At 50.1% G+C, this 171,758-nt stretch carries 151 protein-coding genes, 2 tRNA genes, 2 pseudogenes and 3 riboswitches (1 of these 158 only partly in view); of the genes and pseudogenes, 50 read left to right on the forward strand and 105 right to left on the reverse strand.

What is annotated here, in order from left to right:
- Nucleotides 1-593 carry the 5' portion of a trigger factor gene (tig, locus tag IEX98_RS16595; protein ID WP_188890336.1) on the reverse strand. It extends 697 nt beyond the left edge of the window, so 593 of the gene's 1,290 nt are visible here — the first part of the coding sequence; it begins with the start codon at nucleotides 591-593; its stop codon lies off the left edge, out of view.
- A gap of 87 nt (nucleotides 594-680) precedes the next feature.
- Nucleotides 681-1,538 (reverse strand): hypothetical protein, encoded by an 858-nt coding sequence (locus IEX98_RS16600; protein WP_229692233.1) that lies wholly within the window; start codon nucleotides 1,536-1,538, stop codon nucleotides 681-683.
- A 359-nt stretch (nucleotides 1,539-1,897) separates the two neighbouring features.
- On the opposite strand from IEX98_RS16600, the gene IEX98_RS16605 reads away from it, so the two are divergent.
- The 3 genes from IEX98_RS16605 (at nucleotide 1,898) to IEX98_RS16615 (ending at nucleotide 3,752) form a co-directional block, all read left to right on the forward strand.
- Nucleotides 1,898-1,971 (forward strand) — tRNA-Gly (locus IEX98_RS16605).
- Between the two features lie 61 nt (nucleotides 1,972-2,032).
- Nucleotides 2,033-2,109, forward strand: a tRNA-Arg gene (locus IEX98_RS16610).
- A 254-nt stretch (nucleotides 2,110-2,363) separates the two neighbouring features.
- A complete protein-coding gene (locus IEX98_RS16615; RefSeq protein WP_188890338.1) occupies nucleotides 2,364-3,752 on the forward strand; it encodes a DUF4041 domain-containing protein in 1,389 nt (462 codons plus the stop codon).
- 79 nt (nucleotides 3,753-3,831) lie between these two features.
- On the opposite strand, the gene IEX98_RS16620 is transcribed toward IEX98_RS16615, so the two are convergent.
- The gene (locus IEX98_RS16620; RefSeq protein WP_188890339.1) at nucleotides 3,832-4,164 is read right to left on the reverse strand and encodes a hypothetical protein; all 333 of its coding nucleotides are present in this window, start codon (nucleotides 4,162-4,164) and stop codon (nucleotides 3,832-3,834) included.
- A gap of 157 nt (nucleotides 4,165-4,321) precedes the next feature.
- Between IEX98_RS16620 and asnB the strand changes: the two genes are divergently transcribed.
- On the forward strand, nucleotides 4,322-6,166 hold the full coding sequence (gene asnB / locus IEX98_RS16625; RefSeq protein ID WP_188890340.1) for an asparagine synthase (glutamine-hydrolyzing): 1,845 nt from the start codon (nucleotides 4,322-4,324) through the stop codon (nucleotides 6,164-6,166).
- 76 nt (nucleotides 6,167-6,242) lie between these two features.
- Here asnB and IEX98_RS16630 read toward each other — a convergent pair whose 3' ends face one another.
- The 3 genes from IEX98_RS16630 to IEX98_RS16640 form a co-directional block, all read right to left on the reverse strand.
- Complete coding sequence (locus tag IEX98_RS16630; RefSeq protein WP_188890341.1) at nucleotides 6,243-6,881, reverse strand: XTP/dITP diphosphatase; 639 nt, start codon at nucleotides 6,879-6,881, stop codon at nucleotides 6,243-6,245.
- Nucleotide 6,882: 1 nt separating this feature from the next.
- Nucleotides 6,883-7,626 carry a ribonuclease PH gene (rph, locus tag IEX98_RS16635; protein ID WP_188890342.1) on the reverse strand — a complete coding sequence of 248 codons (744 nt, stop codon included), beginning with the start codon at nucleotides 7,624-7,626 and terminating at the stop codon, nucleotides 6,883-6,885.
- Nucleotides 7,627-7,849: 223 nt separating this feature from the next.
- Nucleotides 7,850-8,902, reverse strand: a complete 1,053-nt coding sequence (locus IEX98_RS16640) for a GerMN domain-containing protein (RefSeq protein WP_188890343.1) — start codon at nucleotides 8,900-8,902, stop codon at nucleotides 7,850-7,852.
- Between the two features lie 129 nt (nucleotides 8,903-9,031).
- Here IEX98_RS16640 and IEX98_RS16645 point away from each other — a divergent pair, with 129 nt between their 5' ends.
- The 3 genes from IEX98_RS16645 (at nucleotide 9,032) to IEX98_RS16655 (ending at nucleotide 10,289) form a co-directional block, all read left to right on the forward strand.
- Nucleotides 9,032-9,571 (forward strand): phosphatidylglycerophosphatase A family protein, encoded by a 540-nt coding sequence (locus tag IEX98_RS16645; protein ID WP_188890344.1) that lies wholly within the window; start codon nucleotides 9,032-9,034, stop codon nucleotides 9,569-9,571.
- Between the two features lie 95 nt (nucleotides 9,572-9,666).
- Nucleotides 9,667-10,056 carry an SAP domain-containing protein gene (locus tag IEX98_RS16650; RefSeq protein WP_188890345.1) on the forward strand — a complete coding sequence of 130 codons (390 nt, stop codon included), beginning with the start codon at nucleotides 9,667-9,669 and terminating at the stop codon, nucleotides 10,054-10,056.
- Nucleotides 10,053-10,289 carry a hypothetical protein gene (locus IEX98_RS16655; RefSeq protein WP_188890346.1) on the forward strand — a complete coding sequence of 79 codons (237 nt, stop codon included), beginning with the start codon at nucleotides 10,053-10,055 and terminating at the stop codon, nucleotides 10,287-10,289. The genes IEX98_RS16650 and IEX98_RS16655 overlap by 4 nt, the downstream gene beginning before the upstream one ends.
- Nucleotides 10,290-10,690: 401 nt before the next feature.
- Here the strand turns inward: IEX98_RS16655 and IEX98_RS16660 are convergent, their stop codons facing one another.
- The 4 genes from IEX98_RS16660 to fni all read right to left on the reverse strand — a co-directional run bounded on the left by IEX98_RS16660 (nucleotide 10,691) and on the right by fni (nucleotide 15,795).
- Nucleotides 10,691-11,149, reverse strand: coding sequence for a hypothetical protein (locus tag IEX98_RS16660; RefSeq protein WP_188890347.1), 459 nt, complete (start codon nucleotides 11,147-11,149; stop codon nucleotides 10,691-10,693).
- A 122-nt stretch (nucleotides 11,150-11,271) separates the two neighbouring features.
- The gene (locus IEX98_RS16665) at nucleotides 11,272-13,389 is read right to left on the reverse strand and encodes a choice-of-anchor A family protein (protein ID WP_188890348.1); all 2,118 of its coding nucleotides are present in this window, start codon (nucleotides 13,387-13,389) and stop codon (nucleotides 11,272-11,274) included.
- 62 nt (nucleotides 13,390-13,451) lie between these two features.
- A riboswitch (cyclic di-GMP riboswitch) is annotated at nucleotides 13,452-13,542 on the reverse strand.
- A gap of 103 nt (nucleotides 13,543-13,645) precedes the next feature.
- Nucleotides 13,646-14,647: an MBL fold metallo-hydrolase gene (locus IEX98_RS16670; protein ID WP_188890349.1), complete on the reverse strand. Its 1,002-nt coding sequence runs from the start codon at nucleotides 14,645-14,647 to the stop codon at nucleotides 13,646-13,648.
- Between the two features lie 68 nt (nucleotides 14,648-14,715).
- A complete protein-coding gene (fni, locus tag IEX98_RS16675) occupies nucleotides 14,716-15,795 on the reverse strand; it encodes a type 2 isopentenyl-diphosphate Delta-isomerase (protein ID WP_188890350.1) in 1,080 nt (359 codons plus the stop codon).
- A gap of 240 nt (nucleotides 15,796-16,035) precedes the next feature.
- On the opposite strand from fni, the gene nagB reads away from it, so the two are divergent.
- The 3 genes from nagB (at nucleotide 16,036) to IEX98_RS16690 (ending at nucleotide 19,511) form a co-directional block, all read left to right on the forward strand.
- Nucleotides 16,036-16,761 (forward strand): glucosamine-6-phosphate deaminase, encoded by a 726-nt coding sequence (gene nagB, locus IEX98_RS16680; protein ID WP_188890351.1) that lies wholly within the window; start codon nucleotides 16,036-16,038, stop codon nucleotides 16,759-16,761.
- 2 nt (nucleotides 16,762-16,763) lie between these two features.
- Nucleotides 16,764-17,945: an N-acetylglucosamine-6-phosphate deacetylase gene (gene nagA / locus IEX98_RS16685; RefSeq protein ID WP_188890352.1), complete on the forward strand. Its 1,182-nt coding sequence runs from the start codon at nucleotides 16,764-16,766 to the stop codon at nucleotides 17,943-17,945.
- Between the two features lie 135 nt (nucleotides 17,946-18,080).
- Entirely contained in the window at nucleotides 18,081-19,511 is a 1,431-nt protein-coding gene (locus IEX98_RS16690; RefSeq protein WP_188890353.1) for a glycosyltransferase family 39 protein, read from the forward strand.
- Between the two features lie 405 nt (nucleotides 19,512-19,916).
- Here IEX98_RS16690 and IEX98_RS16695 read toward each other — a convergent pair whose 3' ends face one another.
- The 7 genes from IEX98_RS16695 to citZ form a co-directional block, all read right to left on the reverse strand.
- Nucleotides 19,917-20,711, reverse strand: a complete 795-nt coding sequence (locus tag IEX98_RS16695) for a DeoR/GlpR family DNA-binding transcription regulator (protein WP_188890354.1) — start codon at nucleotides 20,709-20,711, stop codon at nucleotides 19,917-19,919.
- 2 nt (nucleotides 20,712-20,713) lie between these two features.
- A complete protein-coding gene (locus IEX98_RS16700) occupies nucleotides 20,714-21,670 on the reverse strand; it encodes a sugar kinase (protein ID WP_188890355.1) in 957 nt (318 codons plus the stop codon).
- A 40-nt stretch (nucleotides 21,671-21,710) separates the two neighbouring features.
- Nucleotides 21,711-22,136 (reverse strand): hypothetical protein, encoded by a 426-nt coding sequence (locus IEX98_RS16705; protein WP_188890356.1) that lies wholly within the window; start codon nucleotides 22,134-22,136, stop codon nucleotides 21,711-21,713.
- 81 nt (nucleotides 22,137-22,217) lie between these two features.
- Complete coding sequence (gene recQ, locus IEX98_RS16710; RefSeq protein ID WP_188890357.1) at nucleotides 22,218-24,386, reverse strand: DNA helicase RecQ; 2,169 nt, start codon at nucleotides 24,384-24,386, stop codon at nucleotides 22,218-22,220.
- Between the two features lie 105 nt (nucleotides 24,387-24,491).
- Nucleotides 24,492-25,433, reverse strand: a complete 942-nt coding sequence (gene mdh / locus IEX98_RS16715; protein ID WP_188890358.1) for a malate dehydrogenase — start codon at nucleotides 25,431-25,433, stop codon at nucleotides 24,492-24,494.
- A gap of 40 nt (nucleotides 25,434-25,473) precedes the next feature.
- Nucleotides 25,474-26,769, reverse strand: coding sequence for an NADP-dependent isocitrate dehydrogenase (gene icd, locus IEX98_RS16720; protein ID WP_188890359.1), 1,296 nt, complete (start codon nucleotides 26,767-26,769; stop codon nucleotides 25,474-25,476).
- Nucleotides 26,770-26,895: 126 nt separating this feature from the next.
- On the reverse strand, nucleotides 26,896-28,008 hold the full coding sequence (citZ, locus tag IEX98_RS16725; RefSeq protein ID WP_188890360.1) for a citrate synthase: 1,113 nt from the start codon (nucleotides 28,006-28,008) through the stop codon (nucleotides 26,896-26,898).
- A 297-nt stretch (nucleotides 28,009-28,305) separates the two neighbouring features.
- Between citZ and IEX98_RS16730 the strand changes: the two genes are divergently transcribed.
- Nucleotides 28,306-29,841, forward strand: a complete 1,536-nt coding sequence (locus tag IEX98_RS16730) for a Ppx/GppA phosphatase family protein (RefSeq protein WP_188890361.1) — start codon at nucleotides 28,306-28,308, stop codon at nucleotides 29,839-29,841.
- Here the strand turns inward: IEX98_RS16730 and ppk1 are convergent.
- The 9 genes from ppk1 to IEX98_RS16775 all read right to left on the reverse strand — a co-directional run bounded on the left by ppk1 (nucleotide 29,832) and on the right by IEX98_RS16775 (nucleotide 41,517).
- Nucleotides 29,832-31,895 (reverse strand): polyphosphate kinase 1, encoded by a 2,064-nt coding sequence (gene ppk1, locus IEX98_RS16735; RefSeq protein ID WP_188890362.1) that lies wholly within the window; start codon nucleotides 31,893-31,895, stop codon nucleotides 29,832-29,834. The genes IEX98_RS16730 and ppk1 overlap by 10 nt on opposite strands.
- An 84-nt stretch (nucleotides 31,896-31,979) precedes the next feature.
- Nucleotides 31,980-32,375: an FxsA family protein gene (locus IEX98_RS16740; RefSeq protein ID WP_188890363.1), complete on the reverse strand. Its 396-nt coding sequence runs from the start codon at nucleotides 32,373-32,375 to the stop codon at nucleotides 31,980-31,982.
- A gap of 4 nt (nucleotides 32,376-32,379) precedes the next feature.
- Complete coding sequence (locus IEX98_RS16745) at nucleotides 32,380-32,865, reverse strand: acyl-CoA thioesterase (RefSeq protein ID WP_188890364.1); 486 nt, start codon at nucleotides 32,863-32,865, stop codon at nucleotides 32,380-32,382.
- Nucleotides 32,866-32,982: 117 nt separating this feature from the next.
- Nucleotides 32,983-34,737, reverse strand: coding sequence for a pyruvate kinase (pyk, locus tag IEX98_RS16750; RefSeq protein WP_188890365.1), 1,755 nt, complete (start codon nucleotides 34,735-34,737; stop codon nucleotides 32,983-32,985).
- A 101-nt stretch (nucleotides 34,738-34,838) separates the two neighbouring features.
- Nucleotides 34,839-35,912: an acetyl-CoA carboxylase carboxyltransferase subunit alpha gene (locus IEX98_RS16755; RefSeq protein ID WP_188890366.1), complete on the reverse strand. Its 1,074-nt coding sequence runs from the start codon at nucleotides 35,910-35,912 to the stop codon at nucleotides 34,839-34,841.
- On the reverse strand, nucleotides 35,902-36,792 hold the full coding sequence (gene accD, locus IEX98_RS16760) for an acetyl-CoA carboxylase, carboxyltransferase subunit beta (RefSeq protein WP_188890367.1): 891 nt from the start codon (nucleotides 36,790-36,792) through the stop codon (nucleotides 35,902-35,904). The genes IEX98_RS16755 and accD overlap by 11 nt, the downstream gene beginning before the upstream one ends.
- A gap of 42 nt (nucleotides 36,793-36,834) precedes the next feature.
- Nucleotides 36,835-37,023 (reverse strand): hypothetical protein, encoded by a 189-nt coding sequence (locus IEX98_RS16765; protein WP_042164979.1) that lies wholly within the window; start codon nucleotides 37,021-37,023, stop codon nucleotides 36,835-36,837.
- 98 nt (nucleotides 37,024-37,121) lie between these two features.
- Entirely contained in the window at nucleotides 37,122-37,616 is a 495-nt protein-coding gene (locus tag IEX98_RS16770) for a phosphatidylglycerophosphatase A family protein (protein WP_188890540.1), read from the reverse strand.
- Nucleotides 37,617-37,821: 205 nt separating this feature from the next.
- Complete coding sequence (locus IEX98_RS16775; protein WP_188890368.1) at nucleotides 37,822-41,517, reverse strand: DNA polymerase III subunit alpha; 3,696 nt, start codon at nucleotides 41,515-41,517, stop codon at nucleotides 37,822-37,824.
- Nucleotides 41,518-41,651: 134 nt separating this feature from the next.
- On the opposite strand from IEX98_RS16775, the gene IEX98_RS16780 reads away from it, so the two are divergent.
- From IEX98_RS16780 to IEX98_RS16795, 4 genes are all read left to right on the forward strand, one after another.
- Nucleotides 41,652-41,978: a YtrH family sporulation protein gene (locus IEX98_RS16780; RefSeq protein WP_188890369.1), complete on the forward strand. Its 327-nt coding sequence runs from the start codon at nucleotides 41,652-41,654 to the stop codon at nucleotides 41,976-41,978.
- A 3-nt stretch (nucleotides 41,979-41,981) separates the two neighbouring features.
- Nucleotides 41,982-42,494 carry a hypothetical protein gene (locus IEX98_RS16785; protein WP_188890370.1) on the forward strand — a complete coding sequence of 171 codons (513 nt, stop codon included), beginning with the start codon at nucleotides 41,982-41,984 and terminating at the stop codon, nucleotides 42,492-42,494.
- A gap of 81 nt (nucleotides 42,495-42,575) precedes the next feature.
- The gene (locus IEX98_RS16790; RefSeq protein WP_188890371.1) at nucleotides 42,576-42,872 is read left to right on the forward strand and encodes a YtpI family protein; all 297 of its coding nucleotides are present in this window, start codon (nucleotides 42,576-42,578) and stop codon (nucleotides 42,870-42,872) included.
- 673 nt (nucleotides 42,873-43,545) lie between these two features.
- Nucleotides 43,546-43,728 carry a hypothetical protein gene (locus tag IEX98_RS16795; RefSeq protein WP_188890372.1) on the forward strand — a complete coding sequence of 61 codons (183 nt, stop codon included), beginning with the start codon at nucleotides 43,546-43,548 and terminating at the stop codon, nucleotides 43,726-43,728.
- Nucleotides 43,729-43,943: 215 nt separating this feature from the next.
- Here IEX98_RS16795 and IEX98_RS16800 read toward each other — a convergent pair whose 3' ends face one another.
- On the reverse strand, nucleotides 43,944-45,278 hold the full coding sequence (locus IEX98_RS16800; protein WP_188890373.1) for a DRTGG domain-containing protein: 1,335 nt from the start codon (nucleotides 45,276-45,278) through the stop codon (nucleotides 43,944-43,946).
- 28 nt (nucleotides 45,279-45,306) lie between these two features.
- On the reverse strand, nucleotides 45,307-45,789 hold the full coding sequence (locus IEX98_RS16805; RefSeq protein ID WP_188890374.1) for a hypothetical protein: 483 nt from the start codon (nucleotides 45,787-45,789) through the stop codon (nucleotides 45,307-45,309).
- 182 nt (nucleotides 45,790-45,971) lie between these two features.
- Between IEX98_RS16805 and IEX98_RS16810 the strand changes: the two genes are divergently transcribed.
- Nucleotides 45,972-46,316, forward strand: coding sequence for a helix-turn-helix domain-containing protein (locus tag IEX98_RS16810; RefSeq protein ID WP_188890375.1), 345 nt, complete (start codon nucleotides 45,972-45,974; stop codon nucleotides 46,314-46,316).
- 108 nt (nucleotides 46,317-46,424) lie between these two features.
- Here the strand turns inward: IEX98_RS16810 and IEX98_RS16815 are convergent, their stop codons facing one another.
- Nucleotides 46,425-46,715 carry a hypothetical protein gene (locus IEX98_RS16815; protein ID WP_188890376.1) on the reverse strand — a complete coding sequence of 97 codons (291 nt, stop codon included), beginning with the start codon at nucleotides 46,713-46,715 and terminating at the stop codon, nucleotides 46,425-46,427.
- A gap of 224 nt (nucleotides 46,716-46,939) precedes the next feature.
- Between IEX98_RS16815 and IEX98_RS16820 the strand changes: the two genes are divergently transcribed.
- The 6 genes from IEX98_RS16820 to IEX98_RS16845 are packed head-to-tail and all read left to right on the forward strand — an operon-like array spanning nucleotide 46,940 to nucleotide 53,701.
- Nucleotides 46,940-48,304: a YheC/YheD family endospore coat-associated protein gene (locus IEX98_RS16820; RefSeq protein WP_188890377.1), complete on the forward strand. Its 1,365-nt coding sequence runs from the start codon at nucleotides 46,940-46,942 to the stop codon at nucleotides 48,302-48,304.
- A gap of 11 nt (nucleotides 48,305-48,315) precedes the next feature.
- Nucleotides 48,316-49,539 (forward strand): YheC/YheD family endospore coat-associated protein, encoded by a 1,224-nt coding sequence (locus IEX98_RS16825; RefSeq protein ID WP_188890378.1) that lies wholly within the window; start codon nucleotides 48,316-48,318, stop codon nucleotides 49,537-49,539.
- The gene (locus IEX98_RS16830) at nucleotides 49,536-50,912 is read left to right on the forward strand and encodes a YheC/YheD family endospore coat-associated protein (RefSeq protein WP_188890379.1); all 1,377 of its coding nucleotides are present in this window, start codon (nucleotides 49,536-49,538) and stop codon (nucleotides 50,910-50,912) included. Before IEX98_RS16825 ends, IEX98_RS16830 begins: the two co-directional genes overlap by 4 nt.
- Nucleotides 50,912-52,066, forward strand: a complete 1,155-nt coding sequence (locus IEX98_RS16835; protein ID WP_188890380.1) for a YheC/YheD family endospore coat-associated protein — start codon at nucleotides 50,912-50,914, stop codon at nucleotides 52,064-52,066. The genes IEX98_RS16830 and IEX98_RS16835 overlap by 1 nt, the downstream gene beginning before the upstream one ends.
- 2 nt (nucleotides 52,067-52,068) lie before the next feature.
- Complete coding sequence (locus IEX98_RS16840) at nucleotides 52,069-52,566, forward strand: GNAT family N-acetyltransferase (protein WP_188890381.1); 498 nt, start codon at nucleotides 52,069-52,071, stop codon at nucleotides 52,564-52,566.
- Nucleotides 52,523-53,701, forward strand: coding sequence for a YheC/YheD family endospore coat-associated protein (locus tag IEX98_RS16845; RefSeq protein WP_188890382.1), 1,179 nt, complete (start codon nucleotides 52,523-52,525; stop codon nucleotides 53,699-53,701). The genes IEX98_RS16840 and IEX98_RS16845 overlap by 44 nt, the downstream gene beginning before the upstream one ends.
- Nucleotides 53,702-53,927: 226 nt before the next feature.
- Here the strand turns inward: IEX98_RS16845 and IEX98_RS16850 are convergent, their stop codons facing one another.
- The 7 genes from IEX98_RS16850 to moaA all read right to left on the reverse strand — a co-directional run bounded on the left by IEX98_RS16850 (nucleotide 53,928) and on the right by moaA (nucleotide 62,112).
- The gene (locus IEX98_RS16850; protein ID WP_188890383.1) at nucleotides 53,928-54,599 is read right to left on the reverse strand and encodes an HAD family hydrolase; all 672 of its coding nucleotides are present in this window, start codon (nucleotides 54,597-54,599) and stop codon (nucleotides 53,928-53,930) included.
- 41 nt (nucleotides 54,600-54,640) lie between these two features.
- Nucleotides 54,641-55,672, reverse strand: coding sequence for a sporulation integral membrane protein YtvI (gene ytvI, locus IEX98_RS16855; RefSeq protein ID WP_188890384.1), 1,032 nt, complete (start codon nucleotides 55,670-55,672; stop codon nucleotides 54,641-54,643).
- Nucleotides 55,673-55,674: 2 nt separating this feature from the next.
- The gene (locus tag IEX98_RS16860) at nucleotides 55,675-57,009 is read right to left on the reverse strand and encodes a hemolysin family protein (RefSeq protein ID WP_188890385.1); all 1,335 of its coding nucleotides are present in this window, start codon (nucleotides 57,007-57,009) and stop codon (nucleotides 55,675-55,677) included.
- A 51-nt stretch (nucleotides 57,010-57,060) separates the two neighbouring features.
- Nucleotides 57,061-58,188 (reverse strand): radical SAM/CxCxxxxC motif protein YfkAB, encoded by a 1,128-nt coding sequence (yfkAB, locus tag IEX98_RS16865; RefSeq protein ID WP_188890541.1) that lies wholly within the window; start codon nucleotides 58,186-58,188, stop codon nucleotides 57,061-57,063.
- Nucleotides 58,189-58,400: 212 nt separating this feature from the next.
- The gene (locus tag IEX98_RS16870) at nucleotides 58,401-59,519 is read right to left on the reverse strand and encodes an HD-GYP domain-containing protein (RefSeq protein WP_188890386.1); all 1,119 of its coding nucleotides are present in this window, start codon (nucleotides 59,517-59,519) and stop codon (nucleotides 58,401-58,403) included.
- A gap of 152 nt (nucleotides 59,520-59,671) precedes the next feature.
- Nucleotides 59,672-61,105, reverse strand: coding sequence for a bifunctional metallophosphatase/5'-nucleotidase (locus IEX98_RS16875; protein ID WP_188890387.1), 1,434 nt, complete (start codon nucleotides 61,103-61,105; stop codon nucleotides 59,672-59,674).
- Between the two features lie 5 nt (nucleotides 61,106-61,110).
- Entirely contained in the window at nucleotides 61,111-62,112 is a 1,002-nt protein-coding gene (gene moaA / locus IEX98_RS16880) for a GTP 3',8-cyclase MoaA (protein WP_188890388.1), read from the reverse strand.
- 100 nt (nucleotides 62,113-62,212) lie between these two features.
- On the opposite strand from moaA, the gene IEX98_RS29440 reads away from it, so the two are divergent.
- From IEX98_RS29440 to IEX98_RS16895, 3 genes are all read left to right on the forward strand, one after another.
- The gene (locus IEX98_RS29440) at nucleotides 62,213-62,956 is read left to right on the forward strand and encodes a molybdenum cofactor biosynthesis protein (RefSeq protein WP_188890389.1); all 744 of its coding nucleotides are present in this window, start codon (nucleotides 62,213-62,215) and stop codon (nucleotides 62,954-62,956) included.
- A 180-nt stretch (nucleotides 62,957-63,136) separates the two neighbouring features.
- Nucleotides 63,137-64,195, forward strand: a complete 1,059-nt coding sequence (locus IEX98_RS16890) for an HD-GYP domain-containing protein (RefSeq protein WP_188890390.1) — start codon at nucleotides 63,137-63,139, stop codon at nucleotides 64,193-64,195.
- 555 nt (nucleotides 64,196-64,750) lie between these two features.
- The gene (locus tag IEX98_RS16895) at nucleotides 64,751-65,125 is read left to right on the forward strand and encodes a hypothetical protein (RefSeq protein ID WP_188890391.1); all 375 of its coding nucleotides are present in this window, start codon (nucleotides 64,751-64,753) and stop codon (nucleotides 65,123-65,125) included.
- Between the two features lie 66 nt (nucleotides 65,126-65,191).
- On the opposite strand, the gene sufB is transcribed toward IEX98_RS16895, so the two are convergent.
- From sufB to IEX98_RS16925, 6 genes are all read right to left on the reverse strand, one after another.
- On the reverse strand, nucleotides 65,192-66,589 hold the full coding sequence (gene sufB, locus IEX98_RS16900; RefSeq protein ID WP_188890392.1) for a Fe-S cluster assembly protein SufB: 1,398 nt from the start codon (nucleotides 66,587-66,589) through the stop codon (nucleotides 65,192-65,194).
- Nucleotides 66,590-66,618: 29 nt separating this feature from the next.
- Nucleotides 66,619-67,050: a Fe-S cluster assembly sulfur transfer protein SufU gene (sufU, locus tag IEX98_RS16905; RefSeq protein ID WP_042165057.1), complete on the reverse strand. Its 432-nt coding sequence runs from the start codon at nucleotides 67,048-67,050 to the stop codon at nucleotides 66,619-66,621.
- A complete protein-coding gene (locus tag IEX98_RS16910) occupies nucleotides 67,037-68,263 on the reverse strand; it encodes a cysteine desulfurase (protein ID WP_188890393.1) in 1,227 nt (408 codons plus the stop codon). The genes sufU and IEX98_RS16910 overlap by 14 nt, the downstream gene beginning before the upstream one ends.
- Nucleotides 68,260-69,567 carry a Fe-S cluster assembly protein SufD gene (gene sufD / locus IEX98_RS16915; protein ID WP_188890394.1) on the reverse strand — a complete coding sequence of 436 codons (1,308 nt, stop codon included), beginning with the start codon at nucleotides 69,565-69,567 and terminating at the stop codon, nucleotides 68,260-68,262. Before sufD ends, IEX98_RS16910 begins: the two co-directional genes overlap by 4 nt.
- Nucleotides 69,568-69,588: 21 nt before the next feature.
- Entirely contained in the window at nucleotides 69,589-70,368 is a 780-nt protein-coding gene (gene sufC, locus IEX98_RS16920; protein ID WP_188890395.1) for a Fe-S cluster assembly ATPase SufC, read from the reverse strand.
- Nucleotides 70,369-70,650: 282 nt separating this feature from the next.
- The gene (locus IEX98_RS16925) at nucleotides 70,651-71,259 is read right to left on the reverse strand and encodes a DUF1802 family protein (RefSeq protein ID WP_188890396.1); all 609 of its coding nucleotides are present in this window, start codon (nucleotides 71,257-71,259) and stop codon (nucleotides 70,651-70,653) included.
- A gap of 153 nt (nucleotides 71,260-71,412) precedes the next feature.
- On the opposite strand from IEX98_RS16925, the gene mtnK reads away from it, so the two are divergent.
- Together mtnK and mtnA are read left to right on the forward strand one after the other, a co-directional pair.
- Nucleotides 71,413-72,627, forward strand: coding sequence for an S-methyl-5-thioribose kinase (gene mtnK, locus IEX98_RS16930; protein WP_188890397.1), 1,215 nt, complete (start codon nucleotides 71,413-71,415; stop codon nucleotides 72,625-72,627).
- Between the two features lie 36 nt (nucleotides 72,628-72,663).
- Nucleotides 72,664-73,716, forward strand: a complete 1,053-nt coding sequence (gene mtnA, locus IEX98_RS16935; protein WP_188890398.1) for an S-methyl-5-thioribose-1-phosphate isomerase — start codon at nucleotides 72,664-72,666, stop codon at nucleotides 73,714-73,716.
- 107 nt (nucleotides 73,717-73,823) lie between these two features.
- Here mtnA and IEX98_RS16940 read toward each other — a convergent pair whose 3' ends face one another.
- Nucleotides 73,824-74,129 carry a YunC family protein gene (locus IEX98_RS16940; RefSeq protein WP_188890399.1) on the reverse strand — a complete coding sequence of 102 codons (306 nt, stop codon included), beginning with the start codon at nucleotides 74,127-74,129 and terminating at the stop codon, nucleotides 73,824-73,826.
- Between the two features lie 178 nt (nucleotides 74,130-74,307).
- Here IEX98_RS16940 and IEX98_RS16945 point away from each other — a divergent pair, with 178 nt between their 5' ends.
- Nucleotides 74,308-74,781, forward strand: a complete 474-nt coding sequence (locus IEX98_RS16945; RefSeq protein WP_188890400.1) for a hypothetical protein — start codon at nucleotides 74,308-74,310, stop codon at nucleotides 74,779-74,781.
- 70 nt (nucleotides 74,782-74,851) lie between these two features.
- Here IEX98_RS16945 and IEX98_RS16950 read toward each other — a convergent pair whose 3' ends face one another.
- Nucleotides 74,852-76,759 carry a putative bifunctional diguanylate cyclase/phosphodiesterase gene (locus IEX98_RS16950; protein WP_188890401.1) on the reverse strand — a complete coding sequence of 636 codons (1,908 nt, stop codon included), beginning with the start codon at nucleotides 76,757-76,759 and terminating at the stop codon, nucleotides 74,852-74,854.
- 138 nt (nucleotides 76,760-76,897) lie between these two features.
- The gene (locus IEX98_RS16955) at nucleotides 76,898-77,278 is read right to left on the reverse strand and encodes a DUF423 domain-containing protein (protein ID WP_188890402.1); all 381 of its coding nucleotides are present in this window, start codon (nucleotides 77,276-77,278) and stop codon (nucleotides 76,898-76,900) included.
- A 102-nt stretch (nucleotides 77,279-77,380) separates the two neighbouring features.
- Here IEX98_RS16955 and IEX98_RS16960 point away from each other — a divergent pair, with 102 nt between their 5' ends.
- The gene (locus IEX98_RS16960; protein WP_188890403.1) at nucleotides 77,381-77,902 is read left to right on the forward strand and encodes a hypothetical protein; all 522 of its coding nucleotides are present in this window, start codon (nucleotides 77,381-77,383) and stop codon (nucleotides 77,900-77,902) included.
- A gap of 58 nt (nucleotides 77,903-77,960) precedes the next feature.
- Here the strand turns inward: IEX98_RS16960 and IEX98_RS16965 are convergent, their stop codons facing one another.
- Together IEX98_RS16965 and IEX98_RS16970 are read right to left on the reverse strand one after the other, a co-directional pair.
- A complete protein-coding gene (locus IEX98_RS16965; RefSeq protein ID WP_188890404.1) occupies nucleotides 77,961-81,053 on the reverse strand; it encodes an AAA family ATPase in 3,093 nt (1,030 codons plus the stop codon).
- Nucleotides 81,050-82,216, reverse strand: a complete 1,167-nt coding sequence (locus tag IEX98_RS16970) for an exonuclease SbcCD subunit D (protein ID WP_188890405.1) — start codon at nucleotides 82,214-82,216, stop codon at nucleotides 81,050-81,052. The genes IEX98_RS16965 and IEX98_RS16970 overlap by 4 nt, the downstream gene beginning before the upstream one ends.
- Nucleotides 82,217-82,428: 212 nt before the next feature.
- Between IEX98_RS16970 and IEX98_RS16975 the strand changes: the two genes are divergently transcribed.
- Nucleotides 82,429-83,682: an MFS transporter gene (locus IEX98_RS16975; RefSeq protein ID WP_229692235.1), complete on the forward strand. Its 1,254-nt coding sequence runs from the start codon at nucleotides 82,429-82,431 to the stop codon at nucleotides 83,680-83,682.
- A 285-nt stretch (nucleotides 83,683-83,967) separates the two neighbouring features.
- Here IEX98_RS16975 and IEX98_RS16980 read toward each other — a convergent pair whose 3' ends face one another.
- From IEX98_RS16980 to IEX98_RS16990, 3 genes are all read right to left on the reverse strand, one after another.
- Nucleotides 83,968-84,225, reverse strand: coding sequence for a hypothetical protein (locus IEX98_RS16980; protein ID WP_188890407.1), 258 nt, complete (start codon nucleotides 84,223-84,225; stop codon nucleotides 83,968-83,970).
- Nucleotides 84,226-84,301: 76 nt separating this feature from the next.
- Complete coding sequence (locus tag IEX98_RS16985; protein WP_188890408.1) at nucleotides 84,302-84,880, reverse strand: hypothetical protein; 579 nt, start codon at nucleotides 84,878-84,880, stop codon at nucleotides 84,302-84,304.
- Between the two features lie 151 nt (nucleotides 84,881-85,031).
- Nucleotides 85,032-85,418: a hypothetical protein gene (locus IEX98_RS16990; protein WP_188890409.1), complete on the reverse strand. Its 387-nt coding sequence runs from the start codon at nucleotides 85,416-85,418 to the stop codon at nucleotides 85,032-85,034.
- A gap of 728 nt (nucleotides 85,419-86,146) precedes the next feature.
- On the opposite strand from IEX98_RS16990, the gene yhbH reads away from it, so the two are divergent.
- On the forward strand, nucleotides 86,147-87,310 hold the full coding sequence (gene yhbH, locus IEX98_RS16995; RefSeq protein WP_188890410.1) for a sporulation protein YhbH: 1,164 nt from the start codon (nucleotides 86,147-86,149) through the stop codon (nucleotides 87,308-87,310).
- A 420-nt stretch (nucleotides 87,311-87,730) separates the two neighbouring features.
- Here the strand turns inward: yhbH and IEX98_RS17000 are convergent, their stop codons facing one another.
- From IEX98_RS17000 to IEX98_RS17010, 3 genes are all read right to left on the reverse strand, one after another.
- Nucleotides 87,731-88,630, reverse strand: a complete 900-nt coding sequence (locus IEX98_RS17000) for a sugar phosphate isomerase/epimerase family protein (protein ID WP_229692245.1) — start codon at nucleotides 88,628-88,630, stop codon at nucleotides 87,731-87,733.
- A complete protein-coding gene (locus IEX98_RS17005; protein WP_188890411.1) occupies nucleotides 88,608-89,417 on the reverse strand; it encodes a phytanoyl-CoA dioxygenase family protein in 810 nt (269 codons plus the stop codon). Before IEX98_RS17005 ends, IEX98_RS17000 begins: the two co-directional genes overlap by 23 nt.
- 283 nt (nucleotides 89,418-89,700) lie before the next feature.
- Nucleotides 89,701-90,114: a YkvA family protein gene (locus IEX98_RS17010; RefSeq protein ID WP_188890412.1), complete on the reverse strand. Its 414-nt coding sequence runs from the start codon at nucleotides 90,112-90,114 to the stop codon at nucleotides 89,701-89,703.
- Nucleotides 90,115-90,330: 216 nt separating this feature from the next.
- On the opposite strand from IEX98_RS17010, the gene IEX98_RS17015 reads away from it, so the two are divergent.
- The 3 genes from IEX98_RS17015 (at nucleotide 90,331) to IEX98_RS17025 (ending at nucleotide 93,095) form a co-directional block, all read left to right on the forward strand.
- On the forward strand, nucleotides 90,331-91,686 hold the full coding sequence (locus tag IEX98_RS17015) for a dipeptidase (RefSeq protein WP_188890413.1): 1,356 nt from the start codon (nucleotides 90,331-90,333) through the stop codon (nucleotides 91,684-91,686).
- A gap of 2 nt (nucleotides 91,687-91,688) precedes the next feature.
- Complete coding sequence (gene glsA, locus IEX98_RS17020; protein ID WP_188890414.1) at nucleotides 91,689-92,636, forward strand: glutaminase A; 948 nt, start codon at nucleotides 91,689-91,691, stop codon at nucleotides 92,634-92,636.
- An 81-nt stretch (nucleotides 92,637-92,717) separates the two neighbouring features.
- Nucleotides 92,718-93,095, forward strand: coding sequence for a DUF4190 domain-containing protein (locus IEX98_RS17025; protein ID WP_229692236.1), 378 nt, complete (start codon nucleotides 92,718-92,720; stop codon nucleotides 93,093-93,095).
- A 137-nt stretch (nucleotides 93,096-93,232) separates the two neighbouring features.
- Here the strand turns inward: IEX98_RS17025 and IEX98_RS29210 are convergent, their stop codons facing one another.
- The 5 genes from IEX98_RS29210 to IEX98_RS17050 all read right to left on the reverse strand — a co-directional run bounded on the left by IEX98_RS29210 (nucleotide 93,233) and on the right by IEX98_RS17050 (nucleotide 98,574).
- Nucleotides 93,233-94,057, reverse strand: a complete 825-nt coding sequence (locus IEX98_RS29210; protein ID WP_229692237.1) for an HNH endonuclease — start codon at nucleotides 94,055-94,057, stop codon at nucleotides 93,233-93,235.
- 207 nt (nucleotides 94,058-94,264) lie between these two features.
- Nucleotides 94,265-95,221, reverse strand: a complete 957-nt coding sequence (locus IEX98_RS17035; protein WP_188890415.1) for a 3'-5' exoribonuclease YhaM family protein — start codon at nucleotides 95,219-95,221, stop codon at nucleotides 94,265-94,267.
- Between the two features lie 185 nt (nucleotides 95,222-95,406).
- Nucleotides 95,407-96,606, reverse strand: a complete 1,200-nt coding sequence (locus tag IEX98_RS17040) for an MFS transporter (protein ID WP_188890416.1) — start codon at nucleotides 96,604-96,606, stop codon at nucleotides 95,407-95,409.
- Between the two features lie 16 nt (nucleotides 96,607-96,622).
- Nucleotides 96,623-97,750 carry a Gfo/Idh/MocA family protein gene (locus IEX98_RS17045; RefSeq protein WP_188890417.1) on the reverse strand — a complete coding sequence of 376 codons (1,128 nt, stop codon included), beginning with the start codon at nucleotides 97,748-97,750 and terminating at the stop codon, nucleotides 96,623-96,625.
- 2 nt (nucleotides 97,751-97,752) lie between these two features.
- A complete protein-coding gene (locus IEX98_RS17050) occupies nucleotides 97,753-98,574 on the reverse strand; it encodes a sugar phosphate isomerase/epimerase family protein (protein ID WP_188890418.1) in 822 nt (273 codons plus the stop codon).
- 320 nt (nucleotides 98,575-98,894) lie between these two features.
- Here IEX98_RS17050 and IEX98_RS17055 point away from each other — a divergent pair, with 320 nt between their 5' ends.
- Together IEX98_RS17055 and odhB are read left to right on the forward strand one after the other, a co-directional pair.
- Nucleotides 98,895-101,774, forward strand: a complete 2,880-nt coding sequence (locus tag IEX98_RS17055) for a 2-oxoglutarate dehydrogenase E1 component (RefSeq protein ID WP_188890419.1) — start codon at nucleotides 98,895-98,897, stop codon at nucleotides 101,772-101,774.
- Between the two features lie 5 nt (nucleotides 101,775-101,779).
- Complete coding sequence (odhB, locus tag IEX98_RS17060; RefSeq protein WP_188890420.1) at nucleotides 101,780-103,021, forward strand: 2-oxoglutarate dehydrogenase complex dihydrolipoyllysine-residue succinyltransferase; 1,242 nt, start codon at nucleotides 101,780-101,782, stop codon at nucleotides 103,019-103,021.
- A gap of 73 nt (nucleotides 103,022-103,094) precedes the next feature.
- On the opposite strand, the gene IEX98_RS17065 is transcribed toward odhB, so the two are convergent.
- The gene (locus IEX98_RS17065; protein WP_188890421.1) at nucleotides 103,095-104,546 is read right to left on the reverse strand and encodes a SpoVR family protein; all 1,452 of its coding nucleotides are present in this window, start codon (nucleotides 104,544-104,546) and stop codon (nucleotides 103,095-103,097) included.
- A 278-nt stretch (nucleotides 104,547-104,824) separates the two neighbouring features.
- Between IEX98_RS17065 and IEX98_RS17070 the strand changes: the two genes are divergently transcribed.
- A complete protein-coding gene (locus IEX98_RS17070; RefSeq protein WP_188890422.1) occupies nucleotides 104,825-106,033 on the forward strand; it encodes an ATP-binding protein in 1,209 nt (402 codons plus the stop codon).
- A gap of 58 nt (nucleotides 106,034-106,091) precedes the next feature.
- Here the strand turns inward: IEX98_RS17070 and IEX98_RS17075 are convergent, their stop codons facing one another.
- From IEX98_RS17075 to IEX98_RS17085, 3 genes are all read right to left on the reverse strand, one after another.
- Nucleotides 106,092-106,913, reverse strand: coding sequence for a sensor domain-containing diguanylate cyclase (locus IEX98_RS17075; protein WP_188890423.1), 822 nt, complete (start codon nucleotides 106,911-106,913; stop codon nucleotides 106,092-106,094).
- A gap of 931 nt (nucleotides 106,914-107,844) precedes the next feature.
- Nucleotides 107,845-108,735, reverse strand: coding sequence for an aldo/keto reductase (locus IEX98_RS17080; RefSeq protein ID WP_188890424.1), 891 nt, complete (start codon nucleotides 108,733-108,735; stop codon nucleotides 107,845-107,847).
- An 83-nt stretch (nucleotides 108,736-108,818) separates the two neighbouring features.
- Complete coding sequence (locus tag IEX98_RS17085; RefSeq protein ID WP_188890425.1) at nucleotides 108,819-109,580, reverse strand: sugar phosphate isomerase/epimerase family protein; 762 nt, start codon at nucleotides 109,578-109,580, stop codon at nucleotides 108,819-108,821.
- Between the two features lie 179 nt (nucleotides 109,581-109,759).
- Here IEX98_RS17085 and IEX98_RS17090 point away from each other — a divergent pair, with 179 nt between their 5' ends.
- A complete protein-coding gene (locus tag IEX98_RS17090) occupies nucleotides 109,760-110,593 on the forward strand; it encodes a helix-turn-helix transcriptional regulator (RefSeq protein WP_188890426.1) in 834 nt (277 codons plus the stop codon).
- Nucleotides 110,594-110,644: 51 nt separating this feature from the next.
- On the opposite strand, the gene IEX98_RS17095 is transcribed toward IEX98_RS17090, so the two are convergent.
- The 8 genes from IEX98_RS17095 to IEX98_RS17130 form a co-directional block, all read right to left on the reverse strand.
- Nucleotides 110,645-111,808 (reverse strand): Ger(x)C family spore germination protein, encoded by a 1,164-nt coding sequence (locus IEX98_RS17095; RefSeq protein WP_188890427.1) that lies wholly within the window; start codon nucleotides 111,806-111,808, stop codon nucleotides 110,645-110,647.
- Entirely contained in the window at nucleotides 111,805-113,388 is a 1,584-nt protein-coding gene (locus IEX98_RS17100) for a spore germination protein (protein WP_188890428.1), read from the reverse strand. Before IEX98_RS17100 ends, IEX98_RS17095 begins: the two co-directional genes overlap by 4 nt.
- On the reverse strand, nucleotides 113,389-114,480 hold the full coding sequence (locus IEX98_RS17105) for a GerAB/ArcD/ProY family transporter (RefSeq protein WP_188890429.1): 1,092 nt from the start codon (nucleotides 114,478-114,480) through the stop codon (nucleotides 113,389-113,391).
- Nucleotides 114,481-114,633: 153 nt separating this feature from the next.
- Nucleotides 114,634-115,521: a transglutaminase family protein gene (locus IEX98_RS17110; protein WP_188890430.1), complete on the reverse strand. Its 888-nt coding sequence runs from the start codon at nucleotides 115,519-115,521 to the stop codon at nucleotides 114,634-114,636.
- Nucleotides 115,518-116,513 (reverse strand): alpha-E domain-containing protein, encoded by a 996-nt coding sequence (locus IEX98_RS17115; RefSeq protein WP_188890431.1) that lies wholly within the window; start codon nucleotides 116,511-116,513, stop codon nucleotides 115,518-115,520. The genes IEX98_RS17110 and IEX98_RS17115 overlap by 4 nt, the downstream gene beginning before the upstream one ends.
- 50 nt (nucleotides 116,514-116,563) lie before the next feature.
- Nucleotides 116,564-118,015 (reverse strand): circularly permuted type 2 ATP-grasp protein, encoded by a 1,452-nt coding sequence (locus IEX98_RS17120; RefSeq protein ID WP_188890432.1) that lies wholly within the window; start codon nucleotides 118,013-118,015, stop codon nucleotides 116,564-116,566.
- A gap of 242 nt (nucleotides 118,016-118,257) precedes the next feature.
- Complete coding sequence (locus tag IEX98_RS17125; protein WP_188890433.1) at nucleotides 118,258-119,259, reverse strand: globin-coupled sensor protein; 1,002 nt, start codon at nucleotides 119,257-119,259, stop codon at nucleotides 118,258-118,260.
- Between the two features lie 129 nt (nucleotides 119,260-119,388).
- Complete coding sequence (locus IEX98_RS17130) at nucleotides 119,389-121,284, reverse strand: PrkA family serine protein kinase (RefSeq protein ID WP_188890434.1); 1,896 nt, start codon at nucleotides 121,282-121,284, stop codon at nucleotides 119,389-119,391.
- Between the two features lie 219 nt (nucleotides 121,285-121,503).
- On the opposite strand from IEX98_RS17130, the gene IEX98_RS17135 reads away from it, so the two are divergent.
- Complete coding sequence (locus IEX98_RS17135) at nucleotides 121,504-122,229, forward strand: DUF2161 domain-containing phosphodiesterase (RefSeq protein ID WP_188890435.1); 726 nt, start codon at nucleotides 121,504-121,506, stop codon at nucleotides 122,227-122,229.
- A 78-nt stretch (nucleotides 122,230-122,307) separates the two neighbouring features.
- On the opposite strand, the gene IEX98_RS17140 is transcribed toward IEX98_RS17135, so the two are convergent.
- The 3 genes from IEX98_RS17140 to trmL all read right to left on the reverse strand — a co-directional run bounded on the left by IEX98_RS17140 (nucleotide 122,308) and on the right by trmL (nucleotide 124,682).
- The gene (locus IEX98_RS17140; RefSeq protein WP_188890436.1) at nucleotides 122,308-123,504 is read right to left on the reverse strand and encodes an aminotransferase-like domain-containing protein; all 1,197 of its coding nucleotides are present in this window, start codon (nucleotides 123,502-123,504) and stop codon (nucleotides 122,308-122,310) included.
- A 345-nt stretch (nucleotides 123,505-123,849) separates the two neighbouring features.
- Nucleotides 123,850-124,098: an AbrB/MazE/SpoVT family DNA-binding domain-containing protein gene (locus tag IEX98_RS17145; RefSeq protein WP_188890437.1), complete on the reverse strand. Its 249-nt coding sequence runs from the start codon at nucleotides 124,096-124,098 to the stop codon at nucleotides 123,850-123,852.
- A 119-nt stretch (nucleotides 124,099-124,217) separates the two neighbouring features.
- The gene (trmL, locus tag IEX98_RS17150; protein WP_188890438.1) at nucleotides 124,218-124,682 is read right to left on the reverse strand and encodes a tRNA (uridine(34)/cytosine(34)/5-carboxymethylaminomethyluridine(34)-2'-O)-methyltransferase TrmL; all 465 of its coding nucleotides are present in this window, start codon (nucleotides 124,680-124,682) and stop codon (nucleotides 124,218-124,220) included.
- A 163-nt stretch (nucleotides 124,683-124,845) separates the two neighbouring features.
- Here trmL and IEX98_RS17155 point away from each other — a divergent pair, with 163 nt between their 5' ends.
- Nucleotides 124,846-125,565 carry a response regulator transcription factor gene (locus IEX98_RS17155; RefSeq protein WP_188890439.1) on the forward strand — a complete coding sequence of 240 codons (720 nt, stop codon included), beginning with the start codon at nucleotides 124,846-124,848 and terminating at the stop codon, nucleotides 125,563-125,565.
- 96 nt (nucleotides 125,566-125,661) lie between these two features.
- On the opposite strand, the gene serC is transcribed toward IEX98_RS17155, so the two are convergent.
- The 11 genes from serC to liaF all read right to left on the reverse strand — a co-directional run bounded on the left by serC (nucleotide 125,662) and on the right by liaF (nucleotide 139,790).
- Nucleotides 125,662-126,750 carry a 3-phosphoserine/phosphohydroxythreonine transaminase gene (gene serC / locus IEX98_RS17160; protein ID WP_188890440.1) on the reverse strand — a complete coding sequence of 363 codons (1,089 nt, stop codon included), beginning with the start codon at nucleotides 126,748-126,750 and terminating at the stop codon, nucleotides 125,662-125,664.
- A gap of 821 nt (nucleotides 126,751-127,571) precedes the next feature.
- Nucleotides 127,572-128,996 (reverse strand): type I glutamate--ammonia ligase, encoded by a 1,425-nt coding sequence (gene glnA / locus IEX98_RS17165; protein ID WP_188890441.1) that lies wholly within the window; start codon nucleotides 128,994-128,996, stop codon nucleotides 127,572-127,574.
- A 249-nt stretch (nucleotides 128,997-129,245) separates the two neighbouring features.
- Nucleotides 129,246-130,307 carry a 3-deoxy-7-phosphoheptulonate synthase gene (gene aroF / locus IEX98_RS17170; protein ID WP_042165181.1) on the reverse strand — a complete coding sequence of 354 codons (1,062 nt, stop codon included), beginning with the start codon at nucleotides 130,305-130,307 and terminating at the stop codon, nucleotides 129,246-129,248.
- A 991-nt stretch (nucleotides 130,308-131,298) separates the two neighbouring features.
- Nucleotides 131,299-132,288, reverse strand: a complete 990-nt coding sequence (locus IEX98_RS17175; RefSeq protein ID WP_188890442.1) for a 4-hydroxy-3-methylbut-2-enyl diphosphate reductase — start codon at nucleotides 132,286-132,288, stop codon at nucleotides 131,299-131,301.
- 31 nt (nucleotides 132,289-132,319) lie between these two features.
- Nucleotides 132,320-133,825 carry a sensor histidine kinase gene (locus tag IEX98_RS17180; protein ID WP_188890443.1) on the reverse strand — a complete coding sequence of 502 codons (1,506 nt, stop codon included), beginning with the start codon at nucleotides 133,823-133,825 and terminating at the stop codon, nucleotides 132,320-132,322.
- Nucleotides 133,826-133,832: 7 nt separating this feature from the next.
- Nucleotides 133,833-134,522 carry a response regulator transcription factor gene (locus IEX98_RS17185; RefSeq protein WP_188890444.1) on the reverse strand — a complete coding sequence of 230 codons (690 nt, stop codon included), beginning with the start codon at nucleotides 134,520-134,522 and terminating at the stop codon, nucleotides 133,833-133,835.
- A gap of 85 nt (nucleotides 134,523-134,607) precedes the next feature.
- Nucleotides 134,608-136,305, reverse strand: coding sequence for a S1C family serine protease (locus IEX98_RS17190; protein WP_188890445.1), 1,698 nt, complete (start codon nucleotides 136,303-136,305; stop codon nucleotides 134,608-134,610).
- Between the two features lie 283 nt (nucleotides 136,306-136,588).
- Entirely contained in the window at nucleotides 136,589-136,999 is a 411-nt protein-coding gene (locus tag IEX98_RS17195) for a YugN family protein (protein ID WP_188890446.1), read from the reverse strand.
- 96 nt (nucleotides 137,000-137,095) lie between these two features.
- Complete coding sequence (locus IEX98_RS17200; protein WP_188890545.1) at nucleotides 137,096-137,752, reverse strand: response regulator; 657 nt, start codon at nucleotides 137,750-137,752, stop codon at nucleotides 137,096-137,098.
- The gene (locus IEX98_RS17205; RefSeq protein WP_188890447.1) at nucleotides 137,739-138,788 is read right to left on the reverse strand and encodes a sensor histidine kinase; all 1,050 of its coding nucleotides are present in this window, start codon (nucleotides 138,786-138,788) and stop codon (nucleotides 137,739-137,741) included. Before IEX98_RS17205 ends, IEX98_RS17200 begins: the two co-directional genes overlap by 14 nt.
- Nucleotides 138,789-138,794: 6 nt before the next feature.
- Nucleotides 138,795-139,790, reverse strand: coding sequence for a cell wall-active antibiotics response protein LiaF (gene liaF / locus IEX98_RS17210; protein WP_188890448.1), 996 nt, complete (start codon nucleotides 139,788-139,790; stop codon nucleotides 138,795-138,797).
- A 284-nt stretch (nucleotides 139,791-140,074) separates the two neighbouring features.
- On the opposite strand from liaF, the gene IEX98_RS17215 reads away from it, so the two are divergent.
- Nucleotides 140,075-141,370 carry an ammonium transporter gene (locus IEX98_RS17215; protein ID WP_188890449.1) on the forward strand — a complete coding sequence of 432 codons (1,296 nt, stop codon included), beginning with the start codon at nucleotides 140,075-140,077 and terminating at the stop codon, nucleotides 141,368-141,370.
- 94 nt (nucleotides 141,371-141,464) lie between these two features.
- Here IEX98_RS17215 and IEX98_RS17220 read toward each other — a convergent pair whose 3' ends face one another.
- The 9 genes from IEX98_RS17220 to metA all read right to left on the reverse strand — a co-directional run bounded on the left by IEX98_RS17220 (nucleotide 141,465) and on the right by metA (nucleotide 150,844).
- On the reverse strand, nucleotides 141,465-141,848 hold the full coding sequence (locus tag IEX98_RS17220; RefSeq protein WP_188890450.1) for a hypothetical protein: 384 nt from the start codon (nucleotides 141,846-141,848) through the stop codon (nucleotides 141,465-141,467).
- Between the two features lie 144 nt (nucleotides 141,849-141,992).
- Complete coding sequence (locus tag IEX98_RS17225; RefSeq protein WP_188890451.1) at nucleotides 141,993-142,133, reverse strand: hypothetical protein; 141 nt, start codon at nucleotides 142,131-142,133, stop codon at nucleotides 141,993-141,995.
- Nucleotides 142,134-142,192: 59 nt separating this feature from the next.
- Nucleotides 142,193-142,726 (reverse strand): 3D domain-containing protein, encoded by a 534-nt coding sequence (locus IEX98_RS17230; RefSeq protein ID WP_188890452.1) that lies wholly within the window; start codon nucleotides 142,724-142,726, stop codon nucleotides 142,193-142,195.
- Nucleotides 142,727-142,787: 61 nt separating this feature from the next.
- The gene (gene thrS, locus IEX98_RS17235; RefSeq protein WP_188890453.1) at nucleotides 142,788-144,725 is read right to left on the reverse strand and encodes a threonine--tRNA ligase; all 1,938 of its coding nucleotides are present in this window, start codon (nucleotides 144,723-144,725) and stop codon (nucleotides 142,788-142,790) included.
- Between the two features lie 429 nt (nucleotides 144,726-145,154).
- The gene (locus tag IEX98_RS17240) at nucleotides 145,155-146,099 is read right to left on the reverse strand and encodes a putative sporulation protein YtxC (RefSeq protein WP_188890454.1); all 945 of its coding nucleotides are present in this window, start codon (nucleotides 146,097-146,099) and stop codon (nucleotides 145,155-145,157) included.
- 164 nt (nucleotides 146,100-146,263) lie between these two features.
- Nucleotides 146,264-147,400: a cyclic dehypoxanthinyl futalosine synthase gene (gene mqnC, locus IEX98_RS17245; RefSeq protein WP_188890455.1), complete on the reverse strand. Its 1,137-nt coding sequence runs from the start codon at nucleotides 147,398-147,400 to the stop codon at nucleotides 146,264-146,266.
- A gap of 162 nt (nucleotides 147,401-147,562) precedes the next feature.
- A complete protein-coding gene (locus tag IEX98_RS17250) occupies nucleotides 147,563-148,735 on the reverse strand; it encodes a trans-sulfuration enzyme family protein (protein ID WP_188890456.1) in 1,173 nt (390 codons plus the stop codon).
- Between the two features lie 4 nt (nucleotides 148,736-148,739).
- The gene (locus IEX98_RS17255) at nucleotides 148,740-149,900 is read right to left on the reverse strand and encodes a PLP-dependent transferase (protein WP_188890457.1); all 1,161 of its coding nucleotides are present in this window, start codon (nucleotides 149,898-149,900) and stop codon (nucleotides 148,740-148,742) included.
- 26 nt (nucleotides 149,901-149,926) lie between these two features.
- Nucleotides 149,927-150,844 (reverse strand): homoserine O-acetyltransferase MetA, encoded by a 918-nt coding sequence (gene metA, locus IEX98_RS17260; RefSeq protein WP_188890458.1) that lies wholly within the window; start codon nucleotides 150,842-150,844, stop codon nucleotides 149,927-149,929.
- 99 nt (nucleotides 150,845-150,943) lie between these two features.
- A riboswitch (SAM riboswitch) is annotated at nucleotides 150,944-151,054 on the reverse strand.
- A 362-nt stretch (nucleotides 151,055-151,416) separates the two neighbouring features.
- On the opposite strand from metA, the gene corA reads away from it, so the two are divergent.
- Together corA and IEX98_RS17270 are read left to right on the forward strand one after the other, a co-directional pair.
- Entirely contained in the window at nucleotides 151,417-152,352 is a 936-nt protein-coding gene (corA, locus tag IEX98_RS17265) for a magnesium/cobalt transporter CorA (RefSeq protein ID WP_188890459.1), read from the forward strand.
- 468 nt (nucleotides 152,353-152,820) lie between these two features.
- A pseudogene (locus tag IEX98_RS17270) lies at nucleotides 152,821-153,603 on the forward strand (IS3 family transposase).
- Nucleotides 153,604-153,701: 98 nt separating this feature from the next.
- Here IEX98_RS17270 and cysK read toward each other — a convergent pair.
- Entirely contained in the window at nucleotides 153,702-154,637 is a 936-nt protein-coding gene (gene cysK / locus IEX98_RS17275) for a cysteine synthase A (protein ID WP_188890460.1), read from the reverse strand.
- Between the two features lie 180 nt (nucleotides 154,638-154,817).
- On the opposite strand from cysK, the gene IEX98_RS17280 reads away from it, so the two are divergent.
- The 4 genes and pseudogenes from IEX98_RS17280 (at nucleotide 154,818) to IEX98_RS17290 (ending at nucleotide 157,684) form a co-directional block, all read left to right on the forward strand.
- Complete coding sequence (locus IEX98_RS17280; RefSeq protein WP_188890461.1) at nucleotides 154,818-155,720, forward strand: LysR family transcriptional regulator; 903 nt, start codon at nucleotides 154,818-154,820, stop codon at nucleotides 155,718-155,720.
- A 72-nt stretch (nucleotides 155,721-155,792) separates the two neighbouring features.
- Nucleotides 155,793-156,602: a histidinol-phosphatase gene (locus tag IEX98_RS17285; protein WP_188890462.1), complete on the forward strand. Its 810-nt coding sequence runs from the start codon at nucleotides 155,793-155,795 to the stop codon at nucleotides 156,600-156,602.
- Nucleotides 156,603-156,835: 233 nt separating this feature from the next.
- A pseudogene (locus IEX98_RS29625) lies at nucleotides 156,836-157,228 on the forward strand (EamA family transporter); the annotation flags it as partial.
- Between the two features lie 3 nt (nucleotides 157,229-157,231).
- Nucleotides 157,232-157,684: an EamA family transporter gene (locus tag IEX98_RS17290; RefSeq protein WP_445376014.1), complete on the forward strand. Its 453-nt coding sequence runs from the start codon at nucleotides 157,232-157,234 to the stop codon at nucleotides 157,682-157,684.
- Between the two features lie 102 nt (nucleotides 157,685-157,786).
- On the opposite strand, the gene IEX98_RS17295 is transcribed toward IEX98_RS17290, so the two are convergent.
- Complete coding sequence (locus tag IEX98_RS17295; RefSeq protein WP_188890463.1) at nucleotides 157,787-158,185, reverse strand: DoxX family protein; 399 nt, start codon at nucleotides 158,183-158,185, stop codon at nucleotides 157,787-157,789.
- Nucleotides 158,186-158,364: 179 nt separating this feature from the next.
- On the opposite strand from IEX98_RS17295, the gene IEX98_RS17300 reads away from it, so the two are divergent.
- The gene (locus IEX98_RS17300; RefSeq protein WP_308421803.1) at nucleotides 158,365-158,673 is read left to right on the forward strand and encodes a winged helix-turn-helix transcriptional regulator; all 309 of its coding nucleotides are present in this window, start codon (nucleotides 158,365-158,367) and stop codon (nucleotides 158,671-158,673) included.
- 1,169 nt (nucleotides 158,674-159,842) lie between these two features.
- Here the strand turns inward: IEX98_RS17300 and sdhB are convergent.
- From sdhB to IEX98_RS17315, 3 genes are read right to left on the reverse strand one after another with little or no spacing between them, the layout of a single operon-like run.
- The gene (sdhB, locus tag IEX98_RS17305) at nucleotides 159,843-160,610 is read right to left on the reverse strand and encodes a succinate dehydrogenase iron-sulfur subunit (RefSeq protein WP_188890464.1); all 768 of its coding nucleotides are present in this window, start codon (nucleotides 160,608-160,610) and stop codon (nucleotides 159,843-159,845) included.
- Nucleotides 160,611-160,635: 25 nt separating this feature from the next.
- Nucleotides 160,636-162,384 carry a succinate dehydrogenase flavoprotein subunit gene (sdhA, locus tag IEX98_RS17310; protein ID WP_188890465.1) on the reverse strand — a complete coding sequence of 583 codons (1,749 nt, stop codon included), beginning with the start codon at nucleotides 162,382-162,384 and terminating at the stop codon, nucleotides 160,636-160,638.
- A gap of 24 nt (nucleotides 162,385-162,408) precedes the next feature.
- The gene (locus IEX98_RS17315; protein WP_042165266.1) at nucleotides 162,409-163,080 is read right to left on the reverse strand and encodes a succinate dehydrogenase cytochrome b558 subunit; all 672 of its coding nucleotides are present in this window, start codon (nucleotides 163,078-163,080) and stop codon (nucleotides 162,409-162,411) included.
- Between the two features lie 228 nt (nucleotides 163,081-163,308).
- Between IEX98_RS17315 and IEX98_RS17320 the strand changes: the two genes are divergently transcribed.
- Nucleotides 163,309-164,193 (forward strand): LysR family transcriptional regulator, encoded by an 885-nt coding sequence (locus IEX98_RS17320; RefSeq protein ID WP_188890466.1) that lies wholly within the window; start codon nucleotides 163,309-163,311, stop codon nucleotides 164,191-164,193.
- 57 nt (nucleotides 164,194-164,250) lie between these two features.
- Here the strand turns inward: IEX98_RS17320 and IEX98_RS17325 are convergent, their stop codons facing one another.
- The gene (locus IEX98_RS17325; RefSeq protein ID WP_188890467.1) at nucleotides 164,251-164,916 is read right to left on the reverse strand and encodes a potassium channel family protein; all 666 of its coding nucleotides are present in this window, start codon (nucleotides 164,914-164,916) and stop codon (nucleotides 164,251-164,253) included.
- Nucleotides 164,917-164,936: 20 nt separating this feature from the next.
- Nucleotides 164,937-166,277, reverse strand: coding sequence for a TrkH family potassium uptake protein (locus IEX98_RS17330; protein ID WP_188890468.1), 1,341 nt, complete (start codon nucleotides 166,275-166,277; stop codon nucleotides 164,937-164,939).
- Between the two features lie 66 nt (nucleotides 166,278-166,343).
- A riboswitch (cyclic di-AMP (ydaO/yuaA leader) is annotated at nucleotides 166,344-166,514 on the reverse strand.
- Nucleotides 166,515-166,804: 290 nt separating this feature from the next.
- Between IEX98_RS17330 and IEX98_RS17335 the strand changes: the two genes are divergently transcribed.
- A complete protein-coding gene (locus tag IEX98_RS17335; protein ID WP_188890469.1) occupies nucleotides 166,805-168,424 on the forward strand; it encodes a CPBP family intramembrane glutamic endopeptidase in 1,620 nt (539 codons plus the stop codon).
- A gap of 58 nt (nucleotides 168,425-168,482) precedes the next feature.
- On the opposite strand, the gene IEX98_RS17340 is transcribed toward IEX98_RS17335, so the two are convergent.
- From IEX98_RS17340 to IEX98_RS29215, 5 genes are all read right to left on the reverse strand, one after another.
- Nucleotides 168,483-169,022 carry a DUF2812 domain-containing protein gene (locus IEX98_RS17340; protein ID WP_188890470.1) on the reverse strand — a complete coding sequence of 180 codons (540 nt, stop codon included), beginning with the start codon at nucleotides 169,020-169,022 and terminating at the stop codon, nucleotides 168,483-168,485.
- A 5-nt stretch (nucleotides 169,023-169,027) separates the two neighbouring features.
- Nucleotides 169,028-169,363, reverse strand: a complete 336-nt coding sequence (locus tag IEX98_RS17345; protein WP_188890471.1) for a PadR family transcriptional regulator — start codon at nucleotides 169,361-169,363, stop codon at nucleotides 169,028-169,030.
- A 172-nt stretch (nucleotides 169,364-169,535) separates the two neighbouring features.
- Nucleotides 169,536-170,747 (reverse strand): copper amine oxidase N-terminal domain-containing protein, encoded by a 1,212-nt coding sequence (locus IEX98_RS17350; RefSeq protein ID WP_188890472.1) that lies wholly within the window; start codon nucleotides 170,745-170,747, stop codon nucleotides 169,536-169,538.
- A gap of 36 nt (nucleotides 170,748-170,783) precedes the next feature.
- Nucleotides 170,784-171,167, reverse strand: coding sequence for a VOC family protein (locus IEX98_RS17355; RefSeq protein WP_188890473.1), 384 nt, complete (start codon nucleotides 171,165-171,167; stop codon nucleotides 170,784-170,786).
- 111 nt (nucleotides 171,168-171,278) lie between these two features.
- A partial coding sequence (locus tag IEX98_RS29215) for a helix-hairpin-helix domain-containing protein (protein WP_268237834.1) occupies nucleotides 171,279-171,758 on the reverse strand: 480 nt, incomplete at its 5' end.

Here is a 171,758-nt window from a genome sequence, read left to right on the forward strand (position 1 = left end):
GGGATGAACGAGCCTGAACCCAGCTCCAGCGAATAACCTTCGCTTTGGCCGCCTTCAAACTGCTCGCCGTCTACATAGCCGTCGAAATCGATAACGGTGATGTCGCCGTTTTGCGCAGCGCCTTCGTCCACTACGGAAAGCTCCGCATGACGTTGTTGCAGACGCTCCAGCTCCGCATTCACTTCTTCGTCGCCGATTGTTACTTCAGTGGACGGTACTTCTAAACCTTTGTACTCGCCAAGCTGAACTTCAGGACGAACGATTACTTTTGCTTTAAACTTGAACGTTTCGCCTTTAGCGAACTGCTCCACGTCGATTTCCGGACGGTCGACAGGCTGCAGGTTGTTCTCGCTTACTGCTTCGGAATAAGCATCCGGAAGCAAGATGTCAATGGCGTCTTGGTACAAGCTCTCCACGCCGAAACGGGATTCGAAAATGCCGCGCGGCACTTTGCCTTTACGGAAGCCCGGTACATTGACTTTTTGAACTACTTTTTTGAATGCTTGGTCAAGTGCAGTAGCGACACGCTCTGCTCCAACCTCAACGTCGATAGAAACGACGTTCTTGTCTATTTTTTCCCAAGTTGCTTTCATTTTATGCTTTCCCCTCCAAAATACGGTTGCGTCCTAAATTTTCACGTTTCATAAACCATTCTATTATAAACAAGATAAGCCTGCTTTTCAAGGCTGAGGATTATCTTCATCCGACCGCTGCAAAACTGCTACCTGCCGAAGCGCCCTGCAGGCTTGCTCATACCTGAATCGGAGCGATTCGGTAATGCCATAAACTTCCCGGATATCGTCGTCGTTTGCAGTCCCGTATACCGTCAGCAGCAGCGTCAGATGCAGGGCAGCCGCGCAGCAATCGACCGTATCGTCTTCCTCGCGGAGCATCCAAGTGTATGCAGACGTTCCATATAGAAACTGCAGACTTTCCTTCCACAGCTCTCTGGCAAAATGCGGCAGCGTGGGATCCTCGGATTCCGTCACCTGCTCAACCCGTTCCAGGATCCGTCCGATCGGCTGCGGAAAATCGTCTATGGAAAGCGGTGTCGATTCAATATCCATCTCCACCAGTTCACCCATCCGATTCAGCAAAAGCATACCCGTTGCCTCACGCTTGCGGAGACATTGCAGCGCTTTGAACTGCAAAATAGGATGCAAGTCCGTCGTAGTGGTCAGCCAATGTACGATAGCTGTGTCCACTTCTGGATCTTTAATATAGGCTGCCCGTTCAAGCGCCAATACTTGCTGATCCAGCATCGGATGATGCTCCATAATATAAAGGACCTGTTTAATATAAGCTTCATCCTGGCCCGGCGGATTCAGCATTTGCTCGCGGAGTACCCGCTCCTCTTCCGCCTCATCTGAATTGGCAGTTTCAGCAGGATCGCCGCCGTCCCCGTCCTCAGGGAAAGCCATCTCCAGCCAGGTAAGCAAACTGCCCCATTCTTCATAGTGGCGCGCATCTTCCCCCTTGCATTGAAGCAGGAAACGCAGCAGCCGCTTCGCCTCTCCATACTGTTCGGACTCCAGCATGCGGGTCAGCTGGATTTGGTAATGGTCCAGCATTTTCGGAAAGAGGTAGACGTTGTCTTTACTATCATTATGTATATCGTTGTGTGTCGTTATGGTACCACCGCCTTATCGGTCCAGCCTTATCTATCGTCAGTCGATGCCCTGCGTTCAATTATACCACGTTCAAGCCCAATTAAGAAACGGCGAAGCAAATGGCCGCAAAGCAAATAAGTCGAGGCTTGTCGCTTAACCGCGGGCAGGAGGATGGGCTAGGTCGGGCATGAAAGATCCTAATATTTATATCGGCCTGACACCGGCTAAAGTTTTTAACTTGATTTTTTTATTTCTCATATGCTATATTTACCAAGCGATTTTTTTTTGCGGGTGTAGTTCAATGGCAGAATGCCAGCTTCCCAAGCTTGAGGCGTGGGTTCGATTCCCATCACCCGCTCCAAACTTTTCTGAAATTAGCTATTGCCAAAACCAGAAATCGCATGCTATAATCTTTCTTATGTGTCCCAGTAGCTCAGCTGGATAGAGCAACGCCCTTCTAAGGCGTCGGTCGGGGGTTCGAATCCCTCCTGGGACGCCATCTCAATTACATCTAATTAATCCCCGTATAACCAAATCATATTTGGTTATACGGGGATTTTTGTTATTCCTTCCTCTTACCCTTCCAATTAAACCCGTAATTTTACATAAATCGACGAATTCATCCTATTAATCCAAGGCTGTCATACGTTATATTGTAGATACATCCAAGCTACAGAACACATTTTACAAAACTCAAATCTGAATCAGCAGCAAATTCCTCAACCGATGGGGCCTAACGGGAGAATGAAATGCATGAGCATTTTTGATTTTTTTAAGGTTAAACAAATTAAAGCAGAACGTGATGCATGGATTGAAAATTATGAAATTCTTAAAACTAGTTTAAGTCCAGAACAATTAGAGCTATTACATTTATCTGAACAAATTAGCGAACTGCACGTAACCAAAAATTCTTTATTAGAGCAAATCGAACAATTACAGATTGAATATGGACAAAACATAACCAATGTACAAGAGGAATTGAAACTACTGAAGCAACAATACGATCTGAAGTCTAAAGATCTAATTGATTTGGATGAACAGCTACTTCTGGAATCCTTTGCGCTATACGAACCAAAATACGTTTTTGTTAATAGTTCTGTCTATAAAGACCGTCTGGATTCAATACGTAATAATCAAAAAGAAATGATTAAAACTGGAACAGCATGTGCTGGAAATTTAAATTGGGTAGTTAATAACAATAAAACTGAAGGACGAAAGATGGTCAATGATATGATAAAATTATCTCTTCGTTCATTCAATAATGAATGTGATGCCTGTATCTCAAATGTAAAGTTCAATAACGTTGTTACTTACCAAAATAAAATACAGAAATCTTTTGAAACTCTAAATAAACTAGGAAAAATTATGCAAGTCTATATCTCCGATCATTACTTAAATTTAAAGTTACAAGAGTTATACTTGGCTCATGAATATCATGTAAAGAAACAAGAAGAGAAAGAAGAACAAAAACAAATACGTGAACAGATGCGTGAAGAGGCTAGGCTCCAGCGAGAAATTGAAGAGGCAAGAAAAAATATCGAAAAGGAAAAACAGCATTACTCCAATGCCCTCAACAAATTCTCCAAGCAGCTCGATCTATGCAAATCTGATGAAGAACGAGCACTCGTGGAGAATAAAATGTCCGAACTGACTGTTACTTTAATGGATATTGAATCACGTTTAAAAGACGTAGATTATCGTGAAGCTAATCAGCGTGCGGGATATGTATACATTATTTCTAATATTGGGTCTTTCGGAGAAGGTATTTACAAGATCGGAATGACAAGAAGAATTGATCCTCAAGACAGGGTCTCTGAGCTGGGTGATGCTTCAGTTCCATTTAATTTCGACGTACATGCTATGATTTTCTCTGACGATGCTCCCAAACTCGAGGCTGCTTTACATCGTGAATTTGAGAGCAGGCGATTAAACATTATTAATAAAAGACGTGAGTTTTTTAGAGTATCTTTAAAAGAAATTCAAGCGGTCATTGTCAGTAATCATGATAATACAATTGAATTCATCCCTACTGCCGCTGCAGAAGAGTTTCGTGAATCGGCCCGGCTAAAACATACTGCCCAGCATGCAAGAAACGAGTTGTTAAGCTCTTTTCAAGAAGCTGCCGTTTCAATTAATACTTAAATGCTCGCTCAGACAAAAAACGCACCAGCTTATTCCGAGGCCGGTGCGTTTTTGCATACTTTCTCCCTATTTTATCGGGCTATAGAATCCCCATACCCTCAATCACATGCTTCGTTTCATCCGTGCCGCGCTCGTACAGAAAGCGGTAAATTTGCTGCAATATCTCGTCATAGCCGCCGTTCATAATCGAATCATCATTCATTGCAATCGCCATCTGCAGAAAATGAGAGGTTTGCGCCTCGTCCATGCTGGATAAATCGCCGAACAACTGCTTCAATTGGTCCGCTTCTTCTTCGCTAGCCGTAATGACAAGCTCGTAAGCGGCAGCCTCCGGGTCCGTCAACACCTGTCCGGCCTGAACGGATACGTAAAATGTTTTTCGCCCTTCCTCTGCGTTCTCTCCGTCATACATTCTATTTTGTCATCTCCTTGTTCCCGAAAATTGTTTATTTTGAACCGAGGGAATACCACCGTTAGCTTCCCTTTCGGACAGACATTTTATCCCTTTTTTCCGCATATAACTGTTATTATCGCTATTGGACCCAGCAGAAGAAAGGAATGAGAACATAATGTGCGGAATAACAGGCTGGATCGATTGGACTCGCGATCTAACCCAAGACAGCAACAGTCTGGAGCGAATGACGGAGACATTGTCCTTGCGGGGACCGGACGCATCAGGCACTTGGATATCGGCCCATTGCGCGCTTGGTCATCGGCGCCTCAGCGTCATTGACCCGGAGAACGGCGCCCAGCCTATGATCAGGCATTCAGAGGATGACACATATGTAGTCGTCTATAACGGAGAGCTATATAATGCGCTGGAATTGCGTAAAGAATTGGAAAGCAGAGGACGCAGCTTCTCCACGACCTGCGATACAGAGGTGCTGCTCATCGCCTTTATCGAGTGGGGAAAAGCTTGCGTGGAGCGTTTTAACGGCATTTTCGCTTTCGCCATTTGGGATGTTACGGAGCAGGAGCTGTTCCTTGCCCGCGACCGCCTGGGCGTCAAGCCGCTGTTCTTCAGTACAGCAGAAGGCCTGTTCCTGTTTGGTTCTGAGCCGAAGGCTATTCTCGCGCACCCTGCCGTAAAAGCGGAGGTCGGCGCAGAAGGCCTGGCAGAAGTATTCATTCTTGGACCTGCTAGGACGCCCGGTCAAGGCGTCTATAAGCAAATTACGGAGCTGCTTCCGGGGCATTGCATGACTGTCACCCGAGAAGGGCTGCGGAAAACGAAATATTGGAGCTTGGAGAGCCATCCCCACGACGAGGATGTCGCAGCCACGGCGGAGCATGTTCGCGAGCTTCTAAAAGATACAACGGAACGGCAGCTCGTATCGGACGTGCCAGTATGCACACTGCTCTCCGGCGGTTTGGACTCCAGCGCGCTTACAACGCTAGCCGTACGCTATTACGAGCAGACCGGCCAAGGCAATGTTCATACCTATTCGGTCGATTATCAGGACAACGACAAGCATTTTCAAGCGCATGCATTCCAGCCGAACAGTGATGCACCTTGGATCGAGCGAATGACTACTCATCTGGGCACCATTCATCATCCGATTCAATTCGACACGCCGGAGCTGGTCGCTGCTCTGCGCGATGCCACGCTGGCCCGCGATTTGCCGGGTATGGCTGATGTCGACGCTTCTTTGCTGTTGTTTTGCCGCGAGATCAAAAAGGGAGCAACCGTAGCGATATCCGGCGAAGCAGCCGATGAAATATTTGGCGGCTACCCGTGGTTCCATCGCGAGGAAGCGCTGAACGCCTCCACCTTCCCTTGGTCGCTTGCTTCCGCTATGCGCGCCGATCTGCTCGCACCCGATGTAGCAGACTGGATTAAACCTCTCGACTATATCGGGGATCGTTATTCGCAAGCCATCGCCGAGGTACCGCATCTGGATGGCGAGTCCGAGCAAGTGCGGCGCATGCGGCAAATGTCTTACTTGAACATTACCCGCTTCATGCCAACGCTGCTTGACCGGAAAGACCGGATGAGCATGGCTGCCGGGCTTGAGGTTCGCGTTCCGTTTTGCGATCACCGTCTCGTGCAATATGTGTGGAACATCCCTTGGGAGATTAAAACATCGGGCGATCGCGAAAAGGGTATTCTGCGTAAAGCGTTGAAAGGCGTTCTCCCGGACGATGTGCTGACGCGCAAAAAAAGCCCGTATCCCAAAACGCATAATCCGAACTATTTGGCCGCCGTCAAAGGACTGCTGCTTGACGTACTAAACGATCCGTCCTCGCCAATTTTGCCTCTGATCAACGCAGCCAAAGTACGGGAAATCGCCGATTCTGCAACAGCAAGTTCAAATATTCCGTGGTTTGGACAATTAATGTCCGGCCCGCAGTTATTTGCTTATTTGTATCAGGTCAACCTGTGGCTCAAGGAATATGGCGTTTCTATTAAGTAAAATAACGAAGAGGCCGACCGCAGCTTATAGCTGCGGCCGGCCTCTTTTTCAGAAATATAGCAAGACTCCCCGGGAGTTACTTCAGCTTGTCCAGCAATTGCTCCAGCGCGTGGCCGCGATGGCTGATCTGCTGTTTCTCTTCCTTGGACAACTCAGCCATCGCACGGCCAAGCTGCGGCAGCCAAAACAACGGATCATAACCGAAGCCGCCTTCGCCGCGGGGACGATCCGCAATATAGCCGTCTACCGTTCCTTCTGTTTCCACAAACTCGCCGGTAGAAGGGTCATACAGCGCCAACGTGCATACGAATTGCGCCTCGCTAAGCAGCCTTGTCCCATCTGCCAGCGGTTCAGCCGCATCGGCACCGTCCAGCTTGGCTAGCTCTGCGAGCAGCTTGGCATTATTGCCGCTGTCTGTCGCGCCTTCACCTGCATATCTCGCCGAATAAACGCCCGGAGCACCACCCAGCGAGTTCACCCGCAAGCCGGAATCATCGGCAAGTACAACAACCTGGAACGCATCCCCTGCTGCTTTCGCCTTAATCCGTGCGTTGGCAGCAAATGTATCTCCATCCTCTACGATGTCTGGAAAATCCGGATAATCGTTAAGGCTTGCGACTTCTTTGCCCAATTTGCTGAGCGCATGAGCGAATTCCTTCACTTTGCCTTCGTTTTTCGTCGCAATCAGAATACGTTTGTCCGAGAGCTCCTTCATCCTATGCGCCTCCTCCGATACGGCCCGCGTCTTCACCAAGCGCTTCACGCTGACGCTCGATCAGACGTCCGATACCGCCTTCTGCCAGTTCAAGAAGCTCGTTGAGCTCGCTGCGAGAGAATGGCTCCTCTTCTCCAGTTCCTTGCACCTCGACAAACTTGCCATTGCCGGTCATAACGACGTTCATATCGACCTTCGCCTTGGAATCCTCATCATAGTTCAGATCCAGCAAAGCTCTTTCTTGAATAACACCCACGCTTACCGATGCCAAATAATCAGTGATCGGATATTTGGCAAACGTTGTCGTCTTCGCCAGCTTGTTAACAGCCAGACACAAAGCTACAAACGAGCCGGTTATTGAAGTTGTTCTCGTACCGCCATCTGCTTGAATGACGTCGCAATCCAGCGTAATGGTACGCTCGCCGAGTGCTTGAAGATCAACTACTGAACGCAAAGCGCGGCCAATCAGCCGTTGAATTTCCATCGTCCGGCCTGTCAGCTTGCCTCGTGCCGCTTCCCGCTGATTACGGGAATGCGTCGCACGCGGAAGCATGGAGTATTCCGCTGTAATCCACCCCTTGCCTTGACCTTTCATAAAGGGCGGAACACGCTCCTCGACACTTGCTGTGCAAATGACTTTCGTCTCTCCGACTTCAATAAGTACGGAGCCTTCTGCATATTTGTTAACGCCGGTCGTAATCGTCACCGGACGCAGCTCGCTTGGTTGGCGGCCATCAGTTCTCATTGTTGCATCCTCCTGAATCTTTCGTTCTTCTGTCCGCGATCACATCGCATTACTATGTAAGGTTCGCAGCCTATCGTTACAATCCTTCCTATTTTACCAAAGGCTCATACGAAAAGCACCCTTGAAGCCATTTTCATTTTTTCAAATGGCCTATCTGCGCCACTGCCAGTCCATAAAAAAGAGGAGAGCTTTTGCAGCTCTCCCCTACTTGCTTTCCGTTCAATTAGCTTTTAATGGCATTGACGTGATGAGGACGCGAAACCGGCGCGCTGTAGGAATTGTTTTTATCATCGATGACGTTGGATTCACCGTTAAGTAAAATTTGCACTTTAGATGCTTTCGTATTTTCCGTGAGTGACAAGACGACCGCCTGCAGCATTTCCTCCGGTGCAGCTTGGCCCTCTTCATAAGCAGGATCCTCGAGATCGACGGTTACCGTATCGTCCTTTTGCACAATACTATTAACCTTGACGTCATTGGTGATGACGCTGGTCAGCTCTTTTTTGTTCAACGGCCCGGAAATGAGCTGTTCCATTGCTGCGTCGGCCAATTTCTCAGGACGGGCGATCAAGCGCGTAACCGGTACATAATATTGCTCGTCATGCGATGTTTGCGAAGAGAAGTACAGCGTAACCGGAGTCGAGTTGGCATAGTTGACGCCGTCAGCAGCTTCCAGGTTGATCCCGACTGCTCGTGTCAATGGCTCGTCTAACGGGAAACCGTCAACCGGCATTTCTTGCAGCTTTTCACCCTCTGACAATAACTCAACACCCTCAATACCTGTCATAGCTGTAAGAGTCCATGCAATCGCCTCTACGATGGAACGCTCTTCCGTATTGGTGTAGCTGTTGAAAGCTTCGGAGAAATCAACGATCGCCAGCTTGTTTTCGATTTTGAATGATTTAACTTGCGTTCCTTGCGGGAGAACTGCCTTGAAATCCTCCGGCAATTGGCTGGCATACGCACCGCCGTCAACCATCATTTCCAACGCTTTTTGACCTGGCTGCTCGTTTTTGCCAAACGTCGTTTGCAGCGCTACCGGTGCCAAATAACCGTTCCGATCCTTCAAGTATACCGTCATCTGAGTTGCATCACCTTGGCCAGGCTGCTGGGCCTGTCCAGTATTCGTACCGTCAACGTTGCTCGTTTCGTTCGTCCGAGGGGGATCAATTTCCCCATTCGTTTTTTTCGAAAACAACCCGCAGCCTGTCATTAAGATCGGCATTACCAGTAAACCGCCGATTGCGGCGCGGCGAATCCATCGTGTTTGAATCATATTAACCTTTCCTCCCCAATCGATTATTGCCTCGCGGCTTTTTACATTTGCTTATTTGTAGTACTATGTATACGAGCCCTTCCCTGATTTAGACCAGTTTTGTCCACAAAATGATGAGGGGGTAATGCGGTGTTTACACCAAATCCTTATAGCTTGAACAGCCGCAAGGTCGCAGAGGCTACAGATGAGTGGCTCGCGAAACGCGGCGTATCCAAAACGCAAATCGGACAACTCGTCCATTTTTTACAAAAAGACTATTTCCCTGATCTTTCGCTGGATGAATGCATCGTCCATGTTGATGCGGTATTGTCCAAACGCGAGGTGCAAAATGCGGTGCTGACCGGCATTCAGCTTGACGTGCTTGCCGAAGAAGGCAAGCTCATCACTCCGCTTCAGGAGATGATTAAAAACGATGAAGGGTTGTATGGCTGCGATGAAGTGCTTGCGCTCTCTATCGTGAACGTATACGGCAGCATCGGCTTTACCAACTTCGGCTATATCGACAAGCTGAAGCCCGGCATATTGAAAAAGCTGAATGAGAAAAACGGCGAGCATACGCATACTTTTCTCGACGATATCGTAGGAGCAATTGCCGCTTCAGCAGCAAGCCGAATCGCTCACCGCAAGCAAGCAGAACGTGAGGCAGACACCAATCTGCCGCTTGATTGATCGTATAAAGAAGAGCCTGCCGCATTCGATTGCGGCAGGCTCTTTTTTTAGGCTGAGTTAGAACGACATATTGATAAATAGGCAGGGATATACTTATGACCGTCAATGAGCGGCCCCCTTTTTCCAAAGAGCTTTCGGTACAACAATTTGAAATGCATTACTGGTATAAGAAGGAATTGATCGACCTATGCAGCGAGCATAACATCCCCTCATCGGGAACAAAGGCGGAGCTGGAAGAACGAATCAAGAAATGGCTGACCGGTGAAGAAATCGTGAATACTCGGCAAAAGAGCACAACGTTAAGAATGAAGCAGGAGCATGACAAGGAGCTTTCGCTATCTACAAGGCTCATTCCCGATGGGTTTAAATTTAACAGCAAGCCAGGCAATTTTTTGCTGATTATTACAAGAAGCAAAAATTTTCCTTCACCAAAAAAATGGCGTCGCTACTTAGAGAAGCTGAGCGCCGGGGCGATATGGAAATGACAGTGGCCGATTTAATTCAAGTCTACGAGGGTAAGACGGAGCTTGTAAGCGCAGAGGAAAAAACCTATCAGTGGAATAACTTCGTAAAGGACTTTAATAAAGACCCGCGCACAAAAGCAATTGGAAACCGGATGAACGTCGCTGCCCAGTTATGGAAGCAAGTGAGGGATAATCCTGGTTCCAAGCAGTATTCGCCAGATTTATTGGCCTCCTATTTAGACGACAAGAAATAATAAAGGCAATACTGGCTTGGTTTGACTGCTTGGTTTACTGTCCTGCTTGCAAGTTAGGTTTGCCATTGACTGCAACGATCAAAATGTAAAAGTGCAGGTTGTTAGTCGATTTTTAGACCATTTAGCCCCTCAAAATGCAAATGTGCAGTTTGATAGGCTAAAAAAGCCGGTATAGAGTGAAATTGACTGATTTCAAATGCACTTTTGCATTTTGATCGCTTTATTGGACCTTTTGAGCTTAATCAAAATGTACATTTGCATTTTGTTTCCCACTTCGCACAGCAAGGCCTGCATATAGAGTAAAGTTGATTGCCCATCTACTCAGCAGGCATTGTGTAATTAAAGGCGCGCATCTTTAAGCTTTGACACTGCCGGGTGTTGCACTGGATGATCTGAGATATTTATAGAAATCGATAGGGGCGGTATTGATGGCTGCTGTCGTTTTTTGTCAGTTTAATAGGCTCTTTGTTTGAGTAGACGATAATATGATCACTATTCATTCCGTAATTGCCATCCAGAATCGTATAGCTCGGTGGTCCGTCCACCCGATGAACAACGATGAAATAGTTTTCGTGCGCAGTTGCCAGCATCGCTAGCTTAACTATCGCTTTAGGCTTCAGTTTAGTAGCAACTGCTAGCTCGGCCTCCGATACGTAAGGAGGGATGACATAGACCTCATCTGCTTCCTTGAATGTAAAGCTGACTATCCCCTGGTCATTCAGACCGTTGATCGCTGCTTCAACCGTTTGTCCAATTGTTTGGTCCTTCGTTAGACGCCCCGAATCCGGAAACGGTGCTGCAAACAGCGCCGCTACAATGGCAATAAATGCTGCAAAATAAACGAGCTGACTTCTTCTCATCGTATATCTCCCTTGCTGCGAATAGACTTTAACTAGTAGACGACGTAAACAGGTGAAAAATAACAATTCTCTACAAAAAAAGCCGGAGAGCTATAGCCCCCGGCAGTAGAAATGATTTCGAGTTATTTCCGTTGTTTCATCCGAATTGTAAGCCCCGCGGCTGCAAGCAGCAGTCCTGCCGCGTAATAAGGAAGTGAACTGGATTCGCCTGTTTTAGGCAGTTGATCTACGTTGACACTGCCTGCTGGCGGTGTTTCTTCGTCGATCACAATCTCGTCCTCGTCAGAACCCGTAGACGGACTTGCAGAAGACGAAGGCGTCTCCCCATCTCCACCGTCTACTGGGCCCAATGGCGGCTCTTCCGGCGTAATGACGATCTCCTCGTCTGGCGTTGCAGAAGGGCTAGCGGTCGGAGTCGATGACGGCTCCGTACTTGGCGTTGCTGCAGGACCACCGCTTGGTGTTGGCTCTGGTGTTACTACAGGTGTAGGGCCTGGCGTCGCACTTGGCGTAGCTTCAGGCGTCGGACCAGGTGTTACTTCCGGCGTTGCTGTCGGCGTCGACTCTGGTGTCGCTGTCGGCGTCGACTCTGGTGTTGCCGTCGGTGTTGCCTCTGGCGTTGCTGTCGGCGTCGACTCTGGCGTTGCTGTCGGTGTCGACTCTGGTGTTGCTGTCGGCGTTGACACTGGCGTCGCCGTCGGTGTTACCTCTGGCGTCGCCGTCGGTGTTACCTCTGGCGTTGCTGTCGGCGTGGACTCTGGCGTCGCTGTCGGTGTTACCTCTGGTGTCGCTGTTGGCGTGAACTCTGGTGTCGCCGTCGGTGTCGACTCTGGTGTTGCCGTCGGTGTTGACACTGGTGTCTCTGTTGGCGTGGACTCTGGCGTCGCCGTCGGTGTTGACACTGGTGTCGCTGTTGGCGTGGACTCTGGCGTTGCTGTTGGTGTTGACACTGGTGTCGCCGTCGGTGTTGCCTCTGGCGTTGCTGTCGGTGTTGCCTCTGGCGTCGCTGTCGGCGTTGCCTCTGGTGTCGCTGCCGGTGTTGCCTCTGGCGTCGCCGTCGGAGTTGCCTCTGGCGTTGCTGTCGGTGTTGCCTCTGGCGTTGCTGTCGGTGTTGCCTCTGGCGTTGCTGTCGGTGTTGCTTCTGGCGTTGCTGTTGGTGTTGCTTCTGGTTCGTCACTTGGCGACGGAGTTGGCGTTACTTCTGGCGTAGCTGTTGGTGTTGCTTCTGGTTCGTCGCTTGGCGACGGAGTTGGCGTTATTTCTGGCGTCGCGCTTGGCGTAGCCTCAGGTGTTGCTTCTGGTGTTGCTTCTGGTGTCGCTGTCGGCGTTGCGGTAGGCGTCGCTGTTGGTGTCGGACTAGCCTCCGGTTCTGGAACCGTGCCATCGAACGGGTAATAATGAGCCTCGACATGCCCATCCAGTGAAGCAGCAATAATATTGCCTGCAATATTGCTATATGTCGTCTTTACACTAGCGTAAGGAGCCAATAGCGTGCCTCTTTGACCGGAAGAACCGATTGTAATATCAGTAGCTTCTGGAAAGTTGAATAGCAATTTGCGTACGGCAGCCGGATTCGTATGCTCGCTAAGCGTATTATTCTTATCCGGCATAAAGGTTCCTGCCGTGCCAAAGCTTCTGGAATTTCCTTTTACATTTACAATGACGGTCGATCCATTCGGCACCTGAATGACCAGCTCGCCGTAATTTTGATCGATTTCAAATACATTCAAATTGTTGTCTGTTCCCGCTAACGTCAGCGTCCCGTAAGCATTGCTCGCGGTTCCGTTCGCAGGCAATGCAGCAAGCTTCGCAGAAACTTCCTTCAGATAAGAGGCTTCGGCGTTGAAATCAATCGGATTTCCCTGCTTAGGAGAGGTTCCGTTTGTAACCGTTACATTCCCCGTATACGAACCGCCGTATTTGGCATTGCCGCCTTTTACCGTCCCATTGTTAAAAACCAGCGAACCGCCAACGACCAATGCGTTATCGATCACCTTTTCTTTGCTGTTCACGGAGTAGTTGGTAAAATTCGCAGCTCCACCAGCCGCAACAGGTCCCTCTGAATCGGTGTTCATCAGCGATACGCTGCCCAGTACAAAAATATTATAAGCGCCTGCCGTGCCTAGCAATGACGATGCTGGAGAAGCCGCCGCACTCACAATCGCATGCAGTCCCGCTCCGAAAATAACGATTGCCGACATCGCTAGCAAAAAAGCTGTCTTTATCTGTTTTTCAAACAAATTCATGTCCTCCCCGCACGTATTATGGCAATAAAAAAGTCCGACTACCTGAATGATTCATTCATGGCAATCGGACGATCATTGTACAATAAATTGCACAGAAGACTCCAGACTTTGCGTCCCGCGCTTTCGCGCGGTTTGCTCACAGCGCTAACGCTGTTCATGTATCATGCAGTTGTCTTCTAGATTTTATGATGCAAATCTTTCCTCGTCAATACGGAAAAATAAATTTTATCGTTCTTTAGTCCCCCATCACTCAAACTGCATGGAACAAATAAGCGCTGGCACCTTCCAGTCTCCTTATTAAGCCTCGGTGCTCCATATAATAGAGATGAGCGAGCGTCTCCGCCATGGCAAACCGCAAATTATGCGGATTGCTGCGCAAGTTTATGCCGAACAACCGCTCGGATAGCTCGAAAGCGGACATCGGCTCATCCAGCATACGCTTCATTCTTTCCAATCTCCGTATATGATGCTGCTTCAACTCTTCGATGCGGGCAGCAAAACCGGTAAATGGATCACGGTGTCCCGGAAAAGCAAAGCTCACGTCATAGTTCAACAATTCATCCAAATTCGTCAGAAAATCATTCAAGGGGTCGGTTTCTTCCCCTGGGACGACACTTATGTTTGGCGTGATCCGCGGAATTACCTGATCGCCGCAAAACATCCAGCCATTATTCGGCTCATAGAGCAGCAGCTGCCCATAAGCATGACCGGGCGCATCAATAAGCTGCCACTCAAAGCCGCCAAACCGGATGGATTCCCCCGCTTTCATATAAGTCACAGATGGCTGGGGCGACACCCGCTCCTCGAACAGTTCGAGGTTAGCTGCTATAGCGGACGTAAGCTCATCCGGCATACCATGCCCGGAAAAAAGCTGTCCCAGCTCTTCAGCAAACCGGCTGCCCTCTGCCCATAACCGAACCGTGTAAGCATGCGATCTTCGGGACATGTACACTGGAGCGCCGCTTAGCTCTTGAAAATAACCGGCCAGCCCGTAATGATCAGGATGCTGATGCGTAACGATAATTCGCTTGATTGCCGCAACGTCTATGTCATGCCTCTGCATCGCCTCGTTCCACGCTGCCACAGCTTCATCCGTTCGAAGTCCCGGATCGATAACCGTATAGCCGCTCTGATCGGGCTCCGGAATCAAATAGCTGTTCACCCATTTCAACGAAAACGGAAGGGGTACCTTCACTTGAATCCATCCGTCATTCCACTGTGCCGTCTCTACCTGCTGCCCTTCTCGCTCCATGAAACCGATGTCCCCTTTCGAAAATAAAACGAGGCAACGATAATAACGATCATCGTTGCCGTCGCCATTTAGGAGATGGCGTACAGCCTCTCCGTATTCGTCAAATCTTCAATCGTAGCTGCGCCGATTCCGAACATCGTCGACCGCAGTTCAAATTCGATCCGGCGGAATTGCTCAACGAGCTGCTCCACCGAAACGCGATTATCTGTCTGCGCTGCACGGGGCAGCAGCACTCTCCCAAAGCCAGCAATGCTCGCACCCAGTGCAATCGACTTGGCAGCATCGACCCCATTGCGGAGGCCTCCACTAGCGATGACCGGCATATCCGGCAGCCTGGAGCTTACTTCACGAATGCTGTCAGCAGTCGGAATGCCCCAGTCTGCAAATGCCTCCGCTGCCTGCTTCCGCAGTTCGTCTTTGAGTCTGTGCTTCTCCACTTGGCTCCAGGATGTACCGCCAGCTCCTGCTACATCTATAAAGGATACGCCAACATCAGCTAGCCGTGCTGCGGTATCCGCATCAACGCCCCAGCCAACCTCTTTAATGCCGACTGGAACGGCAAGCTTGCGGCAAACCTGCTCGATGCCTGCAAGCAGCCCCCGAAAATCCGTATTCCCTTCGGGCTGGAATACCTCTTGCATACTGTTCAAATGAAGGACAAGCGCGTCAGCCTCGGCAATGTCAACTGCCCGCTGGCATGCTTCGGCGCCAAAACCATAATTCAACTGGACCGCCCCAAGATTGGCGATTACTGGAACGGTGGGTGCTTCTCTTCGGATAAAGAAAGAGGCAGCCAGATCTTCCCGTTCGATGGCTGCCCGCATGGAACCAAGTCCAATCGCCCAGCCGCAATGCTCCGCTGCTTCCGCCAAACGCCGGTTGATCGATCCCGCTTCATCCGTTCCGCCCGTCATCGAGCTGACCAGCAGCGGAGCTTTCATAGAGCGGCCCAGCCACTGCGTATTCAGCTTGATTTCTTCAAAAGAAAGCTCCGGAAGCGCATTATGCCGAAACCGCAGCTTGTGCAGTCCGGTCTCGATCCCTGAACCGGCGACCTCCTCCTGAAGGCAGATGCGGATATGCTCTCCCTTTCTTTTCGCGGTGGCGGCAGCCTCAGCCGCGCTCGCCGCTATCGTATGATCACTCATCGTGAACCTCCTGGGTCTCGTTTACTATGCTTCGTCCATCATAACGCAGTTTTTAACCACCGAGCAACATTGCTCACATTGAAGCCACTAAAATGAACGTATTAATCATTTTTATGAAGTTTACAATCATTTTTATTGTTAATATGATGATTATGTCTTAAAATAGAACCATAAGACGATATTAGCTAGGTTGCATGCTTGCAACGTTCGCAAGGCGCAACCTCCGGGAGGCCTATATAAATGGATATTAAAATTTTTGACAGCGCGCAGGAACTGGATGCATTCGCAGCCGATCTAATCGTAAGCACAGTACAGAACAAACCAGCCCCCGTTCTGGGTCTGGCTACCGGGTCGACACCGCTCGGGATCTATGCCAAAATAGTAGAAATGCATCGTCGTCAAAACATTTCGTTTCAGCACGTTACATCATACAACTTAGACGAATATGTCGGCTTGACGCCGGATAACGATCAAAGCTACGCCTATTATATGAAGAGTCATTTATTTGCCCACATCGATATCCCATCCAACCAGACGTTTTTGCCTAACGGCATGGCCGAGGATTTGGAAGCGGAATGCTCCCGCTACGACAGCATGCTGCAAGAGCAGCCTGTTGATCTACAGCTGTTAGGACTTGGCCATAATGGCCATATCGGGTTCAATGAGCCTGCAGAAGCGTTGACCGGAGGCACGCATGCCGTCAAGCTGGAGCAAGAAACCCGCGAGGCAAACGCCCGCTTCTTCGCCTCTATGGATGAAGTGCCGGAGCTGGCGATTACGATGGGCGTGGGCTCTATATTAAAGGCGAACCATATTCTACTCGTGGTTCGCGGCGCGGACAAGGCGGATATCGTCAAGCAAGCGCTGACCGGCCCTATTACAACGGACGTGCCGGCATCGCTGCTGCAGACGCATCCCCGGGTTACCGTGCTGCTCGACCGCGAAGCCGGAAGGAAGTTGGCATAATCATGACATTCCCTAGCGAATGGCTGATTTACAATGTGAGCATCGTTTTGGAAGACCGTGTCGCACATGGAGCTGTCCATGTTAAAGACGGAACGATTGCTGCTATTATTGAAGGAAATTCGGCCTATGATGGCGTACCAGAATCCGCTGAGCGGATTGACGGCGGCGGACAGTGGCTGCTGCCCGGCTTTATCGACGTTCATGTGCACGGCGGAGCCGGCGGCGACTTTATGGACGCCAGCCAAGAGAGCTATGAGGCGATAACCCGTTTTCACGCCTCCCAAGGCACGACAGGCATGCTGGCTACGACGATGACAGCTTCGAAGGAAGCGATTGACTCGGTTCTGGAAGCCGTTAGCCGTTTCCAAGCGGAAGGCATGGCCTATGCGGCACTTTACGGTATTCATCTGGAGGGGCCGTTCCTGTGCTTGAAGTGGATAGGCGCGCAAAATCCCGCTTTTCTATCTCCGCCGCGTATCGATTGGTTAGAGGACTGGGAGCTTCGCTATCCAGGTCTCGTCAAACTCGTGACGCTTGCACCGGAGAACGAAGGCGCGATGAAAGCGATCCGCTGGCTGTCAGAGCACGGAATCGTTGCCGCATGCGGTCATACAGACGCCACTTATGATGTTATGCAGGACGCAGCAAATCACGGCTTGACGCATGCGGTACACACCTATAACGCCATGCGTCCACTGCATCACCGCGAGCCGGGTACAGTTGGTGCCGTATTGTCGGACGACCGAATTTGCGCTGAGCTCATTGCCGACGGCTTCCATGTTCATCCTGGAGCTATACGGCTGCTCGTCGCATCCAAGCCGGCTGACAAGCTCATTCTCGTATCCGATGCGATGTCTGCAGCCGGCATGCCTGACGGACTCTATGATTTGGGAGGCCTTCCGGTCTTCGTCAAAGAAGGCGTCGCGCGTCTGAAGGAAGGCAATTTGGCAGGCAGCAGCTTGACTATGATTAACGCTTTCCGGTTTATGCTGGAAAACACATCTCTATCCGTTACGGAGGTCAGCCAGACTGCCAGCGGCAACGCGGCCAAGCAGCTCGGTCTGTACGAGACAACCGGCTCGATAGCGGTTGGCAAACGTGCCGATCTCGTGCTGGCGGAGCAAGCTTTTCACCAGGTATCCAAAACTTGGGTAAACGGCAAACTCGTTTTTCAACAGAACTAAACAATCTTTTGCAAGACCTGCCGCGGCAGGTCTTTTTTTATCGGCAAATTGGAAAAAAAGCGGAGATTGCTGGCGAATCTATTAGAGATCGGCTAGTATATAAGGATGCCCTTCGGCTAGAAGAAAGGAGAAAATATGGAAATCGCACGGAAAAGCAGCCTTTTCGCTTCACGCGGCTTGCTTGTACTAGGCTGCTTATTATTCGCAACAGCCTTTATATCCTCTACTTTAAACGCGTTTTATACAATAAACTCTCCTCTCTATGCAGCAGGAGCCATTGCAGCAGCAGTCATCATCATGCTGGCCGCCTCATATGGGCTTAATCGAATTGCATCCAGAGTATGGTTTACAATAGGCCTTATCGGCGTCGCTTTGGCTGCTAGACTCGTCTGGATACTCTGGATCGATACGCCGCCGGCATCCGACTTTTTATTTATGTACACGGCCGCACAAAGCGCAGCCGTTGGCGATTTTTCATTCAACGATACGGAATATTTCTCGGCGTGGGTCTATCAAATGGGCTTTACAATGTACGAGGCGCTTGTCATTTCTTTATTTAACGAACCGATGCTAATCCTTAAACTCATTAACGTATTTGTAAGCTCAGCTACCGTATGGATCGTCTACAAAGCGGGCTCCTCGGTGTTCAATGAACGGTCCGGCCGGATTGCAGGCTTTGCTTACGCTTTATATATGCCTAACATCATGATGTGCTCGGTATTGAGCAATCAGCATTTTTCCACCCTATTCTTTATGATGGGCTGTATGGTTGCAGTCGCAAAACGCTGGCAAACATCCCGCAGCCAGTGGCTCGTAATCGGACTTTGTTTCGGTCTCGGGCAACTGTTCCGCCCGATAGGCGGCATTTTTATCGCAGGTCTGGCTGTCTATTTGCTCATCTGCCATCTGCTGCCTCAATTAACCCGCCGGAGACTGTTCGTTTCTGTAACCAAGCTGGCTGGCGTCATTGCTGTTTTTTACGCGATCCAACTGCTTGTGAGCTCGCTGTTCATGCAGGCTGGCTATACGGAGTACCCCTTAACCAACCGCGAACCGTATTGGAAATTCATGGTTGGACTCAATGCTGCTACGGACGGAAAATGGTCGCTGGAGGATGGAAAGTATGTTCTCCAATATAAACTTGGCGAGGAGCGGGATGCTGCAGAGCTTGCCGTAGTGAAAGAAAGACTGCAGGATAAAGCCGCCGTCGCTGCCTTGTTTGCCAGAAAGCTCGTGTTCTTCTGGGGTGCTAAGGATGATGCAGCCATGTGGAGTCTTGGGGAAATGAACCTGCCTGTACTGCAAGCCAATGCGGAGCGTATCGAAAGGGCCTCCTACGCAGCAATGAGCCTGTTCGGAGTTCTCGCGCTCATTGCTTTGCTGAAGCGGCGTACCGTTTCCGGATCAACGCTGTTCCTCGTCCTTCTGCTTGGTTATGCTGCCATTCACTTGGCGATTGAGATTCAAGCCCGGTACCGGCTCGATTTAATGCCCGCGTTTATCATTTTGCAAAGCTATGGCGTCTATTGGCTGCTCCAGCGTCTGCGTAAATTCAAGGGTCATTAATGGCCGTTATTTCTCTATTCGGTATCAGATTTCCTTATTTCACTGATGAAAAGTGGAATTCACACGTGTAAGGTAAGAAAGTACATAAGGGCGGATATCGATTTCCTTATAGAGAAAAAAGTATCCTTATTTGCCGGAAATGTTCAGCAAGCAGCTTGTCCGAGAGAAATTAGAGAAAAATCTGCAATAATTAGCGAAGTTTGTTTCATAGTAACATTCGAACCGAGATGACCAAGTGCGAAAACGCAGTTTCCGGTGAGGCTGGGGCGGAGAAAAGTATAGCAGCAGCGCTCAACCTTCCATAGGCTGGTCTAGTCTAGTCAGCAAGAAGGATTGCCTGCTTCACAAAAAAATAAGGCAGTGACCGGCGTCCTCATAGGGACCTGGCCACTGCCTTATTGCTTTCTATTGCTCGTCCGCCACATAAAGGCTGATCTCGTGCTGCTGAGCCGCCTCTTGAAGCTCCGGACCGATCGGCACATCGGTAATGAATGCTTGCAGCTCGGAAAGCCCCGCAATCGAGAACAGCGACACTTTGCCTATCTTCGTCTGATCGAAGACGGCGTACGTCACATGCGAACGCTTGATCAGCGCCTTTGCAATTTGGGCCTCTTGCTCGGAGTAAGTCGTAATTCCGCCTGTTGCGGAAATGCCGTCGACTCCGATGAACATTTTGCCGATGTTCAGATGGGAGACCATCCCTTCGCCCAGCGGCCCGCAAAGCTCGAAGCTGTTATGCCGCATAATGCCGCCCGTAACAACGACTTGAATCGCGCTGCCTGCCAGCTCCATCGCGATGTTGACCGCATTGGTCACCACGGTAATGCCGCTTCGGAATTTCAGCTGCTTGGCGATCAAGTAATTCGTTGTACCTCCGGAGAGGCCAACGACATCCCCCTCTTCAATCAGCGAAGCGGCTTTCGATGCGATCCGTTCCTTCTCGTAAATCGACAGCCCTTCCCGCTCGGCAAAGCCAAGATCACGTACCGCATTCATGCCGTCGTACATTGCGCCTCCGATCGTACGAATGATCGGGTACAGCGACTCCATCTGCTCCAAATCCCGTCTAGCCGTCGCTTCGGAGCAGTCAAACCGTTCCACCATTTCCTGTATGGTAATGCGCCCCTGCTGCTTTAGCACTTGAAGTATCGCTTCCCGGCGGCGCTGGCCCTTCGATGCGGTCACGCCTATATCAGCCATGTTTAACGTTCCACCCACACTTTATCAGACATACGCTGCTCTACAGCGCTCCATTCTGGAAGCGCCTCCCAGTCACCGCGCATCTGGACGACCAGCGAGCCGTTAATACTGGCTAGTCCAACAGCTTGCGCTGGTGTCATTCCCCGCATAATGCCGGCCAAGAAGCCTGCGCAGAAGCCGTCTCCCGCGCCAACCGTATCAATGACCTTCTCTGCCGGATAGAATGGAACTAAGGTCTCTTTACCGTTGTCCAGCACAAGCGTTGTATCGCCAAAGCCCTTCACAATCGTCACAGCGTTTAGCTGAAGCAGCTTCTCTTTCACTTCTTCAAAGCTGTCCGTATTGTAGAGCAATTTCAGCTCGTCCCAGCCTGGCAGGAAATAGTCGGCCTGCTCCGCAATCGGAAGCAGCGTCTCCCGCGCTTCCTCGATCGACCAAAGCTTCAGCCGCAAATTCGGGTCAAAGCATACTTTGACGCCCGCTTCCTTGGCGATTTCGATCGCCCTGAGAACCGTCCGGCGGCTGCTCTCGCTAAGCGCCGTCGTAATACCCGTCACATGAAGCAGCTTCGCTCCGCGGATGTACTGCTCGTCCAGCTGCTCCGGCTCCATGCGGCTGGCGGCAGAATGCTTGCGGTAGTAATGCACGGCTGTTCTGCCGGCCACATGCTCGCGGAACATCATTCCAGTGGGTGCATCGCTGCTCAATATAGAACGGGACACATCGACGCCTTCGCCGCGAAGCGTCTTCAGAATCATTTTGCCAAACGGATCATCGCCCAGCACGCCGAACCAGCCTGCCGAGCCTCCCAGCCGCGCTATACCGATCGCGACATTGCTCTCGGCACCGCCGAAGCCTTGCTCCAGCACAGTTGCCCGCTCCAGCGCCTTATGCTCCGGCGGCATGAACAATGCCATCGATTCCCCAAAAGTAATGATGTCCGGTGATGTCTGATGCACGCTATTCTCCCCCTATATGACTGAAGCTCAATTGCATGTATTATTTGAAAATCGGGAATTTCATAAAGTAAATAACAACGACATAAAGCACAAGCACGATCAGACTGAATACGCGAGCCTTTGCAATATACGCCGTTGCGCTTTGGCCGTCCTGAATGGAAGAAACGATACGCTTAAGCGGCTTCGTCATAATGCCCGAAATTGCAGCGATTGCAAGGAACAGCAGCGTAACGATAATCATCCAGACGACTGTGTAATCATTTTGTGACATCAGATAGCCGCCTGTAAGCAGCTGTACGATCAAGAAATACTGGGCAATCCGGTTCGCTGTAACGAGACCGTCAGCAAGACCGCCTTGTCCGCCCCCATTAAGCTTGGACGCTCTGCCGACCATAAACGGCAAAACGACGTAAAAGCCCATTCCGACCGCTCCAAGCACGTGCAAAAATAACATCGTGTTAAACATTAAACTGCCTCCTACATCTTTAATTAATCTACCAACTAGTATACTAAATGATTGTAACAATTACAAAAGAAAGCGCTGCATCTATTCCGATTTGAAGCCGTATTTGTAAATGACCCCGTGGATGGCAAAATAGTCGACCTCATCCGGCAGCGCATCCTTAATCGGACGCAGCTTGTCCGCGCTCAGCTCGCGGATAACATCGATAATTTGCTGCTCGTATGACTCCGGAATTACACGGCTCCAATCGAGCTCCAGCCCTTCCTCAGCGCAGCGGATAATATGCCCCTCTACTGTGACCCGGCTCATTCCCCGTTCAGCAGCAACTTCCTGCGGGGACAGACCTGCATTGAACATCTCCAGCGACAAGACGTGGCTTGGCGAGCTGTCTGCTCCTCCTGAGGAGGCCGGGCGCTCAACTGGACGCCGGACAGCACTCCTCGCAGCAGAAGCAGCCGCAGCCGTTGCCGGATCTCCTGCAAATTGCTCAATAATGGCGAGCAGCTCTTCGCCATATTTGCCTGCTTTCGCAGCGCCGATCCCTTTCACTTGAAGCAATTGCTCTTCCGTTAAAGGCTGAACGTCAGTCAGCTCCTTCAGTGTCGCATCGAAGAACAGCATAAACGGCGGCACATTTTCCCTTGCGGCCGTCTCTTTGCGCCATTGCTTGAGCGCATCAAACAACGGCGACGACGCTGCACCGCTTGACGAGGCACTTCGCTTCACCGTCATTCGCAGACGCTGCATGACGGTCTCTTTGCCTTCCAGAACCGGCAGTGCGCTAGCTGCGAGCGAGACGGTTGGATACTGCCCGTCGCTCATGCGCAAATAACCTTCCGCGACCAGCCAATACAGCCAATCGGCAATTTCTTTCTCCGGCCAATTGTTAAACAAGCCATAGGTAGTAAGCCGATCAAGTCCAAACTCCAGCAGCCGTTTGTCTCTAGAGCCCTTTAACACTTTAGCCGCCATCGTAACGCCAAAACGGCCCCTCATCCGGCCAACGCAAGACAATGCCTTCTGCGCCTCCGACGTCCGGTCGACGAGCTCGCTTTTGTCTAGACAGCTGCTGCACTTGCCGCAAGGCTCTACGCCCTTCTCGCCGAAATAATCGACAATAAACTGCTGCAGGCAGCGCTGTGTACGGCTATAGTTCATCATCGTGTAAAGCTTGCTTTGCTGTACCGATTTGCGGTCCGTATCGCCGGTGCCTTGTTCAATCAAAAACCGCTGCACCTGCACGTCCTGCGGCTCAAACAGCAGCACGCATTCACTTTCCTCGCCATCGCGCCCAGCCCGGCCCGCCTCTTGGTAGTAGGACTCGATGTCGCCCGGCATTTGCCAATGAACGACGAACCGCACGTTTGGCTTGTCGATCCCCATGCCGAATGCGTTTGTGGCAACCATGACGCGAAGCTCGTCGAAGCGGAATCGCTCTTGAGCAGAAGCCCGGTCCGTATCCGACATTCCGCCATGATATTTGCCCGCAGCGATTCCTTTCCGAATCAACAGCTCTTCTACTTGCTCCGCTTCCTTACGCGTTGCGGTATAGATAATACCGGATTGCTCCTCGCGTTCAGCCAGAAACTTTTGCAGAAACTGCTTTTTGTCCCCGCCGCTTACGACGGAGAGAGACAGGTTCGGTCTAGCAAAGCCTGTAACGAACACATTCGGCTGACGCAAACCGAGCATTGCGGAAATATCCTCCGCAACCTCTGTCGTTGCTGTGGCTGTAAAAGCCGCTACAAGCGGGCGGTTGGCAAGCCGGCCGATCCAGCCAGCAAGCTGCCGGTAGCTTGGACGGAAGTCATGTCCCCACTGTGAGACGCAATGCGCTTCATCAATGGCGATGAGCGGAATGTTCATCTGCGCGGACAAGCTGTCGAACATCGGCGCATCTAATCGCTCCGGCGCGACATAGAGCAGCTTATATTCGCCGCTCATTGCCCGGTGCAGAACGTCGCGGTATTCACTGGCACTAAGCGAACTGTTCAAAAAAGCCGCCGGAACACCAATCCGATTAAGAGTATCGACCTGATCCTTCATCAGTGAAATGAGCGGGGAAATGACAAGCGTCGTACCCGGCAAAAGCAGCGAAGGTATTTGGTAGCAGACCGATTTCCCTCCCCCGGTCGGCAAAATAGCAAGCGTGTCTTTGCCCTGCATAATGCCGGAAATAATATCTTCCTGCCCCGGCCGGAAAGTATCGTAGCCGTATACTCTTTTCAGCTCTTCCTTTGCTTGCTCTAGCATCCTCATCCCTCCGTTTGTTTATCTAAATAGTAAAAGAGGACCCTGCAGTTAACTGTCAGGGTCCTCCCGAACTTGCTTTATAAGACTCGCAGGCTAATTCGTCGATTAAGCTGTTACGACTTCGATGACACTGCGAACGGACGCGGCGGATTTATCAAGCGCCGCTTTCTCGTCTGCTGTCAGCTCCAGTTCGATTACTTTCTCGATGCCGTCGCCGCCGATTATGGTAGGCACGCCCATGAACAAATCATCATAGCCGTATTCGCCTTCCAGCAAAGCGATAACCGGAAGAATCCGTTTCTTGTCCTTCAGTATCGCTTCCGTCATTTGAACGAGCGATGCTGCAGGCGCGTAATAAGCACTGCCGTTGCCTAGCAGGCTAACAATTTCGCCGCCGCCTACGCGTGCACGCTGCACGATGGCTTCAATCCGGTCAGCCGGTATAAGCTTCTCGATTGGAATGCCGCCCACGTTGGAATAGCGAACGAGCGGAACCATATCATCGCCATGGCCGCCAAGCACGAAGCCGCGAACGTCTTCGACGGATACGTTAAGCTCTTGCGCGATAAAGGTGCAATAGCGTGCCGTATCCAGTACGCCTGACTGGCCAATAACGCGGTTTTTTGGAAAACCAAGCGTTTGGTAGGCGACATAGGTCATCGCATCAACCGGGTTGCTTAGAATAATAACGTAAGCATTTGGGCTGGTTGCTTTTACGTTCTCGCAGACCGATTTCACGATACCCGCATTTGTATTCACAAGATCGTCTCGGCTCATGCCAGGCTTGCGGGCAATCCCTGCCGTAATAATGACGATATCGGAATCTTTTGTATCTTCATAATTGGACGTGCCAATGATGTTGGAGTCAATACCTTGAACCGGCGTAGATTCCAGCATGTCGAGAGCTTTACCCTTTGTAGGGTTCTCCAGCTGCGGAATGTCAACGAGAACCACGTCGCCCAGCTCTTTTTGCGCAGCCATTAAAGCTGTAGTCGCACCAGTGAAGCCTGCGCCCACGACCGTAATTTTTCTTCGTTTGATAGCCATTTCAGATATAACCTCCTCTGTAGATGTCAAAAGTCAGAAACTACATGTTTTTAATAACTTCGTCAGCGAACGCGGAGCATTTCACTTCGGTTGCGCCTTCCATCAGACGTGCAAAGTCATAAGTAACGGTTTTGTTGTTGATGGAAGCTTCCATACCTTTGTAGATCAGGTCAGCCGCTTCTTGCCAGCCCAGGTGCTCAAGCATCATAACGCCGGAGAGGATAACCGATCCAGGGTTTACAACGTCTTTGTCTGCATATTTAGGAGCTGTGCCGTGAGTCGCTTCGAAGATCGCGTGGCCAGTCAGGTAGTTGATGTTTGCGCCAGGAGCGATGCCGATGCCGCCTACTTGAGCTGCCAGAGCGTCGGACAGGTAGTCGCCGTTCAGGTTCAGCGTAGCGATAACGTCAAAGTCAGTTGGACGAGTCAGAACTTGTTGCAAAGCGATATCAGCAATTGCGTCTTTTACGACGATTTTGCCAGCTGCTTCAGCATCAGCTTGTGCTTTGTTTGCTGCATCAGTGCCTTCTGCTTCTTTAATGCGGTCATATTGACCCCAAGTGAAAGTTTGTTCAGCAAACTCTTGCTCAGCCACTTCGTAGCCCCAGTTTTTGAACGCGCCTTCTGTAAATTTCATGATGTTGCCTTTGTGTACGAGTGTAACTGTTTTTTTGCCGTGCTTGATCGCATACTCGATCGCAGCGCGAGCCAGACGTTTCGAACCTTCTGCGGATACTGGCTTGATGCCGATACCGGAAGTTTCAGGGAAACGGATTTTGTTAACGCCCATTTCGTTTTGCAGGAACTCGATTACTTTCTTCACTTCTGCAGAACCTTCTTGGTACTCGATACCCGCATAGATATCCTCTGTGTTCTCACGGAAGATAACCATGTCTACGAGCTCAGGACGTTTAACCGGGGAAGGTACGCCGTCGAAGTAACGCACAGGACGCAGGCAAACGTACAGATCAAGCTCTTGACGAAGCGCAACGTTCAGGGAACGGATGCCGCCGCCGATTGGCGTAGTCAAAGGACCTTTGATTGCAACGATGTATTCGCGGATTGCAGTCAGCGTATCAGCTGGCAGCCACTCGCCATATTCGTTGAATGCTTTTTCGCCTGCAAAAACTTCGTACCAAGCGATTTTTTTGCTGCCGCCATATGCTTTGTCAACTGCTGCGTCAAGAACGCGTTTGGATGCGCGCCAGATGTCGCGGCCTGTGCCGTCGCCTTCGATGAAAGGGATAATTGGGTTGTTAGGTACTTGCAGCAAGCCGTTGTCAATCGTAATTTGGTCGCCTTCAGTAGGAAGTGCGTATTTTTCGAATTGTGCCATGATTAGTATTCCTCCTAGAATGTTTGGTATGAAAAGCTGGCTGCGGCCCGAAGACCGCGGAAAAGGAGAACGAACGCCTGTCCGTTCCCTGCTCTCTTGGGCGCAATGGCCCGCACGGAATAAAAATTAACGCTGTTCGATCGGAATGTACTTGGCGTTGACCGGACCGACATAGTCGGCACGCGGACGGATAAGACGGTTGTCTTGGTATTGCTCCAAGATATGTGCGCTCCAGCCCGAAACGCGGCTGATTGCAAAGATTGGGGTGAACAAATCACGAGGAATGTTCAAATTCGTGTACACGGAAGCCGAGTAGAAATCGACATTTGGCTTCAAGCCTTTTTGGCCGGTAACCAATTCTTCGATTTTGATCGACATATCGTACAGCTCCATGTTGCCCGTCAATTTGCCGAGCTCACGGGACATATGCTGCAGATGCTTCGCGCGAGGGTCCCCGTCTTTGTAGACGCGGTGCCCAAAGCCCATAATTTTTTGCTTGTTGGCAAGTGCATTGTTGATATAGCTTTCAACGTTGCCGATGGAGCCGATTTCTTCAAGCATCACCATAACGGCCTCGTTCGCACCGCCGTGAAGCGGACCTTTCAAAGCGCCGATTGCGGAAGTTACGCCCGAGTAAATGTCGGAAAGCGTAGCTACCGTTACGCGGCCTGCAAACGTAGAAGCGTTCAACTCGTGATCAGCATGCAGTACAAGTGCTTGATCCAGCGCTTTAACCGCAACTTCCTCCGGCTCGTTGCCTGTCAGCATATACAAGAAGTTGTAAGCGATCGATACGCCTTTCTTCGGAGCAACAGGTTCCTTTCCTTCACGAATGCGCGCGAAAGCCGCGATAACAGTCGGGAGCTGCGCTTGAAGCTTAATTGCTTTCAGCTGATTAGCTTCCGGCGACATGTCGTTCGCGGTTGGATCGTATAGTCCCAGGCTCGATACAGCTGTACGAAGAGCAGCCATCGAGTTGGAATTTTGCGGATACAATTTGATTTGTTGAATGACTTGCGCTGGGATAGCGGCGTGCTCATCCAGCTTCGCTTGCAGCTCATCCAGCTCCGCACGGTTAGGAAGCTTGCCATACCACAGCAGATAAGCTACCTCTTCAAAAGTTGCATGTTCTGCAAGATCATCGATATTAATACCGCGATATGTCAGTACGCCATCAATTATGGAGCTGATGGACGACGAAGCGGCGACAATGCCTTCAAGACCTTTAGTGGCTGTCATCGTTTTCTCTCCTTTAACTGGAAATATAACCGAAATGTTAGGATTCGAGTAAGTCTTCACGCTATTAATCATAAATGATTTCGCGTATGAAGTGAACAAATCCGCACATAAAATTGCTTTATCGACGCCATAAATGATTTTTTATCACTTATACACGACATGCACACTCTGCTGCATTTTACCCTATTCCATGCCGAATTAATCATTAAGATCCTTTCATCGCCCGCCCCTGCCAATTGTGTTAGAATGAATAAATCAAATGACGAACTCTACTTTCACAACGGCGGAGGATCTAACATGACGGAACAACGGATCGGCATCATCGACATAGGCTCCAACTCAGTCCGGCTCGTCATTTACGAGCGGACGGCAAGCGGAGCGCATAGAGTCATCGACGGCAGCAAACGGCCGGCTCGCCTTAGCGAGCGCATCGATGACAATGGCAACTTAACGCAAGAAGCATTGCGCGAACTGCTTGGCACCTTGAACCATTTCCGCCTGATTTGCGCGCATAATCGGGTTGGCCATATTAGAGCCGTTGCGACGGCTGCCATTCGCAATGCTGCGAATCGGGATGAAGTGCTTGCAGCCATTCAGTCGGAAAGCGGCATCGCCATTGAACTGCTGTCAGGCGTAGACGAAGCGACTTACGGCTTTCTTGGCATGATTAACGCGATGGACGTGCAAGACGGCTTTCTGGTCGACATCGGCGGCGGAAGCACCGAAGTATCGCTGTTTCAGGGCCGGGAACTCGTTCAATCATTTTCTTTCCCGTTTGGCTGCGTCAATCTTCACCGGCGGTTTGCAGCTAAAGGCGGCATGCTGACCGACGAAGGCTTGCAGGCTCTGGAGCGTTATGTCGCAGAAGCTGTCGCAGCTGTGCCCTGGCTCACGAAGTATCCTTCTCTGCCGTTAATTGGCGTAGGAGGAACGGCCCGCGCACTCGGCAAAGTTCATCAAGCGGCTGTCAAATATCCATTTACGCAAACCCATAACTATCCGATGACCGGCTTGGCCGTAGACAATCTCTTCAATGAACTGTACCGCACCCCGCTGGATAAGCGCCGCAAATTTCCGGGCTTGTCCAAGGATCGGGCCGATGTCATCGTGCCCGGGCTCGCTGTCATGCGGCTTCTGTACAGGACGATAAAAGCTTCGCATTACCGGATTTGCGGTTCTGGACTGCGTGACGGCCTGTTTCATGATACCCGTTTTCCCGGACGCCCCAAACATCAGAATCCGCTGGCTTTCAGTATACAAAACTTAAGCGCCCTTCATCCGGCGGTGCCGCAGCAGCATGTCATGCAGGTCAATCGACTCGCTCTACAGCTATTTGATGAACTGCATCCGTCCCATCTGCTTGCCAATCGCGAGCGCATTTTGCTGGACGCAGCCTCAAGCCTGTTCCGGATCGGCGGCTCGATCGATTACTATGAATACGCCAAGCATACGTTTTATCTAATCGTCAATTCACATCTCAACGGGTTGTCACACCGCGAAATATTGATGATTGGCGCCATTGCCTCTTATAAAAGCAAGAACCGCGTTCGCCAGCAGCTCAATGATTATAAAGAACTGCTGAATGAAACCGACTTCGATACGGTCTACAAGCTCGGAACGCTGCTTCAGCTGGCTGCTGCGCTCGACCGCAGTGAAACGCAGGCTATCGGCAGGCTGGAAGTCGAACATGCTGCCGGCGGCCAGCTGCTTCTGCGGCCGGTGCGTTTTAGCGGATCGCTTACGCTGGAAAGACAGGAAGTCGAAGAACTATCGTCCGACTTCAAAAAATTATGGGGCACTGCCCCGTTATTGGATGAGACGGATTACACATAACTTTTCCATTGCGGGATAGCGCGAGCGGCAAATTGGCTGCGGAACGGCAGCAGCTCATTCACGACATGCGCATACGAACCGTTAGGCTGCAGCTCTCTTGCTTTGACATTGTCATTCAAGTTGAGCTGCAGCATATTAATAAGCGTCTTCCGAAGCTCAGGATCAAACACCGGGCACATCAGCTCGATTCTCCGCGTCAAATTGCGCGTCATCCAATCTGCACTCGACAGATAAACTTCCTCATCCCCGCCGTTATTGAAATACATCACTCTCGCATGCTCCAGAAAACGGTCAACGATACTGATCACTCTGATGTTTTCGCTCCGTCCAGGCACTCCTGGCCGCAAGCAGCATACACCCCTTACGATCAATACAATAGCAACACCTGCCGCAGAAGCTTCATAGAGCTTATCAATCATCTCCTGGTTGGAGAGCGAATTCATTTTGGCTATAATCCGGGCCGGTTTTCCTGCGAGAGCATTATCCCGCTCACGATCGATGAGCCTGAACAGCTTTTCTTTCAAATCACTTGGTGCCACGCCAAACGCTTTCCAATCATAAGGCGAGGAGTAGCCCGTCACCTCATTGAATAAGGCAGAAGCATCACCGCCGATTATTGGATGTGAAGTAAACAATCCGATATCGGTATACAACATTGCGGTACTATCATTGTAATTGCCGGTGCCGACATGTACATAGCGGCGCAGCGTTCCTTGTTCACGGCGAACGACCAGCATGATTTTGGCATGCGTCTTTAAGCCCACAAGTCCGTAGACGACATGGCATCCTGCTTTTTCAAGCTGTCTCGCCCATGCGATATTGCGTTCCTCGTCGAATCTCGCCTTCAGCTCGACCACGACGGTAACTTGCTTGCCCGACTCCGCGGCTTTAGCCAACGCTTGAACGAGCGCAGAATGACCGCTGACGCGATAAAGCGTCATTTTGATCGCCAATACATCATCGTCATAGGCTGCTTGCAGCACGAAATCGTTAACGGCTTCAAAAGACTCATACGGGTGATACATGAGAACATCCCGCTGCCTGACAACCTCGAACATATCGTCCGTCTCCTCAAACTCTTGAGGATAGACCGGATCCAGACGCTCATAGCGCAAATTGTCATGCCCTGGAATCGACAACGAGAATTTCATCAAAAAGCTCAGATCAAGCGGACCATCAATCTCGATTAAATTATCCTCGATCTCCAATTCTTCCTTCAGCAGTTCAAGCGCATACGGATGCATGCCCTTGTCAACTTCTAGACGAACCGGTATGCCCCATCGTCTCCGGCGCAGTTCTTTCTCAATTTCCGCGAGCAGATCCTCTGCATCATCCTCATTTAGTGAGAGGTCAGCGTTGCGCGTCAAACGGAATGGATGGACAGCTATCGGCGTATAGCCGTTGAACATCGTATCGATGTATTGCTCAATAATATCCTCAAGCAGCACGAATTCCGTTTTTTTGCTGTTCATTCGGCCTGGCAGAGGTACAAAGCGCGGTAAAATGGAAGGCACTTGAACGATGGCGAAGAGTGGTTCTTCGTCTTCTGGTTCGTTAGTTTTACTGAGCAGTACCGATAAATATAACTCTTTCGTATGTAGCAGCGGAAACGGCCTGCTCTGATCAACCGCCATCGGGGTAAGCACTGGGAACACAATTTCATGAAAATATTCGGATACCGCTTTATTTTGCGAGATGGTCAACTCATCGATTGAACGGAGGGAAATGCCTTCGCGGCCCAGCGCACGGAATACTTCCCGGTAGGTTTTATACTGGTCATGCACCATCTGGGTCGAGCGCTTAATCAACCGTTTCCATAGACCTGCAGGCGTATAGCCGGTAAAGTCTGTCCGCGTATAGCCGGCGCGTATCTGGTCTTGAATGCCTGCTACCCGCACGCTCATAAATTCATCCAAATTGCTGGATACGATTGCCAGAAACTTAACCCGCTCTAGCAGCGGATTATTGACATCCTGTGCTTCCTGCAGCACTCTTCGATTGAACTCCATCCAACTTAAATCCCTGTTGACATAGTGGGACAATTGTTTATTCATGAACAGACGCCTCCCCTGTTATGCCCCTATTATGAAGGATGACTATTATAGGTATGTTAATGAATTGTAAATATGAAGTAAATCCTACCATCTGCCTATCGTGAAATTACCATTTCTCATTCTTTTCTCCAGCCAGCCAAGCAGCAGCCTCCGGTACCAAGGCCTTGTCAGCGGAAGAAGAAGCGTGATGCCAATGATGTCGCTAAAGAAGCCGGGGATAAACAGCAGCAGTCCGCCAGCTAATACACATAATCCGTCAAGCAGCATCAGACCTGGTATTTGCCCTTCCTGCATAAGACGCTGTGCTTCAAACCATACTTTGCGTCCTTCCATCTGAGCCAGATAAGCGCCAAGCAAGCTGATCAGCAAAATGAGAAAAAAAGTGTTCCAACCGCCGATTTGGTTGCCAACCTGCACTATGCCCCAAAACTCCAACGCAGGAATAAGAATAACGGCCGCAATAATGATCCATTTCGCCAACTTATTAGCCCTCCCCTTGCTCTCGCGGCCAAGCGCGCAGCAATTCATATAGCTCCGGCAACGCTTTATCGAGGCGGGTCGGCCGCCAGCTTTCATTGACCCAGACATGCCGGGTTCCCCCGCTTACGAGCCGCTCGCCGGGGAGCTCTTCCTCTGATCCATAGCTTCCCGCGTGCCACTGTTCCGTATCCACCCGGCGCACCTGCGATTCGAAAGCAAGCCTGACAGGGGAAAAATCAGCAACCCTCGTACACACCAGTACTTGATCATCGTAACGCGCCGGCTGCTCATATCGGCATTGGAGATCTACGACAGGAAGCAGCAGACCTTGCTGCTCAATCGCTTTATAGTCATAGCCAGCCGCGCGAATCAGCTCCGTTCGGCCGATTTCAAACCAGGTAACATAATTGCCGTGAAAAACGACGCCCATCTGATCGGTTTCCTGATACCGGACCCGAAGCGGATGAACGAACCATTGCTTGTCCGCCATTATTTCGATATCCTTCCTTTCTGACAGAGCCGCTCCGCAGCCTTATTTTGAACAAAAGCGACGGTGCTTATCGCACCCTCGCTTCTGGTATTCTCTACAATTGTAGAGGCTATGGAATTACATGACTTTAGATTGTCCGGAGTAGATAACGCCAGTTTCGCCATAGAGCGTAACTTCCATTCCGTCTTGAAGCAGCTCAGTTGCGCCTGCGATTCCGAGAATAACAGGAATGCCGAGGTTGATGCCGCATACCGCTGCATGGCTTGTAATGCCGCCTTGCTCCGTAATAACAGCAGCCGCTTTTTCAAAAGCAGGCATAAATTCGCGGTCCGTCGATACGGTTACGAGAATGTCGCCTTTTGCTACCTTAGCATTTGCTTCCTCTGGTGTGCGTGCGACAACAACTTTGCCCGTAGCCGTTTGGCTGCCGATGCCTTGTCCTTGTGCGAGCAATTCGCCGATATGATGAACTTTGATCAAGTTCGTAGTGCCTGCGCGGCCAACTGGAACGCCTGCCGTAATGACAATCGTATCGCCAAGGGCAATCAGACCCGTGCTTTGTGCGCCTGCTACTGCGATTTCAACCATTTCGTCTGTTGTTTGTGCGTTTTCGCCGAGAACTGGTGTAACGCCCCAGATCAGAGCCAGTCTCTTCATTACTTTCTCATCGTTAGTAACGGCGATGATTGGCGATTTCGGACGGTATTTCGATACCATACGAGCTGTAAAGCCGCTTTGCGTCGACGTTACAATTGCTTTCGCGTTCAGATCAAGTGCGGAATTGGCAACCGCTTGGCTGATCGCTTCCGTAACCGTCGTCTGTTGCGCGTTTGCTTGTTTTTTGAAGATTTCACGATATTCAAGAGCCGCTTCTGCGCGCTCTGCAATACGAGCCATCGTTTGAACCGATTCTGTCGGATATTTACCAGCAGCTGTCTCGCCGGAGAGCATGATCGCATCCGTGCCGTCAAAGATAGCATTCGCTACGTCACTCGCTTCAGCGCGAGTAGGACGCGGGTTGCGCTGCATCGAATCCAGCATTTGCGTTGCAGTAATAACCGGCTTGCCAGCACGATTACATTTTGCAATCATCGATTTTTGTACCAAAGGTACTTCCTCAGCTGGAATTTCTACGCCAAGGTCACCACGGGCAACCATCAGACCGTCGGACACTTCAAGAATTTCGTCGAGGTTGTCCACACCTTGTTGGTTCTCGATTTTCGAAATAATTTGAATGTGGCTTGCATTGTGACGCTCAAGCAGCTCGCGAATTTCCAATACGTCGCTTGCTTTGCGGACGAATGAAGCGGCGATGAAGTCGACACCTTGTCCGATACCGAAGATGATGTCATTCGCATCCTTCTCCGTAATACCTGGCAGCGAGATGTTCACGCCTGGAACGTTAACGCCTTTTTTACTTTTAATCGGGCCGTTGTTAACGATGCGGCAGATGATTTCCGTGCCTTTCACTTCTTCAACGGTCAAGCCGATCAGGCCGTCATCGATCAGAATCGTCGAACCGATCGTTACGTCATTCGGCAAATTGTCATAAGTAACCGGGATACGCGTACGGTCTCCCAGAATTTCTTCCGTCGTCAGTGCGATCGTGTCGCCTTGAACGAGTTCAATCGGCTCTTCTTTCAGCTTGCCGAGACGAATTTCTGGTCCTTTCGTATCAAGAAGTACCGCTACCGAAGTACCGAGTTCTTGATTCGCAAGGCGAATGTTTTTGATACGGTTGCCGTGCTCTTCGAAATCGCCGTGAGAAAAGTTAAGGCGGGCTACGTTCATGCCGGCATTAATCAGCTTTTTCGTGTTTTCCAGCGATTCGCTGGATGGTCCGATAGTACATACGATTTTAGTTTTGCGCATTGTTAAGTTTCCTCCGTTTAAGGGCCTACTGGTCATTAATAAAATTACATTATTACGGGCGGCTTGTACAGTGAAAATGCTGTAAATGCCGCCCGTAACCTTTATACTTGCGCCGATTCCGCTTCAATACCGGAAGCTGGCTCCTCTTCGCCTTCTGCAGACGGAGCATTTTCCTGCTGAAGCTCGGCCGCTGCCGGCGCTTGCTCAGCCGGTTCAGCGATGCGGAATTCACCGATTTTGCGGAATTTCTGGTAACGGTCCTCAATCAGCTCCTCCGGCGTCAATTGAAGCAGCTCTTGCAGATGATGCCAAAGCTTCTCCTTCAATTGATCAGCCGTAAACGCCAGATCCCGGTGGGCTCCGCCCTGCGGTTCCGCTACGATATCCTCAATAATCTCGAATTGCAGCAAATCTTTAGCCGTAATCTTCATCGCCTCAGCTGCCACGTCCGCTTTGGAAGCATCCTTCCAAAGGATCGATGCGGCGCCGTTTGGCGAGATTGCGGAGTAAATTGCGTTCTCTAACATGATTACCCGATTGCCGACGCCAAGCGCCAGCGCGCCGCCGCTTCCGCCTTCGCCGATTACAACACAAATAATCGGCACGCCGAAGCCCGCCATTTCCCTTAAGTTACGCGCAATCGCTTCGGATTGGCCGCGCTCCTCAGCAGTATTGCCTGGATAAGCGCCTTTCGTATCAATAAAGGTAATAATCGGGCGATTGAATTTATTCGCTTGCTGCATAAGGCGAAGCGCCTTGCGGAAGCCTTCCGGATGGGGACTGCCGAAGAAACGGGCGATATTATCGCGCGTATCCTTGCCGCGTTGATGGCCGACAACCGTAACTGGCAAGCCGTTAAACTTAGCCAAGCCGCCGACAATCGCCAGATCGTCTGCAAACAGCCGGTCGCCGTGCAGCTCCATGAAGTCCGTAAATATCGCCTGAATGAAGTCAAGCGAGGTTGGACGCTGTTGATGACGGGCAACATGCATTTTTTGCGCGGCCGTCATCTCGCTGTACAGCTCTTCTTCCATCTGCTTGCATTTCTCTTCCAGCCGCAAGATTTCTTCCGTGAAGTCCATACCATTGTTCTCGGCAAGCTTCTTCAGCGTCGCAATCTTGTCCCGCAAATCACTGAGCGGCTTCTCGAACGGAAGCTTTTGTTCACTCGGCATGTGACAAGTCCTCCCTTACGATATGCATATCAAGCAGCTTCGTTAACGTTTGCTTCATATCCTTGCGGTGCACAACCATATCGAGCTGGCCATGCTGCATATTGAATTCAGCCGTTTGGAAGTTGTCAGGCAGCTTCTGGCGAATCGTCTGTTCAATAACGATTCGGCCCGCAAAGCCGACAAGCGCTCCAGGCTCGGCCAAATTGTAATCGCCAAGGCTCGCAAAACTAGCCGATACCCCGCCCATTGTCGGATCGGTAAACACCGAGATATAGAGTCCGCCAGCACCTTGGAACTTGGAGAGCGCAGCGCTCGTTTTGGCCATTTGCATCAGGCTGAGAATACTCTCCTGCATACGTGCCCCGCCCGACGTGGAGAAAATGAGCAGCGGAAGCTTCTTGGCATGCGCAGTCTCGATCGCACGGGTAATTTTTTCCCCGACGACCGAGCCCATGCTGCCGCTGAAAAAGTCGAAGCTCATGACGCAGACCACGATCGGAAATCCGCCGATTGTGCCTTCGCCCGTGACAACGGCTTCATTTAAATTCGGATTTTTCTCATATTGCTGCTTAAGCTTGCCGGCATAACCCGGAAATCCAATCGGATCGACCGATACCATATCAGTATCGTATTCATACAAACGCCCGTCATCAAGCGTCATCCCGATCCGTTCCCAAGCGCTCAGACGGTAATGATGCCCGCATGACGAGCATACTTTTAAGTTTTTATCCAATTCTTTGCTGTACTGAATATTGCCGCATTTGGAGCACTTATTCATTAGGCCTTCTGGGATGTCCCGCTTCGGGCGTTCAATCGCCGAGGCCGATCCCGAAGGAATGGTTGCGTATTTCTTTTTCGAAAATAAGTCCTTAATTTGCACAGTAGTGACACCTCTCAAGGCGCAATAGTATATGGTTGTCCATTACGGCTGGATGATGGAATTAAAAACTTCCTGCACTTCCTCCAGCTCGCCTGACGGGACCAAAATCTCATATTGCTGTTTAGACAGATTAACAGGACGGACCTTTACGAGAAATCCTTCTTCCGTAAGCCGCTTCTTGATGTTATCCGCGATTTTTGCGGTGGGTGCGATGTAAATGACCGTCCACATTATGGTACCCCCTGAAAAACGTTGCGCCGACCTTTCAGATGTCGTTCCAACCTGCAAGTGTCGGCAACAGGCCATATGATGTCATAATGATACCATAGTCATGGGGAATCCGGCAAATCATATCGGTGCGCCTTCGGGTCCTGATGGGCAATTCTCGCCGATGCAGCGGCTGCAAGTCCGGCCACAAGATCATCAAGAAAGACATGAATTTTCTCGCCTTTCAAGTTGAGCTGGCGAATAATACCGGGCTTTACTTTATCCAAATATCCGAAACTCGTCAAGCCAATCATGCCATAAACGTTCGTAATTCCGAGCGCCAGCGTCTCATCAACGCCGTATAATGACTCATCGGTTTCCATAATCGCCTGCAGCGGCTCGGGCAGCAATCGCCGCTCGGCAAGCTCATCTAGCGCAATGCCTGTAAACAGCACATACTGCACTTCCCGCTTGCCCAGTACGGCCCGAACGCTTTCCTCGCATTCCGCGATGTTCAAATCCGGATTATAGGGGCGCTGCAGTGTATATACGATTTCCGCAATGTCGTCCACGCTTACTCCGCGCTTCAATAGCCAATTCTCAATTCCGGATGTCATATCCATCCATCCCTTCCGCAAATGCTTGTACGTCATGACGCGACGCAAGCTGCGGGCAAAAAGGGCCAGCGTTCCAAACACCGGATTCGGCGCCTGGCGCTGCATTCGCCCTTATTGCCGCTTGTATCTCTAAATGTATGCGGAAGGCCGGCCGGTTGTGCATGGCAATTGCCGATAGGGGAAAATTTTTCGGACGAGCGGCATCCTATTTGACCGCCACCGAGCCCGGCCCAAGCAGCTGTTCAATGGCTGTAAACAACTGCGGGGACGGCTTCACCCGGTAGCTGTCGCTTAATGCAATCGACTTCTGGCTCCGCTCGTAAAAAAGCACCGTGTCCAGCGGACCAGCATGGCCCCCAAGCAAGCTCTGCAGCTTGTCGAGCGCTTCTGTCTGTTCGCTGGCTGCGCTGATTTTAATATAGACGCGCTGCTGCTGCCGCTTGCGCGGCTCCGCTGCGGCGCTTACTGGCTGAGCCGGCCGCTCCCGAACCGGAGTCGCAGCTCGTGCTGCCGACTGCTTGGATGCCAGTTGCACCGGGGCAGTCTGAGCAGTCGTTTGCCGCGCCTGCTGTGCCGATGCAGTCTGGGCAGCAGGTGTCCGGCCTGCTCCAGCCGCCATCCGGGATGCGCGGGACGCCGCTTGACGGCGCATCGCGCGCACTTGATCGGCCATGCTTTGCGCTTGGTCGCCCACCCTCTCTAGCGGAAGGACATCCTCAACGATGAGCTTCACTTCATCCTCCTGATGCTGTACGGTCGCCGAAACGATAGCGAGCCCGCCTTTTTCCAACCGATCGGAGCACCGCTTCCATACGGCGGGAAAAACGACAGCCTCGACCCGCAATATGCGGTCCTCCAGCTCCAGAAAGCCCATTGCATTGCCTTTCTTGTTCATGAACGGCTTCAGCGAAACGATTCGGGCCCCTACGATTACGGATGCTCCCTCCGCTGCTTCGGTCAAATCTACCATTCGCTCCAGTCCTAGCGGTTCAAGCTGTTCCTGAACGGCATCGAGTGGATGGCCAGACAAATACAGCCCCAGAAGCTCGCGTTCCAGCTCCAGCTGTTCCCCTGCAGTATAAGGGCGGATATCCGGCATCTCGACATCCCAGTTCTGCACTTCATCGAATCCGAACATCTCGATTTGCAGCTCTTCCCGTTCCTTGCGCCATTTCAATGCCGCCTCTACCGTCTCTTCAAGCACAGCGAGCTGCTGCGCGCGGTGACCCGGCACCGAATCCAATGCCCCGGCTTGTATGAGCGATTCCAGCACCCGTTTGTTGACGACGCGCAAATCGACGCGGCGGCAAAGGTCTAGCAAGCTTTCGAACGGCCGGTCGGCACGTTCCCGCTCCAGTGCTTCGATCGCTTGCGTACCGACATTCTTCACGGCTGCCAGTCCGAACCGGACCGCTCCCTCTACAGGCGTAAAGGTAACGCCGCTTTCATTGACGTTAGGCGGAAGCACCTCAATGCCCATCCGCCGGCATTCATCCACATACTCTGCGGTTTTACGCTGATTACCCGTTACCGAAGCCAGCATTGCTGCAATAAACGGAACCGGATAATTCGCTTTCAGCCATGCTGTCTGGAAGGCCAGAACGCCATATGCGGCCGCATGGGCACGCGGAAAGCCATAGTCGGCAAAACGGACGATCATATCGTAGACCAGGTTCGCATCATCCTCGGAATAGCCCTGCCCGAGACTGCCTTGAACGAAGTGAGCACGCTGCTCGTCCAGCACCTCGCGTTTCTTCTTCGACACGGCACGGCGCAGTAAATCGGCTTCGCCGAGCGAGAAGCCTGCCATCGCCGAGGCGATCTGCATAATTTGCTCCTGATAGACGATAATGCCGTAAGTATCAGCCAATATCGGCTCCAACGAAGGATGCGGATACTCCACTTCTACCGTGCCATGCTTGCCTTGAATATATTTCGGAATAAATTCCATCGGGCCCGGCCGATACAGCGCTAGCACCGAGACGATATCCTCGAATCCGGAAGGCTTCATCTCCCGCAGCACCCGGCGAACGCCAGTGGACTCTAATTGAAAAATGCCCATCGTCTCGCCGCGCCCCAGCATCTCATAAGTCGCCGGGTCGTCGTCCCGAATATGGCGGAAATCGATATTTATGCCGTATTGCTGCTTGACCCAGCCGAGCGCCCGCTCCAAAATCGAAAGCGTACGCAGCCCGAGAAAATCCATTTTCAGAAGGCCAATCGCCTCCAGATGCTCCATCGAATATTGCGTCAACACGGAATTCTCGCCGCCTGACTGGAGAGGCACATAATCGGTCAACGGCCCCCCGGCCAAAATAACGCCGGCCGCATGCGTGGAAGCATGCCGCGGCATTCCTTCCACCTTCAGCGCCATCTTCAGCATTGCATCCGTCTTCGGCTGACGCTCGCAAGCTTCGCGCAATCCGTCGCTTTGCCGCAGCGCCTCCTCCAGCGTAATGCCAAGCTGATTCGGTATTAGCTTGGCAGCGCGATCCACCTCGGCAAACGGCACGTTCATTGCGCGGCCGACGTCGCGAACCGCAGCTTTTGCGGCCATCGTCCCGAACGTAATGATCTGCGCAACATGATCGTCGCCATATTTGGCAGCGACATAAGCGATGACCTCGTCCCGCCGCTCGTCGTTAAAGTCGATATCGATATCGGGCATCGTAATCCGCTCCGGATTGAGAAAACGCTCGAACAACAGCTTGTACTTCAGCGGATCAACGTCGGTAATACGCAGCGTATACGCAACGAGGCTGCCCGCCGACGAGCCCCTGCCCGGGCCAGTTCGGATGCCCTGCTCATGGGCAAAACGGATGAAATCCCATACGATCAGAAAATAATCGTTGAAGCCCATTTTATCGATGACAGATAGCTCGTAGGCTAATCGTTCCTCTGCCTGTTTGCGGGCGTCCGAGCCGTCTGTCCACTCCGCAATACTCGCATATCTGGCGTGAAGGCCGTCCCAGCAAAGCTTCGCTAAATAATCGGCCGAAGACATGCCATCCGGCACCGGCCGGAACACCGGCAGCTCTGCACGGCCAAACGTCAGCTCAAAGCCGCATTTATCGGCGATTTCCGCCGTATTGGCAATCGCCTCCGGCACATGACGGAATAAGAGCTCCATCTCTTCCCCGCTTTTCATATAAAGCTGATTGGTCCCCATCCGCATACGGTCCGTATCCTCAACCGTTTTGCCCGTTCCGATGCAGAGCAGCACATCCTGCACTTCAGCATCTGCTTGTGTCAAATAATGGACATCATTGGTTGCTGCCAGCTTAATGCCGGTATCCCGCGCAAGCTCGATCATCGCCATTGCAACTTTTTTCTGCTCCAGCATGCCATGATCCTGCAGTTCCAGATAGAAATCGTCGCCAAATATAGCTTTGTACCGAAGAGCCGCTGCGCGCGCCTCATCCGTCCGGTCATGCAGCAAATGCTGCGAGATTTCGCCGTGTAGACAGGAGCTGAGGCATATTAGCCCCTCCGAATGGGCGGCAAGCGTCTCCAGATCGATGCGCGGCTTGTAGTGAAAACCTTCCAGATGACCGATGGAGCAAAGCTTCATCAGGTTTTTATAACCAGTCTCGTTCCGGGCCAGCAAAATTAAGTGATAAATCGGATTTTCCTTACGGGTTCCTTTTTCCCTGCGCGAGCCCGCAGTAAAGTACATTTCACAGCCGATAATCGGCTTGATTCCCCGCTCCACGCATGCCCGATAAAAGGGGATAGCCCCGTACATCACTCCGTGATCCGTCAGCGCAAGCGCCTTCATACCTAGGCTGGCCGCATTGGCAGCCAAATCGCGGATACGGGCGGCACCGTCGAGCAAGCTGTATTCGCTATGGACATGCAAGTGCACAAATGATGAGTTTTGACTGCTTTCGTTACCGTTCATCCCGAACCCTCCCTTACCGTTCACTATTCTATTCTTCTATTTTATCATAATACCCGCAGCACCGCCCATAGAATGGGATAAAGGGCCGGACAGGCAATCACTTCGGTTTATTAGGAAAAGGCAGGTGTGCGCGCTTGAATTACTTTTTAACGAAAGCAGGACTCGATTTCTTCATCGCCTTCGGTGTCGTCATTGGCGGCTCCATGCTGGCAGGCGTCGGCTCGGTTTTCTTACTCACCCCGCCGACGACGATGATGGTCAACACCGCGGTCAATTTAAAAATATGGGCAATCGTCGCCGCGGTCGGCGGCTCTATCGATCCGATGAGGGTCATTGAAAGCAACTTTGTCGAGGGGCATCTATCCCCCGCCGTTCTGCAAATCGGCTACATCGGGGCTGCTTTTCTCGGCGCGCATATCGGAACGGAGCTGATCAAGCTGATATGCAAAGGAGCGGCATAAACGATGCGCGTTCCGCAGTTCGATAAATATGTCGGCGCCATGCGGGGACTAGGTTTGCTGCTGGCGGGGATGATCATCGGTGCCGCCGTTTACAGCTCCATCTACCACGCTCAGTTCGAAGCGCTCATTAGCTTGAAGAGCGATCTGGAGATGAAGCTGGATCAATACGAATCAGACATTAAACAATGGAAGAAGCTGAGCAAGCAGCATACCGTCATCAAAAGCGTAGTCCCCCGTATTGAGGAAGAGGCTGGAGACAAAAAAAAGCCCGTACTCGACAAGGTAACCGAGGCTGAGCTGCTGCTGCGGATTAAGAAGGATTTGTCTGTCTTTATCGGGCAGAGCATCTATGAGATCGATTCGGATGCCCAGTTCGCCCGCAAACTGCTTAGTCAAAAAATATATGCCGACGTACTCGAAAAAAACTATACCGTAACGATCAACACGATGCTTGTCGTCGACAATGTGCTTCAAGTGTGGGTCAAAGTGCGATTGTATGATCGGCCGCCCGGCTAACTCGGGACAGCCCATTTCTCCTTATTTGGCAATTCATGCTACAATAGCGTCAATAACTAGTTAAGGAGCTGTCTCGCCGCAATGAATTCCATTATTCAATTCGTGTTCGCGCCTTGCATCATTATTTCGCTTGCGCTAACCGTCCTGTTCAGCTTTCGCTCGCGTCGTTCGCCGGATGCCCGCGCACGCGGCCTAAACGCTTCCCGGATGAATATGTGCATGGGCGTCATGCTCATATTCATCGCCGCCGTACAGCTGTTTTTGTCCAATGAATCGACTGCCCGCATCATCATCGGCTCGATTTTCCTCGTGCTTGGCCTGTTTAATTTATTCGCGGGCCTCCGCAACCACAGCATCTTCCGCACGATGCAGCAATAGGCAATGTCAAACCACCCAGCCGGACTCCGGCTGGGTGGTTTGGTTTTTGGCGATGCACTGCTGCATGCACTATCCTATAGCTGCTTAGCGCTCCTGCTGACCTCCCTACCTCCCTACCTCCCTGTCCCAGTAACCAGCACTCAACCCCGTCCCCGCACTGATTGTGGCACATGGGACAAGCGTCAAACTAACTTCAATCTCTTAATCTCACCTTGCCGCCTAGCTGCTAATTCGATCTCGTAATCTCGCAGTGCTGCCTAGCTGCCAAATGAACGCCATACGCTCGCTTTCCGCGCTCTACCAGAATCAAAATGTAAAAGTGCATTTTGATGAGCCTAAAACAGCTCAAAAAGACCTTCAAAATGCAAAAGTACATTTGAAACCCTTCTAAATCGCTATATTTATGCTTTTTCACCCAATCAACCTGCACATTTGCATTTTGATGGCCTAAATCGTTGAAAAACCGTGCAACAACCTGCACTTTTACATTTTGATTCGCTTAGCCATGCTATCCGACCCGCAAATGAGTGAATGATAATTTCACGAGCGCAGATTAACTGAATCCGACTAAACTTCCCCATTCGAATACGCAGCTTCCTTCTGCAAACAGTTGTTTAAAAGTAAATTTCTCCCTAGCATCTCTGAGTGTGCTGGTAGTGCCGGGTGCCGGGGGTTGGCATTGGTGCTCGTCCTCGTACTGGTACTTGTTCTGGTGCTTGTTCTGGTGCTTGTTCTGGTTCTGGTTCTGGTTCTGGTTCTGGTTCTGGTTCTGGTTCTCGTGCTGGTGCTTGTTCTCGTGCTCGTACTGATGCTTGCGTTCTCTACGATGTGTTACCTCCAGTGTTTAAGCACTTAGTAGGCTACCTTGGAAATTTCATCGCGCAATTAGGGAGAGCGGAGCATTTTGAGTTTGGGCTGACTTTTCGCAGGTTCTATCCAATGGTCATCGTGCAGCGATGAGTAACTGGAAATAAGAACGGCAGTACGAACCAAAATGCGCAGCGATCCCGGCCTTGCTTAATTCCAGCAACAAAAAAAGGCTGCCGAAACTTCCTCAGCAGCCTTACCACTCTAATATGGATCAATCATTTGCGCCGTCATCATCGCTTTAGCAGCCAGCCCGTTGGCATCCAGCACTTCAATCTCCAGCTTCGTCGACTTGCGGCTCAACTCCATGGCGCGAGGCACAATCGTAATCTCTCCGTCGATAGGAACCGGACGAACGAAATACGCCGTCATCGCATCCACCAAAAAATCACGCTTGCCAGTATCGCGAATCATGCGGCGTCCCGCCTGTGTCATGAGCGTAACGAGCACGCCCTCCGACACCATGCCGAGAGGTCCCGACATTTGCGGCGTAATAACGCCACGATAGTTAGGAGTGCCTTCCGCATCCTCACCCGCTATAAACCCGGTCCACATTAAATCCTCGAACGTCTCGCCCGATTCCGGCTGCTTGCCGGCAAAACGCATCGCATCAAGCACTTCCTGCCTCGTAATAACACCCAGCAGCTTGCGGTGCCGGTCAACAACCGGAAGCAGATCAATCCCTTCCGCCGCCATCGTATGCGCCGCAGACGTCACCGTAATGTTAGGAGCCGCGGTTATTGGATGACGGGTCATCAGCTTGTCTACCGTATACGTGTCCGGCGACCCGTAAGCGTCCTTGGCTGTCATCATCCCAATAACACGTCCCCGGTCATCAACGACCGGAAAACGCGAATAGCCCGTCTCCTGAACAAGCCGCTGGAAATCGGCCATCGTATTGTCCGCGCGCATGACATCGGGCGGCTTGCTGAACGTCATCAGATCCTCAATCAGCATAATTTTACGCTTAATGAGCCGATCGTACATCGCCCTGTTAATCATCGATGCGACTGTATACGTATCATGCCGGGAAGCGATGATTGGCAATTCCTTCTCGTCGGCTAGCAGCTTCACCTCGTCGCTTGGTTCGAAGCCGCCGGTTATCAATACGCCTGCGCCTTGCTCCAGCGCGCGTCTATGGGCGCTGGAGCGGTTGCCCACAATCAGCAGACTTCCCTCATCGATATAACGAAGCATATCGTCCAGTTCCATCGCGCCGATCACAAACTTATGCAGCGTCTTCTCTAGGCCAGACGCCCCCCCGAAAAGATGTCCTTCGACAATTTCGGCCACTTCCCCGAAGGTCAGCTGATCGAGCGCCTCCCTGCGCTTGCGGTCGATCCGTACCGTGCCGATCCGCTCCTTCGTGCTGACCAGCCCGGCGTTCTCGGCCTCCTTGATTGCTTTATAAGCAGTACCTTCGCTAACGCTAAGCTCTTTCGCAATGGCACGAACCGATATTCGGGTTCCGATCTTTAGTTCCTGTATATGCTGCAAGATTTGCTCTCGCTTGGTTCCTGTGTCTGTACCGGATTCCACGCCCCGTTTCCTCCCTCATGAATGGCATTCAACCCTGTACATTATACCAGTCCACAGTAACGCGGGCGACCTTAAGCATAGCATCGACGGGTTCGCCGTCTTTACCGGTCAGTTTGTACTTGTCAAAAATCGGCTGCAGCCGATGCGGGCTTATCGCTTCGTTGGCTCCTTCTATGATGAACGCTTTCCAATCGTATAGAATCGGAACGGGATAACTCAACTGATAGAGCGGCACCTGGTCGATAACGATCCGCTGCGATGGAATTTCCGCGTATTGGCTCGGGAATAGAAACGAGACCTTCTCGCTGAACGGTCTGGATATATAATCGGATTCCAGACTGATGTTATATTCCACGATCTGCTGATGTGGATCCACCCTGCAGCAAAACCGGCCAAGCGCCTGCGCCGTCTTGTGCGTCTTATGCAGCACGCAATATGTAAATTGAACATTGAACGGCACATGCTGATAATAAGTTTGTACTTTTCGAAAAAACTCAAACTCATCTACCATTTCGAAATCCCCTTGTAAAAAGTTCCTGTTTAGGAAATGATGATTATAGAAAGAACCTTTTTACACAATTATAATAAAAAGCATATAATTTGGTCAATGACTATAGTAATTATTTTTTATATGCTCTATAGAACGTTGTCGCTCATCACTTAAACGACTATCTTAAGGCTGAGGTGACGACTTTGAGCAAATTCGCTCATTACATCGGAGAAAACATCCGCAATCTACGTAAAGAAAGAGGACTCAGCCAGGAGCAGCTCGCCCTTCGCGCCGAAATTAATGCATCTTATATGGGCCAAGTCGAACGCGGTGAAAAAAGCCCAACGGTCGATGTACTCGGCAAAATTGCAGGAGCGCTTAACTGCCCGCTTGAGCTTATCGTCAACAGCGCGCCTCCCAAAGCGATGGAAGCCGGCAATAGCTATGCCGACAAAATCGCGTACCAGATGAACGGGCTTACCCTTAAGGAGCAAGAAGCCGTCTATAAACTGGTCAAGCAATTGATTCATTTCAAAGACATCGAATAGCAAGTCTAGTTCGCCGCAAGGCTGTAAAAAGAAAGAAAAAGGCATGGATGCTGCTCCGCCACGGGGGCAGTATCCATGCCTTTTTCAATATTCTTTTGTCCATCAGCATCAGCCTTTTACTCTGTCGCGGGAACGCCCCGCAACAACCCCTTGAAGCTGCCGCTCCCACATCCGCTTCTTCGCTCTGCGGATTCGTTCCAATTCCTTGCGCTTGGCCTCGTTGATCAGAAGCAGCGCATTAAAATGGGCGGCGATCACAATCAGCGCAAAACCTACCCAAATCATGCCAAAAGTGCTCGTCAAGCCCCAAGGGGCGCCCAAATCGAGCTTCGGCAGCGCGTAGACTAGCATCGCAATTGCGCCTATTAAATATAATACATGACGGCCTTTACCCTTCATCCTTCTCACTCCCCAGCTTGTTCGCTTCCATAAGCATTCATTGCACTTGTCCGCACTACCATTGTATGAGCAGCGGTCCGCGATTATGACCGCAGGCCCTATTCACTTCAATTTCAGCCCAGCGGCGAATCACCAAGGGATAGATGTCCTCATATGATGAAGGAATTCGTGTAAAACACCCAGGCATTCTTCCTGCCATCCTCCTGCTTGGAAGGAGATTTACGATGCTTAAATCGAAAGTTGCCGTTCAGGTGATCAGCTCCGGCATGCTCCCGGACGATACGCTCATGTTAGGCGAAACCTGGCTGAAACAGTGGAAAATTCCAGAGGGCCAGCCGGTGATTCTAAAATTCGGAGCGTTCCGGCAGCATGTGAAAGTGATCGCTGTCGCCAAATACGACGGCATGCGCATTAGCCAGGGTTTGGCTAAAAAAATGGGCATTTTAGGAAACACACCGTTAAGGCTGCAGTACAAATCCGGTTCATCGTCGTTATTGCTCGGCCCGCTGATCGGCGTGCTGATCAGCCGTGATTATCCCGGAGCGCCCGACAAGCCGTTTGGCTCCATTACGATGTTTTGCCGGGAGCTCGTCGACGGCTGTGCGACCCAGGGCGGCTATGTTTATTTTTTCACGCCCAACCATATAGGCAGCAATACCGATTCCGTGGAGGGCTGGGTCTATGCCGACGGCTGGAGGCGAACGACCGTACCCGCTCCGGATATCGTCAATAACCGGCTTACTTCACGCAAGCTGGAGAACAAAGCCAACGTCCAGCATTTCTTGAAAGAAATTAAACAGAAGCACGGAACGACCGTCTTTAACGAAAAGTTTCTGGATAAAACCGAAGTATTCGACGCGCTCAAGAAGGACAATTCACTAAGCCGCTATTTGCCGGAATCGCATCTGCTGCGCAACTATACGACGCTGAAAGCCATGTCTTCCCGGTATGACAACGTCTTTCTCAAACCCGTTCGCGGAAGTCTCGGCAAAGGCATTATTCGCGTCTCAAAAGCCGAAGGTGCCGGTTATCAAGCTCTGTTCGCTACAACAGCCGGTTCCCGCCGCCAGCAGTTTCCGAACCTGCTCAAGCTTTATGCGACCATCTCGACAAAAATGAAAACCGTCCGCTATCAAATTCAGCAAGGGCTGCAGTTGATTGAAATCCAGAAACGGCCGGTAGACTTTCGTGCGCTCGTTCAAAAAAACAAAACAGGCAAATGGTCCATTACGTCCATTGTTGCCCGAACGGCAGGCAGCCAACATTTCGTCTCTAACCTGGCACGAGGCGGTACGCTCAGCAAGGTGGGAGAAGCGGTCGCGAAATCCAATTTAACGGCTGGCAAAGCGGATGCCTCCAGCCGCCTGCAGCAAGCAGCGCTATTGATTGCCAAAGGAATTGAGAATCAAATCCCTGCCCATTTCGGCGAGCTTGGCATCGACCTTGCGCTCGACACCAGCGGCCGTGTGTGGCTGCTGGAGGTCAACTCCAAGCCTTCGAAAAACGACAACACCCCGCTCACCGACAACAAGATCCGTCCGTCGGTGCGGATGGTCATTCAATACTCCCGGTTTCTATCGGGCTTTTAGCGGAGGACGCCATGATTCCATTGCTCGTTCAGCTCGGTATATTCGTGGCAGCAATCGGCTTGCCTGCTCAAGCAGATCAAGCAGATCCCGCCGCAGCCATGCCCGAAAGAAAATTCTACGAACGTTTAAGCGACGCCGCAGCCAAGCTCGGGATTGCATTGTTTGTCTTCACTCCCGCCCAGTTCGAGGAACGCACAGGCAAACTGTCCGGCTACCGGTACAGCGGAAAGCGTTGGCGAACAGAGCCTTGCGCCTTGCCGGATATGGTCTATGACAGAAGCTATTGCGTGAGCATAGAGGAACAGATGGCATGCCGCTCCACGCTGTCAGCGATCCGTAAGCTGAAGCGGTATATTACGCTAAACGGAAGCCTGCCCTCGAAATGGGAGGTTTACAGCTATTTGAGACAGGACGCCGCACTCGCACGAAGCTTGCCGCTTACGCAGCCCGTTGTTGAATTAGAACAGCTGCTTCCGCAATTGAAAGTGAAAAGCGGAGGATTGTTTCTTAAACCAGCTGCGGGCATGCAGGGCAAAGGAGCGCTTCATATTAGGCTTCACCCGCTAACAGGACAATGGCTGGCTGTTGGAAGGACGAAGCGTAACCTTCCGATTAAGAGAGCATTCGACGATTGGCCCGCCCTAGCACAATGGGGGGAACGCTTTATCGGCCCAACCGCCTATATTAGTCAACCTTATTTGGAACTGAGGGGACGGGACGGCAAAGCATTCGACGTTAGAGCACTTGTCCAAAAGGATGAAACAGGGCAATGGGCCTTAACGGGAACAGCCGTCAGAGTCGGAAGCGGAGGTTCGCTTACTTCCAATCTTCACGGGGGCGGCAGCGCCTCGGACGCTGCCGAATATTTGGCCGATGCCTTCGGGGAACAAATGGCAAAGCGAATGCTTAATGAAATCGAGCGGCTTTCCCTGCACGCTGCTCCGAAGCTAGAAGAACGGTTCGGCCGGCTTGCCGAGCTAGGCTTCGACTTCGGAATCGAACCTGCCGGACGGATCTGGCTGCTAGAGGTCAATTCAAGACCCGGAAGAGCATCGCTGAGGCTGCTCGGCGACAAGGAAGCCGAACGGCTGTCCATCGAACGGCCGCTCCAATACGCGCGTTTGCTGTCGCGACGCTTGTATCCAACCTTAATAACCAACGCATCCGCAATAAGCCGTACCTATGAGCAACATAAAAGGCTTCGGACTGACAACGTTCAGGAGGTTCATCCATGAGTTCGACAACTTGCAACGTGCATTTCTCACAACAATCGGACAGAGTGATTTACTTGTCCAATCCGCTGCTCAAAGAACTGAAGCTAGCAGGCAAAAAAACCGTCCACTTGAAGCTGGGAAAAGAAGTCATTACCGCAGCCATAAAGACGGTAAAACGCCAGGGCAACCACATTTATTTGTCGGCCGGCGTCCGGCAGTCCATTCGGGTTCCGAAGACAGGTCAAATTCTCGTCCTGAACTCCGGCAATAACGAAGTGCAGCTCGGCCCGCTTGTCGGCATTTTAAGCGATGGCGGCCCCCCTTCCACGGACAGCATGCCATTCGGCAGCCGAACCGGCTTTATTAAGCAAGTCATTCGCTCAGGCGAGCGGAACGGCTATATGTTCGGCTTTACGCCCTCTGACATCAATTGGCAGCAAGAAACCGTCTACGGCTATTTCCTGAACTCACAGGGCGGCTGGTACCGCAAAACCGTCCCGCTTCCCGATGTCGTATACAATCGGCTTCCCAGCCGGAAGGCCGAGACGTCAGCTACGATCAGTTCGCTGAGAGAACGGTTCGTCCGCCGCAAAATTCCGTTTTTCAACTGGAGCTTCTTCAATAAATCAGATGTCTACAAGCTGCTCGACAATGATCCCGAGGCGCTGCAGCATTTACCCGAATCGCTCTCTGCGCCAACCTCGGATAAAATAAAAAGCTTGCTGGAAAAGCATCACTTTCTTTATTTCAAGCCTACTGCCGGCAGTCTGGGCATCGGAATCTACCGTTTGACCTACCATCCGAAGCGCGGTTATTTCGCCCGTTACCGGAAGGGCGACCGCAACGTGCTGCTGCGCTTCACCAACTTCAATAGCTTAATGCGGATGCTCCACGCCCGCCATGGCAGCACACTGGGCAACTATGTCGTACAACAGGGCATTCGGTTGATTGAAATTGACGGCTGTCCAATCGACTTCCGGTTTCATATGCACAAAAACGGCAAAAACGAATGGGTGCCTGCGGGCATCGGAGCGAAAAAAGCTGGCCGGGGCAGCGTAACGACCCACGTTAAAAACGGCGGCTCGCTTATGACGCCGGAACAGGCGCTCAATCGGACCTTTAACGACAAAGCAGGCGAGGTGCTGATCAAAGCGAAAGAAGTTGCGATCCGGCTGTCTGAGGCGATTGAGCGCAACTATCCGCATCGCCTGGGCGAGCTTGGTCTTGATATCGGCATAGACAAGGACGGCGAGATCTGGATGTTCGAGGCGAATGCCAAACCAGGCCGCTCGATCTTCAAGCATCCGTCCCTCCGCTCCGAAGGGCGCGCCTCCGTCGACTACATCATTGAGCACTGCCTGTACTTGAGCAAGTTTCAAGGAGGGGATGACTGATGGAGAGCTTAACTGCGGAACAGGAAAGCGTGGCGGAAATCCGGGCCGGCCGGCCTGTGCTCGCCATCTTGACGATTGATGACGAATTGCAGCTGTTCCGAGGCAACCGCAGCAATTTCGCCGATTTGATCCGGACGGGACAGCAGTACGGATTCATCGTCTATGTGCTGACCGCCAAAAATTTATTTTTAAGCCGTTCCAGCCTAAAGGGCTATGTGTATGACGAAGCGGGCGAGGTCTGGCATCAGCGGCTCATGCCTTTTCCAGACATTATCTACAACCGGATACCGCTGCGCGAGGATGAGATGCAGAAGTCTGTCCGGAATAAAATAACCGCTTGCACGAAGGATCCGCGCGTAAAGTTGTTTAATCCCTCCTTCTTCAACAAGTGGTCTTTGTTCGAATGGCTCCGTCAATCGAAAACAACGAAGCCCTTCATTCCAACGACTCGCAAGCTGATGACGGTATCGGGGCTAGGCAAAATGATGCAAAAGCATCCTTATATTTATTTGAAGCCGGAAAGCGGCAAAGCGGGAAAAGGCATTATGACGATCAAGCTTCAGCCGGAAAAGCAGCTGCCCTATCTGCTGAAAATCCAAGAGGACCGCAAAAGCGCCACTTACAACTGCGCTACGCTGGGCAAGCTTTGGACCCGCATCCAGAAGCAAAGTGCGGGCGAGGCTTATATCGCCCAGCAGGGCATCCAGCTCGCCTCCTACAATGACCGCCGATTTGACCTGCGTACTCTCGTACAAAAAAATGAACGCGGCAAATGGGAGGTCACTGGCATCGGAGCCCGGCTTGCGGGCTTCTCCAGCATTACGACTCATGTCCCTCGCGGCGGAATGATTGAAGATCCCGAGAAGCTGCTTGTCAGTTCTTTTAATGCCGAGCAAGCGCGTAAAATACTAATAAAAACAAAGCAGACCTCATTGATGATAGCCAGACAGATCGAACGGGGCTCTGGCCAGCTGCTTGGAGAGATGTCCATGGATCTGGGCATCGACAGCACCGGCAACATCTGGCTGTTCGAAGCTAATTCCAAGCCAATGAAATTCGATGAACCGCATATCCGGCAAAAGTCGCTGGAGCGCATTTTTCAATACAGTTCTTATCTAACCAAACAGAAGCCAGAGAAAGCAGGAGGCGCATAGGGATGGAACTGCAGCTGCTTACCCCTGAGCAATGGATGTCAGAGAAAAAAAGACTTCTCGGATTTGCCGTACGATTCGGGGAGAAGCGGCTGACGGTTGCAGCCTTGCATGCCTTGCGGATGCTCGATCCGGATATGCTGGATGCCAAAGGCGCGCCACACCCTCGCGCCGTCGTAGTGCTTGCAAGACGCGGCGGACGGCTGGCAGGGCTCGCATTCGCCGCGGATGGCGGCGAGCGCGGCTGCTTTATCGTCGTCCATCCCGAAGCGCGAAGCAGCGGCGTTGGCTCCTCCCTCCTCCGCGCTATGATCGACAGGCTAGGCAAGCTGACTTGCAACGTCGCGGCCGACAATGTGCCGAGTATGGCGCTTTGCTTTCGTCTAGGACTCACCGCCGTATCCATGCATACCGGCCCGACAGGCAAGCCGACGCTCCGCTTTGAAAGGAGAATCAACGATGACGCAGCCTGTACTCGGAATATTGACGCTCTACATGAATGAGAACGGTCATTTGGAAGAGCGTGATATCTACCAGAAGATGACGGTCGCCGGGCGAAAGCTTGGTCTCAATGTCATCGTGTTTACACCCAAGGACGTCAATTACCAACAGAACCGCATCCATTCGCTCGTCTATGAGCCGGAGGAACGCAAATGGAAGCGCAAATGGACCTCATTCCCCTCGATGATATTCGATCGCTGCCGCATCCAGCGAACGTATCGCTTTGAGCAATTGCGTCAATTTCGCAAGAGCTACGGACATCTCACCTTTCTAAATCGTCCGCTGCGCAATAAGATGACGATCCACCGGATATTGACCAAGGACTCCAGGTTCAAAAGCTATCTGCCTGCTTCCCGAATGGTCGAAGGCGTCCAGGACGTCTCGGAGATGCTGCGCAAATATCCGCTCCTGTACCTGAAACCAATAAACGGAACAGGAGGACGCGGTATTTTGCGTATTGAACGGAAGCGAAGCGGCAGCTTGCTCATCCAGGGCCGGGATCTTTCGCGCCGGATCATCAACCCGAAACGAATCTCTGCCGCCGCCTTGAGCGGCTATTTGTCCGGCTGGGATTTGAAAGGAAATCGATATCTCGCCCAGCAAGGGCTGCAGCTTAAGCTGCCCACCGGACGTGTGCATGATTACCGGATGCTCGTGCAAAAGAACGGCGAAGGCCAGTGGCAGGTTACAGGCTGTGCAGGGCGGGTTGGAGCGGCAGGCAGCGTGACCTCCAACCTGCATGGCGGCGGCCATGCCGTGCCGATGGAGGTACTGCTGAAGCAATGGCTGAACAGCGAGGAGCGGGTAACGGAGGTGATCGCCGAAGCCGAGCAGTTTGGCGTTGGCGTCGCCCAATATCTCGAGCTTTGCTATGGCAGGTTATGCGAGCTTGCACTGGACCTCGCCATCGATCAGAAGGGGCGCATCTGGATGCTGGAGGTTAATCCGAAGCCTGCTCGGGAAGTGTTCGTCCAGGCGGGAGACAAAGAAACGTACCGCAAGGCGATTGTCCGGCCGCTGGAATATGCATTATGGCTTCACGGGCAAAAGAAGCAGCGAAAATCGAAGCGCAATAGCGCTTCTTCGGCTGCCGTGGAAGAAAAAAACAGCAATCCGTCTTCATCCGCCGCTACGTAAGGCGAGGCATGAAAAGCTTCTGAATACAAGCCAGCAGCTGACCTAATTATAAGAAAGGTGTCCCAAAGTCGTGAAAGACTGCGGGACACCTTTTTTCGGTACGGATAGGAAAAACTCTATGGCGGGATCAAATTCATAAAATTTACCAATCAAAATGCAGATTTGCATTTTGATTCTCATTGAGTTATTAGAAATTGGCCAGAATTTCTTTCTGGCCAATTTTCCACTAACCGTTCGCTAACTGGAGCAATTCCGCCATGCTGCCAATTAACGCATCGCTTCCGTCCAGCTCTGTATCCCGGCCATAGCCGGCATAAGCACAGCCAATTACGATCAATCCGTTTCGCTTGCCCGCTTCCACGTCAGAGGAACGGTCCCCGACCATCCATGCCGAATTGAGCTCATGATCGGATAACAGCTTAGCGACCAGATCCACTTTGCTTGTCGTCTTGTATTCGCCCGCGCTGTACAAGCCGTCGAAAAATTCAGCGATCCCCTTATACCTGGCAACTTCCTTCACATAGGACTCCAGCCCGTTGCTGGCGACGAACAGCTTGATTCCGCTTGCCTTAAGCGCAGCCAGCGTCTCGGCCGTCCCGGGATATAAGCTGCCTTTTCCCGCTGCCAATTCCTCGACCTCATATTGCAAAAACAGCTCATCCGCGCGTTTGCGGGCGGCTTCCGTGCTCTCCGGCATAATTTTCCGCCATATGTCATCAAGCAGCATGCCGAGACAAGCCAGAACACTCTCGATCGGCGGTGTTTCATAGGTGTACAGCCCCTCTTCGCGAAGGGTATCGAAAAGTCTCGTATGTACCGAACGAAGCAAGGTCTCCGTTTCAAACAGCGTACCATCCATATCAAAAATAATCGCTTCCGGGCGATCGAAAGTAGACATGATGAAATTTCCCCTTTTTTGCATTTCGCTAGCCTTAAAGCTTAAAGCTTAATGCTGATTTTGAACAAGCCTGCTTTGCGTGCCGCCATATAAATAATGATAACAAGCGGCCCGAGAAATACGCCAATAACACCAACCAGCTTAAATCCGACATACAAGCTGATGAGGGCGGCCAGTGAACCGATACCGACCGCATCACCCAAAATTTTCGGCTCGATAATCCGGCGGAAGACCGTAATGAACAAGAACAAAACGTACAGGCCGATGCCAGTCGGCACATCTCCTGTAAGGAGCAGATAAGTGCCCCAAGGCACTAACACTGAACCGGTGCCCAATATCGGCATAATATCAACGACGACGATCAGCAGCGCAATCGCCAGCGGATATTTGATATCCAGGATCAGCAAGCCGACAATAGAGATCGCATAGGTTAATGCACTTAAAATAATTTGCGAGCGGAGAAAGCCGAAAATCGATCCCTTCAAATTGTCCAGCACTTGATTCACTTGCGAGCGGGATTTCTCCTCGAATAGCGACAAGACGGAAGCCTTCATGGTGTTCAGGCTGTAGCCGAACATATAGACCGCCACCAAAAAAACGATAAAGAAAATGAACATGCCGGGAATACCCGAAGCGAATGATATAACGGCGCTAGACAATGTCTTGACCATTCCCGTTACCGTATTCCCAAGTCCCGTCAGCCATTTCTCTACTTGAGCGACTGCATCCGGCGACAGATGGTTGTATAGCGTCTCCGCCTCATCCATCAGCTGGGTTACGTAGCTGTTGGCATCTCCCACGTAATTGGGCACGCGCTGAGCGAATGCGATGAGCTCCGTAACGATTTTCACGCCCAGCAGTCCCATTAATCCAAGCAGTATAATCGTAAACAGCGTGCTGGATATCGTCGAGGCGATGAGCCGGTTCATCCGGAATTTCCGGATGAATAATTTCGTCAGCGGCTCCATGAAAATCGCGACAACCAAGGCCAGCAAAAACGGTGCGCCAACGGTAAAAAGCAAATAAAGCAACAATAGGCCAACCGCGAGCATCACCAATGCTTTGATCGACAAGCTTACTCCTCCTCTCCTTGTTGCTTCGTCTTCCGTTTTCGAATATGTACGCGAGTCACGCGAAGCCGTTTGCATTCCGCAACCTCGAACGAAAAACCGCCGTGCTCCAGCCGTTTTCCTTTCGCCGGATTGCCCTCCAGCCGAATGAACATCCATCCGCCGATCGAATCAATCTCATCTGCTTCAAGGTCGGTGCCGAGCAGGTCATTGACCTCCTCAATCAGCATCCGCCCGTCCACAGAGGTCACGTCCCCTTTTACTACAATACTCGGAAGAGCCGTATCAAATTCCCCATGAATTTCGCCCACGATTTCTTCCAATATCCGCTCCGTCGTCAGCAGCCCTGCCGTGCCTCCGTATTCATCAACAACGACCGCAAGCTGAGAGTGCTGAAGCTGCATCAGCTTCAGCACATCGCTAATTTCCATCGACTCCGGCACGGTCAGTATCGGACGTAAAAAAGCTTCCAGCTCATGTACTTCATCGGGATCGGCGGTCAGCAGGTCGGTAATATGTACGAAACCGATAATCTCGTCTTTATCGATGACGCCGACAGGATAACGAGTATGCTTTGTTGCATAGACCAGCTTCAAATTGTCTGCGAAGGAGCGGTTGCTGTACAAGCATTCCATATCGGTTCTCGGGAGCATGACCTCGCGGGCCAGGCGGTCGGAAAATCCAAATACATTATCAAAGAGCGCCATTTCATCTTTGTCCAAAATGCCGTTTTTCGCGCTCTCGTTCATGAGCAGCCGAAGCTCCTCCTCCGTATGTGCGGCGTCATGCTCGCTTGCCGGCTCGATCCGCAGCATGCGGAGCAGCGAATTGGCTGCCCCGTTCAACAGCCAAATGACAGGCATGAACAGCTTGTAAAACAACGATAACGGCTTGGAAAGCCATAGCGACGCCTGCTCCGACTTTTGAATCGCGAGCGACTTTGGCGCTAATTCGCCTAGAACGATATGCAGAAACGTAATGACGCAAAACCCGACGGCGATCGAAAGCGTAGAGATCAACGTCGGGTCAGCAACACCGAATTTATGAAGCAGAGGCTCGACAATCAGCTCTGATATTGCAGGCTCTCCTACCCAGCCAAGGCCAAGAGAGGCAAGCGTAATTCCGAGCTGCGTAGCCGATAGATAGGCGTCGAGTCTCCGGTTTACTTTAAGCGCAGTCACCGCCCGCGAGTTGCCCTCATTGGCAAGCTGCGTCAGCCGGGTCTGCCTCACTTTGACGAAAGAAAATTCTGCCGCTACGAAAAAACCGTTCAGCAGGACAAGGAACAAGACGAGAAGCAAATTAAGCACGATGTCTCCAAATACGAATTCCGTATGCACCCTGAATCGTTCTCTCCTTTGCCTAGCGGATGGAAGGTTGGGCTGTGTTGTTTATAGCACAGCTCGTCGCTGGTGGAAATCAATTTCGTTATAGTACATATCTTTCACGAGCAAGTTCGGACCGCAGCAAGATGCGGCCGGGCAGTGGCAGTTGACGCTTTTGGCAAGCTCATGATCCAGCCATCTGTCAAACAAGTCGTCCAGCTTCTCTCCTCCGATGTTGCCGAAAGCGGGAACGTCAGAGAAGTCGGTAACGAACACTTCGCCGGTAAATAAATTGACATTCAGACGGTTGCGGCCGTCCGGGTCGTTACGGACGGTCACATTCGGCTCCGCAGAGAGACGCTTCAGCAACGCCCGCTCCTCCGCATCATCGCTGCAATGGTAGAACGGCAGCGTGCCGAACAGCATCCAGACTGACGGGTCCCGGGTATCCAGAAGCTTCTCGATCGAACGCCGCATCTCTAAGCGGGTAATGGCCGGCAAGTCTTTCGCGAATGAACTTGGGTACATCGGGTGAACCTCATGCCGCTGACAGCCCATATCCATAATGAGACGATGAATTTCATCAATTTTGTCATGCGTCCGGTAGTTAATCATCGACTCTGCCGAGACCAGAACACCAGCATCAACCAGCTTGCGTGTGTTGTCGATCATACGGTCATACATGCGGACCGCCGCCTCTCGAGGGACGGAATGTCCGGCCTTCGCGAACCCAATTTGATGAAAATCGTCGGCATTGGTGTAATTGAAGGAAATGTGCATGACGTCAAGGTAAGGCGCCAATTGCTCGTACCGGCTGTATGGAAGCGTCACATTGGAATTGATCTGGGAGCGAATTCCCCGGCTTCTCGCATACTGCAGCAGCGGAACCATATATTCTTTGACTGTCTTGTCCGAGAAGCTGGGCTCTCCGCCCGTAATGCTGATCGTCTCCAGATGCTCTACCTCGTCCAGCCGCTTAATCATGAGCTCCAGAGGAATTTTGGCCGGCTCTGCCATGACGAGCGTATCGCCCACGGCGCAATGCTCGCAGCGCATATTGCATAGATTGGAAACTGTCATCTCGACGCTCGTAAGCTTGTGCCTTCCAAACTTCTGCATCGAGCGTATCGGGTCCCAAGGATCATTCTGCGGGGTTAACGCGGGCAGCACTTCTTTTCTATGTTGCAAATCCATCGTATTCATTCGTATCAGCACCTGACTAAACTTGATTTATCAATTTTCATGATTATTTCTATTGTAATGTCCCTATAGAAAGGAAGCAAACAAGAGAAGCCGAAATTCGGCCATTTCAAGCGGAAAATTATTAATTATTTTAACGGCTATTCCCGTTTTTCATACAAAAAAAGGAGGCCCGGGATCTAAATCCTGTAGGCCTCCTTTATCGATTAAATGCCGGACGCAAGCTGTACATCAGTTTTCTCGCCATTTACACCGACGATCATTGTCGAAAGCTGCTTCGACAAATCAACCTCATAAGGGACGGCCAATGTTTCGCCTGCCTCGTTATTGAGAATCCGAATAATCGGCCGGTGCGGGTATGCCGTATTAAAATCGATGACGACGCCGCTCTCCCCAGTATGCAGCGTAACGGTAATGCCGATCGGATAAATCGCGACTTTATCCCGGAACAGCTGAACCATATGCTGCTCATACAACGTTCCCGTGCCTGCATACAGCAGCTCGATAGCTTGATGCGGCAGCATTGGCGAGCGGTATACGCGATTTGTGGTCATCGCATCGTAGGAATCGACCAGGCCAATCCATTTGGCATAGTCATGAATTTCATCGCCCTTGATTCCGCGCGGATAACCGCTTCCGTCCAGCCGTTCATGATGCTGAAACGCGCAATGCGCCACGATAAGCGGCAAATTGGGCTCGTCCTTCAGCAGCTCAAATCCGATCTTCGCATGATTTTTCATCATGCCGAATTCCTCGGCCGTCAACTGATCCGGCTTTTTCAGCACATTCATCGAAATTTGCGTCTTGCCTATATCATGCAGCAGCGCACCCATCCCAAGCGTCATCAGCTCTTCACGGGAGTAGCCATACGCGGTGCCGAGCAGCGTCGTATAGACGCATACGTTCAAAGAATGCTGATATAAATAATCGTCCACCGTGCCCATGTTCATCAGCATGATCATGGCATCCTTATGTCCGGACAAATCATCAATAATGTTGCTCATCATCTGTTTGAAGGGCTGCGCTATGTAAGGGTACGTGACCCCTTTCTTACGCTTTGGCCGGTCCATCATATAGCGGAAATTGGTCCGGATTTCCTTCAAAGCGTGGCGCATCGTTTCTTCACCGATGAGTTCGGGCATGACGATATCTTCTGTCCTTGGATCGACGATAAACAAATAAAAAATGCCGCATTGCTCCAAGCGGGTAATCAACCTGCTCGTCAACTCAACATTTTCACCTAAGAGTACAAGACCGTCACCGGAGAAAATCTTTTTGGCCAGTCTCATACCCGGCTGACATTGCGATAATGGCACCAACCGCATTTTCTCGATCCTTCCCCTTATCGTTAATTTTCACTCTCAACGCTATATGGCTTCGATTTCATTTGCATCATATCCATCTACTATATACATCGGAATAAACGACTCGTAAATTAACTGTAAGGGAAATGAATTGTTATCGCAACCATTTTCTTTCATTTATTCGACACCATTCTCCAATGTTCAACGCGACTTGCCTCCACAGCCTTGGAATCCGTCAGCTCTGCCGCAATGACGTCGCGTATAAATTCCGGCAAATAATAGACGATTTCTCGTCCTTCTCCCAGCGTCAGATAACCAATATGGAAGGTGAACATGTCAATGCAGCCGACGACATAATCCCGCTCGTCAATCAATGGCTCTCCGCCAACCAGCACCGAGACAAGCTGCTCGTACGGCGGTTTCTCCGGATCATATTCGATCGTCATGCCATCGATGGCAAGCGAACCCAGCACTTCCCCGCGGAAGCCGTAGCCTTTGATCGGCTTCGAGGTGAATTCGGGCAGCAGCGCCTCTTCCAGCGCTGTGCGGATCGCCTTGCCGGTCAGCTTCATCCGGCAAGGATTGATCGGCGACGGACAGAGGGCGTGAAGCTGCCCCTCTGTGACGTCGCCTTCCGGCAGGCCGCCAAGCAGCTGCCCCGTATTGACGATGCCGATCTCGGCATCGGCATGGCGGCGCAGGCCGGCGGCCAGCATGTTGCCGAGCGGCGATTCTCGCTCGGCCAGCGCGGGCAGCGGCTGCTCGAGCCGGGCAATGACCCGGCTCAGGCGGCGCATGCCCGCCTCGCGGTAGCCGCCGATGATTGCGGCGGCCTCCGCCTGCTCCGCGAATGCGGCCGTAGGCACGCATGACACGTGGAACCGGGGGCGCTTGTCGCCGGGCATAAGCTCGACGACAACGCGCCCCACATGCTCGCCGAATTTGCCGGCAGCGCAGACAGTTGTTCCGCCGATGACAAGCGGCTCCTCCAGCAAATGATGGGTGTGTGCTCCCATGATCAGATCGATGCCGTCCACTTCCTCAGCCATCCGCTTATCGAGAGTGATTCCTAGATGAGACATCACAGCAACGACGTCTACGCGTCCCCGCAGCTGCTCTGCCTGCTCGCGAACCGCCTCCAGCGGGTCGGTTAAGTCCCAGCCCAACAGCGAATAAAAGTCTGTAAAACGGGCGGTAACGGCGATCAGCCCAATCCTGATTCCGTTTTTTTCAACAATAACGTTTGGCACAAGCCAAGGAGGAAGCTCGCCCGTGTACGTCTCCGGCATATTGGCGCCAATAACGGCAAACTTCGCATCGCTGTACGCTTCAGCCAATTCCTCCCGGGCATAGGTGAGCCCCTCGTTGTTGCCCAGCGCGATTGCCTCGTAACCCGCCGCATTCAGCAGAGCGACGTTTACTTTCCCGTCGCTGCCCTCCGTCTCCAGCCGTATCCGGTCCATATGGTCGCCAATATCGATAGCCAGCAGGCGATCGCTGCCGTGGTGCTCCCTCTCCTGCTCAATATAAGTCGCGATTTTCGCGGCATTCTCCAGGCGGCTGTGAATATCATTGCTATGAAGGATTACAACATATTGTCTGTCCATACCGCTTACCCTCCGATCTGCGACATTCTCCGGTCTGTCGGCACATGCGACTGTGCCTCATTCGCCAGCTTGGCGGCCATTTCATGATTTTCAGGTTTGACGTCCATCGCCCGATACAGCAAACGCTTCATCGCTTCCGGATTGCCCAGCCCTTCCTTCGCATTCAGTTCATCGACCCAATACAGGCAAGGCTTGATCGAGCCGTCCGACGTCAGGCGCAGCCGGTTGCAGCTTTTGCAAAAGTGGTCGCTGATGGGATGAATAAGACCAAAGGAGCCAGCTGCCCCTTCCATCTGCCAGTCATCAGAAGGTCCGTTTCCTTGCACGTTCATGCGCCTGGAAATCTGGTAGCCTTCCGCTTCCGCAATTTCCAGTACCCGTGATAAGGACAAATAATGATTGCGCCAATTGTCGTCCGCATGACCAATCGGCATATATTCAATAAAACGCACATGCATCGGATGCTCGTAAGCAAGCTTCAGAAATTGTGCGATCTCGTCTTCGTTAATTCCCTTGAGCAATACGCAATTTAGCTTGATCGGCGTAAGACCTGCGGCTGCAGCTGCCTTAATGCCATCCATAACGCGCTTCAGCTCGCCTCTGCGGGCGATAAGCCGAAATCGCGATGCATCCAGTGTGTCGAGACTGATGTTGACCCGGTTCAAGCCTGCAGCTTTTAAAGCCTCCGCCTGTTTGCCGAGAAGCATGCCGTTTGTCGTCAGTGCGATATCGGCAATGCCCGGAATCGCAGCCAGCCGGCGAATAAGTCCATCCAGCCCCGGCCTGACAAGAGGCTCGCCGCCCGTAATACGAAGCTTTGTCACACCAATAGCGGCAGCTGCTTCGACAACTTCGACAATGTGATCGTAACTTAGCAATTGCTCGGATGGAGCAAACGCCATCCCTTCCTCCGGCATGCAGTACAGACAACGCAAATTGCATCTGTCCGTTACAGAAATCCGCAAATAATCATGTACGCGACCAAATCGATCGATTAACTGTGACATGCCGTTCACTCCCTTTCCCGGTCCCTTTAGCATAACATTTTTCACCCCATTATGATATGCTATAGCAGTAGTTAAACTAGTCTTGTGAGGTTAGAAATCGATGGAATTTGACTGGAATATTAAACTTTTTGCAGGTCTTCCCGAGCGCTTTGGCGCATCAAATATAAGCATCGCTGATACAGCGGAGCAATTGACTGCCGGACAGCTGAAACAGCTGCTCGCAGAGCGTTATCCTGAACATGCCGACCTGCTGCGCATCTCCTTTGTCGCCTGCAACCAGACCTACGCTTCCGACGATGCGATTGTACGCTGTTCCGATGAGCTTGCGCTTCTGCCGCCTGTATCCGGGGGCCAGCCAAGCGAGAACGCGTCCTCAACTGGGAGAGCGGCTATCCCGCGTTACGTCATTACAGCCGAACCTATTCAAAGCGATGAGGTGCTGCGCAAAGTAATCGTTGCTGAGCATGGCGCATCACTAGTCTTCGTAGGTACAACGAGAGAATGGACACAGGGCCAACGAACCATTCGATTGGAATATGAGGCTTATGAGCCTATGGCGGTCAAAATGATGGAGCAGATCGGCGACGAGCTGGCCGAACGCTGGCCCGGCACGTTGTGTGCCATTACCCACCGCATCGGCGATGTCGCCATTGCCGAGACGAGCGTCGTCATCGCCGTATCTTCCCCGCATAGGGAAAGCTGCTATGAAGCGAGCCGTTATGCGATTGAAAGATTAAAACAAATTGTCCCGATTTGGAAAAAAGAAATATGGGAAGACGGCTCTGAATGGAAGGGGCATCAGCTTGGCCCGTGGCAGCCTGCCAAGCCGCTCCCTGACTATTAAAAGCAAATGAAAATATGCGGTTTTTTTGCGTTTCATAATACGACAAAAATCGACAAATTCACTTGCAATTAATGCCGAAATACTAGTTAAAAAGTCATAATTTTACGACACCGTTATTGCCAATCCCTTCATTCGTTGCTACTATTAAAGTTGACTAAATACTCAAATTGAGGTGCAGTGATGAGGGTTCACGTTACTGATTTAATAGAAGGCGATCTTCTGCTTAAAGATACCTTCAATTCCTATGGACTACATGTACTTTCCAAAGGAACTGTACTGCACAATAAAGATATTTCCAAGTTGCTTCAGCACCATATTGACTATGTTGATATTCAGGACCGCAATTTGGACTCTATTCCAGACCGTACGCTCGAATCGATCGTCAGTCCGAAATGGCTTCCTACCGTGCAGCCCGATTACGAAAACGCAGTCAAAGGATTTCAGCAGCTTTTTAGCAAGGCGACTAATGAAGGCGTTATCAATGAAGAGGAAGTAGAAGCAGCTTTCCAACCCTTGCTCAAAAACTTTCAAATGGAGCGCGATGTCGTATCGATGCTGCTGTTGCTTAATACGACGGATGACTATACGTACCAGCACTCCGTTCAAGTCGGAATGCTGTCCTACTACCTTTCGACATGGCTTGACTATTCAGCAGAGGAAGCGCTGCAGATCGGCAAAGCCGGATTTTTGCATGACATTGGCAAAAGCCGCATACCGGATTCGATTCTGAACAAGCCTTCCAAGCTGACAGACGAAGAATTTGCCGAGATTAAAAATCACGCCCAATACGGCCATGATATTATTCTTGAATCATTTGCGGATGAGCCATTTCTTGCGGTAAGCGCGCTTCAGCATCATGAGCGGAATGACGGCAGTGGATATCCTCATGGACTGGATGGCGACAGCATTCATCCCGTGGCCAAAATCATTTCCGTCGTCGATATTTATAGCGCTATGATATCCGAGCGGGTCTACCAGAAAAAACGCGATTTGCTTTACGTGCTGAAAGAACTGTACAAGCTCAGCTTCGCCGAGCTAGATGCCCACACGACGCATACGTTCATCAAGCATATGATTCCGAATTTTATCGGTAAAAAAACGATTCTCGAATCCGGCGAGACCGGCGTCATTATCATGACACATCCAACGGAATTTTTCCGGCCCCTCATCCAAATCGGCGAACGTTTCATCGATCTGACTGTCGAGCGCGAATACGAGATTAAAGAAGTATTAATCTAGCAAAAAGGAGGCCTCGGTTTTATTAACCGAACCTCCTTTTTTAATTGCATTCCTCGTTGTCCTCGTATTGATAACACTCCAATACCATCTAACCAAAATTCTCAGTTTAGCCTAATCATGATCAATCGAATTCCTTCGGCAAAAAACCATTTTAATTAATTATAAATGTATATTATGATAAAAATATTGTTAACAAATTGAATAAGATCTTGCATATTTTTTGGAGGCTGATTTTGTTGTTGTTTTTAAAAATATTAGGTTGGATTTGCATCCCGTATATTATGATTTATGTACAGTGGAAAAGATTGGGTACTGGAATGCGAGTTCTTGGAATTATCTATTCTTTACATTTTTTAGTAGGCGTGATTGGGAATATGACAATACCAGATCAAGTACCACAGACCTCTGCTAGTTCAGACTTTTCTGAATCAGCAAACTCAAACAACAGAAGAAAATGAAACATCAGAAAATGCAGTAGACTCTAAAGAAAACAAAGAAGCCGTTCTTCAATTCGAAAAGGAAGTTTATGCAATTGAAGAATCCATGAAACCTATAATGGATTGGTATCAAAAGGCAATGGAAGGGCTATCCAATGGGACAGTAGGCATCCATGATGCCTATGCGGCAGCTTCCGATGCTAAAAAAGCTGCAGAAATAATGAGTACTGATATTGGTAAAATCAAAATAAGCGATGATATCCATGAAGACGTGAAAAAACTATTGCAATCTGTTAGAACTAATTTTTCCACGGGATATTTTACAAGAGAAAAGTCTTTTAAATCAGCTATGGAATATCTGGATGAACAACAAGAAGATCAAATGCAAAACTTCAAAGAAGAACATAAAATGTCTCAAGCCTTTATACTTAAAGGTGCAGCTACTTTATTAGAAGCAAAAACTAAAGTCGGAATAGATCCGGCAAAAGAATAATAAAAAAAGCCCAATGACCCGCTTTTACTTAGGTCATTGGGATTTTTTATTTTAATCTGCGATTTCTTAACCGATCGAACCTTCCATCTCGAACTTGATGAGACGGTTCATTTCGACCGCATATTCCATCGGAAGCTCTTTCGTGAACGGCTCGATGAAGCCCATTACGATCATTTGCGTCGCTTCAGCTTCGCTCAGGCCGCGGCTCATCAGATAGAACAGCTGATCCTCGGACACTTTCGATACCGTTGCTTCATGCTCCAACGTAATGTTGTCATTCATGATCTCGTTGTACGGAATCGTATCGGAAGTCGATTCGTTATCGAGAATGAGCGTATCGCACTTGATGTTTGCTTTCGAACCTTCGGAGTTGCGTCCGAACGATGCGACACCACGGTACGTTACTTTGCCGCCATGCTTACTGATCGATTTCGACACGATTGTCGAAGTCGTATCCGGTGCAAGGTGATGCATTTTCGCGCCTGCGTCTTGATGCTGGCCTTTGCCCGCTACAGCGATGGACAATACCATACCTTTCGCACCGCGCCCTTTCAGAACGACAGCCGGGTATTTCATCGTCAGCTTGGAGCCAATGTTACCGTCAACCCATTCCATCGTCGCGTTTTCTTCTGCAACCGCACGTTTTGTAACGAGGTTGTAGATGTTTGGCGCCCAGTTTTGGATTGTCGTATAACGGCAACGCGCATTTTTCTTCACGAGAATTTCAACAACAGCGCTATGCAGCGAGTTGGTGCTGTATACAGGAGCCGTACAGCCTTCTACATAATGCACGAAGCTGTCTTCGTCCGCAACGATAAGCGTACGTTCGAATTGACCCATGTTCTCGGAGTTGATACGGAAGTAGGCTTGCAGCGGAACTTCGCATTTGACGCCTTTTGGAACATAGATAAAGCTGCCGCCCGACCAAACCGCGCTGTTCAAAGCGGCGAATTTGTTGTCGGTACGCGGAATGATCGTGCTGAAATATTCTTTTACAAGATCCGGGTATTCACGAAGCGCGGTATCCATATCGGTAAAGATAACGCCTTGCTTCTCCAGGTCTTCCTGCATGCTGTGGTAAACGACCTCGGACTCGTATTGAGCCGAAACGCCGGCAAGGAACTTTTGCTCCGCTTCAGGAATACCCAGCTTATCGAACGTTTCCTTAATTTCTTGCGGAACTTCTTCCCATGTTTTGCCTTGCTTCTCGGATGGCTTAACATAATACTGGATATCGTTGAAATCCAGATCATCCATGTTGCCGCCCCATTTTGGCATTGGCATTTTGTTGAATTGCTCAAGCGATTTCAGGCGGAATTCCAGCATCCATTCCGGCTCGCCCTTCATCTCAGAAATCGTGCGAACGATTTCTTCCGTCAGACCTTTGCCGGATTGGAATACGGCCTTGTGCTCATCGCGGAAACCATACTTATACTCTTCCATTTCGGGCATTGATTTAGCCATTGCATTCACGCTCCTTATTCATAATGATGTTATTCGTGCTGGTGCTGCTGCTCGATGCCTTTGCGCAAAGCATTCCAAGCGAGCGTTGCGCACTTGATTCTGGCAGGAAATTTATTAACACCCGACAACGCTTCGATATCCTCGTTCTCGACAAATTCAACAGGCTCACCCTTCATCAGACCGGAGAAACGCTCGGCAAGGCCAATCGCTTCTTCGTACGTTCTGCCTTTGACGGCTTCCGTCATCATTGATGCGGAGCTGAGGCTGATGGAACAGCCTTCCCCGCTGAATTTCGCGTCGACAACTTTCCCGTCTTCCACTTGTAGCTGGAGCGAGATGCGATCGCCGCACGTCGGATTGTTTAAATTGATCGTAACGGCTTCGGCATCAAGCGTCCCGCGGTTTCGTGGATTTTTATAATGATCCATGATTACTCTGCGGTATAAATCATCCAATTGCATAGCCGAAGAACTCCTTTGTTTTGAGAAGGCCGTCCACCAAACGGTCTATTTCCTCCTCTGTATTGTATAGATAAAAGCTTGCTCGTGCTGTGGAGGATACATTCAGCCAACGCATAAGCGGCTGGCAGCAATGATGGCCGGCGCGAATCGCAATACCTTCTGCGTCTAGTACGGTCGAGACGTCATGGGGATGAATATCGTCTACGTTAAACGTAATTAGACCCACCCGGTTCTCTTTCGGACCATAAATCGTCACGCCGTCGATCGTTGACAGTCTGTCATAAGCATATGCGGCAAGCCGCTTCTCATGCTGATCGATTTCGTCCATGCCGATCTGCTCCAGAAAATCGATAGCAGCTCCAAGACCAACAGCGCCGGCAATAATCGGCGTACCGCCCTCGAATCGATACGGAATATCCTTCCATGTCGATTCATACAGATCAACCGTATCGATCATTTCGCCGCCGAATTCGATCGGCTCCATGTTCGAGAGCAGCGCTTTTTTGCCATACAAGGCGCCAATACCGGTCGGACCGCACATTTTATGTCCGGACAACGCGTAGAAATCGCAATCGATGTCCTGCACGTCGACCTTCTTATGCGGCGTGCTTTGCGCGCCGTCAACGACCATAACAGCGCCGTTGCGGTGAGCAATGGACGTAATCTCCTTAATCGGATTGACGCCGCCCAGCACGTTGGAAACGTAAGTGACCGCGACAACCTTCGTGTTAGCTGTAACTGTCGCCTCAACATCGGCAAGCGAGATCGTGCCGTCAGGCTGAAGCGGAATATATTTCAACGTCGCCCCAGTTGCTTTGGCTGCCTGCTGCCAAGGAATAAGATTCGCATGGTGCTCCATCGGCGTAATGACGATTTCGTCGCCTTCTTTGCACACGGAGCGGGCGTAGCTGGAAGCAACCAGATTCAAAGCCGTCGTCGTGCCGCGCGTAAAAATAATTTCTTCCGGCGCAGCCGCATTCAGAAACTTCGCAACCTTTTCCCGTGCCCCTTCATAGGCATCCGTCGCACGCGAACCGAGCGTATGAACGCCGCGGTGCACGTTCGAATGATCTTGTTCATAATAACGACTTACCGCATCAATGACGGAACGCGGCTTCTGGGAAGACGCCGCGCTGTCCAGATAAACGAGCGGATGCCCGTTTATCTCCTGATGCAGTATCGGAAAATGCTCCCGTACCGCCTCTATATTCATCCTTCTAGCTTCCTTTCGAGCAAACGCTGAAGCTGCTCGCGTACCGCATCAATCGGAATCTCCGATACGACAGGCGCCAAAAATCCGTAAATAATCAATCGTTCAGCATCTTGCTTCGTAATGCCGCGGGACATCAAGTAGTAAACCTGCTCCGGGTTAACCTGTCCAACGCTCGCTGCATGACCTGCTTTAACGTCATCTTCGTCAATCAGAAGGATCGGGTTGGCGTCGCCGCGCGCTTTCGGGCTAAGCATCAGAACTTTCTCTGTCTGCACGCCGTTCGCTTTCGTTGCGCCTTTCTCGATCTTCGTAATGCCGTTGATAATCGCTGTTGCGCTGTCTTTCATTACGGCACGAGTAACCATGTCGCTCTCCGAGCTGCGTCCAAAGTGAACGGCTTGCGTCGTCAAGCTCATTTTTTGATCGTTTTGTCCGATCGTAATTACTTTAGCGTCCGAATTCGAGCCGTTGCCTTTCAGGTGGGAAGTTGTGTCCGACAGCGTGTTGCCATCGTTCAAGTCCCCGATTACCCATTCCATCCGTCCGTCATTCTCGATAATCGAGCGGCGAAGCGTCAGATCGACACCGTTGTCAGCCATATGATGAATGGAGCCAAAACGTACGTGTGCGCCCGATTTCACGAACACTTCTACAACCGAATGATGAACAAACGGTTCTGTAGTTGTTCCTGGCTCGGATACAACGTAATCCACGTAAGTCACTTTGCTGTTGCTTTCTGCTACGATCAAAATGTGCGGTGCAAAAGCAGCTTCGGATTTATTGTTATACAGGATCGCTTGCAGCGGCAATTCAACCTCTACATTGCGCGGCACGTATACGAATACGCCGCCGTTCCAGAGCGCCGCGTGCAGCGCGGTCAGTTTATTGTCGCCTTTATCGATTGCTTTGAACAAATAAGGCTGAACCAGATCAGCATGCTCTTTGCATGCGGTCTCCAGATCGGTGAAAATAACGCCTTTAGCAGCCAATTCCGCCGATACCTGTTTCCAAGCGATCGTTGAATTTTGCTGTACAATCAGGCTTTCCGTTCCTTCTGCCACCAGTTCCGTTACAACGCTCGGCAATTCGCCGACCGATGCTGCCGCTTGTCCTTGCTCATAATTGCCAACCGCCGTCAGATTCCAACGGTCAATGCGAATTTTTTCCGGCTTCGGCCATTCCAGCGTTCCGGCAAGCTCAGCTGCTTCGCCGCGCAAATCAACGAGCCATTGCGGTTCGCCTTTGCTGCGAGCAAGCGCCTCTGCGGATTGACGGTCAGTCGGAGTCGATAATTGTGTACTCATCCGTTATGCCCCCTTCTCCGCTTAAGCCTGGCCGACCGTTTCGTCTACGATGCCCAGTTCTTCTTTAACCCAATCATAACCTTCGTTCTCCAAACGCTGTGCCAGTTCAGGACCGCCCGATTTCACGATACGGCCTTGCATCATAACGTGAACGAAATCAGGAGTAATATAGTTCAGCAACCGCTGATAGTGAGTGATGATCAAGAAACCGCGATCTTCGGAACGCATTGCGTTAACGCCATTCGATACGATTTTGAGCGCATCGATGTCAAGACCGGAGTCGATCTCGTCAAGTACGACGATTTTCGGGTCCAGCAATGTCATTTGCAGAATTTCATTCCGTTTTTTCTCGCCGCCGGAGAAGCCTTCGTTCAAATAACGGTGCGCGAATTCCGGATTCATCTCCAACTCTTTCATTTTGCCTTCCATTTGGCGAATGAATTTGATCAGCGAAATTTCGCTGCCTTCTTCGCGGCGGGCGTTAATCGCACTGCGCAGGAAGTCAGAGTTCGTTACACCAGGAATTTCACTTGGGTACTGCATAGCCAGGAACAGGCCAGCGCGAGCGCGCTCATCCACAGCCATTTCGAGCAGGTCTTCGCCGTTCAATACAGCGGTACCTTCTGTTACTTCATATTTCGGGTGACCCATCAGTGCGGATGCCAGCGTACTTTTACCAGTACCGTTTGGACCCATGATCGCGTGAATTTCCCCGCCTTTAATCTCGAGGTTGATTCCCTTTAAAATTTCTTTTCCTTCGATGGCTGCTTTCAGGCCGTCGATGACAAATTGCGTTGCCATAATATGCTTATCCCTCCATGGTTGGTATAGTCGGCTCGTGCCACTCTATAATCAACAACAACGGTCTTATAGTAAAAGATAAAACAGCGATTCCGTAGGTTGTACCGCTTATCTTCCAACGCTAAATGCTAGCGCTCGCCGAGTCAAAAAACGATGCCCGTAAGACGTTATATAGTTGTAGAGTGATTCTCAATGATTCTCAATAATCATTTTATTATAAGTTTTGTTATAAAGCAATCCGAGAAGCCCTGCGGGCTGAAAATATATACGCCAAATGTCGAATTAACCGGCAATTGCCGCTTTGATTTCAGCGATTTTTGCCTGCAATTCCGGTTCTGGAATAGCCTGCTCCATCGACGGTTCCGGCAGCGTGGAAAACTCCGCTGCAACTGTCTCCCCTTCTAGCTGTACCCAGGATTTGCAGCCTGTAAACGATGGAAGCACCGGAATTTCAATGGGATTATCCAATCGGAAGACGCGCAGCAACAGCAGATGAAGCGGCTTCGTACGCTTCCATTTCAACCGCTCCTCGGCGAAATCATCCGTCCAAATGTGAAAATCACGCAGCCGGTTCAGCGTCTCTTGATCCGTTATTTCGATATCCTCAACCGCTTCCGCATACGCTTCGATTCGCATCGTATCCGGGTGCTGCTTCCATTCTTCAAGCGTCCCCTGAATTTGCCCCTGATGATCCTCCTTGAGCAGATGCTCTTTCTGATGCTCGTATGCGGGCATCAAGTAAAAGCCGGGACTGCGAAGACTGAAGTCTCTCGTCTCCTCTACGATGCCGCCTTTGCGCATAACGAGCATCAGTTTCCCTTCTTTCAGCGCTTGAACCGTGACCGCCCACTCCTTCAATGCGACCGGAAAGCGCTCTACCGCCTCTGACAACGTAATCCCTCCAAACTAAACTTGTCCTTTGTCTTATTCCATTATATCATTTGTAGGTATTCCAAGGCGAAAAATTATCAGTTATACTAAGCGGAGTAGAATACTAGGCATTCTGGACTAAATTGAATCTTATACTATCGGAGGTGGACAACTATGTCTGCTTATCACCCTTTAACGGAGCAAGAAGCAATTGAAATTGCCCGGACAGTCGAAGGCATTTTTCCGGAAGGGGCTGCACTCCAGTCCCGTGAGATCGGCGACGGAAATTTGAACCTTGTTTTTCATATTACAGATCCCGCAAGCGGGAAAAGCTTAATAATGAAGCAAGCCGTACCTTATGCCAAGGTCGTTGGCGAATCCTGGCCGCTTACGCTGGACCGGGCCCGGATTGAAAGCGAAGCGCTGATTTTGCAAAACGAGCTCGCGCCCGGACTTGTCCCGACCGTATACAAATACGATGCGGATCTGGCTCTTACCATTATGGAGGATTTGAGCGATCATATTATTATGCGTCATGGCTTGATCAAAGGTGAAAGCTATCCTAAATTTGCCGAGGACATTACGACGTTCATGGCGAAGACGTTGTTCTTCACCTCCGATCTGGGCAAGAACCAACAGGATAAAAAGCTGCTGGTTAAAAATTATGTCAATCCCGATCTGTGCAAAATTACCGAGGATCTCGTATTTGATGATCCGTATACAGTGACGGACAACAATAACTATGAAGCGGCAATCGAAGATGCAGCTGCAGCTTTGCGCGAGGACGGGGAGCTCCATCTGGAAGTTGCTCTGCTCCGTGCGAAGTTTCTGACGAGCGCTCAGGCGCTGCTGCACGGCGATCTTCATACGGGCAGTGTATTCGTTACGAAGGATTCGACGAAGGTCATCGATCCGGAATTTGCTTACTATGGCCCGATCGGCTTCGACGTAGGCGCGGTTATTGCCAATCTGGTACTTAACTATGCTGGCCAGGGACACTGGATTCAAGATCCGTCCGAGCTGGCTAAGTTCCGAGGCTATCTGATCGAATCTGTTCGTGATATCTGGACGAAATTCGACTTAAAATTCCGCGCGTTATGGGATGAGCACGGCGTCGATCGTCTCTTCAACTCCGCTGCAGGCTACAAAGATCTGTACATGAAGTCCTTGCTCCAGGATGCTATCGGCTTCGCAGGCTGCAAGGTTGTCCGCCGTATCGTTGGTTTATCTCATGTAGCTGACATCGACCGGATTCCTGACGCTGCTGACCGCGAGCGCGCGCAGCGCCTCGCACTGGAAATCGGAACGTCGCTCATTAAATTCAACCGCAAGGCGGATTCCATTGAGGAAGCTATCGACATCGTATGGTCCGCTGCCGCCAAGCAGTAATAGTAAAAGTCGGTTCAACAGAAAGGAATTTGCATCATGACAACTGATTATGTAGGGCTGCAATCCGTTATTTGGTCAGGGGATAAACTCGACCTGCTGGATCAACGGCTTTTGCCTGAAGAAATTGTATATTTGCCGCTGACAACCTCTGAGGATGTTTGGGAGGCGATCCGCCATTTGAAAGTGCGCGGCGCGCCAGCGATCGGCATCTCGGCTGCTTACGGCGTCTTCCTTGGCAGCAGGGATGCTTCCAATACCGGAGAATGGCTGGAGCAAGTTCGGAAAGAAGCCGAGTATCTGGCTACATCGAGACCAACGGCTGTCAACTTGTTCTGGGCACTGGATCGGATGAAAGCCCGTGCTGCCGCCATTGTTGAGAGTGAATTACCGCTTGAAGCGGCTAAGCAAGCATTGCTTGACGAAGCAATTGCCATTCAAAGCGAGGATGAAGAAACGAACCGTTCCATCGGGGAGCACGCGCTCACACTCTTCGAAGCAGGCAACGGCGTCCTCACGCACTGCAATGCCGGCGGTCTGGCAACTGCGAAATATGGCACGGCGCTGGCTCCATTCTATCTGGCACAAGAACGCGGCATTCCGCTGCGCGTCTTCGCTGACGAAACCCGTCCGGTGCTTCAAGGCGCTCGCTTGACCGCGTTCGAGCTTCAGCAAGCCGGTGTAGACGTTACGCTCATATGCGACAATATGGCTGGAATGGTCATGTCCAAAGGCTGGATCGATGCCGTTATCGTCGGTACGGACCGCGTCGCTGCTAATGGCGACGTTGCGAACAAAATCGGAACCTACAGCGTAGCTGTACTGGCGAAAGCGCATGGCATTCCGTTCTATGTCGCTTGCCCGATGTCCACGATCGACCTGAACACGCCAACTGGCGCAGAAATTCCGATCGAGGAGCGCAGCGCTGAGGAGATTACGGAAGGCTTCGGCAAACGTACCGCCCCTAAAGGCATTAAAGTATTCAATCCCGCCTTCGATGTGACGCCAAATGATCTCGTTACGGCGATCATTACTGAAAAAGGCATTATCAAAGCGCCTTATGACGTAAATTTGAAAAACCTGTTTGTTTAAACTAAATACGCCTGCAGGAAGGGCCATACAATGGCTCATCCTGCAGGCGTTTTTCATTGTATTTGCGGTTATTGCGGGCGATGAGGCTCATTCCTCGCAGCCTTGCCTCAAACCATTAAGGCCAAAGCGTCCCAGCCTCTCATACCAACCACAATGCCAAGCGACTCTGCCGTCGCGGTTACAGACTCAAGCGGCGCGTCCAATAGCTCTTCCAGCGTTTTCACGCCGACTGCTCTCCCAGCCACAATGCCTCGGTCCTTCAGCCTATCATTGAGAAGTCCAACATCAAGGGCACCGCACATTATATATCCAGTGTCCGTCGTTATGGCAAGAAGCGTCGTTTTAGGCAATTTCACTTCCACGCCTAGCACCGTTGCCCCATTGCCAAGCGTAATCGGAACCATTCGCATCATACGAGTTCCACCCCCTTTGAGCCAGCCTCAATACAAGTGAGTAAGCTGCACGATCATTATATGCAGCACAATCTTTAACTGGTTGGATGGATACACATTTCGGATGCGATTTGGGACTACTTTGATGACGCAATAAGTGATATATTAGAGGTAACCCATTACCTAGTCCGGAGGAACTATGAAACCCACTCAATCTATGACTCCTAAATCCTACGTGTTCCAGGTCGAAGTACTCGTTGAAGGTTCCAGCAACGGGGCCGCTCTGGAAAAAATCATACATGCGCTTAACGAAGCGCCCTTGCTGGACTATCGGATTTTAAGCGGTATTCAACTTGGTCAACTTATAGACGAACGCAAGTCTGAAGCCGTTAATCTGGTTCCTATAGACATTTCTGAACCCGTCCGACCCGAGAATGCGATAGATTCATCCTCTGCGCCAGAACAATCCGACGGATTTGATTCTATTCGCAAGTACATGAAATCCAATAAGCTGATTCGGCTTATCGTCAATAAAGGCTTCGGTGTTAAGCTCAGCATCCCTTGCCGGATTATTAATTTCGACGATCAGACAAGCGTAGTCACGATCTACCATGTCGACGAGAAGCAGGTCTATACGTTTAGATTAAATGAAATCGAAGATTTTCAAGAATAGCTTTCACCTGCTTAAAAATAAAACGGACATTAAACAAAGCTCCCATCCAGGTAGGATGGGAGCTTATCTTTTATTGGATATAGGCAGAGCCTAGCATTTGCTCAATGTTGGTACTCGGCACTGGAGGGCTCCAGTAATAGCCCTGCATTTCATCGCAGCGATGTTTTCGCAGAAACTCCATTTGCCCTTCCGTTTCCACGCCTTCGGCAATGACCTGAATATTCAAATTATGTGCCATAGCGATAATAGCCGCTACGATCTCGGCATCGCTAGGGTCTTGTTGAATATCCCTGACAAATGAACGATCGATCTTCAAACGGTCTATCGGGAAGTTTTTCAAATAATGGAAAGAGCTATAGCCGGTTCCGAAATCATCGACGCTAATTCCGATACCCATATTCGTCAATGCAATGAGGCAGCGCGATACGTGGGCAACGTCCATCGTCATTGATTCTGTAATTTCCAGATCCAGATATTGCGGTTCAAGACCGGTCTTCTCCAATACTTTCGCGACTTTGCCTGCCAAATCATGCTGCACGAATTGACGAAGCGACAGATTGACCGACACTGGCATCGGCGGCAAGCCCGCTTCCTGCCAAGCTTTGTTCTGGCGGCAAGCTTCCTCCAGCACCCAATCGCCGATCTGTACAATCATTCCGCTTTCTTCAGCCAGCGGAATAAACTCTCCAGGCGGAATCATCCCCCGGATCGGATGCTTCCATCTCACAAGAGCCTCTACACCAACCATCGTACCAGAACCAATATCATACTGCGGCTGGTAATGAAGAACGAACTCCTGCCGCTGTATCGCCCGGTACATTTCATGCTGCAAGGTCAGACGCTCCAGAGAGGAATTGCTCCAGCTTTCCGAATAAAGGATGCAATCGTTTTTGCCGCTCTCCTTGACGCGCACAAGCGCCATATCTGCCTTCTTGAGAAGCGTATAGCCGTCATCCTCCGCAATCCCGTTCGTCACCGTACCGATACTCGCCGTGATATGAAGCGGAAAACCCTTCAGCTCAAACGGCTCCTCAATTAGGCCGAGAATGCTGCGTGCAAGCTCCAGAAGCTGCTCTTCCGTCTCCGCTTCCGTAAACAAGAGGGCAAATTCATCGCCTTCCATTCGGGCTGCAAGCCCTTGCTCCGCAACTGCTCGGGTCAACCGCTCCGCTACTTGCATGAGCAGCATATCGCCGAACTCTCTGCCGAAGGAAGCATTCACCAGCTTGAACCGGTCAAGATCCAGGTAGCATAAGCCGATTAGCTTATTCTCTTCCTGTGCCTTAACGAGACTTTCGCTTAGTTTAATATGAAAGAGCGTCCGGTTGGGAAGCCCTGTCATATCATCATAATAGGCCATATAGCGAATACGCTCGATGTTGCGCTTCCGGTCGCTTAAGTCATGGCTAACGACTATAGTGCCAATCGCTTCGTTCCCCTTCATCATCGGCGCGCACACGATCTGCAGCTCCAAAGGAAACCCCGAGCGATGCGTAATGTTGACGTTGACTTGGCAGGCTTCGCCGTTCAGCGCTTGCTCCAGCAGTTCATTCAACTGCTGGCGGCTGCCCGGCTCAACCAGAGGCGCAAGCGAATTGCCAAGCAGCTCCGCACGGTGATAGCCTAACGTCCGGCTGGAAGCTTCATTCATCTCGATGATGACGCCCTGCCGGTCGAGAACCGCCAAAGGAACGGCTTCCGAACGAAGGAGCGTTTCCACAATTGGCGTATGATAGTTTTGAAAGCTTGATGCTTGTCCGCGCCTGACGTAGAGGAAAGAAGTGATCGCTAGCGTACATGCGAATAGAATGGAGGAAACCCATTCTAGGGGGGTATTGGACACCCAAATAAACGATAGGATAACAATGACCGCCGAAGCGATCAGGAAGAGTAAACCAACCTTCCAAGGTTCATTAAGCGATTGCGCTACCGCATACCGCGTTTGTTTTACTGGCAAGTCATCCATTCGTTTCGTCACGCACCAACTTCCTTCCTCTGCTCAGGTCAAGTGTGTGTTGGTACTATTATAAACGAAATAAACGATATGGTATAGAAATATTTACTAAAGGAATGCAAGAATCTTGTAGATGAAGATCGAATTTTGTCGAATGATGGATTATTTTTCACTAGAACGAAGGGCTGCCGCTATAATACAACCCCATCCGCCTAAAAATGCAACTCCCCCGATAGGTGTGATCGCTCCCAGAACAGAAACGTCAGAAAGTGCCAAGGCATACAGACTTCCGCTGAAAATGACGACTCCGGCAACGAGCAGATTGGCGCCTGTACGCAGCAGCTTGCTCTCTCCAAGCCGGTCCGCAAGCAAGGCAACCAGCATAAGGCCAAGCGAATGATACATATGATAGCGTACGCCCGTCTCAAAAATGTCCAGAAGACGCTCGGACAACACTTCCTTCAATCCGTGGGCGCCAAACGCGCCAAGAGCAACCGCCAATGCAGCGCCAAATGCGCCAATTGCAAAATATTTTTTCAACATTTGATTTTCAATCCTTCCCTATTTGTGTATACTTTTACGTGATTATGGATATATAAGCATTGCTTGCTATCCTTTTACTTTTAACAATAAGGAGTCGATCACTTGGAAGAGAACCGCAACGATTCAACCAAACCAGTCAACGAGGGGGAACAGGTTGTCGATAACAACGAGCAACAGCTCCATAGTGACCCATTTTACACCAATCCATACGCAACGCAGCCTGCCTTTGGCCAGCCAGTTCCTGTCCAGCCTGAGAACATCAAACAGTCCGGACTCGGCATCGCTTCCTTTATCATTGCCTTAGTTGCTGTTCTGCTCGGCATTATCGGCATTATTCTCTCCGTTGCTTTCACAGCCGGTATAGCCGACGACCCGCAATCGATCGTACGAGAAATAGAGAATAACGATATTTCGAGCGTTGCTTCCATTATGGTTGCAGGTTTGATGCTGATTGCCGGCGCCGGCATCGCGTTTATCGGCCTCATTCTCGGCATCGTGGGCGCTTTTGCCAAGGACCGCCGCAAAGCTTTCGCAATCGTCGGCATCATTCTGAACGGCTTGATCGTCGTCGGCATCGTTGCCTTAACCGTATTGGGCCTTGCAATCGGTGCAAACAGCGTCTAGCCTAAGCGCGCAAAGGCGTGCAGACGGGTGCGTAATCGCATTCCGCTGCACGCTTTTGTTATTTGACGGTAATGGCCGTTTTGCTGTAGCCCTCTTTCGTCTTATGAACTTCCAGTGCAGCCGGGAATGCTTGCTTCAGCTCTTGAACGTGTGAAATAACGCCAATCAGCCGTCCCGCCCGCTGTAAATCAACAAGCGCCTCGACTGCTTTGTTTAGTGAATCCTCATCCAGCGAGCCGAAGCCCTCATCAATAAACATCATTTCAATCGACACTCCGCCTTGGTGCGCTTGGATGACATCAGTCATTCCGAGTGCAAGGCATAATGAGGCGTTGAATTTCTCCCCGCCTGACATCGTTTTGACATCACGGTTTTGCCCGGTATAGGCATCGTAGATATCAAGCCCAAGCCCGCTTTGCTTGCCCCTTACTTCAAGCCGGTCGCTGCGCTGCAGATTAAACTGTCCGCCGGATAAATTTCGCAGCCGAACATTGGCCGCCTGCAAAATCTGCTCCAGAAATTCGATCAAAATGTATCGCTCAAATGAAATCTTCAGCGCATTGTCGCCCTTCAGCATTTGATACAGATCAAGCACCTGCTCCAACTCGGACTCAAGCTGCTTAACCATAATGTTGGCGTCATCCAGCGAGTGCTTCAGTCTCTCGGCCTCTGATGCATAACGGGAAGCCGTCTGAAGCGCAGCAATGACGGCTTCCAACTGTTGCCGAACCGCTGCCTTCTCTTCCTCCATCCGCTGTATGTCTGCAGGCTCCATACCGGACAACGCCAGCTCCAATTCTGTAATACGGCGCTCGGCAGCGAGCAACGAGGTTTTGTAGCTTTCCAATTGCTCTTTCAGCATCAAACGATCGTGCTCGGGCAGCAGCGCCGAGCGATACTGCTCCGAATTCGAAAATCCTGCAAGCTCCTGCTGCTGCGCAAATCGCTCGGCCGTTTGCAGAGCATTCGATTTCGCCTCTGTTAGCTGCTGCTCCAACTGCTCCAAGTGAGCTTTCTCCTCGACCACTTTCGTCCGAGTCTGCTGCACACTCTCTTGTGCTTGCTTCCAGGCTGCGGCCAGCGTATCGGCCAACAAGCGCTGCGCAGTCAGCCGCTGATTCAATTGCTCCGGCGAACGCAACGATTCTGGAATGCGCTCCAGTTCCTTTTCCAGCACCGATTGCTTTGTTGCGCGTTCGACAGCAATCCCATGCTGCTCTAGCTGCAGCTTATCCTTCATCTGCTGCTGCTGCTCCAGCTTCGTCTCCAGCTGCTCGCTGGTTCGCTTCAGCTCTTGTATTTGCTTGCCTTGCTGGTCCAGCCGATCAGCATCCTCTTTCAATTGCCGCCATTGTGCGCGTAATGACGCCTGCTGTTCCGCCAACCGCTCAGCTGACGCGCCAAACTCGGCAAGCTCTGCAGCGCTGCTCGCCCAACTGCTGCGGGTGGCGGCGCTTTGCAGCTTCGCTTCGTTCAATTCGCGCTCGAAATGGCCGAGACGATCTTTGGCCTGCTGCAGCTGCTCCCGCGATGGGAGCGCATCGGACGATTCCGCTTTGGCCGGATGGTCGGGGCTGCCGCATACCGGACAAGGCTTGCCGTCATGCAAATGAGCGGCGAGCAAGCCGGCCTGTCCTTCAATCCATATATGCTCCAACTGGTCATGCTCATTGCGAATCTGCTCCAATGCTTGCAAACGTTCCGTCTCAAGAGCGGCAATTGTGCCTAGCTCTTTCTCGAGCTCCAGCAATCGGGAAACATGTTTGCCTTGCTGCTCGACGCTTCGCAGTTGCTCCAGCTTGTCAGGCAGCGACGCTGTCTCGCTCTCTAGCTCCTTCAACTGCATGCTTGCCGACTGCTTAGACTCCTTTGCGGCTGCAATTTGTGCTTCAGCTTGCTGCAGCTTGGCAGCCCCTTCCCGCTCATCAATGAGGAGACGATCATACGCCCCGCGCAGCTCGGCGAGCGATTGCACGGCCGGTACCAGCTCAGTCAGCGTATGCAGCTCTCGCATCGCTGCTTCCCGCTCCGCCTCGCGCTGCTCCTCGCGGCGATAGCGCTCCTCCGCTTCCGCTGCGGCTGCGACCGCTGCTTCTGCGGTTGCCCGGCGCACATCGCGCAGTTGAAGCTTCGCTGCGGCGTCACGCGCAGCCCGCTCTGCCTGCTCCGCATACGGAGCGAGCTGCGCCGCACGCTCCGCCAGCAGCAGCCGGTGCTCGCGCTCCACATATTCGCCGCGCTGCGCTTCCAGCCGCTCGCGGTTCAAACGCTCGCGATCCAGCTCCGCAAATCGCGCATTGAGCGCAAGCGCATCGCGCAGCCGCGCTTCCTGTGCATCGAGCGCCGCTTGCAGCGATGCTTTGCCCGCTTCGCCATCTTGTGCTGTCTGGCGGTAATAGGCCAGCTCTTGGCCCAGCGCTTCCGACAGCTGCGCCCCGTTGAAGGAAGGCTGCGCTAACGTTGCAGCCAGCACGCTATCCTCACGGAGGGGCAGCGTCTCTGCGGCTTGCTTCATATAGAGCTCCGCCCGCAGCTTCGCTTGCTTCAGGGAATCTCCCAGCTCGCGATTACGCTGCTGAAACCGGCCTTCCAGCCGCTGGTACAGCTCCGTGCGGAAAATCCGCCGCAATATTTCCTCTTTATTGTCCGTATCGGAGGTGAGCAATTTGCGAAATTCACCTTGCGGCAGCATGACGATCTGGTTGAATTGCTCCTTCGTCAGCCCGATAATTTGCTCCACTCTTGCGTTCACATCGCCCACAGTAAAACGATCGACAGCCGGTACTTCCGTGCCTTCCGTCGTCTCGTACAGCTCTGCTTTGCCCCCGGTCTCGCTTTTATTTCCTCCCTTGCGGTGCGGCAGCTGCCGGAACAACCGATAGCTGCGTTTGCCAACGGCAAATTCGAAATCGACAGCCGTATGCGTCTCGTCATCGGCAAAATGGCTGCGAAGCATCCGCGGCTCCGAACGGTCCTCGCCGCTTGCCGCGCCGTATAATGCGAAGCAGATCGCGTCGAAAATCGAGGTTTTGCCCGCCCCTGTGCTGCCCGAGATGACAAACAGCCGATGATCCTCCAGCTGTGAGAAATCAATCGTCTCCGCGTCGCGATAAGGCCCAAATGCAGTCATCGTTAGCTTAAGCGGTCTCATACCGCACCTCCTTCCTCACGAAGAAGCTGCTCGAACGTCTCTGCGAACAATTGCTTCTTCTCCTCTGCAAGCGGCACGCCCTTCACTTCCGAGTAAAATGAAGCAAACAGCTCCACCGGATTGGCCTCTCTCCGATTGCCCGCAGCCGAAGCTTCCTCACCCTCCGCTGCTTCGATTACGCGGGTTACCCGCCGCTCCACATGCAGCGCGTTTGGATAAACAGCGCGTACCTTCTCCATCGGAAACAGCACAGGGTTGTCGTTCAGCAGCGTTACAAATACATAGTCCTCGCTTACCGGATGCGATTCGATTTCCTCGATCGTGCCGGTAACCCGCCGCATGTCGCGGAGCGGCTTCAGCTCTCTTTTTTCAATCGAGCATACGCCTGTTTCATTCAATTCGATTACCAAATAACCTTTGTTGTGGTTCTCCTCAGAGATCGAATATTTCAATGGCGAGCCCGCGTAACGAATGTTTTCCCGCTGGACAAAATGAGCCTGGTGCAAATGACCGAGCGCCGTGTAATGAAACGGCTCAAAATAATCCGCCCGCACATGCTCCGCCCCGCCGATCGACAGCGGACGCTCCGAATCGCTCGTATTCGGCTCGGCAGCGCCTCCTGACGTCACAAAGGCGTGCCCAATCAGCACATGTCTGGCTGCCGGATTCATTTGCTCAACAATACGTTTTGTCGTCTCCCGCATGGCATCGTCATGTGTACGAATCTTCTCGTCGCCGAAAGCATGGCGAACTTGCGCCGGATCGGCATAAGGCACGAGATGAAAATGCACCTCACCGTATGCATCCTGCATAACAACCGGATTCATGTCCGGCTTCAAGCGTCCTGCAATATGTAAGCCTCGGCTTGCCATCATTGCCGTGCCAAAATCGATACGGTCCGGACTATCGTGATTGCCGGAAATCGCCAGAACAGGCGTATTTAGCTCTATCACTAGTTTGTTCAGCAGTTCATCAAGCAGCTCAACGGCTTCCGTTGGCGGTACACCGCGATCATAGAGATCGCCTGCAATAATGACAGCATCCGGCCTCTCTTCGGCGACTGCTTCCGTCAATTGTCCAAGCGCATAACGCTGGTCTTCCGTCATATATACACCCTGCACCAGCTTGCCTAAATGCCAGTCCGCAGTATGAAATAGCTTCATTCTATCATCCTTCCTGTACACCAGGCCGCAAGCGGCCCTCAAACAATTAACTATTCGCCCCGCGCCTGCTCAACTCCTTCCTGCAATATTTTCCCCTGCAGCCATTGGTTGCTTAATTAGCCAAACCGCGTTACATTTATTCAAAACTATTATCAACAATTCAAAACGATCAATTTAATGGCATGAAGGTGCGCAACGGAGGATCATTTACGGTGGTGGAACAAACTAAGGCAAGTGTCAAAAGCAAGCTGCTGAGCAACTACTCGCTGCTGCTAGCCGTCGTTTTCGGCGGTTTTCTCATATTCGGTTTCTCGGAAAATGTTAAAGGCCCAGCGATTCCGCGCATGCAGTCCGATTTCTCATTAAGTGAAATGCAAATCGGCCTATTGCTGGCACTAAACTCACTCGGTTATTTGCTCGCTTGCACCTTTACTGGCGCGCTGGCCAGACGGTTTGGCGTCAAAACGACAACGATTATCGCGTTTGCAGCGATGGCTTTATCCGGGCTATTCATTTACTGGGCGGCAAACTATACCACGTTGTCCTTATCCTACTTTTTCATGTATATCGGCAATGGCCTGCTGGAGATCGCACTTGCGATACTGGCGGCCCGGATTTTCACCCGCAATACCGGCATGATGATGAACCTCTCTCATTTCTTCTATGGTCTCAGCTCCATGGTTGCACCATTGTTAGCCGCATCGCTTATGGGTGTGCAGCTATTTGGCTCGGAGCTTGGCTGGCGGGGAATGTACGCGCTTGTGCTTGCGCTGTCCGTGCTGCCTATGATTCCTGCTCTATTCGCACGCGTTCCGGGAGACGAGATGAAGCCGGAGGAACGGCTGTCGCTCAAGTCCTTTATCAAAGACCGTGCGGCATGGCTGATCGTCGGCATGCTGTCCTTCGGGGTCGTGTCAGAGCTTGCAGTAGGGGGCTGGCTGGTTAACTATTTGGAAAAGGTATACGGCTGGAGCAGCGACGCTTCGGCAGCGATGTTATCCGCCTTCTTCCTCTGCTTCATGCTGGCGCGTCTGCTGCTTGGGCCGCTTACCGATCGATTCGGCTACACGCGATCGATTATCGTACTGTCGGCCGTGTCGGGCCTCTGCTCGGTAGGAGCTATTGTCGCCGGCGAATCCGGCGCCTTTCTGTTCGCTCTGGCCGGTATCGGCATCGCCCCGATCTATCCGACGGTGATGGCGCTGCTCGCCAAGCGGTATTCGAATGGAACGGAGACGGCGATTACGTTCACCGTCACGATGATGGGCGTCGCCAGCGTCATCGGGAATTTCTTGATCGGGGCAATTACCGATCTGTTCAAAGGCTTTTTCCGCTCGAGCCCGGACGCAGGCTTAGCCGCCGGACTTCAGGCGGGATACGGGTTTATCGCCGCTTGCGCGCTGCTATGCTCCGTTGTCGCTGTAATGCTGTACCGGTATATGAATAAGCGCGGGGAGTTGTTGTAAGGCGGCGGCGTGTGTTTCCACTCCCTTCGCTAGATAACGAAGCAGGTTCGCTGATCAGCGAACCTGCTTTCTCTATATCCAGTGAAAACTAACCTTTACAGCAAATAGCGAACCTAATTTCGCTACTCATGAACTTAGGTTCACGAAGTGCGAAATTAAGTTCGCTATACTCACTTTACTGACTTTCAAACCTTCCTCCAGCGAAGTTGTCTTCGTTAAATTGCGAAGTTGCTTCGCTCTGCGTCCTTTATGTATCAGTAACTCCTACGTTTTTGACTATAGTTGCTAAGCGTCACTATTCTTAAAGTAATCCAGCAGCCCATTCCAAACTTCTTCCGTCACAAAATAAGTTTCTACTGCACCCAGAATTTCCCCTGTTATGTGATGTTTATATTGAATATTTTTATATAAGTTATCACCAACATATTTATCATACCAATCAATATACTCAACAGAATCTCCGACGTCTAACCTTGTAGAAGCCATAATATCAAAATTATCTTCTTCGTCAAAATAGGGTTTAGCTATAAATCCCTCGATCACATAAATTTTGTCTCCCTTTCGACTATCATGACTAACACTCATTTTCCACTCCAGCCTCTCTCATACTTACGGATGTTCATACTGTCTCTATTTCAGTAAAAAGACAATTAAAAATCGTTACCTCACCGAAGTTTAATAGCTCTGTTTCTAAATCTGGAACTACATGTTTGCAAATTATATCCTCTAATTTTATTAACTTCTTACCACTCATTAATAATTCAATTTTGCTACTAATCCGTTTCATTTCTTCATTTCTCACTAGATGATCCTTGAATTTCCAAATTCCATCATGATAGCTTGTTTGAACATAATAATAGTAATAAAAATCGCCAAGAACACTCACATAAAGCATTAGATCGATTCGACTTCCACCTAAAGCTTGAATTAATTGTATATCATCATCAATAATCTTTTGGTTTTCCAAAATCAAAACTTTAAATTGCATACAATTATATTCGGCCAGATTCGTCCAATCAACAACTGCATAGTTAGGTAATGTTCGCTGAATCTCCTTCGCAAAAAACTTGCTTTCCCCCTCAAACTCGCTTCTCTTGTTACATAATCTTGCATATTCCTTACTGGTTGTATACTTAATATCATCGAATGCAATTCCCTTAGGAAAGAAGTTATAAATAATAGCTAACGCTTCGTTCAATTAGGTTCCCCTGCCTCCAAACTAATTCTTTCCATCGTAAAATACACGTTCCCCAAATATAATATTAGCTTATCCCTGTCATCCGTTAGTAAAAAAGTGCCACCTGTATTTAACCAATAATTTTTCATCAATTCGTCACTAAACACATCCACTACGGTAACAGAATCCTTATTAATTCAATGTCATCCAGCCTTACATAGCTTTCCTGAAAAAATTGAGACTCAGATATTAATACCTTTTGATAATAAGGTGTCCGTAGAGTAGCCTCTTTCGTCTTCAATTCGTTTGCAGTATACGTTATTTCATAATTTATATAGGAATCAATTTCTTCATTATCTAATGAAGTAACGGTTCCACTTGCAATTTCTCCAGTTATTTTCCATCTTCCATAAAAAATCTCATCATTGCTAACCTCTATGTTTGATTTGAAATTTTCAATTATATTCATACTCTTTTTTTCATTCGTATTCTGCTTACCACAAGCTACAGAAAAAACAGCTAAAGAAATAAATAAGAGGACTAATAATGATCTTTTCATGCCTTCACCCCTCTCTGTAAAAAACGCATGCGTATATAAATACACACTTTAATGGATTTTTTAGTTCTTACTCCGCTACACCCTCATTGGATCATCCGCCTTGAAAATAGTAAAGTATTACCTATTAATACAAGATATCATCTTGAATTGATAGGTTGTTTATTACAATTATTTCACCAACGTCCCATTACCTTTCGCCGCTGTATCCCATTTGCACAACTTACCACCTCTATCGGAAACCATTATCTTTACTAATGAAAAGATTTCCTTAAAATCAGCTACTTTCCTGACAATTCGCCTCTATAGGTCGAAAAGTTCACAACAGGAGAAATCAAATTCCGAATAAAGAAAAAACATCTCCTATTTGTTTGAAAGTCGGAATCTCACGATGTTGCGCGAGTAAAGGTGAGCAGTTTGTGTAAAACGCTTGCCTCTCTTTGTTGGTCTGTCTTGGTCTGTCTTGGTCTGTCTTGCCTGTCTTGCCTGTCTTGCCTGTCTTGCCTGTCTTGGTCTGTCTTGATCTGTCTTGCCTGTCTTGCCTTCTCCATCCTGCTCTCCCCCCTGTCTGATCGTATTCGCCTGCCTGCAACTTTCGCAGAGTGACGCTGCTAATCTATCTCCCCCGACAAAGAGATTGCTAGAATCGGGCAACTTTTGCCTCACATATCCGGGGAGGACTTGAATACATTAAATAATAACCATACATTCTCGCAAGGAGGTGCTCCGAAATGGGTTCAGCGGATCATAGAATGTTTGTTGTTTCTCAGGAGGATTGGTCGCTGCATCGTAAAGGCTATCAAGACCAGGCCAGGCATCAGCAAAAAGTACGGGAAGCGATCAAGCAAAACTTGCCTGATCTCGTATCCGAGGAAAGCATCGTCATGTCTGACGGCAAGCAGGTCATTAAAGTGCCGATTCGGAGCCTTGACGAATTCCGGTTCGTGTACAACTACAATAAAAATAAACATGTCGGGCAAGGCGACGGCGACAGCCAAGTCGGCGACGTGCTTGGGGTCGACCCGCAAGCCGCCAAAGGCCCCGGAAAAGGCGAAGGCGCGGGCGATCAGCCTGGCGAGGACGTCATAGAGGCGGAAATCAGTCTGGCCGAACTGGAAGCAATGCTGTTCGAGGAGCTGGAGCTGCCTTTTCTCCGGCAAAAGGATAGGGATCAGCTGGAGACGACTGAAATTAGATTTAACGACATCCGTAAAAAAGGGATCATGTCCAACATCGACAAAAAGCGGACGATCATGGAAAATCTCCGGCGCAACGCAACCTCCGGCCAGCCCGGCATCCACGGCATTTCCCCCGACGACCTCCGCTACAAAACCTGGGAAGAGATCGTCAAGCCGCAATCAAATGCTGTCATTCTAGCGATGATGGACACGTCAGGCTCCATGGGCTCATTCGAAAAGTACGTGGCGCGCTCGTTTTTCTTCTGGATGACCCGCTTCCTTCGTAACCAATACGAGAAGGTGGAAATCGTCTTTATCGCGCATCATACGGAAGCTAAGGAAGTAACGGAAGAGGAGTTTTTCACCCGCGGCGAAAGCGGCGGTACGATCTGCTCATCTGCTTATATCAAAGCGCTCGAAATCATCGACAGCCGGTACTCGCCCAGCGCGTATAACATCTACCCGTTCCACTTCTCCGACGGCGACAATCTGACATCCGACAATGAGCGCTGCGTGAAGCTGATCGGCGAGCTGCTCAAACGCTCCAACCTGTTCGGCTACGGCGAAGTGAATCAATACAACCGATCCAGCACGCTCATGTCCGCCTACAAGCACATCAATATGCAGCATTTCATGTATTACGTCATCCGGGAGAAGGGCGAGGTCTACAACGCGCTGAAATCCTTCTTCCACAAACGTGAAGGCGTACCGGGATGAGCTCCACAAATTGAACTCCTCCCTCTAACACAATGGAAAATGCACCTAATCCGCACCCTCCGCAACAATAATTCTTCTTCATACAAAGGTATCGAGCATCTACACAGCTAAATAAACCTCCCTTTGGCAAATAAGAATACTCTAGGTAATAACGCAAAAGCCGGAAGCTTGGAAGGAGCAACGCTCCTCAGCTTCCGGCTTTTCCTATCTATCCATCGCTATCCATCTATCCTCTTATTCGTCTATCCTTCTATTCTGCTACCACTCATACCACTCTGCCCCAACTACTCAAGGCGGCAGCCGACGTGTGATTAAGCACTACAGTCGGGATGACTCCGTACGCCATTACTACACTTGTTCCCCGCACGTAACCTGACGGTGCGTCATAGCATAGAAATCTGCCTCAACACCACAAACTCCTTACTGAATCTCATTCCAGAGCGTACGAGCCAGCTGTTGAAAATAAAGCGACTGCGTCCAGCGGTCGCTAATTTCCTTTGTTCGACCTCCGGCTTCGTCGGTCGTGATCGCATAGGAAGCCGGGCCCAGCTCACAAACGAACGGGAACTTTTGTCCCGGCGCAGCCTGCCGCAGCCAGTGACGCATGCCGTCCGCCCACCAGCGTTTATAGTGAACCAGCATCGGATGATCACCATGCTCGCCTACGTCGACTTGGATCTGTTCACCGTTCGACACTCTGGCATGGATGCTTGAGGTCTGCACTAGCAATTGCTGCAGCAGCGCTTCCGCTTCGTCCGGAACATGATGCATTTCCCCCGCTAATACATAATGAGAGTAGTCGATCGTCAGCTTCAAATTGCCGATAGCCCGTACATATTCCGCGGAACGGATCAAATCCTGCGTAATTGTGCCTCGGTGCGTCTCGACAAACACCGGTATGCCTGCTTCAGCGGACAAGCCTTGAATATCCCGAAGCAGCTCCAGTGCAGACTCTCCCGTCACGAATGGGGTGAGCACCTGCGCATTCACATACTGGATGCGTTCCGCGCCATATGCTTGTGCCTCCTGCAGAAACGCCCGCATATCCTCCGCATTTCTCGGATAAGCGTTGACGCTAAAGCTAAGTCCATACTCCTCAAGCAGCCGATTCCACTGCCCGGCCTCCTCCTTAGCTGGCAGGAAGCCGTTAATACCGTCATAACCTGCCTCGGCAATGCGGGCGAACCGCTCTTCCGTGCTCCATTCCCTTCCTGCGTCTCCAAGACCGCTCATCGTCCACCAGGACATTTGAACATCCAGCGCTGGCGCCGGACTAGCAGCGTTTGCATCATTTCGATCAGTGTGGGTAGACGAGTTCATGTTCAATGCCGCAAGGCCCTCCCTCCATGTTCAGCTCCAGCTCAACCTGCGATCCGTCCGCCCGGTACAAAGGCCGGTAGAAATGGCTGATCTTCGTTGCCGATTCGTTCGCATAGTGGCAAATGAAGGCGCGGCGGAAGCGATCCTTCGATTTATTGCGGTACGAGCCGTGAATGAGATTGCCGTTGAAAAACAATACATCTCCCTTATCCATAATTGCCGGGACCGGCTTCTCCTCTTTTGGAGGCTTGACGTAATGCGCGGAAAACGATTCTTTAACATCTGCCTCATCCGGACAGACGATCTCATAGGTATTCGTCTTCGGTACGATCAGCATACCGCCATTCTCCTCGTCTGCTGCGTCGATAGCTGTCCATGCCGCGATACAGTTGCCAGGCTCCACTTTCAAATAGAAGTTATCCTGGTGCAACGCTTGACCGCGGGAGCCCGGCGGCTTGTAATAGAACATGCTTTGAGCGGCCAGCGCCTCTTCACCGTACAAATCACCCAACACTTCAAGCACCGGGGCGTGAAGCATATATTTCCTCGCCGTCTCGTCAATACGATGCGGGTGCAATACACGCGGGTACCGTTTAAGCGGATCGGTGCTTTCCCCTCCTAGCTCAGGCTCAAAATAACCGGGAATCGCTTGCTGGCTGATTTTATCAAACGCCTCTTCAATCTCGGCCACCTGATCCGGACTAAATAGTCCTTTTACAATTAAATAGCCTTCCGTATTAAATGCTTGCAGTTGTTCCTCCGTAAGCACGCGCAATGATTTTGTCATCTTCTGCTAGCCTCCTGTTTCTTCATTTATCTTCATGCTGTAAGCTGTCGATCTAACAACTTCAGTATAATTAAGGAGGCTTAGCGGTTGAATGCCGAAAGATGCTAAAAAGTCACACTATCCTGCTATTTCATATGGCTGGCAAGCGATGTTCTCCTATAGACTGTAAGATGCCTAAATCGACAACAACGCAAAAATAGCGCTCCAGCAAGAGCTGTATGCGCCATTTTACATTTTAACCTTCACCGCGTTTGACCTTATTCGCAGTTAACCGTCTCTTCATTTAACCATTCGTCTGAGCAGCGGGAAATCCATCGGACCGCTCCTGCCTCTCACGAACCTCGCCATAAAAAAACCGTTCCGCCTTATCCCGATGCACAGCGTGCACATGTTTGCCAATGGCGGTGACTGCCGCAGCAATGACAGTTGCATCGTCTGTAAAGCCAAGTCCCAGCAGCGCATCGGGAATAGCATCAATCGGACTAATAAAGTAAGCGAGAGCGCCAAATGCGATTCCTTTGGCATACAGAGGCGTTTTGGCGTCTATCGCGCAAAAGTACATCGATACCGCTTCCTTCGCGAACGGAACTTTACTCGCATATTTTTTCATTTTGCTCCAAAACTTTTTCTTTACAACCTCTTCATCACGCTGGCGCTTGCCCTCTTCTTCAAGCTGATGCTGTACGATCTGCTGCATCTGGCGCTCCCCCTTCCGAACTCATTCCTAGATTACCTCCATTATAGGCCACAACAAACCGCCATGACTTCCGTCTCCGGTATAGTATCGTCCCCGCCTTACGTCCAGCATGACGCACAGTAACCCAGCGATTATTTTGCCAGACCGGATTATAGAAATCGGTGAAAAAGTAGTACAATAGAGAAGAATTAACGAATTGAAGGAGGTACGTTCCGTATGAATTATGAAAGTTATTTTCAACAATTAAGGGAGCAGCATCTGGAGCAGTTAAAGCAATTTCTGACCATTCCAAGCATTTCCGCTCTCTCCGAGCATAAGCAGGATATGAATGAAGCCGCACAATGGGTGGCGCAAAAGCTGAAGGAAGCCGGCATGGATATCGTTGAGGTGCATCCGACGTCTGGGCACCCCATCGTCTATGCAGAGCATCTGCATGCACCGGGCAAGCCAACCGTCCTCATCTACGGACACTATGACGTTCAACCTGTCGATCCGCTTCATCTATGGGAAACACCTCCCTTCGAGCCAACCATTCGCGGCGGCAAGCTCTACGCACGCGGAGCAACGGACGACAAGGGACAGCTTTTCCTACATATTAAAGCCGTTGAGGCGCTGCTCCGCCAAGAAGGCGAGCTGCCGGTCAATGTGAAGTTCTGCATCGAGGGCGAAGAGGAAATTTCCAGCCCAAGCCTGCCTGCATTTATGAAGACGAACGAAGAAAAACTGGCGACCGACGTCGTCGTCATCTCCGATACCTCGCTGCTGGAGAAAGGCAAGCCAGCTATCTCAACTGGTCTTCGCGGCCTTTGCTCGCTGGAGGTTGCCATTCAAACGGCCAATACCGATCTCCACTCCGGCACGTATGGCGGCGGCGTTCCGAATGCGCTTCATGCATTAATCGAGCTATTGGCTTCCTTGCATGATGACAAAGGACGGATAACGGTAGAAGGCTTCTACGAGGGCGTTCCCGAGCTTTCCGCGGCGATGCGCGAAGAATTTGCCAAGCAGCAATTTAATGAAGAGAAGCTGCAAAATCATTTAGGTCTGGATGCCTTGTACGGCGAGGAAGGCTATACTTTCGTAGAACGTACAGGTGCGCGTCCGACGCTGGAGCTGAATGGCGTTTATGGCGGTTTTCAGGGCGAGGGCACGAAAACGGTCATTCCGAAGGAAGCTCATGCGAAAATCACATGCCGTCTCGTCGGCAGCCAAGATCCTGTCGCCACTTTGGAGCGCATTTCCGCGCATCTTCATACGCATGTGCCAACAGGAGCGAAGCTTACTGTGACACCTGGGGAGAAAGCCCGCGCATTCAATATGGACCCTAGCCATCCAGTGCTGCAAACAGCGGCCGATGCCTACGAAGAAGTATATGGAACGAGAGCTCTCTTCACGAAAGACGGAGGCTCCATTCCGATTGTCGAGACCTTCTCGCGAGTGCTCTCCGCCCCGGTCGTTATGATGGGCTTCGGACTGCCCGACGAAAACCTGCACGCTCCTAACGAGCATTTCAATTTGGAGAACTTCGATAAAGGCTTGCTGACAATCGTTGCGTTTCTGAAAAGGTTATAGGGATGAGCGAACTCGAACTCGAATTTGAACAGTTACAGCAGAATTTACCCGGATGGGTCAGAGCAAGCCAGCCTTGCTCGGCCCACGGCCGGGTAGCCGCCTACATTCCCGAGCTGTCCAAAGCACCCGGCGAGGCGCTTGGCATCCATCTGATTGATGCACAGGGACGTACCTTAACGGCAGGCGACAGCAGTCTTTCCTTTACGATGCAGAGCATTTCTAAGGTGTTTACATTAATATTGGCGCTCATCGACAACGGCGAGAAAAAGGTATTCAGCAAGGTGGGCATGGAGCCGACCGGCGACAACTTCAATTCCATGCTGAAGCTGGAGCTCGTCCGGCCTGGCATCCCGTTCAATCCTCTGATCAATGCCGGAGCGATTGCCGTCTCCTCCATTATTGGCGGTGACAGTCCGGACGAGAAATCGTCGCGTGTCCTTCAATTTTTCCGGAAGCTTGCTCATAATGATTCACTTGATTATGATTACGAAGTGTATCGCTCTGAGTCGGATACGGCGAATTTGAACCGTTCGATGGGGTATCTGCTCAAGGATAACGGTGTTCTGGAGGGCGACGTGGATGATGTTCTCGACGTCTACTTCAAGCATTGCTCTATTAATGCAACCTGCGCCGATTTATCGCGTATGGCGCTCGTGCTCGCTTTTAACGGTACTGATCCTATTACGGGAGAGAACCTTATTCCAAGACGTTATGTCCAAATCGCCAAAACGTTCATGACGACCTGCGGCATGTACAACGCTTCCGGGGAGTTTGCCATACAGGTAGGTCTTCCTGCCAAAAGCGGCGTGTCCGGCGGCATTCTATCGATGGTGCCCGGCCGGTACGGTATCGGCGTTATTGGTCCTGCCCTCAATGCAAAAGGGAACAGCATAGCGGGCGTTCAGTTGCTGGAGACGATGTCTCAGCAGATGGACTGGAGCCTGTTCTAGCCGCCAGCTTATTTTTCCATAGAAAATAGGGAGAACAGCAGGTATAATGTTCGTATACCAACTTTTGGGAGGACGCCTCTTTTGTCGAATTTTGATAATGGACCGCAGTTTCAAAACTATAACCAGCCGCCTCATCCGAACCAGCCCTGGATGCCTACGCCTCCAGCACGGACAAACGGAAAATCGATTGCGGCGCTCGTATTAGGCATTTGCGCAATTATCGTACCTTATCTGGGATTTATTATCGGAATCGTCGGTATGATTATTTCATCGCTTGCCTTAGGCGAAATTAAGAAAAAAGGTGAGCAAGGAAAAGGGCTGGCAATAGCTGGTCTGGTGACAAGCATTATCGGTACGGCGATGTACGCCTTTATCTTGCTTATTCTAATCTTGATCTTCGCCTTTGCAGCAGATAGCTATGATAGCAGCAATTTCAGCTATAACGTAGCTGGCAACTAATTGAGCGATTAAATGTTTATACGAAAAAACCGCGCCATAGCGGCTCTTTACAGAACGGGGGGTTCTGCTGAAAGAGGATGGCGCGGTTTTTTTATTTGGCCGAAGCGGCCTATTCAGGCACAGCATGAGCAGCCGAATCAGTTTTCTTTCATAAATTCCTCAAGATCTTTATCCGCCTTGGATTGGTTGCAGAAATTGCACGCACACACACAATTGTCGGGAGTCGTATGCCCGCCTTTAGCCCGAGGCAGCATATGATCGATCGTATCGCCGTAATCGCCGCAGAAGTAACAGGTATAATTGTCCCGGGTCAATATATGCTTGCGGAAATCTTTGTTGCTGAACAGTCTGCGAATCGTATGCCGATTCACCACGACAGCAGCCCGCTCCTTAACAAGAATGATGGCAAGCTCTATATCGATCTCCTGATACCAGCGTCTGCCTTTGTCGGTTTTGCCGCGCATCCAGATCGTTCCTTGACGAGTTGGCCGCAGAAAGGCCGTATCGGTAGGCGAATGATTAGAGGGCTTCGGCTGCTGGCGCTGCTTCGTTTGCCGTGAAGCCTGTCTGGTACGCGGCCTGCGTTTCGGGTCAGCACCATTAGAAGCAGGAGCAGCTTTGCCCCCGTCTGAGCTAACCGGAGCTCCACTTTGCACGGATGCACCTTGACCTTCAACGGACGCAGCCGGGCTATTATTACTGGCTGCCTTGGCGCCCTTCCGCTTGGCGGCTGCCGTTTTCCCCGGCGTATGGCCAGCGATAACCGCTGTTGCCGAAGCAGCAATACCATCCGCGACAATAGCCGATGGCGCAGCTTGAATAGAAGCCGCTTTATCCGCTGCCTTCCCTTCCACTGTTGCTGGCGCAGTTGCGGCGCGGCGTGTTTTACGGCAGGAGCGGCAAGCTCCCCGCCTCGATTGTGTGCCGGAGCGCCGGCCGGTACGGCGCAAAAACTCGTTCATCGGCTTTGGCTCATGACAATGAGCACAATATTTCAAAGTCGGTTGTTCGGTATCTGCCATCGGTTGCTCCGGGCAATCCCATGTTGCCTACTGCCCGCTATCTTCCCCTCGATTTTTTTATCATTGTAGCATGAAACATGGTTAGCGCGTACTTGGCGTGTGACAATGATTCAACGAATCATCATGGTGCGGATTGCGGATTGCTGCTTACAGCTTCATCCGGTAAATCGGCTTGTTCTCCAGTCCGCGGATAAACGGCGTCCATGGCTCGGATTCCGGCGTCGTATCCAGCGCATCCTCAACCATTTGCAGCTTCGCATCCATGGCGTCGATATGATGAAGAGCCACCGCCTCCGCCGTTTGCGGCTGAACGGGGCTTCCCCACTCTCCCAAATTATGATGCGACAGCACCAGATGCTGCAATCCGATTACTTTCTCGGATTCCAAATCTATTCCGCTATGTATGGCCGCTTCCGTAATCCAGCTGGAGGCCAGCGATATATGTCCAAGCAATTTCCCTTGAAGGCTGTAGTCCGATACGATGCCAAGCTGCGCGATCATTTCCTCCGGCTTCGCAATATCATGCAGAATAATGCCCGCTTTAATGAGATCCGGGTTTAAGAACGGTCTTTGCTTGCAGATGAATTCACCAATTTCCAGCATTCTTACAATATGATAGGCAAGTCCGGCAAAATAAGCGTGATGATGCGTCTTCGCTGCGGGATAATGACTCAATTTGTCATCTACCTTCGCAACACAATAATCGACGATGCGGCGAATCTCTTCGTCCTCAATGCTGCTTTGCACTTGCTTGATCGCATGAATAAGATCATTTGGCGAGATCGGCGCCGAACGGATGAAATCGGTCAAATTCACTTGATCTTCTTCGGTCGTGAGCCGCATGCGCACGATTTTGATTTGCAGTTTCTCGCGGTAAGTCTGAACCACACCATGAACCTTTACCAGCCCCATTGGGAAAAAGGTTTCCTTGTCCGTGGACGACACGTCCCAGAACTTGGCGGACATTTGCCCGCTTCCGTCGCAGAGCACGATATCGAAATAATCTTTCGGCGTAGCTCCGTTAGTCAGCTTCACTTCAAGCTCTTTCAACAAATAGTATCCTGTAAAATCGTCCGAACTCGCTAATTGTTTAATTAATGTCATCGTCGTTCCTCTCTTCTTCCGTTCTCCCGGTTTAAACCTATACGACCATTATACAATGGAATGCCCTGGAGTGACTCGGTTTTATTGAAAGGTTCCTCAACCATTTCTCTTCCTGCCAAGGCCAGCCGCCAGCAAAAAAAAGCCGCAATCCCGTTGTTTGCTGACAACGGCGATTACGGCTGCATTTATTTCACTGCGGTTTTTTCCCGCAAAAATCGATAGAGCAGCGCAAAGCCGAGTACCCCGGCAAGTGCCATAACTCCGCTTGCGGCATACATCGGCTGCGGGCCATAACGGTCGAAGAGCCAGCCGCCTAAGAAGCCGGCTACGATGCCGGATAGTCCGCCCCAAGTTAAGGCATACCACGCTTGGCCCGACGCCCGGAATTCGGCTGGAACGAGCAGCGCGGTAAGCTGTGTCCCGATATAATAGAACCCTCCGAAGGTCAGGCAATGGAGCGCTTGAATGAAAATGATATGCAGCGGGCTCTCGGCAACCGCCATCAAAGACCAGCGCAGCGCATACAGCACACTGATGACCGCAAGACATAACATCATGACACGGACATTTTTACGCAAATAACGGTCCAGCAGCAAAAATATCGGAATTTCGAAAATCGAGGAAAAAAAAGCCGACCAGCCAATTACGCCTGTCTTTCCCCCTAGCTCTGCGATATAAAGTCCAACGAAGGTTGTATTCATCGAGTTTGGTATAGACAGGACAAGACCGATAATGAGAAACAGAACAAACGGCCAGTTGCGGAGCATGGAGCTGCGGCTGACTGGAGCCGTTCCCGCTTGAGGCGCCGCAACCGGTACTCCGCCTGGCGGAAGCGTAAAGGCAAGAGCGATAGCGAGCAGCATCATGACGCTGTAGACGATCCATAAACGTTCGATGCCCATTCCGCCAATGACCGGTCCCGAAGCGACCGCTAGCAATGCCCAGCCAAGTGACCCCCACAGCCGAAATGCGCCGAATTTATGGCCAGTCCCTTCTATAGCATTCAGTATCAAGCTGTTGCTTTGCGAGAACAGCGGCATTTGAAAGAAGAAAAAGAGCAGCATGCACGCATAGATAAGCGTATAGGAATGGACGAGAAATACGAGCTGCATGACCAGTAAATTGCCGATCAGCATGACGATCAGAATTCGCCGGATGTTGCGGAACCGGTCGCTTAAATAACCCCAGAACGGATTGGCGATCAGCGATACAACGGGGCCTCCTGCCATCAGAGCACCAATCTCAATCGTCGACATCCCTTGCGACTGCAAATATAAAGCGAAAAAAGTGCTGTAAATCGCGATCGTTCCATATACGAAAAAGTTAAACGCCTTTATGGAGCGGTATCCCATGCTGGCGGCCGTCAAAGATGCGGATGAATTCATAGCGTCCTATCCGCCATTACAGCTTCACGGCTGTTGACCGCGACGCCTCCGCCACTTCCTCTGCCGTCACTTCCCGGCCTAGCTCGTCGGATTTATACATGCCCTCGCTAATCAGCATTGTATTTAGGGCAATCTGCGCCGTCGGCAGCAGATCCACTCTGCCCTGAAGCGCAGCTACCCAATGATGCTGCGAGGAATCATAAGCATCTTCATTCTCCCGCAATCGGTGCCAGCGAATATCCATCATATCGAGATCAATCGTGCTGTCCATATCGATATCACAGACGGTGCTATGGAAGCTAAACGGCTGAGCCGCGGCACCCGATCCGTCATTCGGCAGTCGAATGCCTCCCTTAGAGCCCGCAATACTGCTGCCTTCAAAGCCGCCGAGATGAATCGACCACGATTCGATGATATCCAGCGTCAACCCGTCTCGAAAGCGGACAAGACCAGAGGCCAGCTCCTCAACATCAAAGCCGCTGGTCGCTTGCCGGTCGGCCAGCATATCCATCTCCTGATACAGCTTGCCAGAGATCCGCTCCACACTAGGATTGCCTAGCAGGTAAAGCAGCTGCGAAATATGATAGACGCCCATATCCAGCAAAGCTCCGCCGGCAGCCGTTTCTTTTCTCGTAAAATAGGGAGTGCCGTAACCGTCGACGAATGGCCGGTTGCGTCTGCGGAAACCTGTGGAACGCGCATGATACAGCTTGCCCAGCATGCCTCCGTCAATAAGCTGCTTGGCCGCTTTCGTCTCTTTCCGATACAGCAGCCCCAATTGGATATGCAGCTTTTTCCCGCTCTCTTCCGCCGCGGCGGTCATGCTCTGACCGTCAAAGTACGTGCCGGCAATCGGCTTTTCGCAGTAGACATGCTTGCCTGCCCGCAGGGCGTCAATCGTTACCGGCGCATGGAAGTTGTTATGGAGGCAGACATCGACGGCGTCCAAATCATCCCGCTCCAACAGCTTCCGATAATCCGAATACACATGCGGAATGCCATATTGCCCGGCTACCCGCTGCGCTTCCGCTTCATTGACATCGCATACGGCGACAAGCTCCGCCCCTGGAATCGCCTGATACTGCTGCACATGCATTTTGCCTATTTGTCCGACTCCAATGATGCCGATCCGTATCCGTTCCATGCTTAAGCCTCTCCCCTTTGCAAATCAGCTTCATTCGCCAGATGTTGTTGTACCAGTCCGATCAGCCGCGCTGTCTCGGCGTATTGATCAGCCGGCGCATTATGCTCGATGCCCCAATATCCGTTGTAGCCCGCGTCTCGCAGCGTACGAATCGTTTGAATAGCGTCAGGAGATGATGCTGTTTCCGCATCGAAATGCGTATGATACGCCCAAGGCGCGACAAGCTTGTCACCTTCCTCACGATCGGCGCGCCAGCGTCCCAAATGAACGAGGAAACCGAACGCAGGATGATCTACCGCCTCTGCCAGCCGCTTCAATTCCCTAGGCTGCAGCGATGCGCCCATATGGTTTTCCGGACCGATCCGAAAGCCGTTATCCGCTCCAAATTCCGAGAACTCCTGATAACGCCGCACCGTAAATTCGAATTGCTCCTCGCTCATCGGCTCGGTATCCGTATAAGAGCCTCCCGTATCAATCCGTACCGTTTCCGCGCCCAGTATAACCGCCGCCCGCAAATGAACGAGCGCATTTTTGTACAGATGCACTCTCATCTCCGGGTCCGGATCCCATAAATGTGCGCCATCGATCGCGAAATTAACGACCCGGAGCTCCCGATCATCGAGCGCTTCTTTGATTTTCCGAATATATCCTTCATCCGCCAGCTTCATGACCGGCTTGCTGCTCCGATCGATGAAAAACCCGTTCCACAAATCAGCAACGTCCAGCCCATAGCGGTATTTAACCGTTTCCAAATAACCGAATACGTCCATCTTTCCTTCTAAATACGTGTTGTTGAACGAATAGCCTCCAATTGAAATGTTCATAAGCAGCACCTCTCCCGGCAGTCATTATGTTCCCAACTCCATTATAGACCTCTGTCCAAAACGGTCAGGGGCTCTTTTTTCTTCGAGATGGGGTAAATTTCTATCGTTAGCGGTGTTGAAAACGATGCAAATTGGGTATAATGGATACGCGAACTATGACGAATTGTCGAATGGTAGCGTAATCAATCTATTTTCAATATAATAATGATACATAATCGTTATTTTAGTTATGGTGCATGTTTATACTATAATGGTTTTATATGAATGTTCTAATTCCGTCCCAATGAACTTCAAAATCCGTAAGGCGGAGGTATCTGACAATGTCAGCTGGTAATGATCAGACGCAAAACCCTTGGGCATCCTATTACGGGCCCAACCTAGGTTATGTGCAAGAACAATATGAATTGTATAAGCAAAATCCCGAATCGGTCGTAGCGGAATACCGCGATCTGTTCGCGCGCTGGGGCGAGCCGCCTCAATACGCCGGACAACAACGCGCTCCAATTGGAGCGGCTTCCGAAGGCACTTCCCACATTAACGCTAAAGTATTGCAAAATCTCGTAGCCGCAGGCAAATTCGTATGGAACATACGTGCCTTCGGCCATTTGGCTGCGGACATTGATCCACTCGATATCAGTCCGAAATCGAATACGAAGATGCTGGATGCGGCAACTTACGGCTTAACTGCAGCCGACTTGGCAGGATTGCCTGCTGAGCTCGTATGGACTAAAGCCCCTTCCGACGTATCCAACGGTCTGGAAGCGATAGAGAAGCTTCGCAAAGCCTATACCGGTACTCTCGCTTACGAATTCAGTCATGTTCACAATGAAGAAGAACGCCTTTGGCTGAAACAAAAAGTTGAGAAAGAAATTCCAGAAATCTCTATGGATGCAGAGGAACGGAAAAAACTGTTGAAAAAGCTTTACGAAGCCGAGCAGTTTGAAGACTTCTTGCAGCGCACTTTCGTCGGCCAAAAACGTTTCTCCGTCGAAGGCAACGACGTACTGGTCGCTCTCGTGGATGAAATGGTTCATGAGCTTTCCAACGACGGCGTCAGCCATATCCTGATGGGAATGGCGCATCGCGGCCGTTTGAACATTCTCGCCCATGTCCTTGGCAAGCCTTACAGCAAAATTTTCTCGGAGTTCCACCATTCGCCTAACAAAAAGCTTATTCCGTCCGAAGGCTCCATCGGTATCAACTACGGCTGGACCGGCGACGTTAAATATCACTTGGGCGCCAACCGCTCGTTCAAAAACGGCGAAACGGTCGAAACCCGCATTACGCTTGCTAACAACCCGAGCCACTTGGAGTTCGTCAACCCTGTCGTTGAAGGCTTCACACGCGCGGCGCAAGACGATCGCAGCAAACCGGGCTACCCGCAGCAAAATCTCGAAGCAGCTGCTTCGATTATTATGCACGGCGATGCAGCATTCCCTGGCGAAGGCATTGTAGCGGAAACGCTGAACATTGCACAGCTGACAGGCTACTCGCATGGCGGTACGCTTCATATTATCGTCAACAACCGAATCGGCTTCACGACGGAAAGCCATGACTCCCGCTCGACGCATTACGCGAGCGACGTTGCGAAAGGCTATGAAATTCCAATCGTGCATGTCAATGCCGATGATCCAGAAGCCGTTATTACCGCGGCACGGATGGCATCCGAATACCGGACGGTCTTCAAGAAAGACTTCTTGATCGACTTGGTCGGCTACCGCAAATACGGACATAATGAGACGGATGATCCGGAAACGACTCAACCGCTTATTTATCGTAAAGTGAAAGCTCACCCTACCGTTAGCCGCATCTATGCTGACAAACTGGTAGCAGCAGGCGTTATTACAGAAGCCGAAGCAGAAGCTTTGAAGCAAAGCGTTATCGATACGCTGAAAGCCGCTTACGAGGAAGTAAAGGCCCGCGACGGCAAAGAGCCTGTCCACCAAACGCCATCTTTGCCTCGTGATCAGGAATTCGGCAAGGATGTTCAAGCCGTTTCCGTCGAGACACTGCGTGAAATCAATACCGAGCTGCTCCGCTGGCCGGATAACTTTACGGTCTATCCGAAGCTGCAGCGTATCTTGGAACGCCGTGCTACGGCGCTTAACGATGGAGAGAAGCTGGATTGGGGTCATGCGGAGACGCTTGCCTTCGCCACAATTCTCGCCGACGGCAAACCGATTCGGATCAGCGGCCAAGACGTAGAGCGCGCTACATTTGCTCACCGTAACCTGGTGCTGCATGACGCCGAGACCGGCAATACGTTCAGCCCGCTGCATCAATTGCCGCAAGCGAAAGCCTCATTCGCCATTCACAACAGCCCGCTGTCTGAGGCTGCTGTACTCGGCTTCGAATATGGCTATAACGTTCACGCACCCGAGACGCTCGTCATCTGGGAAGCGCAATACGGCGACTTTACAAACGTAGCGCAAGTGCTGATCGATCAATTTATATCTGCCGGCCGCTCCAAGTGGCAGCAGAAGTCCAGCTTGGTTATGCTTCTCCCTCATGGCTATGAAGGCCAAGGACCCGAGCATTCCAGCGCTCGTCTAGAGCGTTTCCTGCAGCTTTCGGGCGAAGAGAACTGGACGGTAGCCAACTTGTCCAGCGCTGCGCAATACTATCACTTGCTGCGCCGTCAAGCCTCGATTACGGAGAGCGAAGCTGCTCGTCCGCTTATCGTTATGGCGCCGAAGAGCCTTATCCGCAACCCGCGTGTCGCTTCCAGCGTCACCGAGCTCAGCGAAGGCAGCTTCAAGCTAGTCGTTGAACAGCCGGGTCTGGGTGCTCGTCCGGATCGTGTTGAGCGTCTGGTGCTTGCAACAGGCAAAATGGCTATCGATATCGAAGAAGCGATTGAAAAGGACGAGAGCGGAGACAAGGACTGGCTTCACGTCGTTCGCGTCGAGCAGCTCTATCCGTTCCCGGATAAAGAAATCAAAGCGATTATCGAGCGCTTGCCGAGCTTGAAGGAAATCGTATGGGTTCAAGAAGAGCCGCACAACATGGGCGCTTGGAGCTATATGGAGCCTCGCGTTCGCAAGATCGCTCCTGCAGGCGCAAGCGTAAGCTACATTGGACGTCCAGAACGCTCCAGTACGGCAAGCGGCTTCCAGCAGGTACACGCTTTCGAACAACAACATATCCTTTTGCAAACGTTGAAATATAATCCATCACTCACAACCAACTCGGGGAGGTAGTCGCATTGCAACAAATTATAGTTCCAGCCATGGGCGAATCCATTACTGAAGGAACAATTTCGAAATGGGTCGTTAAAGTAGGAGACGCGGTTAAACAAGGCGACGTGCTTCTAGAACTTGAAACCGATAAAGTCAATATTGAAATTAGCGCAGAGCAAGACGGCGTACTGCAAGAAATTACACGCAACGAGGGCGACACCGTTCAAATCGGCGAAGTGATCGGCAGCATCGGAGCAGGCAGCGGCGCTGCTCCAGCTCCAGCTGCTGCACCGGCAGCTGAGCCTGCGAAAGCTCCAGCCCAAGAAGCTGCACCTGTTCAAGCAGCAGCTCCAACAGCTCCGGCTGCTGCAGACAAAGGCGGTCAAGTGAACGCTTCTCCTGCAGCTAGAAAGCTTGCAAGAGAAAAAGGCATCGACCTTTCTCAAGCACAATCGTCGCTGAGCCGTGTTAGCTCGGACGATGTTCGCGGTTACGGACAACAGCCGGCAGCTCCTGCAGCTGCTCCGGCTCCAAAAGCAGCAGCTCAACCGGCCTTTACGTCGAACAAGCCTTACGAGCGTAAGAAAATGTCCCGCCGCCGGGCGACAATCGCCAACCGCCTCGTTGAAGCGCAAAGAACAGCAGCCATGCTGACAACTTTCAACGAAGTCGATATGACAGCGATTATGGATGTTCGTAAACGCCGTAAACAAGCTTTCTTCGACAAGCATGACGTAAACCTCGGCTTTATGTCCTTCTTCACGAAGGCTGTCGTTGGCGCATTGAAGGAATTCCCTCTTCTGAACGCTGAGATCGATGGCGATGACATTATTGCGAAACAGTTCTACGATATCGGTATCGCGGTTTCCGCGAAAGAAGGCTTGGTCGTTCCAGTCGTTCGCGATGCAGACCGTCTGAGCTTCGCTGAAATCGAGAAGCAAATCGTTGATCTTGCCGGCAAAGCACGCACCAACTCGCTTGGTCTGGCCGAGCTGCAAGGCGGCACATTCACAATCACGAACGGCGGCACATTTGGTTCCCTGCTGTCGACGCCAATTCTGAATGCTCCACAAGTCGGTATTCTCGGCATGCACAAAATCCAGCTTCGTCCGATGGCAATCGACGCTGAGCGTTCGGAAAACCGTCCGATGATGTACATTGCCCTTACTTATGATCACCGGATCGTAGACGGCTCCGAAGCAGTTCGCTTCCTGGTCAAAGTAAAAGCGATGCTTGAAGATCCAGAAACGCTGTTGCTGGAAGGCTAATTCCACAAGCAGAATGAATAAAGAAAAGCCCGACGCGAATGCGCCGGGCTTTTCTTTGTTTGCTATTGCTCCGTTAGACGAACTTGCGACTCGTCTTTTTCCCGTCACAGCTGAACACGATTTTTTTATCCTCCACTACTGTTTCGAGATGAACCGATTTGCCCCAAAGCTGAACGACATAGGGAAGCGTGCGCTCTACATATTTCAGATCCAGTTCGGTCCCCTCATAGCTATGCTTCAAATAAAGCTCACCTACCCGGTTGAAATCACCGTCAAATACGACGATATTCGGAAAGCCGCCATTCACTTTCGAATAGACGAGCTGCTCGCGGATATTTTCCCATGACTTATCGGTTATTTTCCACTCTGGTCCCTTCTTCTCGAAGATGTACAGGTCAAGATCGTCCACCAGCTCTTTTGTCAAATAATTGCGAAGGAAGGAGATGTCGGAATCGGCTTCCCGCACCTCGAACATTTTGTTACGTCCTTGCCCGGGAACGCGGCCAAAGCGCTCTTTTTCAAGAGCAGTCGGCTTATCCCAGCGGCGTTCGATGTCTTCGAATATTTTCAAGCCCAAGTAATAAGGATTTAAACTATGCCGGGATGGCACAACGACAGATGAATTCAGCTTGGCAAACTCGATCGTCTCGTCGCTGGTCAGCGGAAGCTCGCGAATAATGCGTTGATGCCAATACGAAGCCCATCCCTCATTCATAATCTTCGTCTCAATTTGCGGCCAGAAGTAGAGCATTTCATCGCGCAGCATCGACAAAATATCACGCTGCCAGTCTGCCATCTGTGGCGAGTATTCCTCGATGAACCAGAGCAGATCCTTCTCCGGCTCCGGAGGAAACCGCTTGGCTGCTGCTGCTGCAGCAACTGCCTCCTCTTCAGCGGCTTCGTTTTCTTCCTCATCAAGCGACCATAGATCCTCGTAGTCGGATACATTGTTGATTTTCGAGGAACGGTTCTTCTCCTTCGTCAGAAGCTCGATGTAGCGCATTTTGTCCAGCTGATACGGTTTTATGATCGTAGGGTCTACATGCTCCTGAATCGCAAGCACTGCATCAATAAATTTTTCGACCGCCTCTGAGCCGTGGTCCATCTCATATTGATGAATACGATCGGCCGTCGCAGACATGCTTTCCACCATATTGCGGTTCGTCGCTCCGAAACGTGCATTGTTTTTGAAAAAATCGCAGTGGGCAAGCACATGCGCAACAATCAGCTTGTTCTGGATCAGCGAGTTGCCTTCCAGCAGGAAAGCATAGCAGGGATTCGAATTGATGACCAGCTCATAGATTTTACTAAGTCCAAAATCATATTGCATTTTCATTTTATTGAAGGTTTTTCCAAAGCTCCAATGGCTGAATCTCGTCGGCATGCCGTAGGCACCAAACGTATAAATGATGTCCGCTGGACAAATCTCGTAACGCATCGGGTAAAAATCAAGGCCGAACCCTTCTGCGATTTCCGTAATTTCATCGATAGACCGCTCCAAAGCGCGGATATCGTCCTGGTTCATCCGCCATCCCCCTGTACATGTTAATACCGTTCATACCATATGTATGCTTGGCTGTCCTGCGGTATGACGGCTTTGGCAAGGGAATGTGGTCTGTGCGATTGAGATCCATTATCTTCTTTATGTTTATAGCAATCTAATCCTGACTGTTGTATTATTAACATAGATTGTACCAGATTGTTTACATATTATAGGTTTTAATTCATGATTTTCAGTCGAAAAGGATGTTGTCCGCTATTATACCTATCCTAACTTCTATTATTCATGGTCTAATGTATATTATGACGGCGGGATTAATGTTCGTCATTATTACACCAAGATTCTCTTACCCCAACTATCGCCGCAAGCTTCTATTCATTGCTATTCTCGGACTATTGTCTGTTATCTATTTAGGACTTGAACAAACCGATCCGCTTGTATATGCACTTCACTTAACGCCAATTTCGTTGACGCTGGCCGTTTTGTATGAGGGTCTGCTGCCCGGTATCGCCACTTGGGCGGCCTTCTGCATTGGCGGCATTTTTATTATGCACAATGATCCGCTCACGACCTTGATTTCGAGCATTGCACTCTTTGCCGCCGGACTTCTCTGTCACTATAAGCTTGAAGATGTCTCTCAACTGCGAATGTCTTTAAGATATTTCGCTCTCGTCTGCATTTATCTGACGGCTTACACGACTATCACTATTCTGCAGGGCGGCACGTTCGAGCTTCGCACTCTCGCTTTGATTGGCACGGCCAATCTTCTTTCGTCTCTATTCATCAATTACATCTACTTCCACGTCAAACACCAGGAACGCTTTCAACAGGAACTGATTATGTCTGAAAAATATCAAATGATCGGCCACCTAGCTGCTTCCATCTCACATGAAATTCGCAACCCGCTTACAACGACAAGAGGTTTTCTTCAATTAATGGGCAAGGAAGGTCTTGATCGCGAAACGCTTAACCGCTACCGTAAACATGCCTTCGAAGGGGTCGATCTCGCCAGTACGATCATTACTGACTATTTAAACTTTTCCAAGCCAAATGAAGAAAAAAGCCTGCTGTTGGATGTACAGATGGAAATTGACGGCATCATGCCTTGGCTGCAGCCCTACTCGGCTCTGTCGAACATTGAAATCGAAATTCAGCATTTATCACGGGAGAGACTGCTCATACGCGGTGAATCGAAAAAACTGCAGCAATGTCTGCTCAATGTGATGAAAAATGCAATTGAATCCATGCCAGACGGCGGCAAATTGACGGTGCATACACAACTAGTACAAAACTCTATTCAAATTTTGATCCATGATACAGGTGCCGGGATGGACAAATCGCAGGTCAAACGGCTTGGCAAGCCTTATTTTACAACGAAAGAAAACGGGACAGGCCTGGGTCTTATGGTCGTCATGAGTATGATAAAAAAGATGAACGGCAAAATTTTGTTTCGAAGCAAGCCAAATGAAGGAACGATCTGCGAGCTTCATTTTAAACGGGCCGAGTTGTAAGAAGAAAGAAGTCGTCTACAAATATAACAGCCTTTGAGGCTGCCGGGCAATCGGCGCTTCAAAGGCTGTTTTTATAATGCTGTTTGGCGGCATACATCGCTTGGTCGGCATTAGCAATCAGCTGTCTCAGACTGACGTAGACACCCTGATTGGAGCTCACGCCGATGCTCGCCGTAATGAAGACGGGAACATCATCTGTAAGAAAAGGATCTTGAAACGATCTTTCGATCTTCTCCTTGACCGTTCGAATGCCGCTCTCCTCTGCCAATTGCGGGAAGCAGATCAGAAACTCATCGCCTCCGTATCGGATGATGCGATCACTTTTGCGCAGATGGCTTCGCAAGCGATTCGAGATTTGGATCAGCAGCTTATCGCCTGTTTCATGACCAAACTGATCATTGATCCATTTAAAATCATTCAAATCGATAAACATAACGCCAGAAGGCGCTTCCCCATTATCGAATAGCTTGTGAAGATAGCGGCGATTGTACAAACCAGTCAAGCTATCTGTGACAGCCGTGTTCTCGAGATCAATGGCGTAAGCAATGAAAGCCGCCATTGACTGCAGCTGCATCAACTGCTCTTCGGTAGGCTCGAACGGCTCCGTGTGTACGATATGAATCGTACCGTACGTGTGATTGTCTGCCGTTACAATCGGCACGGATAGACGCGGCTTATCCGCCGTCAATTCCATCGTTACCGCATCCGGGTCGTCAGGCTGCTCTTGCATAGCCGGCTCAAGGTGATTAAATGCTTTAATAATGCGGTTGTTGGCACCATCGCAAGCGGTAATGAAAAGCTTGTCCGCCTTTAATTGACGTTTCAAATTATGGATCACGTACGCTAACGCATCCTCTAAACTGCTTGTGGTGGCATTCATGCCCGCTTTTCACTCCCGCTCTATTGATCACCCGCAACTCCCGCTGCTAGATCTAGTTTAGTCGAAACAGTTGTTATACTCAATAATAGATTAATGGGAAATCTTTGGTTTGGGGGCTATTTCTAACCGATTATTCCTTTACGTTTTATTCTCGCATTTCGTTTCCATAAAAATATAAAAAACGCATGCTAATTTTACATGCGGACTGGCTTTGCACGGACTCGCTATGCACGGATTCGCTGCGCGTTTTGGTTCATGCTGCCGTTCTTGATTCCATTGCCTCATCGCTTTCACGATGCACAAGGGATAGAATCTTCAAAATGCCAGCCTGAACTCAAAACGCTCCGCTCATCCCATTCACACGATAAAAGCAGATCCATTCAAGAAATTTCAATATTTGCTTTTGAGCTATACTTGTATTGCCCCAGAGTAACACTCAGGAGCGCCAATACAGATACGAAATCAGCTCCATGAACATAGCCCGGCTATACGAATTGTGAAACAAAATGTAAAAGTGCAGGTTGATGAGCTTCATATGGCCTAAAATCACGATCAGAATGCAAAAGTACATTTGAAATCGCTATATATTGCTCTATAGAACCTTTTTGGACCGATCAAAATGCATATTTGCATTTTGATGCGATAAATCGCCGAAAATGCGGCTGACAACCTGCACTTTTACATTTTGATTGGCATTGTTGGATATTGTACTCATTAAATAAGGATCGTTTTTGTAATTTAAGTGATTTATTGAAGACCTACTTGTTTGTTCTCAAATTGCGCACTGTCGTAGCGTTACTTGCTGTAGCTTATAAATCCCGCCTCTCTTGAAAAAGCTTCCCCCACAGCAAAAGAGAAGCCCCAAGAAAAACAGAGCTTCTCTGCACATAACTGCATGTATGATTAGCAAGCTTCCGCCCGCTCTATGTCATCAAACCAGTTCAGCAGCCCGAGCGTTAGCCTCTACTTGGGCAGGGTCTTTGCAGCCCGGAATAACTGCCGTAACGACCGGATTCTTCAAGCACCACGCAAGCGCCCAGCTAGCCATGTCGACACCTTGCGGCACTTCTTCACGCTGAATGCGTTCGACTTCCTCCAGCTTCTGCCGCGTATTCTCCGCATCATGCCGGTGACGTACGTCGGTGCTGCCAAAAACAGCGCCTGGCTTGTACTTTCCGCTCAAATAACCGCTGGCAAGCGGCACTCGGGCAAGCACGCCAAGATCCTGGCGTTCGCAGGAAGGAAATACACGCTCTTCCGGCGCGCGGTCCAGCCGGTTGTAGACGACCTGAATTGCCCGCGAGTTCACTTTAGTCGACGCATCGGTCTGATGCAGGTTGTCGTTGCTGCCGATCGAAGTACCGAGAAACCGGATTTTCCCCGCCTCTACCTGCTTGTTCAGCGTTTCCCAGAGCTCGTCGTTGTCAAAAGCCGCATCCGGCCCGGAATGGAATTGATAAAGATCGATATAGTCAGTCTGCAGCGCTTTAAGCGAAGCATCCAGCTGGGCAACTACACCTTTGGCGTCGAATACGTCCGTACGGGAAAACCGTTCATGGAAATGATGGCCGAATTTCGTCGCAAGGATCCAATCCTCGCGGTTGCGGCGGCCAATGTAGCTGCCGATCAGCGATTCCGACAGATGATCACCATAGCATTCTGCCGTATCGATGAGGTTGATGCCGAGCTCCCGCCCTTTGTCGAGAATAGCATCCGCTTCATCCTGCGTATACTCCCGGCCCCACTCGCCGCCGAACTGCCATGTTCCAATGCCAATAACCGATACATTCAAATCCGTGCTGCCAAGTCTTCTATACTTCAACCGATACACCTCTTCCTGTCGGATATGTAACAACTTTATTGTACGATATCGACGGGACATGTTCCAATCCGCGCGCTTCTTTTTTATTCAAATCCCGCTTTTTTCAAGTTGCGGTAACTGATCGACAAGCTTTCGAATGCATCCGTCGGTCCGGCATCCCGCTCCACAAGATACCATTTCACATCCGCTTCCTCACATGCCTGGAAGATATCCGGCCACTCCAGATTGCCCTCCAGCACCTCAGCCATAATCGTCTTCTCATCGATGATTGCCATGTCCTTCAAATGAATCGCTTCTATTCTTCCTTTCATCTTCCTGATCCAACTGCTTGGATCAGCTCCCCCCGCCTGCACCCAATACGTATCAAGGGTAAACAGAAAGCTTTCTGGATCGGTATTTTCCAGCAGCGTTTCGATACCAAGCTTGCCGTTATGCTTTTCAAATTCGAAATGATGGTTATGATAGCTGAATTTCAATCCGTTTTGCGCCAGCTCCTTGGCGATGGCATTGAATTTGGCGGCAAATGCCACATATCCGTCTGCATTCCGGTATTCCGCAGGCAATCCTCCGATACCGGCCAGACCGCAGCCAAGCGTATGGTGATCGCGGATAAGACCGTCCAAATCATTAACAAATCGTTCATACGGCATATGGGTCAATACGATCTGCAATCCATGGGAACGCGCGATTGCGGCCAATTCTTCTGGCGGAATCGGCCCCATCCCCGAAGCTTGAATCGTCGTATAGCCGATTTCTTTAATTTTGCGAAGCGACTGGTCGATTTCCTCCGGTGTTTTGACAAAATCGCGAATCGTATACAGTTGAGCTCCTGTTATTTTGGACATCTGAATACCCGCCTTTCCATTCTTCTGATTTGCAATCTAATAAAGCGATTAGATCGGTTCCGCTACCCTTTTAGTATAATAAAATGCAGGCTTTCTTCCATTGCGAATAACAGGATTCACATTGCAAATATAGCGGTATTCTTTTACACTAATGGCGTAGATGAAGCAGGAGGGATCGTATGGGCACCGTTCGTGAATTACGTAACGATTCAATGATTTACCACTATAGCGTGGATCAGCGGCAAACAGATGAGTATGCGCTTCATTGCCATCCGTTCTATGAGCTGTTCTACTTTATTTCGGGTGAGGTCAGTTATTTAATCGAAGGGAAGCGCTACGTCCCGACACCCCATAGTCTGCTTCTCATTCCGCCGAACGTCTTTCACGGGGTGAAAATCGAGAGTACCGTTTCGTATGCGCGTTATGCGCTTCATTTTGTTCCCGATCTGCTGCCTATCGAAGTCCGGACGACGCTGCTGTCACCTTTTCATTCGGAGGGCGATTCCAATGACTTCTACTTCCCGGGTGCAGCCGATTCGAGCATGACATCCTTTTTCGAGCAGTTGATGGACTGCCTGGAGATGGATGATGACATCAGAGCGCTATCCGCGCGAATTCGATTGGAGGCGCTGCTCACTCAGTTGTTATTCATGAGCCGGTCCCGCAAGGACGGCCGGACAGCCGAGCTTCACTCTCAAAGCATGACACCTGTGCTTGCCTATCTGAACGAGCATTTAACGACCGAAATTACACTGGATGAGCTATCCGCCCGTTTTTTTATAAGCAAGCATCATTTGAACAAAATGTTCCGCAAAGCGACCGGGACGACGATTGGCCATTATATCCTTCACAAACGTGTCGTACTGGCCAGCCAACTGATGCAGGAGGGACATCCAGCCAGTCTTGCGGCAATGAATGCCGGATTCCAGCACTATTCTTCTTTCTACCGCGCCTATAAAAGCATTTACGGTCATTCGCCTACCGAGCGGAGCAACCAAATTACATTGCGCTAATGATGCCAAAAAGGCCCGTACCGCATCTGCGCAGCACGAGCCTATATGAATTTACACCCGCCGTTTGTATTTGCCATTATAGGCGATGCTAACGTCCACATCGATCTTCGCCAGCGAATGCTCGTCCAAAAACATAGCCGTTCCGTTTTTACTGACTTCCTTCCAAACCTTCGGGTATTTCCGGTATAGCTTTTCTTCCAGGCCAAACACGTCAACGCCGGTTTGAATGCCCGCTTCATAAGTCGTTTTAATATACTGCTGGACTTCCTTCTCGCATAAACGAACCATATCTTCGTACGACATCGGTTCGATATACTCATATAAGGCTGCCATATATCTGGCCTTCACCCGAAAGGTAACGTCCGTTCCTTTTACGACAGGCGTAATTTTCAGATTCGGAAAAGCCACGCTTACAGAACCATAGATAACACCCTTTTCGTCCTCCAACAACACTTGCACCCGGCGCATTTTCTGCTGCAGATAAGGAAAGCCAATCAGCTTTTTATGGGACATATATATAAATTTGCCCTCCCGCTCGAAAAAAGCCCCGTCGATGCGGTGCAAACTCTGCTCTCGTTCGTTAACTGTCCAGTCCCTCTTATTAATAACGACATTGGGCAAATAAGCACGGTTTTGCTTGCCGTTCAATTCCGCTATAAATCGAAGTGCAAGAACTGGCGGATAGAGTGATTCATCCTTGTACGAGGGGAGCGGATCATGGAGGATGGAGGACAACGGTGACTCGTTAAAAATCGTGTTGGTGCTCAGCAATTCCTCGATCGAATCCCTCGTACCGTATACCCATGTCGTATAACGGGACTCCGGATACCGGCTGATCATATCAAGCACTTTATGCAAATTCCCGCTCTCAAGCAGCCTTTCGGAAAAGACGATTGAAGTAATATGCCCCCATGTTATGTGCATCTGAGCGGTTCGGTACAGTTCGTTAATTGCCATGTCCAGCGTCTTTCCGCTTCCATGGCCCAGCCAGATGTTAGGAACCTTCCCGCCGCCTCCTCCCTCACCCTTAGCTACTGTGGAAAACTCAAGCATTTGCACATATACCGTATAAATTCCATCGGTGTAGTCAAGCCCCAGCGCTTTCGCATAGCTGTTGCTCTGAATTTCTGTCGCGCTCCAACAGCCGGTTGTCAGGAAAATTAGCACAGCTGAGAGGAGCAGGAGTGCAATCCTTCTGAGCGTTGCAATCTTCAATTGCCCTCATCCTTCCTCGGCGACTTCGTCTCGAGATAAAGAGGGCGGCGTTTATTCCAACTACGCGGCAGCTTGAACAAAGCGGCGTAAGCTTGCTTGATGTTAAGCGGACTGAGCGGAGCCAGATAGGGAACGCCAAATGATTCCAGACCCGTCAGGTAGATCAGAAATAAAATCAGCGACAATATGAACCCGTATATGCCAAGCGTCGCGCTCAAAATGAACGTAACGAACCGGATAATGATCAACGAGCTCGACATGACCTGATTGACGACCGTCGCTCCGGCAACGATTGTGACGGCTACCACAACAATCATAAGCGGGGAGACGATTCCGGCACGAATCGCCGATTCCCCGATGATAAGTCCGCCAACGACCGTCAGCGTCTGACCAATCGCCATTGGCAGCCTGACGCCCGCTTCACGGAACAGCTCCATCAGAATCATAATCAAGCACATCTCGACCCCCGTCTCCATCGGCAACCCCATCCGTCCGGTTGATACCGTGACGACAAGCGAGAACGGCACCTGATCCATATGAAAGGTCGTCAGCGCGATATAGAATCCCGGCAGAAACAAGGTGATGAATAAGCCCATAAACCGCAACAGCCGGCCAATATTAACCGAGAACAACGGAAAGTTGGCATCCTCCGGCGATTTGAGCAGTAGAAACAGATTAACGGGGCCGATGATCGCACTGGGATTCCCGTCCACGATAATGACAAAGCGGCCGTTGATTAGACATTCAGCTGCAAAATCAGGCCTGCCGGTATAGTGGGTTACCGGAAAAAGCGTAAATTGCAGCGGTGAGAGCAGCTCCTCTAATTGATTGGAAGTTAAGAGCCTCTCCACCTTAATGGTCTGCAGCTTCTGGTGAACATGCTGGATCATTTCATCGTTTGCGATATTACGCATATAGAGCAGAGCCACTTTATTGGCGGTAAGCGTGCCGATTACTTCAAACTTACAGGCCAGCTCGGAGGTCCGAAGGCGCGTCCGGATCAGCGCTACATTAACGGCGAGCGGCTCAATGAAGCCGTCGCCGGAGCCGCGAATCGTCACCTCGGTTTTGGATTGCTCCGGGGCCCGTGTCGGGATGTTAGAAATATCAATGCTCCACATCGCTTGCAGCGAAGGAATGCAGAACAGCATATGTCCCTCGAAGACACGAACGGCCATCGCTTCCGCACCGAACTGGCTTGTGTTAGGATCTACCTGCACCCATACGAGATTGGCTTCGTTCTCGACATCGGCTACCCGCAAATACTTCGTTTTCTCGAATATCCGGTTCAGCTCGGGAATAATGACATCATTAATCATATTCGTCTCTGCCATCCCGCAGTTATAGACGATAACAGCCGCTACGGGCGGATTGCCTACGCGATGACTATCGACGATAACATCATCGCAATAAGAAAAAAACTGCTCCAGTGTCCGCTGCGACATATGGAAAGGCTTCTGCTTCTGCCCATCCTTGCCATTTCCGCTGCCGTCATTACTGAGACTGCCTTTTACATTGCTGTTGCGATCAGCTTCTTTGCTCTTGCCGCTTGCGCTGCCCTTTGCGTCTTTTTCTTTCATTTATGCCACCTCTTTATCTTCTTTGCGCCACCACCCGAGAAGCGCGAGCAGAATGGTTAAGCTGTAAGCGTAAATAAGCACAGCAGGAAACTGAATATGGTTCACATATTCATAGACAAGATCGATACGCCACCAAATAATCGAGAATCCGCACATAATCGCCGTGATACATGCAATAGCAATCATCCGTTTATGAGGACGGCGTACGTCCAGCAAATCCACAATGAGGTACATCGCTATTGCAATTCGGGCAAAAGATCCGCTCAGCCATTGGTAGATCGATAAAAAATCGACATGCTGCAGCAGCTTGCCGACGTTAACCAGCTTCCACTGGTCAAAGGGAGTAATCCGCTGCTTCATCGCTTCTTCCGGGCCAAACTCCGTTATCCCCCCAATTGTCGGACCTAGCGTAATGCCGATCATAAAGATGCCGAGTATGAGCAAATGCCATAGCTTTACCTTGCTTTTAATTTCATGCTGGAACAACAGCAGCGTCCACACCTCGACCATCCCGGCCAACGCATAGATCATCCCTTGCCAGACAGGTTCAACGCCATGCTCCAGCATCGGGAGCAGCTGATTATAGTTTTTATATTTCGTATTGGCCCCCATGACGAAATAACCGAGAAAAATAACAAAGGGCAGCAGGATAGCAGAGGTCATCGCAATCGTAGGCAATCCCCTTATTGCAGCCAGCGCCGACACTAGCGCGCCTCCTATAACCACAATAGATAACGGTGTAAATTGTAAGTAAGTGGCTACCGTCCAGTTAGAGGTTTCGAACAGCGTATGGGTTCCGAGGATGAGCAGCAGCAGCGCCGCTGACAAGCGAAGTATCCATGACGGCACGATGCCGAATTGACGGGCAACCCAATCCGTCAGCCTTTGCCCGTGAACCCTTTTCATCACCACATACATAAGTATCATGAACAAAATAAAAAACGGGCCAGCCGCAATAATAGACAGCCAGGCATCCCGGCCCGCAGCATCCAATATAGCTGGGATGGCCAATACATGGCAGATTAAGCCGGCGCCAAGCATGATGATCGAGAACGCAAGCCAGACCGAAATCAGCTTATTGCCATGGTTCATGAGCCATCCTCCTTATGTTGACAAGTTATTTCTTATCATTCCAAATTTTAGCTGGGCTATTCCTGCAAAAAAGAAGAGGATGCCCTTCCGAGTAGTAATCTACTCGAGGAACATCCTCTTATATAACAAGTGCAGCAACATTCTTCTGACCGCTCAATCCTCCACTTTCCGCACATCGACGGTCACCTTAAGCTTCTGCTCGCCGTTGCCTCGGTAGACGCCTTTTACCGGAACAATATCCTTATAGTCGCGCCCATGACCCAGCTTCACATAACGCTCGCCAACCGGCGCCTCGTTAGTTGGATCGAAGCTGCACCAGCCAAGTGACGGCACATAAGCTTCCACCCAGGCATGGGAGGCTTGCTCGAAATCGGCGATTCCGCCTTGAAGATCGCCAACGAAATGATAGCCGCTCACATAGCGCGCTGGAATGCTGTGCGCCCGGCAGCAAGCAATCATCAGATGAGCGAAATCCTGGCATACACCCCGCTTCCGCTCGATCATATCGCTCGCTTTCGTTTTCACCGTCGTCGCTTCCGGGTCGTAAATGAACTGAACCCGAATGCTGCTGGACAAAGCAGACAACCAACCCATTACGCTAATATCGGTCTCTTCCTTATCGCTGATGCTGAAGGCAAAGCTCTCGACTTCAGGCGTCACGCCGGTGTATTCAGTCTCCAGCAGAAACTCAGCAAACCGGTTGGCCGCTTCCTCCGTTTCCAGCCATGCCCATGCTTCCCGCGCCAGTCTGCCATTCAACAGAGCAGCTTGCTCCTCCGGGCTTGGCGCATTTGTCGTGACGACGGTCATTTGCGTCCGGATCGTCAGCTTGCGGTGCATCGGATTGACGGAGAAGGAATGAACCCGATTACCGAAATAATCCTCATAGCTGAATAGAGAAGCGTTGGGCTCGATCCAGATCGCCTGCTGGTAGCAGGACTGGCGCTCGTTCGTGCTTGGCGTCAGACGGATTTCATTGACACTGTCCGTTACCGGTGCCTCGTATTCGTATTGCGTCACATGTGAAATATTCAGCTTCATGCGCTTGCTTCCCCCATTCGAAAAAAGGTTTTCGCAAACGCAACCCCCATCGTCTCGCACGCTTCCAGCAGATGGCTGACAATCAAACCGTTACGGTCGACGATCATATCATCATGCTCCAGACAAGCCAAATCCGCCTTCACCTTTCCAACCTGCCGGATGACTTTCTCATGAGCAACCCGAAGCTGCTTATCCTGCAGCTCGATCATGCGCATATGCTCATCCAGCGAATGAAAAGCGAAGTGAACGGAACGCGGAAAGGCCGCATTCAACACGACGAATTCAACAATCGATTCCACCGACATCCCATCTGCGTAAAATCGTCGGAAGGACTGATAGCCGCTCACCGATTTCAATACCGCTTGCAGGTACGGGTAAGCGCCCGCATTATTCCAGCCGTCTCCGCTTGCCGCGTTGCCGACCGCTTTAATGATGCGCAGCGTATTTTCCGCACGTTCCAGATACCGTCCGCATTCGATGAAATGCCATTCATTCTCCCGAGGCATAACGGACTGGCAGAAGCCCTGAAACAGAGCGGTCCACTCCCGAATGCGGCCATAGAACAAATGCGGCGATTCGCGCATGAGATCGTCTGGCTGCTTCTCCCTCAGCCATAAGTAAAAGGCGTTGATCGTATCCCACAGCTCGCTTGGCACCTTCTCGCGGATGGTTCTTAAATTGCCTCTGGCATGGCTCACACAGGACACAAGGGAATTGGCATTGTCGCGGTCGAGCGTAATGTAATGGAGAACATCTTGTTCGCTATAGGCGCCATATTGTCCTTCATAGGAATCTCTGCTGCCCAGCGCATCAACGATTCGCGTCCATTTGCAAGGCGCATCCACAGCTTCGCCCCCGGGACCGCGTGCTTCCAAACCGCGTTCATCCTCTGCCTGCAGATGGTAGTGAACGTCAATCAATCTTGCGTGATTTTCCGCGCGTTCCATATAGCGGCCAATCCAGAATAAAGCTTCCGCATTACGATTAAGCATAGCGACCCCTCCATTTCTTCGACCTCGACCGAGGTTCCTTATTGACCGTTTTATCGGTTCAATACCCATGTATCCTTCACGCCGCCCCCTTGCGAGGAATTAACGACGAGCGAGCCTTCTCTCATTGCGACTCTTGTGAGACCGCCAGGTATAACATGCGTCTCCTCGCCCATTAGCGCAAATGCCCGCAAATCGATATGCCGGGGCGACATGCTTCCATCGACCATGACCGGTGCCCGCGACAGCTTCATCGTCGTCTGCGCAATATAACGGTCCGGCTGGCGTATAATCGCAGCTGCGAAATCTTTAATTTCCTTTGCCGAAGCCGTAGGGCCGATCAGCATGCCATAACCGCCTGACAACGATGTTTCTTTTACGACCAGTTGTTCCAAGTGATCCAGCACGTAATCCCGTTCTTCTTTGCGCGACAAAATATAGGTCGGAACGTTATGCAGAATCGGCTCCTCGCCCAAATAGTAACGAATCATATCAGGGACGTATGCATACACTGCTTTATCGTCCGCTACCCCTGTACCTGGAGCATTCGCAATCGCAACGTTGCCGGCCCGGTAAGCATTCATCAAGCCTGGCACGCCAAGCAGCGAATCCGGATGGAAAGCGAGCGGGTCGAGAAAATCGTCGTCGATCCGGCGGTATATGACGTCCACCTGACGCAAACCGCCCAAATCACGCAAATAAATTTTATGGTCCTTATAGACCAAATCTCTCCCTTCCACGAGATGGATGCCCATTTGCTGGGCCAGAAAGGTATGCTCGTAATAAGCGGAGTTGAAAGCTCCCGGTGTAAGAAGTACAATCAGCGGGTCGCGCTTGCCGTTAGGTGCCAGTGAACGAAGCGAGCTCAGGAAATAATTCAAGCTGCGTTCGATACTCTGTACGGATGAGGATAAGTATAAATCGTGGAACAGCTCGCTCATGAGCGTGCGGCCTTTGAACAAATACGAGAAGCCCGACGGAGAGCGTAAATTGTCCTCTAGTACATAGTAACGGCCTTTCTCGTCTCTTATTAAGTCTATGCCGGAAGCGGTAATATAAACGCCCCCGGGAACATCGAGCCCGGACATTTCCGGACGGAAATACGTGTTGGATACGATCATTCGTCTAGGGATGACGCCGTCTGCTACGATGCGCTGACCGTGGTAAATATCATGAACGAACAGATTAAGCGCTTTGATGCGCTGACGGACGCCGCGGTCCACCGCATCCCATTCATGCTTCGGAATGACTCGGGGAATATAGTCGAACGGAATGGTACGCTCAAGCGGCTCGTTCTGATTGGGGCTATAGAGGGTGAAGGTAATCCCCTCCTCCAGCATCCTTTGATTGAGGGCATGCTGCCGCATCGACAACTCGGCATGCTTCATCCGTCCGAATAAACGATGGACGCTTTCGTAATGCGGGCGAACGGACAGATCCTGCTCGAACATCTCATCGTAAAATGATTGCGAATCATAATAGTGCGACTGCGTGGCCGTCGACATGCGAACCGCCTCCTCCATGATGGTGCAGCATCCTCAATCGATGCTTACGTCGGACATTCCTTATAAAATGTTATATTGATGTAAGGTAATGTAAGTGTTTTCGATGACTTTTACCTACATTTACATCTTTTATGGTAGCTTCATCATACTAAATCCGGATATTCATGTCAACTTATATAACATAAAAAGCAGGGCTTCTTTTGGAAGAAGATCCCTGCTTTTATCATATGCCTATTTTTTTGTTATGTATTCAATTCACGCAAATCTTTCGCCACCTGCTCCACCATTTGAACGAATACTGCTAATTCCTGTGAACGGGCCGCCTGGTTCCGGGCTTCACCGGACGTTTGCTCCGATTCTTTCTGTACGGCAGAGATTTTTTTCTCAATTTCCTCCAGATTGCGCTGGATCGTCTCCATCGCCGTCCGTGATGAGGCTGCCAGCTTTCGAACCTCGTTGGCTACAACTTCAAAGCCTCGACCGTTCTCCCCTGCTCTGGCCGCTTCAATTGCGGCATTCAACCCCAATAAATGCGTCTGATCGGAAATACCGCGAATCAAGGTTCCCATCTCCGTAATGCCATCCAGCTCAACTTGCAGCTCGCCAAGCAGTTCATGTGCTTTGTCCTGCGACTGTGACGTCGATACTGCGGTTGCAGCAATCGATTGTGCGCCTTCGTCCAGCTCGACCATGAGTCCTGCCAGTTTCTCGACCGCACCTGTTACGGTTGTCAGCATTTCGGACCGTTCATCGGCCAAAGTTTGAATTTTCGCTTGTTCGGATTGGTTATATGCCTCCAAAACGAGCTGTGAATCTAAATTGAACATTTTGCTAAGCGAATGAATGATGCCGCTCCAGCGTTCAGGAATAACCCGCTGCATCACTTGCGTCGAAATATCGAGATAGGTCATATAAGTACCGAGATACCAGTCCGTTGTTAAGCCGATCCGCGAGTGAACCAAGCCAATTTTAATCCGGTTCTCAATAAACGGCTCATCGATGACGCCGGAAGCCAGCGACAGCCAATAGACGCGCTGCGTTTCTTTCAACCGTTCAATATTGCTGACCCGGTTAATCAGATCCATCATTTCGGGATATTGTTCAATACTGGAGTAGAAGCGGTCAACTACTTCCTCCACGACTTGCTCGAATATCGGACGGCAGGCTGACAGCCTGTCCAAATCTTCTTGGGTTATTCTCGTATAGTCCAGCTGCCGTTGACGATGCGCCGAAACGTTAATCATGTTGAAGCTCCCCCTATGGTTGGCATTATTATGCTTCTTCCTATTATATCGACAAAACCAGGTATAAAGTAACCCTTATTTGGAAAAACAAAACCAGCGGCACCATTCTCCGCTGGTTTTGTTCACAATTTAGCGATTTAATAGACTGCCTACATACCGGAGAAGCTCATTGGCACATACCGGGCAGTAGCCATGCTCGTCGATCAGCCGCTTTGTCACTTCATTAATCCGTTTCAATTGGCTCTCATCCGGCGTTTTCGTCGATGTCGTAATTTTGACAATATCCTTCAAATCAGCGAACAGCTTTTTCTCCACCGCTTCGCGCAAACGCTCATGACTGGTGAAATCAAACTTTTTGCCTTTTCGGGAATACGACGATATCCGAATGAGAATTTCCTCGCGAAACGCTTTTTTTGCATTTTCGGAGACGCCGATCTGCTCTTCGATCGAACGCATCAGCCGCTCATCGGGATCCATTTCTTCCCCGGTCAGCGGATCTTTAATTTTCGCCCAATTGCAATAGGACTCGATATTGTCGAGATAGTTCTCGAATAAGGTGCGAGCAGACTCCTCGAAGGAGTAGACGAAGGCCTTCTGAATCTCCTTCTTCGCCAGCCCGTCATACTCCTTGCGGGCAACGGAGATGAAGTTCAAATACCGCTCCCGCTCCTCCTTCGTAATCGACGGATGCTGATCGAGTCCGTCCTTCAGCGCCCGCAGCACATCCAGCGCATTAATGCACTGTGTATCCTGCTTAATTAAAGCGCTCGAAATCCGGTTGATGACGTAGCGCGGATCGACGCCGGACATGCCTTCTTCAATATACTCGTTTTGCATCTCCTTCAGATCGGCATCCTTGAAGCCCTCAATCTCCTCGCCGTCATACATCCGCATCTTTTTGACCAGATCCATGCCTTGTTTCTTCGTTTCCTTCAGGCGGGTAAGTATGCTGAAAATCGCAGCCGAACGCAGCGCGTGCGGCGAAATATGAATATGCTTCATGTCGCTTTGGCCGATCAGCTTCGTATAAATCTTTTCCTCCTCCGACACCTTCAAGTTGTACGGGATTGGCATGACGATCATCCGCGACTGCAGCGCTTCGTTTTTCTTATTGCTGATGAATGATTTGTATTCGGATTCATTTGTGTGGGCAATTATGAGTTCATCAGCTGATATTAACGCAAATCGTCCAGCTTTAAAATTTCCTTCCTGCGTCAGCGAGAGCAGATTCCACAGAAACTTCTCATCGCATTTCAGCATCTCTTGAAACTCCATCAGCCCGCGATTCGCTTTATTCAGCTCACCGTCGAAGCGGTAAGCGCGCGGATCGGATTCGGAGCCGAACTCCGTAATCGTGGAGAAGTCGATGCTCCCCGTCAGATCGGCAATATCCTGAGACTTCGGATCAGAAGGGCTGAATGTACCGATACCGATACGGTTATCCTCGGAAATGAGCACCCGCTCGACAAGCACATTTTCGATTTCACCGCCATATTCGGTGCGCAGCCTCATCTGGCACGAAGGGCAAAGGTTGCCTTCAATCCGCACGCCAAGCTCCTTCTCAATTTCTGGCCGAAGGTCATGCGGAATGAGATGCAAAGGCTCCTCGTGCATCGGGCAGCCTTTAATCGCATAGACGGCGCCTCGTTCGGTTCTGGAATAGCGCTCCAGTCCTTTTTTGAGCATCGTCACAATCGTTGATTTCCCCCCGCTTACAGGTCCCATCAACAGCAGTATCCGTTTACGGACATCCAGCCTTCTTGCAGCCGAATGGAAATATTCCTCCACCAGTTTCTGAACCGCACGGTCAAGCCCGAAAATTTCCTGTTCAAAAAACTTGTATCGCTTGTTGCCGTTCGTGTCCTCCACGCCGAATGATTCAATCATGTCATAGACGCGCGAGTGCGCTGTCATGGCCGGTGTGGGATCCTGCCTCAATGATTCGATGTATGCCTTGAACGTTCCTGTCCATTCCAGCTTCTCACTCTCTGTCCGATACTCCGATATTCGCTTGAAAATGTCCATGCCGTGCCTCCTCCCATCGCTTCCGCAATCCGCATTTTTCACTCCGCCCGGGATTTTCTCTAGCCCATCTATCGAGGGAACAACTTTTTATTGAAGTATTACATTCCTATGCTTAGTCCTGTAGGAAATTGACCACTATTTTAGTCGGCAATCCATCAAAATGCGACAAGCGTGAACAATCCTTTGTTATAATAGGTGGGAGAAAGCGAGGGATTTTCCGTGGCCGTCACGAAGGAAGAAGAGCTGTACAGCCCTATTAAAGCTTACTATGAGCGGCTGGGATACACGGTGAAAAGCGAAGTTCTGCACTGTGACCTTGTCGCTATGAAACCGGACGCCTCCGATGCGGTTGTTGTCGAAATGAAAAAAACGTTCAACCTCGCGCTGCTTCTGCAGGGAGTTGAACGCTTGCGAATTAATGACAATGTCGTGCTTGCCGTGGAACGCAACCGGAAAAAGAGCGGCGCCCACAACCAGCGCTTTAGCGATATTACCGAGCTATGCCGGATGCTGGGCCTCGGATTTATGACCGTTACATTCTTTAAGACAAAAGCACCGGTCATTGAATTTCTTTGCGAGCCGGGCGATGCGCCGCAGCGCGGCATCCGCAGAAAGAAGCAAGCCCGCCTGCTTCAGGAATTCCGCGAGCGGAGCGGCGATTATAATGTAGGTGGCAGCACCGGACGCAAGCTGGTCACTGCCTACCGTGAAAAAGCGCTTCGCTGCGCCTATGCCATGCAACGCTACGGACCGCTCTCCCCGAGCAAGCTGGCGACGTTAACCGAGTTTGCCAAATGTGGAGATCTGCTACGCAGCAACTACTATAGCTGGTTCGAGCGGGTCAAGCGAGGCAGCTACGGTCTGACGCCAAGCGGCGAGAAAGCGCTGGAGGAATACGCTGGCGTCATCGCCGAGTGGATAGCAAAACTGCCGCCCGACGCCTAATGGCGTCGCAGCGGCAGTGATTGAATAATGGAATGATAGAGGAATGAACATCATTCCGGCGAAGCGATAATGCTTGCTCTAGCTACGTGCCGTAAATTCGCGAATGGCATCCGCCAGCCGCTCTACACCCTGCACCGTTTTTTGCCCCGTATTATGGGTGAAATTGAGTCTTGCCGTATTCCGCTGCGGATCATAGGCGTAGAAGGAGCTCCCCGGCACAAACGCCACTCCTTTTAACACAGCAGCCTTTAACAACACTTCCGCATCAAGCCCTTCCGGCAGCTGCGTCCAAATAAACATGCCGCCCTTTGGCTCGATCCAGCTGAAGCCCTCAATCTTTTGCTCCAGAAGCAAGCTCTGCATCTCCACCATTCTGTCTCGATACGAACGGCGAATCGTTTGAATATGATCGTCTAGTGGAAAATGAGCCAGCAGTTGGCTAAGAATTTGCTGATCCATCGTGCTGGAATGAATATCAGCAGCCTGCTTCGCCTTCGCCATCATTCGGATTACTTTGGCATTGCCAATAGCCCAGCCGGTACGCAGCGCAGGAGCAACCGTCTTGGAGAAGGTACTGGTGTAAATGACAGCTCCGCCTTGCTGCTGCTGATCCAGCGAGAACAGCGTCGGGTAGTCCGCCGTTTCATCAAACTTAATTTCGCCGTACGGATCATCCTCCAGAATCGGAATGCCGTTTCGCACGCATAGATCCAGAAGCTGCTGCCTTCTTTCCAGACTCCATACATTGCCTGTCGGGTTTCCGAAAGTTGGAACCGCATACAGCATTTTCGGTTTATGTTCACGAATGAGGCGCTCTGCGTCTTCCGGAATGATGCCATGCTCATCGCTTTCCGCCGCAATGACGCGCAAACCGTACAGCTCGAATACTTGCAAGCAAGCAAGATAAGTCGGCTTTTCTACCAAGATGACGTCGCCAGGCTCCGTCAGCACTTGCACGAGCAAGCTGATCGCTTGCTGCGAGCCGGTTGTCAGAATGATTTCATCCGGGTCAACATTCATCCCTTTTTGCGCCATACGAACGCAAAGCTGCTCGCGAAGCGGCAAATAGCCTTCAGTCAAACCATATTGCAGAGCGCCTTTCCCTGCATCAAATACACGCTCAGCCGCCTCTCGGACAGCTTGTACAGGAAACAACTCCTCCGCAGGCAAGCCGCCGGCGAACGAGATCATATCCTTCCCTTGCGTCAGCTTCAAAATATCTCTAACAGCCGACGATTTTACCTCGGCAATTCGCGATGCAAACCGATAATCCATTACGTTTGCGCCTCCCCATTATTAGTCTGAATCCTTTTATTTTAGCAAGGTGTTCACAACTTTTAAAGTTTTCTTTTTTCGCATCGTTGGGTATAATGAAGAAGATGTAGCGGAATCAATCGGAGGTGTCTGCGCAATGTCCATTACCATGATTACCGTACTGACGGTCTTTGTTTTATTCGTGGCTGCGATGTTAACGTCTTCTTACAACGAAGACAAAACAAAAGGCCTCTAATTCGGCCATTGTGCATCCCGGTATTCGGGATTAAAAGAAGGAAGCTTCCTATACTAAGCGTGTTGGCGCTTGATACAGGAAGCTTCCTTCTTTTTTTAGCATGCTATGGATTAACGGCGAAGTTGATTCATCTCGCCTACACATTGTCCGCATAAGTATCTGTCTTTAAAATCACGTACCTCTTCCATCGACCCGCAAAATACGCATCTTGGACGGTAACGCTCCAAAATAATGTGATCGCCTTGTACTAATATTTCAACGGGATCCCCTTCATTCATCTGATACCGTTTGCGAAGAGACTTTGGAAGCACAATTCGCCCAAGTTGATCTACTTTTCTTACCACCCCTGCTGGTTTCATCGTTTTCACCTCTTCTGTGTCTAGATTTGCAAGCTTTCCAGTGAAACCTTTGCTTTAATAGCTTTCGATGAGCATTCGGCAATTCCTTCTGACATTCTCATATTCTTAACATTCTGCAATTAATGAAGAGATGGGAAATGATTTTGCCGAAGCGCCTCGTAGATAACAATCGCTGCCGAGTTCGATAAATTAAGCGATCTGACGTCTCCCGTCATAGGCATCCGGATACAAGTATCCAGATTCGCATCAATCAGCTCCTGGGGCAGCCCCTTGGTCTCTTTGCCAAACACAAAAAAATCGCCGTCCCGATATTCAAACTCCGAATATACTTTTTTGGCACGCGTACTGGCATAGAAAAAACGGCCTTCAGGGTTGCTGTCCAGCACTTCCTGGAACGAATCATGGTACTCAATGTGAACCGCATGCCAATAATCGAGACCCGCCCGCTTTAAGGTACGATCATCTGTTTGAAAGCCTAACGGCCGAACAAGATGCAGATGCGCTCCCGTAGCTGCGCATGTTCTTGAAATATTGCCCGTATTTGCCGGTATTTCAGGTTCTACTAATACAATATGGAATGCCACTCTCTTTCACACCTCTCATTCTTGCCTATACATTATACATGAAATGATAGATTTGCGCATTTTCTCGAAAAATTTTACACATCGTTAACTTACGGTTAATCTTCGGATGAATGTACTCCTTCATAATGAAGTCATTAATGGGAGTGTAAAGGAGAATAGTGCGATGAAGAAAAAAATATTAGTCGTCGATGACGAGCCCTCCATCTCCATGCTCATCGAGTTCAATTTAAAGCTTGCCGGCTATGAGGTTCGATGCGTCGGAGACGGCGAAGCCGTATTTGATATGCTTAAACCATTTCGTCCTGACTTAATCGTATTGGATCTCATGCTGCCGAAAATGGATGGTCTCCAAGTATGCCGCGAGCTGCGCAAGCTCAACAATGCTGTGCCGATCGTCATGCTTACCGCTTTGCAGGATGTTACCGACAAAATCGCGGGACTGGATAATGGTGCCGACGATTATATGACAAAACCGTTTAGTCCGCAGGAGCTCATTTCTCGCATACAGGCTATTTTCCGCCGCATACAAGCCTTGCCCAGTCATGTTGAAAGCTCCGCCTTCGATATTGGCCGGCTTTCGGTAAGACCCGATCAACGTGAGGTTATTGTAGACGGCAAAGATATCGAGCTTACGCCAAAGGAATTCGAGCTGCTCTTATTCCTCTGTAAGCACAAAGGTAAAGTGCTGAGCCGCCAGCAGCTGCTGCACGGCGTCTGGGATTATCATTTCCTTGGCGATACGCGTATTGTCGATGTTCACATTAGCCATCTGCGGGATAAAATCGAGAAAAACGCCAGAATGCCTGAGTATATTATGACCGTGCGCAATGTCGGTTATAAGCTGCTCGGCCCGAACGGCGTCGAAGCCTCGTCCCTCGCATAACCGCTTAGATGATGAATAAATAGGATTGACACATTTAATAGGATTCACACAAAGAAAGGACAGCCGTCAAGCGCTGTCCTTTCTTCTTTTGTTTCATTAGCCGTTGCGTTTTTGGAAATCAGCCATAAATTCCGCAAGCGCTTTGCAGCTTTCAAGCGGAACCGCATTGTAAGTCGAAGCGCGCAAGCCGCCAACGTCGCGGTGCCCTTTCAGACCAACAAAGCCGTGCTGCTCCGATTCTTTCACAAATTGCTTCTCAAGCTCTTCGGTGTGAATACGGAATGTAATGTTCATAACCGAACGGCTGTCCGCATGTGCAGCACCCGTATAGAAGCCGCCGCTTTGATCAATTTGATCGTAGATCAGCTTCGTCTTATCGCGGTTGAACTGCTCCAATTGCGCGACGCCGCCTTTGCTTTGAATCCATTTCAGAACGAGATTAACCATATAAACCGAGAAGGATGGCGGTGTATTGTATAGCGAGCTGTTTTTCGCATGCGTATCGTAACGGAAAATAGCGGGAATATGTTTAGGGCTTTCGGCAACCAGATCATCGCGGATGATAACAACTGTAACACCGGATGGTCCAAGATTTTTTTGAGCGCCAGCATAAATGAGGCCAAATTGACTCACATCAACAGGACGGGACAAAATATCACTCGACATATCGGCAATCAATGGCACGTTTCCGCCAATGACCGGATATTGCTGGAATTGCGTACCGCCAATCGTTTCATTGGAAGTCAAATGTACATAAGCTGCATTTTCAGGCACTACGATTTCGCTTTGGCTAGGTACGCGCATAAACTTGTCGCTTTCCGTCGTCGCCGCAACTACTGTCTCACCGATCAGCTTCGCTTCCTTGATCGCTTTCTCCGCCCAGTTGCCCGTCATAACGTATGCACCAGGACGTCCTTCGCGAAGAAGGTTCATCGGAATCATAGCGAACTGCTGGCTTGCTCCGCCTTGCAGGAAAAGCACCTTATAATTGTCGGGAATTCCGAACAATTCGCGCATTAGCGCTTGCGTCTCATTATTTACATTCTCATAAAGGGCGCTACGGTGCGACATTTCCATGATGGACATGCCGGCACCTCCGTACTCAACAAACTGCTCTTGTGCCTGCTGCAGCACTTCAAGCGGCAAAGCGGCTGGTCCAGCATTGAAGTTATAAGCTCGTTTCATCTCCGTTACCCACCTTTTTGTTTGGTTACATCCGAGGTTAATCTCACATGATAACGCTAATGATAACAAGTTTATGCCGATGCTTCAAGTGTATTTCGACGAATATTGTTGACAAAAAGTCGAACGCTAAAGGTTTAGTTTCTGTAAATCATTCGGATTTTGATGAGATAGTCATTTTTACTCCCAACAATTCGCCAATAACGTAAATGATGGGCTCGTGCTGCTTGCGATAAGTCCGTTTTTTCGCTATTCGGTATTGAATTTCCTTAAATTTTGGGGTGTAGAGCTGGATACAGGGCAATACGTCAAAAAGTTCATAAGGGAAGAAATTGATTTCCTAATAGAGTAAAAAGTTACCTTATTAGGATGAAACAGTCCAAAATCTGCTCCTCAGTCAGATATTAGAGAAAAAACTGCAAATATTAGCGAAGTTTTCGACAGGACTTATCGAAATTTACACTTTATAATTGCAAACACTCGAGCAGTACATGCGACGCTTCAAAGTGAAGTGGTATTTTCAATAGGATATATGACATAGGTACATAATAAAGGTACATTAACAGAGATACATGGCAAGATTCACTTAATAGGTGCATTGGCAGCTTCACTGCTCAAGTTCACTTACAGCTTCACCAGATGCAAGTTCAATACAGCTTGAATATACTCAAATTCAACTCACAGCTCTACAGTTGAAATTCACTCATTTTTCAACTCACAAGTTCACTCACAGCTTCAATGTACAATTTCTCGCAGCTTCACTGCACCAGATCAATGCACGAAAAAAAACGAGCTCCCGAAGGAGCTCGTTTATCGGGTTGCGATTAGCAACCGAAATAAAGGCTGTATTCATGTGGATGGATGCGAATCGATACCGCTTTAGCTTCGTTGCGTTTAACAGCAACGTAGTTCTCGATGAAGTCTTTGGAGAATACGCCGCCTTCAGTCAAGAATTCAGTATCAGCTTCCAAAGCGTCAAGCGCTTCGTCAAGCGTACCAGGTACGCTGCGGATTTCTTTCTTCTCTTCTTCTGGCAGTTCGTAAATGTTTTTGTCGAATGGACCGTAGCCCAAAGCAACTGGATCCAATTTACGTTTGATACCGTCAAGACCAGCAAGCAGCATAGCTGCGAATGCCAAGTAAGGGTTAGCCGTGGAGTCCGGTGTACGGAACTCGATGCGGCAGCCTTTTGGCGTTACCGAAGCGATAGGAATACGAACCGCTGCGGAACGGTTGCCTTTGGAGAATACCAGGTTAACCGGTGCTTCGTAACCAGGCACAAGACGTTTGAACGAGTTCGTGCTTGGGTTTGTCAGAGCGATCAGGGCAGGTGCGTGATGCAGGATGCCGCCGATGTAGTGCATAGCCAGTTGGCTCAGGTTGCCGTATGCGCCTTTTTCATAGAACAAAGGAGTGTCGCCGTTGAATATCGACGAGTGAACGTGCATACCGGAACCATTGTCACCAAACAGCGGTTTTGGCATGAATGTTGCTACTTTGCCGTATTGGCGAGCTGTGTTGTGAACAATATATTTGTAAACCATCAAGTTATCAGCTGTTTTCGTCAGTGTGTCGAAACGGAAGTTGATTTCCGCTTGGCCTGCTGTCGCCACTTCATGGTGGTGACGTTCAACGCGAAGGCCAACATCTTGCATCAGACGAACCATTTCACTACGGATGTCTTGCTGTTGATCAACTGGTGCTACTGGAACGTAGCCGCCTTTAACAGGAACTTTAAAGCCCAGGTTGCCGCCTTCTTCTTTACGGTTCGTGTTCCAGCCTGCTTCTTCGGAATCTACGTAGAAGCTGGAGGAGTTCATTGTGCTTTCATAACGAACTTCGTCGAAAATGAAGAACTCGGACTCAGGAGCGAAAAATGCTGTCGTACCAACGCCAGTTGTTTGCAGGAACTCTTCAGCCTTTTGAGCGATGCTGCGCGGGTCGCGCTCATAGCGTTCGCCGTCCGGCGTATGAATGTTACACATAATGTTAAGTGTTGGGTGATCGGTAAAAGGATCGATGAATACAGATTCCGTATCAGGCATCATCACCATGTCAGATTCTTCGATACCGCGGAAACCTGGGATCGAGGAACCGTCGAACGCTACACCGTTTACGAAAGTGTCGCTGTCGACTTCTGTCGAAGGAAGAGTGATGTGGTGCGCTTTACCGGAAAGATCCACGAAGCGGAAATCTACGAACTGAATGCTGTTTTCTTTGATTGTGTCCAAAACATTTTGAACTGACATCTGATATTTCCTCCATTTCCGAACATTTGCATATTGTTGAACAGTTATTGTTCAATTTTCGTTCCAAACTATGAGGTAATTATAAAACTCTGTTTTCGCACCGTCAATACTTATGTAAGGTATTTTTTATTCGCATGTCAGGTATACTTACAGCTTTAAACATTTGTTCACAAATGCACCTTTTTATCATAAAAAAAGGCCCAGAACCCTTGACAAGCAAGGATTCCGAACCTTTGAAAAAGCAATGATTTATATTTTCCATTCCAGGAAAGCATCAGCTGGCGCCTTTGGCGTATCGAATTGCTTGCCAACAAGCGGAGCGAGCTTCTCTAAATCCTTTAACAAATTGGCGAACTGATCCGGGAACAGCGATTGAACGCCATCACCTGTCATCGAGTTGTCCGGGTCGGTATGCATTTCGACGATCAGACCATTAGCTCCAGCAGCTACGGACGCTTTCGACATCGGCTCGACAAGCTCGCGGCGTCCTGTACCGTGACTTGGGTCGGAAATGACCGGCAGATGGCTTAGACCTTGCAGAACTGGGATCGCCGACAGGTCGAGCGTATTCCGTGTGTAGGTTTCAAATGTACGAATTCCCCGCTCGCAAAGCATAACATTCGGATTGCCTCCTGCAAGAATGTATTCCGCAGCATTGAGGAACTCGTCGTAAGTCGAGCTAAAGCCGCGTTTCAGCAGCACTGGTGTTTGAATCGTTCCGAGCTTGCGAAGCAGATCGAAGTTTTGCATATTCCGGGTACCTACTTGCAAAATGTCAGCGTATTCCGCGCACACATCGACATACTCTGGCGTCATTACTTCAGTAATGGTAAGCAGACCATGCTTCTTGCCCGCTTCCGCCATCATCACAAGACCTTCAACGCCAACGCCTTGGAAGCTGTATGGTCCCGTACGAGGCTTAAATGCGCCGCCGCGAAGCACCTGTCCGCCTGCTGCTTTAACCAGTCTTGCGATTTCGTCGATTTGCTCTGGCGTTTCCACCGCACAAGGGCCGCCCATAATCACAAGATTGCTGCCGCCGATTTTTACCCCTTTAATATCGATAATTGTGTCGTCCGGATGAAAGTCACGGCTAGCCAGTTTGTAGGACTTCGAGATTTTGATCACATTCTCGACGCCTTTCATTTGACGAAGGTGCTCTGCAAGCTGCGGTTCCGCTTTGCCGATAATGCCGATAACGGTACGGTCAGTACCTTTGGATACATGCGGCTGTACGCCAGCTTTCTCAATATAGTTAACGATCTCCTGTATGCGGTCATCCGAAATATTCTGATTAGTAATTACGATCATGTCCATCTCTCCTTTTTCGCTTCAACGCTTATACGCTGCTTCGCTTTTATGCTGTTATGCTTTTTGGCTTTTATGCTTTTACTCGCTAAAGTTAATATACACGATGCCCCGCATCTTCGTCAAGTAAAAATGTATTTGTATTTTTTCTGCTCTTGTTCTCTGGTTCAAACTGGCATTAACATGTCCCAGCTGTTTATTGTTCCTCATCAGACTCTGCCCTGTACTCAGGCCGCTCAGCTACTGTTACTTCACTAAACAACTCCCTTTTGACACTCAACCGCTATTACTTAGCTAATGAACGAAGCTGCTTCGCTTTTTTGCGAAGCAACTTTCGCTCCATGCAGCCTCATATACTCATTCTCTAGCTCCAGCGAATCAAATTTCGTTGTTCATGAACCTAAGTTCACGAATAGCGAAATTTAGTTCGTTAATTAATTTAGCGGTTCCCAAAGTAGTGCCTACAGCGAAATCAGGTTCGCTATTTTGCGAACCTGGTTCGTTAATAGTCCGATCCATGATCAGCAGATATTGCAGTAAAGAACTTACAGAGGAGACGCCTAGTATACCAATTAACGAAGCTGCTTCGCTTTTTTGCGAAGCAACTTTCGCTCCATGCAGCCTCATATACTCATTCTTTAGCCCCAGCGAATCAAATTTCGTTGTTCATGAACCTAAGTTCACGAATAGCGAAATTTAGTTCGTTATTTAAATAAGCAGTTCCCAGTATGACGCCTACAGCGAAATCAGGTTCGCTATTTTGCGAACCTGATTCGTTAATACCCCATCTATGCACAGTGAGGCGCGAGGCATGAGCATATTGAGGAGAAATCGTGGAAAGATCAGCACCAATGCTGCATCCCCGAATGCAACCTTGTGTGTGATCAAGCACCACGCACAGAGTTGCACCGCATGCCAAGTCAGCACTACTCACAACAAAAAAAGAACAGGAAAACCGACTGCGTCGGCCTCCCTGTTCCCGTCTGTTGAGCACTTAAATTGTCTTTGTCGCTATACCAGCCGCGTCGCCGCCGGCAGGCACTGATTTGGTGCGAATGTTCGGCAGCAGCTTATTCATATTAATGGTACGCTTAATTTCCCACGTAGAAGGATCCGCGTTATCGTATTGCTCCAAGTAAGCAATAACTTCCTTCGTAATCGGCGTCGGCGTAGAAGCGCCGGAAGTGACAGCTACCCGTTCAATGCCAGCCAGCCACTCCTGCTTAATCTCCGATACGTCGGATACACGGTAAGCTGTAACACCCGCGATTTCTTCCGATACCTGGGCAAGACGGTTCGAGTTGTTGCTTCGCGGATCGCCAACGACAATGCAAAGCTGAGCAGCGCCCGCTTGCTCGGCAACCGCCTCCTGCCGTACTTGGGTTGCGAGGCATATTTCGTTATGAATTTCAGCCTTCGGAAATTTCTCCAGCAGCTTGCTCATAATGACCCGGATATCCCATTGCGACATCGTCGTCTGGTTGGTGATGATGATCTTGCCATCAGGCACATCAAGCGCATCGATTTCTTCCACTCGTTCAATGAGATGGACCCGATCGGGCGCAACGCCAATCGCACCTTCCGGCTCTGGATGCGCTTTTTTGCCAATATAAATAATATGGTAGTCCTCCGCAACCTTCTCGCGGATCAAATCATGCGTCTTCGTCACATCCGGACAAGTCGCATCCACTACTGTCAGTCCCTTGTCGCGGGCGCGCTGACGCACTTCCGGCGAAACGCCGTGGGCGGTAAAAATAACCGTCCCCTTCTCTACCTGATCCAATATTTCCAAACGGTTCTCCCCGTCCAGCGTAATAACGCCTTCTTGCTCGAACGCTTCCGTCACATGCGAATTATGAACAATCATGCCCAAAATATAAATTGGCCGTGGCAAATCCAAGTTTTTAGCCGTCTGCAAGGCGAGCACCATTGCATCGACAACGCCGTAGCAATAGCCGCGCGGCGATATTTTAACGATTTCCATCTGTTGCACCTGCTTTCCGACCGTGCTGCGGTTAGTGTTCCTCTCGGTCCTCTATCTCCATTATAGTCGAAGAGTCCGGTTCAGAAAAGTGCAGCGGCAGCCAGATGACGAAAGTTGACCCTTCGCCCTCAAGCGTGGTCACCTCAATCGAGCCCCGATGCTCGTCAATGATCCATTTGGCAATCGATAACCCCAGCCCGGTTCCGACCGTTTTCCCGCGGGATTCATCAATCCGATAGAAACGATCGAAAATATGCGGCACCTGTTCAGGGTCCATGCCAATTCCCGTATCGCGGACTACAACGCCTACCTGATCATCCTTTTGCTTTGCGCTCAGCTCGATATAGCCTTCTGACGTGTACTTGAACGCATTTTCGATAAAAATAAACAGCAATTGCTGCAAATATTCGTGGTTGCCGATTACCGTCGCGCCGCTAAGAATAGAAAGGTCGCCAACACGCCATTCCGCTGTACGCGGCAGCAATTGCGCCCTTCGCGCAACCTCCTCTACTAGCGGGAACATCGGCAGCGGCACCTTCTCCATAACGTAGCCCGCATCCGCACGGGCTAAAGCGAGCAAATCATTCACAAGCGTCGACATCCGTTTCGCCTCAGCAGCAATGTCCTGCATCGCTTCGTTGGACATCTCCAGGCGCTGCGCGTCGAGCGCCAGCACGATGCCATCCTGCGCTTTCGGGTCCATCGTCTTCGTCCACATTCGCTGAAGCAGCTCGATATTGCCGCGAATCGTAGTCAGCGGCGTACGCAGTTCATGCGAAGCATCCGATACGAAACGCCGTTGCGCCCGATACGATTCGTCCAGGCCGTTATACGCCATTTCGAGCCGTGCAAGCATAATGTTCAGCGTGTAGACGAGTCGGCCAATCTCATCCTTCGGCCCTTCCATCGGAATACGCACGCTCAGATCAGAGCCGTTTTGAATTTTTTCCGTGGACCGGATGACACGTTCAATCGGCTGAAGCACCTGCCGGGCTAGAAATAAGCCGACGGTAAAGGCGATCAGCAATACGGCTAAGGAAGAGAAAATCAAGATAGATCGGACTCCGGCAAGAAAGCGCTCCTCACTGCCTACAAAAGCGCCAACCTGCGCCAGCCCCACTAAAGAGCCGTCTTCTAGGTGCAAGGGTCTCTGATAGATAAGAAACATATACTGGTGGCCGTTAATTGTTACCCTTGCCTTTTCAAAGCCCCGGTCAGGATTTTTGGAAGCTTTAGGATAAGGAAATTCCAGTCCCTTTTGCTTCATATTCGAATCCAGAGATATGAAACCTTCTCGGTAATTGACGATTTGCAAATACAAGTCCGGCTCGTATAAGCCGCCGACACCTCCGAGTTTGAACTGGTTGGAAAACGTTGTTCCATAAAACTGAATGCTGTTCGACTGTTGACGAAGCGAGTTTTTAATATCTCCGTACGTGTTCATATTGACGAAAAAATAGATGGCGCAGCCGAATACAATAAGCGTAGCGGCAAGCAAGCCCGAATACCATAATGTAAGCCGAAGCCGTATTGTCATTCGTTAATCAGCCCTCTCCGCGCAGCACATACCCGGTGCCCCGCACCGTCTGAATAATCCGATTGCCGCTTCCATCCTCCAGCTTCTGGCGAAGCATCGCGATATAAACCTCCAGCACATTGGATTCGCCGCTGAAGTCGAAGCCCCATATTTTCTCCATAATCGCATCACGAGTCAACACTCTGCGCGGGTTTTGCATGAAGAGCAGCAGCAAATCATACTCCTTCGCTGTGAGATCAATTCGCCGTCCCGAACGAATCGCCTCCCGGGAATCCTGATCCAGCGCCAAATCACCATAGACGATTTTACTGCTTGTCTCCTCGATCTTATCCGCTTTGCGACGCAGCAGTGCACGCACCCGTGCAAGCAGTTCTTCCAGTGCAAACGGCTTAATCAAATAATCGTCCGCCCCGGCATCTAGCCCTTTCACACGGTCCGATATATCATCCTTCGCCGTCAGCATTAGAATCGGTACAGTGCTTCCTCCCTCACGCACCCGGCGGCATACTTCCCATCCATCGACATGCGGCATCATCACGTCCAAAATTAGCAGATCGGGATCTGCCGTTAGCAGCAGCTTCAGCCCCTCTGCGCCGTTATTCGCCGTCGATACGTCATAACCCTCAAAAGCCAAGCTTCTGCGAAGCAGCGAAGTAATTTTCTCATCATCATCCACTACGATAATTTGCGATCTCATCCCGCACCCCCATGTGCCTCTATACGCATAAAACAAGCGCAGAGCATGCAACACTCTGCGCTTGTTTGCACAACGCTCTTCTTAATTACTCCGCATTGAATTTGTTCTTGTCGCCAATCTCGACCGGCAAATTCATTTTTTCCCCTCTGCGGATAATGTTCAATTCAATTTTATCGCCGACCTTTTTCGTTTGAATCTGCTTGATCAGCTCTTGCGTCGAATTGTATGCTTTTCCATCGATACCAAGAATGATATCGTATTGCTTCAGATCCGCCAAGTAGGCAGGCGAATTATAGTAAACGTTGCTGACGATCGAACCTTCCGCTTTCTCTAGTCCCAACTGCTGCGCAATGTCTGCTGTCACATCTGCGAGTCCTGCACCGATGAACGGAACCGGCGTTTTTGGAACCTCTTTATTGTTTTTCAAATCATTCAACACATTTTGGATCGTGCTAGTCGGAATTGCAAAGCCGATGCCTTGCGCCTGTGAGCTAACCGCTGTGTTGATGCCGACAACCTCGCCATTCACATTAAGCAGCGGACCGCCGGAGTTGCCGGGATTAATCGATGCGTCGGTTTGCAGCAAATGCTCGTAATTACGAGTGCCTTGCGAATCCGGAATGTCGATTGGACGTTCTTTCGCGCTCAACACCCCAACAGTTACAGTATGGTCAAAACCGTACGGATTGCCGATCGCAACGACCCAGTCGCCGATATTGATATTGTCAGAGCTGCCAAGCGGAAGCGTAGGGAACTCTTTGCTTCCCGTCACTTTCAGAACAGCAAGGTCAAGCTGATAATCAGAGCCCAGAAGCTCGGCTGTGAACGGTTTATCGTAGCCTTGCACCGTTACTTCGATTTTGTCCGAGTTGCCAACTACATGCTGATTGGTCAAAATGTAACCGGAAGAATCGAAGAAGAAGCCTGTACCGATTCCGCTCGCTTGCAAATCGCTGTCATTGCCTTTGTCCTGCGGCTTTGTTCCGGGATAGTCATCTCCGAAAAACTGACGGAAGAACGGATCGTCGAGAAGGCCGCCGCCGCCACTGTTTCTCGATGGCTTCACGTATGTCTCGATTTTAACGACGGCCGGGCTTGCTGTTTTGAACAGCGTAGAAATGTTATCAGGCCGCGCAGCTGCAGTCACAGGAGATGAACCGCCGTTGCTGGCTGTTTGACCATTTGTCGATTCATTCGACTGCCCCGGCGCCATCGCTTGCGTCCCTTGCGTAAACCAGTTTTGCCGGTCTGACGCATACATGAGAGTGCCTACGACCAGCACCCCAGCAAGAAATGAGATGAACATCGACCGGAACGACGTTCCCCGCTTCGGTTCGCGCACTTGCCAGTTGCCCTTAGCAGACGACGACTGCTGATTCGATGTAAAGGAACGAAGCGCCGGCGGCTGTGCAACCTCGACTCTATCACTTCCTGCTTGATAAGGCTCGCTCGTTTGCTGCTGTGCTTGAGGCCCTACTGTGCTGCCCGCTGCCGTCGAAGCATAAGTTGAGCTTTCCTGCGGCTTGAATGCCGATTCTGATGAATTGCTATTGTATGGCGACTGCGAGGGAGCACTGCCCTCGTCCTGTGCACCAGGTCTGAATGGCCCGTAAGAATAATAGTAGGATGTTTTGCTTGCTCCATCTTGTTGATCAGGCGACGAGGCACTTTGCCCATTGTTGTCAGTTCGCGCTGTTCTTTCCGTCTCATCGACGGTTTGCTCACTATTCTCAGGATTTTGAAAAAAATCGTCAAATCCGTTCTTTTTGTTTTGATCGTCCATAACCGTTCTCCTCCTTAGGTATACCATTTCCATCAAACAGCCATATTCCCTGATGGGCTGCTGCGTATATGTTGTATTCCTATCATGCACATTCTACCTTAAAACAAACTTAAAAGTACATGAAATTAAAATAACTTCTATAGGCGTCAAGACATTGTTTTAGCTGTTTTTAATGAAAAAAAATGTATTCATCAGCAGATAAAAACAAGCTATGTGTAAAAAAAATAAAGCGGCAATCGCTCTGCCGCTTCATCCTTAATCATTCGTTGAATGTCCACGTAAATTACTCCAATATCCGCTCGGCCTCGGACAAAACTTCCTTTGCGCGATCGATCCATTTCGGCTCGATATTGGCATCGGGATCAACCGGTGTTTGAAATTGATCAAATAAAGCGCCTACTAGATGAGCTTTCGCTTCCGGATCATTGCCTTCATTGTATAGATGCTTCAGCACATATGGCGTGCCCAGCCGAATAACCGCATCCGTATCTTGAGACGAATCGTCTATACTGCCGGATATCACTTGAAAGGGCAGCCGCAGCCATACTTTATTGGCATCATCCAGCGCCCGGTCGAAGGAGCCGCTCGTATAGTCCCAGTTGCCGCCCAGCGAAAACTGCTCCTCCTCCAGTTGGCTGCGTGCCTCGGTATAACGGTTCTGATAGCCTTCCAGTGTTGAAGATAATGGCATCATCGAATTGTTCGCTCCTTTAGCATACCTGTACGTCTAGATTTGGTACGATTGCATTACCGTACTGCTAAAGGATAGTATAGCCCCAAAAATGACCGATTATGATTGTTTGGCCCAGCCTTTGCGATGCGCAAGCACAGCCAGCTGCGTCCGGTCCTCCAGCTCGCATTTCATCAATAGGTTGCTCACATGCGTTTTGACCGTTTTAACACTAATATGAAGCTCCTCGCCAATCTCCTTGTTAGACCTGCCTTCGGCGATTAATAGCAGCACTTCTTTCTCCCGCTCGGTCAGCCCCTCATCGCCAGCTTGCGCTGTACGCTGCCGAAGACCACGCGTCAATGCTTGCGACACGTCCGCCGTCATGACTGGCATCCCCCGCATCGCTCCGTTCAGCGCGTAGATAAGCTCCTCCGCCGACACGGTCTTCAATACATAGCTAACCGCTCCCGCTTCAATGGCGGCATACACCTTGTCATCTTCCAGAAAGCTGGTCAGCATAATGATCTTCATATCTGGAAAACGCGAAACAATCGCCTTCGTCGTATCAATGCCGTTCATGCCAGGCATCATTAAATCCATCAGAATCAGATCGGGCGTATCGCCGGAAAGCAGCAAGTCCAGCGCGGCTTGGCCGCTTCCCGCTTCCGCGACGACTTCAAATTTCGGTTCCAGCATAAGATAGGTACGCAAACCGGTTCTTACCATATCATGATCGTCTACGATCATGATCTTCAACTTGTCATTCCCGTTCATTGTACTCATCCTGCTCGCTCCCTCGCCAAATTTTCGGAATGGTTACTTTCACTCTCGTCCCGCTCCCGGGCTTGCTAATAATTTCGGCGGTGCCGCCCAGCTTCTGGGCCCGCTCCTGCATCGTCGACAACCCGTAAGAGCCTCGTCTTACTTCTTGTACCCGGAAGCCTGCCCCGTCATCTTGAAGGTTAAGCGTAATTTGCCGCTCCGTTTCAGCAAGCGTCAACGAGCAGCTTTGGGCAGCCGCATGCTTGACGACGTTGGCCATCGCTTCCTGTACGATGAGAAAAAGCTGATGCTCCTTCGCTTCCGTCAATGGCTCTTGAATCCGCCACTCAAGTGCTCCCTGCAAACTGTTCTGACGGCAATAATCCGGGAACCATTTGTCGAGCGCTTCGCGCAGCGTCTGCCCCTCCAGTTCCAGCGGACGCAGTTGCGCAATAAAGACGCGCATTTGCTTCTGAGCAAGCGTAGACATATGGATGAGCTGATCGAGCACAGATGCCGCCCGCTCGCGGTCAATCTCCTGCAGCTTCGGCAGCGAAGAGGCGCACATATGCATCGCAAACAATTGCTGACTCACCGTATCATGAAGATCACGGGCAAGACGCTTGCGCTCCTCCAGCACCGCCGCTTCATTGGAGGTGGCGATCATCACCTGCTCCTCGCCTACCATCTGCAGCCGTTTCATCCTCTCCTGCATCTGAACGGCAAGCTCGTTGAATTCCCGGTACAGCTCCATAAAGTTAAGATCACCAGTCTCCGTAATACGGACCTCATAGTTTCCGTTATTGGCTTGCTTCATGGCAAGCTGCAGCGTATCCAGCCGGCGTTGCAGCCGCTGTCCGGCCCAATAGCCGAAAGCGGCACTGACAAGCAGAAAGACGGATGCAGCACCTAGCCGCGTCTCCGTCTGCCCCGCTTCAAACGACAATCCGAACCAAACTGCGAACCCCAGCAGCAGCGCAGCAACCGAAGAAGCGACGAACATAATAATAAGCTCCCATTTGCCGCTGCGCAGAAATCGCACCATCATTAGCCTTTACCCCACCTTCGTAACTCGAACGTCGCCAACGAATGTGCTCACGACTAATTTAATCCGCTTATCCGTATCGCTATAAGCCGGCGAATAGATGTTTACATTTTTGAAAAACCCGCCTTCACGCTCTCCCAAAATCTTTACATCGCCTACAAAAGCGCTGGATATCACTTGAATGCCAACCTCGTAATCATTGGGAACGTACACTTTAACGTCGCCAACGAAAGAGGAAATGCAAAGCCTCGTTTCCCCGAATGGAATTTGCGCTTTCGTCAGATCGACAACGGTATCCCCGATAAAATGAGAGATATTCATCGGCTTCAGCTCCCAATAATCGTGACCGATATGAATATCGCCGATAAAGCCGGAGCGTGTCTGCGCATCGGAATCATAATTCCAATATTCCGTCTCATGGTGATGATGGTGATGACGGCCATGCCGTTTCGAATGATCGTGATGCTTCTTAACGTCGTCCTCATACCCGGTTTGCTTTTGCTTTGGCTCAGTCCGCTCTTCTTCATTCGCTTCGCCAGGCTTTGTCGGATCAGGATGAAGCGGAGGCGCTGGCGGTACATGTCCTTGAGGCTCTTTGTAGCCGGTAAACGATTTCCAGTCATCATTTGGCTGCGCATGCGAACGGCGCTTCCGTTTTTTAGGACGCCGGATCATATTGATTCCGATTAAGATGATAATAATAGGCCAAATATAAGGAGCAATATCGCCTACCGACCAAGAGAACCAATCCAGATTGCGTCCTAGGAAAACAAATCCGATCAACAGCATAATTCCGCCCCACCAGCCGGAGCCGGAACCGTTGAAGGCACCTGACAGAACTCCCTGCAATCCGAAATAAATCAGAAGGACAGGCCAATAAGTGGATATAAGATGGCCTATACTAAAATCGAAGTCGAGCTGCCCCGTCTGCCGGAGCAGAAACAGAACGCCAACCGCAATAACGATAACCCCTATAAATAGCCGGTTTATAAAATTTCCATTCATATACTTTCATCTCCTGCCTATGCGTTCATTCTTTGTATATTTAGTATAGCTAAAGCTGCCAGGCTTCAAAAGGGACGGCCGATTGAACTTGTTCTCCGTCTCTAGACTGAGATGAAGTATTTTTCATCCATTCCAGCAATTACGGGATTTAGATCTGACATGTCATGAAACATTACGTTAATTCGTTGACATAGCTGACTTCATCTATTTATAATGATGAACGGATTGGAAGGAAGAGAAAAACCTTACATCAGATTATCCACAGAATAGAGGTTGATCAAACGATGGATATTACCGAGCTGTCTAGAGGTCTGGATACGATATGGGTCGTATTGACGGCAGCCATGATCCTGCTGATGGAGGGCGGATTCGCTTTGCTGGAAGCCGGCTTCGTCAGACAGAAAAATGCGGTCAGCATCATTATGAAAGTGTTTGTCGACATCGCTTTTGGAGCACTTGTCTTCTATTTAGTCGGATTTGGCATTATGTATGGCAAAGATATCGGCGGACTATTCGGAACGAGCGGTTTCCTAATGAAAGGCGATCTCTCTCATATCGTGCTCAACATCTCTAATGAGACGTATTGGCTGTTCCAATGCGCCTTCGTCATCGCCGTCATCTCTATCGTGTCGGGAGCCGTTGCCGAACGCATTCATTTCCGCGCCTACATTCTATTCACGATTGCAATGACAGGTCTAATCTATCCGCTGGCTGGACACTGGGTATGGTCGGGCAGCGGCTGGCTTGGCAAGCTTGGCATGATCGACTTTGCAGGTTCAGCAGTTATACATGGTCTCGGCGGTTTTGCAGCTTTAGCGGCAGCAATCTTCATCGGACCGCGGATCGGCAAGTTCATGCCGGACGGCAAAGTCAACATCGTCCCTCCGTCCAACCTTCCCCTTGCATCCGTAGGCGCCTTTATTCTCTGGTTCGGATGGTTTGGCTTCAACGCTGGCAGCACGCTCAGCGCTACCCATTCCGGGATCGGGCATATTGCCATCACAACGATGCTCTCGGCAGCCTCGGGCGGAGCAACTTGCATCCTGTTCACGATGCTGCGTTATAAGAAAGCAGATCCTCCAATGGTAATCAACGGATCGCTGGCTGGACTTGTCGGCATTACGGCCGGCTGTGCCTTCGTCTCCGATAGCGTAGCCATTCTGATCGGCGCAGTATGCGGAATCGCCATGGTGCTTGCAACCGAGATGCTGGAGCGAAAAAAGATCGACGATCCCGTTGGCGCTTTCGCCGTTCACGGCATAAGCGGCAGCATCGGTACACTTGCTGTCGGGTTGTTCGCCGTTCCCGAGCTGACTGCTAATGTAGGTCAAGGCTACTACGGCCTGTTCTATGGCGGAGGTTGGAGCTTGCTTGGCGTACAGGCTCTCGGTCTCGCAACCGTTGCTGTCTGGGGCTTCGCCATTACCTGGCTGTTCCTATGGCTAATTCGTAAGATCATGCCGGTCAGAGTATCCAAAGATGAAGAGCTAATCGGACTTGACGTCGGTATTCACGGCGTCCCTGCCTATAGCGACAACAGCGATTTCATTGATCTGGACCGTGTAAAAAACGGAAACTAAAACGCATTAAAAAACGTTGTCTCCGCTTCATACGGTGACAACGTTTTTTCGTTTCGTTTGCTTTTATTGGACAGCGTGATACCGCTTTGTTACGTTAGGCTTGGCGCAGCTCATTAGCCAGCCCGGAAGATACCGACACCATATCACCAGGAGAAGAGCTTGATTGAATGGACCGGGCATTCTCGATTTCTTGACGCAGCTCCCGTACCTTCTCCATCGGTTTTTTCACAAAATGAATATATTCGACAGCTAGATGATGATCAGGCTTGCGGCCGGACAGCAAGCGGCGAAAAGTAGACATGGATTGATAGGCGCGCTCTTCCTTCATCCGGCGCTTCTCGTAGCGCTCCACCATCTGCTCGATTTCGATAATTTCCTGTTCCTTCTTCATTACATAGGCATCGATGAATGGCAATACTTCAGCCGCTTTACGATGGTGTGCAGCTGTATAATTCGTATAAACAATCGGATCCGTCATAACCGTTCACCCAACTTGTCATGTTATATTTACTAACATTGTCTATCATACAATAAAAAGGCACGTTTTGAAAACTGTTTTTTTGTTCAAATAAAAAGAGGAACCGGCTTTACCCGGTTCCTCTTGCTTTTTCCCGTTATGGGATTACTTTTGCGTATTTTGTGTTGCGTTGTTTGCATTGTTGTTTGCGTTCTTGTTTGCTGCGTTGCCTTGGTTGAATTCTTCAGCGAATTCAGCGTTTAAGTTGTTGTTGTTTTGATTTTTGTTGTTTTTGTTTTTAGCCATTGTTATCGTCACCTCCCATACTAGTATGGCAAAGCACCCGATTAATATGCGTTCATATTTCACGATTCAATGTAAGCTTGAGGCAGCGGTTTTCCCGCTTCGACCGCCCGATTTATATCGTTCAACCAAGCCTGCGAAAGCTTGCCGGAGCCTTTGCGCAGCACCTGAACCGTAACCGTTTTTTTACCCCACTCGGCGTACACCTCTTTTACCGTCTCGAAGTAAAGATCGATCCGGTGCCCTTTGATGGCGGAGCCTGTGTCGGCTACAACACCGTAGCCATACCCGGGTATATACAGCAGCGTTCCAATAGGAAACAGCTTTGTATCAGCGGCAACCGTCGACACTTGACCCCGGTGAACCTTTACACCTGAGTACGTAATGCCATATTGCGGATGACCAGGCTTTTTGCCGGTAGATTCGACGCCTGCTGTATAGCCGGTCGCCACCACCTTCACGGAGGCAACCGCCTGCTCTTTCTCCCCTTGCGCATAGGCGTCGGGTGAAGCAGATGCGAGCGTTCCGAAGGCGATAAACATGACTAATGTAATCCGTATCTTCTGATTTAAAAACAAAAAAAAGCTTGTAACCATTTGGGCAGCTTCCTCCTCAGAAGAAGATTTCCCTAATGGCACAAGCTTTATTCGGTATTTTTTAGATCGTCTTAGCAGCGATCTCGCCTTGCAGCAGTTCAATCAGCTCAGCAACTGCCTTAGCGCCAATATCGCCTTCGCCGCGCTTACGGATCGATACAGAGCCGGATTGCGCTTCATTGTCGCCGACAACGAGCATGTACGGAATTTTCTCCAGCTGCGCTTCGCGGATCTTATAGCCAAGCTTCTCGTTACGCAGGTCGCTTTCTACGCGAACGCCGGCATTGCGCAATTGCTCTTCCACGTCGCGGGCATAAGCCTCGTAAGCTGTCGATACTGGAATGATCTTCGCTTGAACCGGCGACAGCCAGAGCGGCAGCGCGCCTGCAAAGTTTTCCAGCAGGAAGGCAGTCATCCGCTCCATCGTACTGATGATACCCCGGTGGATAACGACCGGACGGTGTTTTTTACCGTCGTCACCGATGTATTCCAGCTCGAAGCGCTCAGGCAGCAGGAAGTCCAGCTGCGCAGTCGACAGCGTCTCTTCTTTGCCAAGCGCCGTCTTGATCTGAACGTCCAGCTTCGGACCGTAGAACGCCGCTTCGCCTTCCGCTTCGAAGAACGGCAGACCCAGCTCTTCTACTACTTCGCGGAGCATACGCTGGGATGTTTCCCACATCTCATCGTTTTGGAAATATTTCTCGGTATCCTGCGGATCACGGTAGGAAAGACGGAAACGATAATCTTTAATGCCGAAATCCTCGTAAACTTTGCGAATGAGGTTGACGACGCGCGCAAACTCTTCCTTGATTTGATCCGGACGACAGAAAATATGCGCGTCATTCAGCGTCATCGCGCGTACACGGTGAAGACCTGTCAGTGCACCGGACATTTCGTAACGGTGCATCGTGCCCATCTCGGCAATACGAACCGGCAGATCACGGTAGCTTCTCATATCGCTTTTGAACACCATCATATGGTGAGGGCAGTTCATCGGACGAAGTACGAGCTCTTCATTATCAAGCGCCATCGGCGGGAACATATCCTCGCTGTAGTGCTCCCAGTGGCCGGAGATTTTATAAAGCTCTACATTGGCCAATACAGGCGTGTAGACATGCTCGTAGCCCAAACGCTCTTCCAAGTCGACGATGTAACGTTCCAAAGTACGGCGAACCTTCGCACCGTTTGGCAGCCATAGCGGCAGACCTTGGCCAACTTCGCGGGAGAACGTAAACATTTTCAACTCTTTGCCAAGTTTGCGGTGATCACGTTTTTTCGCTTCCTCCAGGAAATGAAGATGCTCGTCCAGCTGCGCTTTTTTGGCAAAAGCAGTGCCGTAAATACGCTGCAGCATTTTGTTCTTGGAATCGCCGCGCCAGTATGCGCCTGCAACGCTCAGCAGCTTGAACGATTTGATGCGGCCTGTAGACGGCAAGTGCGGTCCGCGACACAGATCGAAGAACTCGCCTTGGTCATAAATCGTAAGCTCGGTGTCCACTGGCAAGTCGCGAATCAGTTCAAGCTTCAAATTGTCGCCGATATCGGTGAAAATAGCGACCGCTTCATCGCGGCTTACAACGCGGCGGCGAATGTCGAGATTTTGCTGGACGATGCGTTCCATTTCCTTCTCCAGCTTCGTCAAATCTTCAGGCGTCAACGAATGCTCCATATCGATATCGTAGTAGAAGCCGTCTTCGATTACCGGACCAATGCCCAGTTTGACGTCGGCGTCGCTGTACAGACGTTTGATCGCTTGAGCCAGCAGGTGGGCCGTACTATGGCGATAAACCTCAAGACCGTCCGCTGATTCAACGGTAACGATCTCAACAGCGGCATTTTCCTCGATTGGCGTATATACGTCCACAACTTTGCCGTTCAGCTTGCCGGCAATTGCGTTTTTGCGAAGTCCAGGGCTAATGGAGCCAGCAACCTCTTCGATCGTCGTTCCTGCGGCGTATTCGCGAACGGCGCCGTCTGGAAAAGTAACTTGAACAGACATGTTATTCATCCTTTTCTTATTATAAATTTAGCTGCGCGGGAAAAGCATAGATTTCAACATTCAAATGAACGCAAAAAAAGCACGCATCCCGCAAAGGGACGAGTGCTTCTATACCCGTGGTTCCACCCTACTTCGACTGCGACCGCTTTCTAATAAAGCTAACCGCTGTCCTTGTATGCTCTGGTAACGGAGAGAATCCGGTACGGCTTACAGACGGTTTCCCGCTTTCAACCGTACAGCTACAAAGGGGTACATCCGCTCTTGCCTGAAGGAAATTTCAGCCTCGTTTCCTCTCTCTGAACCGGCATGATGAGACAAATGCATGGCTTTGTCATTGCTGTTTGCATTTCATTGCTTATGTCCAATATTATAGTCCTCAATGACTGTCCGGTCAATAGTCATATGGAATATATTGTAATATCCATCGAATCAAGGCTGAATGCCGTCATTAATCGACTCGAAGGATGGACTGCAGGCGCTGCATTGTGTACAGACTGATACCCTGTTGTCGAAAATCGTCTCGATCGTACGTATGACCTGCATGTCAGGCTGCCGGGTATGAATCATGATGGTTTTCGGCGATACGGCAATCAACGAGCTAATGACCATATCCTCAATGTTCATCTCCGTCTCCAGCATTTCCGCGACCATCCGATCGGAATGAGGTTTAGGCTCGAATAGCTGAAACTTGTCATTATACATGACAAATTCATGATTGCCTTTATGGACAAGGTGAACGATAGGTACTTTGGAATCCTGGAGCCCGACAAAATATTTGAGCAGCGAGATAAACTCCTGGTATTGCTTATCCAGCACATATTCATCGAGCGCATACTCGACAATTTCAGCCAGCTCTTTGCGATAGTGCTGAAGCCTGAACGTCGTTAGACCCGCTAGATCCAGCCATGTATTCTCCTGTAAAAATAGCTCGATCTCATCCGCGACCTTCGTTTTTCGCCGCTGCCGGTCCGCATCAAGAAACTTCGTCCCCAGCCCATCCCATTCTTTTCCATGCAGCAGCTCATGGCAATATTTCTCGATCATAGGGGCATCAACGGCGTAATTGCCCTTATAGTTGCGGCGGATAATCCTAGCCAATATTTGCGGCTCCATGTGGGCTACGATAAATTCGGCAATCGCCTTCGAAGCAGTCAGATATACCTGTTGACTATGTTCAGCCAATTGAAAATGGGGCAAGAGCGCATGACAGGTTACATGGGGCTCTCCATCCTTCAAAAGTTTGAATTGAATTATTGGTTCATTCGTTTCTGCTGCGATATGTAAATCGTTGGCGGCATATTCATTCATCAGCTTTGCCAGCTCAGCTGCTTCATGCTCCCGCGCAGGAGGCAGTGTTACGGTAAACAGCTCCATGAGCTCACCCCTTTCATTTCCCTTCTTAAGTATATGGCCCTAGGGTAGGGGATATACGATGTAGAGTTTGGGAAGTATAGGGGCTTCAAATACCTTTCTGAACGTCCTCATTTCAATAAGAAAACCCCGTCTTCGCTGGGCGAAGACGGGGCTGAAAGCTTCCGCTAGTTCTGCATAATAAAATCATTTTCAGCCTTCTCCGATTCGGAGTAGACCTTCAAAATATTATATTTCGTATCACGCTGCGCCGGCGTTTTACCAGCCTCGCGAATTAATTGAAGAATAAGTTCAATATTTACTTTATGGGTCGTGCCCGCTGCCGATACGACGTTCTCTTCAATCATCGTGCTGCCGAAATCGTTGCAGCCGTAGGAAAGCGACAATTTGCCCATTTCTGGCCCCATCGTTACCCATGAAGATTGGAAGTTATCGATGTTGTCCAGCATGATGCGGCTTACCGCAACAACTTTCAAATATTCCTCGGGCTTCGCTTTCTCCCGCTTCATATTGGTGTTGTCCGGCTGGAATGGCCAAGAAATAAAGGCCAAAAATCCTGTCGAATCATAACCGTTTGCAATGCATTCGTCTTGCGCGTCACGTATACGCAGTAAGTGCAGCGCCCGCTCTTCCATCGTTTCGCCAAAGCCGTAAACCATCGTAGCGGTCGTATTCATGCCATGACGATGCGCGGATTTCATGACGTCCATCCAATCGGTCCATGAGCCCTTCATCCGGCTGATTTTGCGACGGGTACGGTCATCCAGAATTTCAGCTCCACCGCCTGGAAGGGAATCCAGTCCGGCTTCATGAAGCTGGCGAATAACCTCATCCAGCGACAAACCTTCAGACACGTCTTTCATCTTCTGAATTTCTGCAGGAGAGAAGGAGTGCATCGTAATGTCAGGGAAATTCGTTTTGATTTTACGAAGCAAATCCGTGTAATAAGTAAATGGCAAATCCGGATTCGTGCCGCCTTGCATCAAAATTTCGGTGCCGCCGACGTCAATCGTTTCCTGAATTTTGCTCAAAATCGTCTCGTCCTGAAGTACATAGCCTTCCTTGGACCCCGGCGCACGATAAAATGCACAAAACCGGCAATAAACATCACAAATATTTGTATAATTGACGTTGCGTCCTACAACGAAGGTCGTAACCGGATCTGGATGCTTTCTCAGCATCAGCTGATTGGCGACATGCCCCATCTTCTCGATTTCATCGGATTCAAACAGTGTGACGCATTCTTCAAAGCTTATGCGTTCGCCTCTCAGCGCTTTATCTAAAATATAGTCAATCGTTGCCACTACGCAACACCTCCTAATTAACCGTTCATTACATGCTCCAATTTCATCCTAACATAATTCCGACTAGTCTGACACCCCTGTGAATGTGGCAATTAAGCGAACGCATCCTCAGCAAAAAAGGAGTACAGCGCCCTATATCAGGAAGCTATACTCCATTATTTATTATGCGCGCAATGCCGCATCCAGATCAACAATCAGATCCTCAACATCCTCAAGACCAACGGAATAGCGAAGAATGCCATCGGTAATTCCGCGTTGAAGGCGCACCTCCCGCGGCATCGCTGCGTGAGACATCATCGCCGGATACGACAGGATGCTCTCTACCGCGCCAAGGCTGACGGCTACGAGCGGAAGCTCGATCCGGTTCAACAGCGCTTTTGCACGATCCCCGCTGCCGACGTCGAAGGAGACAACCGCTCCATAACCTGCCGATTGGCGCTCATGAATTTCACGTCCAGGATGATCCGGCAGCCCTGGATAGTAGACGTGTTCCACTTCAGGATGATTCGACAGCCATTCCGCAAGTCTGAGGGCACTGCGTTCGCTATGCTCCATCCGTGCTTGCAGCGTCTTCATGCCGCGCATCAGCAGCCAGCACTCATGAGCACTCAATACAGAGCCGAGACCGTTTTGCAGTGCATAGAGTCTTTTGCCCAACGCTTCATCCTTCGTTACGGCAAGTCCAGCCAATACATCGCTATGACCGCTTAAGAACTTCGTCGCGCTATGCACCACGATATCAATGCCTTGTTCAAACGGACGCTGATGGTATGGGGTCATGAATGTGTTGTCGAGCAGCGACAGCAAGCCGTTCTCTTTCGCCCAATCTGCGACGAGCTTAATGTCGGTGATTTTCAGCGTCGGGTTGGATGGCGTCTCAATAAATACCGCCTTCGTATTTGGCTGGATCGCAGCTTTTACCGCTTCAAAATCAGTCATATCGACAAATGTCGTCTCAATGCCAAGTCTGCTCAGCACTGTTGTCAGGAAACGGTAAGTTCCGCCGTATACATCCTCCGTTACGATAAGGTGATCGCCAGCCGAGAACAGCAGGAAAGTCGTCGAAATAGCAGCCATGCCGGACGCGAATGCAAATCCGCGTGTTCCGCCCTCAAGCAGCGCAATATAATTCTCAAGCGCTTCACGGGTTGGATTGCCTGAACGGCTGTAATCATGATGCGGCGGGTTAAATACATCATGATGATGGAACGTTGATGCTTGAAAAATCGGCGTGCTCGAAGCGCCCGTTTGCTCATCGATTTCAGCGCCGAAGTGAAGCAGCTTTGTCGAAAAGCTGCGGCTAGCGATTTTGTCCGGGTTGTTTCTGTCTGCCATTCTGCTATTCCTCCCCAATTTCCTGTTTCGCTGCGGCTAGCGCCTGTTCCAAATCTCCGATTAGATCGTCCACATGCTCGATGCCGACTGAGAAACGGAGAAGCCGGTCGTCGACACCGATTTGGCGGCGAATTTCTTCCGGAATGTCTGCATGCGTCTGCACCGCCGGATACGTCATCAGTGATTCCACACCACCCAAGCTTTCAGCGAAAGCAATCAGCTTAACATGACGCAAAATCGGCTCCACATAACGGGCATCCTTTAAGCGGAAGGAGAAAATACCGGTGTTGCCGGAGGACTGTTTATTCTGAATATCATGGTTCGGATGATGAGGCAGAGCGGGATAATAAACTTCTTCCACTGCAGAATGCCCCTGCAAATATTCCGAGATTTTAGTTGCGTTATATTGATGACGCTCCATGCGCAAAGCGAGTGTCTTCATCCCGCGCATTAGCAGCCAGGAATCTTGCGGCCCAAGAACGGCACCAATCGAATTATGAAGGAAAGCCATTTGTTCCGAAAGCTCTTTGCCTTTGGTCACGATAAGTCCAGCTAGTACATCATTGTGCCCGCCCAAGTATTTGGTCGCACTATGAATGACGATATCCGCTCCAAGCTCAATCGGGCGCTGGAAGAAAGGTGTCAGCAGCGTGTTGTCGACAATGGTCAACAGCCCTTTCGCTTTTGCCCATGACGCTACGCGCTCGATATCGGTAATCATCATCAAAGGATTGGTTGGCGTCTCAATGAGTACAGCCTTCGTATTCGGCTGCCATAGCTCATTTATGGCATCCAGATCATTCGTGTCCACATAGGAGGCCGTAACTCCAAATCTCGACATGATCCTCTCCAGCAGACGGTATGTACCGCCATAAAGGTCAAGTGAAACGATAAGGTGGTCGCCTTGGCTGAACAGCGCAAAAATCGTTTGCAGCGCTGCCATGCCGGAGCTACAGGCAAAGCCTGCATCTCCAGACTCGAGCTTAGCTGCTGCTTCTTCAAGAACGGAACGTGTCGGACTTTTCGTACGAGCATAGTCAAAACCAGTGCTTTGTCCAAGTTGCGGATGACGAAAAGCGGTGGATTGGTAAATCGGGAAGCTTACCGCTCCCGTAACTGGCTCCTTAATGGAACCGATCTGCGCCAAATGACTTTCGATTTTCATAAATTCGATACGCTCCTTCGTCTCTCTTATATGCCTGCGCCTAATTCATAAGGCGTTTGCTGGTATACATAATAGTTGAGCCAGTTCGAGTAAAGCAGATTGGCATGCGCTCGCCATGTCGAAAGCGGCAGACGCTCCGGATTATCACCCGGGAAATAGTTCTTCGGAACGTCAATCGCCAGTCCTTTCGCCTTATCGCGGTCATACTCGAATTTCAGCGAAAGCGGATCGTACTCGGAATGCCCGCTGACAAAAATTTGTCTGCCATCCTTTGAAGCTACAATATAGACGCCGGATTCTTCCGATTCCGACAATACTTCCAGCTCCTCGATTTTCTCAATATCTTCACGCCGGACTTCCGTGTGCCGCGATTGCGGAACGTAGAACATTTCGTCGAAGCCGCGAAGCAGATTAACATTCCGCTTCTCGATTGTGTGAGGGAACACGCCGAAAATTTTATCATCAAGCTCATATTTCGGAACGCCATAATGATGGTAGAGTCCCGCCTGCGAGGCCCAACAGATATGGAAGGTCGAAGTGACGTGCTTTTTGCTCCATTCCATAATGTCCTTCAGCTCATCCCAATAATTAACATCTTCGAAATTCAAATGTTCCACCGGTGCGCCGGTTATAATCATCCCGTCATAATATTCATGGGAAATTTCGTCGAATGTTTTGTAAAAGGATTCCAAATGATCCGCCGACGTGTTTTTCGACGTGTGTGTCTTTGGATGAAGCAGTACCGCTTCCACTTGCAGCGGTGTGTTGCCGATCAGGCGCAGAAGTTGCGTCTCGGTCGTTTCTTTAGTCGGCATCAGATTCAGAATAACAATCCGCAATGGACGAATGTCCTGATGATAGGCGGTGCTCTCATCCATCACAAAAATGTTTTCGTTGTTTAATACTTCTTTCGCTGGTAAATGATCTGGCACTTTAATCGGCATACGATTCACTCCTTTAACTCAGTCTGGGTATTTAAAGCGCAAAAAGACCCTTTCTGCAGTGAGAAAAGGTCGTACGCTCAAGAAATAAAGCTTCCGCCTCTCTCATCTCTCAGAAACCCAATAAAATTGGTCTCCGCAAGAATTAGCACCGTGCTTACGCCGGTTGCCGGGCTTCATCGGGCTAGTCCCTCCGCCTGCTCTTGATAAGAAAGTTGATCTATTTGGTTATGCACTTCAATTCCAGTTCTTATTCTTAACTTTAATGGATTCTGGCATTCGCGTCAAGAAGGATTGTAGCATAAGCTATAGCAAACCACGCCTCTTTTTCTTCTTGAATGTAAATGCACAGCAGGAGTATACTAGACAAGGATTGTGGATTATACCCGATTCTAGATGATTTAGCAAAGGAGTGCATACGGACATGGAAGGCGACCGACCTAAGCCTGACAACAATCGAATACGGTATCTGCCGGATCGAAAGCGAAATTGGGCTTTACGGTGTCTTACGTAACCGTCCCGAAAGCACTTTTCATCCGGCAGTTCTCCGTTTATCAAGAGAGGAGATGCAAGGGATGAAAATTCGTCTCGTACATGATGGAGTATTTACTCCTGTTGAGGATATTAATGAAACGCTGCTCCCCGCAGCAAAAGGCTTCTATTGGATAGATGCCGACGTAGAGGACTTGGCTGTCCTTCAGCCGTTATTCGGCATGCATGATTTGGCCGTAGAGGATTGCTTAAGTGAAGAAGAGCAGCGTCCAAAAATCGAAGTTTATGAAAACCATTATTTTATCGTGATTAACAGCATCCGGTTTGACGATGAGGAAATCTTTCTCCGGGCATTGAACATTTTTCTCGGACGCCATTATATCATAACCGTAACGAAGCAAAAAATTAACGAGCTCCGCTCCTTAAAGCCTGTCTTGTGGGAGCAGGAGGTTAACCGTCCCGATTACTTCTTGTATCATCTGGTCGATATCGTGGTCGATAACTATTTTCTTGTCGGCGATCGAATCGACACTCGGATTGAGACACTTGAAGAAGACATTCTGATGCACACGAAAAAATCGCACCTGAATGAAATTATCGGTCTGCGCGGCGAAATATTATGGCTCAAAAAAGTGCTAGGTCCGCAAAAGGACGTAATCGCCACTTTAAATAAGAAAGACTTGAAGCTGATCGACGATCAGCTGCAAAAATATTTTAGCGATATTTATGAAAATGCGGTCAAAATCGCCGAGTCCTTCGATACGTACCGCGAGCTTATGGGCAACTTACGCGAGGCTTATCAGTCGAGTATCTCGGCGAGAGCCAATGAAATCATGCGGGTGTTTACCGCGATGACGACGATCTTCATGCCGCTTACGTTCATTACCGGTATTTACGGGATGAACTTCGATTTCATTCCCGGCCTGCATATGCGCGGCGGCTCATACATTTTGCTCGGCATTATGATGCTGCTCGGCTTTGGTATGTTCTTTATTTTCCGCAAGAAAAATTGGCTTTAAGCGGCTTGGGCCGGCTCTACTCCGCAAAATCGTTGGCTGGCGGCCGCCAAAATGTAAATGTGCAGTTTGTTTAGCCGATTTTGGGTCATTTTGGCGGCTCAACATGTAAAAGTGCAGTTTGGTTCGTCCATTTCGCCTCATTTTGGCGGTTTTGGGCTCGTCAAACTGCATTTTTGCAGTTTGAACTTTGTTTTCGCGGAATTTTCCCTATGCAAAATGTATTTTTGCAGTTTGACAGAGTGTGGAGGGTAAATGAGCATTGGTGGCAGACCCGGTTTTGAGTAAATGAGGATTTAGTGTTAGTGGTTGTTGTTGTTGACGTTCTTGCTTCTAATGTTGGAAAGAAAAAAGCACGAATCCCGCGCTGTACAACGGGACTGACCCCTTAGCGTGAGACAAATTAAAACACCTTCAAGAAAATGCAACCATGTCGTAAGATATGGAGACAACCTTGGAGGTGTTTTTACGTTGGCAACACGAGTAAGTTACCCAGTGGAAACAAAAATGAAAGCCATTGAATTGAGAATAAAAGGAGTTCCAGTGAAAGAGGTCATGGAGCAGCTGAGCATACGAAATAAGACGCAATTAGAAACCTGGATGCGATGGTACCGCAAGGGCGAATTAAACCGCTTGGAGCAACCTGTAGGCAAACAATACAGCTACGGTAAAGGACCCGAGTTTACCTCGGAACTGGAGCAAATAAAGGCGGAGAATCGGTTCTTAAAGCAGCAAATAGATGTGCTAAAAAAGTACAAGGAAATGGAAAGGAGTTGTCACCAAAAATCATAGTTGAACTGGTTGAGTTGATTCACGGGGAAGTTACGATCACCAAAGCTTGTGCATGGCTGGGTGTGCCACGTGCTACCTATTACCGATGGAGAGCAAAAAACGAAACTCGGCCATTGGACAGCATGGTTGAAGAGATTCGAGAACTCTGCACTGAGCATAAATTCCGTTACGGATAGCGATCAGGGCAGCGTCTACACGTCGCTAGGGTATCAGGAAGCTGTAAAAGGAAAAGGCATTACCATGAGCATGTCCCGCAAGGGAACGCCCGCTGATAATGCCCCCATTGAATCGTTTCATTCCACACTAAAGTCTGAAACGTTCTACCTCGAAGGGTTGACCCATACAACGACGGCAATCGTTGAACAGACCGTTCGAGACTACATCACTTATTATAACGCAATTCGTATTCAAACGAAACTAAAGAACCAGTCGCCGATTGAATACAGCCGACTGGCCGTTTAAACTTGAAGGTGTTTTGATCCCTGTCTCACAAATGGGGGTCAGTCCCAACTATACAGCATCCATTCGTGCTTTTCTTTTTATTCATGCTTCTGGCGAGCCTAGTCTTCCTCAAAGAGGTTGGTCGACAAGTAGCGCTCACCCGTATCAGGGAGCAGAACAACGATCATCTTGCCCTTGTTCTCAGGACGTTGTGCCAGCTCTGTAGCTGCTTTAACTGCTGCGCCAGAGGAAATGCCGACGAGCAGCCCTTCTTCCTTCGCCAAACGGCGTGCAGTCAGAATTGCGTCCTCGTTCTTCACGGTAATGATCTCATCCACTACGTCGCCATTGAAGTTGCCAGGCACAAAACCGGCTCCAATTCCTTGGATCTGGTGGACACCGCGGGTGCCGCCCGACAATACTGGGGAACTGTGCGGCTCAACCGCCACGATTTGCACCGATGGCTTGAGCTCCTTCAACCGGCTGCCAACACCAGAAATCGTACCGCCAGTGCCTACACCGCCGACAAAAATATCGACCGCGCCATCCGTATCCTTCCAAATTTCTTCCGCTGTTGTCTTTTTATGAATGGCCGGATTTGCCGGATTTTCGAATTGCTGCGGAATGAATGCATTCGGAATTTCCTCAGCAAGCTCCTCCGCTTTCTTGATCGCGCCCATCATTCCCTCTGAAGCAGGAGTGAGCACAAGCTCGGCGCCTAACGCCTTGAGCAGCTTTCTCCGCTCCGCACTAAACGATTCCGGCAATATGATAATGAGCCGGTATCCGAGCGCCGCCGCCGCAAAAGCGAGGCCGATCCCCGTATTACCGCTGGTTGGTTCGATAATGACGGAATCCGGCTTCAAAAGGCCGCGTTCCTCCGCATCCTTGATCATCGCGAAGCCAATCCGGTCCTTCACGCTGCCGGCAGGATTATAATATTCAAGCTTCGCCACGATCGAAGCTCCAGTCTGTTCCCGCTTCGTATAATTGGCCAGCTCTAGCAATGGTGTGTTGCCAATTAGTTCTGTCAAATTACCATAAATATTCGCCATTGTAGCACCCGTACCTTTCAACTATTAGTAACCGTATAATCTTTATCGGTATACATCCATTATACCATTTTGGGACGGCTTACCCAAATGGAATCGCCATTTTTTTGCTGTATGCCGGCAATTCCATTATAATAAATATAATCAATGTCAAAGCGCATATCTTCCAAAGGGGGGATTGAGATGAATATCAGCCAGCTTGAGACGCTCCTCACGATATCCAAAACGATGAGCTTCCGCAAGGCAGGAGAATTACTGAACCTGACACAGCCCGCCGTGTCCGCACAGATCCGGACGATGGAGGACGAATTCAAAACGGTGCTAATCGATCGCAACCAGCCCGTCACATTAACAGATCATGGACAAGTATTCCTCGAACATGCGGAACGCATTCTATCGATTGTAGAGGAACTGAAACAAAAGCTGTCAGATCTAAGCTCTACCCCGCAAGGGCATATACTAATCGGAACGACCTCTTCGATTGCCATTCAGCTTTTGCCCAGGGTACTGTCTTATTTCCAAAACCAATTTCCGCTTATTAAAACAACGATTCATACCATGCCCTCTTCACAGGTAATGACTAGCGTCGAGAACGGCAGCGTCGATATCGGCATTACATACTTGACGGATAAACCGCCGCATGTTGATTCTTCCACCCTTTACTTCGATACCTTCGAACTGGTCGTATCGCCTGCACATCCCTTGAGCCATCTCACACATACGAAGTTTGAAACGCTCAAAGATATTCCGTTTATTATGCTGGCTCCAGATACGCTAGGGCGCCGGTTTTTGGATCGAATCTTCCGCAAGTACAACATACAGCCGAACATCGTCATGGAACTGTCGAGCAGTGAAGAAATAAAACGAATGGTTGAGATCAATCTTGGCGCAGCCGTCGTATCCAAGCTTTCGATTGCCAATGAATTAAAGCGGGGCTCTCTCCGCATGATTAAGGTAACTGAACTCGAGATTACCCATCCGGTAGGTGTCGTCTATAAATCCGGCAAATATTTAAATACAGCGATGCAGCAGTTTTTAAGCGATTTGAAGGGGATGCCGGAGCATCAATTTATCAGCAGCGAATAATGCTTTTAACGATTACGCAGAGTATGGCTTTCCTATCCCATTACCCGCCATTGCCGGAGGAGGTTCCACGACATGAAATTTGACTTACACACGCATAATGAACGTTGCGGCCATGCGGTCGGAACGATTGAAGACTATGTGACAGCTGCCATTGACGCAGGACTGCAAGTAATCGGCATTTCTGATCACTCGCCTTTTTTCGCTCACGAACAAGACCAGCCGTTTCCCGGCATTGCGATGGCGCGCAGCGAATTTGCCAGCTATATTGAAGAAGTTCAACGGTTGAAGGTACAGTACCAAGACCGTATTGAGGTGCTGCTAGGCATGGAGTCGGACTTCTTCCCGGAGTATATCGATATTTACCGCAAGGCATACGCGGAAATTCCGTTTGATTACATTATCGGCTCCGTTCATCAAGTTAGCGGAGTAAGCATTTTCAACCGTAATCGTTGGAAAGGTCTATCGGAGAAACGTCATGTCGAGGAAAAACAGCTGTATTATGATCTGATACGCCAATCTGCACGCACTGGACTGTTCCAAGTGTTGGGCCATATTGACGCGATGAAAGGCTACTATCCGCAATTTTCCGAAATTCCTGCCCATGAAGACATCGACGAGACGCTGCGGGTCATTGCAGGCGAGGATGTCTCCATTGAAATTAACACTTCCGGCAGCACCAAAGATGTTGGCGGCTGGTATCCTTCGGATGAAATTTTGGAACGAGCACTTCATTTTGGAGTGAATGTAACGTTTGGATCCGATGCACATATTCCTGGCCGGGTCGGCGATGAATGGGAGCTCGTACAGAAGCGTTTGAAGGAGATCGGCTTTAAACAGTGGGTCTTTTACCGGAGAAAACAAAAAATCATCGTTCCGCTCTAAGCATTATTGTACATTTGAGGGCTCTGCAGACCCGATTACCGGGAACAGCAGGCCCTTTTTATTCGATTCCGGACAAAAAAAGTGGACCCGCGCGATCGCAGGTCCTAAAGGATATATTAAAAGGGGGTCTTGTTTATTATAATAGCCCATTAATATGTACACACCGTAACAGAACTATTTCATTTGTGTAACAAATTTTGATCTTATATGACTTCGGGGGTTGATTGACGATGATGTGGCTGGCAATTGCCATCGGCAGTGCCTTGCTCTTCGGCTTGGCTGGCTGGTGGATGAAAGTAAGCCAAATGCGCGGCGGAAATGCCAACATTCTGCTGCTAGGCCTTTATATATCTGGAACGGCGGGCTTTGGTATCCATGCCGCTATGGAAGGGACACTTAGTCTGCTCGCCGATTATCGGATTTGGATCGCGGGCATCATCATTGGAGCCGGCTCAGCGATCGGCAACGCCGTATTTATGAAAGCGCTGGAGTGTGGCCCCGCCAGCTTGACCTCCCCATTAACCAATTTGAACATTGTACTGGTCGTAGCCTTGGGAACATTCGCTTACGGAGAGCGAATTCATTGGAATGAAGCAATTGGCATTGTTCTGCTCTTGCTGGCGGTAGCGATGATTTCCTATAGGAAAAATAACTCACGTTCAACAATCGAGAAACGCTGGTTCATTCTCGTGGGTGTCGCGGTTATCCTGTTCGCCTTTCGCAACGGCGGACTAAAAATAACAGAAGAGCTTGGACTGCCAAGCGCTCCGGTTCTTTTTATCGGATACGCCTTGTCGCTGCTCTGGTTTATTCGCCCGCTGCTTCACTCTCGCACTGACAGACTAGCTGCAGCAACCGGGATGAAGCTCGGGCTGCTAGCCGGCCTATTCTCTTATGGCGGTCTGCAATTGTACGCTATCGCGTTAGCTACAGGACCTGCTAATCTGGCGGCACCCATCTTTGCCACCAATAGCTTAGTCGTTGCGTTAGGTGCCATTATTGTATACAAGGAAAGGTTAAATGCCGTACAGTGGGCTGCCTTCGCCTGCATGATTGCTGGACTGGCCATTATTCGCATCTAAACATAAGAAGACAGCCTCCAGAGCCAGTACTGGCTCCGATGAACGTTGCTCTGTGTGAGAGCTAAGGTTCATCTGCGGAGGCTGTTTTTCATGATTAATTAATTAAGAGAGCAAAGCGTCAATCGAATAAGCGCCGGCACCCGTGAACGCCACACCCAGTGCGACGGCAAGCAATACTAAATTGTATTCGTAGCCGTTCTGCGTCACCCAAAGGCCGTTAGCACCGTGAACTTTAACAATTGCAATGAGCATGGTAATGATAATAAGCGCTGCTCCAAGCCACGTTACGAAACCTGCTGCGAACAATAAGCCTCCGCCCAATTCGATAAGACCAGCGGCAAGCGCCATCGGTACTCCCGGCTTCATGCCTATCGATTCCAGCCAGCCCCCTGTTCCTTTAAGTCCGTATCCGCCAAACCAGCCAAATAGCTTTTGTGTTGCATGACCGACCATCAAAAGACCAATGACAACCCGAATAATTAATAACCCCGTATCCAACATTGAAAATCGCACCCTTCGTATTTGTTTTGTTTGTTTTCGATGAGCTAATAATATATTAAGTTACTTACTTTAGTCAAGTATATATAGAATAAATATTTAAATTTGTTTTAAAAGGAATTCAACTTACTTTTCCTAAGTACATATGCTACAATAGGTATACAGAAAGCGGGGTGATCGCGTTGGATTATACGACAATGTGCCCAAAGTATGAGGCTGCAGTAGATGTATTAGGCAAGAAATGGACGGGCCTTATTATTCGGGTGCTTCTTGGCGGACCGAAGAGGTTCAAAGATATTAAAGGACAAATTGCCGATATGAGCGATAAAATGCTGACCGATCGCATGAAAGAGCTCGAGTCGCAAGGCATTGTCAAACGGACCGTTTTTCCGGAAATGCCCGTTCGGATTGAATATGAATTGACTGAAAAAGGACATAATCTTCAGCCGGTCATCGAATCGATTCAAGCATGGGGAGAAAATTGGATGTAACGTAAAAGCCGCGCAAGCGGCTTTTTTGCATGAGAGAATAATTGATGGCTGTAACTGTTTGCTGACTGTCCCCACAAGCCGTTGACGATGCCTGAGTTGTTCAGGCTTCTGCAATACTCTGGTTCCTGAACTGTTCTGAAGCAAACCCTCCTTTATGCATGCATTCAAGCCGGCTTGCTTGAGCAACAAAATGTAAAAGTACATTTTACTTAGCCTCAAAGCACCCCAACAGAGCGCTCAAAATGCAAAAATACATTTTGAACCCCTCCATTCCACCCTATTAATGCTTTTTTCGCTGATCTGCCTGCACTTTTACATTTTGATGCGGTAAATCGCCGATATTGCGCTGATCAACCTGCACTTTTACATTTTGATTAGTTAGATGAGCAATACAGCGAACCTGATTCGCTAAATAGTGAACCAAAGTTCGCTCCACAAGAGTAGAAGGCTGGCGGCGGCAGCTACAGCGAACTAAACTTCGTTTTTGGAGAACGCAGCTTCGCGAGTAACGAAAATCTCTTCGCTAATGCTGGAGAGCTGCCCAAATCGGCATGTTTTGAGTAAAATCTGCGCACCGGTCTTCGCTAAATAGCGAAGCAGGTTCGTTGTTGTTCAAGTGGAGAGTCAAGCTTCTCGCTCAATGGGGTCAATGGCAGATGGTTAAGCGTTAAGCAGAGGTTGAAAGACGAAGTGCACTTGATGTGCAAACCTGTAAATAGCCGTATCTTTAGTGAAAGTGTTGATGGCGTTTGTTGCATGCTTTGCCCTGTGTTCATGGCTCTGTAGATGTTACTCTTGAACGGTTTGGCACAACTAAGCTAAGCGGAGCGTTTTGAGTTCAGGCGGACTTTTTGCGGATTCTATCCAATTGTCATCGGGCAGCGATGAATGATTGGAGTCAAGAACGGCCGTATGAACCAAAACGCGCAGCGAAGCCCTACCTGCATAACTAAGGTAGCGGAGCGTTTTGAGTTCAGGCGAACTTTTTGCGGATTCTATCCAATTGTCATCGTGCAGCGATAATTGATTGGAATCAAGAACGGCAGCATGGACCAAAACGCGCAGCGAAGCTCGCACAGTTGCAGCTGCATGCCCGCCCACAGCAAAAAGCCCTCCGCTTAAATACAAGCGGAGGGCTTCTTCTTTTATCGCTAGCTAACTTGGCTCTACTACATGCCAAGCCATTTTTTGAACAAATGCTTCGTCGTATCTTTGTTGATTGCAGCGATCGACGTTGTAAGCGGAATGCCTTTCGGGCACGAGCGCACGCAGTTTTGCGAGTTGCCGCAGCCTTCGATACCGCCGTCTTCCATCAACGCATCCAAACGCTCTTCTTTGTTCATTTCGCCCGTTGGGTGAACGTTGAACAGACGAACTTGGGAGATCGCTTGCGGACCGATGAAGCTGTTGCGGTCATTGACGTTCGGACAAGCTTCCATGCAGACGCCGCAAGTCATACATTTCGACAGCTCGTAAGCCCATTGACGCTTCGATTCTGCCAGGCGCGGTCCAGGACCAAGATCATAAGTACCGTCGATCGGAATCCATGCTTTAACGCGTTTGAGCGCGTTAAACATACGTTCACGGTTAATGACAAGGTCGCGAACAACCGGGAATGTGCGCATTGGCTCAAGGCGAACCGGCTGCTCCAGTTGGTCAATCAGCGCGCTGCACGCTTGACGCGGTTTGCCGTTGATTACCATCGAGCAGGCGCCGCAAACTTCCTCTAGACAGTTCGATTCCCAGCATACCGGGGCAGTGCCTTTGCCTTCTGCCGTTGTCGGGTTACGCTGAATTTCCATCAAACCGCTGATTACGTTCATATTCGCACGATAAGGAATTTCGAATTCTTCTTTGTATGGAGCAGAATCCGGCGTATCTTGACGGGTAATGATGAACTTAATTGTTTTTGTAGCTGTTGCTGTTGCTTCTGCCATTGTCGATTTCTCCTTTCTTACCAGCTTAGTGTTTGTTCGATGTATAATCGCGTTTACGCGGCGCAATCAGCGAAACGTCAACGTCTTCATAAGAGATTTGCGGGCCTTCCGGTGTCCAAGTCGCTTTCGTCGTTTTCATGAACTCTTCGTCATTACGATTCGGGAACTCCGGTTTGTAGTGCGCGCCGCGGCTTTCGTTGCGGAGCAACGCGCCAAGCGTCATCGCTTCAGCCAGCTCAAGCATGTTCCACAATTGACGTGTGAACGACAGGCTGGAGTTGTTCCATTGCGCAACGTCGTTAATATTGATTTTCGTATAACGCTGTTTCAGTTCTTTAATTTTGCCGATTGTCGCTTCAAGCTTATCGTTGAACCGGACAACCGTCATATTGTTTGTCATCCATTCGCCAAGCTCTTTCTGAATGACATATGCGTTCTCGTTGCCATCCAGGCCGCGAATCATGCTGATTTTGTCAACTTGACGTTTTTTCTCGCGATCGAATACGGAGGAGGAAACGTCGTCAGCCGATTTTTTAAGCCCTTTGATGTACTCAACCGCTTTTGGACCCGAAACCATGCCGCCGTAGATCGCGGAGAGCAAGGAGTTGGCGCCCAGACGGTTCGCACCGTGGTATTGATAATCGCATTCGCCAGCTGCGAACAGCCCTGGAATATTCGTCATTTGATTGTAGTCTACCCACAGTCCGCCCATCGAATAGTGAACGGCAGGGAAGATTTTCATCGGAAGCTTCCGCGGGTCATCGCCCGTGAACTTCTCGTAAATTTCGATAATGCCGCCGAGCTTCACGTCCAGCTCCTTCGGATCTTTATGCGACAGATCGAGGTAAACCATGTTCTCGCCGTTGATGCCAAGCTTCTCATCGACGCAGACGCTGAAGATTTCCCGAGTTGCGATATCACGCGGAACCAGGTTGCCGTAAGCCGGATATTTTTCCTCCAGGAAGTACCAAGGCTTGCCGTCTTTGTAAGTCCATACGCGTCCGCCTTCGCCGCGGGCCGATTCGGACATCAAGCGGTTTTTATCATCGCCTGGAATCGCTGTCGGGTGAATTTGAATAAACTCGCCATTCGCATAGTGAACGCCTTGCTGATAAATCGCGCTTGCCGCCGTACCCGTATTAATAACCGAGTTTGTCGTTTTGCCGAAAATAATGCCAGGGCCGCCGGAAGCCATAATAACGGCATCGCCAGCAAATGTGTGTACTTCCATCGAGCGCAGATCCTGCGCCGAAATGCCGCGGCATACGCCGTCGTCATCGATAACCGCGCCGAGGAATTCCCAGTGCTCGTATTTCGTTACGAGACCAGCAGCTTCCCAGCGGCGGACTTGCTCGTCCAAAGCGTACAGCAGCTGTTGGCCGGTTGTCGCGCCAGCAAATGCCGTACGGTGGTATTGCGTGCCGCCGAAGCGGCGGAAGTCAAGCAGACCCTCCGGCGTACGGCTGAACATAACGCCCATCCGGTCCATCAAGTGAATAATGCCAGGTGCAGCTTCGCACATCGCTTTTACCGGCGGCTGGTTGGCAAGGAAGTCGCCACCGTATACCGTATCGTCAAAGTGCTCCCAAGGCGAGTCGCCCTCACCTTTTGTATTAACGGCGCCGTTAATGCCGCCTTGCGCACAAACGGAGTGGGAACGTTTTACAGGGACGATCGAGAACAGATCGACATGTACGCCCGCTTCCGCTGCTTTAATCGTAGCCATAAGACCAGCAAGGCCTCCGCCTACGACGATAACTTTATTTTTAGCCATAACGCATCGCTCCTTGTCTTCAAACTATCCGATATTCGTCCATGCCAAAGCGGCACTAGCCGTTTCTTTGAACTCATCGCCCGTGAAAGCAACGAGGGAAAGAATGAACAGCGCGGACACGAGTACAAATACAACCATGCAAATATAAGAAGAAACTTTTTGCGCACGCGGGGAAATCGTAATGCCCCAGCTGATCAGGAACGCCCACAGGCCGTTGCTGAAATGGAACACAGCCGCCAATACACCTACAACGTACATGACGAAAAACGCCGGATTCGTTGCAATTTGGTGCATCGTGGAGCCAAGCTCCTCATGCGTTACGCTGCCGATGTAAACTTGAAAACGAGTCTGGTAAACGTGCCAGAACACGAAAATGAACGTCAGCACCCCTGTAATACGCTGCAGGGTGAACGCCCAGTTCCGGCTGTACGTGTATTGACCCGAATTCAGGTTCGACTGATAAGCCATATACAAACCATAAATACCGTGGAACAAAATCGGAAGGTAGATGCCAAAAATCTCAAGCACCGGCACAATCGGCAGGCTGTTGATGAAATGCACGCCGTTAGCGAACCCTTCCGGCCCGCGCTCAAACGCTTGATAGTTGGTCAAGGCATGCACTAGAATAAAGCCCCCGAGCGGAATCACCCCGAGCAGCGAGTGCAGCTTGCGCCAATAATACGAATTTCCTTTCATTTCATAGTTCTCCTTTCTAGACTCAAAATGCTCACTGTCTTTGAACAAACCATCCTACATTTTACCCCCGGTCGGAATAGCCGTCAACAAAAGTTGACACGGATTAGTCACACTTTCCATCCTACTCCTTTTCGTCTTATAATGGAATTGCATATTTTTTATAATTTACAATAACAATTACGCATAAGGACGTTTATCCGTCCATCCGGTTTGGAGGCGTTTTCTACTATGATTGAAGAGTTGGACATGTTTGCCGCCATTGTCGAGCATAAGAGCATGAACAAAGCGGCGGCCGTGCTGAATCTGTCGCAGCCTGCACTTTCGCGCAAGCTGGCCAAGCTGGAGGAAGATCTGGGCGCGCAATTGTTCCGGCGCATCGGCAAACGGCTGGAGCTGACAAGGATCGGACAGCTCACCTACGAATACGCGCTGGAGCTCCGCCACTCGCACAAGCGCTTTCTTGAAACGGTATCGGAATATGCGAACGCAGGCCGCACTTCCATTACGATAGGCGCCAGCCTGACGACGCTGCAAACGACGCTGCCTGATTTCATTAAAGCGCTAAACGCCAGCCACCCCGAATTCGACATTAAGGCGATTACGGGCAAGACACATGAAATCGTTACTCAGGTTCGCGAAAATAAAGCCGATATCGCAATCGTCGCCTCTCGTATCGAAGACGCGCAGCTGCATTGCGTGCCGCTGTTCGACGATCATCTTATGCTTGTCCTGCCAACCAGCATTGCGATCACGGGCAAAACTCATCTTGGCATCGATGACTTGAACGGCTTGCCGATGATTTTGTTCTCAAGAGGCACCTGGTACCGGATGTTAACCGACGAGGTGTTCGCCAAACATCATTTGCAGCCGGACGTCCGAATGGAGATTGACTCCTTCGAGGCCATTCTCCGCCTGCTTCACACTTGCCGCGCAGCAACGCTGCTGCCCCACTCCTACTTGCGCAAGCAACTGCTGGAGGACAATGAGCTGTCTGTCGTCTCTATTCAGGAGCTGGAGCAGACGAAGCGTACAACCTGTCTCATTCACGCTGATCCGGCTGGGCTCCATCCCGCCGTCCGCCTATGGATCGAAGAATTATCCGCCATTAACTGACTATGTAAAGCAAAGCGCAGCAAAGGACAGCGGCCAACAGCGCCACTGTCCTTATCATCACCTGATTACCGATAGTTCAAACTGTTCAATCTGATCATTTGTCCCGATGACGACCATGATATCCCGCTCATTCAGAACGTCTCCCGCCGTAGGCGCAATAATAACACCGCCCTGAGGCTTGTTGATCGCAACGATGCTGCAGCCGAACCGGGCCCGCGGATTAAGCTCGCTGAGCGATTTGCCGTTCAGCTCCCTTGGAACGACAAGCTCGGCAATTGTATATTCCTTCGACAACTCGATATAGTCGAGCAGGTTCGGCGATACGAGCTGATGCGCTACCCGAATGCCCATATCGCGCTCCGGATAGATGACCCGGTCTACGCCCAGCTTCTCCAATACCCGCCCATGAAGCTCGCTCATCGCCTTGGCGACAACCTTCTTCACGCCTAAATCCTTCAATAATATCGTTGTCAGGATGCTAGCTTGAATATCATCGCCGATTGCGACGACGCCACAGTCAAAGTTGCGTGCGCCCAGCGAGCGAAGCGCCTCTTCATCGGTACAATCTGCGGACACCGCATGCGTCAGCACGTCGCACATTTCCTGTACGGCCTCTTCGTCCTTGTCGATGCCAAGCACCTCATGGCCTAGTTGAATCAGCTCTCTCCCCAAGCTGGACCCGAACCTGCCAAGACCGACGATGACAAACTGCTTGTTCTTCATTTCTTAATTATCCCCATTCTCTAACCAATAGTAATTTTACCTTCGGGATACCGATACAGCTCTTTTTCTGTTTTTGGTCCCAGCGCATAAGCCAGTGTCAAAGGCCCGAGTCTGCCTGCAAACATCGTCAAGGCAATGACTATTCTGCCGAAATCCGACAGCTCCGGCGTCAAGCCGGCCGTTAATCCAACCGTCCCGAACGCGGAAGTCGTCTCAAACAATATTTTTACAAACTGCTGGTCTTCCGTTGTCGTCAGCAGCATGGTAACGCCAATAACTAGCGCCAGAGACAGCATCGTAATCGTCAGCGCCTTGAATATCCGGTCTTTCCCGAGCCGGTAACGGAACATGACGATATCCTCGCGTCCCCGGCCCATTGCGACAACAGCACCAATCAGCGTCGCAAAGGTGGTCGTCTTGATCCCACCGCCTGTAGAGCCAGGCGAAGCGCCGATGAACATAAGAATGACCGTGAAGAACAAGGTTGCCTGATGCAAAGAGGTGTAATCAAGCGTATTCGTGCCTGCCGTCCTCGGCGTAATCGATTGGAAGAAAGCCGCTAATATCTTTTCACCCCAATTCAGAGAGCCCAGCGTTTTCGCATTCGAGAACTCAAAGATGAAAATAACAATCGCGCCTACAACGATCAACGTTCCTGTCATGGAAAGCACGACTTTGCTCTGCAGCGACAGCCGTTTGTTTTTCTTTATTTCAAGCAGGTCGGATATGACGATAAAGCCGAGGCCGCCAAGCACAATCAGCAGCATCGATGTGATATTGACCAGCGGATCGCCAACATAAGCAGTCAATCCCCGGAAATGGCCGAAAATATCGAACCCTGCGTTATTGAAAAAGGATACGGCATGAAAAAGGCCAAAGTACGCCGCTTTACCGAGCGGCATATCGAAGGAGAAACGAATGGTGAACAAGAGCGCTCCAACCACTTCTATCGATAAGGAGTAAATAAACACTTTTCGGATCAGCCTAACAATGCCCTCCATGCTCGATTGATTCATCGCTTCCTGAAGAACGAGCCGCTCCTTGAGCGAAATACGTTTGCGAAGCACAAGGGCAAACAGCGTCCCCATCGTCATGAAGCCGAGGCCGCCGACTTGAATTAATAGCAATATGATAAGCTGCCCTGCTGTAGAGAAATAGGTGCCGGTATCGACAACCGCGAGTCCCGTTACGCAGGTTGCAGACGTTGCTGTAAATAAGGCATCAAGAAATCTTAGCCGTGTTCCGTCAGCCGAAGCAAACGGCATGCTGAGCAATATAGCGCCAATCAAGATAATAGCCGCAAAGCCGGATACGAGTATGCGCGGCGGTGACCATTTGCGAAAATCGATAAACTTCAACATGACACGCATCCCTTACCCGTTTTTGAGCATAAAAAAAAGCACCGGAAACCCAATGCTGCTGCGATGAGTCCTGTTCCATACAGCCTGCGAGGTTAGCTGACGGATTCGGGCCTGGAAAGGCGGCCCTATTCAGTGAAGTATGACTGCTTCACCGAAATTCACCCCATGCTGACGGAATACGTTCCGGCAACGATATGGTTCCCCCGTTTTCTTGCGGAAATTCGGCTGTTCTATTCAATTAACAATGATACCGATTATAAGCCTATTTCAACTGCAATACAAAACAAGCAATGTGCATAAAATAAGCTCAATTCATTCAAATTCAGCCAATGGGCAGCTCTGGCATATGCCGGGCTTCTCGCCGCTCGTTATTTCTCCCTTTTACAGGCTGCTGATCGAAGTTCAATATTTTACATGTTCTTTTTTCGCTGAATTGGCATTGGATAAAATAGGGAGTCCTATGGTATTGTTACTTTATCTGTTTTCAGCCGTACTATGGCTATATTGAAACCAAAACGAGGTGAATTATGGTTAATTCTATTGCCCCTGGTGACTGGAAACGATTTATGTGGGCCGCTATTATTGGCGCCGTTATTTTCGTTCTGGCTCAAATCCTTCCGTCACAAGGCAGCAGCTCCATGGAAGAGGAATCGATCGCATCGGTCAAAGCGAGCAAAAGCAAAGCGGAACAACAGGCTTTGCAATTCGCGAAGGAACACTTCCGCGAGGAGCCGGTCGAGGCGCATACGATTTATCAGACGGACAGCCTAGCGGCAGGTTATTTCTCCAAGCAGAAATTAACTTCCAAATTTGACAAAGCGTATGGCAACGATTTTCCTTACGATACGTTTCGGGTTCAATTGAAAATGAAAGACGACACCAACGCATTTGTATATGTACATATGACGACGGGCAAAGTTGTCGGCTGGAACTGGAAGGGCGGCGTGCCATTCCCCGAAGAACAGTCTCTTGTCCAAAAAGCTACGCAAGCGGCCTTGGACGCGGGTTTCCGCCAAGAAGAGCTGACGGAAACGATCACGTCTCCTAGAGGAGAAGTCGTGTTTTATCCGAAAGGGTACAAGCTCGGCGAGGCCAATCTAATGCTTACAGTCGGAGTCGCAAGCGGACCTGACGGAAAGCCGGTCATTAACCGGTATAAGGCTGTCTTTACACCTCCTGCAGACTACGTATCCAATATCGATAAGCAGAAGGGCATAGCTAACGTCTTATCGGTTGTCAGCTTGCTTTACATGGCGTTGATGACGCTCGTGCTGGCGATCATTTACGCCGTGCTCTACCGCCGTCATACGACGTTCAAACGCGGACTGTTCATCAGTGCATTATTTACGATCTTCTATATTTACAGCAACCTGGATATGATGGATGGCATTATGGCGCAGTCCGGCGAGGAAATTATGACGGATCAGGGGAAACTCGTGATGCAGATCATTACCGTCGTCATGCTCGTTCCTGTAGCGCTAGCCGTCTACTTCTCGCTCGTCGCCGGCGACGGCATGTGGCGCTCCAACAAACGCCCGTTATGGCCGGGATTCCGGGAAAAGGGCTACGGCGATCATGTATGGCGCAGTGTCGGGTTGTCCTATTTGCTGGCACTCATCCTTCTGGGATTGCAATCGATCATTTTCATCGTTCTCGAAAAAGGGATCGGCTCTTGGTCGACGACAGACGCGACAACCTCGCCTTACAATATAGGCACGCTGTGGCTGCTGCCTACACTGGCATGGTGCGCCGCTATTTCCGAGGAAGCGATTTACCGGCTGTTTGGCATCGCGATATTCAAGCGCTGGTTCAAAAACACGTTTATCGCCTCGCTTATCCCAACGGTCATGTGGGCGCTGGGGCATGTCGGCTATCCGATTTTCCCGTTCTACACTCGAGTAATCGAGCTGGTCATTCTCGGCCTTTTGTTCTGCTTCATCTTCATGCGATTCGGTTTCATTACGGCAGTATTCACGCATGCGATACTGGATACGCTGCTTATGAGCCTGTCTCTCGTGGCTACAGGTGAAGCCATCAATGTGACCGCGGCCATCATTTATGTCGTATTGCCGGTCATCATTGCAGGAGGCATCCGCTACTGGCATCGTAAGAGATTCCGGCCGCAGCCGGATATACCGCTCACTTAGAGCCTGATCAGATGAAAAAGAACCATTCCCGCAGCGGGAATGGTTCTTTTTTGTGCAGCTACTGCTTTCTGTATTTGATTAATTTGAAATGATAAGCGATATAAGGCATCCCCGGGAAGATCAGTACAATTAGCGAAACAATTGCCAGCCAGAATCCGATATTGCCGGCAAGAGCGGGAAGAACGCCGTATATACCCGCTGCTTTTACTAATGCAAGGACGAGAGTAACAAGCAGCAAAGGCAGGGCGGCTCTGCCCATCATTTTCTTTTCCCGCTCGTATTTCTCAACTAATGTCGCTTTGTCTGTATAGATCGGCTTCGTGCCCGCCGGCGCCTGAAACACATGAAAGCCGTTCCCTGCGGAGCAAATATGTGCCCAGCCTGCCTCTGCAAAAATAGCAAAGTAGTCCTCATCGGGGCTGACTTGAAAATCAACCTCATACGCATAGTTTTGCGGTTCAGCTTTTCTAAGCTTATACCCAAATGGAGCAAAACTGTCCAGAAGCCAGCCCTTCCGCGCGTACTTGCTTAATTTGCGCATATCCCTTTTTTCCGTAAACGCAAGTCCTCCACTCGTCACATACTTCGTCTGTTTCATCCCCGCTACACCTCGCCTTTCACCCCAAGTATTTGGTCGGCATGCCGAACCATTGCTCTCCTGCGCTCGGTATCCTGCCTCAATAGCTCAATACCCGCTGCTGTTGTGCCATACGTTTTTCGTTTCTCATCCCCATCGGCAACCAATTCAATAAAACCTGCCGCCAGCAGTTTCTTAATCGTCGTATAAAGCGATGCTGGGCCAATCGTAAGCCGATGCGCCGTCGTGGTTTCAATCCACTGCATAATCAGGTAGCCATGCTTGGGTTCTACGACGGATAAAAGAATATAAAAAGCGGTATCCGTCAGCTCGCCCATCTCCAAAGTATCATTTCTTGGCATAATAATAATTTCCTTTCATATATCGTTTAATGATATATCGTTAAATGAATTGTATCATTAAACGATATAACTGTAAAGATGAAATCGGGAATAAGAAAAGCCGAGCGAACAACAGGAACGTTTCCTGTGCTCGCTCGGCTTGCTTTTGGCGATATTTTGTTTGTGAGAAGCTCTATTGAAAAAACTCTTTATACGCTTCCCTTTCATCATAGTCATCATCAATACTGAATTCTTCGTCATAATTCCAATGGCCGTTCGCATATTCCATATAAATCATAGCCTCAAATATATATTCGCCTTCCGCTACGTCTTCCGTGGCATCGCTCCATTCCAGCGTTGCGTGAACTGCCGCTTCCTTCTCCCCAAGAAAAACAACCCGCTCCTTAGAAAGCTTATATCTCGATTCGGCAAGCTCAAAGTTGGTTTTCAAAACGATATCCCACCAATAATCAGAAGTTGGCATATTCTTATTCCAACGCTTAATGAATGACGGTGATGTATATTGGAGTGTAAGTTCAAAATTCTCCTCGTTATAAGCCTTATAATAAGTTCGCAAGTCGGCTAAAACAGCGTTTTGCTCCTTATTCCGCGCCCCTCGTATTTGTTCCGCAGTCTCATTTATATCCTTCGGCAGATCCATACTAAGAAAGATGTAGTTTGAATAAGAAACTTTCCATTGCCCGTATTCTTTGCGAAGCTTATAAACCATTTCCGTTCGTTGTTCCAAAAATTCCGTATTATCAATATAGTTAACCCAAAGCTTAGCTTCGTTAGAAGCTGTGAACTCCATATGATCTATCGTTACTTTAAAATCTCTGACAGGAATTTCGCTAACCGGTGATTCATAATCTCTGGCGTAACCCGCTTCCAGATTGTCAGAGGCCATTAGTTTAAGACTTTGATTGTGATAAAACTTCGTGACTAATTCCAGTATAGGCTTATCCTGGCCATAGCCGTATTCCAGCATGTGAACCGTTTGCTTCCGCTGTTCGTAATTCACCGAATACTTCATCAAATAAGCAATCAAACGAATGGGGATATAGGTTTCATTGTTGAATTCAATAACTGGAGCACGGTCATAATACTCTCTGCCATCGTACTCAACGATATCCTCACCTGCCCAGACGATAAGCTCAGCGCCGTTCACAATACCTTTGACCATCTTAGTCGTGCGGTCATAAGTAACCTTATAGCCTAATGCATTTAAAAGTTTGCGGAACGGGACGTACATCGAACCGGATTTAATAACTGGTTCTATCTCTGTCAGCTTCTTGTTATTTACATACAGTTGAATCGGTTTTGCCACCGCTGCATTCACATGAATCGGCGCAGCCGCTGTCATTAAGCAAATGACAAGCAGCCACGCGATAAACCTTCTAGACATTGGACACTTCCTGTTCTGTTCTATGGTTTTGTTTTTTTAAATACCGCCGTTAATCTCAATGAGGTTGCCGGCCGGATCACGTAAATAAGCGACGCGGTGCCCCCATTCGGGTGTATCATGCGGTTCCTTTATAAAGGTGATGTCATTGCTCCTTAGCTGCTCAAAAGCCACATCTACGTCATCTACGCTGACAATGATCGCAAGCCGCTCATTCGCGCTGAAGGGCTGCGTCCTGCTGACTATTTCGCTAGGCTCGCTAACCAGTAATGGCTCTAAAGCAAGGTGAATGTCTCCTGTTTGAAACTCGGCATACGGCGTATCTTCATTTCCGTGGAGCACTTCTAGTCCCATCAGATCCCGGTAAAACAAAAAGCATTCCTTAACATTCGGCACGAACAAACGGATATGTGCGATTTTCATAAGATCACCCTCCATATAATGGAATTGATTTCAATGGATCGATTATAGCAACCAGATACTGCTCGTACAACGAAAAAATGGTATGGGCGAGAAAAAAAGAAGCCGGCGTCATCATGACGTCGGCTCTTCGTTTAATGCGGCAATAATTTGTGCGGCAAGCTTATCTCCAATAGACAGAGGCCGGAAATCTTCTACCGAGGCCTCTTTGATTTTTTTGATCGAGCCAAAATGCTTCAGCAGCAGCTTCCGGCGCTTTTCCCCGATACCCGGGATGGCATCAAGCTGTGAAGCGATCATCGATTTACCGCGCTGCTCGCGGTGGAAGGAGATCGCGAAGCGGTGAACCTCGTCTTGGATGCGCTGCAGCAAGTAAAACTCCTGGCTGTCGCGCGGAAGCGGCACGACCTCAGGCGGATCGCCGGTCATCAGTTGGGCAGTCTTATGCTTCGCATCCTTCACGAGACCGCAGACCGGAATATAAAGCCCCAGCTCATTCTGCAGCACGTCCACAGCGGCCGATATTTGCCCTCTGCCGCCGTCGACGACGATAAGGTCAGGAGCAGCCAGCTGATCCTTCAGCACGCGCTCGTA

It is taken from the genome of Paenibacillus radicis (ex Gao et al. 2016) (assembly GCF_014641555.1).
GTDB classification, from domain to species: domain Bacteria; phylum Bacillota; class Bacilli; order Paenibacillales; family Paenibacillaceae; genus Pristimantibacillus; species Pristimantibacillus radicis.

Coding starts and splice junctions, on each gene's coding strand:
- IEX98_RS16600 (WP_229692233.1), bottom strand. CDS start 1,538: ATGCTGGAGTCCGAACAGTATGGAGAGGCGAAGCGGCTGCTGCGTTTC.
- IEX98_RS16615 (WP_188890338.1), top strand. CDS start 2,364: ATGAGCATTTTTGATTTTTTTAAGGTTAAACAAATTAAAGCAGAACGT.
- IEX98_RS16620 (WP_188890339.1), bottom strand. CDS start 4,164: ATGTATGACGGAGAGAACGCAGAGGAAGGGCGAAAAACATTTTACGTA.
- asnB (WP_188890340.1), top strand. CDS start 4,322: ATGTGCGGAATAACAGGCTGGATCGATTGGACTCGCGATCTAACCCAA.
- IEX98_RS16630 (WP_188890341.1), bottom strand. CDS start 6,881: ATGAAGGAGCTCTCGGACAAACGTATTCTGATTGCGACGAAAAACGAA.
- rph (WP_188890342.1), bottom strand. CDS start 7,626: ATGAGAACTGATGGCCGCCAACCAAGCGAGCTGCGTCCGGTGACGATT.
- IEX98_RS16640 (WP_188890343.1), bottom strand. CDS start 8,902: ATGATTCAAACACGATGGATTCGCCGCGCCGCAATCGGCGGTTTACTG.
- IEX98_RS16650 (WP_188890345.1), top strand. CDS start 9,667: ATGACCGTCAATGAGCGGCCCCCTTTTTCCAAAGAGCTTTCGGTACAA.
- IEX98_RS16655 (WP_188890346.1), top strand. CDS start 10,053: ATGACAGTGGCCGATTTAATTCAAGTCTACGAGGGTAAGACGGAGCTT.
- IEX98_RS16660 (WP_188890347.1), bottom strand. CDS start 11,149: ATGAGAAGAAGTCAGCTCGTTTATTTTGCAGCATTTATTGCCATTGTA.
- IEX98_RS16670 (WP_188890349.1), bottom strand. CDS start 14,647: ATGGAGCGAGAAGGGCAGCAGGTAGAGACGGCACAGTGGAATGACGGA.
- fni (WP_188890350.1), bottom strand. CDS start 15,795: ATGAGTGATCATACGATAGCGGCGAGCGCGGCTGAGGCTGCCGCCACC.
- nagB (WP_188890351.1), top strand. CDS start 16,036: ATGGATATTAAAATTTTTGACAGCGCGCAGGAACTGGATGCATTCGCA.
- nagA (WP_188890352.1), top strand. CDS start 16,764: ATGACATTCCCTAGCGAATGGCTGATTTACAATGTGAGCATCGTTTTG.
- IEX98_RS16690 (WP_188890353.1), top strand. CDS start 18,081: ATGGAAATCGCACGGAAAAGCAGCCTTTTCGCTTCACGCGGCTTGCTT.
- IEX98_RS16695 (WP_188890354.1), bottom strand. CDS start 20,711: ATGGCTGATATAGGCGTGACCGCATCGAAGGGCCAGCGCCGCCGGGAA.
- IEX98_RS16705 (WP_188890356.1), bottom strand. CDS start 22,136: ATGTTTAACACGATGTTATTTTTGCACGTGCTTGGAGCGGTCGGAATG.
- recQ (WP_188890357.1), bottom strand. CDS start 24,386: ATGCTAGAGCAAGCAAAGGAAGAGCTGAAAAGAGTATACGGCTACGAT.
- mdh (WP_188890358.1), bottom strand. CDS start 25,433: ATGGCTATCAAACGAAGAAAAATTACGGTCGTGGGCGCAGGCTTCACT.
- icd (WP_188890359.1), bottom strand. CDS start 26,769: ATGGCACAATTCGAAAAATACGCACTTCCTACTGAAGGCGACCAAATT.
- citZ (WP_188890360.1), bottom strand. CDS start 28,008: ATGACAGCCACTAAAGGTCTTGAAGGCATTGTCGCCGCTTCGTCGTCC.
- IEX98_RS16730 (WP_188890361.1), top strand. CDS start 28,306: ATGACGGAACAACGGATCGGCATCATCGACATAGGCTCCAACTCAGTC.
- ppk1 (WP_188890362.1), bottom strand. CDS start 31,895: ATGAATAAACAATTGTCCCACTATGTCAACAGGGATTTAAGTTGGATG.
- IEX98_RS16745 (WP_188890364.1), bottom strand. CDS start 32,865: ATGGCGGACAAGCAATGGTTCGTTCATCCGCTTCGGGTCCGGTATCAG.
- pyk (WP_188890365.1), bottom strand. CDS start 34,737: ATGCGCAAAACTAAAATCGTATGTACTATCGGACCATCCAGCGAATCG.
- IEX98_RS16755 (WP_188890366.1), bottom strand. CDS start 35,912: ATGCCGAGTGAACAAAAGCTTCCGTTCGAGAAGCCGCTCAGTGATTTG.
- IEX98_RS16765 (WP_042164979.1), bottom strand. CDS start 37,023: ATGTGGACGGTCATTTACATCGCACCCACCGCAAAAATCGCGGATAAC.
- IEX98_RS16770 (WP_188890540.1), bottom strand. CDS start 37,616: ATGACATCCGGAATTGAGAATTGGCTATTGAAGCGCGGAGTAAGCGTG.
- IEX98_RS16775 (WP_188890368.1), bottom strand. CDS start 41,517: ATGAACGGTAACGAAAGCAGTCAAAACTCATCATTTGTGCACTTGCAT.
- IEX98_RS16785 (WP_188890370.1), top strand. CDS start 41,982: ATGCGCGTTCCGCAGTTCGATAAATATGTCGGCGCCATGCGGGGACTA.
- IEX98_RS16790 (WP_188890371.1), top strand. CDS start 42,576: ATGAATTCCATTATTCAATTCGTGTTCGCGCCTTGCATCATTATTTCG.
- IEX98_RS16805 (WP_188890374.1), bottom strand. CDS start 45,789: ATGGTAGATGAGTTTGAGTTTTTTCGAAAAGTACAAACTTATTATCAG.
- IEX98_RS16815 (WP_188890376.1), bottom strand. CDS start 46,715: ATGAAGGGTAAAGGCCGTCATGTATTATATTTAATAGGCGCAATTGCG.
- IEX98_RS16820 (WP_188890377.1), top strand. CDS start 46,940: ATGCTTAAATCGAAAGTTGCCGTTCAGGTGATCAGCTCCGGCATGCTC.
- IEX98_RS16825 (WP_188890378.1), top strand. CDS start 48,316: ATGATTCCATTGCTCGTTCAGCTCGGTATATTCGTGGCAGCAATCGGC.
- IEX98_RS16830 (WP_188890379.1), top strand. CDS start 49,536: ATGAGTTCGACAACTTGCAACGTGCATTTCTCACAACAATCGGACAGA.
- IEX98_RS16835 (WP_188890380.1), top strand. CDS start 50,912: ATGGAGAGCTTAACTGCGGAACAGGAAAGCGTGGCGGAAATCCGGGCC.
- IEX98_RS16840 (WP_188890381.1), top strand. CDS start 52,069: ATGGAACTGCAGCTGCTTACCCCTGAGCAATGGATGTCAGAGAAAAAA.
- IEX98_RS16845 (WP_188890382.1), top strand. CDS start 52,523: ATGACGCAGCCTGTACTCGGAATATTGACGCTCTACATGAATGAGAAC.
- IEX98_RS16850 (WP_188890383.1), bottom strand. CDS start 54,599: ATGTCTACTTTCGATCGCCCGGAAGCGATTATTTTTGATATGGATGGT.
- yfkAB (WP_188890541.1), bottom strand. CDS start 58,188: ATGGATTTGCAACATAGAAAAGAAGTGCTGCCCGCGTTAACCCCGCAG.
- IEX98_RS16870 (WP_188890386.1), bottom strand. CDS start 59,519: ATGCGGTTGGTGCCATTATCGCAATGTCAGCCGGGTATGAGACTGGCC.
- IEX98_RS16875 (WP_188890387.1), bottom strand. CDS start 61,105: ATGGACAGACAATATGTTGTAATCCTTCATAGCAATGATATTCACAGC.
- moaA (WP_188890388.1), bottom strand. CDS start 62,112: ATGTCACAGTTAATCGATCGATTTGGTCGCGTACATGATTATTTGCGG.
- IEX98_RS29440 (WP_188890389.1), top strand. CDS start 62,213: ATGGAATTTGACTGGAATATTAAACTTTTTGCAGGTCTTCCCGAGCGC.
- IEX98_RS16890 (WP_188890390.1), top strand. CDS start 63,137: ATGAGGGTTCACGTTACTGATTTAATAGAAGGCGATCTTCTGCTTAAA.
- IEX98_RS16895 (WP_188890391.1), top strand. CDS start 64,751: ATGGATTGGTATCAAAAGGCAATGGAAGGGCTATCCAATGGGACAGTA.
- sufB (WP_188890392.1), bottom strand. CDS start 66,589: ATGGCTAAATCAATGCCCGAAATGGAAGAGTATAAGTATGGTTTCCGC.
- sufU (WP_042165057.1), bottom strand. CDS start 67,050: ATGCAATTGGATGATTTATACCGCAGAGTAATCATGGATCATTATAAA.
- IEX98_RS16910 (WP_188890393.1), bottom strand. CDS start 68,263: ATGAATATAGAGGCGGTACGGGAGCATTTTCCGATACTGCATCAGGAG.
- sufD (WP_188890394.1), bottom strand. CDS start 69,567: ATGAGTACACAATTATCGACTCCGACTGACCGTCAATCCGCAGAGGCG.
- sufC (WP_188890395.1), bottom strand. CDS start 70,368: ATGGCAACGCAATTTGTCATCGACGGCCTGAAAGCAGCCATCGAAGGA.
- mtnK (WP_188890397.1), top strand. CDS start 71,413: ATGTCTGCTTATCACCCTTTAACGGAGCAAGAAGCAATTGAAATTGCC.
- mtnA (WP_188890398.1), top strand. CDS start 72,664: ATGACAACTGATTATGTAGGGCTGCAATCCGTTATTTGGTCAGGGGAT.
- IEX98_RS16940 (WP_188890399.1), bottom strand. CDS start 74,129: ATGATGCGAATGGTTCCGATTACGCTTGGCAATGGGGCAACGGTGCTA.
- IEX98_RS16945 (WP_188890400.1), top strand. CDS start 74,308: ATGAAACCCACTCAATCTATGACTCCTAAATCCTACGTGTTCCAGGTC.
- IEX98_RS16955 (WP_188890402.1), bottom strand. CDS start 77,278: ATGTTGAAAAAATATTTTGCAATTGGCGCATTTGGCGCTGCATTGGCG.
- IEX98_RS16965 (WP_188890404.1), bottom strand. CDS start 81,053: ATGAGACCGCTTAAGCTAACGATGACTGCATTTGGGCCTTATCGCGAC.
- IEX98_RS16970 (WP_188890405.1), bottom strand. CDS start 82,216: ATGAAGCTATTTCATACTGCGGACTGGCATTTAGGCAAGCTGGTGCAG.
- IEX98_RS16990 (WP_188890409.1), bottom strand. CDS start 85,418: ATGAAAAGATCATTATTAGTCCTCTTATTTATTTCTTTAGCTGTTTTT.
- yhbH (WP_188890410.1), top strand. CDS start 86,147: ATGGGTTCAGCGGATCATAGAATGTTTGTTGTTTCTCAGGAGGATTGG.
- IEX98_RS17000 (WP_229692245.1), bottom strand. CDS start 88,630: ATGAACTCGTCTACCCACACTGATCGAAATGATGCAAACGCTGCTAGT.
- IEX98_RS17005 (WP_188890411.1), bottom strand. CDS start 89,417: ATGACAAAATCATTGCGCGTGCTTACGGAGGAACAACTGCAAGCATTT.
- IEX98_RS17010 (WP_188890412.1), bottom strand. CDS start 90,114: ATGCAGCAGATCGTACAGCATCAGCTTGAAGAAGAGGGCAAGCGCCAG.
- IEX98_RS17015 (WP_188890413.1), top strand. CDS start 90,331: ATGAATTATGAAAGTTATTTTCAACAATTAAGGGAGCAGCATCTGGAG.
- glsA (WP_188890414.1), top strand. CDS start 91,689: ATGAGCGAACTCGAACTCGAATTTGAACAGTTACAGCAGAATTTACCC.
- IEX98_RS29210 (WP_229692237.1), bottom strand. CDS start 94,057: ATGAACGAGTTTTTGCGCCGTACCGGCCGGCGCTCCGGCACACAATCG.
- IEX98_RS17035 (WP_188890415.1), bottom strand. CDS start 95,221: ATGACATTAATTAAACAATTAGCGAGTTCGGACGATTTTACAGGATAC.
- IEX98_RS17040 (WP_188890416.1), bottom strand. CDS start 96,606: ATGAATTCATCCGCATCTTTGACGGCCGCCAGCATGGGATACCGCTCC.
- IEX98_RS17045 (WP_188890417.1), bottom strand. CDS start 97,750: ATGGAACGGATACGGATCGGCATCATTGGAGTCGGACAAATAGGCAAA.
- IEX98_RS17050 (WP_188890418.1), bottom strand. CDS start 98,574: ATGAACATTTCAATTGGAGGCTATTCGTTCAACAACACGTATTTAGAA.
- IEX98_RS17055 (WP_188890419.1), top strand. CDS start 98,895: ATGTCAGCTGGTAATGATCAGACGCAAAACCCTTGGGCATCCTATTAC.
- IEX98_RS17065 (WP_188890421.1), bottom strand. CDS start 104,546: ATGAACCAGGACGATATCCGCGCTTTGGAGCGGTCTATCGATGAAATT.
- IEX98_RS17070 (WP_188890422.1), top strand. CDS start 104,825: ATGACGGCGGGATTAATGTTCGTCATTATTACACCAAGATTCTCTTAC.
- IEX98_RS17075 (WP_188890423.1), bottom strand. CDS start 106,913: ATGAATGCCACCACAAGCAGTTTAGAGGATGCGTTAGCGTACGTGATC.
- IEX98_RS17085 (WP_188890425.1), bottom strand. CDS start 109,580: ATGTCCAAAATAACAGGAGCTCAACTGTATACGATTCGCGATTTTGTC.
- IEX98_RS17090 (WP_188890426.1), top strand. CDS start 109,760: ATGGGCACCGTTCGTGAATTACGTAACGATTCAATGATTTACCACTAT.
- IEX98_RS17100 (WP_188890428.1), bottom strand. CDS start 113,388: ATGAAAGAAAAAGACGCAAAGGGCAGCGCAAGCGGCAAGAGCAAAGAA.
- IEX98_RS17105 (WP_188890429.1), bottom strand. CDS start 114,480: ATGAACCATGGCAATAAGCTGATTTCGGTCTGGCTTGCGTTCTCGATC.
- IEX98_RS17110 (WP_188890430.1), bottom strand. CDS start 115,521: ATGAAGCTGAATATTTCACATGTGACGCAATACGAATACGAGGCACCG.
- IEX98_RS17115 (WP_188890431.1), bottom strand. CDS start 116,513: ATGCTTAATCGTAATGCGGAAGCTTTATTCTGGATTGGCCGCTATATG.
- IEX98_RS17120 (WP_188890432.1), bottom strand. CDS start 118,015: ATGTCGACGGCCACGCAGTCGCACTATTATGATTCGCAATCATTTTAC.
- IEX98_RS17125 (WP_188890433.1), bottom strand. CDS start 119,259: ATGATTAACGTTTCGGCGCATCGTCAACGGCAGCTGGACTATACGAGA.
- IEX98_RS17130 (WP_188890434.1), bottom strand. CDS start 121,284: ATGGACATTTTCAAGCGAATATCGGAGTATCGGACAGAGAGTGAGAAG.
- IEX98_RS17140 (WP_188890436.1), bottom strand. CDS start 123,504: ATGGATTATCGGTTTGCATCGCGAATTGCCGAGGTAAAATCGTCGGCT.
- IEX98_RS17145 (WP_188890437.1), bottom strand. CDS start 124,098: ATGAAACCAGCAGGGGTGGTAAGAAAAGTAGATCAACTTGGGCGAATT.
- IEX98_RS17155 (WP_188890439.1), top strand. CDS start 124,846: ATGAAGAAAAAAATATTAGTCGTCGATGACGAGCCCTCCATCTCCATG.
- serC (WP_188890440.1), bottom strand. CDS start 126,750: ATGAAACGAGCTTATAACTTCAATGCTGGACCAGCCGCTTTGCCGCTT.
- glnA (WP_188890441.1), bottom strand. CDS start 128,996: ATGTCAGTTCAAAATGTTTTGGACACAATCAAAGAAAACAGCATTCAG.
- aroF (WP_042165181.1), bottom strand. CDS start 130,307: ATGATCGTAATTACTAATCAGAATATTTCGGATGACCGCATACAGGAG.
- IEX98_RS17175 (WP_188890442.1), bottom strand. CDS start 132,288: ATGGAAATCGTTAAAATATCGCCGCGCGGCTATTGCTACGGCGTTGTC.
- IEX98_RS17180 (WP_188890443.1), bottom strand. CDS start 133,825: ATGACAATACGGCTTCGGCTTACATTATGGTATTCGGGCTTGCTTGCC.
- IEX98_RS17185 (WP_188890444.1), bottom strand. CDS start 134,522: ATGAGATCGCAAATTATCGTAGTGGATGATGATGAGAAAATTACTTCG.
- IEX98_RS17190 (WP_188890445.1), bottom strand. CDS start 136,305: ATGGACGATCAAAACAAAAAGAACGGATTTGACGATTTTTTTCAAAAT.
- IEX98_RS17195 (WP_188890446.1), bottom strand. CDS start 136,999: ATGATGCCATTATCTTCAACACTGGAAGGCTATCAGAACCGTTATACC.
- IEX98_RS17200 (WP_188890545.1), bottom strand. CDS start 137,752: ATGAACGGGAATGACAAGTTGAAGATCATGATCGTAGACGATCATGAT.
- IEX98_RS17205 (WP_188890447.1), bottom strand. CDS start 138,788: ATGATGGTGCGATTTCTGCGCAGCGGCAAATGGGAGCTTATTATTATG.
- liaF (WP_188890448.1), bottom strand. CDS start 139,790: ATGAATGGAAATTTTATAAACCGGCTATTTATAGGGGTTATCGTTATT.
- IEX98_RS17215 (WP_188890449.1), top strand. CDS start 140,075: ATGGATATTACCGAGCTGTCTAGAGGTCTGGATACGATATGGGTCGTA.
- IEX98_RS17220 (WP_188890450.1), bottom strand. CDS start 141,848: ATGACGGATCCGATTGTTTATACGAATTATACAGCTGCACACCATCGT.
- IEX98_RS17225 (WP_188890451.1), bottom strand. CDS start 142,133: ATGGCTAAAAACAAAAACAACAAAAATCAAAACAACAACAACTTAAAC.
- IEX98_RS17230 (WP_188890452.1), bottom strand. CDS start 142,726: ATGGTTACAAGCTTTTTTTTGTTTTTAAATCAGAAGATACGGATTACA.
- thrS (WP_188890453.1), bottom strand. CDS start 144,725: ATGTCTGTTCAAGTTACTTTTCCAGACGGCGCCGTTCGCGAATACGCC.
- IEX98_RS17240 (WP_188890454.1), bottom strand. CDS start 146,099: ATGGAGCTGTTTACCGTAACACTGCCTCCTGCGCGGGAGCATGAAGCA.
- IEX98_RS17250 (WP_188890456.1), bottom strand. CDS start 148,735: ATGGCAGACAGAAACAACCCGGACAAAATCGCTAGCCGCAGCTTTTCG.
- IEX98_RS17255 (WP_188890457.1), bottom strand. CDS start 149,900: ATGAAAATCGAAAGTCATTTGGCGCAGATCGGTTCCATTAAGGAGCCA.
- metA (WP_188890458.1), bottom strand. CDS start 150,844: ATGCCGATTAAAGTGCCAGATCATTTACCAGCGAAAGAAGTATTAAAC.
- corA (WP_188890459.1), top strand. CDS start 151,417: ATGAAAATTCGTCTCGTACATGATGGAGTATTTACTCCTGTTGAGGAT.
- cysK (WP_188890460.1), bottom strand. CDS start 154,637: ATGGCGAATATTTATGGTAATTTGACAGAACTAATTGGCAACACACCA.
- IEX98_RS17280 (WP_188890461.1), top strand. CDS start 154,818: ATGAATATCAGCCAGCTTGAGACGCTCCTCACGATATCCAAAACGATG.
- IEX98_RS17285 (WP_188890462.1), top strand. CDS start 155,793: ATGAAATTTGACTTACACACGCATAATGAACGTTGCGGCCATGCGGTC.
- IEX98_RS17290 (WP_445376014.1), top strand. CDS start 157,232: ATGATTTCCTATAGGAAAAATAACTCACGTTCAACAATCGAGAAACGC.
- IEX98_RS17295 (WP_188890463.1), bottom strand. CDS start 158,185: ATGTTGGATACGGGGTTATTAATTATTCGGGTTGTCATTGGTCTTTTG.
- sdhB (WP_188890464.1), bottom strand. CDS start 160,610: ATGGCAGAAGCAACAGCAACAGCTACAAAAACAATTAAGTTCATCATT.
- sdhA (WP_188890465.1), bottom strand. CDS start 162,384: ATGGCTAAAAATAAAGTTATCGTCGTAGGCGGAGGCCTTGCTGGTCTT.
- IEX98_RS17315 (WP_042165266.1), bottom strand. CDS start 163,080: ATGAAAGGAAATTCGTATTATTGGCGCAAGCTGCACTCGCTGCTCGGG.
- IEX98_RS17320 (WP_188890466.1), top strand. CDS start 163,309: ATGATTGAAGAGTTGGACATGTTTGCCGCCATTGTCGAGCATAAGAGC.
- IEX98_RS17325 (WP_188890467.1), bottom strand. CDS start 164,916: ATGAAGAACAAGCAGTTTGTCATCGTCGGTCTTGGCAGGTTCGGGTCC.
- IEX98_RS17330 (WP_188890468.1), bottom strand. CDS start 166,277: ATGTTGAAGTTTATCGATTTTCGCAAATGGTCACCGCCGCGCATACTC.
- IEX98_RS17335 (WP_188890469.1), top strand. CDS start 166,805: ATGGTTAATTCTATTGCCCCTGGTGACTGGAAACGATTTATGTGGGCC.
- IEX98_RS17340 (WP_188890470.1), bottom strand. CDS start 169,022: ATGAAACAGACGAAGTATGTGACGAGTGGAGGACTTGCGTTTACGGAA.
- IEX98_RS17345 (WP_188890471.1), bottom strand. CDS start 169,363: ATGCCAAGAAATGATACTTTGGAGATGGGCGAGCTGACGGATACCGCT.
- IEX98_RS17350 (WP_188890472.1), bottom strand. CDS start 170,747: ATGTCTAGAAGGTTTATCGCGTGGCTGCTTGTCATTTGCTTAATGACA.
- IEX98_RS17355 (WP_188890473.1), bottom strand. CDS start 171,167: ATGAAAATCGCACATATCCGTTTGTTCGTGCCGAATGTTAAGGAATGC.